The 172,093-nt window shown below is 57.5% G+C and carries 136 protein-coding genes and 8 tRNA genes; 46 read left to right on the forward strand and 98 right to left on the reverse strand.

What is annotated here, in order from left to right; genetic code table 11:
* Positions 1–84: 84 nt before the first annotated feature.
* Positions 85–486: a hypothetical protein gene (locus HJW02_RS06540; RefSeq protein ID WP_146019607.1), complete on the forward strand. Its 402-nt coding sequence runs from the start codon at positions 85–87 to the stop codon at positions 484–486.
* A 146-nt stretch (positions 487–632) separates the two neighbouring features.
* Here the strand turns inward: HJW02_RS06540 and HJW02_RS06545 are convergent, their stop codons facing one another.
* The 4 genes from HJW02_RS06545 to HJW02_RS06560 all read right to left on the reverse strand — a co-directional run bounded on the left by HJW02_RS06545 (position 633) and on the right by HJW02_RS06560 (position 5,557).
* Positions 633–1,997, reverse strand: coding sequence for an efflux transporter outer membrane subunit (locus HJW02_RS06545; protein ID WP_180971771.1), 1,365 nt, complete (start codon positions 1,995–1,997; stop codon positions 633–635).
* Positions 1,998–2,027: 30 nt separating this feature from the next.
* Positions 2,028–3,392 (reverse strand): ABC transporter permease, encoded by a 1,365-nt coding sequence (locus tag HJW02_RS06550; RefSeq protein ID WP_022396970.1) that lies wholly within the window; start codon positions 3,390–3,392, stop codon positions 2,028–2,030.
* Complete coding sequence (locus HJW02_RS06555; RefSeq protein ID WP_022396971.1) at positions 3,389–4,093, reverse strand: ABC transporter ATP-binding protein; 705 nt, start codon at positions 4,091–4,093, stop codon at positions 3,389–3,391. Before HJW02_RS06555 ends, HJW02_RS06550 begins: the two co-directional genes overlap by 4 nt.
* 66 nt (positions 4,094–4,159) lie before the next feature.
* Positions 4,160–5,557, reverse strand: a complete 1,398-nt coding sequence (locus HJW02_RS06560) for an efflux RND transporter periplasmic adaptor subunit (protein ID WP_022396972.1) — start codon at positions 5,555–5,557, stop codon at positions 4,160–4,162.
* Positions 5,558–5,886: 329 nt separating this feature from the next.
* On the opposite strand from HJW02_RS06560, the gene HJW02_RS06565 reads away from it, so the two are divergent.
* Positions 5,887–6,039, forward strand: coding sequence for a hypothetical protein (locus tag HJW02_RS06565; protein WP_156340774.1), 153 nt, complete (start codon positions 5,887–5,889; stop codon positions 6,037–6,039).
* 456 nt (positions 6,040–6,495) lie between these two features.
* Here HJW02_RS06565 and HJW02_RS06570 read toward each other — a convergent pair whose 3' ends face one another.
* From HJW02_RS06570 to HJW02_RS06585, 4 genes are read right to left on the reverse strand one after another with little or no spacing between them, the layout of a single operon-like run.
* Positions 6,496–6,906 carry an NUDIX domain-containing protein gene (locus HJW02_RS06570; protein ID WP_102721337.1) on the reverse strand — a complete coding sequence of 137 codons (411 nt, stop codon included), beginning with the start codon at positions 6,904–6,906 and terminating at the stop codon, positions 6,496–6,498.
* Positions 6,903–7,409, reverse strand: coding sequence for a metallophosphoesterase family protein (locus tag HJW02_RS06575; protein ID WP_102721338.1), 507 nt, complete (start codon positions 7,407–7,409; stop codon positions 6,903–6,905). The genes HJW02_RS06570 and HJW02_RS06575 overlap by 4 nt, the downstream gene beginning before the upstream one ends.
* Positions 7,406–8,383 (reverse strand): RsmB/NOP family class I SAM-dependent RNA methyltransferase, encoded by a 978-nt coding sequence (locus HJW02_RS06580; RefSeq protein ID WP_102721339.1) that lies wholly within the window; start codon positions 8,381–8,383, stop codon positions 7,406–7,408. Before HJW02_RS06580 ends, HJW02_RS06575 begins: the two co-directional genes overlap by 4 nt.
* A 4-nt stretch (positions 8,384–8,387) precedes the next feature.
* Positions 8,388–9,347 carry an ROK family protein gene (locus tag HJW02_RS06585; protein WP_022396977.1) on the reverse strand — a complete coding sequence of 320 codons (960 nt, stop codon included), beginning with the start codon at positions 9,345–9,347 and terminating at the stop codon, positions 8,388–8,390.
* 223 nt (positions 9,348–9,570) lie between these two features.
* Between HJW02_RS06585 and HJW02_RS14015 the strand changes: the two genes are divergently transcribed.
* The 7 genes from HJW02_RS14015 (at position 9,571) to hemC (ending at position 14,510) form a co-directional block, all read left to right on the forward strand.
* Entirely contained in the window at positions 9,571–10,395 is an 825-nt protein-coding gene (locus HJW02_RS14015; protein WP_180971772.1) for a TraR/DksA C4-type zinc finger protein, read from the forward strand.
* Between the two features lie 33 nt (positions 10,396–10,428).
* A complete protein-coding gene (gene rpmG, locus HJW02_RS06595) occupies positions 10,429–10,602 on the forward strand; it encodes a 50S ribosomal protein L33 (protein WP_022396979.1) in 174 nt (57 codons plus the stop codon).
* Positions 10,603–10,635: 33 nt separating this feature from the next.
* Positions 10,636–10,881, forward strand: a complete 246-nt coding sequence (gene rpsR, locus HJW02_RS06600) for a 30S ribosomal protein S18 (protein ID WP_022396980.1) — start codon at positions 10,636–10,638, stop codon at positions 10,879–10,881.
* A 107-nt stretch (positions 10,882–10,988) separates the two neighbouring features.
* Complete coding sequence (gene folE2, locus HJW02_RS06605; protein ID WP_102721342.1) at positions 10,989–11,783, forward strand: GTP cyclohydrolase FolE2; 795 nt, start codon at positions 10,989–10,991, stop codon at positions 11,781–11,783.
* A 21-nt stretch (positions 11,784–11,804) separates the two neighbouring features.
* Entirely contained in the window at positions 11,805–12,563 is a 759-nt protein-coding gene (gene ccsA / locus HJW02_RS06610) for a cytochrome c biogenesis protein CcsA (RefSeq protein ID WP_022396982.1), read from the forward strand.
* Between the two features lie 20 nt (positions 12,564–12,583).
* Positions 12,584–13,585, forward strand: a complete 1,002-nt coding sequence (gene hemA, locus HJW02_RS06615) for a glutamyl-tRNA reductase (RefSeq protein WP_240454337.1) — start codon at positions 12,584–12,586, stop codon at positions 13,583–13,585.
* Positions 13,575–14,510 (forward strand): hydroxymethylbilane synthase, encoded by a 936-nt coding sequence (gene hemC, locus HJW02_RS06620; protein WP_180971773.1) that lies wholly within the window; start codon positions 13,575–13,577, stop codon positions 14,508–14,510. Before hemA ends, hemC begins: the two co-directional genes overlap by 11 nt.
* A gap of 97 nt (positions 14,511–14,607) precedes the next feature.
* Here hemC and HJW02_RS06625 read toward each other — a convergent pair whose 3' ends face one another.
* The 8 genes from HJW02_RS06625 to HJW02_RS06660 all read right to left on the reverse strand — a co-directional run bounded on the left by HJW02_RS06625 (position 14,608) and on the right by HJW02_RS06660 (position 24,230).
* Positions 14,608–14,766, reverse strand: a complete 159-nt coding sequence (locus tag HJW02_RS06625; protein ID WP_156340775.1) for a hypothetical protein — start codon at positions 14,764–14,766, stop codon at positions 14,608–14,610.
* A gap of 126 nt (positions 14,767–14,892) precedes the next feature.
* Positions 14,893–15,249 carry a DUF488 domain-containing protein gene (locus HJW02_RS06630; RefSeq protein WP_102721345.1) on the reverse strand — a complete coding sequence of 119 codons (357 nt, stop codon included), beginning with the start codon at positions 15,247–15,249 and terminating at the stop codon, positions 14,893–14,895.
* A 175-nt stretch (positions 15,250–15,424) separates the two neighbouring features.
* Complete coding sequence (locus tag HJW02_RS06635) at positions 15,425–18,259, reverse strand: autotransporter outer membrane beta-barrel domain-containing protein (protein WP_102721346.1); 2,835 nt, start codon at positions 18,257–18,259, stop codon at positions 15,425–15,427.
* A gap of 480 nt (positions 18,260–18,739) precedes the next feature.
* Positions 18,740–19,441 (reverse strand): epoxyqueuosine reductase, encoded by a 702-nt coding sequence (locus HJW02_RS06640; protein WP_102721347.1) that lies wholly within the window; start codon positions 19,439–19,441, stop codon positions 18,740–18,742.
* Between the two features lie 70 nt (positions 19,442–19,511).
* Positions 19,512–21,464 carry an O-antigen ligase family protein gene (locus tag HJW02_RS06645; protein WP_102721348.1) on the reverse strand — a complete coding sequence of 651 codons (1,953 nt, stop codon included), beginning with the start codon at positions 21,462–21,464 and terminating at the stop codon, positions 19,512–19,514.
* Between the two features lie 426 nt (positions 21,465–21,890).
* A complete protein-coding gene (gene mutL, locus HJW02_RS06650) occupies positions 21,891–23,798 on the reverse strand; it encodes a DNA mismatch repair endonuclease MutL (RefSeq protein WP_102721349.1) in 1,908 nt (635 codons plus the stop codon).
* A gap of 42 nt (positions 23,799–23,840) precedes the next feature.
* Positions 23,841–24,053, reverse strand: a complete 213-nt coding sequence (gene thiS, locus HJW02_RS06655) for a sulfur carrier protein ThiS (protein ID WP_180971774.1) — start codon at positions 24,051–24,053, stop codon at positions 23,841–23,843.
* A gap of 101 nt (positions 24,054–24,154) precedes the next feature.
* A tRNA-Glu gene (locus HJW02_RS06660) sits at positions 24,155–24,230 on the reverse strand.
* A 216-nt stretch (positions 24,231–24,446) separates the two neighbouring features.
* On the opposite strand from HJW02_RS06660, the gene HJW02_RS06665 reads away from it, so the two are divergent.
* Positions 24,447–25,517, forward strand: a complete 1,071-nt coding sequence (locus tag HJW02_RS06665) for a hypothetical protein (RefSeq protein ID WP_102721350.1) — start codon at positions 24,447–24,449, stop codon at positions 25,515–25,517.
* A gap of 856 nt (positions 25,518–26,373) precedes the next feature.
* Here the strand turns inward: HJW02_RS06665 and HJW02_RS06670 are convergent.
* The 8 genes from HJW02_RS06670 to kbl form a co-directional block, all read right to left on the reverse strand.
* Positions 26,374–26,958 (reverse strand): hypothetical protein, encoded by a 585-nt coding sequence (locus tag HJW02_RS06670; protein ID WP_102721351.1) that lies wholly within the window; start codon positions 26,956–26,958, stop codon positions 26,374–26,376.
* 107 nt (positions 26,959–27,065) lie between these two features.
* Positions 27,066–27,140: transfer RNA gene (locus HJW02_RS06675), tRNA-Cys, on the reverse strand.
* 42 nt (positions 27,141–27,182) lie between these two features.
* Positions 27,183–27,437 carry a hypothetical protein gene (locus HJW02_RS06680; protein WP_146019223.1) on the reverse strand — a complete coding sequence of 85 codons (255 nt, stop codon included), beginning with the start codon at positions 27,435–27,437 and terminating at the stop codon, positions 27,183–27,185.
* Between the two features lie 703 nt (positions 27,438–28,140).
* Entirely contained in the window at positions 28,141–28,719 is a 579-nt protein-coding gene (locus HJW02_RS06685; protein WP_022396999.1) for a hypothetical protein, read from the reverse strand.
* 85 nt (positions 28,720–28,804) lie between these two features.
* Positions 28,805–31,552: a protein kinase gene (locus HJW02_RS06690; protein WP_102721353.1), complete on the reverse strand. Its 2,748-nt coding sequence runs from the start codon at positions 31,550–31,552 to the stop codon at positions 28,805–28,807.
* Between the two features lie 244 nt (positions 31,553–31,796).
* Complete coding sequence (locus HJW02_RS06695; protein WP_022397001.1) at positions 31,797–32,567, reverse strand: ParA family protein; 771 nt, start codon at positions 32,565–32,567, stop codon at positions 31,797–31,799.
* A 174-nt stretch (positions 32,568–32,741) separates the two neighbouring features.
* Complete coding sequence (locus HJW02_RS06700; protein ID WP_102721354.1) at positions 32,742–35,381, reverse strand: SUMF1/EgtB/PvdO family nonheme iron enzyme; 2,640 nt, start codon at positions 35,379–35,381, stop codon at positions 32,742–32,744.
* Between the two features lie 14 nt (positions 35,382–35,395).
* Positions 35,396–36,595, reverse strand: coding sequence for a glycine C-acetyltransferase (kbl, locus tag HJW02_RS06705; protein ID WP_102721355.1), 1,200 nt, complete (start codon positions 36,593–36,595; stop codon positions 35,396–35,398).
* Positions 36,596–36,990: 395 nt separating this feature from the next.
* On the opposite strand from kbl, the gene HJW02_RS06710 reads away from it, so the two are divergent.
* Positions 36,991–38,145, forward strand: a complete 1,155-nt coding sequence (locus HJW02_RS06710) for an autotransporter outer membrane beta-barrel domain-containing protein (protein WP_180971775.1) — start codon at positions 36,991–36,993, stop codon at positions 38,143–38,145.
* Between the two features lie 59 nt (positions 38,146–38,204).
* Here the strand turns inward: HJW02_RS06710 and HJW02_RS06715 are convergent, their stop codons facing one another.
* The 4 genes from HJW02_RS06715 to HJW02_RS06730 form a co-directional block, all read right to left on the reverse strand.
* On the reverse strand, positions 38,205–38,753 hold the full coding sequence (locus HJW02_RS06715) for an 8-oxo-dGTP diphosphatase (protein WP_102721357.1): 549 nt from the start codon (positions 38,751–38,753) through the stop codon (positions 38,205–38,207).
* A gap of 237 nt (positions 38,754–38,990) precedes the next feature.
* Complete coding sequence (locus tag HJW02_RS06720) at positions 38,991–39,665, reverse strand: YopT-type cysteine protease domain-containing protein (protein WP_180973720.1); 675 nt, start codon at positions 39,663–39,665, stop codon at positions 38,991–38,993.
* 85 nt (positions 39,666–39,750) lie between these two features.
* Positions 39,751–41,079: an MFS transporter gene (locus HJW02_RS06725; RefSeq protein ID WP_102721359.1), complete on the reverse strand. Its 1,329-nt coding sequence runs from the start codon at positions 41,077–41,079 to the stop codon at positions 39,751–39,753.
* Between the two features lie 99 nt (positions 41,080–41,178).
* Entirely contained in the window at positions 41,179–42,657 is a 1,479-nt protein-coding gene (locus tag HJW02_RS06730; protein WP_205597344.1) for a mannitol dehydrogenase family protein, read from the reverse strand.
* Between the two features lie 318 nt (positions 42,658–42,975).
* Here HJW02_RS06730 and HJW02_RS06735 point away from each other — a divergent pair, with 318 nt between their 5' ends.
* Positions 42,976–43,938 carry a PfkB family carbohydrate kinase gene (locus tag HJW02_RS06735; RefSeq protein ID WP_022397010.1) on the forward strand — a complete coding sequence of 321 codons (963 nt, stop codon included), beginning with the start codon at positions 42,976–42,978 and terminating at the stop codon, positions 43,936–43,938.
* 208 nt (positions 43,939–44,146) lie between these two features.
* Here the strand turns inward: HJW02_RS06735 and HJW02_RS06740 are convergent.
* The 12 genes from HJW02_RS06740 to HJW02_RS06795 form a co-directional block, all read right to left on the reverse strand.
* Positions 44,147–44,232 (reverse strand) — tRNA-Leu (locus HJW02_RS06740).
* Between the two features lie 103 nt (positions 44,233–44,335).
* The gene (locus tag HJW02_RS06745) at positions 44,336–44,851 is read right to left on the reverse strand and encodes a hypothetical protein (protein ID WP_022397011.1); all 516 of its coding nucleotides are present in this window, start codon (positions 44,849–44,851) and stop codon (positions 44,336–44,338) included.
* The gene (gene tcdA, locus HJW02_RS06750; protein ID WP_102721360.1) at positions 44,848–45,642 is read right to left on the reverse strand and encodes a tRNA cyclic N6-threonylcarbamoyladenosine(37) synthase TcdA; all 795 of its coding nucleotides are present in this window, start codon (positions 45,640–45,642) and stop codon (positions 44,848–44,850) included. Before tcdA ends, HJW02_RS06745 begins: the two co-directional genes overlap by 4 nt.
* Positions 45,639–46,232, reverse strand: a complete 594-nt coding sequence (locus HJW02_RS06755; protein ID WP_022397013.1) for a hypothetical protein — start codon at positions 46,230–46,232, stop codon at positions 45,639–45,641. Before HJW02_RS06755 ends, tcdA begins: the two co-directional genes overlap by 4 nt.
* A 2-nt stretch (positions 46,233–46,234) precedes the next feature.
* Positions 46,235–47,038 carry a TIGR00282 family metallophosphoesterase gene (locus HJW02_RS06760; RefSeq protein ID WP_102721361.1) on the reverse strand — a complete coding sequence of 268 codons (804 nt, stop codon included), beginning with the start codon at positions 47,036–47,038 and terminating at the stop codon, positions 46,235–46,237.
* A gap of 33 nt (positions 47,039–47,071) precedes the next feature.
* Entirely contained in the window at positions 47,072–47,542 is a 471-nt protein-coding gene (locus tag HJW02_RS06765; protein WP_022397015.1) for a universal stress protein, read from the reverse strand.
* 84 nt (positions 47,543–47,626) lie between these two features.
* A complete protein-coding gene (gene trpS, locus HJW02_RS06770; RefSeq protein WP_022397016.1) occupies positions 47,627–48,592 on the reverse strand; it encodes a tryptophan--tRNA ligase in 966 nt (321 codons plus the stop codon).
* A 182-nt stretch (positions 48,593–48,774) separates the two neighbouring features.
* Positions 48,775–49,638, reverse strand: coding sequence for an NAD-dependent epimerase/dehydratase family protein (locus HJW02_RS06775; protein WP_022397017.1), 864 nt, complete (start codon positions 49,636–49,638; stop codon positions 48,775–48,777).
* Positions 49,635–50,330, reverse strand: coding sequence for a 2-C-methyl-D-erythritol 4-phosphate cytidylyltransferase (ispD, locus tag HJW02_RS06780; RefSeq protein WP_102721363.1), 696 nt, complete (start codon positions 50,328–50,330; stop codon positions 49,635–49,637). Before ispD ends, HJW02_RS06775 begins: the two co-directional genes overlap by 4 nt.
* Positions 50,327–50,782: a GatB/YqeY domain-containing protein gene (locus HJW02_RS06785; protein ID WP_022397019.1), complete on the reverse strand. Its 456-nt coding sequence runs from the start codon at positions 50,780–50,782 to the stop codon at positions 50,327–50,329. The genes ispD and HJW02_RS06785 overlap by 4 nt, the downstream gene beginning before the upstream one ends.
* A 120-nt stretch (positions 50,783–50,902) precedes the next feature.
* Positions 50,903–51,817 (reverse strand): hypothetical protein, encoded by a 915-nt coding sequence (locus HJW02_RS06790; protein WP_102752970.1) that lies wholly within the window; start codon positions 51,815–51,817, stop codon positions 50,903–50,905.
* A 130-nt stretch (positions 51,818–51,947) separates the two neighbouring features.
* Complete coding sequence (locus HJW02_RS06795; RefSeq protein ID WP_102721366.1) at positions 51,948–53,504, reverse strand: 2-isopropylmalate synthase; 1,557 nt, start codon at positions 53,502–53,504, stop codon at positions 51,948–51,950.
* 166 nt (positions 53,505–53,670) lie between these two features.
* Here HJW02_RS06795 and HJW02_RS06800 point away from each other — a divergent pair, with 166 nt between their 5' ends.
* Entirely contained in the window at positions 53,671–54,549 is an 879-nt protein-coding gene (locus HJW02_RS06800) for a fumarylacetoacetate hydrolase family protein (protein WP_102721367.1), read from the forward strand.
* Between the two features lie 194 nt (positions 54,550–54,743).
* A complete protein-coding gene (locus HJW02_RS06805; protein WP_205596323.1) occupies positions 54,744–55,112 on the forward strand; it encodes a rhodanese-like domain-containing protein in 369 nt (122 codons plus the stop codon).
* Between the two features lie 130 nt (positions 55,113–55,242).
* Here HJW02_RS06805 and HJW02_RS06810 read toward each other — a convergent pair whose 3' ends face one another.
* The 9 genes from HJW02_RS06810 to HJW02_RS06850 form a co-directional block, all read right to left on the reverse strand.
* On the reverse strand, positions 55,243–57,789 hold the full coding sequence (locus tag HJW02_RS06810; RefSeq protein ID WP_102721368.1) for an alpha-N-acetylglucosaminidase: 2,547 nt from the start codon (positions 57,787–57,789) through the stop codon (positions 55,243–55,245).
* Between the two features lie 126 nt (positions 57,790–57,915).
* A complete protein-coding gene (locus HJW02_RS06815; RefSeq protein WP_102721369.1) occupies positions 57,916–60,498 on the reverse strand; it encodes an ATP-dependent Clp protease ATP-binding subunit in 2,583 nt (860 codons plus the stop codon).
* Positions 60,499–60,525: 27 nt separating this feature from the next.
* Entirely contained in the window at positions 60,526–61,581 is a 1,056-nt protein-coding gene (locus HJW02_RS06820) for a protein arginine kinase (protein WP_102721370.1), read from the reverse strand.
* 5 nt (positions 61,582–61,586) lie between these two features.
* Complete coding sequence (locus tag HJW02_RS06825; protein ID WP_102721371.1) at positions 61,587–62,078, reverse strand: UvrB/UvrC motif-containing protein; 492 nt, start codon at positions 62,076–62,078, stop codon at positions 61,587–61,589.
* Between the two features lie 112 nt (positions 62,079–62,190).
* A complete protein-coding gene (locus tag HJW02_RS06830; RefSeq protein WP_022397028.1) occupies positions 62,191–63,054 on the reverse strand; it encodes a metal ABC transporter permease in 864 nt (287 codons plus the stop codon).
* Positions 63,051–63,857, reverse strand: a complete 807-nt coding sequence (locus HJW02_RS06835; RefSeq protein WP_218957705.1) for a metal ABC transporter ATP-binding protein — start codon at positions 63,855–63,857, stop codon at positions 63,051–63,053. Before HJW02_RS06835 ends, HJW02_RS06830 begins: the two co-directional genes overlap by 4 nt.
* A complete protein-coding gene (locus tag HJW02_RS06840; protein ID WP_102721372.1) occupies positions 63,848–64,282 on the reverse strand; it encodes a hypothetical protein in 435 nt (144 codons plus the stop codon). Before HJW02_RS06840 ends, HJW02_RS06835 begins: the two co-directional genes overlap by 10 nt.
* Positions 64,279–65,211, reverse strand: coding sequence for a metal ABC transporter substrate-binding protein (locus tag HJW02_RS06845; RefSeq protein WP_180971530.1), 933 nt, complete (start codon positions 65,209–65,211; stop codon positions 64,279–64,281). The genes HJW02_RS06840 and HJW02_RS06845 overlap by 4 nt, the downstream gene beginning before the upstream one ends.
* Before the next feature lie 67 nt (positions 65,212–65,278).
* The gene (locus HJW02_RS06850; RefSeq protein ID WP_180971776.1) at positions 65,279–67,900 is read right to left on the reverse strand and encodes a DUF2339 domain-containing protein; all 2,622 of its coding nucleotides are present in this window, start codon (positions 67,898–67,900) and stop codon (positions 65,279–65,281) included.
* Positions 67,901–68,214: 314 nt separating this feature from the next.
* Here HJW02_RS06850 and HJW02_RS06855 point away from each other — a divergent pair, with 314 nt between their 5' ends.
* The 4 genes from HJW02_RS06855 to HJW02_RS06870 all read left to right on the forward strand — a co-directional run bounded on the left by HJW02_RS06855 (position 68,215) and on the right by HJW02_RS06870 (position 75,489).
* A complete protein-coding gene (locus HJW02_RS06855; protein ID WP_102721374.1) occupies positions 68,215–71,076 on the forward strand; it encodes a beta-N-acetylglucosaminidase domain-containing protein in 2,862 nt (953 codons plus the stop codon).
* 308 nt (positions 71,077–71,384) lie between these two features.
* Entirely contained in the window at positions 71,385–73,067 is a 1,683-nt protein-coding gene (gene recJ / locus HJW02_RS06860) for a single-stranded-DNA-specific exonuclease RecJ (protein WP_243760000.1), read from the forward strand.
* A gap of 346 nt (positions 73,068–73,413) precedes the next feature.
* Positions 73,414–74,574 carry a 2-isopropylmalate synthase gene (locus tag HJW02_RS06865; protein WP_102721376.1) on the forward strand — a complete coding sequence of 387 codons (1,161 nt, stop codon included), beginning with the start codon at positions 73,414–73,416 and terminating at the stop codon, positions 74,572–74,574.
* Positions 74,575–74,859: 285 nt separating this feature from the next.
* Entirely contained in the window at positions 74,860–75,489 is a 630-nt protein-coding gene (locus HJW02_RS06870) for a hypothetical protein (protein WP_208050615.1), read from the forward strand.
* 641 nt (positions 75,490–76,130) lie between these two features.
* Here HJW02_RS06870 and HJW02_RS06880 read toward each other — a convergent pair.
* The 5 genes from HJW02_RS06880 to HJW02_RS06900 form a co-directional block, all read right to left on the reverse strand.
* A tRNA-Ile gene (locus tag HJW02_RS06880) sits at positions 76,131–76,206 on the reverse strand.
* Positions 76,207–76,316: 110 nt separating this feature from the next.
* Positions 76,317–77,822, reverse strand: coding sequence for an MATE family efflux transporter (locus tag HJW02_RS06885; protein ID WP_102721378.1), 1,506 nt, complete (start codon positions 77,820–77,822; stop codon positions 76,317–76,319).
* Positions 77,819–78,490, reverse strand: coding sequence for a ubiquinone/menaquinone biosynthesis methyltransferase (locus HJW02_RS06890; protein ID WP_102721379.1), 672 nt, complete (start codon positions 78,488–78,490; stop codon positions 77,819–77,821). The genes HJW02_RS06885 and HJW02_RS06890 overlap by 4 nt, the downstream gene beginning before the upstream one ends.
* A gap of 57 nt (positions 78,491–78,547) precedes the next feature.
* Positions 78,548–78,622, reverse strand: a tRNA-His gene (locus HJW02_RS06895).
* A 171-nt stretch (positions 78,623–78,793) separates the two neighbouring features.
* Positions 78,794–79,042, reverse strand: coding sequence for a hypothetical protein (locus HJW02_RS06900; protein ID WP_022397041.1), 249 nt, complete (start codon positions 79,040–79,042; stop codon positions 78,794–78,796).
* A gap of 220 nt (positions 79,043–79,262) precedes the next feature.
* Between HJW02_RS06900 and HJW02_RS06905 the strand changes: the two genes are divergently transcribed.
* The gene (locus HJW02_RS06905) at positions 79,263–80,027 is read left to right on the forward strand and encodes a hypothetical protein (protein WP_146019610.1); all 765 of its coding nucleotides are present in this window, start codon (positions 79,263–79,265) and stop codon (positions 80,025–80,027) included.
* A gap of 37 nt (positions 80,028–80,064) precedes the next feature.
* On the opposite strand, the gene dapF is transcribed toward HJW02_RS06905, so the two are convergent.
* The 6 genes from dapF to HJW02_RS06935 form a co-directional block, all read right to left on the reverse strand.
* A complete protein-coding gene (gene dapF, locus HJW02_RS06910) occupies positions 80,065–80,889 on the reverse strand; it encodes a diaminopimelate epimerase (protein WP_022397043.1) in 825 nt (274 codons plus the stop codon).
* Positions 80,890–80,948: 59 nt separating this feature from the next.
* Positions 80,949–83,165 (reverse strand): primosomal protein N', encoded by a 2,217-nt coding sequence (gene priA, locus HJW02_RS06915; RefSeq protein WP_022397044.1) that lies wholly within the window; start codon positions 83,163–83,165, stop codon positions 80,949–80,951.
* A 26-nt stretch (positions 83,166–83,191) separates the two neighbouring features.
* Complete coding sequence (prmC, locus tag HJW02_RS06920; RefSeq protein ID WP_102721381.1) at positions 83,192–84,106, reverse strand: peptide chain release factor N(5)-glutamine methyltransferase; 915 nt, start codon at positions 84,104–84,106, stop codon at positions 83,192–83,194.
* A gap of 15 nt (positions 84,107–84,121) precedes the next feature.
* A complete protein-coding gene (gene prfA, locus HJW02_RS06925; protein WP_102721382.1) occupies positions 84,122–85,198 on the reverse strand; it encodes a peptide chain release factor 1 in 1,077 nt (358 codons plus the stop codon).
* Between the two features lie 239 nt (positions 85,199–85,437).
* Positions 85,438–85,513 (reverse strand) — tRNA-Glu (locus HJW02_RS06930).
* Positions 85,514–85,601: 88 nt separating this feature from the next.
* Positions 85,602–87,011, reverse strand: coding sequence for a sodium:alanine symporter family protein (locus tag HJW02_RS06935; protein WP_102721383.1), 1,410 nt, complete (start codon positions 87,009–87,011; stop codon positions 85,602–85,604).
* Between the two features lie 377 nt (positions 87,012–87,388).
* Between HJW02_RS06935 and HJW02_RS06940 the strand changes: the two genes are divergently transcribed.
* Complete coding sequence (locus HJW02_RS06940; protein WP_102721385.1) at positions 87,389–87,799, forward strand: GNAT family N-acetyltransferase; 411 nt, start codon at positions 87,389–87,391, stop codon at positions 87,797–87,799.
* Positions 87,800–87,929: 130 nt separating this feature from the next.
* Here the strand turns inward: HJW02_RS06940 and glsA are convergent, their stop codons facing one another.
* The gene (glsA, locus tag HJW02_RS06945; RefSeq protein WP_022397049.1) at positions 87,930–88,871 is read right to left on the reverse strand and encodes a glutaminase A; all 942 of its coding nucleotides are present in this window, start codon (positions 88,869–88,871) and stop codon (positions 87,930–87,932) included.
* The gene (gene gadC, locus HJW02_RS06950) at positions 88,864–90,348 is read right to left on the reverse strand and encodes a putative glutamine/gamma-aminobutyrate antiporter GadC (protein ID WP_102721386.1); all 1,485 of its coding nucleotides are present in this window, start codon (positions 90,346–90,348) and stop codon (positions 88,864–88,866) included. The genes glsA and gadC overlap by 8 nt, the downstream gene beginning before the upstream one ends.
* Before the next feature lie 722 nt (positions 90,349–91,070).
* Between gadC and HJW02_RS06955 the strand changes: the two genes are divergently transcribed.
* The 4 genes from HJW02_RS06955 (at position 91,071) to HJW02_RS06970 (ending at position 99,074) form a co-directional block, all read left to right on the forward strand.
* Positions 91,071–91,508, forward strand: coding sequence for a hypothetical protein (locus HJW02_RS06955; RefSeq protein ID WP_102749433.1), 438 nt, complete (start codon positions 91,071–91,073; stop codon positions 91,506–91,508).
* Positions 91,427–91,786, forward strand: coding sequence for a phage capsid protein (locus tag HJW02_RS06960; RefSeq protein ID WP_240454334.1), 360 nt, complete (start codon positions 91,427–91,429; stop codon positions 91,784–91,786). Before HJW02_RS06955 ends, HJW02_RS06960 begins: the two co-directional genes overlap by 82 nt.
* A 229-nt stretch (positions 91,787–92,015) precedes the next feature.
* Positions 92,016–97,901 (forward strand): RHS repeat-associated core domain-containing protein, encoded by a 5,886-nt coding sequence (locus tag HJW02_RS06965; RefSeq protein WP_102721390.1) that lies wholly within the window; start codon positions 92,016–92,018, stop codon positions 97,899–97,901.
* A gap of 192 nt (positions 97,902–98,093) precedes the next feature.
* The gene (locus tag HJW02_RS06970; protein ID WP_180976243.1) at positions 98,094–99,074 is read left to right on the forward strand and encodes an SEL1-like repeat protein; all 981 of its coding nucleotides are present in this window, start codon (positions 98,094–98,096) and stop codon (positions 99,072–99,074) included.
* Between the two features lie 217 nt (positions 99,075–99,291).
* Here HJW02_RS06970 and HJW02_RS06975 read toward each other — a convergent pair whose 3' ends face one another.
* The 6 genes from HJW02_RS06975 to HJW02_RS07000 form a co-directional block, all read right to left on the reverse strand.
* On the reverse strand, positions 99,292–100,188 hold the full coding sequence (locus HJW02_RS06975; RefSeq protein ID WP_309295472.1) for a tyrosine-type recombinase/integrase: 897 nt from the start codon (positions 100,186–100,188) through the stop codon (positions 99,292–99,294).
* A 27-nt stretch (positions 100,189–100,215) separates the two neighbouring features.
* The gene (locus HJW02_RS06980) at positions 100,216–100,536 is read right to left on the reverse strand and encodes a hypothetical protein (RefSeq protein ID WP_102721393.1); all 321 of its coding nucleotides are present in this window, start codon (positions 100,534–100,536) and stop codon (positions 100,216–100,218) included.
* A 161-nt stretch (positions 100,537–100,697) separates the two neighbouring features.
* Positions 100,698–100,772 (reverse strand) — tRNA-Gly (locus HJW02_RS06985).
* 123 nt (positions 100,773–100,895) lie between these two features.
* Positions 100,896–101,375, reverse strand: coding sequence for a hypothetical protein (locus HJW02_RS06990; RefSeq protein ID WP_146019612.1), 480 nt, complete (start codon positions 101,373–101,375; stop codon positions 100,896–100,898).
* 294 nt (positions 101,376–101,669) lie between these two features.
* On the reverse strand, positions 101,670–103,190 hold the full coding sequence (proS, locus tag HJW02_RS06995) for a proline--tRNA ligase (protein WP_102721396.1): 1,521 nt from the start codon (positions 103,188–103,190) through the stop codon (positions 101,670–101,672).
* 54 nt (positions 103,191–103,244) lie between these two features.
* Positions 103,245–103,937 (reverse strand): site-2 protease family protein, encoded by a 693-nt coding sequence (locus HJW02_RS07000; protein WP_102721397.1) that lies wholly within the window; start codon positions 103,935–103,937, stop codon positions 103,245–103,247.
* Between the two features lie 103 nt (positions 103,938–104,040).
* On the opposite strand from HJW02_RS07000, the gene HJW02_RS07005 reads away from it, so the two are divergent.
* The 6 genes from HJW02_RS07005 to HJW02_RS07030 all read left to right on the forward strand — a co-directional run bounded on the left by HJW02_RS07005 (position 104,041) and on the right by HJW02_RS07030 (position 110,044).
* A complete protein-coding gene (locus HJW02_RS07005; protein ID WP_102721398.1) occupies positions 104,041–104,760 on the forward strand; it encodes a hypothetical protein in 720 nt (239 codons plus the stop codon).
* A 75-nt stretch (positions 104,761–104,835) separates the two neighbouring features.
* Positions 104,836–105,744 (forward strand): sugar phosphate nucleotidyltransferase, encoded by a 909-nt coding sequence (locus tag HJW02_RS07010; protein WP_180971779.1) that lies wholly within the window; start codon positions 104,836–104,838, stop codon positions 105,742–105,744.
* Between the two features lie 12 nt (positions 105,745–105,756).
* Complete coding sequence (locus tag HJW02_RS07015) at positions 105,757–106,851, forward strand: aminoglycoside phosphotransferase family protein (protein ID WP_102721400.1); 1,095 nt, start codon at positions 105,757–105,759, stop codon at positions 106,849–106,851.
* Between the two features lie 28 nt (positions 106,852–106,879).
* Positions 106,880–107,806 (forward strand): NAD-dependent epimerase/dehydratase family protein, encoded by a 927-nt coding sequence (locus tag HJW02_RS07020; RefSeq protein WP_102721401.1) that lies wholly within the window; start codon positions 106,880–106,882, stop codon positions 107,804–107,806.
* Between the two features lie 369 nt (positions 107,807–108,175).
* The gene (locus HJW02_RS07025; protein ID WP_102721402.1) at positions 108,176–108,571 is read left to right on the forward strand and encodes a hypothetical protein; all 396 of its coding nucleotides are present in this window, start codon (positions 108,176–108,178) and stop codon (positions 108,569–108,571) included.
* A gap of 93 nt (positions 108,572–108,664) precedes the next feature.
* Positions 108,665–110,044, forward strand: coding sequence for a replication-associated recombination protein A (locus HJW02_RS07030; protein ID WP_180971780.1), 1,380 nt, complete (start codon positions 108,665–108,667; stop codon positions 110,042–110,044).
* A gap of 126 nt (positions 110,045–110,170) precedes the next feature.
* Here HJW02_RS07030 and HJW02_RS07035 read toward each other — a convergent pair whose 3' ends face one another.
* The 4 genes from HJW02_RS07035 to HJW02_RS07050 all read right to left on the reverse strand — a co-directional run bounded on the left by HJW02_RS07035 (position 110,171) and on the right by HJW02_RS07050 (position 115,865).
* A complete protein-coding gene (locus tag HJW02_RS07035) occupies positions 110,171–111,388 on the reverse strand; it encodes a hypothetical protein (protein WP_102721403.1) in 1,218 nt (405 codons plus the stop codon).
* A gap of 26 nt (positions 111,389–111,414) precedes the next feature.
* Positions 111,415–113,643, reverse strand: coding sequence for a discoidin domain-containing protein (locus HJW02_RS07040; protein WP_180971781.1), 2,229 nt, complete (start codon positions 113,641–113,643; stop codon positions 111,415–111,417).
* Positions 113,644–113,753: 110 nt separating this feature from the next.
* A complete protein-coding gene (locus HJW02_RS07045) occupies positions 113,754–114,347 on the reverse strand; it encodes a manganese efflux pump (RefSeq protein ID WP_208050617.1) in 594 nt (197 codons plus the stop codon).
* Between the two features lie 798 nt (positions 114,348–115,145).
* The gene (locus tag HJW02_RS07050) at positions 115,146–115,865 is read right to left on the reverse strand and encodes a GDSL-type esterase/lipase family protein (protein ID WP_102721406.1); all 720 of its coding nucleotides are present in this window, start codon (positions 115,863–115,865) and stop codon (positions 115,146–115,148) included.
* A gap of 142 nt (positions 115,866–116,007) precedes the next feature.
* Here HJW02_RS07050 and rpoN point away from each other — a divergent pair, with 142 nt between their 5' ends.
* Together rpoN and HJW02_RS07060 are read left to right on the forward strand one after the other, a co-directional pair.
* Complete coding sequence (rpoN, locus tag HJW02_RS07055; protein ID WP_102721407.1) at positions 116,008–117,405, forward strand: RNA polymerase factor sigma-54; 1,398 nt, start codon at positions 116,008–116,010, stop codon at positions 117,403–117,405.
* Between the two features lie 150 nt (positions 117,406–117,555).
* Complete coding sequence (locus HJW02_RS07060; protein WP_102721408.1) at positions 117,556–118,710, forward strand: MFS transporter; 1,155 nt, start codon at positions 117,556–117,558, stop codon at positions 118,708–118,710.
* 23 nt (positions 118,711–118,733) lie between these two features.
* Here the strand turns inward: HJW02_RS07060 and HJW02_RS07065 are convergent, their stop codons facing one another.
* Positions 118,734–119,684, reverse strand: a complete 951-nt coding sequence (locus HJW02_RS07065; protein WP_102721409.1) for a M28 family peptidase — start codon at positions 119,682–119,684, stop codon at positions 118,734–118,736.
* Between the two features lie 3 nt (positions 119,685–119,687).
* Entirely contained in the window at positions 119,688–120,953 is a 1,266-nt protein-coding gene (gene eboE, locus HJW02_RS07070) for a metabolite traffic protein EboE (RefSeq protein WP_102721410.1), read from the reverse strand.
* 94 nt (positions 120,954–121,047) lie between these two features.
* Between eboE and HJW02_RS07075 the strand changes: the two genes are divergently transcribed.
* Positions 121,048–123,420 carry a glycoside hydrolase family 95 protein gene (locus HJW02_RS07075; protein ID WP_102721411.1) on the forward strand — a complete coding sequence of 791 codons (2,373 nt, stop codon included), beginning with the start codon at positions 121,048–121,050 and terminating at the stop codon, positions 123,418–123,420.
* Positions 123,421–123,652: 232 nt separating this feature from the next.
* The gene (locus HJW02_RS07080) at positions 123,653–124,405 is read left to right on the forward strand and encodes a GNAT family N-acetyltransferase (protein ID WP_102721412.1); all 753 of its coding nucleotides are present in this window, start codon (positions 123,653–123,655) and stop codon (positions 124,403–124,405) included.
* Positions 124,406–124,747: 342 nt separating this feature from the next.
* Here HJW02_RS07080 and HJW02_RS07085 read toward each other — a convergent pair whose 3' ends face one another.
* The 3 genes from HJW02_RS07085 to HJW02_RS07095 form a co-directional block, all read right to left on the reverse strand.
* Positions 124,748–126,193, reverse strand: a complete 1,446-nt coding sequence (locus tag HJW02_RS07085) for a Gfo/Idh/MocA family oxidoreductase (protein ID WP_022397076.1) — start codon at positions 126,191–126,193, stop codon at positions 124,748–124,750.
* Positions 126,194–126,682: 489 nt separating this feature from the next.
* On the reverse strand, positions 126,683–127,291 hold the full coding sequence (locus HJW02_RS07090) for a hypothetical protein (protein ID WP_022397077.1): 609 nt from the start codon (positions 127,289–127,291) through the stop codon (positions 126,683–126,685).
* 112 nt (positions 127,292–127,403) lie between these two features.
* Complete coding sequence (locus HJW02_RS07095) at positions 127,404–128,693, reverse strand: DEAD/DEAH box helicase (RefSeq protein ID WP_102721414.1); 1,290 nt, start codon at positions 128,691–128,693, stop codon at positions 127,404–127,406.
* Positions 128,694–129,381: 688 nt separating this feature from the next.
* Here HJW02_RS07095 and HJW02_RS07100 point away from each other — a divergent pair.
* Complete coding sequence (locus tag HJW02_RS07100) at positions 129,382–130,647, forward strand: hypothetical protein (protein ID WP_146019613.1); 1,266 nt, start codon at positions 129,382–129,384, stop codon at positions 130,645–130,647.
* A 199-nt stretch (positions 130,648–130,846) separates the two neighbouring features.
* Here HJW02_RS07100 and pgsA read toward each other — a convergent pair whose 3' ends face one another.
* The 4 genes from pgsA to pheA all read right to left on the reverse strand — a co-directional run bounded on the left by pgsA (position 130,847) and on the right by pheA (position 136,950).
* Positions 130,847–131,455, reverse strand: a complete 609-nt coding sequence (pgsA, locus tag HJW02_RS07105) for a CDP-diacylglycerol--glycerol-3-phosphate 3-phosphatidyltransferase (protein ID WP_102721416.1) — start codon at positions 131,453–131,455, stop codon at positions 130,847–130,849.
* Positions 131,456–131,721: 266 nt separating this feature from the next.
* Complete coding sequence (gene ligA / locus HJW02_RS07110) at positions 131,722–134,106, reverse strand: NAD-dependent DNA ligase LigA (protein WP_102721417.1); 2,385 nt, start codon at positions 134,104–134,106, stop codon at positions 131,722–131,724.
* Positions 134,107–134,130: 24 nt separating this feature from the next.
* Entirely contained in the window at positions 134,131–135,747 is a 1,617-nt protein-coding gene (locus HJW02_RS07115; RefSeq protein WP_102721418.1) for an alpha-L-fucosidase, read from the reverse strand.
* A 45-nt stretch (positions 135,748–135,792) separates the two neighbouring features.
* Positions 135,793–136,950, reverse strand: a complete 1,158-nt coding sequence (gene pheA, locus HJW02_RS07120) for a prephenate dehydratase (RefSeq protein ID WP_102721419.1) — start codon at positions 136,948–136,950, stop codon at positions 135,793–135,795.
* 141 nt (positions 136,951–137,091) lie between these two features.
* On the opposite strand from pheA, the gene HJW02_RS07125 reads away from it, so the two are divergent.
* Positions 137,092–137,871 carry a hypothetical protein gene (locus HJW02_RS07125; RefSeq protein WP_102721420.1) on the forward strand — a complete coding sequence of 260 codons (780 nt, stop codon included), beginning with the start codon at positions 137,092–137,094 and terminating at the stop codon, positions 137,869–137,871.
* A gap of 433 nt (positions 137,872–138,304) precedes the next feature.
* Positions 138,305–138,802, forward strand: a complete 498-nt coding sequence (locus HJW02_RS07130) for a TlpA disulfide reductase family protein (protein WP_180975137.1) — start codon at positions 138,305–138,307, stop codon at positions 138,800–138,802.
* Between the two features lie 62 nt (positions 138,803–138,864).
* Here HJW02_RS07130 and HJW02_RS07135 read toward each other — a convergent pair whose 3' ends face one another.
* The 7 genes from HJW02_RS07135 to dnaA form a co-directional block, all read right to left on the reverse strand.
* Positions 138,865–139,836: an RluA family pseudouridine synthase gene (locus tag HJW02_RS07135; RefSeq protein ID WP_022397085.1), complete on the reverse strand. Its 972-nt coding sequence runs from the start codon at positions 139,834–139,836 to the stop codon at positions 138,865–138,867.
* A gap of 16 nt (positions 139,837–139,852) precedes the next feature.
* Positions 139,853–140,629, reverse strand: a complete 777-nt coding sequence (locus HJW02_RS07140) for a Nif3-like dinuclear metal center hexameric protein (RefSeq protein ID WP_102721422.1) — start codon at positions 140,627–140,629, stop codon at positions 139,853–139,855.
* Between the two features lie 13 nt (positions 140,630–140,642).
* Positions 140,643–142,697 carry a DUF4340 domain-containing protein gene (locus HJW02_RS07145; RefSeq protein ID WP_102721423.1) on the reverse strand — a complete coding sequence of 685 codons (2,055 nt, stop codon included), beginning with the start codon at positions 142,695–142,697 and terminating at the stop codon, positions 140,643–140,645.
* A 27-nt stretch (positions 142,698–142,724) separates the two neighbouring features.
* Entirely contained in the window at positions 142,725–144,296 is a 1,572-nt protein-coding gene (locus tag HJW02_RS07150) for a Gldg family protein (protein ID WP_022397088.1), read from the reverse strand.
* Positions 144,297–144,338: 42 nt separating this feature from the next.
* Entirely contained in the window at positions 144,339–145,121 is a 783-nt protein-coding gene (locus HJW02_RS07155; protein ID WP_022397089.1) for an ABC transporter permease subunit, read from the reverse strand.
* Between the two features lie 54 nt (positions 145,122–145,175).
* The gene (locus HJW02_RS07160; protein WP_022397090.1) at positions 145,176–146,111 is read right to left on the reverse strand and encodes an ATP-binding cassette domain-containing protein; all 936 of its coding nucleotides are present in this window, start codon (positions 146,109–146,111) and stop codon (positions 145,176–145,178) included.
* A gap of 162 nt (positions 146,112–146,273) precedes the next feature.
* The gene (gene dnaA / locus HJW02_RS07165; protein WP_102721424.1) at positions 146,274–147,680 is read right to left on the reverse strand and encodes a chromosomal replication initiator protein DnaA; all 1,407 of its coding nucleotides are present in this window, start codon (positions 147,678–147,680) and stop codon (positions 146,274–146,276) included.
* Between the two features lie 593 nt (positions 147,681–148,273).
* On the opposite strand from dnaA, the gene HJW02_RS07170 reads away from it, so the two are divergent.
* Together HJW02_RS07170 and HJW02_RS07175 are read left to right on the forward strand one after the other, a co-directional pair.
* The gene (locus tag HJW02_RS07170) at positions 148,274–148,765 is read left to right on the forward strand and encodes an NUDIX hydrolase (protein ID WP_243760002.1); all 492 of its coding nucleotides are present in this window, start codon (positions 148,274–148,276) and stop codon (positions 148,763–148,765) included.
* A 215-nt stretch (positions 148,766–148,980) separates the two neighbouring features.
* Positions 148,981–149,055: transfer RNA gene (locus HJW02_RS07175), tRNA-Met, on the forward strand.
* A gap of 928 nt (positions 149,056–149,983) precedes the next feature.
* On the opposite strand, the gene HJW02_RS07180 is transcribed toward HJW02_RS07175, so the two are convergent.
* Complete coding sequence (locus HJW02_RS07180) at positions 149,984–151,168, reverse strand: hypothetical protein (protein ID WP_146019628.1); 1,185 nt, start codon at positions 151,166–151,168, stop codon at positions 149,984–149,986.
* Positions 151,169–151,420: 252 nt separating this feature from the next.
* Between HJW02_RS07180 and HJW02_RS07185 the strand changes: the two genes are divergently transcribed.
* Together HJW02_RS07185 and HJW02_RS07190 are read left to right on the forward strand one after the other, a co-directional pair.
* Entirely contained in the window at positions 151,421–151,771 is a 351-nt protein-coding gene (locus HJW02_RS07185) for a hypothetical protein (RefSeq protein WP_102728047.1), read from the forward strand.
* Between the two features lie 19 nt (positions 151,772–151,790).
* Entirely contained in the window at positions 151,791–152,315 is a 525-nt protein-coding gene (locus HJW02_RS07190; RefSeq protein WP_180971787.1) for a helix-turn-helix transcriptional regulator, read from the forward strand.
* A gap of 59 nt (positions 152,316–152,374) precedes the next feature.
* Here HJW02_RS07190 and HJW02_RS07195 read toward each other — a convergent pair whose 3' ends face one another.
* From HJW02_RS07195 to secA, 3 genes are all read right to left on the reverse strand, one after another.
* On the reverse strand, positions 152,375–152,668 hold the full coding sequence (locus HJW02_RS07195) for a hypothetical protein (RefSeq protein WP_102753034.1): 294 nt from the start codon (positions 152,666–152,668) through the stop codon (positions 152,375–152,377).
* Positions 152,669–153,013: 345 nt separating this feature from the next.
* A complete protein-coding gene (locus HJW02_RS07200; RefSeq protein WP_102721467.1) occupies positions 153,014–154,114 on the reverse strand; it encodes a GNAT family N-acetyltransferase in 1,101 nt (366 codons plus the stop codon).
* 75 nt (positions 154,115–154,189) lie between these two features.
* Entirely contained in the window at positions 154,190–157,543 is a 3,354-nt protein-coding gene (gene secA / locus HJW02_RS07205) for a preprotein translocase subunit SecA (RefSeq protein ID WP_022397096.1), read from the reverse strand.
* A gap of 273 nt (positions 157,544–157,816) precedes the next feature.
* On the opposite strand from secA, the gene HJW02_RS07210 reads away from it, so the two are divergent.
* The 4 genes from HJW02_RS07210 (at position 157,817) to HJW02_RS07225 (ending at position 165,809) form a co-directional block, all read left to right on the forward strand.
* A complete protein-coding gene (locus HJW02_RS07210) occupies positions 157,817–158,134 on the forward strand; it encodes a hypothetical protein (RefSeq protein WP_146019629.1) in 318 nt (105 codons plus the stop codon).
* Between the two features lie 94 nt (positions 158,135–158,228).
* The gene (locus HJW02_RS07215) at positions 158,229–159,227 is read left to right on the forward strand and encodes a hypothetical protein (RefSeq protein ID WP_022397098.1); all 999 of its coding nucleotides are present in this window, start codon (positions 158,229–158,231) and stop codon (positions 159,225–159,227) included.
* Positions 159,228–159,437: 210 nt separating this feature from the next.
* Positions 159,438–164,963: an excinuclease ABC subunit UvrA gene (gene uvrA, locus HJW02_RS07220; RefSeq protein ID WP_102721470.1), complete on the forward strand. Its 5,526-nt coding sequence runs from the start codon at positions 159,438–159,440 to the stop codon at positions 164,961–164,963.
* Between the two features lie 336 nt (positions 164,964–165,299).
* Positions 165,300–165,809 carry a GNAT family N-acetyltransferase gene (locus HJW02_RS07225; RefSeq protein ID WP_205597338.1) on the forward strand — a complete coding sequence of 170 codons (510 nt, stop codon included), beginning with the start codon at positions 165,300–165,302 and terminating at the stop codon, positions 165,807–165,809.
* Between the two features lie 430 nt (positions 165,810–166,239).
* Here HJW02_RS07225 and HJW02_RS07230 read toward each other — a convergent pair whose 3' ends face one another.
* From HJW02_RS07230 to HJW02_RS07255, 6 genes are all read right to left on the reverse strand, one after another.
* Positions 166,240–167,268, reverse strand: a complete 1,029-nt coding sequence (locus tag HJW02_RS07230) for a formylglycine-generating enzyme family protein (protein WP_102721471.1) — start codon at positions 167,266–167,268, stop codon at positions 166,240–166,242.
* Between the two features lie 20 nt (positions 167,269–167,288).
* Entirely contained in the window at positions 167,289–167,813 is a 525-nt protein-coding gene (locus HJW02_RS07235) for an ankyrin repeat domain-containing protein (RefSeq protein WP_102721472.1), read from the reverse strand.
* 114 nt (positions 167,814–167,927) lie between these two features.
* A complete protein-coding gene (locus tag HJW02_RS07240; protein WP_156340778.1) occupies positions 167,928–168,389 on the reverse strand; it encodes a hypothetical protein in 462 nt (153 codons plus the stop codon).
* Positions 168,390–168,671: 282 nt separating this feature from the next.
* Positions 168,672–169,637, reverse strand: a complete 966-nt coding sequence (locus tag HJW02_RS07245) for an RHS repeat-associated core domain-containing protein (protein ID WP_290503136.1) — start codon at positions 169,635–169,637, stop codon at positions 168,672–168,674.
* A 686-nt stretch (positions 169,638–170,323) separates the two neighbouring features.
* Positions 170,324–170,641: a hypothetical protein gene (locus tag HJW02_RS07250; RefSeq protein WP_146019630.1), complete on the reverse strand. Its 318-nt coding sequence runs from the start codon at positions 170,639–170,641 to the stop codon at positions 170,324–170,326.
* 319 nt (positions 170,642–170,960) lie between these two features.
* Positions 170,961–171,707 (reverse strand): RHS repeat-associated core domain-containing protein, encoded by a 747-nt coding sequence (locus HJW02_RS07255; RefSeq protein ID WP_257228132.1) that lies wholly within the window; start codon positions 171,705–171,707, stop codon positions 170,961–170,963.
* On the opposite strand from HJW02_RS07255, the gene HJW02_RS07260 reads away from it, so the two are divergent.
* Positions 171,706–172,093 (forward strand): hypothetical protein (locus HJW02_RS07260; protein WP_208050619.1); only part of this gene is annotated, 388 nt, incomplete at its 3' end. The genes HJW02_RS07255 and HJW02_RS07260 overlap by 2 nt on opposite strands.

Here is a 172,093-nt window from a genome sequence, read left to right on the forward strand (position 1 = left end):
AGGGATAGACGGTGTCCATGGCGCCGATGTTGAAAGTGTTGTTCATGGTAATGAAGGTAAAATTATTAAATGGTTGCGGTTACCATGAGAACAAAAACCAGCAAAGTAAACACGCCGGAGACGTCAAAAATATTACCGTCTTTTCCTGAGATAGTAATCACACTCCTAAAAACAGGCAGAAGAGATGACAAATCTCTTCTGCCTGGCATTTCATCAATTAATAACAAGGACAGTGATTGTCTGATTGTTGGTTGCCGGACTTCAACCGATTTTGATGTGCTTCGGTATTCTTTTTACCTGTTGCTGAACATTCTTGCTTCCATTCTCATTTCACAGAATCCAGGTACAGTTTACAGTTGCATGAGGCATCCGTATCAAATGATTTTATTATTTTCCTCTTTTGATTTATTTTCTGTAGAAATGGAGAAGCAAGGAGCTTCAAACCTATGGGCCAAGAGGTTCATCATAATTTCATTTGGTAGCTGAATTTACCGGGAACCGGAAAGTTTTACAGGATCAATGAATGCGAAAACAAGAATCTGACCCGAAAGATCGGCAATTCTCAATTTATTCAACAATCAGAGTCCCGTTTTTCAGAAATGGAAATTCTTGCCTACTTAATGGAGCAGGTTTTACCATCCGCCGCCCAGGGCGCGAGCGAGCTGGACGACGGCCTTGCGGATGTTCTGCTTCATGGTGACCAGGGATTCCTCCGAGCTGAGCCAGGAGCGCTGGGCCGTGATGACGTTCAGGAAGTCCGTCTGGCCGTTGATGTACAGGGTGCGGGAGAGCAGGAAGGCTTCTCTGTTGGCGTTGTTTTCCTTGTGCAGGTATTGCATCTGGGAGGTGTAGTTGCCGTAGGCGATCAGGGCGTCCTCCACCTCGGAGACGGCGGTGATGAGCGTCTTGCGGTAGGTTTCCGCGGCTTGTTCCGCCGCGGCTTTCTGGGCGCGCACCGTGGCTCTCAGGGCTCCGCCCTGGAACAGGGGCTGGAGCAGGTTGCCGCCCAGGGACCACGCGTTGTTGTTTTCCCGGAAGAGCTGGCCGAAGTCTCCGCCGCGGCTGGAGAGGGATCCCGTCAGGCTGAAGCGGGGGTACAGGTCCGCCACGGCTACGCCTACGTTGGCTACGGCCACGTGCAGGTCCGCTTCAGCGGCGATGACGTCGGGCCTGCGCCGCAGGAGTTCGGAGGGGAGGCCGACCGGCACGACGGGCGTTTTTTCAAAGACGGAGGCTTTGGGGAGCGTCAGCTCCACGCGGGAGTTGTACGTGCCCAGCAGCACGGAGAGCTGGTTTTTGGCGGAGGCCACCTGTGCTTCCAGCGCCGGGATGCGGCTTTCCGTGGAGGCGACGGTGGAGGTGGCCTGTTCCACGTCCAGGCGGGGGGCGAATTCCGATTTGTAGCGTTTTTCCGCAATGGTGAGGGTGTTGCGTTGGATTTCCAGCTGTTCCCGGGCGATGCGGAGCTGTTCGCAGGCGGTGATCCAGTCAAAGTAGGCCGTGGCGACGTCCGCCAGCAGGGCCGTGCGCACGGCGCCCGCGGAGGCTTCCGTAGACATGAGGGAGGCGCGGTAGGCCTCAATGGAACGCCGGTTGCCGCCGAAGAGGTCCAGCTCCCAGGAGGTGGACGCCCCCAGGGTGAAGTCCTGGGAGGTGGAGCTGCGGAAGCCCCGGTCCGGGGACAGGCTCCAGCCGGCGCTGGCGTCTGCGGAGGGTAGCAGGGAGGCCTGGGAGACGCGGAGCCTTTCCCTGGCTTCCCGGATGCGGAGCAGGGCCACCTTCATATCCGGATTGTTGTTGAGGGAGGTGGAGACCAGGCGGTTGAGCTGGGGGTCCCCGAAGATGTTCCACCAGGAGCGCAGGTCCTTGTCAGAGCTACGGGGGGGCCTGCTCTCCGCCCAGGCGGCGGGGAGGTCGTTGGCCGGCGGCCGGAAGTCCGGGCCTACCATGCAGGAGCTCAGGCAGCATGCGGCCAGGAGAGGGAGATGTTTGAACATGGATGACATGGGAAAGGAAGAAGTAAGGTGTTATTCGTGTCGCAGGGCGTCGATGGGGTCCATCTTGGACGCCTTCCAGGACGGATACCATCCGAAGGCCAGGCCGATGAACACGGAGACGCCCACCGCCAGGGCCATGGCTTCCGGGGAGGAGGCGGTGGCCCAGTTCATGGTGCGGCTGACGATGATGGAGATGGCCTTGCCGAGCGCGATGCCCAGCGCGCCGCCCACCACGCAGAGCAGAACCGCTTCCAGCAGGAACTGGCGCATGATGTCCTGCGGACGGGCGCCCACCGCCATGCGCAGGCCGATTTCCTTGGTGCGCTCCGTGACGGAGACGAGCATGATGTTCATGATGCCCACGCCGCCTACGACCAGGGAGATCATGGCCACGATCATCAGCAGGTTGGTCATTACCTCCGTGGTGCTGCTCATGGCGCGGGACATTTCAGCCATGTCCCATACCCGGAAGTCGTCCAGCTGGCCGTCCTTGAGGTTGTGCTTGGCGCGGATGACTTCCGTGATCTGGTCGATCGCCTCGGAGGAGCGCTCCGGGTCCGCAATCTGCGCCATGATGGAGTCAATGTTGTTGAAGCGCCGCGGGTGGGGGGCGTCCGTGTAGGGCTGGTCCGTGGTTTCCGTGTAGTAATCCACGGAATTGGCGGTGTATTTGTCCGCCCGGTTGAAGGTGGTGGTGGATTTGCCGGAGGAAGTGGAGGCGGAACCGCCGCCCAGGCCCTGGAGGCGGTAGCGGATGCTCGTCCAGGGCAGGATGATGGAGTCGTCCTGGTCGCGGCCCATCATGTTGGCGCCCTTTTTCTGGAGGATGCCGATGACCTTGAACATGACGTTCTTGATGCGGATGTCCTTGCCCAGCGGGTCTTCATCCCCAAAGAGCTCCCTGGCTACCGTCTGGCCGATGACGCACACGCGCCTGGCCTGCTCCACGTCTTCCTCGGAAAAGGGCTGGCCGCGGTCCATGTCATACCAGCTCTTGATTTTCAGGTATTCCACGGAACCGCCTTCCACGGTTTCCGGGCTCCAGTTCTTGTTGCCGTAAATGACCTGGCCGCTGGCGCGCACTACGGGCGTGGCACGCAGGACCATGGGGCAGTCCTTCGCGATGGCCTCGCAGTCCGCGTTGGTCAGGGAGGCCCGGCCGCCTGCGCCGGTATTGACGCCGCTCTTGGAGATGGCGCCGGGGCGGATGTTCAGCGTATCCGCCCCCATGGAGGCGATGGTGTTTTTAATCTGGAGCGTGGACCCCTGGCCGATTTCCACCATGGCGATCACCGCTGCAATGCCGATGATGATGCCCAGGATGGTGAGCGCCGCGCGCATGGGGTTGCGCACCAGGGCCTTGATGCAGGTTTTAAGGAGAGGAAGGAATTTCATACGTCGTCTTTGCTTAGCGTGTCGGAAATCCCTTCGCAGATGAGGCCGTCCGCCATGTTGATGGCCCGGTCCGTGAAGGCGGCTATTTTGGGGTCGTGCGTCACCAGGATGACCGTGATTCCCTGGCGGCGGTTCAGGTCCTTGAACATGTGCAGCACTTCCTTGGAGGTGGTGGAGTCCAGGTTCCCCGTGGGTTCGTCCGCCAGCAGGATGCTGGGGTTGTTGATGAGGGAGCGGGCGATGGCTACGCGCTGCTGCTGGCCGCCGGAGAGCTGGGCCGGGGTGTGGTCCATGCGGTCGGAAAGGCCCACCAGGTTCAGCAGCTCCACCGAACGTTCGCGCATGGCCTTCATGCTGAGGGTGGGGTGGGCGTACACGGCAGGCATCATCACGTTTTCCAGCGCGGTGGTGCGGGAGAGCAGGTTGAAGTTCTGGAAGACGAAGCCGATGCGCTTGTTCCGGAGCGTGGCGCGCTCTGCGGCGTTGAATTTGGCTACGTCTTCCCCGGCGATGTAGTAATGGCCGGAGGTGGGGCGGTCCAGGCAGCCCAGGATGTTCATCAAGGTGGACTTTCCGGAACCGGAAGCCCCCGTGAGGGAGACGAATTCCCCCTCCTTGATGTCCAGGGTGATGCCCTTGAGCACTTGAAGGTCAATTTCCCCCAGGTGGTACACCTTGGTTATGTCACGTAAGCGGATCACGTTGTTGTAGTGCTTGAAGCGGTAAAAAGGAATGGTTGAGCGGGTGGATGGAGGCGTTTCCCCGGATCAGGGAGGCGGGGGCGGCCCGCCGTTGCCGGAGGCGGAGGGAGCCTTCGTGTTGCCCGTGCTCGGCTTGCGGCGCGGCGGCATCTTGGGCGCGAACGGATTTTCCCCGCCGGCGGAGGCGGAAGCTCCGTCCTCCGAGTTGCCGGAGCGGTTCAGTATCTGCGCCGTGGAGACGATTTCCATGCCTTCCCGGAGCGTTTCTCCCGTGATGGCCGTCAGCATGCCGTTGCTTTCCCCCCTGGTGACCAGGTGGGGGTAAAGAAGATTGTCCCGCAGTTCCCAGACCACGGCTTTTTTCTTCTGGCCGTTTTGGGCGGGAGCGGCCAGTTCCGGCTGCATCCGTTCAAAGGCCGCCTTCTGCTCGGCGCTGACCAGTTCCGTTTCCGGACGGAAGCGGAGCGCGGCGTTGGAGACGAGGAAGGCGTCCCGGATGTCCTCCACCACGAATTGAACGTTTGCCGTCAGGTAGGGGATGAGGAGCTTGTCCGGGTTGGGCACGTCAATGTCCACGATGTAGGTGACCACATTGGAGGTCATGGTGGCGTCCAGACGTATCTTGTCCACTGTTCCCTTGAATTTGCGGCCGGAGAAGGCGTCCACGGTGAACAGGACTTCCTGCCCCTTGCGGATGCTGCCGATGTCCGCCTCATTCACGGCGGCCCAGATTTTCAGCTTGGAAAGGTCCGTGGCAATGTAAAACAGGCTGGAGGCGCTCATGCTGGAAACCACCGTCTGGCCTATGTTGACCAGGCGCTTGACCACCACGCCGTCCACCGGGGACTGGATGGTGGTGTATTCCAGGTTGCGCATTTCCTTCTTAAGCGCGGCTTCCGCCTGTTTCAGGGAGGCTTCCGCTTCCTGCAGGGAGGCTTCCGCCACGGCCACGTTGGCGCGTGCGGTCTCTTCATCCGCAATGTACTGGTCGTAGCTGGACTTGGAAAGGGCATCCCCTGGCCCCAGCTTTTCCGCGCGTTCGCGGTCCAGCCTGGCCTGCTGGTGCTTGGCCTTGGCCTGCTGGATGTCTGCCTTGGCGCGGGCGATTCCGGCGATGGCCTGCGCCTTGGAGGCTTCCGCACGCTGAACGTCCAGCTGCACGGGCAGCTTGTCGATTTCCGCGAGCATCTGGCCCGCCTTCACCGGGCTGGAATAATCCACCACCTTGCCGTCCAGATCCTTGCCGAACTCCATGATGATGCCGCTGACCTGGGCGCCCACGTCCACCAGTTCATCAGGTTCCGTGACGCCGGTCGCGTCAATGGTGATCATCAGGTCCCCCTTCTCAAGAGGCTCTGTCTGGTAGTCCACCTGGATCGCTTCGTTCCCCTTCCACTGTTCCCAGGCGAACCAGATGCCTCCGAGAACGGCAATGACGATGATGAGTTTGATGAATCCCTTCACGACTATAATATACTTCGCAATAATGAAAAAGTTGCACAGATGTTAAAAACTTTTTCGCAACAGGGCGTGATCCTACCATGATTTCCGGAAATGTCTAAGGGTTTATTTTGTTCGTTAACAGTTGTTATTTATAAACTAACAATATTACATTATCGTAATGGGCTGTCCCTTTTTTACGGATTTGTAAGAATATGGAGGAAGGCCGTTTCCGGAATGGTCCCAGGAATGAATTGATAACCATCGTGTTTCATCCATGGGTAAAAATTGGCACGCTTCTTGCTAGATACAAGATGAAGGATCGCACGATCCGGAAACAACCAATCAACCATATGTACAAAAACGATTTATTTGACCTGGTGTTCAGGCTGCTTCATTCCTTCTGCCGTTCCTCCCGGCCGCCCCGGAAGGAGAAGGAGCGGGAGCGGAAGGCCCGGAAATATTTGAAGGCCATGGTGGCGAACGCGCGCATGCGTTCCTTTTAAGCGCGTGTGCGCTTCCTGCCAGGAAATGCCGTGGGGCGCAGAGGTGCGGGGAAAAGCAATCAAAGCAGCCGTGCCGGAATGCTTTGATTCCGGTGCGGATTCAAGAGGGGGCCATCGGGAAAACAGGCCCCGGCGGGGTTCCCGGCTGCAAGGGAAAGAGAAAGACACCGCTGCACCGTCTCTGGCTGTGAGCCACGTTCCCGTGCCTCAATAGAGCGGGGACTTCCGCCGCTGTTTTGACTTTTCCGGTATAGGACGTAGTCAGCCCTGCGTCGGGGCTGCCCCCATTAGGTTGTAATATCGGTTCGGGCCACTTTGCCAGGTAATGACGAGTGCAGCAGCCACCACCTTATATACCCCAGAAGGGGGAATGATCCAAGGTGTTTTTGGAATCTTTTCAGACATGCGCAGGCAATCCTCCGCGGAGTGGTTGAAGCTGAACGGGCTGCCGTTTTGTCAGCGGTTTTCTTCCATCCACTGCCTTAAAACGGGGAGGTCTGCGGGAGCCCAGGGCAGTTTTTCCAGCATGTGGCCGGAGAAGAAGCCCAGGCTTTCGTGTTCCAGGGGCCGGGGCAGGGCGCAGGGCTCCAGACGGCACAGGAAGGGGATGAGGCGGATGATGCGCTCCCGTTCCCGGTGCCGGACGGGGGTGAGCATGCGGACGGGATGGACGGCGCATCCCAGTTCCTCCCGTATTTCCCGGATGATGGCGTCCCGGGCGTTCTCTCCGGGTTCCACCTTTCCGCCGGGGAATTCATAAAGAAGCCCGTTGGACTGCCCCGCTTTCTTTTTTGCTCCCAGGAGAAGGGTTCCTTGTGCGGAGGGCAGTTCAATCAGGGCGCAGCAGACGTCCAGGATGTTCATCATGCGTTGAAATCCAGAGAATGCAGGTTCATGATGCGGGAATCCGTGTCCAGAATGCCGAAGCCGATGCGGCCGGTCCTGCCCTGGAGTTCCCCCGGATTGGCCAGCAGGCACCCGCGGTACATTTCCCGCACGGCCTGGTGGGTGTGGCCGTACAGGGCGGCGTCCACACTGCCGCTGCGCGCTTCCTGCATGGCGTATTTGGGATAGTGGGAGAGGGAGAACTTCATGCCGTACCTGGTGAGCAGGACGTGTTCCGGGTGCAGGCGCGCCGCCGTGGAGCAGGTGGCCAGTTGGCGCATGATGGCAAGCTCGTAGTCGTTGTTGCCCGGAACGGCGTCCAGAGGGAGGCCCCCCGTCAGTTCAATCAGGCGCTGGAAGCTCTCCGGGGTGGTGCAGTCGCCCAGGAACATGAAATGTCCGCAGTCCAGCAGGCGCATCTGGCGCATCGCAAGCTCCAGGTGGTCCGTGCGGTCGTGCATGTCGGAAAAAACGCCTATCTTCATGGTGTTGGTCGGTTCATGGCATGGATGGGCCAGGCCTTCAATTCGTCCGGCAGGGGAGGCAGGGGCGCATGCTCTCCCTCCCGGCGCAGCAGGCAGGTGAAGCCGCCTGCGCCCGCGCCGTGAAAAGGCATGAGCCGGTAGCAGGCCTCCTGAGTCAGGGCGGAACGGAAAGGCTCCAGCTCCGGCACGGCTGCGGTCCGCAGGTCCGGACAGCGTTTCAGCAGGTACAGGACGTTCCGTTCGTTCTCCTCCGGGGCGTAAGTGCATGTGGTGTACAGCAGATAGCCTCCGGGCGCCAGGCACTGGAGGGCCGCCAGCAGAATGCCCCGCTGCCGCTTGGCGTTGCCCCCGGTGACGGAGGGGTTGAAGCAGCCGGGGTTGGGAATGCCCTTGGCCAGCAGGGATTGACCGCTGCACGGGGCGTCCGCCAGAATGAGGTCAAAACAGCCCGGGGTCAGCTCCGCCCACTGGTCCGGGCGCAGACGCTGGGTATATACGCCGGTGAAGCCGCAGCGCAGCAGGTTGTGGCGCAGGATGCCCAGGCGCTTCGGGTGCACCTCGTTGGAGACGTGCTCCCGCGGGGCGGTCCGCGTCTGGGCCAGAATGCTTTTCCCGCCGGGAGCCGCGCACATGTCCAGGCAGCGTTCCGGCCGGAACGGCAGATGCGCCAGCGGAGCCGTCTCCCAGACGGAAGAGAGGTCCAGGGGATAGTAATAGCCGCGTTCGTAGTCCGGCAGGGAGCCGGGTCTGGCCTCCGCTTCTCCCGCCGGGAGCGCCAGGATGGAAGGGTGGCCCCAGTCCCGCGGCGTTTCCTCCGCCGGCAGGGGCGGCAGGTAGCCTTCCGGAGCTTTCGGGGTGATGACCAGCGCGCTTCTGGAACGGTCCCCTGCCTGCATGGCGTCCAGAAAATCCTGCTCCTGTTCCGCTGTCAGCTCCAGCTTGCGGGTGAGCCTCAGTATTTGGGAGGTGGACACGAGATCAGGCCCGGAACGTTTCGCCGAAATGGGTGTTGAGCGCCAGATGGGCGGACCCCAGGATACCCGCCTCCGTGCCGAACTGGGCGGGGAGGATTTCAAGATGCTCCACCAGCGGAGCGGCAAGCTGGGTCTTCATGATCTCCTGAAGGGGCTGGAAGAGCAGGGTCTTGGCCTTGGCCACGCCGCCGCCGATGATGATGGCCTCCGGGTTCAGGAGGTAGCAGCAGTTCATCAGCGCGCAGGAGAGCTTTACGGCCAGGTCGCGCCAGACCTGCGCGGCTACTTCATCCCCCGCCAGCGCGGCCCGTTCCAGGGCGATGGGGTTGCAGTCCACAATGGCCTTGTCAACGCCGTGGCTGGCATACAGGGTGCGGGCGTCCGCCGCTATTTCCCGGTTGCCCACGTAATCCTCCAGGGAACCGCGGTTGCCGTAATGGCCCAGCCGCCCCCGGTAGTCGATGCTGGTCTGGCCCAGTTCCCCGGCGGAGCAGGTGGCCCCGCGCAGGAGCTCCCCGTTCACGATGAGTCCGCTGCCCACGCCGGTGCCCAGGGTCAGGCAGACCAGGTGCCTTTTCCCCTTTCCGGCTCCCAGCTTCCACTCCGCGTAGGCCATGCAGTTGGCGTCGTTCTCCACGTACACGGGCAGTCCGCAGGCGGCCTGGAGCATGTCCCTTACCGGAACGTTGTTCCAGCCGGGCACGTTGGTGAGCGTATAAACGGTGCCCTGGTAAAAATTGACGAAGCCGGGCATCCCCATGCCGATGGCCTGCACTTCCGGATGGTTCAGCCGCAGCATGTTCACGAACTGGGCGATGGCTTCAATCAGTTGGTCGGGATTGCCGTATTCCTGGGTGGCGATGGAAGGCGCGTGCGCGATCACTTCCGTGCCTTTGACGACCCCCAGCTTGATGGAGGTGCCCCCGAAGTCAATGCCGATGGAGGGAATGGTTGAAGCTGTCATATGGTACCAATATAGAATTTTGCCGGGCGTTGAAAAGGTTAAAAGAAGTATGCTTCCGTTAAAAAAACGGCAGGCGGGGCAGCGGGAAAAATGACTTGTTTCATAGCTGAATTTTCTTGAATGAACATTTGAGCGCTTGTAGTGTCTCATAGTCTAGTCAGTTGGGCGGTTTCGCCCGCTGTTCGTGAAACATCGTCAACCTCAGCCCATAGAGACACCTCCTATGCCTACTCCCAAGAAAACCGATAGCAAGACCGTCGCCAAGGAAGCTCCGGCCCCCAAGAAAAAGACCTGCGGGAAGTCCGCCTGCAAGACCGCTGTAGAGCAGGAGGCGCCCGCCAGGAAAAAGTGCTGCAGGAAAAAGGCCGCTGAACCGGAAAAAGCCGCCAAGCCCGCCAAAAAGGCCGTTGCCCCCGCGGCTGCGGTGGAAAAGAAGACGGAACCGAAAACGGCCCGGAAGGCCCCGGCCAGAAAAATCGCTTCCTCTCCCGCCGCCCCGGCTCCCGCTGCCGCAAAGAATGAATTGACGGATGAGCAGACGGAAGCCATCGCCGCCGCCAAGGCTGAACTGGCCGCCAATCCGGAATGGGAACCCTTTGTGCAGATGCAGCGCCAGCACTTGATGGACCTGCGCGACAGGGCCCTGGACAACATGAGCGGCGTGGCCCGCGACACCCTCCGGAACCATCCGGAAGGCAGTGAAGCCTCCGGCTCCGGAGAACACCAGGCGGATGCCGGGAGCGACGCCTATGACCGCGACTTTGCGCTCAGCCTGCTTTCCAAGGAACAGGACGGCCTGTATGAGATTGAACAGGCGCTCGCCCGCATTGACAACGGAACGTACGGCATCTGTGAAATGTCATACAAGGTCATTCCCATCCTGCGGCTGGAGGCCATTCCTTTCGCGCGGCTCACGGTGGAATGCCAGGCCCAGTGGGAAAAGGAAAAAGGGCAGAACGCCCGGTTCCGCCCCAGAGTGGCCCTGGGCTTTGCGGGAGGACAAAATGATGTAGATTTATCTGTTTCTCTTGACGATGACGAAGAATAGTGTATAAATCCTCCCCCGTAACACATTTTCATCATGCCAAGAGACATCATCATCCTCGAATGCACCGAGGCTAAAGCCGAAGGAAAGCCTACGTCCCGCTACGTCACCACGCGCAACAAGAAGAGCCTGCGTACCCCCGGCCGCCTGGAAAAGGTTAAGTACAATCCTTTCCTGAAGCGCCGCACGCTTCATCGTGAAATGCGTTAACCGCGGTCCAGCTCATCGATTATCTTTATTACTATGTCCACTGAACCCAAGACTGTAGAACGTCGTATTCGTTTCCGCACGTGCAATCGCCAGATGCCGCGCCGCCGTCTCGACATCCCGATGGATCAGGTCGATCTGCTCAACCCCGATTTCCTGTCCAAGTTCACCTCTGAAACCGGCAAGATTCTTCCCCGCCGCGTGACCGGGCTGTCCGCCAAGATGCACCGCAAGGTGACCCGTGAAATCAAGCGGGCCCGTTCCATCAACCTTCTGCCGTAACAAGCCCCAAGGAAATCTCTTTCGGTAGAAATTGTCTTTGCAGGCGGGAGTTTGTCCGGTAACAGGGCAGACTCCCGCTTTATTTCCAGCCAACATCCTCCTTCCGCATGCAGGAACTGAAAGATACCCAGTCCGAGACGGATACGCGCAATATCTCCATTGACCGGGTGGGCGTCAAGGGGCTGCGCTTTCCCATCCAGATCCAGGACAAGCTCAACCGCATCCAGTCCACCGTGGCGACGGTTTCCCTGGCGGTGGACCTGCCGGAGGAATTCAAGGGCACGCACATGAGCCGCTTTGTGGAGGCCCTGCACCAGCACGGCCCCCTGCTGGACGTGCATACGGCCCTGGCCATTCCCCGGGAACTGCTCCGCCGCCTGTCCGCGCGCCGCTCCCATGTGGAAATGGAGTTTCCGTTCTTCCGCGCCAAAAACGCCCCCGTAACCGGAATTGAAGGACTCATGGACTACGTGGTCCGGTTTGAGATGGAGGCGGAAGCGGACAACAAGCTGGCGGACTTCAAGCTGACGGTGGTCGTCCCGGTGACGACGCTCTGCCCCTGTTCCAAGGCCATGAGCGCCTATGGGGCCCACAACCAGCGCGGGCTGGTCACCTACTCCGTGCGCTTCGCCTCCCGGCCCGTCTGGATTGAAGACCTGATTGACCTGGTGGAATCCTGCGCCAGCTGTTCCCTGTACAGCGTGCTGAAAAGGCCGGATGAAAAATGGGTGACGGAAAAGGCTTATGAAAACCCCGTTTTTGTGGAAGACCTGGTGCGCAACGTGGCGCTGAAAACGCAGAGCCACTCCGCTTTCAGCTGGTACCGGGTGGAGGCGGAAAACTTTGAATCCATCCACAACCACCAGGCGTATGCCGTCATTGAACGGGACCTGCGTTCCTGAGCTGCTTTCCGTACAGGACTTATGAACGACAACTGGTGGGCCATTGCATCTCTCGTCCTGTCCCTGGCTTTTACGGGGCTTGGCTGGCGGCTGCTGGCCTCCGGCCGCCGGTTTTTATACGCCCACCTCTGGATGGCGTGCCTCTTTGCGCTCCAGACGGGGGCGCTTTGCGTCAAGGCGTACCAGACGGGGATGTGCCCCATCCGCGGCGCGTCGGAGGTGCTCTTCTTCCTCTCCTGGACCATCAACCTCTTTTACCTTCTTCTGGGGCGCGCCTACCGCATGTCCGTGCTGGGCATCTTCACCGCTCCGGCCATTGCCGTGCTGACGGCGCTTTCCCTGCTGATCGGCCTGTACGGCGCGGATGTGCAGGGCACGCATGACTTCTGGGTGACGGCGCACGTGGGCGTAGCCATGATGTCCTACGGAGCCGGAGGCCTGGCCGCCGCTGCGGGCGTGGCGTTCTGCATGCAGAACGAATGCCTCAAAAGGCGGCAGATACCCGGCACCTGCCGTCTTCTGCCCCCTATCCGCACGCTGGAAGCCAGCATGAAGCGCCTGGTTCTGGTGGCGTTCCTCCTGCTTCTGGCCGGGGAATGGCTCGGCTGGCAGAGGCATCTCCCCATCAACGGGGCCAAAACCTCCATCGTCATTCTGCTGACGCTGGGCTACAGCATTCTGCTGTGGTTCATCTACCGCCGCGGCATGCCGGGGCGCGCCCTGGCCTACTGCTGTGTGGCCCTCTTTATTGCATCCATGAGCATTTTCCTGGTAAGCTGATGAGAATGGTTTGTTTAGGCTTGAATCACCGGACCGCTCCCGTGGAAATACGGGAGCGCTTTGCCGTGCCGTCCCACAGGCTCCAGGAGGAGGGGCGGCGCATCCGCTCCCTGCCGGACGTGGACCAGTGCGTGGTGCTTTCCACCTGCAACCGCATGGAAATCTACTACTGGTCTGACAGGCCGGAAAGCGCGCAGGAACACATCCTGTCCCACTTCCTGGGAGCGGGCCGCGGGAACGTGGACATGGCCTCCCACTTTTACAGCCATCTGGGGGCGGATGCCCTGGAGCACCTGTGCCGCGTCCTGAGCGGGCTGGACTCCATGGTGCTGGGGGAAACGGAAATCTTCGGGCAGGTGAAGACGGCCTACCAGATGGCGCTGGACGCCGGAGTGACCGCGGCCTGCGCCAACAAGACCTTCCAGAAAGCCTTCACCATCGGCAAGAGGGTGCGGACGGACAGCCAGATTCACGCCGGAGCCACCTCCGTGGGGTCCGTGGCCGTGGAGCTGGCGGAACAAATCTTCGGCGACCTTTCCGGCACCCGCGTCCTCATCCTGGGAGCCGGGGAGATGAGCCGCGTCACGGGCCGCGCCCTGCACGCCCGCGGGGCGGAGGGCATCTATGTAGCCAACCGTTCCTTTGACCGGGCGGTGGAACTGGCGGGCATGATCGGCGGCCAGGCCATCCGGTACGACGTGTGGGGGGACTACCTCAGGGACATTGACGTGGTGGTGGCCGCCACCGCCGCCCCCCACTGCATCATCACCCGGGAGACGCTGCTGCCGCTGCGCGCGCCCCGCAAGTACCGCTCCCTCTTCCTGATTGACATCTCCGTGCCGCGCAACATCTCTCCGGACGTGGCGGATATTGACGAGGTGTACCTCTACGATATCGACACCCTCACCCAGCTGGCGGATGAAGCCAAGCGCAGCCGGGAGCAGGAAGTCTCCCGGTGCGAAGCCATCATCCAGGACAACATCTCCAAATACTTTCCGGACTCCGCGCTTTATGACCAGTAAAAACACCCTTATCATCGGCACCCGCGGGAGCGCCCTGGCGCTGGCCCAGGCGGACATGGTGCGGGCCGCCCTCTCCCTCCGTTATCCGGAACTGGACGTGCGCCGGGAAATCATCCATACCACCGGGGACCGCCGCACGGACGTGCCGCTGGCGGACGTGGCCCGCGTTTCCGGCATCGTGGACAAGGGAATCTTCATCAAGGAACTGGAAACCGCCCTCCTGGAAGGCCGCATTGACGTGGCGGTGCACAGCCTCAAGGACGTGCCCAGCGAGCTGGCCCCCGGTTTCACGCTGGCCGCCGTGCTGCCCCGCGCCGCCGTAGAAGACGTGCTTATTACGAGGGAGCCGGACTGGAACGGCTCCGGCACGCTGGCTACCGGAAGCGTGCGCCGCCGCCTGATGGCGCGCACGTACTGGGGTTCCGGCCTCCGGTTTGAAGACCTGCGGGGCAACGTGCCCACGCGCCTGGCGAAGCTGGCGGAGCATCCCGGCTGGGACGCCGTAATTCTGGCCAGGGCCGGACTGGAACGCCTGGGGCTGTATGCGCCGGAAACCCTCGTGGAGGGGAGGAAGCTCTACATGCGCCCCCTGCCGGTGGAAGCCTTCATTCCCGCCGTGGGGCAGGGCATCGTGGGCATGGAATGCCGCTCTTCCGACCGGGAGACGATGGAAATGCTGGCTGGAATCAGCGATCCGGAAGCCTTCGCCTGCGCTCTGGCGGAACGCGCCTTCCTGGTGCGCCTGGGAGCGAGCTGTTCCACGCCCGTGGGCGTTTACGCCCGTTTGGAAGGGGATGAACTGGTCCTGCGTGCGGCGTACTACGCGCCGGGCAGGGAAGAACCTTTTGCCGTGGTGGTCCGCGGGGACCGGAAGGAGCCCGGGGCCCTCGGCCTTCGTGCGTTTGAAGAATTGGACCTGCGCTGACGGGGTGCGCTCTTCCGCTTTTTCCGGAGCGGACAGGGATAAAAAAAGGTTCCGGACCAAGTCCGGAACCTGAATTAAGCAGAGAGCTCACGGGGAATTAATGTTTTTCCTTGGAGCTTGAGCCTTTATCGCTCATAAACTGCCCGGTTGAAGCATCGCGCTTGACGCGCTGCCCGGTTTTGTTCGTGGTGGTTTCGGAGCGCTTCTTGGAAGAACCGCTTTTGTGATTTCCACCCATGTGGGAACTACTTGCCATGTTGTTTCACCTCCTTTCCATTTTCTTCGCCTGTTCATGAACGAGAGAAGAAATCCGGCCATATCATAGGTCCCTGTGACAGCATTTGGGCCTGTAAACGGCGCTTGTTCAAAAATGCGCGCCTGCTTATGAAGAAGACCGCTGCATAAGATAATCCCTCAGGGCCGCGGCTTCATTGTGGTCCCTCTCCCTGGCGGAATACAGCAGCGTAAGCTTTCCCTTCCGCGCGAGCTGGAGCAGATGGGAAACGGCCTCCTTGTTCCCGTCCAGTTCCTCGTCATACTTCCGGCGGAAGGCGTCCCATTTGGCCGGATCATGCGCAAACCACTGGCGGAGCGCCGTGGACGGAGCCACATTTTTCAGCCATTCATCCCAGGAAGCCTTTTCCTTGGAAATCCCGCGGGGCCAGAGACGGTCCACCAGCACGCGGTAGCCGTCTCCGGTTTCCTTCGGGTCATAAATTCGTTTGATGGTTATATTCATACGAAAAAAGTCTGATGAAGGAATAGAGCGGGCAAGGCTTGCTTTTGTTGAGCTGCGTCGGGACATGCGCCGCCCGATGCCGTGAATGGAAACGGCTTGGTGATGGGGAAAACGGCAAAAAAACGGCACCGTTCCGGAGAGGGGACGGTGCCGGAGAACATGTGGCTGAAGACACTTAAAATTCCATCATAACGCCTGCTCTTCCGCTCTGGTTCAGCTGCCGGTTGCCGGCTTCCAGACTGTAATCCACGCCCGCGCTCCAGTTGCCGGACAGGCTGACATGGAATCCGGCGGAAGCCTCCAGGACGGTACGGCCAGGGTTGACGGCCATGGCCGTCCAGGAGCGGGAGGTTCCACGTACGGAAACATGCGGCGTTTTCCGGTCCAGATCGTGCGCGATTCCCGTGCGGACGTAGCCTGCCGCTTCCCGTCCCAGCAGGGAGCCGTTCCGGTGGAACTCCACCCCCAGGCGACCGCGCAGGACATTCGCGGAGCTGTCTTCCAGATGGTAGGCATGGCGTTCCCCTGCGGCGGTGGAGGCGCTTTGAACGCTCCCCGCGTACTGGAGGCCGGAATAAAGGCCCAGCCGCGTTTTCCGGTTCAGCCTCCTTGTCCATGCTCCCTGTACGTCGAGCAGCCAGGTTCTGTCCTTCCATGAGCTTTCCAGGCGGTCTCCGGCCAGGTCCGGGGAAATAACGCCCCCCTTGCTGCGGGCGGTGCCATAGCCCCCCTGCACGCCCAGAAGCAGGGAATCTTCCGCGTTCACCTGCACGGACCGCGCCAGTTGGAAAAGGGCCATGACGGCGTCCTGGTCAAAGCTGCCCAGGTCATTGTTCACATCGTTCGTCCCGAAGCTCTGGCCGAAGGCGCCCCCCGCCGTCCAGACCGGGGAAAGATCGTAACTCCCGCCCACGGAATACCCGTGGGAGCGGAAGCGGTAGCCTTCCACCGCGGCCTGGGAGGCCTGGGTGAAATAATCCCCCGTGGCCGTGATCCAGAAAGCCGCGCGCCCGTCCGGCTTCAGCCGTTCTCCCTCCCTGGTTCTGGCGGCCTCTGCAAAACTGCGGAGGCTGCGCACGGCGGTCCACTGGGAATTGCCCTGCACGCCTCCCACGCCGGACGGGGGCCGCCAGCCCCCCGTGTCCGGTCCGGAAGGAACAAGGCCTCTATTCTGTCCGGAAAGGTAATCGAAAAAGGAACCGTCCACGCTGTAGCTCCACCCGTCGGCATCCACCAGCCGCACGCTTTTGGCTCCGTTGACGCTGTCCATCAGCTCCTGCGTCTGCCCCTCATGGGAAAAAATGAAGGGGTGCAATTCATCATAGGGAATGCTGAGGCGGCTGACGTCCAGAACGAACTCCAGGGAACCCGCAAAGGCGGCAATGGAGGAACCTTCCGTAAAATTCCATACGGGATTCTCTTCCGTGGCCGCCGCCATGGAATCGGTCATTCTGACGAGCACGGTATGGACGGCACCCGGCTTCACGGCATGCACGCTGTACTGGCCGTCCATCGTCGTAAAGCCTTCAATGATGAAACTGCTTCCCTGCCATGCATCCAGCGAGCCGCGGATGGCCGTTCCCTCCCCCATGCACAGGCTTCCCTGGTACAATTCCGTGTTGAATCCGTCAATGGAAGCTCCGTCCTTGAAAAAGACGGTTCCGTCCACGGGATAGCCTTCCGCACCGGGCTTGTTGATCGTCAATATGTTCCTGTCGTTCTCCCCCCGGATGCCGTCGTAAAAGACCAGGGAGCCGCCGTTCCCGGCGTAAAGGGCGATGCCGGTGGAAAACAGGGAGTGGATGGCATTGGAAGCGCCGCCGCCCCCCAGTGCCGGAACGTGGTCCCTGTTGCCTCGGAAAATGCTGTCCCGCCCGTTGGCGATAATCCGGAGCCGCCCTTCATTCGCAATGGCTCCTCCCTGCGCCAGGGACGCATCTGCGGAAGAAGCGTAATTATCGTAAAAGGAACAATTCACCAGCGTCAGCGTGCAGCCGATAAAATTGTGGATGGCCCCCCCTCCTGATGCCGTCTCCGTCATGGAAGAGACATGGTTGCCGTTAAAGACGCAGGAAACAAGCGTGCCCGTGGACCCGGATTCCAGGTTGAGCGCGCCTCCCCACGCACGGCCTGCGCTGGTGGAATGAGCCGTGCAGAAGGCATAATTCCCTGTAAAAGAGGCATTGCTCAGCTTGATGGAGGCATTGTTATTCAAGTTCACGGCTCCACCGGAGGCTGCATAGCCCATGGCGTAATTCCCGTGGAATTCCAGGGCATCCCCTTCCAGGCGCGCCCCGTACGTGGCCATGGAGACGGCGCCTCCCGCCGCCGTGCTCATGCCATTGGCCCCGGCATTCAGGTAAGAAGTGTAATTACCGGAGAAACGGCAGTTGCTCAGGGTAACGGCGCCAAAGCTGGCAATGGCACCGCCGTACTGCTGGGGGCTGTTCAGACACGGTTCATGGAAGGAGACGTAATTATTGGTGAAATCGCACCCCTGGATACTCATCACGGAACCTGCCGCCCCGGCAAGCGCGCCTCCTTCTCCGTCTGTCTGGGAAACCATTCCGTTATTGGAAAAGGAACATCCGGAAAGAATCAGCCTGGCGTTCTCACCGTTGGCGATGGAGCCGCCGGAGGAAGAGGAAAACCAGCTCACGGCGGTATTGAAATTGCCGGTGATGGTGCAGTCGCTGATTTCCAGTGTGCCGCGGTTGTCAAACGCCCTGCTGGTGAAAACCTGGGCGCTCTGCTTGGTGGAGGAGATGGTGTGGTGGCCTCCATTCAGCGCCAGGGAAGTTCCCTGGGAGACGGTGACGGCGCCCCCGTTGCTTGTTACCTCTGCAACGGAACCGTCCCCGCTCAGGTCAAGTACCGTTTCAGTGATGGACTCGTCCTGCCAGTCCCGAACGAGGTCATCCCAGGAAATGGGGCTGGAAGCGGCTGCATGGGGCACGGCCTGTGACAGGAGCAGGGCGGCGAGGAGGGGGAGAGGAAGTCTCGGAGTCATTAATTTGGAATTTGTTCTTGGATTGGGTTTTGCGGCTGTGTCCGCAAAACTTCCCGAAGCCTGGGGGATTTTCAATCCGCAGAGACAGCGTTATGAACTTGAAACCAAGGGTTTATTTCTCTTTCATCCTATTCCTCCTCGTGTCCGGAAAAAGTGAATAAGCGTACCGGATAAGGCTTAAAAAATCTTGCCTTAAATGAATTATTGTTGACAACGGATTGAAAATCCGATGAATACAGAAATTTTATAAAATTACCCTGGGGAGATAAGCTGCTGGACCGGAAGTAACATTGAAGGCCTGCTCCAAAGCATGGGCTAAATGAATGAAGGACGCGGGTTTCCCTTCTTCGTCAGAAACTGTCCGGGGAATTCAAGGGAAATAAACTGGCGCTCCGCGCGGGATAATTGCTTGATTCACATGATTATCCAGTCGCCTGTTTCATTTCAGGAATAGTTCACCGGCATAAATCCTGAAACTCTTTATTTAATATTCCTCTTTTTATATATTTGTGTTCTGGAACAATGCACAAGGCATTTCAGGCAGGTGCTGCATCCATATATGTTAACGATCTCATCTCTTGAAACAGAGATGCTCCAAATTTTACCTTTAAGAACTTTTCTCTCGCAGATATTGACACAAGCGCTGCACCTTCCGCACTTTGGAAATGGAGGTTCATGTAATACCGTTTCCAGTGGAGCATCAGTTAAAACCGTACCGAGACATTGTGCTGCGCCATATTCGGGAGTAATTAACAGGTTGTTTTTTCCAATCCACCCTAATCCGCCAAGTAGCGCGACTGTTTTATGAGGTAATACTGACTCTTTGGTTTCATCATTGAATACGTCATCAGCCACCAGCCCCGTATCGGATTGCGATATGGCTTTATAACCCTTTCCGGCAATGAACCTGGCTAAATCGTCTGCTATTTCCCCCGCCTTATGTTCAGTTTGTGAAAATTCATCATCATCGAAATCGTAATTGTTATCTATCCGCGCTTGTACGTAATCGGGAGTATCAAATACCGTCCTGACATACTCTGCGGTCAGCGGGAGTACAAAGACAATGGCGTTCGGGAGTTGCCTGTTTTGCTTTTCGTCTAAATGGAATATGCTGACAAAACGTATCAGTTCCGCTCCCCGGTTTCTTAATTCGCTTTCTATTTCTTGATTCAAGTATTTCATATTTTCTTTTATCAGAACTTCATTTTAGAAAACGCAGGAACGGGGTTGGCCTGAAAATATCAGGACGCCCCTACTTCCGCCAGGAGGCATCGGGTACGGCTCCGCGGTATTGCAGTGTCAGGATCAGCATCTTGAGCTCGCTGAGGCGCAGGTCGTGTTCCTTCCTGACCTGGGGATTCAGAGAGCCGTGAAACAGCCATTGATCCGTCTGGGCGGACATCAGGCGCTGGGCCGTCAGCGCCATGGACAGGGCCTGCCCCGGAGACTGGGCCGCAATGGCCGCGCTCCAGGAATACAGCATATTACTGTAAATGGTGGTCCAGGCGAACATGCGGTCGTCAAACCTGCCGGGACTCTCCACATAGGGGCGCAGCAGCCTCTCCGCCTCCGCAAGGCGCCCCTGGCGGATGTAAAGCAGGCTTTTGGCCGCTGCCAGGCCGTGATTGCCGGGACTCCGCAATTCCGCCTCTTCCTCCTGCCGTTCCAGTTCCCTGAGCCGCGCCTCGTCTGGAGCGGCAGGACTGCCCACGGCATGCAGGATGCTGCGCCGCACCAGGTCCGGGTCCAGGCTGCTGGAAGCGGCCTCTTCCAGCATGGGAAGCCGTTCGTTGGAGGAAACCGGAACGGGCCGGAGGGAGGCCTTCCAGACCGGGAAAGCCCGGAACGCGTAGCACAGGGCCAGCGCCGCCAGCAGCAGCGCGGCAGAGGCCTGGAACCAGCGTCCGGCGCGCCGGGAGGCCTTCACCCGGGAAAGGGAGGCGGTGCAGGTAATGCCGCAGCACAGGGCGCTGGCGCCCAGCAATGCCGGATTGTGCCAGATGAACTCCCCATAGGCATGGAAGGCGGCGATGCACAGCACGCAGAAGGCCGCCGGCCCCAGGGGATTGGCGCGCTGGCGCTCCCCCGCCAGCTGGAGCACGCTCCGGAAGCCGGAAACGAGGAACAGGGCCAGCAGGGCCAGCATCAGCCCCAGCCCGGCATAGCCGTAGTCGCAGGCGGCCTGCGCGTACTCATGGTGGGCGAAATTGGGGAGGCTGGCCCCGGCAAAAAATTCCGTGGAAAGGTTGGTGAACATCCGGCTGCCGTGGCCGAACCATGGGGCCTGGTCCGCCAGCGCCCACGCCAGTCTGGACAGGTCCAGACGGCTCCCGAAGGAAAACGTATCCAGCAGGGAGGCCAGCTTTCCGGCTCCGTTGGCCAGGTCCAGCACGGCATAAGCCGCTCCCAGGAAGAGAAGCAGAATGAACAGGATGGCCGCCGTATAAAATTTCCTGTTATTGCGGAAAACGCTGGAGGTATAAATGAAAAAGCACAGGGTGACGCCAGCCAGCGCATTCGGAAAGGCGGCGCGGGAACTGCAGGTGAAGGAAACGAGAACGAGCGCCAGCCCCGTGAACAGGCTGATGCCCCATTTCCTGGCGGAAGCCATGCTGTACGCGCAGAGGAAAAATCCCGTGACGGACAGGAAATGAGCGGAAAAATTCTTGTACCCGAAGAGCCCGATGTTGCGCAGCTCCGTTCCGAACAGGGAATAATCCGGCCTGAACCAGGAGGCCTCCGTACCCGTCATGTTCTGGTACCCCCACAGCAGGGCGTTCAGCAATCCCAGCGCCGCCGCCAGCACGGGAAGAACGCTCCTTTCCCCATTCCCGGCTCCGGCATACGCCCCCGCCATGAACATGGCCATGGCCGTGACGATGAGGCCCAGGTCCGCCACTCCCTCATAGTAAAACCAGGGTGAAAACCACGCCCGCAGGAGGAAATAGCCGCCTCCCAGCCCCAGCGCCAGCCATCCCGGCAGCCCGGGGCTGGGAATCTTGTACCCCCGGAGGATGCAGAAGCAGAACAGCAGAAGGGCCGCCGCCAGAAGGCAGGCGGGAAGAAAAAGGGTGTGCCACTCCCCACCTGCCGCCGCCGTCGCCAGAAGGGCGTAAAAAAGGGCCAGCAGGGCCATCAGGGCTTTTCCGGCGGCGGTTTCAGCAATGCGTGGTGCGGAAGGCTTGCTGGGGGCGGGGTCTGGCATGGCGGGAACGGGCTGGATGACGGCAGGGAAGGTAACATTATAAACGCAGGAAACCCCCTTGCCAAGAGCAAGCTTCCGTACAGGACGGGATGGATGCGGCGGCCTGTGCGTTAAAACCGGATGGGCCGGAAAAGGGGGAGGAAAGGGAGATAAAAGGAATGGAGTGAAAAACGGCTTTCATGGAAGGATGGCATGTACCCCCTGTTTTGAAAGAAGGCTTTCAGGGAGCGCCGCATGCTTCTGAATGAATGCACGGACAAAGGCCGCACTTTCAAAAACCGTATTCCTTCATTCTCTTGAACATTCCTTCGCTGGCTCCCGGTTTCCTTTCGGCTGCGGCAAAGGCCTGCTGCTCTTCTGCGCGGCCTTCCGTTTCAAATGTGGAGCTGAAAGACCAGGTATCCGGCCTTCCGCTTTCCCGGCCTGTTACGCCTGGATGCCGAATTTGCGCTTGATCTCCGGAATGGAATAATTCACCAGCGTGGGCTTGCCGCCCGGGGTGCAGTACGGCACTTCGCAGGCCAGCAGTTCCTTCAGGATGGCCGGGGCGCGGTGCGGGGAAATACGTTCCTTCCAGGCGGATTTCCTGGCGATTTCCCCGATGAAGGTTTCATAAGCCATGCGTTTGGCGTTCCGGCTGAATTCGGACTGGGTGAGGCGGTCCACCAGCTCCAGCAGGAAGGTGCGGACATTCTCCAGTTCCAGCAGGGCGGGGAGGGATTCTATCCTGATCGTATTCTGGCCGAAAGGCGTGACGGTCATTCCGGCCTGGTCAAAGTGGGGTGCGAACTGCTGGATAACGGCAAAATCCCGCGGGTCCAGGTCCAGCATCACCGGGTCCAGAAGCTGCTGGGACGGCATGGGCGCTTCCCGGTGCGCCCGCAGCCGTTCAAAGATGATGCGCTCCCGCGCGGCCCTGGGATGCATCAGCACCAGGCCCTCCGGCGTTTCAAACAGGGCGAATTGCTGGCGGAGGGTTCCCATATAGGTGAACCCGGCGGTGGCGTCCCTCTCCGGAGCGGCCTTTCCGCAGGCGTCCCTTGCGCCGCCGCCCTCCGCCTGATGCTGGAAATCCAGTTTCCCCTGGGTGGCGGGAACCTGCTTCAGGGGAATGGGGCGCAGGGGGGGAAGAGGAACAGCCTCCCGTGATTGCTTGCTGGGGGCGGGGGAAGAAAGGGAAGGGAGTTTGGAGGAAGGAGCGGGGGCCGTGCGGGGTTTTGCCGGAGGGAAGGCCTGGGAATTGTCCGCCCGGGAGGGTGTTTCCCCATGCGGCGCGGCGGAAGGCGGTTCCGGAGGGCCGCCGTCCGTCTCCGGCACGGCGGCGGAAGCGTGAATTTCCTGCCGGGCGTGTTTTTGGAGGGTGTTGGCAATCGCCTCCACAATGGTATTAACCACGTCCGCGGAACGGCGGAACCTCACCTCCTTCTTGGCGGGGTGCACGTTGACGTCTACCAGCGCGGGCTCCACCTCCATATACAGGAAGAGCGCCGGATGCAGCCCGGTGGGAAAACCGCCGTAACCGTCCCGGATGGCCCGGTTGATGAGCTGGTCCTCCACGGGGCGGGTGTTCATGAAGACGTACTGCCCCTTTCTGGTGCGCCTGGCCTCGGAAAGCGGGAGCAGGAAGCCCGTGACGGAAATGCCGGGCCCGATGGTCGTTTCTATCGGAATCAGGGCTGCCGCCGTAGCCGCATCCGTCAGCGCGGAGATGCGGACGCGCAGGTCCGCCGTGGCCGGAAGGTCGAAGACGAGCTGGTCGTCCCGCTTGTAGGTAAAGCGCACCTGGGGATAGGCCAGGGCATGCAGGCGTATCTGGTGCTCCACATGGGAAGCCTCCGTCTCCGCGGATTTCAGGAACTTGCGGCGGGCCGGGGTATTGTAAAACAGGTCGGAGACCTCAATGGCGGTGCCGGGGGAGACGCCGGAACTTCTCGGCTCGTGCTCCAGCCCGCCGTCGATGCGTACTTCCCAGCCCTCCAGCGCCTGCTGCTGCCTGGTGCAGAGCTTGAAGCGGGAGACGCTGGCAATGCTGGGAATGGCCTCCCCGCGGAAGCCCAGGTGAGTGATTTCAAACAGGTCCTCCAGGGAGGAAAGCTTGCTGGTGGCGTGCCGCTTGGCGCACAGGCACGCGTCTTCCCGGGACATGCCGCAGCCGTCGTCCGTCACCTTGATCAGGCCCACGCCTCCGCGGCGTATCTCCACCCGCACGGATCTGGCTCCGGCGTCCAGGCTGTTTTCCACCAGCTCCTTCACGACGGAGGCGGGGCGTTCCACCACCTCGCCCGCCGCCACCTGGCTGGCAAGAGTGGGGGACATGACGTGGATGGAGGGCATGGCGGTGACGGATTGGGAAGGGAAATAAAGGAAAAAGGGAGCCTAGCCGCCGGCGACGATGGAGACGATTTCCACCCGGTCTCCGGGAGAAACCGTAATCCGGGAAAAATCCTGCGGCAGGAGCGCGGAGCCGTTGTGTTCCACGACGACGGGTTTGCCGTTCATGTTCAAGAGTTCCAGAAGCCGGGAAACGGAACAGGGTTCCGCCAGTCCATACGGGGCTCCGTTCAGCGTAATTTCGTTCTGGGCTGCCATGGCGGAAGTAACCATACCACAACGGGTGGAAAAATCCAGAAACATACCGGGGGGATGGCGTAAAAAAGATTCCGGTTCAAGACGGAAGGAAAAGAAAAAACTGGCATCGCGTACGGGACTCGAACCCGTGTTGCCCGCGTGAAAGGCGGGAGTCCTAGACCGCTAGACGAACGCGACATTAGGTTTGCAGGGACTGCGCGACGGAGTAAACACAACCACCGCGCAAAAGGCAAGAACTATTTAACCAAGGCCGCAAAAAAGCGTACTTACGGGAGTTCCCTCCCTCATTCTTGAAAGTGTGAAAACAACCTGATTCACCAATACCAAGCCAATACAAAAAACTTGCATGCCAAATAATGCCAATATATAACGGCGGTATCTGCTACAAAAACTATGCGCTATCTGCTATCCATCCTTACTATCCTAGCCATCATTGGAACAGTCTGGTACAATAACCATTTGACAGTACAACACGACCAGAACGTAAATGAACTGAACTCTCAACTGGAAAAGCTGCAACTCACTACAGAGCCCAAAATCAATAATCTGGAGAGAAAGATAAAGGAATCTTATGACACTCTTGACCTGGAAGAAGAAACATTCCGGAACAAGAGGGATGCGTTAGAAACTATCCTCAAACAAACACAAGCACAACAGGAACGAACAGCACAACAGAACGCGGAACGGGCTTTACGCCGTAAAAAGGCCGCTGTGGAAACAGCACTAGCTAACCGTGAATTAACTGCTAAGGAATGGGAAGTCACGCTGGCGACTTTTAAAACACGACGGGCAGAAATAGCTAAATTACTTGATAAAAATAAACAACAGATAACTCTTAATAATAGGAAACTTGCTGACATCATTAAACGTGATACGGAAGACATAGCAAGACGGGAAGACGCTATGAGGTCCGCCGCCCGCGCATCAATGACAAGCGGAAGGGCTGGAGGCCGTGGAACCTCTTATGCGATCATTGAAGCCAAGGAAGCCATGGAAAAAAAGCACAGGAACATGAACAAAGCGGTTGCCCTGCAAAACAGAAAACTCATGGAATCCATAGATACTATGGAAAAAGAATTGGTCCAAATGGATCGGGCGGAAGAAAAATTTATGCAATTGAACTCTCCGCATAATAAACCAGTTGCACACCTTGAACACTCTGAAGAATTCGTGGCAAAAGTGCCCGTAGGAGAAAAAGCACACCAGGACCTTCTAAAACTCCACGAGGAACACAAACTCTCCGTTAAAAAGCTTCAGAACACAATTAACGACCTACTGGACGCAAAAAATTCTTTAGAAACCAGGCTTAGCGACGTCCGCCGTGACATCAACAAGCAAAAAATGGATATTCAAGATAAGCATCAGCAAAGACTGAGAAACGCTCAATTCACAGGATACGCAATCATTGGAATTTTAGCAATTCTTACGCTCATTTCTTTTTCTTTTACAAATAGATACGCCTGATAAGTCACATTGCCTTCCCCTCTCTAGTCGTGTCCTCACAGGGTACGGCTTTTTTGTTGTCTAAACTCTAACTCTAACTGTCACTTTTGCCAAGGAGTGCAGCACTTCCTGTGTCCGGGTAGCAGCTTGAGAAGCCAAGGGGCGGCGGCCTGGCGCAATGGCGGAAGCTACCGAATGACCATTAGCCGGCCGTCAATGCATTCTTGGGGGATTGCGGTAGAATGGACCCTGACCATAACGGCCTAAAAGTTCATCGGCCGCAGGCACGCCTTTCCGGAACGGATTATGATGCCTTTTGGGAGTTCGTGGAAGATGAAGGCGGCGTGTCCCTGGGGCGGGAGCGGGATTATGACTGGATGCACTTTCAGTTTGCGCGGTTGTAAATAAATTGTAATAAAGGGGATATTCCTGTATATCCGCATTGCCGGGTTGGTTCCGGACTAAAGAAAGGAGGTGTAACATGTGATACTTAATCCCGAATTAGTAGTACGGCTGATGGAACTTATTATTGTTCTGACTAGCTAAAAGAAAGCCCCGGCCTGGTGACGCAGGCTGGGGCGATTTTTTAGAGGTGTATGCGATACACGAACTAGTAGTAATGCCAATATGTGCTAGAACCACTTTTTGTCAAGATAAATATTATCAGCTTTTATCAGCTTTTATCAAGTAATTTGGAAAGTGTATTTCTTACTTCGCTTTTTTCCGCGGGAGTCCCATTTGACGGTGCGGCCGTCATTTAACTGGAACGTCTTGCCGCCATAAGTGGAATTGAGCAGGAAGGAAAAGCGTTTATTGGAAGCTTGGGTGAGCTTATAGCGGGGTATCTTGCTTTCGTGTCCATCTTCGTCCTTTTCCGTTACAGATCAAGGTTGAGTTCCGGGTGTTTGCGGGTGCGCGGTTTGGGGGCGTCCTGCTTCTTTTTTTTGCGGGATTTCTTTTGAGCCTTCCGGCTGGTCCAAGATACTTGTGCAAGCTTGCGCAGGGCAGTCTTCCCGTATTTCCCGATAAGAGCTTGCGCTTGATCGGGTGTTAGGGAGTCAAGGAAATCGTTGCAGGCGTGCGCCCGCATGGATGATGCGGAAATGGTATCACTGGTCAGGAGAGCAAGGTCAGAATGCGACAAGTTTTCTACGGATTTTGGACAGTAGAGTTTGGCAAGCTTGTAAACGTTCCGGGTAACACGTTGCGGGTGATGACCGTTGCGAAAAAGGATAGTGAAAATACCGATAAGGATATGCAAACGGGCATCCGCTATTTCTTCTTTTACCACGTCAAGTTGATGGTGGTTTAGACCGCATTCATAGAGTGCTTTTGAGAGTTCCGGGAGGATGGGCGTGGCGTCAAAAGGCGCGCTCCATTGCTCCTGTGTTTCTCCATGCGCGTGCAACAGGTGGTCAAGCGCATCTCCGTGAACGTGGATAATAGAGGGGCTGGAACTCATACCGTACCCCCTTTCCGGAACAAGACTTGCTCCGAATGTGGAGCTAAAAACAAGATGTTTACTACGTTTTTTGCTACGCTAAAGGCGTAAACTATTGAAAGTAAACATGGAGGCGGGGGCGGGAATCGAACCCGCGAATAACGATTTTGCAGACCGTCGCCTTACCACTTGGCTACCCCGCCGCTGATGTTGTGCGCGGATACTAGGGGAAAGAACCGCGGGTGTCAATCTCGTTTTTGGAAAAGATGCGCTGTTTCTGCGGAAGGCTGTCCGGGAATCCGGCCACCTTCCGGATGGGGCGGCATTGCTTTCAAGGCGTCTTCCCGGGAGACGGCGGCGTTGATGGGCAAGTTCCTGGTTTCCTGCTTTTCCGCATAGTGAATGACAAGGCGGACGCGATCATATTTTTCCGGGAAAGTGCAGGTGAACGGGTGGAATTCGATCGGCCCCGAACGGCATCGCGCCATTTCTGTTTTCACGGGGATCCTGTGTCTCTCCCGGTCAAGGAATACCATGCCGGCATAGGGGAAGCTCACAGGATAAATGAGCCCGATGCTCCATGTGTTGGTTTCCGTATACGGATTCACCCTTATGTCCAGATGCGGGCATTTTTCCAGATTGGCTACGTCCGTCCCTTCCTCAAGAAAGGAGGAGATGCAGAGAGGGATGGAATACGCGGCGTTCGGACGGAGATCGATTTCCGTTTCTGGCAGAGTGGCCAGCCGCGCGCATTTCACCGGCACCTTTCCCTTGATCTGGATTCTTCCGTCTTGGGGGAAGGGGCGGTCCTTAACCAGAAGGCCCAGGGAGAATATGCCTTTGCCTGTTTCCTGTTCATAGGAATGATGGGAAATGCTGATGGACGTGTCTTTCAAAGAAATTCCATTTCCGCTTCTGATGCTCAGTCCTGTTGGACTGGCAGCTGCAGAGAGTACGGCGCGGGGGGAAGTGTAACTGCCGGTGAATAGGAAATAACGGTATTTCGGAAAGAAGCTGGTTAGTTGAAGCTTGATGGCCTTTCTGCAGAATGTTTCATGCCGCTCCCCCCTTGAAAGGGCGGGAATGAGCAGGAGGAAAAGGACCGGAAGAAGCTTCATGGATGGCTGATGAACGAAAAGGGGGAGGGATACGGAGGCGCCTCCCGCGCAAAGCCGGAGCCGGAAAGATGGTTTATGGCGGTTTTTAACGGTTGGACAGCAGCTGCTTCATTTCCGGAAGACGGAAGTGCAGCGGAGGAAGCTCCTCCTCAAACGCGGCTGATTTTTCTTTCCTCAGGGCTTCCGCCCGTTCTTCCAGTTTCCGGGCTTCAGCCAGGATTTTGCGTATTTCCTGCCGCCCGCGGCCTATGTGGGAAACGGCCCGGGACGGGTCCGGCGTGAATTCCGGACCTCCCTTGAGGTATTTTTCAAAGTATTGCTGGTAGCGTTCCGCCAGTTCCCGCCCTCTGGCAAAGAGCTTGCGGTCTTCTTCCACATAGGCCGCCACGGCGGGGTCCACGTCTTTCGTGCTCAGGTCCGCCAGTTCTTCGTCCCGCTCCCGCAGCAGGTCCGCCGCGTCCCTGCTGCTTTCCGCCAGGCCGGGAAGGGTGGGATTCTTTTTCAGCTTCAGGAGGCGCTGCACCAGCGCATCGCTTTTTTCCGAGTATTCCGTATTGATGTCCGCCGCCTTTTTCCAGTAGGAGACGGTGGGGTCACCGCAGGAGGCCATCAGGAAGGCGGCCAGAAAGGGGAGCGTGCGGCGCAGGAAAGTAAGGGAAGTCATGTTCCTTTTGTAGCATTCCCGTGACGGGAATCAAGGCTGTTTTACGGGTCCCCGGCTTCTGCTTCTTATGAAAAGATGCTGAATCTTAATCGGTTCCGTTTCTGGAACGTTTCTTTTCCGCCGGAGGCGGCATTTCCACCACGCCGCTGCTGTTTCCGGGCGTCAGCAGGATTTCCACCTCCAGGGGCAGGGACGTATCCGCCAGCAGGCCTTCCGGGATGGAGATGCCGATGGGGGCAGAGCTTTTGCCGGGCAGCACTTCCTGGGGGGAGATGATGTCCAGAATGAGGCGTCCGTGCTGGAGAATGTTGATTTTGCTGATGGAGAAGGCATCCTTCATGCCCGTGTTATGCAGCGTGACGCCCTTGAGCTGGGATGGGGCGAACGGTCCCGGAACGGTGAAGCGCAGGATGGTGGATTCCCCCCTGGCAAGCGGCAGGGGAAGCCAGTACGCCGCAATGGGCGCCTCCGGGTTCAGGCTGTCCGTCAGGTAGGCGGATCCGTTGAGACGTTCCATCATCAGGCCGGAAAGCTCCGGGGAGGCGGGCACGCCCCAGCCCTGGGAATACATGAGGGAGAGCAGGTACAGGGCTTCCTGGTCCCGGTACTGGACCGCCATTCTCAGGAACCGCGCCGCCTGGGCGTAATCCCGGGAGGCCAGAGGGGGCTGCTGTGGCAGGCGGGGAAAATAGGAGGGGATGTCCATGAGCAGGATGCCCAGCTCCTTCATGGCCTCATAGCATCCTCCGGTGGCGGAACGGTAGAGCCATTCCACCCCTTCTTCCGGCCTGGGGCCGCCGGGGCAGTCAGGAGACATGAGGAGTTTCCCCAATACCTGCTGGGCCACCGGGTAGCCGGCTTTGGACAGTTGTTCCAGAGCCGCCAGCATGTCCGGCGTGGCGTTCGCCAGGCCGAGAACGTTCCCGTGCCCCGGGGAAGGCGTGGTGACTGCCGCCACGAGCCCCTTGTAGGCAGGGTCATGCATCAGGGCCGGTTCCGGCGCCGCGGGAGCGATGATGAAGCGGATTTTAGGGAAGGCCTCCTCCGTGCGTTCCGTTTCGCTTTTGAAGCACGCCATTTGCATGGGGACGGCCTTGTGGGCGGCGGTTTCAAAGGCGTATGTGTAGGCGCGGTCCGTGGAGAGCTCCGGCAGGGCCGGGAAGAAGAAGGTGGAGGTGGATTGCCCCGGCACCGTGAAGGAGGGGACGGAGTTGACGGAACGGTCCACCAGGGCTCCGTTGGAGTCCCGGATGGTGAGGTGCAGTTCCTCCCCTCCGGTGGCCGGAGGGATAATCTGGAGGTAGATGCAGGAGATGCGCAGCTTTTCCGGCAGGATGGAGGGGATGCCGGAACGGGTCAGAATCGTATCGTCCAGGCGCAGCTGGAATTCCTTCAGCGTCCGCGGTTCCAGCGCCGCGTCTTCCGTCATTCTGAGCTCCGGGATGCGGATGGATGCCAGGTCCCGGGGCGGGGGGGCCAATTCCTTCCCGTTGGCGGCAGGCTGCTGGATGGCCTCCTTGATGGTATTGATGGTGGTGCCCATGGGGGCCTTTTTCAGGTAGTCCATCAGGTAGAACGCCGCTGCGCCCAGCAGCAGGGTGCAGACGCTCCCCACCATCAGGAACATCATGTGGCGGTTGCGGCGGAGGGTGCGCGCGGACAGCCTGCGGGAGGAGGAATGAAGTCCGCCCGTCCCGGCGGTGGCCTTTTTGTTCCCGGAATTCTTCTCCGCGCAGGGATGCGGCATTCCTTCCGGATGAATGTGGCGGATGTCCGCCGGGGATACCTGGATGGTGGCGGAGGATTCTTCCCCGGAAATGGCGCAAATGTCGTGAATCCATTCACGGGCCGTCTGGTAGCGGCAGCTGGTCTGGGGAGCCAGCGCCTTGTCCAGCGAAAGCAGGAACTGCCGCGAGTAATAGCGGGTGAGCACAGGGTCGCTGTGCAGCGGCGGCATGCCGTCTTCCGTCAGGCGCACTTCCGCCCGTTCCGGCGGGTGGCCCGTGAGGAGGGCGTAAAAGGTGGCGCCTACGGAATAAAGGTCGCTCCAGGGGCCGATGTTCGTTTTCCCCAGCGCCTGTTCCGGGGAGGAATACCCCTGGGTAGTCAGGACGGTGGCGGCATGCAGCTTCAGGGCATGGCGCGCCGCGCCGAAGTCGATCAGCACGGGCGTGCCTTCCTCCGTCAGCAGGATGTTGCCGGGCTTGATGTCACGGTGGTAGATGTGCCTGGAATGGAGGTAGTCCAGAATCCGCAGCAGGCGGGTCAGCAGGCCCTTGAGTTCGTCCTCCGTGTAGCGGTGCCCGGTGCTGTGGAGTTTCTCCCCCAGGTAGTCCAGGGAAAGCCCGGTGATGTTCTCCATGGCGAAGTAGGCGGTGCCGTTGGCTTCAAAAACGGACAGGATTCTGACGATGCCGGGATGGTTGAGCTCCGCCAGCGTCTGGGCCTCGCTCAGGAAACTCTTCAGGGCCCAGGTGTAGTTTTCCAGGTCGTGCTCGTTGTTGGGCCGGATATGCCCGGTCAGCGGGTCCCGGTAGGAGCAGCTGGAGGGGAAGTTTTCCTTGATGACCACGTTGCGGTTCAGGAACAGGTCCTTCGCCAGATAGGTGATGCCGAAGCCCCCGCTGCCCAGGACGCGGATGATTTCATACTGTTCCAGGCGCGTGCCGGGGGCCAGCTCCCTCTGGTAAACGAAAAAGGCGCCTTTTTCTTCCGCGTGGGGGAGAGGGGGGCGTCCGGGCAGAATCTGTTCCAGGCCTGTCGTTGGAGCGGGAGGCGGGACTTGCCCTGTCGTCCGGGGCTGGTCGTCTGGCTGGCCTTCTTCTGCTGGCATGAGGGAAAGTTCCTGAAACGGAAGCTGCGGGCATTCTCATATGCCGGATGCGGCAAGTCAAGGTGAATGCCTGTTTTCCTCCGTATCAGGACTGCCGCCTGTGCGTAGTATCTAAAACGGCGCAAGTGGAATGGAAGGAATAAACCTAAAGGGAGAGATGAAGGCGGGGGATTCTTTCTGCCTTGTCCTTCCTGTACGCCATGTTCATGAAGTCCGTTCCCGTGAAAGCCGTTCCTTCGCGTTTTCAGGACTTGTGGCGCCTGATGAATTCCCGTGCGGCTTTCAGGTAGGCTTCCGCCGCCGTGCCGGAAGGATCGTGTTCAAAGATGGTGTGGCCGAAGCTGGGCGCTTCCCCGAGCCGGATGGAGCGGGGAATGACCGTCTTGTACAGCATCTGGGGCAGGTGCTGTTCCACCTGGTCAATGACCTGGCGGGAAAGGTTGGTGCGGCCGTCGTACATGGTCATCAGCACCCCTTCATGCCTGATGCGGGGATTGGCTCCGCTGGCGCAGATCTGCGCCGTCACGTGCAGGATTTTGGCCAATCCTTCCAGCCCGAACCATTCGCATTGCAGGGGAGTCAGCACTTCGTCGCAGGCGGCCAGGGCGGAGGTCATCAGAACGCCCAGGGAGGGCGGCGTATCCATGATGCAGTAATCATAGGCATCCGACTCCCGCAGGGGAGCGAGCGTTTCCCGGAGCCGGGTCAGGTGGTTGCCGGAGCGGGCCAGTTCTATTTCCACGCCGGCCAGGTCCATGGTGGAGGGAATGATGTCCAGCCGTTTTCTGCCGGAAGGCAGGATGCACTCTTCCGCCGCAAGCTGGCCGAGCAGGGCCGGGTACAGGCTGGGCATGTCTTTTCCGTCAATGCCCATGCCGCTGGTGGCATTGGCCTGCGGATCCAGGTCAATGACAAGGATTTTCTTCTTCAGCTGGGCCAGGGCGGCGGCCAGGTTGATGGCCGTGGTGGTTTTTCCCACTCCCCCCTTCTGGTTGGCGATGGCGATGATTTTCATTCGGGAAAAGGGTGCGGGGAAAAGGTAGCATAACGGGAGGCCCTTTCAACCATTTTCCCGGAGAGGCGGGGCGGCCTGCGGGCTGCAGCGGACCTTTCCCTTTAGGGAACGGCTTGTTGCGTGGAACGGAGGAGCAGGGGAAATCTGCTGCTGCGGGGGCGGTGTGCCCCGGCGTCAGGGTGCCGTGGGAACGGCGGGGCGGTCGGAAGACAGGATGAGGCGGAAGCCGAGCGCGTCATCCCGCGTGTTTTCCGGCAGGGGGGTGCGGATGGAGGTGGTGAGCTGCTTGGGGCGGAAGGAGAGGTAGCTGCCTCCGCGGGCCACGCCGTAGTTGCGGATGGGGAGGGACTCCGGCCCTCCGTAGGAATCGTCCACCCATTCCATGACGTTCCCCTCCAGGTCGTACAGGCCCAGATGGTTGGGCGGGAAGGTCTTCACGGGGGCCGTGTACGGCTGCCCGTCCTCATACCCCACAATGACGCGGGAGGAAGGAAGGTAAATCAGGGCGGACTGGTCCGCAAAATTGCCTGTTCTGTCCGGCGGCGGCCAGGAGAACCCCCATGGGAACACCTCCCGGGAGTTTTCATGAGGCAGCGTCTTTTCATAGGGGGAGGACCCCTTTTCATCCGTCAGGCGCACCCAGGAGCTCCATTCCTCGTCCCTGGGCAGGCGGTAGGAATCATGCTGGTCAATCAGCCCCTGGGCCCGTTCCTTGTTGGTAAGCCATTTGGCAAAGGCGCGCGCGTCCTGCCTGCTTACATTAACCACCGGGTGGTTCTCCCCCTGCGGGAAGCCGGGCCGGGCCGGGGCTTTTCTCCCCGTAGCTTTCAGGAACTGCTGGAAATCCTTCACGCGCACCTCATGGGACATGACCAGCGCGTTTCCTCCCACGGGCGCCAGGTCCATGCCCAGGCTGTTGGTCCAGGGTGATCCGAAGATCACGGATTTGTCCGGCTCCAGCTGGAGGGAAAGGTATAAATCCTGCGGGTCCAGCCCCCGGCGCCGCATGGTGGCGTGCCCCGGCAGTTTGATTTCAATCACGTAGGGCACCTGGTTGACGTATTCCTCAATGGGCGTGCGGCCGATCAGCCTGTTGTTGAAGAAGACGCTGGCCCCCGGCGGATTGGTGGTGACAGTGATGGGGACCTGGAACACGCGGGTGACGTTCAGGACGTAGGCGCTGTGGCCGTCCGTATTTCCGGATGTCTGCGGCAGGGGATCCGCATTAATGGAAAACTCCTTGCCCAGCAGTCCCTCCCGTTCGCATTTCTTGTTCAGCCACGCCAGGTAGGCCGTGATGCCGTCCTGCGTGAGCAGGGCCACGTCCTTTTCCGGATGGCCCGGTTCCGCCTGCTCCCTCTTCATCTGGTAGTTTCCCTTCTGGTGGTCCTCCTTCAGGAACTTGTTGAACAGGGCGGCGGTGAGAGGGCCTTGCGCCACATGGCGCGTTTCCGCGGGAATGTAGGTGACTCCCTCCGTATCCTTCCACGGCTGGCTGTCCGTGGGGGGATGGTATTCCTTCAGCACGCCGCCCAGGGCCAGCGTGGAGCCGCCCTTGACAGTTCCTGCCTCCTCCTTGTCCGCGAAGCCCGATTTCTTGATGGTGTAGGCCACGGAAGTTCCGGAAGGAAGTTCAATGGGGCCGTAGGGCGTTTCATCCAGGTAATTGCCGTCCGCATCATACACGGACGCTCCAGCCGGGGAGCTGGTCACCAGCACGTACCCGGTCCGGGACTCCTCCTCCAGTGCGGAGGAGTGGGTTTCCGGGCGCACGTCCGCGGCAGGTTCCTCCGCGGGATGCTGGCTATTGTTGAGCCACAGGGCCCCCCAGTAGGCGGTCAGGGCTCCCGCGACGGCGGCGGCCAGCAGCTGGAGGGTGCGCCTGAGCTTGCGGCGCTTCTTTTTCTTCTGGAGGCGGAAGCGGGTAGGCACTTCATACCCCCGCAGAACGTCTATTTTCTCCGCCAGCTCTTCCGCGGAATCAATGGCGCACTCCTCCACGCGGGGTTCCGCCGCCTGGCAGATGATGGTGTTGAACGCCTGCCACTTCTTGCGCACGGTGCCTTCCGGCAAATCATCCGGAAGCGCGGGAAAATCCATGCGGTCCTTTCCCGTGCTGATTTCATATAAAACCTTGGCCAGCGCGTAAACGTCCGCCCGCCGGGTGCCGGGGCCGTCCGGGGGGATGAACCCCTCCGTGCCTACAAAGCTGCGCTGGTCCAGATGGGCCACCAGGCCGATGTCCGCCAGCTTGGGCCGTCCGTTGACGAAGATGACGTTCGCCGGCTTGATGTCCCGGTGCGTCAGGTTCTTGCTGTGCAGGTACAGCAGGGCGTGGGCAAGCTGGCTGCCTACCTCCAGGCAGTAATCCAGGGGCAGCGGCTTGTTGCCGGAAAACTTCTTGTCCGTCTGGAGCGTGCGGGGAATATACTCGTCCGGCGTGATGTGGACCCCGGTGCGGGCGTCGTCGCCCAGCTCCATGACGTAATAGTAAAACGGGGAATCCTGGTCGTGCCTCCCCACGTGCAGGATGTGGACCAGCCCCGGATGGTTGCGGGCGATGGGCTCATACTGCAGGATGCCTTCAAACTCACGGTTGAACGTGCGCTCGTCCTCAAAATCCTCACGCCAGACGATTTTCACGGCGCGCCACGCCCCGGTCAGGGACCTGGCCAGCCAGACCTCCCCGTATGCGCCGCTGCCTATCTGGCGCACGACCTCGTGGTCCGGAATGGAAGGAGTGGGACGCACCACCCGTTTGACGGGCAGCGTCGGCAGATTGCCGCCGGGCATGGGTGATGCGTCCGAAGTCATGGAGGGTGCGGGAATCAGGAAATAACTCCCAGGTTCTTGCCCACCTTGCAGAAGGCTTCAATCGCCTTGTCCAGCTGTTCGCGGGTGTGGGCGGCGGAAATCTGCGTGCGGATGCGGGCCTGCCCCTTGGGAACGACGGGGTAGAAGAAGCCGACGGCGTACACGCCTTCGTCCAGAAGCTGGGCGGAGAAATTCTGGGACAGCACGGCGTCCCCCAGCATCACCGGGGAAATGGGGTGGTCCTTGCCGCCGATGGTGAAGCCCGCGGCCGTCATGGCGTCGCGGAAATACTTGGTATTCGCTTCCACGCGGTCGCGCGCTTCCGTGGACTGTTCCAGCAGGTCCAGCACCTTGATGGAGGCGGCCACGATGGCGGGGGCCACGCTGTTGGAGAACAGGTAAGGGCGCGCCTTCTGGCGCAGGACGTCCACCACTTCCTTCGGGCCGGAAACATAGCCGCCGGAGGCGCCCCCCAGGGCCTTGCCCAGGGTGCCGGTAGTGATGTCTATGTTGCCGAACAGGCCGCGGTATTCGTGCGTGCCGCGGCCCCGTTCGCCTAGGAAGCCCGTGGCGTGGCAGTCGTCAAAATGGACGATGGCGTTGTACCTGGCGGCCAGCTCGTGAATCTTGTCCAGCTGGGCGATGATGCCGTCCATGGAAAACACGCCGTCCGTGGAAATCAGCTTCACGCGGGCTCCGGCGGCATCCGCTTCCTGAAGCTTGGCTTCCAGGTCCGCCATGTCGTTGTTGGCGTAGCGGAAGCGCTTGGCCTTGCAGAGGCGCACGCCGTCAATGATGGAAGCGTGGTTCAGGGAATCGGAAATAATGGCGTCGTCCGCGGTCAGGAGGCCCTCAAACAGGCCGCCGTTGGCGTCAAAGCAGGAGGGGAACAGAATCGTGTCTTCCGTGCCCAGGAACTGGGAAAGGCGTTCCTCAAGCTGGCGGTGCAGGGTCTGCGTGCCACAGATGAACCGCACGGAAGCCATGCCGAAGCCCCATTCGTCAATGGCTTTCTTGGCGGCCTCCATCACTTCCGGATTATTGGCCAGGCCCAGGTAATTGTTGGCGCACATGTTGATGACGGAGCGTCCGTCCTTCAGCGTCACCTGGGAATACTGCTGGGAGGCGATGAAGCGTTCTTCCTTGTACAGACCTTCCGCACGCAGTCCGTCCAGGGTGGAAGTGAGGATATTTTTGAATTCGGGGGTATACATGTCGAATAATGGAATATGAATTGAAATAGCCAGCAAGTGGACGATCAAGGATCACACGGTTGCTCCCGCACCTTTATCATTATTGGTCCGTGAAGAAAAGCTTAAAGAACACAAATTGAAGGCCGGGAGAGGACGGAATGGAAAAGCGGAAACTCTCCGGTATCCCATAGTGGCAGGGAAAAACGGAAGCCGGTCAAAGGGGTGCGTTTCCTGAAGAAAAAGAACAGGAAAAATACTCACCGGTCCGGAATGCACGAACGGCAGGCAGGGACGGGGAGGAAGAAGTTCTCCGGAGTATGGGAAATGCATTTGATACACAAAACAGGTGTCAGAGTGCGCTTGAAAAAGTGAAGGCCGGTTCCAACCTCCGGCCATTAAACCCATCATACCCGATCATGAAACTATCCCGTATTTCCTTATGGAGCCTGACCCTGGCAGGATGCCTGCCTGCCGTGCGCGCCGAATCCTGGAACCAGTTCCCGGAAAGCGGTCCGGAAACCACGCTGGATTCCATGTGGGCGTCCGCGGCTTATGTGCAGACGCTGGTGGAAGCCTCCTCCGCCCAGATAAATATCTCCCGTTTCCGGCAGAAGGGGCCGTCCAACCTGTGGGCGGGCGCCCTGGGCAGCTTTGGCGATGCCGGAATCCGGAACAACCAGCCTTCCTTTGACTACTCAGCCGCCGGTTACGCGCTGGGGTATGACTACGGCACGTATGGAGAAAAATCCGGTTCCCTGCTGGGTCTGGCGTTCGGGCAGATGTTCGGGCACCAGAACATTCAGGAAATGCCGGACTATCCGGACGGTCCCCTAGAGGGAGACCGCTTCCGGCAGTCTGCGTGGATGGCCAACCTGTACGGCGCCTTCTTCCGGGAAACGGGCCCGCGGTCCAGCCTGCTTCTTGCCGCGAATGCGGCCTTCGGCAGTACGGAAAACAAATGCCGCCACAGTGATGCGTGGGGAAACGCCTCCAGGTGGGACTCGGAAACGTTCCAGGCGGGGCTTTCCGCCTCCTGGCGCTATCAGGTGACGAACTCCTTCAGCGTGACCCCCTTTATGGGAGTAACGTATGTGCACGGAGCCAACAAGGTGGACAGGGATGACCGGGGCGGTTACGGCGATTCCTCCTGGTGGGGGGATTACTGGTGGGATGACGACGACTGGGACGACGATGATGATTACAACCAGCGGCGGGACAACCGGGGCACGTTTGACAACGTGTCCATGGCGATGGGAGTGACGCTGGAACACGTTCTCCGTCTGTCCGGAAACACCGTATGGATCAATGCCCTGTCCGGGAGCTACTGCCCGGACATCTACCGTAACGATCCCCATTACACGTTCCGGGACGGCTGGTGGGAGGGGGATGAATACCGGGAATCCCGGTACAAGGGGAAGGGCTATTCTCCCGGAAAGCAGTCATTCAAGGTCAAGCTGCTGTCCAGAATGGTCTTCAATGACAGATGCTCCGTCTTCGCCTCCTACCAGGCGCATTTCAGGGAATCCTTCCTGGAGCACCAGGCGGCGCTGGGCGTCTCCGTCTCCTTCTGAACATTGATGCTGCCGGGGGAGAGCCGGAAGGAAAAAAAGTCCGGTTTCTCCCGGATGGCTCAGAGGGAAGGGGAGGCGGAGGGCGCCTGTTTTTCCTTGCCGGGGCAATCCCCGGTTTTCAGGGAAAACTCCAGCATCCGGTCCCCCTCAAACGTGAAAAACGCCTCAAACCGTTTCCCGTCCAGCATGGCGGGAAGCCAGAACCGGTCATCCTGCCACATGAGATCGTAGGGAATCCCGTCCACCGGGCACCAGAAAGGCTCTGCCTCCGGCGTTTCCGAAGGGGTGCCCTTGAAAGAGGACGCCATGAACACGTGGCAGCGGATTTCCGGAATGGTGCCGCACGTGAAGGAAAAATTCAGCACGCCCATTTCCCGGGCGTCCGCAACGTCAATGCAGAGTTCCTCCCGGACCTCCCGCAGCACACACTGGAGGGCCGTTTCCCCCGGCTCAAACTTCCCGCCGGGTCCGTTCACCTTCCCCGCGCCGATCCCCCTCTTCTTGCGTATCAGGAGAATCTTTCCGTCCTGCACCACAAACATCAGGGTGGCGAGGATATCAGGGGTCCACTGGGCAGGCCATTGAAAGCCGCTGCTTCTGTCTTGCATGGGCGCATGTTACAGGATGAGAGGGAAATCATGAAGAAAAATGCGAAATAAACCTGGTTGCCGCCAGTTCCGGGACATGGTTTCGCGCCGGTGAGGTATGAGGGTTGAGATGAAGACTTGCCGATTATGGAAAAGGAAAATCCCTCTCAACTTCTCATGGAAGTTGAGAAGGATTACCGTCAATAATTTGCCTCCTGCTACGGAGGACTCATCCCAGGAATGAGTGGTAGTTTTTCCTTAATAAAAAGCATCCAGGTGAAAGATATTGTTAAACCTGCCTTGGTAGCGATGATCAATGGTTAGAAATGCTTCTTTAAGTTCTCCTGGCAGATCGGTCTCGCTGTCGCATTCCAGAACGAAGAAGTTGGGGTCAAAAATGTGCACCTTCCCCTTTTCGTGGTGAATGCCGATGGCGTGTCCATTAGGTTCGGCTCCTCGAATGGCTAAAATAGTGTAGGTGACGTCCTGTTGTAAAATCTTGGAAATAGCGTAATCCATAAAATTATTTTGGAAGAAGTTTACTGGGACCATTTCGTTATGCAGCATCCGCATTCCCCCTTCAATAGCCATTTTTTCACGGCTACGGACAATGACATCCGCCATGTCGTTTTGTTCATGGAAAACGGAGGCTTTTGCCGCGTATCCCTCTCCATAGATAAGGGATGCCTTTGAAATGGACTGATTACGAGGCGTACTGATGCTGTGTTCAATATCGGCCCAGAATTGACTTTCTTCATGACGATGGCATGCAATGAGCCAATAAGTGACCAGGCCCAGACATATTCCGGAAGGATAAATATTCCCTGTCTGGCGAATCAACTGTCCCTGACTGAATGATTTTATTTCTTTCATGATTCTTCTTAATGAAATGGTTGAGAGCGCATCATTCCATGAAGAAGAGGCGGAGGACATGATGGTTTTCCCTGAGGGAAAATCAACTTCCCGGAGCATGGGACGGGCTGTTCCGCCGGACCCGGCTTCTCCCCCGGAAAAGAAATCAGTCCGTTCCTTCCAGCAGGTCTTCTTTCCTGACGCGGGAACCCGCAAGGGCATAGGCAAGCATGACCAGCTCACAGAGGAAGACGAGCATCCATGACCAGCGCCAGCTTCCCAGCGCGTCCGTCAGCGCTCCCTGGAGGAAGGGGAAAACAGCGCCGCCGAACACGCCCATCATGAAAATGCCGGAAGCCTTGGCGGTGTATTTTTTCAGCCCCACGGTGGCGAGCGTGAAAATACAGCCCCACATGACGGAATGGAACAACCCTACGGAAACCAGCACCCACAGGTTATGGGTGTAAATGGCGACCAGCGTCAGGATGGCCGCCGCGGAGGTTGCCGCCGTCAACTGGACACGGGGGGAGATATGGTTCAGCCAGCTGGAAACGATGCGCCCCACCATCAGGCCGCCCCAGTACAGGGAGGCCAGCAGGGCCGGAATGCCCAGGTCCACTCCCCACACCACCAGGTTGCTGGAGCCCAGGAACAGCAGCGGTTCATCCGAATTGCTGAGTTCCAGGGCGTGCAGGTTCACGTTGATGCCCACGGACACCTCTGCGCCCACATAAAAGAAAATGGCGATCACGCCCAATGTCAAATGCCGGAAGGACCAGATGTTGCGTTCCAGTTTTTCTCCTTCTCCGGCCGTGGTGTCCCGGATGTTGGGCAGGTAAAGGCGCTTCGTCATCAGGGTGACCAGCGCAATGAGGACGCCCAGGATAAGCAGCGGAAGCATCAGCTGCCGCACGTGGACGCTCTCCATGGGCAGTCCGGCGAACAGGATGCCGGTCACGAAAAACGGCGCGATCGTCGTTCCGAAGGAGTTTACGGCGCAGACGATGTTGAGGCGCTGGACGGGCTGGGTTCCCTTCAATTCATAGGACGTCACGTAGGGGTTGATGACGACCTGCAAGACCGTGGCGGAGGTGCCCATGGCATAGGACCCCGCCAGAAAAATAAAATAGCCGTAGGGGATGCTGGCCCCGGCGATCGTCGTGCGCAGGTCCCCGAACTGGACGGTGAACCATGCGGACAGGAAAAAGACGGCCAGCCCGAGCACCATGAACAGGAGCCCCCGTATCAGCGTGGTCTTGTAGCCGTAGCGGTTGATCCAGCGGGAGGCAATGTTTCCGTTCACCAGGTACGCCAGGAAAAAGAAAAAGGGAATTAGCGTGATTAACGTGTTTTTCAAGGCGCCGGCATCCGACAGGAAGGCGCTTTGCAAAGGCCCCTGGAACTGGCCGTTCACGGTGGACAGGAACCCGACAAGGAAATAAATGAAGGTCAGGGCAAGGAAGGGACCCAGGCGTGAATGCGGTTGTGTTTCCATGAGGAGGGTGAGAGGTGAAAATGCAGAAAAAGGAAGAGACCGGAAAGGTTTCTTCATGCCGCCCGGAACAGGGTCCGGAAGGCATGAAGAATTGTATGACTACGGAAGAATCAATTTTTCCAGAACGGGGAGCACGCCGTCTTTTTCAAGCTTCTCCACCATGCCGAGGTACTGGCTGACGAACTTGTCCGCCGCCTTCAAATCCGTGCTCCGGAAGGGGGAGAGGGCGAGGAAATCCAGCGGGTCGTCGCTGGCGATCAGCTTCCGGTCCTCCTTGGTCAGCCAGGGCTCGTTCACTTCATAAGCCTGGCCCCGGTCATCCTTTCCGTGCTTCAGGTAATGGCGGTAGGCGGCCACGAAAAACGCCAGGCGTTCCAGGTCGGCGCCGTCCCTGATCATCTTCGTTAAAACGGGCATCACATACACGGGAATCTTGGAAACGCCGTCAAAGCACAAGCGGCTGATCTGGTCGCTCACCGCCTTGTTGCCGAAGCGTTCCAGCAGGGTCTTCTTGTACAGCTCCAAATCCGTATTCCCCGGAGGCGGAACGTAGGGGCCCGCGTCCCGGTCCATGAAAAGGCGCAGGTAGCGGGCGAACCGTTCATCCCCTACCGCCTCGTCCACCCGGCGGTACCCGGCCAGAAAGGCGGGGTAGGACAGCAGGGAGTGGGACGCGTTCAGCAGGCTGAGCTTCATATTCTCATAAGCGGAAACATCGTCCGTAAACTCCACGCCCACGGTTTCCCAGTCCGGGCGCCCGGCAATGAAATCATCCTCAATCACCCACTGGATGAAATCCTCCGAATAGACGGGGGCGGCGTCTTCCACGCCGCTCTGCGCGTCCAGTCGCTTGACGTCGTCCGGCGTGACGGCGGGCGTGATGCGGTCCACCATGCTGTTGGGGAATGTCACGTTCTTCTTCACCCACTGCGCCAGCCCGGGATCCTGGGCCTCGATAAAGGAAGTGAACGCTTTCCGGGCCGTGTCTCCATTGTGCTGGAGGTTGTCGCAGGATAGAACGGTTACGGGGCCTGCGCCGTCCTTGCGCCTCTTCCGCAATCCGGCGGCCAGGAACCCGAAAACCGTCCGGGGATGGTCGGGATGTTCCAGGTCATGTTTCACGTCCTTGCTGTTGAGCATGAACTCACCGGTTTCCTTATCCAGATTGTATCCCCCTTCCGTAATGGTCAGCGTGATGATTTTAGTGCGGGGGTCCGCAATCCTGTCGATGACCTTTTCGGGATCCTTCGGCCCCCACGCCAGATCCACCAGGGAGCCTATCTCATAAAACTCGTCCTTGCCGTCGCGGCCGCAGACCGTCAGCGTGTAAAGGCCGTCCTGGCTCTTCAGCGCCTTGTAAAGGGGTTCGTCCTGAGGCAGCAGCGCCACTCCGGAAATTCCCCATTCGTCACGGCCGCCCATGCCCAGAAGCTGGTTCGTGTAAAACTCTTCATGCGCGCGATGGAAGTTGCCCACTCCTATATGGACTATCCCCGGCTGAATGGTTGTCCTGTCATAGGGGACGGGAGCCCCCGGAATCTTCGCCTTGCCCTGTCGTTTCAGTTCCTTCTTCATCATCTTGAAATGAGGTATGGTATTTGCCGTCTCATACTAATGGGCATTTCCGGAGAGGCGGGTGTTAGGGATATGCCAGACTTTTTCCCTATCCGGCGGATTGATCACGCGCCGCAGGGGACCGTTCACGGAAAAATCCCGGATTTTTTTACGGGCACGGTTTCCACAGGGCGCGATGGGACCCCGGCAGTACGTCCTTTGCCGGCATGACTGGAATGAACCTCTTTTTCCTTTCCCGGAACAGGCGGCGCGTTCTATGCTTTACTATCTCTCCCGGCTTTCCTTTATGCCGGAAGGACCACCTTCAACATTTGGAAAAGCATGTATGACGTCGTAGCCCTCGGAGAACTGCTGGTGGACTTCACCCCCTGCGGAGTGAGCGCCCAGGAACTGCCCGTTTACCAGGCCAATCCGGGGGGAGCCCCCTGCAATGTCCTCTCCATGCTGTCCCGGCTGGGGCGCAGGACCGCCTTCATCGGCAAGGTGGGGCATGACATGTTCGGGAAAATGCTCCGGCGCACGCTTCAGGAGGAAGGCATTGACGATTCGGGGCTGGTCTCTTCCCGGGAAGTCAACACCACCCTGGCCTTCGTCCAGATTGACGAACATGGCGACCGTGATTTTTCCTTCTACCGCAATCCCGGCGCGGACATGAAACTGACCTCCGGGGAGGTGGACATGGCGCTGGTGGAAAACACGCGCGTATTCCACTTCGGGACCATCTCCATGACGCACGGCGACGTGCGGCGCGCCACAAGGCATGCCGTCAGCCATGCCCGGGAGAAGGGTGCCCTCGTCTCCTTTGACCCCAACCTCCGGCCTCCCCTCTGGCCCAGCCTGGAGCTGGCCCGGGAACAAATGCGCTACGGCTGCGGCGCGTGCAGCGTCATGAAAATAGAGGTGGAGGAACTTCTGTTCCTCACCGGGTGCTCCTCCATGAAAGAAGGGCTGGATGCCCTGAAAAGGGAATTCGGCAATCTCCGTCTCATCCTCGTGACAGGGGGCAGGGAAGGAAGCTGGGCTTCCTATGGAGACACGCTGGTTTACCAGCCTACGTTCCTGAAGGTCAATACCATTGACACGACGGGCGCCGGAGACGCTTTTTTTGGTTCCTGCCTGGACTGGATTCTGGAAACAGGGCTGGAAAACCTGACGGAGGGACAGTTGGCGGACATGCTTTTATTCGCCAACGCCGCCGCGTCCATCGTGACGACGCGCAAGGGCGCCATCCGCTCCATGCCGAACCGCGTGGAAGTCCTGGCCCTGATGGCAGGGGGCGTTTGAAAGGCGTCGTAAATACACAGCTTCCTTCATTGGTTTTTACCTGAACTGTTTCCAGCGAGTAAACAAGAGGGAGGACCTTTCATTTCTTGCAGTACATTCCCGTTTCGTGTCGATAAAAGTTGTATAAATATACTGCGGTTTGTCTTGCAATTGTCGATAAACAAAAACCGCAAGCGCTTATGAACAGCAACTTGCGGTATAAAAGGGATGGTGCTCGAGAGGGGACTCGAACCCCTACGTCTTATCGACACTAGATCCTTAGTCTAGCGCGTCTACCAATTCCGCCACCCGAGCATGGGTGCCTTAAGGCGGGGAGTTTTTAGCGCAGAGGAACGAAGATATCAAGCTTTTTCTTCTTTTTTATCCTTTCGATTCCGTTTTTTGAAGAGGGATTTTCTTAGCGGACCGGGAGGGAGGTAGCCACGGGCATGATGGCCGGGCGCAGAGTGACGGCCTTGGTGTCATATTTTTCCGAGGGTTTGAAGAGCCAGCCGGGATCGGTGCTGACAGCTTCAAACCTGGTCGGCTTGAAGATGGGCAGCCTCAGGTTGGAGTTGGGCTCGTAGCCGTATTTGCCCGTGTACTTGCCGTAGACCCTGTATTCATAGTTGTTGTCATAGGCGTAGCGCGGGCTCCCGGCGTATTCCGGCAGGCGGTCCGGGGTCCGGCAGGAGCTTTCATCCATGATGACGAGCTGGGCCGTTCTCCAGGTCTGGCCCGGCTGGCGCAGGTACCCCCAGAAACGCGTTGCCGGCACATGGTAACGGCGTCCGACGAAGTAGTTGCCCCTGGGTTCGCGGGCGATTTCCGCATTGCGGGCGTTGATGCCGGCGATGTCTTTTTCCAGGGAGTTGCACTGGGTCAATGCGGGAAGGAGGACGGCCCCCAGCAGGGGAAGCAGGAGTTTGTTCATGGCTGTGATGGTGTTTTTTTCTTGTTTAAGAGCGTTTGAATGGCGGCGGAAGCCGCGAAGAAGCCGAAGGTGCCCGTGATGTGGGTGATGGAGCCGAATCCGGAGTCACAGCCCATTTTCCCCTGGAATTCCGGGTCGCGCGTGCAGGAGGTTTCTCCGTCGCAGGTGGGGTAGACGGGAGTTTCCTGGGAGAAGACGCAGGGGATTTTCAGTTTCCGGGCTTTTTCCCCCAGCGGTAGGCCGTAGTCTTTTTTGAGCTTGTAGCGCAGGCTGGAGAGCAGGGGGTCTCCCTTGGTGCGGGAGAGGTCGCCTATTTCTATTTTGGCGGGGTTGACGCGTCCTCCCGCGCCGCCGCAGGTGACCAGCGGCTGTTTGCTGCGGTAGCAGGAGGCAATAAGATGGGCCTTGGGAATCAGGGAGTCAATGGCGTCAATGATGACGTCCGGTTTCGTCTCCAGCAGTTTTTCCGCATTGGAGGCCGTGTAGAAGCTGTTGATGGAGATGATTTCCGCCTCCGGGTTGATTTGCCGGAGGCGGGCGGCCATGGCTTCTGTCTTGGACTGGCCGATCGTGGTTTCCAGAGCGTGGATTTGCCGGTTGGTATTGGTGATGCAGAGGTCGTCCAGGTCCATCAGGATAATGGCGCCGACGCCCGACCGCGCCAGGGCTTCCGCCGCCCAGGAACCCACGCCGCCAATGCCGACGACGGCCATGCGGGAGTTCCTGAGGATGTCCAGCCCGCTCCTTCCATACAGGCGGCCTATGCCGCCGAATCTGGCTTCATAGTTCATGGCTGCGTGTTTGAACCGGAGTGGGGAATTAAGGAGAAGACGGGTGCCAGAGGGCCCTTCCGTTTTTCCATCGTGAAGATATAATAGCGGGGGGAAGCCGTTTGTTCCGGGCGGCAGGAGGCGGGAAGGCCTGCGCCCCGGTTCCAGCAGATGAGGCAGGTGTTTCCATGCACAGCAATCAGCATGTCCCATCCACCCCCGTTTTGCTGGGGGATGCCGTCTTTTTTATCCTGGTAGCGTACGATGCCGTCCTGCCGGACGGTAAAGAGGACCATGCGTCCGCAGGAGGGCATGGCGATGGCAGCCGTATTTCTGCATGCTACGGCCAGTTTTCCGTTGTTCCAGGAGAGGGTGACGGGCTGCCGGTTATCCCGCTTTTCCGTGAGGGTGAGTGAGGGATGCTGCCGGAGCAGGCTGTACTGGAGCGCCGGCTGTCCGTCCGGTGTGAGGAAGCAGGATGCGGGAAGCCGATGCCAGCCTTCCCTGTGGGCCATGTTTTGGTAGTCCCTCACGGCGTTTCCGTTGTGTCCGGAACATCCGCAGAGCGCCGTCAACAGGCATGATAAGAGGAAGGCGGTGGCAGTCTGCATGGTCAGGAGGCCGGTTTTTCCACGATTTTGCTGATGCGGGCGATGTTGAGGGCCCTCCCGGTGGCTTCATCCACCTGCACGACGGCTCCGCAGAGGCGCACGGGCCAGTTCGCCACAGGGAATTTGGCCGGCATGGAGGTGCGGAAGCGTTGGATAATGGGTTCCCGTTCCCGGCCCAGCACCCCGACGGCGGGGCCGCACATGCCGGCGTCCGTCAGGTAGGCGGTGCCGTGTTCCAGAATGGTTTCATCCGCCGTCTGCACGTGGGTGTGCGTTCCGATGACGGCGGAGACCAGTCCGTCCAGATTGTAGCCGGTGGAGATTTTTTCACTGGTGGTTTCCGCGTGCATGTCCACAAAGATGACCTGCACGCCTTCTTCCTCCCTGAGTCTTTTGGCTTCCGCTTCCGAGATGAGGAAGGGGTTTTCAAGCGGCGGCTGGATGAAGGAACGTCCCTGCACCTGCATGACGGCTATTTTTCCCCTGGGCGTTTCCACCACCACGCTTCCGTGTCCCGGTGTCCCCTGCGGGTAGTTGACGGGGCGCAGCACGCGCGGTTCGGAGTCCAGCCAAGGAGCCAGTTCCGCCTGGTCCCATACATGGTCCCCCGTCGTGATGACGTCCACTCCCGCATGCAGCAGTTCCTGCGCCAGACGGGGCGTAATGCCGCGCCCTGCGGCCGCGTTTTCACCGTTGACGATGACAAAGTCCGCCCCATGCTCCTTTTTGAGTTCCGGCAGCATGTGCTTCACGGCGGTGCGGCCAGGTTCGCCGACCACATCGCCTATAAAGAGTATGGTAATCATGAAGTGGGACGGGACTGGTGCGGATGGCGGTTTTTACTGCTCTTCCTTGGTGACGGGAACCACCAGCACGGGCACGGGGGATTTCCGCATGACGGAGCTGGCTACGCTGCCCAGAAAGACGGTGGAAAGGAAGCCGTGGTTGTGCTTGCCCACCACGATCATGTCAATGTGGTGTTTTTCAGCATAGTTGATGACCGCTTCGCTGATTTCAAATTCGTCTTCCACAGCCTGGATGATGGTTGCGTCCGTCAGCCGGGAGAGTTTTTCCGCCGTTTTTTGCAGATGGTTTTTTGCGATGGAGATGACTTCGTTTTCCTCCGTCTGGTCCATCACGGGGACAGGCACTTCATCCGGCAGCACGCCGGAGACTTCATAACAGATGCTGGGTTCCACAATGTGGAGCAGATGGATGATGCTGTCGTTGGGGCAAGCCAGTTTGCCGATCTGATGAATGACGGCGTCCGTGGCGTTGGAGAAATCAATGGCTACCAGAATATTCTTCATATCTTCCTGTATAACATTCCGTGCTTTTCCATGCCACTAAAAAACGTGTGCTGTCCCCGGTTCTCCCGGCATTCCATTCCCGGTTCAGATCAGGCCCACGGCCCGGCGCACCCTGTCCAGCACTACGGAGGCCGTTTCCCGCGCCTTGCGGGCCCCTTCTTCCAGCGTCCGGTGCACGTAGTCCTGGTTGGCTTCCAGTTCCGCCCTGCGTTCGCGCGCGGGACGGAAGTATTCCCAGTAGGCGTCAAAGAGGCGTTTTTTGAAGTCGCCATAGCCGCAGCCTCCGTTTTTGAAGTCGCGGACCATGTCTTCATAGCCTTCCGCAGAGGCGAAGAGCTTGTAGAGCTGCAGGATGACGGAGCCTTCCGTGGGTTTGGGATCTTCCACAGGGGTGGAGTCCGTGGGGATTTTCATGATGAGCTTGCGGACGGCTTTTTCCTCACCGAAGATGGGGAGCGTGTTGTTGTAGCTTTTGCTCATTTTTTGCCCGTCCAGCCCCGGCACGATGGCCGTGCTTTCCGCAATGAGCGCATCCGGCAGCTTGCAGGTGCCTTCGCCGAATTGTTCGTTCATTTTGCCTGCCAGGTCGCGGGTGACTTCCAGGTGCTGCTTCTGGTCCTTGCCTACGGGCACTAGGTCGGAGTCATACATCAGGATGTCCGCCGCCATGAGGACGGGGTAGGTGAAGAGGGCGTTGCTGGGGGAGAACCCCTTGGCGATTTTGTCCTTGTAGGAGTGGCAGCGTTCCAGCAGGCCCACCGGGCAGACGGTGCCGAGTATCCAGGCCAGTTCATTGACTTCCGGCACGGAGGACTGGCGGAAGAAGACGCATTTTCCAGGGTCCAGGCCCACGGCCAGAAAGTCCGTCGCCAGGTTTTTGCAGTTTTCCCGCAGGGCCTCCGCGTCGTGAACGGTGCTCATGGCGTGGTAGTCCGCCAGAAAGTAGTAGGATTCTCCGCGTTCCTGCATGCGGACGGCTGGTTCCATGGCTCCGAAGTAGTTGCCGACATGCAGCTTGCCGCTGGGTTGAAGTCCTGTGATGATACGCATTGCGCGCAGGATTTTGCCTGTTCGCGCCCGGCAAGTCAAGAAAGGGGAGAGTCAAAGACTGGCGGGGAGGCTGGCCGGGCGCCTCGCCTGTTCCGGTATGCGTCCTGCGTTTGTTCTCTCTCTTTTTCATGCCTGACCGGAGCGTTTTCTTGGGCATGAAGAGAAGAAGCGGCGGCGGGAGTTTATTCTCCCCCCGCTTCCAGCGCTTCCAGCACGTTGTGCACGCCGTCCGCAAAGCTTGGGTAGAGCGGCTCCCAGCCCAGGGCCAGAAGGCGGGAGCAGGAGATTCTCTGGCTGGAAAAGCCGCGGCGCGCTTCCGCCTGGAGCGGTTCGGGCTGTGGCGCGGGCATGCCCAGCAGTCCGGAGAGGTAGGAGTAGATTTCTCCCAGCTGCATGGGGGTGCGGTCCGTCAGGTTGTAGATGCCGGTGGGCGGTTCCCGGAGCGTGCAGAGCAGGTGCAGGGCGGCCACGGCGTCATCCCGGTGGATGTAGTTGATCCACCTGTCCATGTTTCCGGGGAGGGCCGCGCCCTTCTTGCAGTATTGGGAGACGAGCACGCAGCGGTCCGGTCCGTAGAGAGCTCCCAGCCGGACGACGGTGCCTCCCGCGGCCAGAACCGCCTGTTCCGCCTGAATGAGGAGGCCGCTTTTTCCGGAGGCGGGGTAGACGTTATGTTCCTCCGTGATCCAGCGTCCGTCCGTGATGCCATAGACGGAGGTGCTGGAGCAGAAGATGACCGGCGTTCCGGGGAAGGCTTCCAGCGTGTTCTGCGTTCCGCGGATGTAGAGGCTGCGGTAGGCTTCCTCTGAGCCTCCCCGCGTGCTGGCGCACATGACGATGATGTGGGGGGAGGGGATGCGGGCGGCCAGGCTGTGCATGGAGGCTCCCTCCGTGACGTCCGCTTCATAAATGGCTTTCTGTGCGTCAATGTCCGCCGTAAGGGCCGTGTGACCGGCTTTCCGCAGGCTCTCCGCCAGCGCTTTTCCCAGGTAGCCCGTTCCCAGAATGAGGACGGCGCGGGGTTCTGTACACAGGAGGCCGGTCATGAGTCTTTGCGGAGGTGTTTGAGTTCCAACAGCGTTTCAGCGCGGGAGACATCTTCCGGCCAGGTGATTTTGGGATTTGGATCATGGTTGTGCACCAGCCGCGTGGGATGGCCGATGAGCTGCAGGGCGGTTACTTCATCCGTCACCTGCATGTTCCGTTCCGTGACTTCCACATACGCATCCAGCAGGAGCGGGTATTGGAAGACCTGCGGGGTTTCCATGCACCACAGGCCGTCCCGGTCCACCTGCTCCGGCAGGGTGAAGCGTTCTTCGTCCGCGCGCTTCAAGGTGTCCGTCACGGGATGCGCGGAAGCGGCCGCTCCGCATTCCCTGGCAGTCTGGATGCAACGGGAGATTTGCTCTACCGTGATGAGGGGGCGCGCTCCGTCGTGCACGGCCACAAGTTCCGGCGTGTAGAGAAGGGCTGCCAGGCCGTTCTGAACGGATTCATGCCGTTCCGCTCCTCCGTCCACGCGGGTGACGGGTATTTCCGTCTCCAGGTCCGCAGCATCAATGGCGCGGAAGCGCTCTTCCGGGCAGACGACCACGATTTCCGTGATTTCCCGGCAGTTGGCAAAGGCCCGGATGCTGCGTTCCAGCACCTTGACGCCGTGCAGGGGGGCCAGCAGCTTGTCAAATCCGGCGCGCCGGGAGGACCCGGCCGCTACAATGATGGCGGCACAGCATTTCATGATAGTCTGGCTGACACCATGCGGGCCAGTTCCTTGCCGTTGACCCTGCCGGCGGTGCGTTCCTGCATGAGTTTCATGACCTGTCCCATGTCTTTTTTGGTGGAGGCTCCCGTTTCCTTCAGGACGGCTTCCAGCATGGCTTCCGTTTCCTCTGCGGTGAGTTCAGCAGGCATGAATTGCTTGAGGACGGCGATTTCCGCTTCTTCCTTGTCGGCCAGTTCCGGGCGTCCGGCGGAGCGGAATTGTTCCGTAGAGTCTTCGCGCTGCTTGATTTGCTTGCGGACCACGGCCAGCTCTTCCGCTTCCTCCAACTGGGTTCCCAGGCCTCCCTTGGCGATGGCCGTGTTCGTCAGAGCCGTCTTGAGGGCGCGCAGCGTGTTGAGGGTGACGGAGTCTTTTGCTCTCATGGCGGTTTTCATCCCTTCCATGATTTGGTCTGAAATCTTGCTCATATCCCCATTAACTAAGCGCATCCCCACGTGTACTTCAAGCCGTAAATTGAAAAAGGCCGCCAGCGCGGGAAATGCCCGCCGACGGCCCGGAGAGGGAGTTGAAGAGCGGAACCGCCCGGTTTATTTTTTCCCGCCGATGGGCATGATGTGGATTTTCTTTTCCGCCATGCCCGGAACCACGATCATGGAGTCATACAGGATAAAGTCCGCCGCGCCTTCAATGGGACCGGTGGCTACCGGCGCGGAACGCCCCGTTTTCAGGTCCAGCCTGCGGATGGCTTCCGGTTTTTTGTCCTTGGACCAGTCGCTGTAGTAAAGGGCGTTGTCACGGTACACCAGGCCGTCGTATTGCCCCCGTTCCTTGGAGAGTTCCGTGACTTCCCGGGAGACGGGGTTGATGGAGAGCAGGCGGCCGCTGGGCTTGCCTTTTTCATCCGTGGCGTATTCGCAGAGGTAGATGACTTTTCTTTCCGGGTCCCAGGCCAGGCCGTTCGGCTTGTAGATGGGCTGCTTGGTGACCAGCTCCCCGTAGGAACTGGTGTTCGTGTCCACGTAGAAAATCTGGTCGGTATCCGTGGAGGAGACCATGAGCCTGCCGTTGATGAACGCCAGGTCGTTGAGGAATTTCATGCGGGAGGGGGACAGGTCCACATACCCCTCAATGGTGCCGGTTTTGGCGTCTATCTTGTAGACCATGTCCACATCCGTGCAGTACAGGAAGCCGTCCTGGTACAGGAGCCCCTTGGGAGCGTCCAGGGTGTCCACGTCCGTGATCTTTTTAGGTTCCGTGGAGCCGTGCGGGATAACGCCCAGGTAGCCGTCCTTGTCCTTTTCCGTGGGCGCCAGTTTGGCGCCGATGCAGGTGAAGTAGATGTTGCCCTCCGCGTCCGCAGCCACGCTTTCCGGGTGGCCGTCAATGGCAATGGTGGCTTTTTCCAGCGGAGGCAGCGGTTTGGCCGGCTCCGGCTGTTTTTTGGTTGGAGGAGCTGCCAGCGCGCTGCACGCCAGGCAGAGAAGGAGTAGTGTTGCTTTCATGGGGTTGTACGGTGTAAAAGGCTTGGAATTTATGGCACGGAAGCAGGAGAAAAGCAAGCCATAGGAGCTGTCCTGCGGACGCCGTGCGGAGGTGCGCCCCGTTCGCGCATGCGTACCGGGGCGCTCCGGGTCAGATGGCTCCTGCGTCCAGATTGTTGGGCTGAGGCATGTTTTCCATGCGGATGGAGCGGTTGACCGCGTTCAGGTAGGCCCGGGCGGAGGCTTCAATGACGTCCGTGGAGGCTCCCTTGCCCACGATGGGCTTGGGCTGGCCGAAGTCCACATGAACCGTGACTTCTCCCAGAGCGTCCTTCCCTTCGGAAGCGGCGTTGACGCTGTAGCCTTTCAGCGTGCCTTTGCGCTTAGTGATGCGCTCAATAGCCTTGATGACGGCATCCACGGCGCCGTTGCCTGTAGAGCTGTCTTCAAATTTCTTGCCTTCCTTGAGCAGTCCCACCGTAGCCGTGGGACGCGCGTGGCTGCCCGCCACGAATTGCAGGAAGTCCAGTTCCCATAGGCCGGTGGAGGCATGCAGGGAGTCGTCCACAATGGCGGAAAGATCATCATCATAAACGAATTTTTTGGAGTCGCCCACTTTCTTGAAGCGTTCAAAGACGGTGTTGACTTCCTCTTCCGTGAGGACATGGCCCAGCTGTTCCAGCCTGGATTTGACGGCAGCGCGCCCGGAATGCTTGGTGAGCGGGAGTTCCGTGGCGCCCCAGCCGACCGCCTGCGGATCCATGACTTCATAGGTTTCCCGGCAGTTGAGGATGCCGTGCTGGTGGATGCCTGAAGAGTGGGCGAAAGCGTTTTCCCCCACGATGGCTTTGGACCGCTGCACCTGCATGCCGCTCATGCGGGCCACGATGCGGGAAGTGCGGACGATTTCCTTCGTGTTGATGTTGTCCGTGACGTCTCCGAATTGCCCGGCGCGGGTGCGCAGGGCCATGATGACTTCTTCCAGAGCCACGTTTCCGGCGCGTTCGCCGATGCCGTTAATGGTTCCTTCCACCTGGCGGGCTCCGGCGCGGACGGCTGCCAGGGAGTTGGCTACGGCCAGCCCAAGGTCATTGTGGCAATGCACGGAGATGACGGCTTTGCCGATGTTCGGCACATTTTCTTTCAGGTGGCGGATGATGCGGTAGAATTCGTCCGGAGTAGTGTAGCCCACAGTATCCGGAATGTTGACGGTCGTGGCGCCGGCGTCGATGACTGTTTCCACGACTTTGGTCAGAAAATCCAGGTCTGTGCGGGAAGCGTCCTCCGGGGAAAATTCCACATCCTGCACGAATTGCTTGGCATAGGATACGCCTTCCGCCGCCATGCGCAGAATTTCGGATTCCGCTTTTTTCAATTTGAACTGCATGTGCAGCTTGCTGGTTGCCAGGAAGATGTGGATGCGGGCGCGTTCCCCGGCGGGTTCCAGGGCCCTGGCCGCCGCTTCAATATCCGCCTTCACGCAGCGGGCCAGCCCTGCGATGCGGCATTTTTTGATTTCGCGGGCGATGGTGTGCACGGCTTCAAAGTCGCCGTCGGAGATGCAGGGAAAGCCGGCTTCAATCACGTCCATGCCCAGCCGTTCCATTTGCCGCGCCACTTCCAGCTTTTCGCGTAGGTTCATGGATGCTCCGGGGCATTGTTCTCCATCGCGCAGGGTAGTGTCAAAAAAATAGATTTGATCGGACATAGGTTAATGATGTTAAGCGGTGGCATGATAATGTTTTGCTCCGGTAACGCAAGCCCTACGCGCTGCATGCTTTCACAGAGCGTCCGGGCGGCGGAAGAGAACCTCCGGAGCAAAGAATGACGGAACCTCCCTTTGCCTAAAAGGAGGAGCTTTGTAGGATGGAAGGGTGAAGATCAGATTTTACCTGAATGACCGGGCGGAGCGCGTCATGGCTCTGTGGAGCGAAAGCCGCGGAGAATACCTGGTGGCGGATTCCGTGTTTGCGGAGGTGGATGCCTGCATTTGCGGGGAAACGGGATCCTGCGGGGAGGAAATAAAGCGCATTGCCGCGTTTCTGGATAATACCGCCGCCAAAGCTGTTGACCCTGAATGGACGATTGATACCGCGCTGCCCTGTTCCCCTTCCAAGCTGGTGTGCCTGGGAAAGAGCTATGCAGACCATGCGAAGGAGTTTGACGGGGATTCCGTACAGGAACCGGCTGTTTTCCTGAAATCGCCTTCCGCCATTACTTCCTGCAGCGATGTCGTTTTGTATCCGCCCGGCTGCGACAAGCTGGATTATGAGATTGAATTGGCCGTAGTGATTAAGGAGGTGCTGAAAAACGCTTCCCCGGAGGAGGCCGCGCGGGCTATCAGCGGCTATACGCTGATGTGCGACTATTCGGAAAGGGCCAACCAGCTGGAACATGGCGGACAGTGGACCAAGGGAAAGAGTTATGACAGCTTTGCCCCAATGGGCCCCACGTTCATTTCCGCTGATGAACTTGGGGACGGAGCCGGCATTCCCCTGGAATTGAAGGTGAACGGGGAAGTGCGCCAAAGCGGCAATACGGACGGCTTGATCTGGCCTGTTCCGCGCCTGATTGCCTATGTTTCCCGGTTCATGACCTTATGGCCCGGAGATGTGGTTTCCACCGGAACTCCGGGAGGCGTGGGGATGGGGATGAAGCCTCCGGTATATTTAAAACCCGGGGATGTAGTGGAATGGGGAAGCCCCGCTTTTGGATTCGCCTCCCAGGCTGTGGTGATTGATGATGAGGGGTAGGGGGACAATTCTCCGGCCTTTCCGAATATGGGGGGGAAGGGAAAGAACTTTCCCTTCCCGCTTTTGCGGACGGAGCGTTATTTTCCCGTGGAACGGGGCCGCCGGAGCGGGCCGGAGGGCAGATGACGCCTGCGTGCGGGGGCTGGGCGGTATTTTCTCTTGATTACTTCGCCGCGGTTTAGTGAAGTGGCCGCGTGAAAAACGTGGTTTTGTATGTGGTCATGGTGACCGGGCTGACAGCCCTCTTCGTCTGGCTGAAAGGCAGGAATGCGGAACGCGCCCCTGTTCCCGCCGCCATGGTGGTGTCTCCGGAAAGCGGCATGGCGCGCCCTATTGTGCTGGTGGATGTCCGAACTCCGGATGAGTACCGCACGGGACATAAGGAGGGAGCCTTGAATATTCCGGCAGATGAGGTGGAACAACGGGCTCCGCAGCTTCTTCCGGATAAAAACGCCGTGATTCTGCTGTATTGCCGTACGGGCAAGAGGGCGGACAAGGCGCTGGAAACGCTCAGGAAGATGGGATATTCCCATGTGGAAAACCTGCACCGGTTCGAAATGTAACTTTCCGTCCGATTGTTCTGTGCGGGGCTTCCGAGGGACGCCGGGCGTGCCGTTTCCTGGTTCGGTCAGGAAACGGCACGGGTACGGATTCATGAGGCTCCTTCCGGAAAGCGAATGAAATTCAAGCCGTTCATTCTTTAATCAGTTCCAATTTTCCATTGGAAGATTTTCCTCCCACGGAGCGGACCCTGGCTCTGAGGGAACATCCGTTGTTGGCATGGATTCCCTTGGGAAGGGAAAGTTTGTAGAAATTCCCGCGGGAAGGCTTGCCTGCCAATCCGGCGTGCTGGTCGCGGGCGATTATTTTGCCGTTTTCCAGGAGTTCGACGCCGTCTATTTCCAGGGCATGGCTGCCGGAAGTGAAGACGAAGCGCACCCCCCGGAGTTTTTCAAGATCAGCGGAAGAAACGGGCCAGTCCAGATAACTCCATTCCGTGGATACCGTTGCGGAGGTCCAGTTTCCTATAATTGACCCGGCTGCTTTTCTTTTCAGGGAAGAAGGCAGGGGCGGCGCCTCCCGGATAGCCTGGCGGCAGGCGTTGACCAGATCTCCGGGAGCGTGCGCCGCGCTTACGCCAGTGGAACGGACCCATTTTTCCTCCCATGCTCCCATATCCGGATTTTTTTCGGAAAGACGGCTTTGAATAAAGTGTTCCCAGCGCGGCAGATAGTAGTCCCTGATAAGGCCGCTCCATATTTTGGCGGCGTAGTCGTCTACGGGAGGCCCCCATCTGGTCACCAGCCTTCTGGCGTTTTGTTCATACTTGTTTTTTTCCTCCGGAGAAGTTCCGTGAGACCGGGCAAATGATAACCAGCGCGACAGCCTCCAGGTGGGGTGTCCTTCCAGAAAGGAATCCGCCCGAAGGGCGTATTTGCGGAAATATTCCATGCATTTTTCCGTATTCTCCATGTCTTGTTCATCCAGGGCTTCCAGAGCGGCCAGGATGGCTTCATTCATGCGTATGCCAAGGTAATGGGCGGTCATCTCAACGGCATCCTGGCGGAACAGGGGGGACTGTTCCAGGCCGCGAGTGTTGACGAACAGGGAAAGGCCTTTCAGAAAATCTTCGCTTGTGTTTACGGAACAGCCGCGGGTGCCGGGTTTCATTTGCCAGTTGAAACGGGGATGGTCCTTTAAGTTGGAATAGGCTGTGCGGCGGAACAGATTCCAGGCTTCCTTCATGCTGTCCGGATAATTTCCGTATCGGGCACGGCAATAATTTTCCAGATATTGTTCCACGTCCTCCTGGCGGTCCCTCCATGCGGCGTCCGTAACCAGTTCGTAGATAACGTCATTGTTTTCTATCCCTTCCGGGGCCATGCCCATTCCGGAGAGATGCCCCCTGGATGAAGAGTTCAAGGCTTCCAGATGGCCGTTGGCGTAAAAATCCATTACCCCGGTCATGGCGCATTTGCCGCCCATGTTGGGAACCACGCTGTAAACCCACGGTTTATTGAAAAAACCTTTGAAGACGTCCCAGTTCATGCCGTTGCGCCAGAAGGTCTTGTTGTAATCCGCCGCCAGGTCCAGAAGGAGCATCTTATCATCCGGAACCTTGCTGAGCAAAGCCTTCAGGGTATCTGCGTTCCAGATATTGCGCTGGTATCCGAACATCCATCCCTGCATGACCCATACCGCATCCGGGTTGGTGGAGGAAATGGAGCGGTAAATTTGTTCTCCGAGGGAACTGAGCATGTTGTTGCGGGCTTCGGCTCCTCCTTTGTTTTCAGGAAGTTCCATTTCATTAAAGGAGTCTGCAAGAAAATAGGTGTTTCTCCCGAATTCCTTCTGCCATTCCTGCATGTACAGGCGTCCTATTTTAAGGAAAAGGGGGTCTTCCGGAGAAAGAAAATGGGCGTGGTTTTTTTGAGGCCAGCCTCCCCACCCCAGCCGGTGAAGCTTCGCTTCCGGATAAAGGCGGAGGATTCCCCGGGGAACGAAACCGGAAAAAGCAGGACAAATGGGGGTCATGCCCAGGGATTTCATCCTGTGCAGGATGCGGTGCTGCAGGGCGATTTGTTCCTTGTGCCAGCTGGCGGGCAGGGGGCCGTCATGATTGACGATGTTCCCCATCCGCTGCCAGGGGAGGTGTGCCGGCCCTGTATAGAATTCTTCTATTTCTTTCTCCGTCAGTCCCAGCCGTTTCCATACCCGTATGGCGATTCCCTCCGTGGCAACCAGGGCCAGAGGCATATCTATGCCGTGCAGAGCCATCCAATCTATTTCTTTTTCCCAGCGTTCCCAGGTCCAGTAAGGCATCGTATAGCCATAAGTGACCACATTGAGGTAATAGTGGTTGCGGAAAGGGGAAACGATGCGGCGCGGCGCGGCGTCCGGCAGTTGCGCCGGCCAGCGGATATCTTTATTATCCCAGGAGACCATTCCCAGACGGTTTGTCTTCAGAAAATCATAGAATCCCCGGCAGAGGGCTGTACCGCTGCTTCCCCGGATATTCAGTATTCCGCCGGAGGCCTTCGTTTCAAAAACATCGTGCCCGTCTTCTTTTTCAATAATTTCCAATTGCAGTTTTTCCGGGGCTTTGGCCAGGGACGGAACGGTCCGCATGATTACTGAACGCGCTGCTTCCCGCTCCCTGTTTTTCTGTATATCTTCTGCGAAGACAAACAGATTTGTCAGCATGAAAAGGAATAGAATTTTTGAGAAGTAAAAGGTCATATTTATAATATATCACAGGCTGGTAAATGGTTCTTTCAGCGAAAAACGGATATTTGCGTAATCCGTCAAAGAAAAAGCCCCTGCATGCCAGCATGCAGGGGCCTCGGTTGAAAAACCGGAAAGCTTTTATTCCGCCTTGGGCTTCCGTGGAGCCCTTTTGCGCGGCGTTTTGGGCTTTGCCGGGGTTTTATCCTTGATGTGCAGGAAGGTGAGCGTCTCCGTTCCGTCCGTTTCCACGGCTTCAATTTTATCGCCGGGTTTCACGTCTCCCCTCAGCAGGGATTCCGCCAGCGGGTCTTCCAGCAGGCGTTCGATGGCGCGGCGCATCGGGCGCGCGCCGTACTGCGGATCGTAGCCGTTTTTGATGATCAGGCTCAGGGCTTCCGGGCTCAGGGCCAGCGTGATGTTCTTGGTCTTGAGGCGGGAGATGAGCTTGTCCGCTTCCAGCTGTACGATGCGTTCCAGGTCGTCCCGTTCCAGCATGCGGAAAACGGAGATGTCATCAAAGCGGTTCAGGAATTCCGGGCGGAATTGCTTGCGCGCCGCTTCCAGAATCTTTTCCTTCATGGCGGCGTAGTCCGCATTGTCGGCAGACATGGCGCCGAAGCCCATGGCGCTCTGCCGCTTGGCGGAGGCAGCCCCCACGTTGGAGGTCAGGATGATGATGGTGTTGCGGAAGTTGATCTTGCGTCCCAGGGAGTCCGTCACGCTGCCTTCCTCCAGAATCTGGAGAAGCAGGTTCATGACGTCCGGGTGGGCCTTTTCCACTTCGTCAAAGAGGATAACGGAGTAGGGCCTGCGCCGGACGGCTTCCGTGAGCTGGCCGCCTTCGTCATGGCCTACGTAGCCGGGAGGCGAGCCGATGAGGCGGGACGTGGTGTGTTTTTCCATGTACTCGCTCATGTCCACCTGGATCAGGGCGTCCGCGGTGCCGAACATGATTTCCGCCAGGTTGCGGGCCAGGTAGGTTTTGCCCACCCCGGTGGGCCCCAGGAAGAGGAAGGAGCCGATCGGGCGGCGCGGGTCTTTGATGTCCGCGCGGCTGCGCCGCAGGGCGCGGGCGATGGCGGAGGCCGCCTCGTCCTGGCCGATGACCTTGCTTTTCAGTTCTTCCTCCATGCGCAGGAGCTTGGTGGTTTCCTTTTCCTCCATCCGGGCCAGCGGAATGCCGGTCCATTTGGCGAGCACGCTCATCACGTCTTCATCCGTTACGGGGACGTAGTTGGTCTCGTAGGAGTTGCGCCAGGTGTCCAGCATGTTCTGGAGTTCCGCCTTGGCCTGTTTTTCCTCGTCGCGGAGGCGGGCGGCTTCCTCAAAGAGCTGGCCGTCCACGGCCTTGTCCTTGCGTTCCTTGATTTCCTCAATGCGGACTTCCATCTCGCTGATGTGGTCTGGGCGGGTCATCTGGGAGACGCGCTTGCGCGCTCCCGCTTCATCCAGGATGTCAATGGCCTTGTCCGGCAGGAAGCGGCCCGTCAGATAGCGGTGGGAGAGCTTGGCTGCGGCTTCCACGGCCTCTTTCGTATAATGAACCTTGTGGTGTTCCTCATACTTGGGCTGGATGCCGGCCAGAATCTGGATGGTATCCTCCACGGAGGGTTCCCCCACCTGCACCTGCTGGAAGCGGCGTTCCAGGGCGGCGTCCTTCTCAATGTGTTTTCTGTATTCATTGAGCGTGGTGGCGCCTATGGCCTGGAGCTCCCCGCGGGAGAGGGCGGGCTTGATGATGTTGGAGGCGTCCATGGAGCCTTCCGCGGAGCCCGCGCCCACGATGGTGTGCAGCTCGTCAATAAAGAGGATGACGTTGCCTTCCCGGCGTATTTCATCCATCACGGCCTTGAGCCGTTCTTCAAACTGGCCGCGGTACTTGGTGCCCGCCACCATCAGAGCCAGGTCCAGGGAGATGACTCTCTTGCTGCGCAGGAGTTCCGGAACGTGGCCTTGGGCTATTTCCTGGGCCAGCCCTTCCACGATGGCGGTCTTGCCCACCCCGGCTTCACCGAGCAGGACGGGGTTGTTCTTGTTCCTGCGGCACAGGATCTGGATGACGCGCTCAATTTCGGAGGCACGGCCGATCACGGGGTCCAGCTTGCCGTCCCGGGCCAGCTGGGTCATGTCCCGGCCGAAGGCCTGGAGAGCGGGAGTCTTGGATTTCTGCTGCCGGGAGTAGGTGGGGGAGGAAGGTTCGTCCGTCGGGATGGCGGGGGATTCGTTTTCCTCCTCGTCGTCATCGTCGTCCGGGATGATGTTGTCTTCATCCGCGTCCATCTGGTATTTGGGCGTCAGTACGTCCAGCAGCTCGCGCCGCGCCTGTTCCAGATCCACGCCGAAGTGGCGCAGAATCTGGCCGGCCACGCCGTCGCCGTCCCGGATGAGGCCCAGGAGCAGGTGCTCCGTGCCCACATACGTGTGGTTGAGTTCCTGGGCTTCCCGGTTGGCCATCGCCAGGACCTTGCGGACTCTGGGGGTGTACGGGATGTTGCCCTCCGCCTGGGGCTCCGTGCCCCGGCCTATTTGTTCCTCCACCTGCCTGCGCACGGCGGTAAGCTCCACCCCCAGGTTTTCCAGGATGGTGACGGCTACGCCCTTGCCCAGCTTGAGCAGCCCGAGGAGCAGGTGTTCGGTCCCTATGTAATGATGATTGAAGCGGTCCGCTTCCCGGCGCGCATGCGCCAGCACTTGTTGCGCCCTAGGCGTAAAATTGTTCATGTATTGTAAAGAAGTTTTGTTGTTGCATCAGTTTCCGGAAAGTTCCTTCCGGATAATGTCCGCACGGATCTGGTCCCTGTCTTCGGGAGTTGTCTGGTCCGTAGTGGACAGGCGGGCCAGGTGGGCCGGCTGAATGTTCAGTATGGTTTTATTGACGTTTTTTAATGCCTGGTGGGAAAAGATGTCCAGGGATGCTCCCATCCGGAGGAAGGAGAGCAGCGCCAGCGCCTCCTGCGTGGATAGCAGGGTGGCGTTGGTCAGGAGGCCGTAGGCGCGGGAAACGCGGTCTTTTACCTGGAGCGAGGAAGCCTGGAGCAGCCGCCTGCGGGCGTTCCATTCCTGGTGGGCCAGGTCGGAGGTGAAGCGGGTCATGCGTTCCACGATCTGGTCCTCGCTGTCTCCCAGCGTGGTCTGGTTGGAAATCTGGAAGAGGTTGCCGGTGGCTTCCGTCCCTTCTCCGTACAGGCCGCGGACAGTGATGTTGAGCTGCACGGCCGCCTGGACGACCTGTTGCATCTGTTCGGAGATGACGAGGCCCGGCAGGTGCATCATCACGGAGGCCCTCATGCCCGTGCCCAGGTTGGTGGGGCAGGCGGTGAGGTAGCCCAGCCGCGTGTTGTAGGCGTACGGGAGCCTGGCTTCCAGTTCGGAGTCTATTTTGGAGATGGCTCCCCATGCTTTTTTAAGCTGGATGCCGGGCAGGATGTACTGAAGGCGCAGGTGGTCCTCCTCATTGAAGAGGATGCTGGCGTTCTGGCTGCGTGAGATGAGAACGGCGCAGCCTTCCGAGCGCGCGGCCAGTTCCCGGGAAATGAGGTGGCGTTCCACCAGCAGCTGTTTTTGCTGCTGGGTGAGTCCGGAGAGTTCCGCGTAATAGCCTCCCTTCATGACGGGGATTTGGCGCGCTTCACCGGAGGTGAGCTTCAGCGTTTCCTCCCTCTGCTGGCGCGTGGCCCAGCCGGGAAAAGGGGTGGCGGTCAGATTGCGTGCCAGGCGGATGCGGGAGGTGAGAACGATGTCGTGTTCATCCCGTGATTCCACCATCCATTTGGCGGGGTTGTTTAGTAAGTCGTCAAAGAGCATGTACGTTAATTGGTCGGCGTGCGCAATTGCTTGATTTGATCGCGGAGCTTGGCCGCGCGTTCATAATCCTCTCTTGCCACTGCCAGGGAAAGTTGTTGTTCCAGATCACTGATGGTATGGGTTTCCGTTTCGCGCTTTTCCGCCCGTTCGGGCGTTTTTCCGTGATGGTGGGAATCAGGCTGAATCTGGGTGAGAAGAGGGAGTATCTCTTCTTCAAAGACGTTGTAGCATTCACTGCAGCCCAGGCGTCCTACATTTTTGTAATCCTGAAGGGTGAAGGAGCAGATCGGGCAGCTTGTGAGCGGTAGGGACTGCAGGGCCGGAATGGGGGCGGCGGGGTCCGCCGCGCCTTCCTTGCCGAACTGGCCCTGAAGGTTCGGGAACAGTTTCTCCGCCAGATCAAAAGCGTCCGGGTCCAGCAGGCCCCGCTCCTGGGCGCATTTGGCGCAGAGGCAGAATTTGGTGGATTTCCCGTTGATGATCTGTGTCAGGAACACCGTTGCCGGTGCAGAGCATATCTCACATTTTTTCACAACCCGCATTATAATGGCGACCCCCACGGCGGACTAGTAGTCTGCGTGTCATGGATTGTCATGAAAACGGGCCTTGTTATTGTACGGAGGAAGAATTCTTTCTGCGCTGTTTTAGAAGCCCGCACCGTGATGAATACAAGTAGGCTGCGCAGAAGAAGGTTCCCAGCACCAGAATGATGGTTGCGCCCAGGTGCCAGCCCAGCGGGAAGGACAGGTAAAAGGCCAGCAAAGAGCCCAGTCCACCGATGATTCCGCCCCCCCAGAAGAGGTGGGAAGGCTTGTTGGTGAGCATGTACACCGTGGCGGCGGGACCGACGAGAAGCCCCAGCGTCAGGAACGCCCCCACGGCCTGGAGGGAAGAGACGAGCACCAGGATGATGAGGGTGAAGATGCCGTAGCTGATGAGGCGGGAGGGAATGCCCAGCGTGGTGGCGATGTCCGGGTCAAAGAGGTAGATCAGGATGGGGCGGCGGAAGAGAAGCAGGATCAGGACGCTGACGGAACTGATGGCGAAGGCGATCCACAGGTCGGAGTCGGACAGGCTCATGATGGAGCCGAACAGCCAGTCGTCAATTTTCTGTTGCAGGCCCAGCCGCACTAGTACGATGAAACCCGCGGCGAAGGCCGTGGTGTGCAGGATGGACAGGGCGGTATCCTGGTTCAGCCGGGACGTGCGGGAGACGAATAGGGAACCCAGGCCCACCAGCAGGGCGGCCACCACGGCCCCCGTCAGGAGGCTCCAGCGGGTGAGGCCGAAGAGGAGCACCGCCACCGCTATGCCCGGCAGCAGGGCGCAGGAGAGCGTGCCGATCTGGAGAGCCGATTTTTTCAGGATGACCAGCCCGCTGACGAAGCCGTTGGCGAAGCCGATCATGACGCATGCCAGCAGGGAGCGCTGCGCGATGGGTTCGCGGAGGAATTGAAGAAAGTCGTCCATCATGAAACTTGGGTTTCCGGTTGAGGTTCCATTCCATACGTCTCCCGGATGCGTGAGGGAGCAAGCACTTCCCCCGGGGGGCCGAAGGCGACCAGCTCGCGATTCATCAGCAGGATGGTGTCAAAAATGTCCGCCGCCGTGTTCAGGTCGTGATGGGAGGCGATGACCAGCCGTCCTTCCGCCGCCAGGGAATCCAGCAGCCGCCCCAGGGACTGGCAGGCCGGGGCGTCCAGCCCTGTGAAGGGTTCGTCCAGCAGCAGGACGTGGGCTTCCTGCGCCAGGGCGCGCGCCAGGAATGCCCGCTGCTGCTGCCCTCCGGAAAGTTCTGAAATCTGGCGGTCCGCCAGGGATTCCATGCCCAGCGCGTGAAGGGATTTTTCTACGATGTCCCGGTCATGGCGCCCGAATTTTTTCCACAGTCCCAGGGACGGATAGCGGCCCATTTCCACCAGCGCGCGGACGGTGATGGGAAAGGACCAGTCCACGTCGGAACGCTGGGGCAGGTAGGCGATTTCTCCCGGCGTATCGTGAAGAGGGCTGCCGTTCCACAGGATTTCCCCGGAATCAGGACGGAGCAGTCCGGCCAAGGCCTTGATCAGCGTGGATTTTCCCGCGCCGTTGGGGCCCATCAGGGCCAGCGTGTGGCCGCAGGTGATGGAAAAGCTGATGCCGTCCAGGGCAAGAAGGCTCCCGTAATACACGCTGAGGTTCCGCACTTCCAGCCGGTGGCGGTCCGGGTGGCTGGCATGCGCGCCCCAGCAGATGTGGTCCTGGGCGCAGTGGGGGGCTGGACTGTTTATTTCCATGAGAAGGAGTAGCTGTCGTTCAGGGAAGGGCCGAAGGACCAGCGGGTGGCGGAGGAGGACGGCCTGCCCTCCGGTTCCAGTTCCAGCGTAACGGGGGTGTCCGGCGTGCCTTCCGGCCAGCGGGCGGAAACGGTGAGCGTCACGGAGCCGTCTTCCAGCGGAAGGCCGCATTCCACTTCTTCATGCAGGCCGGGCGTCCCGGATTGCCAGAGGACACGGCCTCCATGGGAGATGGAAAGAAATTCCGGACGGTGGGCGCACCTGACCGTGATGACCGTGGGAACGTCCGCGGCCTGCGCCGCGGGGGAGGAGAGGTCCGCTTCCTGTGCTCCGGGGGTGCCTGCCGTCATGTTATAAAGGAAGAACCCCAGCAGGATGACGACTCCCAGAGTAGGGAAAAACTGGCGCAGGGGCGTGCTGGTCATGGCCTGGGGGACGGGGAAAGGGCTTCCTTGATGATGCCGACGTTTTGCTTGAACATGGACTCGAACGTATGGCCGTCCGGAGCCAGCCCGTCGGTATTGATCGGCTTGGCAACGGGGATGTTCAGGGATTTGGCGATCTCCGTGAGGCTCTTGGGGTTGGAGGAATATTCCGGGAACAGGGCCTTTACCCCGGCTGCGCGCAGCTTCTTCAGCGTGGAGGCCAGCTGGGCGGAATTGCCTTCGTCTTCACGGCTCACCCCCTGGATGCTGATGCTGCGGAAGCCGAATTCCTTGCAGAAATGGTTCATGGCCGCGTGCCCCGTCACCAGGATGCGGTCCGCTTCCGGAATGTCCGCAAGCTCCTTCCTGGCCCAGGAGGAAAGCTGGTCCATTTTTCTGTTCCACCGGGCCAGTCCGGCCTTGTAATCCTGCTCATGGGCCGGGTCCATCCGCGTGAGCGCGGCGGCCAGGGCGCGGGCGGCGCGTTTCATATTGGCCGGGGTGTGCCACCAGTGGGGATCGTTGGGGCCGTGGGCGCAGCAGTCCCCGTCGTGCCCGTGGTCATGGTCTGCGGTGTCCGCCGCCACGGGAACGTCCGGAATGGAGGCCCCCAGGTCCAGAATTTGCGCCCTGCCGCCCAGGGCGTCCTTCAACTTGGGAAGGTATGGCTCCAGATTCTTGCCGGAGGCCAGAACCAGGCGCGCCTGCCCGGCGGCGGCGATATCCTGCGGAGCGGGTTCAAAGCTGTGCAGGTTGCCGTTGGGGCGCAGCAGGTCCGCCACCTGCACGTGGCTGCCGCCGATGGCGCGGGCCATATCCCCCAGAATTGGGTGCAGGGCCGCGATTTTCAGGCCGGGGGCGTCCTGGGCCTGAAGAGTGCAGAACAGGCCCAGAAGACACAGAAAAGGAATCAGAATGCGCCGGAGCATGTTCCGCATTATGAACCGCCCTTCAAGTGATGCAATGGTCAAATTTGTCTTCCAAAGTGAGATGACGCTAACTTTTCGGGGCCTCTCCCTGGCTCTTCTTTTTGTTCCTCAGCTTCATGGTGAACTTCTGGTACAGGAAGGAGGAGATGAGCACGATGGCGGCCAGCCCCACCAGGGCTCCCACGCGGTACAGTTGCCCGAGGCTGGAAATGTCATAACAGACGACTTTCAGCAGGGTGATGCCCAGCAGGGCGAGTCCCGCCATGCGCACCCTGGAAGACCTGATGTCAAACCCCGTGGCGATCAGGCCCAGGGCAAAGAGGCTCCAGGCAATGGAAATGGTGAGGTCCTGCGCCACGCTGCTCCCGAACTGGATCATCAGCGGACGGTCTCCCGGTGCGGCGAAGCCGCAGGATATTTCCGTATTCATCCAGATGAAAAGCAGGATGGCCCCGAAAATATTCAGGGCCGCGACAAGAACGCGGAGGCCGGAGCTGCGGCCCCCCCGCAGGCGTGGCGTCACTTTCTTCTGGACCCACCAGGCTCCGGCCATGCAGCAGAAAACCATGGTGGCGAACATCGTGCGCAGGGCCGGCATTCCGGCAGGGTCAAGCTGCACGAAGGCCTGCGACAGGCCGTTGCGGACGAACAGGAAGGCCAGCAGGAAAAATCCCGTCCAGGCCAGCCTGGACAGGGGAAATTTGCCGCACAGCAGCAGAAGGGCCAGCCCTTCCAGGGACCAGGCTACGGTCAGGGGGGCGCCCGTCCACTGGAGGCCGATGGCCAGCGTCAGCATGCCGATGGCTGCTCCATAATAAAAGCAGAGGATGGCGGAACGCTTCAAAAGCGTTTCCTCCGGCAGCCGCCGCAGGGCCAGGGCCGCCAGCAGCGGAGGCGCCGCACAGGCAAGCGCGACGGTGGAATCCCAGAAATGGGTGGCCTCAGGATGGTGGGCCGTTCCGAAGAGCCACCAGGAAAGGTAGAAGAGGGGGAATGCCAGGGCGGAGGCGCTCCAGGCCAGCAAGCCGCTGCGGAACCGCCGGACCAGCAGCAGGGGCAGCAGGAAGATCGCCAGGAAAATCACCGCGGAACCGGCAGGGTGGATGTCCTGATAGGACGCCGCAATCGTGTACCCGGCCGCCGCGGCCATCAGGGCCTGCCCTCTCCGGTGCCATGCCGCCATTCCGCAGAACGTGGCCGCCGTCAGGAAAACGTAAAAAGGGGAAGGTGAAAGCGGGTGCATGACCAGCAGCCACGCGAGAGCCGCCGTGGCGAAGCAGGAAATCCTGACGCCGGGCTGAAGCTCCGCCAGGTAGGCCCCTCCGGAAGGCGTGCGTGCGGACAGCACCGCATAAGACGCCGGAATCATAAACAGGCAGAAAAGGCCCTGGAGCTGGGAGGATATCCAGAGGGCAGATTGCGAGGCTTCTTCCGCGGAAGACTGGTAAAAATAGAAAACGGTGAAAAGCCCCATGGGAAGAAAGCAGGACCAATACGTGCTTTTGGCGCGGGCCAGCGGGAGCAGGGCGATCATGGGGAGCATGCCCGCCAGCAGGAGAAGCAGGTGGGAGGAAGGGGAAAGGAACCGGAAGCTGCACTCCGCCTGAAGGCGGAATGCCGTCAGGCAGGTGACCGCAATGGCGCAGAAGGCCAGCAGGAAGGGACCTCCCTTCCGGTCCGGTTCAGCCTGCCGTGTGCCGGCATAAAGGCCGTAGCCCCCGTACAGGAGCAGGGTGCAGATGGACAGGATGACGACGGCGAGAATATGGGAGGGGCCGCCGTATTCGTCAAACCAGCCCATCAGCAGGATGGTATAGGCAGCCAGTCCGGCTCCTCCGGCTCCTGTCCACCTGGTTGCGGCCACGACGGCTAGCAACCCGGCGTTCAGGATGGTCATGTACAGGAACAGGGAGGCCGTATGGTCCTGGCCGGTGGACAGGATGACCGGGGTCAGAAAACCGCCGATGATGCCCAGGAAGGCGATTATGCGGAACCGCAGGCGCACCGCCAGGATGAAGGCCGCCGCCGTGGTGGCCGCCAGCAGAACGGTCGCGATGGCCGTCGTGAAGAAGGGAAGCTCGTAAAACATGCGTCCGGCGCAGGTAGCCAGGTACAGGACCAGGATGCCCGTGGAGGTCAGCGTGCCGGAAAGGATGGGGTACTTCTTCCTCAGCCGCGACAGGCCGGCGCCCAGCAGGCCGGCGGCAGCCAGATACGTGAGGGTTACCCTCCATTCCGGAGAAATCAGATCATTGTCAATGCTGTACTTGACGAAGAACCCGGTTCCCAGAAACAGCACAAACCCTCCTATCCAGGAGAGCAGCTTGGCGCCGATGAAGTATTCCCAGGAAAAGGACGCGGGGCGCGACGGTGCGGGCCTGGCGTTCCGGACCGGCTGCAGGCTGTGCCGGGAGGGAAGGGCGCAGGCGGGTTCCCGTACCGGGGCGGCGGCAGGAAGCGTACGGATGGGCTGCACCGGACTTTCCACAGGGGGCGGAAGGCTCTTTCTGGTTTCCGCGGGGGGCCTTTGGGGGGAGGAACGGGAATTCAGACGTTCCTTTAATCCGGAGACTTCCGTTTCCAGAGTGCGGACTTTTTGTTCCAGAGAAACGACCTGGCAGGCCTTCACAAAGGTGAAGACCATTCCGGAAAGCAGGCCGAGGACCAGCAGAAGAATGAAAAATTCCATGGGGAGGGAAGGGGTAGGGAAAATGTATTCTACACCGGAAGAATGGGACTGCAAGACGCAAAAAGGTACATGGCCGCCTGTCCTGAAAGAGCCGCACGGAACCGCCGGCTGAAGGCCGTCCCGGCGGTGGATTTCATGCGGGGGGTGGAATGGGCCAAGGCGGCACAGGAAACGTTCGCGGGGAAGAGACCGGAAGGCGCGCCGCCTGGAAGCCCCCTTCCGCGCCTTTCCCGGGTTGACGTATTGAGGAATGGGAGCGGACGGTTTTTTCTTGAGGTGGAAAGTGTTTTCTGATTCCATTATCGCGCATCATCATGAATGGTTTTCAACTTCTTCAATGTGGTTTGAGCGTGGCTGCCCTGCTGGGCGGCTCCGCCCTTGCGGCGTCACCTGCCGTGTACCCGGTTCCCCAGCAGTCCAATCTCTCCTCCCAGACGGTTGCTTTCTCCGGAAAGCCTTCCGTGGTGATTCGCTCCGCCAAGACGGCGGCCAGCAAGCTGCTGAACGGCGTTCCGGAAAAATCCGGGGCCTACAAGCTGGTCGTCTCCCCGCAGGGCAAAGTGGCCATAGGCGCCCATGACGAGCGGGGCGCTTTTTACGCCATGCAGACGCTGCGGCAGCTCGGCACGAAGGCCGGCGGCGAAGGCGTGACCTTGCCCGTAGGGGAAATCACGGACTGGCCGGACATCGAATTCCGCGGAACGGTGGAAGGCTTCTACGGCACTCCATGGAGCCATGAGGCCCGTTTGAGCCAGCTGCGCTTTTACGGCCAGAACAAGATGAACACATACATCTACGGGCCGAAGGACGATCCCTACCACTCCTCCCCCCACTGGCGGGACCCCTATCCCGCGGACCAGGCCGCCCAGATCAAGGAACTGGTGAAGGTGGCGAAGGAAAACCACGTGGACTTTGTCTGGGCCATCCACCCCGGCAAGGACATCAAGTGGACGGAAGAGGACATGAACAACGTCATCAAAAAATTTGAGATGATGTACAAGCTGGGCGTCCGGTCCTTTGCCGTGTTCTTTGACGACATCTTCGGCGAGGGAAAGAGGGGGGACATGCAGGCGCTCCTGCTCAACAAGATCAACAACGAATTCGTCAAGGTGAAAAAGGACGTCACCCCCCTGGTCATGTGTCCTACGGAGTACAACCGCGGCTGGGCGGACTCCAAGCCGGGAACCTACCTGGACATTCTGGGCGACCGTCTGGACCCCTCCATCCACGTCATGTGGACGGGGGACTCCGTCTGCCATGACATCACGCTGGAAGGCCAGCAATGGGTGAACAAGAGAATCAAGCGTCCCTCCTACGTCTGGTGGAACTTCCCCGTAACGGACTACTGCCGCTCCAACCTGTGCATGGGCCGCGTGTACGGCCTTGCCACGGAACCGGGCGCGAAGGAATCCATGGGCGGCTTCGTCTCCAACCCCATGGACAAGCCGGAGGCCTCCAAGGTCTCCCTCTTCGGCCTTGCGGACTACACCTGGAACATCAACGGCTTCAAATCGGAGGAATCCTGGAAGGAAGGCGTCAAGCGCCTGTTCCCGCAGGCGGCGGAAGCCATGCAGGTCTTTGTGAACCACAACTCCGACCAGGGGTCCAACGGCCACGGCTACCGCCGTGAGGAATCCGTGGAAATAGAACCCGTGGTCAAGCGCGTGCTGGAAGCCGCCCGGGAAGGCAAGGTGGCCAAAGCGGATACGGCCCTGCTCAAGAAGGAATTCGCCCGCATGGCCGCCGCCGCGCCCGTCATCCGGGCCAAGGCGGACAACCCCCGCTTGATGAAGGAAATCGGCGCGTGGGTGGATGCCTTTGAACAACTGGGCCGCGCCGGCCAGCATGCCGTGGCGGCGCTGGAGGAAAACAACACCAGGGACGCCGTGACCCAGCTGGTGCAGGCCACGCAGGCCCTGGCGGCCATGGACGGCATTTCCCGCCGCCACAACCAGGAAGGCCAGTTGTACCGCTCCGTGGTGAAAACCGGTTCCCGGGTGATGACCCCCGCCGTCAATGAACTGGCGGACACCGTTTCCAAAAAAGTTTTCCCCGCTATTGCGGGCACTCCGGCCCTTTCCCCCAAGCCCCTGGTCAAGGGGGGCAATATGGACAAGGCGGAACTCTTCTGTGACGGAGACCGCGGCTCCTTCTGGCATTCCGGCGCCTACGGCGAGCCGGGAGACTGGTATGGCGTGGACTACGGCATGCCGATTCCCGTGCGGAGCGTGGAAGTGCTCATGGGCCGCAATGACAAGGACGGCGACTATGTAGCCAGGGGGCAGCTGGAAGGCTCCCGGGACCTGAAAACCTGGAAGCCGCTGGGACCGGAAACCTCCGGCATGCAGGTGGTATGGAAGGCGCCCAAGCCCGTCTCACTCCGTGCCGTGCGCTACCGCGTCATTGAACCGAAGAAAACGGACAACGGTCGCGCCGTCTGGACCGCCGTGCGTGAAATAGCCGTCAACACGCCTCCTTCAGCCATGGCCGCCTCCAACGTGGCGGGGCTGGAAGGCGTCTCCGTGCAGAAATCCGACAAAATCGTGCGCATCAACCGCGTGATGGAAACGCACAAAATGAAGCCCGGCGAATTCATCTCCCTGCAATTGGAAGGCCCCACGGACGCCACCTGGCTGGAAGTCAACCTGGAACGGGATGACGTCAACTCCTGGGCGGAAGTGGAGCTGGACGTGGAAGGCTCCGCCAAGCCCGTGGTGCAGAAGCTGGACAAGCAGGGTAAAAACTTCATTGCCAGGGCGAACCAGCTCCCCAAGGGAATCAAGGGCATGAAACTGGTCAACAAAAGCGGCAAGGAACAGGACATCGTTCTGAACATGTTCAAATTTGACGTTCCCCCGTCGGACCCCGGCACCAGCCTGGTCTCCCTGAGCGACAGGAACCTGAAAACGGTTTACCGCGCCGACAAGCCGCTGGACGTGATCGTCCCCAATCTGGACAACCCCAAGGCTGCCAAGGTAGTCGTGGTAGGGTCCGCCGCCTTCGCCATCCAGGCGCGCCGCGGCGAGGGATCCTGGACGCCGGTGGGCAAGCGGAACGTCGGACCCGGAGTTTCCGAGTTTGCCATTCCGGCCGGGACCACTGCCGTGCGCCTGACCTACAAGGCCCCCCAGCCGGACGCGATCATCAATGAGGTGATCTTCTCCTCCCGGAAATAGTTATTTCAGGCGCTGATGCCTGATGCTGCGGCTCCGTCCGGATTTTCCCCGGACGGAGCTTTTCTCTTTGAAAAGATGGAAATGCAGCGTGAAGGCCGTTTCCATGCATCATGGGGGAAGGAGGAACCCGCATTCCGGCGGGAACGGCGGCCATTCTCCCGGAAACAGGTTAGGCACCTTCTTCTTCCCGCTTTGGCAGCTTGTTGTGGAAACAACCTTGACCCTGTTGGATGCGGGGCTAAAATACTGCCATGACACCGGGCTTTCATTGGACTCTCCGCCCTTCCGTGAAGGAGGATGATCCGGTCTTGAAAGCGTTTCCCGCGGAACTGCCCCTGCTGGTCAAGCAGCTTCTGCTGCAGCGCGGATTCACCGGGGGGACGGAAACGGAACTCTTTCTGGACCCCAGGCTTTCCCACCTGAGCGACCCTTTCCTGATGGGGGAAATGAGGGCCGCCGTGGAACGCATCTTCCAGGCCGTGGACGAAGGGGAAACCGTGTGCATTTACGGGGACTACGATGTGGACGGAGTCACCTCCGTGGCGCTTCTCCGGGCCATTCTGATGTCCTATGACCTGGACCCCCAGTACTTCATCCCCGTCCGTTCCCGGGAAGGGTACGGACTCAGCGAGGCGGGCATAGAGCGCTGTCTCTCCGAATGTGCGGAAAAACCCAGCCTGCTCATTACGGTGGACTGCGGCACCTCCTCCGTAAAGGAAGTGGAAATGCTCAATGGCCTGGGAATAGACGTCATCATTCTGGACCACCATGAAGCGGGGCCGCTGGGCCGGCCGGACGCCGTGGCGGTGGTCAATGCCAAAATTGAGGAAAACAGCCCGTACACCTACCTGTGCAGTGCGGGCGTGGTCTTCAAGCTGGCGCACGCCCTCCTGAAGGAGCGGAAGCTGAAAACCTTTGACCTGAAACTTTATCTGGACCTGGTGGCCGTGGCCACCGTGGCGGACATCGTCCCCCTGGTGGATGAAAACAGGATTCTGGTGCGCCACGGCCTGGGAAGGCTGGCGCACAGCCGCCATACGGGCCTGAAAACCCTGACGGAAATAGCGGGCATCCGCCCTTCCGACTCCGCCAACCACGCGGGCTTTCTGAATGCCGCGCATGTGGGCTTCAGGATAGGCCCCCGCATCAATGCCGCCGGGCGCATGGACTCCCCCATGGACGCCCTGGAACTTCTGCTGACCATGGACAACAGGCGCGCCGTGCAGCTTGCCCAGATGCTGGATTCGCACAACCGCAAGCGGCAGGAGGAAGAGGAGGCCATCCGTACGGATGCGGTGGAAATGCTCCACAACTCCTTTGACCCGGAACGGGACAACGTCATTGTGCTCGGTTCCCGCGCCTGGCATCCCGGCGTGGTAGGCATCGTAGCCTCCCAGCTCATGAGGCGGTATCACAAGCCCACCTTCGTCATCGCCTTTGATGAGAGCGGCGTAGGGAAGGGGTCCGGCCGCTCCATTCCCGGCGTATCCCTGGTTCAGGCCATCCACCACTGTGCGGATACGCTGGTTTCCGGCGGCGGCCATGACATGGCGGCGGGCCTGGTGATTGAGGAAGCCCGCATGGACGACTTCCGCCGGGCCTTCAATCGGTACGTCTCTGAAACCACGACGGAGGAACAGCGCAGCCCCGTGCTCAACATAGACATGGAAGTCTCCTTCCAGGCGCTGACGCTGGACTTGCTGGACAGCTATGAAAAGCTGGAGCCCTTCGGCAACTCCAATCCCCAGCCCCTCTTCATGAGCTCCGACGTCTTCCCCACGGAGCCGCCCAAGCGCGTGGGAACCAACCACCTGAAACTCTTCATGCGGCAGGGAATGGTGGAGCGTGACGCCATCTTCTTCAACGGGGCGGAGCGGGAACTCCCCAATCCCCCCTGGGACATCGCCTTTACGATTGACCGGAACGTGTACCGGGGCCGCGCCTCCCTGTCCATCTCCATTCAGGAAATACGCTCCCACCGGGAAATGTAGCTTCTCCTCAAGGGGGGAGTGTGCACGGTTTTTTCTGCGGAAAAAGTCATGCGTCCCGCCGTTCTTGACAAAACCGTGTCAAAAATGCATCGTCTGCCTTGTTCCCCCATTCAGGGCGGAGTTATGGTAAAAATAAGCAAGATGAACACCCTGTTCCTTCAAGGTCGTCTATTGCTGCTTCTCGGACGGTAGTCCGTGAAGATATCTTGATATGCGCCGGTGAGCCGTTCCGGCGCCAGGGAAGTAAACGGCTGGTCTTGATTTGCGCCAAAGGAATGATTCCATAACAGGAGCGTTTTCCGTGCGCAGTTTCCGAAGGAACGAACCCTTAACATTTTTTACTGTAATGAAAGAACACATACACATTTTTGATACGACGCTGAGAGACGGGGAACAGTGCCCCGGCGCGGCGATGACCGTGGAGCAGAAAATACAGGTCGCCATGCAGCTGGAAGCTCTGGGAGTGGACGTAATTGAGGCGGGCTTCCCCGTCATCTCGGACGGCGACTTCCACGCTGTCCGCACCGTGGCGGAACGCACGGAAAAAAGCCGCGTCTGCGGGCTGGCACGCTGCGTGGAGAAGGACATCGTTGCCGCCCATGAGGCGTTGAAGGCTGCCGGAGACCGGGAACGCATCCATCTGGTGGTGGCCACGTCCCCCATCCACCGGAAATACAAGCTGGAAAAAAGCCGGGGGCAAATCAGGGAAATGGCTGTCAAGGCCGTCGCCATGGCTTCCGGATTATGCGGGGAAGTGCAGTTCTCCGCGGAGGACGCCTCCCGAACGGAGCCGGAATTCCTGGCGGAAATGGTGGAAGCCGTGATTGATGCGGGCGCCGCCGTCGTCAACATTCCGGATACGGTGGGTTACACGATGCCGGAGGAATACTACCGCCTGATTTCCTACCTGAAATCCAATGTTCCCAATGTGAGCCGCGCCAGGCTGTCCGTCCACTGCCATGACGACATGGGAATGGCCGTAGCCAATTCCCTGGCAGCCATCCGCGCCGGAGCGCAGCAGGTGGAGGGCACTATCAACGGCATTGGTGAACGGGCCGGAAACACCGCTCTGGAGGAAGTCGTCATGGCGCTGCATTCCCGTCCGGATTTCTTTTCCGGCGCGGGGACCGGAATCCGGACGAAGGAACTGGTGAGGACCAGCCGCATGGTGGCCGCCATGAGCGGGTTGCCCGTCTCGCGCTCCAAGGCTGTGGTTGGGGCGAACGCCTTTGCCCACGGTTCCGGCATTCATCAGGACGGCGTTCTGAAGAACCGGAGCACTTATGAAATCATGGATCCGGAGGAAATTGGCTGGGGAGCTACGGAACTGCCCCTGACCAAGCATTCCGGGAGGCATGCCGTGAAAATGCGCCTGGATGCGCTGGGCTTCTCCGTTCCGGATACGGACATGCCGCGCCTGTTTGAACTGTTCAAGCAGCGTGGGGATCAGTGCAAGTTCGTGTATGACGACGACCTGGCCGCCATGGTGAACGCCATTCATGCGTAAATCTCCGCCGTCCGGAAATTCTCCTCAGGATTTCCGGGCGGCGTTTTACAGGAAAAGGGAATTCCATGTAAAAACACGAGTTCTATATGAGGCACGGAGAGATGGCAAGGTTGGTTGTTCCATCAATAACAGGTGGACTGAATTTGGTATTTTATGGTCGGTGAACCTGCTTTTCCCAAGAGGAAAATATACTATGAGATTGTACGGCTACCTGATGGATTTAAAAAGCTTGCATGGAAGATATGAGGATGTTGGGTCTGTCTTCGTTCAGATTGACTAGCTTACATGGGCCTGTATAATGCCCATCAATTTGAGAAACAGGGAATGAAAGTAAAAATCGGGTTTATGCAGGGCGCTGAGGAATGGCAGATCGATGGTTTTCTATGCCGTTTCAGGAAGATAGATCCATCTATTCTTGAACTGGAAATTGACAGGGACAACGCAGATTTTCTTATTGCCTTTCCTTGGTTGTATACCTCTTCCAAAGAGATGTATCTTCAATTTTTACAGGACTCCATAGGAAAAATTACGATCATGGATGTATACGGAGAAGCCCTCGCTCCAGATTTGAATTTGTTCGATTATCACATAGGGTTTGATTCCGCCGATCATGGGGGGCGCGTTCTGGAGATGCCTTTTTTATCCTCCTACCGTGTCCAGGCGGATCAGCTGCCATTGGAAAATGTGGCTGATGCCCTGAACCGGAAAAGCGGATTCTGCAATTATATCTACTCCCATGGAGAAGGGCATCCCTACCGCATCCAGTTGTTTTCCCGGCTTTCTGAATACAAGAAGATCAATTCCATAGGAAAGCATTTGAACAATACACCCTGTTCCGTTCCCAGGGAGTCCGATGACTGGCTCAAGGGAAGTATTCTGTTGAAAAACCCCTATAAGTTTTTCCTTTGCGTGTGAAAATGCCTGGTACCGGGGTTATTCAACAGAAAAAATAATCACGAGCTTTCTGGCCCGCTCCATCCCTATTTACTGGGGAAATCCATTAATTGAGGAGGACTATAATCCCAGGGCATTTATTAATTGCCACCGGTATTCATCTCTGGACGAAGTTGTAGCGGAAATCAAAAGAATTGATGAAGATGATGAATCATGGCTCGCCATGATGGCTGAACCTAAACGGCTCCCCTGGCAGATTGAACGGGCTCAGGAAAAGGAGGCCAGACTGAAGGCAGCTCTAATTGAGATATTTACTTCTCCCGTGGAACAGGTGAGGAGAAGGGGAAACGGATTTTGCGTCAATAACTACAGGGATTTTTTCATCCGCAATTTGAGTGGCAGGAAGAAAACCCCCAGGGAAAAATTAGAGGCAGGTTTGAAAAAGTGGAACAAAAAACTGTTTCACCGCTCCTAGCCCGGAATGCTTTATGTGAGCATTGGTGCATTCAGCCATCACATGGTGCATCAGTTATTTTGGAACCATTATAAACTGAAAAAGCCGTGCGTGGCGGAAAGCATGACAAAATCTGAATGCCATAAGAACCGTTTGCGGTGGAAAATCTTGCAAAATAGAGGCATAGGTAAGGCCACTCAAGAAAAAATGGTAGGCCCGGTAGGGTTCGAACCTACGACCAAGGGATTATGAGTCCCCTGCTCTAACCGCTGAGCTACGAGCCCGTTGAAGAACAACGTGGAGAAACGATAGCAGAATTTGACGGGAAGAGCAAAGTTTTTATGCAGGCATCACGTTTTGGATTTGCACGCGTCCGGGAAAGGCGTCCGGGAGGTTAGACTTGCAATTTTGTCCAGCTCCGGCCCTTGACGATTTTATAGAGGATGGCGGACTGGACGGCCATTTCAAAGGCGAAGAGCAGCCAGATGCCCCACAGGGTCATGGTTTCCGGAGCCAGCTTGAACCAGACCCATGTGCAGACGACGCGGAAGAAGCCCATGATGCCGTAGGAGATGAACATGACCCTCCGCGTGTCGCCCGCGCCGCGCAGGGACATTTTCATCACGATGCAGGCGGCGAAGAAGGGCTCCACCAGCAGCATGGTGCGCAGCACGGGAATGCCGGTGTCAATGAGCGTCATGTTGCCATTGGAGAATATCTCCATGAAGAGGGAGGGGAAGGCGCAGAAGAGCACGCCCAGCCCCGTCATGAAGATGATGGCGTACCGCATGCATTTCCAGATGGTGATGCGGGCCATGAGCGCGTTCCGGGCTCCCAGGTACTGCCCCACCAGGGTGGAGGCCGCCATGCCGATGGCGAATCCGGGCAGGAAGCTTAACGATTCAATGCGGACGGCGATGTTGTGGACGCCCAGCACGCCCTTGATGGGCAGTTCGCTGATGATGGAGAGGCAGAACATCTGGATGCCCCACATGCCGAAGACTTCCACGGCCTGCGGCAGCCCGATTTTCAGGATGCGCTTCTGCATGCCCATGTCCGGCCGCAGATGGGAGAAGCTGAGGTACAGCGGCGGAGCATAGTGTTCCCCGCGTTCCTTGACGAGTTCTTCCAGGGATTCGTTTTCTCTTCCCGCGAATATTTTTTTCCTGCGCCGCAGCATGATGAAGAGGAGCGCGCACATGCTGATGCCGTAGCCGCAGACCGTTCCCGCCGCAATGCCTCCGATGCGCCAGCCGCCCAGCGGGGCGTCCGCAAAGACGAAGGTGACGCTGAAAATGACGTTGAGGATGCCCACGCCCATCATGATCCAGAAGGGCAGCCGCGTGTCTCCGGAGCCGCGCAGGGCGGCATTGATGGCAAAGACCACGCCGCTGAAGGGAGCGGCGAACGCGGCCACATAGACGTATTGCAGGGCGTAGGCCCTGGCGGCTTCATTCATGGTCAGCACGTGCGTGACCAGGAAGCCGCTGCATGCGAAGAGCAGCCCGCAGGAGATGATGCCGGCCAGCAGCCCCAGCATGGCGGCCTGGTGCAGCCCGTGCTGCGCCTGGGGGTAATCCCTGGCTCCGGTCATGCGGGAGACGATGGCCGTGGCCCCCATCATGATGGCCCCCTGGATGACGAAGCCGAACCACATGAGGAAGACGACGGCCCCCATGCCGTCGGAGATGTTGATGGTGTCCTGCGCGTTCAGCCCGATTTTGGTAGCAATGAAGAGGTCGGAGGAGGTGACGAAGAAGCTCAGAAGCTGTTCCAGGAAGGGCCAGAAGGCAATGACGGCGATCTGGCGGGGCAGGGACAGTCCGGCAAGTTTACCCCCCAGGCGGGCGCGCGACGCCCTGCCGCGGATAATGCCCTCTCTCGCGTCACCCGCACTCATCGCTGGGCGGTGTAGATGCTGGCGATTCCCCCGTTCAGGGGTTCTGCCGTGATGTTGCTGTAGCCGCAGTCCCGGAGCAGGTCCTGCATGGCCTGGCCGCTGGGAAAGGCTTCAATGCTTTCCGCCAGGTAGTCGTAGGCTTCCCGGTGGCCGGTCATCCAGCCTGCAATGACGGGGAGGATGCGGTGCAGGTAAAAACGGTAGGGGCTTTTCAGCAGGTTTTCAGGCAGGGAGAAATCCAGAATGAGCAAATGGCCCCCCGGCCGCAGCATGCGGCCCATTTCCCGCAGGGCGTCCGGATAGCTGGCCATGTTCCGCAGGCCGAAGGCGACGGTGACTGCATCATAGGAGGCGGAGGAAAAGGGCAGGTTCATGGCGTCCGCACAGACCAGGTTGTCCAGTCCGCGTCTGGCCGCTACGTCCAGCATGGGCTGGCAGAAGTCGGAACCGGTCAGCCGGATTTCCGGCATGGCGTTCAGGATGGCCAGGGCCAGATCCCCGGTTCCCGTCGCCAGGTCCAGGAGGCGTTCCGGCTTCCATTCGGAGACGAGCTGCACGACGCGCTGCCGCCACAGCAGGTCCACGCCCATGCTCAGTACATGGTTGGTGGCCACATAGCGCGGCGCAATGGCGGAAAAAGCGGCTTTGACGAATTCTGGATTGCGCATGCGGATGGATAGTAAAAAAGAGCACCATAAGTGCTCTTTTTCATGAAGGAAAGGGGATGGGGTGTCGGACGGGGCTCGAACCCGCAACAACCAGAATCACAATCTGGGGCTCTACCATTGAACTACCGACACCATTTAATGTTGTGGTGCGGCAGACATTACCCGTCCTCTTCCGTTTTGGCAAGAAGAAAATGAGTTTGATGAGTTTTTTAGACGGAATATTTTCTCAAAAATAAAATAAGGGACGGGTAAAGCAATTATTTGTTTCCCATTTGGAAAGTTACGGGGTGTTTGCGTGGTCTTCTATTGAATCCTCCTGGATTTGATGTAGACTTTTTTATTGTGGGAATTGATGTAATACACACCGCCTTTCGGGCCAACCCGGTAGGTTCTGTTTTCCCGTGCCTGGAGGGCGCGGGGGGAGGTGTGTTTTCCGGGCACCATTCCGGCACACAGGGGCGTGTATTCCGGAAGGAGCGGCTTGCGGCTGCATTGGGGCAGAGAGAGGAGAAGAGGAAGGATGGCCGCCGGGAGGAAAAGAGAGTGCTTCATCAGAGCGTTATTATCTTTTCCAGAAGGTTGTTTTGTCAAGTTGGAGAGTCGTGCTGAACGGTTTTTTATGAGAAGAATATGATTTTTTCTGCATTATTTGAAAACGAATGTTTGAATTTATTTTATTTCCAATTATTGTTGCCACAGTCACAGATGCCTTTGAGTCGTTAACCAGCCAGTTGTCCCTATCCAAGCCATGAATTTCTTTCCTCACATTCCCATGTTGTCCACTGTGTTCAGCAGTATCGGCTGCTATTTACTGCCTTTTGGCATCGTTTTACTGTGGCTTCTGTATGAATCAAGAAAAGTAAAGGCCATCCTCCTTGCCGGGCTGGTGATTCTGAGCATGGTGTGCATGTTTTTTCATGAGGCATGTGCTCCCAGCAGGGAATATCCGTGGGACTGCATGGTGGAGCACATATTTACAGGAACGCTTCTCCCGTTCCTCTGTCTGCTGGGATATATTCTGTACGTGTTTCTTTGCGCCTGCATCCCGGTGTACAGGAAGGTGTGGAAGGGCATCGGCTTTTTTGCCCTTGGAGTAATGAGCCTGGCTTTTGAGTACGTGAATGTTTCCTTTCCGGTGATGCTGCTGGCGGGTTATTTGTTCCGTTTCTTCCTCTTCCGGAAGTTCCGGAACCACATCCCCTTTGTCAGGAAGTGCCACGGAGTGCTTGCGATAGGAGTGGTGCCCGGAATTTGCCTGATCAGCGTTGTCAGCGCCATTTTGTTTCCCCCGCCGGAGAGTTTTATTTGTGAGAAGATCAATGAGGAAATGGCGCGTGACATGGCCCTGTGGAATTACCAGAGCAACCTGGTTCTGCTGTCCAGCCGTTTTCTGAATGTGGAACGCAAGAAGGACTGCATTACCGTAAAGTATTATTGCGAGACGAATATGGGCCCTGCCGTGTACAAGGCATTCTGCAACAATTACGGCGGTTATGTAAAGGCGGAGTGTTCCCTGCTGAACAGGCATGCTCCCTGATGACGGAGGACAACGGCGTTTTTCCGCGAGGGGCCGGTCAGAGTTCTATGTCTCCGGTAAAGACGAGGTCCGCCGGTCCGGTCAGCGTCACGCTGGTAAAGCGGTCTCCCGTGCGCTGGAAGCCTACTTTGAGCGTGTCCCCTCCCGCTACGTCCACTTGAATGGGTGAAGGGGCATCCGTCAATACGGCGTGCAGCAGCGCGCTGGCGGTCATGCCCGTTCCGCAGGCAAGCGTTTCATCCTCCACGCCGCGTTCATAAGTACGTATGGCGATGTGCCCCGGAGACAGGATCCTGGCGAAGTTGGCGTTGGTGCCTTTTGGAGAGAATGCGCTATGGTAACGCAGGTAGGCGCCCAGACGGGGAACGTCCAGGCCGTCCAGCTTGTCCAGAAACGCTACGGCGTGCGGAACGCCTGTATTCAGGAAGTGGACGTCCGCCCCCACCGCCGGGTCCGCATTCAGCACAAAGAGCTGCAGGGAGTGGGGATCCGTCAGGTTCACGGTGACATTCCCGTCCTTTTCAAAGGTGGCGGTCACGATGCCGGCCATCGTTTCAAAGGGGAGGGGAGCGGATTTGTCGTGATGAAGCAGGGCCGCGGCGAAGTTGCCGAAGCAGCGGGCTCCGTTGCCGCACATTTCCGCTTCTCCGCCGTCGGCATTGTAATAGCGCATGCGCACGGTTCCCCCTTTGCCCCGGGACGGTTCCACGGCAATCAGGCCGTCCGCCCCGATGCCGAAGCGGCGGTCGCACAGGGCTTCAATGGTCTCCTTGTCCAGCACGGAGGAAAGTTCCAGGTCACGGTTGTCCACCATGACAAAGTCATTTCCGGCGCCCGTCATCTTGTAGAAATGAAGCAGCATAATAGTAAGTTGTGTTGTGCCGGAATTTTAATGCGGCCGTCCGGATTTGGCAAGGCGGCTTACATGAATGACATGGCGTCCACGTCGATCACGGCGGTCAGGTCGTCCCCCAGCCCGGCTTCCTGCACCAGCTTCCGCAGGGTGCGGGAGAGGATGCGGGCGGACGGCCCCTTGACCGTGATCTGGAATCTGAACTGGCCGTGTGCGCGGGGAATGGGCGCCGGCATGGGGTCCGTCATCGTGGCTGGAGGGGGCAGCATGCCGCGGAGGCGCGCCGCGAGCGTGCGCGTGGCGAATTCCGCCATGTTTTCATGCTGGGAGCGTATGGTCAGCACGGCGATGTGGGTGAAAGGCGGCAGGTCGAAGGAGCGGCGCATTTCCAGCTCCTGCGCCGCAAAGCCGTCCGTATCGTGATGGCGGGCGTACTGCAGGGAAGGGGACTGGGGGGTAAAGGTCTGGATGATGACCTCCCCGGAAAGGTCGCCGCGGCCGGCGCGGCCCGCCACCTGCGTCAGAAGCTGGAAGGTGCGCTCTCCCGCGCGGGGATCCGGGATATGGAGACCCAGGTCCGCGTTCAGCACGCCCACCAGCGTCACGTTGGGAAAGTCCAGACCCTTGGCAATCATCTGGGTGCCCAGGAGAATGTCTATCTTATGGGCGCGGAACTGGTTCAGAATGGTTCTGACGGCGTTTTTGCGCCGGGCCACGTCCGCATCCACGCGCGTGATGCGCGCCGCAGGAAAGGTGCGCCGCAGGATTTCCTCCACCTTCTGGGTACCGTACCCCTGGAGCATGATATTGGCGGACCTGCACTCCGGACAGGTGCGGGGCGGCAGGGCCTTGAACCCGCACAGGTGGCACATGAGGCGGTCCTCCGTACGGTGGTAGGTCAGGGGCAGGGAGCAGTGCAGGCACGTCACCACGTGGCCGCAGTCCGGACACTGGATGGAGCGTGCGAATCCGCGCCTGTTGAGCAGAAGGATGACCTGTTCCCCCTTGTCCAGCCGCCGGTCGATGGACATTCTGAGCCGCTCGGAGATGACGTTGGGGCCGGATTTGTTTCTGCCCTCCGTCTTCATGTCCAGAATGCGGATGAGGGGGAGCTGCTGGCCGTCCGCCCTTTCCGTCAGCTTCACCAGGGAATATTTTCCGGTCAGGGCGTTATGGATGCTTTCCAGGGAAGGGGTGGCGGAGCCCAGGACCACGGCGCAGTCTTCCAGATGGGCGCGCAGCACGGCCAGGTCCCGCCCGTGGTAGCGTGGGGAGCTTTCCTGCTTGTAGGACGCGTCATGCTCCTCATCCACAATCACCAGCCCCAGGTTCTGAAGAGGGGCGAAGACGGCGGAACGGGGGCCGATGACGATGCGTGCCTTTCCGGAACGGATGGCGTGCCATTCGTCAAAGCGTTCTCCGTCCGATAGGAGGCTGTGCAGCACCGCCACGGAAGAGGGCAGTTCCGCAAAACGGGATTTGAAGCGCTGGACGGTCTGGGGCGTCAGGGAGATTTCCGGTACCATGATCAGGGCGGATTTTCCGGATTTCACCATTTGGGAGACGGCCTGAAGGTAAACCTCCGTTTTGCCGGAGCCGGTGACTCCTTGCAGGAGCACCGGTTTTTTGTGCTCCGCCGTGCACATGGCCGTGATTTCTTCCAGCGCCTTCTGCTGCTGATCGTTCAGCTTCATGGGCTGGCTGGGGACGAACTGCTCTCCAGTGCTGGGGTCGCGGTGCACGGATTCCTCCTTCAGGGAGATGAAGCCCTTGGCCGCCAGGCTGCGGGCGATGTTCAGAGCCCCCGTGCCGAATGCGGCCAGAGGCGCTTCCATCTGTTCCGCAGATGAAAAATAATCCAGCATTTGGGCCTGCCGGGGCGCTTTGCGGTACAGGGCATCCAGCTCCTCACGGGACGGACGTTTTTCCAGATGCACCATTTTCCGCATTTTTTCCGCCGTGTTTTCCTGACGGACGGTTTCCGGGAGCAGGCAGCGGATCATTTGGTCCAGCGCTACGGAATAATAGTCCGCCGCCCAGGAAGCCAGATTCATCATGACCGGGGAAATCAAGGGTTCCGGGTCGATCAGTTTCAGAATGGGCTTGAGCCTGTCCTTCCAGGCAGGGTCCGGCTCGGACAGCGTAAGAACAGTGCCGGTGGCCGTCCTGTTGCGCAGGGGAACCTGCACGCGGCAGCCCGGCCTGACGTCCCCAGCTTCCGGCGGAATGCCGTAGTCCAGCACCAGATCGCTTTGTCCGTCAACCAGAATGCGCGCCGCCTGCATGGAGTGAAAGGGGGAAGGAATAATTGTTAATGATAACCGAAGGGGAAGCGGGCTACGCCGCTCATGTCTTTCAGCACTTCAATGTAATTATAGCCGTAGCCGTCCATGATCTGCGTCACGGCTGCCGCCTGGTCATGTCCGATTTCCAGGGCTACGAAGCCGTTTTCATTCAGGTAGTCCCGGGCGCGGGCCAGAAAGCGTTCAATGATTTCCCAGCCTTCCGGGCCTCCGAACAGGGCCGTATGGGGATCTTTCATAACTTCCGGGGCAAGCTCCTCTCCATCCGCAATGTAGGGCAGGTTGGCCACGATGACGTCAAAGCGCATTTCCCGTCCGGCATCCTTCTCTTCCTCCTCAGGCACGGAAGCGGAAGAATCCGCTCCTTCCGGGCGCAGGACCGGTTTTTCCAGGGGGATGTTTTCAAACAGGTCCGTCTGGACGGTGGAGACTCTGGCTCCCAGCCGCATGGCGTTTTCCAGCGCCAGGTCCAGAGCCTGCGGGGAAATGTCCGCCAGAACGACTTCCTTCGCGCGCTCCTTGAGTTCCAGAGCCAGCGTGACGCCGATGATGCCGGAGCCGGTACCCATGTCCAGCACGCGTACCGGACGGTCTGGGATTTTCTTTAACACCATTTCCACCAGTTCTTCCGTTTCCGGGCGGGGAATCAGGGCACGCGCGTCCGTCAGGAAATCCCTCCGGAAAAATTCCGTGAACCCCAGCAGGTGCTGCAGCGGTTCTCCCGCCGCCCTTCTTTTCAGCAGCTCGCGGAGGGGAGCCAGTTCCGCTTCTTCAACAGGCCTGTCAAACCGGGAGTAAAGAGCCGTGCGGTTGCAGTGCAGAACGTGGGCCATCAGGTGCTGCATGGTGGCGCGCGCCTCGTCACAGCCCTGGCGCGCCAAGTAGTCCGTGCCGGACTGAAGAACTTCCAGTAGGGTTTTCATGAAAGGAAAAGGGGGTTAGGACATGCCGGCTTCCGCCAGGCGTTCCTGCATTTCCGCATGCTGGAGAGCCATGATCAGGTCTTCCATCTGCCCCAGCAGGATGCCGTCCAGATTGTGGGACGTATAGCCGATGCGGTGGTCCGTCAGGCGGTTTTGCGGGAAATTGTACGTCCGGATTTTTTCTTCACGGCCGCCGGAGCCAATGAGGTTGCGGCGTGCGGCGGAATATTTTTCCGCCTCTTCCCGCTTCTTGGCTTCAAAGAGCTTGGCGCGCAGAATCTTCATGCCTTTTTCACGGTTCTTCATCTGGCTGCGCTCTTCCTCGCACCGGACATAAACGCCCGTGGGGATGTGCCAGATCTGCACGGCGGATTCCGTCTTGTTCACGTGCTGGCCGCCGGCGCCGCCGGAACGACACACTTCAATGCGGAGGTCCTCCGGGCGGATTTCTATGTCCACTTCCTCCGCTTCCGGCATGACGGCCACGGTGGCGGTAGAGGTGTGGATGCGTCCCTGCGTTTCCGTGGCGGGAACGCGCTGCACGCGGTGCACGCCGCCTTCATACTTCAGGAAACGGAATACTTCTTCCCCGGCAATGCGGCAGACGACTTCCTTGAAGCCGCCCACGTCTGACGGGCTGCTTTCCAGATGCTCAAAGCGCCAGCCGCGTTCTTCCGCAAAACGCTGGTACATCCGCAGCAGGTCTCCGGCAAACAGGGATGCTTCATCCCCGCCCGTTCCGGCGCGGATTTCAATAATGGCGTCCCGGTCTTCCGTCGTGTCGCGGGGAAGCAGGCTGTACTGCACGTCGCTGCGCAGTTTTTCCAGCGCGGCTTCCAGTTCGGGAATCTCCATGGCGGCCAGTTCCGCCAGCTCCGGGTCATCCGTCTTCGCCAGCTCCTGATTGTCTGCCAATTGCTGTTCCGTGGCGTTCAGGGAATCCCACGTTTCCATCAGTTCCTTCAGGCGGCGGTGCTCCCTCATGGTTTCCGAGGCCCGCTTCTGGTCATTGAAAAAATCCGGTTCGGCAATGACCGTTTCCAATTCTTCCAGGCGCTGGCGGCGTTTTTCAATGAGAGGTGTGTAATCCATGGCGTTTGCGTGTAAGGAATTCTAAAAGATAACAGGGCTTTCTGAAAGCCAAATCCGGGGGATGTAAGACATGTTCCGGCATTTGAAAAGGAGGGGGATACCGCTTCCTGCTGTCCTGTCCGCGCTTTCCTGATTCCGGAGGAACCGGACCAAAAGAAAACCGCAGCCATTACGTTTTTCCAATATGCCTTCCCTGGAGAAGGAGAGCGGAAGCATCGTAACTGCTGCGGCGGTAAAGCTGGCATCGCGTACGGGACTCGAACCCGTGTTGCCCGCGTGAAAGGCGGGAGTCCTAGACCGCTAGACGAACGCGACTTTTAGGTTTGCAGGGACTGCGCGGCGAAGTAAATACTACCGGAGGCCGAAAGGCAAGAATTATTTGAATCTGAGTTTAAAAAAATCGTTATCTGCCTTCCGGAATGTGGGAATCGTCATAATCGTCCAGCCTGTGCTGCCAGAGGTAGTACCGCGTTTGCTGGACAAGCACGCCGGAAAGGGCCAGCAGTGAAATGAGGTTGGGAAGGGCCATCAGGCCGTTGGCGCAATCCGCAAACACCCATACCAGGTCTATCTTGGAAACGCAGCCGGTAAAGACCGCCGCCACCCAGATGACGCGGTAAGGCGTGATCAGCCGGATGCCCCCCAGGTATTCCAGCGCTTTTTCCCCGAAGTAGGACCAGCCCAGGATGGTGGAAACCACAAAGGTGACCAGGCTGAGCGTCAGGAGGGGGGAACCCATGTAGGGAATTTTGCTGAAGGCCAGGGTGGTGAGTTTGGGACCGTCGCTGCATGAAATGTCCGGATGGGCGATGATACTGGTGGTCAGCACGATGCCCGTCAGGGCACAGATGACAACGGTATCCCAGAACGGCCCGCTGGAGGAGATGAGCGCCTGCCGCACGGGGTTGCGGTTCTGCGCGGCGGCGGAGGCGATGGCCGCAGAGCCGAGGCCGGCTTCATTGGAGAAAAGACCGCGGGCTACGCCGGTCCTCATGGCCGTCATGACGGCCGCTCCCACCACGCCCCCTGCGGCGGCTTCCCCCGTGAAGGCGCAGTCCAGAATGTACCGGATGGCCGGAAGGACGTAGTCCGCCTGAACGGCCAGAATATACAGGCACCCCAGAATGTAGATGACGGCCATGAACGGCACGAAGAAGGCGCATACCCTGGCAATGCTCCGGATGCCCCCCAGCATGACCATGGCCGTGAGGACAGTCAGCACGATGGCCGTTCCCCATGAGGGAATGGAGAATGCGTGATGGAGCTGTTCCGCCGCGGCGTTCCCCTGCGTCAGGTTGCCGATGCCGAAGGCGGCAATGGCCGTGAAGACGGCGAAGGCCACGCCCAGCCATTTGCATTTCATGCCGCGTTCCAGTACGAACATGGGACCGCCGCTCATGTTGCCGTCCTTGTTTTCCACCCGGTACTTGATGGCAAGCAGACCTTCCGAATACCGCGTGGCCATGCCCAGTACGCCTGTGAGCCAGCACCAGAAGATGGCTCCGGGCCCCCCTGCGGCAATCGCCACGCCTACGCCGATGATGTTCCCCGCGCCGATGTTGGCGGCCAGGGCCACCATCAGGGAGCTGAACGGGGAAATGTCCCCCTTGTCCGTATGGTCCTTCACAAAGTACAGTTTCAGGGCCTTGAGCAGGTAGCGCTGAGGAAAGCGCAGGATGATGGTGAGGTACAGGTGAGTGCCAAGCAGCATGATGAGCAGTGGCCATCCCCACAGGAAACTGCTGAAGGCGGACAGCCAGGTTGTGAGCGCGTCCCCGGTCTGGAAAAAGGCGTTTTGCAGGGCTTCAAGCATACCGGAAAGACTCTAAGGAAAAATGCTGTGGTGGCAAGTCCTTAAAACACGGGAAGGGCACGGAAAAACAACTTCTGCGGTTCCGGCGCAGGAAAGCCTTTTACAAGGGCGCGTTGGCTTAATCTTCCATGGAGAACGGCCGGGGCTGGCCCGGAAGCCAACTTCCATGTGATCAATGTGGAGGAGTGCCTCAAGCCCCTCCGGCTCTCCTCATGCTGTTTAATGAAGAATGAAGGAAGGGATGATAGTTGCTTGTCTCCGGGGTCTGCGGTCTTTATCATAAGGACTATGACGGGAGCGGCAGATGACGTTGCCCCATTGCCCGGCATGCGGGTGTCACGCTGCATTCCGGCCATCATCTTGAACCAAGGGGAAAAATGATTGTTTTTACGGAAGAAAAGAAGTTTACCAGGGAAAAAGTGCAGGAGCTGTTCCTGTCCGTTGGATGGATTTCCGGCCAGTATCCGGCCCGGCTGTACAAGGCCCTGATGAATTCGTCCACGGTATTTACCGCGTGGGATGGCGACCGGCTGGTCGGGCTGGTGCGGTTGCTGGACGACGGCGAGCTGGTAGCCTACATGCACTATGTCCTGGTGCATCCCGACTATCACGGCAGGGGAATTGCGGGAAAAATGATGGAAATGGTCAAGGAGAAGTACAAGGACTACCTGTACATTGAAATCATGCCGGAGGAGAGCAGGAACGCCGCCTTTTATGAAAAGCATGGCTTCCATGCCATGGAAGACGGCGTACCCATGCAGCGGTGCAATTTTTCAAACAGGACTTGACGCCCGCGGCTGGACAGTCAATTTCCGGCAAGCGCGGAAGGCGGCGCGTTATTTCGTGTGGCCGGGATACAGTAAACCCGCGGGTATCCTTTCGGATCTTGGCTCCGCGGGTTTACCTTCTCATCCCGGATTAGCTCCGGAAAAGGTTCAGATTCAATTCCTTGATAATGGATTGAAGAGCTGCTTGGCCCTTGACGGTGTTTCCGGCGGGGTCCAGGGGCGGGGAGAAGGCCGCCATGGCCATCTTGCCGGGGACCACGGCCACCAGGCCGCCGCCCACGCCGGACTTGGCCGGAACGCCTGCCTTGTACATCCAGTCCCCTGTGGAATCATAGAGGCCGGACATGCACATTTCCGCGAGGATGGGAGAAACGTTCTCATCCTTCACCACCCGCTTTTTGCTGACGGGGTTGACGCCCCCGTTGGCATAGCAGGCGCCCATCAGCGCCAGCTGGGAGGTGGTGATATTCAGAGAGCACATGCGGGTGTACAGGTCCACGATCATGGGCGGCGTATTGTAAAAATAGCCGTAGCTGTCCAACAGCCACGCGATGCCGCGGTTGTGCTGGTTGGTGGCGCTTTCCGACTTGTAAATCTCCTGGTTCACGGTCAGGGCCGTATTGGCGAAGTTGTTGAAATTATGGATCATGTTCGCCCATATTTCATCGGAGTCCGAACCGTTGACCAGGCTGACTGTCGCCATGGCCCCTGCGTTGACCAGGGGGTTGAGGGGCTTGCCGCCGTGCAGCTCAATCGCCATCACGGAGTTGAAGGGCTCCCCGGTGGGGTCTGCCCCGATCTTCGTGCGCAGCTCCTTCATTCCGATCAGATCCATGACGTAGGCCAGGTTGAAGGCCTTGGAGATGGATTCAATGGCAAAGGGCGTGTCCGCGGAGCCTGCGGTCAGGATATCTCCGTTGACAGTGACTACGGCAATCGCCAGCAAGTCTGAGGGGACTTGCGCCAGAGCGGGGATGTAGGAGGCGTTTTTGCCTCCCTGGACCGTTTTGGCGTAGGCGTACGCGTTGTCCACAGCCGTCTGGATTTGTTCATTGGAAGGGACGTTACTCATGGGATATGGTATGGATTGGGGTTGATGTAGAATGGGTTCCATTGGTTTTTTCCCATCCGAAGGGTTCGAAGGCGTCTTCAGGATCCACAGGCCGCTTCCAGGAGGGCTTGGCCATGGCATGGATGATGAAAGGAATGCCGGCGAAGATGAAGGTGCCTATCACCAGAAGCATAATGTACATCGTATTGCTGCCGACGGTAATTTGGTTCGGCGGAATGAAGCTCACCAGGAAGGCCGCCAGGCTGGCCAGGAAGCCGAGGCCGCCTACAATCCACATGCCGAGGGTCTTGCCTCCGGGAATGCGGAAAGTGCGGGGCGTATTCGGTTCCCGGTAGCGCAGATAAATGCCGGAGGCGAACATCAGCATGTACATGATGAGGTACAGGATGATGGTAAGCTGGGAAATAATCTGGTAGGCGGACTGCACGGAAGGCATGATCACGAACATGATGGAAAGCAGGGTGACGATGCAGCCCTGAATGAGCAGGATGCCCATCTGGACGTTGTTCTTGTTCCGCTTCTGCATGACGGGCGGCAGGTTGCCAGCCAAGCCTACCTGGTACAAGCCTTTGGAAGGACCTCCCACCCACGCTGTTACCTGGGCCAGAACGCCTACGGCCAGCGCAAGCGCCAGAATCCAGTTCATCCAGCCGAGGCCGAAGAAGCTGAAGTAACTGTCATAAGAAATCAGCAGGCTCTGCACCAGGTTAATCTGGGAGTTCGGAATGATGAAGCCGATGGCCAGCGTGCCCAGAACGAAAATGAGTACCGTAATGATGGCGGAAATCAGAATGGCCAGCGGATAGTTGCGGCCGGGGTCATTCACGTCCTTCACATGCACGGCGGACATTTCCATCCCTGCGTAGAACAGGAAGATGCTGGCGGCCAGAACGAGGTTGTTGAAATTGCTCATGTCCGGTATCAGCTTGTCCCAGCTCATGTCCAGCAGAATCGGGTTGCCTCCGGCCCAATAGCTCAGGCCCAGCAGAATCAGGATGGCGCCCGGAATGATGGTTCCGATGATGGTGCCCCATTTGGTGACGCCTGCGGAAGTCTTCATGCCACGCAGGTTGAGCAGGGTAGCTGCCCAGTACACACACAGCACCACGATGAGCACATACCACTTGTTGGCGGCAAGAGCTTCATCCCATCGCTGTCCGGGCCCCATGAAAGCCAGGGAGACGGCGGCGAAGGTCAGTACGGTCGGGAACCAGATGGTGCTTTCAATCCATTGCAGCCAGATGGCCAGGAACCCCCATTTTTTCCCGAAGGCTTCGCCTACCCAACGGTAAACGCCGCCTTTCTGCGGCCATCCGGTGGTGAGTTCCGCGGCTACCAGGGAGACGGGCACCAGGAAAAAGACCGCTGCAAAAATATAGTAAAAAACGGAACTGAGTCCGTACGTGCTTTCCGCAGGCATGCCGCGCAAGCTGACAATGGCGGAAACGTTAATCATGGCGAGCGTAAATACCCCCATGCGAAGGACGGATTTTACCGCCGGAGCGTTATTGGTTGTAGCGGGACCTGTTGGAGAGGTCCCTGATTGAGTCGTATTATTCATTGGTTTATTCCGGGTTGAGAATTGGGACAGCGTATAGAAGTGCCGACACCGACCTTATCTGAACGACCAGAAAAAGAGCTCTTTCGTTGAAGAGATGGTGCAGATAGGGGTGCCGGAGTCTGTCTTAACGGCGGTTGCCGCTTTCCGGATGGAGAAGGAAAGCCGCCCGCTTTCATGCTGGCGCTTTTTTGAGCGGCAAAGCAGGAGCATACGGGTAGAACGTCCGGAATGGCTCTCCGGCTGCGGGGGATTATCTGCCAGGAATGAAAATGAACGCTGCTAATGCCACTTAAGGGGATTCCATTGTTTCAACCCAGTTTTCTGTTTCCCGGGGGACGGCTCCGTGTAGAAAAACGGGTAAGAACGGAAAATGGATTGGTATGGTCCAATTTTTCCCTTCTGGCGGAATTCCGGAGGGGGGCTTCGGCTTGTAAGGATCATCGCCCCTTTGACGGGGTTCCACTCGTAGGAATAAACCTTGACGGGAGCTCCCTGCGGGACGGCTTCTCCGCGAACATTCCTGGAAGCCTGAGAGACTCCGTATTGGGAGATGGTGAGGTTGTTGGAGGAACGGCTGAAACTCAGCATGCCGTCCCTGGAACTGGTGATGCTGTTGATATTCCCCTGGCTGTTTGGAAATGGATACGCTGGACCTGCGGGCCGCGGAATTGATGGGCGAGCAGCGCAACGCCCTCTCCCGCATGCACGACGAGGTGATTCTGGGCATGACGGAGGACACGGACAACACCTATCGCATCCGCACCCAGGAGGAAGGCATTTGCGGCGGAAGTTTTGGAATCAATTATACGGGGGATGACGGTTCCACGGTGGAGGCCATCGACACGTCGGAAAACTCCTTCCAGGTGATCCCGGTGGATTTTGTCGCCAAAGGCACCAGGACAGTTGCAGGTATGATCTCGACAAGATTGCCGAACTTAAGTGCCGTTACCAGATCATCAACGCCTGGCGCGCCGGAAAGGGGGACGACATTGTGGTGGCTATTTCCCCCAAGCAGCACATGGATATGGTGCTCATGGAACAAACACAAAACAGGAACTACGGCTTTTCCTCCCTGACTAATGGGGAAGTCAACGAGTTTTTGAAGGTGAAATTTTTGGTGACCAACATGCTGCCCATTGATGAGCAGGGTAACCGGCTCTGTTGCGCGTGGCTGCGCTCGCGCGTCAAGTTCGGGGTGTGGCGGGACGCGCAGTTCCGCGTGGAGGCCCGTTCCGAATACGTGGACGTGCGCGAACAGATCACCGTGAAAGCTGGCCCTGGGTGCCACGCGCCTGGACAACAAGACCGTCTTCCTGATGCCCTGCAAAGAGGCATAGGTACAAATGTGCAATAGCATAACGTGTCCGGATGTTTGCCTGTAAAGTAAAGATCATCAATTATTCATACAATACAAAAAATCCAACGTTATGCTATCACACCCCATGAATTGCCGAGGGAGATAACCCACTGCACTTTTTTTCTGTTTATTTCTCCCGGAAAGGTCCCTGGCAGCCGCCAGCCTTCCGGGCATTTTCCAGGGCGGCTGCACCATCATATCAACATCAACAAATTAAATTAAAATCATGAAAACAAATAATTCCATGAACATTCAGAACGGAGTTTCCTCCGTTCCCGTCTACCAGAGGTGGTATTCCAGCCCCAAAATGGTTCAAGCAGCCCGTGGAAGAGCCATGGTTCTGAATGAGGAACCCGAACCTGAACCCAAACCCTGGCATGTTATCTGGGATTTCTCCTCTTCCGGCAGCTACTATAAGGGAGGGCCGTCCGACAGCGGTGATCATATGGAGACCGTTGATTTTTCTTTTACGGTACCCTCCGCCCCCGTTCCCGAGCCAACAACGGAGAATCCAGTCCCCGAACCCCCGGAACCACTGGAAGCGACGTGCAACATGACCCTTACCGTGGATGACTGGGGCAAGATGTCCGTAGGGGAACAAACCATCGACATGACTTCAGGAGGAGAAGGCCCGCAGGGGGGACATGCCAAGTGGAGCAAGGAAAGCGGTGAGTTCACCTTGAAATCCGGCGAATATACCCTGCATGTGGAACAGAGCAACATCGACTACGATCCCAAGGAAAAAAACCTTTCCATCTGCGATTACGATTTTAAGGCCTATATAGACAAGGAAGGCCCCGCTACCGCAGGCGGCAAGAAAAAGCCAACCTGTGATTGCTGCAATTTTGATGGTCAAGGAGGGGGTTGCCCTCCGCCCCCGGCAGGAAGATCAAGAAGCCTGGCTTCCGTTTTTGGGAACACTTCCTCCGGAGGTGAAAACGCACAGGCAATCAGCGACGCTTCCCTGATGTACTGGGGGGCGGACTTCGGCCATTTCCGCGGGCTGGGCGGCATTCCCACCGGCTCCATTGAGTTGCTGGCGACCGATTCCACCGATGGGCTGAACCATCCCCATGCCCTCTGCTACGACTCCATGCTGGCAAGCTTCTTGGATATTCCGGAAGTCGGCATTGTGGCTGGAGGCACGTTTGATATTGTCACGGGAACCGAGCGTGTTTGCGTTCAATGTGGAGTGGACAGGAAAACGCTGACGATCGTCGGCGAGTTTACGTCCTCCGGGAACCGTGCCTTCTTCACAACGGTGGACGGTGTTTTGTGCGTCCAGTGGATGAAGGCGGACAAGAGCGTTGCCGTGTATAACGCCAGAACCGGAGCCCTTGTTTCCTACACGACCAGGTGGGGCAATATTTACACAGCCGAGCAGATTGGCGCCTATCTGCGCGTCAACAGGGACAGTGCAGGAGACCTCCTCCAGGTATGGAACCTCTGGGACGGCCTGCTCAACATTGAAGCCGTCACGGCTGACGGCTATACGATTGCCCTTTACACTCCTTCCCAGATTACCGGGCAGGATGAACAGGGGCTTTACACTGTTATGGGAGAACCGTTCAAGAAGTTCGTGATGGCCGGAGATGCCGCCACGGGCCATTTCTCCGTCACCGAACAGACGCCGGGAAGGCTGGATTTCAAAACGGAATGGTGGCTTAATGGCAAAGCTTGGAACATGGCGCAGGGAACGGATGCTGAAGCCATCGTGACCCGCCGCACGCGGACGGAACTGGAGAAAGATACCTGGCAGCTCGTTACGGCGGTTTCCAGGGGAGAAGACGGAGCTGCCGCCTCCCATGTCTGCGAAGTGTACCAGACGACGGCTTATGGCGACCTGCTTCTTACCAAAGTGGATGGCTATGGCAGCGATCTTGCACAGACGACCACCTATGAATACGACTACTACGGCAGGAAGAAGAAGGAAACGCGCCCGGATGGAGGCGTATGGGAATGGTCCTACGACATGCTGGGACGCCTGACGCTGGAAAGGCAGCCCTGGTGCGGCGGCAAATCCCAGGACACGACATACCGGTATGTGACCGGGGATGGAGACAGCGAAGTAAGCAGCGATGTTGCCGAAGAACGCCGCCTCATGCGCGACGGTTCCAATAACCCCATTGAATTGTGGAAGAAAACCTACACGTACAGCCAAGCCGATCATGTCAGGCGCGTGGAAATCCGCACGACCGCTCTTGAGACGGAGACCGTCCAGCTCGAAGTGCAGGAAACGTGGCTGGGGAGCGCTCCCAACAGCTACGCGCAGGGCCGCACCAAGATGACCCAGGCCGTCAATGGCGTGCAGACCCATTATGAATATGCCGCCACGACGCAGCATGGAGCCGCTTATACGGAAACGCAGGAAACCCGCGTCAACGGAGAAGTGGTTCCGGGATTGAGCGTCAGAAAAGTCTCCTTCATTACCCCCCAGGGCAATACGGTGAGGGAAGAAAGCCATGTACTGCTTTCCGACAATACCTGGACGCTTACGGACAGCGCGGACTATGAATTTGACACAATGAACCGCTGGACGAAGCGCACCCGTGGCAACGGGCGCGTCTCCGAACAGGAATCCATCTGCGACGGACGCATCCTTTGGGAAAAGGATGAAGACGGCGTGCGGACAGACTACGGTTACGACAGTGCAAGGCTGCTGGTTGAGACGATCCGTTCCGCTACAGCGACAACTCCGGAAACCATCGTCAGTTACACGAAGGATGCCCTGGACCGGGCCACTGTGACCCGGACCGACACTGGAGCCATGAGCGTCGCCACGGAAACGGCCTACGACCTGCTGGGACGCATCACCTGCGAGACAGACTCTCTGGGACGGATAACCACTCACAGCTATAGCGCGAATGGCCTGACGGAAACCGTCACGACTCCCATGGGAGGAACGCTCATCACCCAGCGCCATGCAGATGGAACGATCCTGCGCCAGCACGGGACGGGCCAGCAGGACCTCAAGTTTGAAACCGATATGGCAAGCGACGGCCTCCGCGTGACAACGACCGTTCTCAACGGGACGGCGCGCGTTGTCCGGGGACGCGTCATTACGGACGGCTTCGGCCAGCAAATCCGTGTGGCAACGGTGCATACGAGGAATGGCAGCAATTACCGCCATCTGACTTACAACGCCAAAGGCCAGCTTGTCCGCGACCAGCTTGAAACACTGGCTCCCACCCTGTATGAATATGATTCCTTTGGCAACAAGACGAAGGAAACCGTGGCCCTTTCCGATGAACTGACCACGCTCAATTCACGGGTTATGGAATATGCCTACACCCGTGAACAACGGGAAGAGGGAGTCTACGGACTTGTTACGACGACGGAATACGCAGCGGAAGGCACGCCCATTATCCGAAAGGAAGCCACGCTGGTTTCTTCACTGAACCCCGTGCTGGAAAGCAAGGTGGTTACGACGGACGCCAGGGGGCATGACAGCGCCGATTGGACGGAATACGGGGAACCTGCCGCCAGGGTGCGGAAAGTGACCCAGCCCGGAGTATCGGATGTTGCCGTGATTCATACCGTGGACGGTTTTACCACCACTGTGACCGATTATGCAGGAATCTCCACCAGCCAGAGCCGCTCCTATACGGCCCAAGGCATGACGATGGCCTATACGGACAGCCGCGGCAATACCACGACGGAAGTGTACGATACAGCCCTGCGCCTCCTTTCCGTGACGGATGCCGCGGAAAACAGCACGTCCTATGCCTACGGGCAGCCGCTGGACCAGCCTACCTGCATCACCGACGCCATGGGCAAGACGGCCTGTTATGCCTATGACGCCAGGGGACGCAAGGAGGCCGAATGGGGAACGGCGATTCAGCCAGCCGTGTTCTCTTACAACGATGCGGACCAGATTACCGGCCTGACGACGTTCCGTGGTTCCTCGGAAGCCATCACGACTGATCCGCGAGAACGAACGGATGGAGACATGACGGCCTGGACTTACAACGCCGCTACGGGGCTGCCCACCCGCAAGACTTATGCGGATGAAACCCACGAGGACACAAGCTACGATACGCTCAACCGCGTTTCCACCTTTACGAACGGAAGAGGAAATGTCATGACGCGCAGCTATGACGCCCTGACCGGGCTGCTGACAGGCGAGACTTATGGCGACGGCACTCCCTCCATTACGGCTGTCTATAACCATCTGGGCCAGCTCACCGGCATTACCGATGCCAGCGGGACGCGCAGCTTCACCTACAACCAGTACGGAGAAATGGAAGGGGAAAGTACGCTGGGACTTGTAGAAAGTTCCCTGGCGGCAGTGAAGGACGCCTACGGGCGAGCTTCAGGCTACAGCCTACAATACGGAGGCAGTACTGTTCTGCAAACGGGCTGGGGGTATGATTCCGCAGGAAGGCCTTCCACGGTTTCCCTCAACGCGGTGGCGACTCCGTTTACCTATGGCTACAATGCCGCCAACGGATTGCTGGAGACGCTGAACTATCCCAATACGCTGAAGAGATGGTACACGCTGGAAGAGAAGCGGGACCTGGTGGTCAAGATGGACTACCTGCGCCCAGGAAGCCAGAACTACCCGGCCAAGGTGGATTACACGTATGACGCCCTGGGACGCCCGGCGACGAAGAAGGATTATTTCAATACTCCTACTCCGGATCTTGTTCATACCTACACTTACAATGACCGCAGTGAAGTGATTTCCGATTCGTTGGGCAGCGGCAGAAGCTATAGCTACCATTATGACAACATGGGCAACCGGACCACATCCCTGGAACATGGCAACATGGTCATCTATGTAACCAATCCGCTCAACCAATACACGTCCGTCCGTCCTCACGTCATCATCAACTCCATTCCCGATGCGGCACCTGCCTCCCTGCCGGGAGAATTTTTCCCGGAATATGATGCAGACGGCAACCAGACCCTGGTAAAAACCGCAACCGGAATTTGGACGGTAGCTTACAACGCTCAGAATCAGGCTACAGCCTTCACCAAGGACACTAAACGCATTGAATGCGTGTACGACTACCTGAACCGGCGTGTAGAGAAGACCGTCTACGACGGGGACACGTTGGTGTCCAGGAAGCGTTTCATTTACCTGGGCTATTTGCAGGTAGCGGAACTGGACGCCACCAATGAGACGGAGACGGCCTCCCCCATCCTGCGCAAGACCTATCTGTGGGACCCGGTGGAGTCCGTAGCGACTCGCATCCTTGCCATGAGTGTCTTTGACGAAGCCGGTGTTTATCAGGAAGACCTGTACTACACGCACGACTTGCTCAAGAACACGACGGCCTTGTTCGGCATCCAGGGAGGAAGGCGCGCCTTGTATGAATACAGCCCCTATGGAGACATCATCAAGATGGAAGGAAACGCGGCGGAGATCAATCCGTTCCGCTTCTCCAGCGAATATCTGGATGACGACCTTGGGCTGGTTTACTACAATTACCGCTACTACAACGTAGTTGATGGACGCTGGATCAACCGCGATCCGATGGCGGAAAATGCCGGGTTCAATCTCTACTGCTTTGTAAGTAATAAGTTGTCGATAGATTATCTTGGATTAATTGAGCTTGATAATGTCTTGAAGCAACTTAAAGAAAGACTGGAGAAGAAGGCTCGGGCAGAAGCCCAGCAGAGATGTATTGCATTTTGTAAAAAGCATGCTCCCAAAGGAACTCCGGATGAAGTTTGTACCCAAATCGGCAAAGATCTGGAAAAGAAACTGGAAGAAATTGCCATGATGATCGCCAAAAAGGCGGAAGATAGTTTGGGGAAGACTACTTCAAAAACTGGAGGAACAGATAAGGGAAAAGGTGGCGGTGATGGCTCTGGAGACCAAGGGACTAAAATTAGTTTCACTGGCACTTTTACACACCCTATCGGAAATTCTGGATGGGGGGGATCTGCAACTGGTACCGTGAACATAGGTTCAAACGGGATTACGACAGGAGGAAATGTCAGCCCAGTCCAAGGAGCCATCCCAAGCGTTGGGTTCGGGGCAAGTGCCAGTGGTTCTTTTGGCAGTAGAGGTGGTTCATGGAGGGTTGGTGGAAATGTTAACATTCCAACTAATGGAGGACATGTAGGATATACGTTTTTTGGAGGGATAAGTATTACTTTCTAAAAAATGCTTGATATTTTGGTGTTATGATATATGTATATCGTAATGTCAAATTATCCTGATGCTATTCCATTTCTTAATCTCCCTTCTCTGTTGAAGCGAAGGGAGATTAAATTTTATATATATAACATATTTGCATGTCTTTTTTTGACTTCGGTTGCATATCCTTCCCAGGAAGCGGCTCTTCCTTCTGCCATGTCTCAGGCATCTTCTTGTTCTAGTATTGCGCAGATAGATTCAATAAAAAAGTCGGCTCAACAGGGAGATGCTAAAGCCCAGTGTAATCTTGGAATCATGTATTCACAAGGACAGGGGATTACAAAAGATGATAGGGAAGCATTCAAGTGGCTTTCAAAAGCTGCGGAGCAACAATATGCTCCGGCTCAACTTGAGCTTGGCGTGTTGTATTCTCAAGGTCGAGGGATTAAAGAAGACTTGAGAAAAGCATTTGAATTGTTTTTTTCTGCGGCCCAGCAACAATGTGCTCCGGCTCAGTACAATCTGGGCGCTTTTTATGAAAAAGGAACAGGAGTGGAGCAAAATTGGAAAGAAGCCGTGAAATGGTATACTGCTGCGGCCCTGCAGCAGTTTGCTCCAGCGCAACACAATCTTGGAGTATTGTATGCGCAAGGTCAGGGCGTTGAACAGGATTGGCGGGAAGCTTTCAAGTTGTTTTCTGCTGCGGCTAGGCAACAATATGCTCCGTCCCAAAATAATCTGGGTACTTTGTATGTCCAGGGAAAAGGAGTTGAAAAAGATTTAAAAGAAGCGGTCAAATGGTTTTCCCTTGCGGCTCAACAGGGATTCGCTGATGCCCAAAATAACTTGGGAATGTTGTATTTTCAAGGAAATGGTATTCCCCAAAACGCTCAGGAGGCTGTGAAATGGTTTTCTGCCGCGGCTCAACAAGGGCATGTGGATGCTCAATATAACCTGGCATGGATGTACCAGGAAGGCTCCGGAGTAGAACAGAATGATCAGGAGGCATTCAGATGGTATGGAAGAGCGGCCAGATCAGGGAATGCTAACGCGCAATTTCGATTGGGTGTGCTTTATCAACTAGGAAGGGGAACGGAAGAAAATGAGGCAGAAGCCCGGAAGTGGTTGGAAAAAGCGGCCCAGCAAGGGCATGAGCAAGCCCGGGATTTGCTTAAACTACTTGATAACCCTTTGTAGAGATAATTTTACATAAGCGTCGAATTAGAATATCAATGAGAGATCGGTATCATTTTCATGGTGGATTTTCTTGGAATAAATCAGTAGGATTAGGGACTGTTTCCCTGTCTCTCCATGAATATGCCTCTTCATTGCTTGCTGCTCCAGACGCCGGGAGAACTCCTGGAAGGTGAAAAAGACTTCCTCCGGCTGGGGTATGCCGTGGAAGCCTTTCCTTTCATGTAGGACGCCTCCTGCCTGGATGATGCGGAACCGGAAGAACTTCCGCTGCATGCCTATGCCCCCGGCTGGCGCCATGGCGACCTGCCGGAGGTCCGATCCCGCCGTGCTTCTCTGGTCCGGATGCTTGCCGATCCCCGCTGGCAGAAGGAGGATCATGCCCGACAATGAACCGGCACAAGTCCGCAGGAACATTCGCCAGACGCAGAACAGTAACTGCCGTTGCGCGCAGACTGTGGAAACTCAGAGGTGCAAGTCTCCGCCTGTTTCCTTTCGCTGCTGGAGGATTCTTTTCAATGTATCCGAATTTCTTCAGCAGAGCGTTGAATTCGATGGAAAGTTTGCTCGACGTATGATCCGCCTGCGCGTGACGCATTGCCGCTACCGGAAATACGTAATCGCTCGCACGGTTGGCAAGTCGTCTGTCCAGCACTTCCTTCAAAGGCAAGATGATGGGGTTGTTCATGTGTCTCTTGGTTTTTTGGGCCGTCATCGAAATGATTCCACCCTCCATGTCAATTTGTTTCCATTGGAGGGTAGCGATGTCGCCCAAACGCTGGCCTCCCGTATAAAGGCAGACGCGTATCATGTCGGGCCATTCCTCCGGCAGGATTTCGGTCAATCGTTGAGCTTCCTCGACTGTGAAAGCGCGCCTTTCGGTAGCATCGGCACGGTTGATCTTGCTGGGACGCACCCCCTTGAAAGGATTGTACGGAAAGAGCCGTTCGTTGACTGCCTGTTGAAAGGCTGCATTCAAACCGTATAGGTAAATGCTTACCGTCTTGGAACTCAGCAATTCCAAATATTTTTCCATGAACCTTTGCGCCTGGGCCTCCGTCACCGTGTCCAGGGGCATTTCCTGTTTGGGTCCCAGAAAGTCGAGAAAACACCGGATAGCCTTCCCGTAACGAAGATTGGCGCGTCAGTTGGGGCGGGTTGCCAGCCATTGATGCAGATAATCCTTGTCGCTGGGCATGTATTTTTTGTTTCGCAGGACGGACTTGGCCTTGTTCCCGGCGAGTGAAACGATAACATCGGCATTTAGAAGTGCCCCTTTTGCTTCCTTCTCCAGCTCTTCTGCGATGATGCGCGCCTGAAGTTCAGCTTCTTTCATGGCGGCGTTCTTCAATTTGCCTGGAGTAACCAAGGGAGTGATCTTGATGCCGGTGGTACGAACCTTGAGTTTGTCTCCAACTCGGAAGCAGGCGTACCATGTGTCTTTTCTTTTGATAATTCCAGCCATAATGTTGTGGTGTTAGCGGTTTTGAATCTGCTATGCACCGGAAAGTCGATGTATAGCACAGTGCATAACAAAACCATGTAATAGGACTGAATATCACACAATCTGCTACCAAGGGAGGCCTTGTAAAATGAGGGGTTTACAATAAACCCGAAGGCAAAAAATGGAGCGGATGATGGGATTCGAACCCACGACATCAACCTTGGCAAGGTTGCGCTCTACCCCTGAGCTACATCCGCTTTGGATGACCGGAGCCTTGCGGCATCCGTGTGGCAGAAAATATATAGGGTTATCCGGATTTGGCAAGATTTTTTTAGAGAAAAATTCATGTTCACCGGAATAGGGCCATGCTGCCGTACCTTTTAAAGAGGACTGATGGTTCTGTGGAAGGAGCGGGGAGGACGGGAAGGTGCCAGGCTGCTTTTTCCGGTTGTTCCGGTTTGACTTCGGGGAAGGCGGCGTTTTGTTGCTCTTTCAGTTCCGCGGCCGTTTTGGTTCCATGTTCCAGCAACAGTTTTCCTTGGCGGCGTCATGGCGGTTCCTGGCGTGGGCCAGCATGGAAATCGTTCCCCTATGTACGGCATTGACGTTGGCTCCCTGTTCCAGATAAAATTAACCTGCTCCGTATTGCCGCGGCAGATGGTATTCTTGAGCGCCGTATCTTCGTTAACCAATCGTTTGCAGTGTGGTTCCGTAGGTTTCAGCAGTTGCTGGGCCTGGGGCGTGCGGATGACGGTAAAGGCGTACGGGGTGAATTCATCCGGCTCCGGGGCCAGGCGGTTTTCCGCCACGGCGCGGACGAGCCGCTTGACGTTTTCCGCCAGCAGGTCTTCCGAGTCCACGCTTTCAACCGGGCGAAGGCCAGCAGGTTGTCCCTTCTGTCCCGCCATCAGGAGACGCAATCCTCCAGAGGATGACTGTGGTCGGCATCTCGGGGTGGTCTTAACCGGAAGAGCATGTATTTATCCCTTATAACGGCGGAAGGGCGTCGGTGTCCGAAATGAAGCGGTTTTTACGGCAAGAATACGGGAAATCATGAAGGGCTCCCTGTTGCCATAAAAAACGGGACTGTTCCGGAAGGCGCGTTTTCCTTGCCCTGGAACAGTCCCGTGAAGAAAGGGAGCCAATGGAGGAGATCAATAGCTTCTGGCCCAGAGGACGCGGCGTTCCGTCATGCGGCCGGTGAGGATGCAGGGGGCGGGCTCCCCGCGTCCCAGTTCGCCGAGCGGGATGCAGCGGATGGAGATGCGCAGGCGCTTGGCGAGTTCCTCTTCCTCTTCCGGGGAGCCGTCCCACGGCACCTGGAGCCAATCGGCGTCTCCTTCTCCGGAGAAGTTTTCTTCCAGTTCCCGCAGGGTGCAGGCGGGGCGGATGTGGGCATCCCGGAAGGCGATGGCCCGCTGGAGCAGGGCATCCTGGATGTTCTGGAGAATGTCCGTAACGGTATCAACCAGTTCCGTTTCCGGGACAAAGGATTTTTCATTGACGGGCAGGTCGCGCCGCTGGAGGCAGACGGAGCCTTTTTCCAGGTCCCGGGGGCCGATTTCCAGGCGCACGGGCACTCCCTTCTTCACCCATTCCCATTTCTTGGCGCCGCCGCCCAGGTCGCGCCTGTCCACCAGTACGCGGAGCGGCTGGCCATGGAAATTCTTGGCGCGGAGGGTGCGTGCCAGTTCCTCGCAGTGGTCCAGAATGGCCTGGCGGCTTTCTTCCTTGGGCGTAACGGGGATGATGACGATCTGCTGGGGAGCCACGCGGGGCGGGCAGACCAGGCCGTCGTCGTCGGAGTGCATCATGATGAGCGCACCGATCATGCGGGTGGAGACGCCCCAGGAGCTGGTCCAGGCGAACTGCTGGGTGTTGTCCCTCCCGGCAAAGCAGATGTTCTGGGATTTGGAGAAGTTCTGCCCCAGGAAGTGGGAGGTCCCGGCCTGGATGGCCTTGCGGTCCTGCACCATGGCTTCCACCGTGTAGGTCTGTTCCGCGCCGGGGAAGCGTTCCGCCTCCGTCTTTTCTCCGGGGATGGTGGGAATGGCGAGCACGTCCCGCTGGAAGTCCTCGTAAACCTTGTGCATGGTGAGGGTTTCCTCAATGGCCTCCTCACGGGTTTCATGGGCCGTGTGGCCTTCCTGCCACAAGAATTCAGCCGTGCGCAGGAAGATGCGGGGCCTCATTTCCCAGCGCATCACGTTGCACCACTGGTTCACCTTCAGGGGCAGGTCGCGGTAGCTGGACGTCCAGCGGGCGAAGGCCGCGCCGATGACGGTTTCCGAGGTGGGGCGGATGACGAAGGGCTCCGTGAGCTCCCCGGTGGGAATCATGCGGGTCTTTCCGGTGGCTTCATCCTTCTGCGCTTCCAGCCTGTGGTGGGTGACCACGGCGCATTCCGTGGCGAAGCCTTCGGCGTGTTCCGCTTCCTTTTCCAGATAGGAAATCGGAATCAGGAGGGGGAAGTAGGCGTTCGTATGGCCGGTGTCCTTGAAGCGCTGGTCCAGGTCCTTCTGAATGAGTTCCCAGATGGCGTAGCCCCACGGCTTGATGACCATGCAGCCGCGCACCTCGGAATTTTCCGCCATGTCGGCGGCCTTGATGACTTGCTGGTACCACTCGGGAAAGTCCTGGGCGCGGGTAGGGGTGATTGCAGTTTGTTGAGACATATTGGATGGTATGTTGAATGGAGCGGGCGCGGCCCGCAAAGGAAGCTCGGAATATTAAAAGGGGGCGTTTCTGTATTCCCGGTAATTGCTGTAGGCGAAGAGGGCCATGAATATGGGAATGAAGTAGCCGTGGAAGAGCTGGAAGCTGAGCAGCCCGATAATGATGGACGTGATGAATCCGGTCATGAACACTTTTTTGGGGGAGCGGATGAACTGGGCGATCAGCTGGCCGCCGTCCAGGGGGTAGATGGGCAGCAGGTTCAGGATCGTCCACCATTCCCCGATCATGATGAGGCAGGAGAGGATGTAAAGCTGGGGGGAGATGGCCGCCGCCGTGAAGGGGCTGATGGCCAGGTCCCAGAAGGTCAGGTTGTGCGCGGTCATGACCGGGGCGACGATGTTCCAGGTAATCCACAGGCTGATGATGCCCAGCAGCAGGGTCATCATGGGGCCCGCCAGAATCATGAGGGCCCTTCCTCCGCGGGTCAGCTGCATGCCGTGGCTACTCGTCAGGCCGCCGAAGAGTTCCAGAACGATCGTCTGCTGGCCCCCGCCCAGCCTGCGGCCCACCAGCGCGTGCCCCATTTCATGGGACAGGATGGCGACGAAGCCGGCAATGACGAACAGGGCCGGATAAATGAGGCCTTCCACACTGTTGATGCTGAGAGCGCCGCCGAAGATGGCCAGCACCACCCAGAAGCTGGGGCGGATGTAAACAGGTATCCCGAACAGGGTGAAATGAATCATGCGCGAGAGGTTAAGGGCAGATTCCCCTTTTGCCAAGCCCGGAGAATGTGCATGCACCGTTTTGGCGTTGGTGCGGTGCAGGGGATTGTGTTAAAAGGCCTTCATGAGGCTGTTTCCCATCATCCTGTGCTGCGCCGTGCAGGCCGTACGGGGGTATGACGGACCCCCGCCCCTGACGGAGGTGGACGGCCGTTCCCCCATCCGCATGGGTGGGGAATTGCTGGGCGGCTACCGTTCGGACTACATCCACCGCGGGGAAAAGATGGGGCCCAATTCCGTGGAAGGCCAGATTTCCGGCGGGGCCTCCCTGTCGGACTCCTGGGCGGTCAGCGGGGAATTCTTCGCCATCCGCAACTGGCAGGGGCGCAATTTCAGCCAGACCACCCTGCACGGGGAACTTCAGTATTACCTGGCGGACGAGTGTACGGCCGGACTGTTTGTCAACGGACAGTGGTATGATTCCTGCCCCCTGAAAACCGGGACGGAGCCCGGCCTGTCCCTCAAGTGGAACCCCATGCCGTCCTGGTCCTTCAGCGGCTCTTTCCTATATGACTCCGGGCAGGAGGGGATGTACTCCCAGTGGGGCGTTACCTGGCAGCCCCTGCTGTGTGAATCCGTCGCCATGGTGAATACGGTTTCCCTGGGGTTTTCCCATGATTACCTGGGGAGAAACGGCTTGAAGGAACTGATGGTGCGCACGGGCGCGCGGTGGGCCGTTTCCGGCAGTCTGCGGTTGGAGCCTTTCCTGGGGTGGTATTGCGGCTACGGGCGGGACGATTTCAAAAAAGTGGTGCTGGGCCTTTGGTGCTCTTACGTTTTTTAACGGGCGGATTTCTCCGGTTTTCCGGCATTTTCCAGTTGCCAAACGGGGAGGCTTGGTCATAATGGCCCGCGTATTATGAAGCCTACACTTCTTGTTTTAGCAGCTGGTATGGGTAGCCGTTACGGCGGTCTCAAGCAACTTGACCCGATGGGTCCCAATGGTGAAGTCGTTCTCGACTATTCTGTTTATGATGCCATCCGGGCCGGTTTCGGAAAAGTGGTATTCATTATCCGCCGTGACTTTGAAGACATTTTCAAGGAAAAGGTCGGCAGCCGCTTTGCCGGCAAGATTGAGGTGGATTACGCCTTCCAGTCCCTGGACGACCTGCCTGAAGGTTTTTCCGTGCCGGAAGGACGTGAAAAGCCCTGGGGCACCGCCCACGCCCTGCGCGCCGCCCGCCACGTGGTGAAGGAACCCTTTGCCGTGGTGAACGCGGATGACTTTTACGGGGCGGATGCCTTTGTGCAGGCCGCCAAGTTCCTGACCTCCACCACGGATGAACCCGGGAAGGCCCATTACGGCATGATCGGCTATCCGCTGAAGAACACCCTCTCCGACAACGGAGACGTGAACCGCGGCATCTGCTCCATCAAGGACGGTCTGCTGGACGGCGTGGAAGAATTCGTGAAAATCCAGGCTGATGAAGACGGTGTGGTGCGCGGCAACAACCTGAAGGGCGAACGCTTGCCCGTGGACCCCGGCGAACTGGTTTCCATGAACTTCTGGCTCTTCTCCCCCTCCTTTATTGAGCTGACGGAAGACCGTTTCATTGACTTCCTGAAGGAACACGGCCAGGAACCCAAGAGCGAATGCTTCATTCCCACCGTGGTGGATGCCCTGATTCATGAAGACCGCGCGGACTGCGCCGTTCTTCCCACCTCCTCCACGTGGTTCGGCATGACCTATCCCGGTGACAAGCCCATGGTCGTGGAAGGCATCAACAAACTCATCAAGCAGGGCGTATACCCTGAAAAGCTCAACTAAGCCTCTTTTCCCATGCACGATCTCAAGGCTGTATCATCCCTGTTCGATCTCCGGGGCGACTTCGTCCACGGTTACTCCTACGGCAGCGGCCACATCAACGACACCTACTGCATCTGGGTGGACCAGGCGGGGCAGCGCCTCCGCTACATCCTCCAGCGCGTGAATCATAACGTGTTCAAGCAGCCCATCCCCCTGATGGAAAACGTGAAGCGCGTGACGGACCACGCCTTGAAGCGCCTGAAGGAGGAGCAGTGCCCGGAAGCCTACCGCCGCACCCTCACGCTGGTTCCCTCCGTGGACGGCAAGCCGTACGCCCTGGACGCGGACGGCAACTGCTGGCGCGTGTACCCGTTCATTGAACGCGCACGCACTTATGACCAGATTGAAACCACCAGGCAGTGCCAGGAAGCGGCGCGCGCCTTCGGCGAGTTCCAGAAGCTCACGGCGGACCTTCCCGGTGAACCCCTGTTTGAAACCATCCCCGATTTCCACAACACCACTTCCCGCCTGGCGGCTCTGAAAGAAGCCATTCAGTCCGATCCCCTGGGCCGCGTGAAGGAAGTGCAGAAGGAAATAGACTGGTACCTTTCCCGTGAGGCTGACTGCCATCTGGTGGTGGACTACCTGAAATCCGGCGAACTGCCCCTGCGCTGCACGCACAACGACACCAAGCTGAACAACGTGATGCTGGACGACGTGACCGGGGAAGGCATCTGCGTGATTGACCTGGACACTACGATGCCCGGCTCCGCCATCTACGACTTCGGGGACATGATCCGCACGGCCACGTCTCCCGCCGCGGAAGATGAAAAGGACACCTCCAAGGTCACGATGCGCATGTTCATGTTTGAGGCTCTGGTTCAGGGTTACCTGAGCTCCGCCAAGAGCTTCCTGACGCCCCTGGAAAAGAGCCTTCTGCCGTTTTCCGGCAAGTTGCTCACGATGGAATGCGGCATCCGCTTCCTGACGGACTACCTGTCCGGAGACGTTTACTTCAAGATTCACCGCCCGGAACACAACCTGGACCGCTGCCGCACGCAGATGGCCCTGGTGGAATCCATCGAGGCGCAGATGGATGAAATGAAGGCCGTTGTGGACCGCTACTAATCAATACCTATCAACATCGGAAAAACACATGAAGATTCTCGTAACCGGCGGCGCCGGATTCATCGGTTCCCACATTGTGGAACACTATCAGGACAAGGCGGAGGAAATCCGCGTGCTGGACAACCTGCGCACGGGCTACCTCAAGAACCTGGACGGGCTCAGGCACACCTTCATTGAAGGCTCCATCTGCGACCGCGAACTGGTTCGCCAGGCGGTGCAGGGCGTGGACTACATCTTCCACATGGCCGCGCTCGTCTCCGTGCCGGAATCCATGAGCAAGATCAGCGAATGCGTTGACATCAACGTCAACGGCCTTCTGAACGTGCTGGAGGAAGCTTCCGCCGCCGGGGTCAAGAAAATCGTGCTGGCGTCTTCCGCCGCCATCTACGGGGACAACCCCACCGTGCCCAAGCTGGAAACCATGTACCCGGAACCCAAGAGCCCCTATGCCATCACCAAGCTGGACGGGGAATACTACCTCAACATGTTCCGGGCGGAAGGCAAGGTCAACACGGCCGCCGTGCGCTTCTTCAACGTCTTCGGCCCCCGGCAGGACCCCAAGGGGGCCTATGCCGCCGCGGTGCCCATTTTCATTGAAAAAGCCGTCAAGGGAGAAGACATCACCGTGTACGGCGACGGCACCCAGACGCGCGACTTCATTTACGTGAAGGACATCGTGGGAGCCCTCACCTTCGTGGCGGAGCATCCGGAAGTCACCGGCGTGTTCAATGCCGGGTACGGCGGCCAGATCACCATTGAAGAACTGGCGCAGAACATCATCAAGGCCGCGGGTTCCTCCTCCAAGGTGCTCCATGCTCCGGAACGCGCCGGCGACGTGAAGCATTCCCGCGCCTGTGCGGACAAGCTCCGCAACGCCGGGTGGCAGCCCAAGCACACCCTGCCGGAAGGCCTGGCGACAACGCTGGAATACTTCAAGGGAATTCTGGGCAAGTAACTCTCCGGAATTTCCGGTTCATCATCATTCAGGGACTGTCTCCGCTCCTGCGGCGGAGGCAGTCCTTTTTTTGTGGGAAAAGAGGCGCGTGTATGACAAATATGACCGGAGCCGTAAACTGAATCATTCAAAAGGCTTTTTTCCGGAGCGGGAAAAGCAGGAGAGACGAATCGCCGGGAAAAATGGAAATTCATTCATCATGAAGCATGTTTTATGGAATGCGGCAGTATGTTGAAGTTACAAGAAGATGATTGGAGCAAGTTGATATTTCATGTTTGTTAGAGAACGGTACTTCCTACGGAAAGGATAGTCTCCGGCATTGAATATCATTGACAGGAGGAAGGGTTAATAATAGAGACCAAAAACGATATGAATCCCTACAGAAATTCTTCTGCCAACCAATTATCTGCGTTTAATGATCCCTATCTTGAACTGGTGATGGCCCGCCGGAAGGAGGAAGCCCGCTGGGGATGGATACCTTTTGCCGCCTTCGTTTCCTTTCTGCTCGTATACCGCATCTTTGGCTTTCTGATGCCTACCAATGACACGGACGGCTCGGAACCCTGGCTCTTCGTGCTGGCGCTGGCGGGCTGGGGGCTTCTGGCGCTCATCCACATGATAGTACTCCCCATCTGGATGCTGATAGCCTCCCTCCGCTATTGGGAGGTGAACCGCAGGGGACTGGCGGTGGCGGGGCTGCTGTTCAGCGTGCTTGCCCCTGTCTGCATGGTGCTGATGCTCTCCTGCTGGTCCGTTTTTGGATAACATGGAACTCCCCTCCCATTCCCGGGCGGGAAACTTGCCGCATTCCGGGGATTGGCCTTTTCTCCGCTCCGCCGACCAGGTAAAGTGTCTTTAATGGATCTGTTCAGTTTACAGGAAGCGGAGGCGCGGGAAGGCTTTGAACCCGGATCGGACATCTCCGCCATGCCTCTTGCCGCGCGCATGCGTCCGCGTTCCCTGGATGAAGTGGCCGGGCAGAAGCACCTGCTGGCGCCGGGAAAACTGCTGAGGCGCGCGATTGAAACGGACCGGTTCACCTCCTTGATTTTTTACGGGCCTCCCGGCTGTGGAAAGACCACCCTGGCCGCCGTCATCGCCCAGACGACAAACGCATATTTCATGATGCTCAACGGGGTGGAATCCAACGTGGCGGACATCCGGGAAAAAATCGCCCAGGCGCAGATGAGGATGAGCATGCACGGGCGGAAAACCGTCCTCTTCGTGGATGAGCTGCACCGGTTCAACAAGGCGCAGCAGGATGTCCTGCTCCCCCATCTGGAAAAGGGAACGGTCCGGTTCATCGGCGCGACCACGGAGAACCCCTACTTTGCGATCAACTCCCCCCTGCTGTCCCGCTCCCAGGTCTTTCCGCTGGAGCCAGTGCCGGAGGAAGAACTGGCCGCCCTGCTGAGACGCGCCCTGGCGGATGCGGAGCGCGGACTGGGCGCGTTCCGCGTGGACATGGAGGAGGAAGCCCTGAACCATCTGGCCGCCAAGGCGGACGGAGACGCCCGGAAGGCCATCACGGCTCTGGAGGTGGCCGTTCTGTCCACCCCTGCCGGAGAAGACGGCGTTATTCATGTGAACCTCTCCGTGGCGGAGGAATCCATCCAGCGCAAGGCCATCAAGTACGACCGCTTGGGTGACTCCCATTACGACACGATTTCCGCCTTCATCAAATCCATGCGCGGCTCCGACCCGGACGCCGCCCTGTACTGGCTGGGAATGATGCTGGAAGCCGGGGAGGACATCCGCTTCATCGGGAGAAGGCTGGTCATCGCCGCGTCGGAAGACGTGGGGCTGGCGGACTCCAACGCCCTGCGCGTGGCGCTGGACGCGGCGCGCGCGGCGGAAATGGTCGGCATGCCGGAGGCCCGCATCCCGCTGGCGCACGCCACCGTGTACCTGGCGACGGCCCCCAAGAGCAATTCCGCCTACATGGGCATCAACGCCGCCATGGATGACGTGCGCAACGGAAAAACGCTGGCGGTGCCGGAGCACCTCCGCACGCCCACGCGCAAGAAGCTGGCCGCCGCCGGCGGTGCGGACGCCGCCAGGCTGGAATACCTGTATTCCCACGATTACCCGGAACATTACGTCCCCCAGGCCTACCTGCCGGAAGGCCGCGTGTACTACACCCCCACCGGAAACGGCCTGGAACTGCGCATCAAGGAGCGCATGGAATACCGCCGCAAGCTGGCGGAGGAAGCGAAAGAAGGCGGGAAGAAGAGCTGAACAGGATAGTTCCCTTCCGTCTTCCGCCGGGAAAAAGAAGAAGGCAGGAATTCCCGCGGGAATATCCTGCCTTCCTGAAGGTTCTGATTGTGGTGTTTTGTACGTCTGCCGCTTTCCAGAAGGGAATCAGGATTCCTTGGTCACGATGATGTCGCAGTCCGCGTCAAACCAGCCCTGGCCCTGGCAGTCGAAGACCAGGTCCGGCTTTTCCGAGCCGGAGAAGCGCAGAGTGAATTCCCGGCCGTTTTTGTCCTGCTGGTCCTTGGGCAGTTCGCTGACCACGCGACTGCCTCTCATGAAGCGGGGATTGCGGATGTTGCAGCCGCCGCTGTTCATCTTGAAGGTGATCTTGTAGTTGCCGGGGCCGTTGAGCATGCTGCCGATGTTGACGCGGGTGGGCGTAAATTCCGGGCGCAGGTCATAGCCCGTGAAGCGCGGCTCCTTGAGGGTGATGGGTTCCGTCAGGAAGCGGTAGTAGTTCTGCGCGCCTGTTCCCATCAGAGTCTTGGGGGAGATTTTGGCGATGTCCGCCAGGGTTTTCAGCGCCTGGTCCTTTTTCCCCTCGCTGCGGTAGAGCCAGAATCTGGCCGCCATGACCTGCTGTTTTTGCAGGGGCGTCAGGCCGGGGATTTTGAGCTGCTTGTCCACATAGGCATGGGCGGCCTTGTAGTCTTTCTGCCCGCCGTTTTTGCCGGAGTCTTCCACCATCCGCTGCACCTTTTCAATGTAGGGCAGGTGCTTGAAGGTGTATTTGAAGTGCATGCCCCTGGTGTCTTCCGGGTCCGCCTTCTTGATTTTTTCCAGAATGTCCTTCCTGGCGGAGGCCGCGTACGGGGGAAGCTGCTGGAGGCCTTCCCCGTAGAGAAGGGCCGCATTCGCGCCGGAAGAGGCGTCCGCCTTTTCCCACAGGGCATTGGCCTTTTCCTGCTGTTTCACGGCTTCCAGCGCCTGCTTCATGACGGCGGGCAGCGTTTCCTTGGAAACGCCTTCGGACAGGAAGACCATGCCGCCGGCGGGGGAAACCACCTGGATGGCCGGGATGTTCCAGATTTCACCGGGAGGCTTGGGCAGCTTCTTTTCCTCTTCCGTCATTTCCTCCCGTTCGTCCTGGATGCACCAGAGGACGGGTTCCGGGGAGTCTTTGGCCAGGTGCTCCACGGCGCGGGTGACTTCGCGTGACTTGGGGGACCAGTCCGTTCCGGCCCACACGACGATCATGTATTTGTTGACGGTTTTGGCCTCGTCCTTCACGGCGCTGTAGGCCGGAAGGGCCGCCTGGACGGGCGCGGACAGGAGGAGGGCTGCGGCCAGCAGGCCGGGAACGATGTTGAGATGATGAAACATGGCGTTAATGGAAAAGGGTGCAGGGGTTATTTTTCGTAAACGAGGATGTGGCGCAGGTGCATGAATTCCGGCTGGGCGTTCTTGGCTTCCACCTTGATCCACTTGGCCTTGGTGCCTTCCGGAGCGGTGATGACCCATTCCTTGGGCATGTTTTCCGTGGCGGCCAGGGGGAACCAGGTGGCTCCGTCCGTGGAGGTGGAGACCTCCATCTTCTTCATGCGGTCTTCATTGCCGTTGCGCTTGGTGACTACCAGCCCGGCCAGGTCCACGCCGTTTTTCAGTTCCACAATGACGTTGGGGTTCGCTTCCTTGTCCGTATGCTGGGAGCCGCCGCAGGGGCGCAGCAGGTTGATGTGGTCCCACGGGCTGTCCCACTGGCAGGTGGTGGAGCACCGGACCATGCCGTCCGCGGGCACCAGCTTCCAGCCCTGGGGGATGGCGGCATTGACCGTGTTGGCAGCCGTATCGGCGTCAGAGAAGGAGGCGGCCGCTTTGCTCAGGGTTTGGAAGGCCGGAATGGAGCGGGCCATTTCCGTGGCGTAGATGGCTTTGCCGTAGGCTTCCTTCAGCTTCTTGGGGTCGGGGGCTTTTCCGGAGGCTCCGGCTTCCCCCGTCTGCTGGGCTACCTTGGCGAAGGCGTTGGAGAAGACGTCCGCCTGGCCGTTTTCCACAAAGGTTTTAACGGCCCATTCCAGCGCCTGGCCGAAGTTGGTGCCGTCTCCCGTTTTCAGGTGCGTGGAGAGAACCGTTTCCAGATAGGCCGCCTTTTCCTGCGGATTGGTCAGGAAGGCGGACTGGGAATCCAGCACGGGCTGGAATTTCACCGCCCAGGAGGTGGGGGTGGTGGCGATGGTTTCATGCAGGTCCCGGAACCAGGCGATCCGGTCTTCGGACGGGATGTCCATCAGGAACTTGTTCTGCACGTCCTTCAGGATGTCGAACGCGGCAAAGCCGTTCCCCTTGTAGTGGGAGAGGGCGTCCTTGGCGTACACGTACCAGTCGATGGGCTGCATGCCTTCCTTTTCCATCAGCAGGCGCTGAAGCTCCGTGCGGAAGAACGGATGCAGCGGGGTTTGCTTGAGCGCTTCCCCCCAGGCCTGGATGGCCTTGTCCTTGTTACCGGCTGCTTCGTCCAGGCGGGCCTGCGCGGCCCACAGGTAGGCTTGGTCCGCCTTGGCGTTGTCCGCAAAGACGTTTTCCATCAGCAGGTAGGAGGTGGGGGCCTGTCCGCCGAAGATGTGGTTGTGCATGCCTCCGTCCGGTCCGCCGAAGCCGCCTTTCCATTCACCGCGCTTCACGCGCACCGCATAGGCGCAGTGGCCGGGCTGCCCCACCGGGTAGGCCGGGATGCCGTGGGCCTGGGCGGCCATGGTGCCGAAGTAGGAGAGGCCGCCGCAGACGCCGCCGATGACTTGCGTGTTTTCCGCGGAGGTGTTGACGTCGCGCCACGGCACGTAGAAGAGGGGTCCCTGGATGGTGTCTCCGAAGAAGTTGTTGCCCGTATAGGGGGCGGCCCAGCAGGCGTCCGTATAGCGCCGCCAGGGGAGGTTGACATGTTCATTGCTCCATTCGTAGGATTTGTCGTCCCACGTATGGCCCACGACGAAGCGCATTTCCCACGGGCGCAGCTTGATGAAGCCGGGATGCAGCTTGTTTTCCTGATGCAGTTTCTTGAATATCTGGTAACGGCGCACCGGGTTGCTGTTGGCGGAGTTGGTTTTCAGTTTTCCCGCCATGGGGCCTGTGGAAAAGACGGAGGCAAGCCCGGTGGCGAGGGGCTGGTAGTCCCGGAAGTCCGCGCTCCTGCCGTCCGCCTTCCAGATGTCGGAAAGGATTTGAAGGCCCTCCGGGGAGTTTTCCGGAATCAGGCCCGCGCCCAGGTAGAGTTCCATCCATGCCGGGTCCTGTAAAAAGGCCTTGATGAAAGCCGTGTCCTGCGGGCTTTTGGAGAAAACGGCCTTCACGTTGTCCGGTCCCGTGACGCGCAGGAGCTCGTGAATGTCCAGCAGGTGGCGGTATTGCTTGTCCTGAAGCAGTTTTTGCTCCGATTTGGTTTGTTCTCCAGCCTTCAGGAGGGAGGAGCGGAGTTCCGTTTGCAGACCGGCAAAGTCGCCCGCGGCTATTTTCTGCGCCAGGGGGGCAGGAAGCTGGCTGGCGGCGGACGGCGCTTCCGTTTCAGGTTCCGTCAGATCCTGCGCCATGCAGACGGGCGCGGCGAGCAGGGCGGTGCAGAGAAGAAGATGTGAAATATTCATGTGGAAAAGCTTGTTTAAGGATAGCAGAAGAAGGGGGGAGGAAGCCAGTGCGTTTTCCGACTTATTACGATGCCGGAACAGTGTTTTTATCATCCGCCGCGAGGCATTTTTCAGCACAAATGGTCGCAGAGCATTTTGACGCCCAGGCCGATGAGAATGAGCCCGGCCCCCGCTTCCAGGTGGAACGTGGGGAAGCGGTGCAGCCGCCGGGTCAGGAAGAAGCCTGCCGCCGTGCACAGGAAGGTGGTGAAGCCGATGACGGCGGCGGGGAAAAGTACGGCGTGGAGGGTGGGGGATGCGCCGCACTGGGCGGAGGAGAGGTAGATGCTGACGCCCGCCACCAGGGCGTCTATGCTGGTGGCAATCCCCACGGCCAGGAGGGTGGGCAGCGTCAGGCTGGTGACATGGGGCATGTGCTCCTCTTCATCACGGTGGTTCCAGCCTTCCCTGATGACGTTGATTCCCAGAAAGGTGAACACGGCAAAGCCCAGCCAGTGGTCCCAGGCGGCAATGTACTGGTGGACGGAACCCGTAAGCAGGAAACCCAGCACGGGCATCAGGAATTGTCCCGCCCCGGTGGACACGGAAAGCTTGATGCCGTTGACCAGACGTTTTTGCTTAATGAGCAAGCCGTAGGTGAACGCCACGACAAAGGCGTCTACGGACAGGGCGAAAGCCAGGAATAACAAGTCGGCAAGCGGCATGCTCATTGCGGAGAGGCACTCTAGGACATCCCCGGGAAAAAGCAATTTTTTTGTTCCCCGCGGTTTTTTCCGGGTTCCGGGTGCATGGGAGAGAGAAGAATCGGCACGTTCCCCATGAGGGACTGCCCAAATGCATGGAAGTCTGTTGTAGAGAGACTTTTCCGTTTTTCGTCAGGAGATTCGCCTATGCAATATTACTCTTTTCAAATGCAAAAACTGCTGAATAACAGCCTTTGCGTGATCGGGGGATCAGTTAATTTGGCGTTGGCGGTTTCTTTTACGCCCAGGTGCAGTAATTCAACGGAATAGCGATTGTCATGAAGAAGATAATGAGAATGGGAAAATTCGTGGTGTTCTCTGTTTTTAGAATTTCCCCTTGATAGATAAAAATTTTGTTTATTCATTAATTTACTCAACGTCAATATTTTAGATTACTTGCATATTTTCTTGCTTAAGAAAATGAATGAGACGGTAAAAAGTAATGCAGCAATAGATGAAAATATAATAGAAAATGTGCTATGGAACCATTCATCAAAACACAGTTCTCTAAGTCCGGAACATACACATAATACGTTGAAGATAGCTACACTAACGAGAATAAATTTCATTTTCAAAGGGTATTAAGCGAAGTAATTTAATCCTGAGGAGTGAAATTCTCAAGCATAAAGGACTGAAAATGTTTCTGCAGGAGCCGTAAATTTCCCCTAATGATATTCCCGGTGCTACGGCTCCATAAACTGAATGCTGGAAGAGGGACATTTCTTCCGTCCGTCATGCGGTGAAGAAGAAAGGAGAGGATTACTTGCAGTATTTTTTCATGTAGGGCAGCACGGCGTTTGCCCAGATGGCATAACCCTTTTCCGTAAAGTGCAGGTTGTCCCTGCTGATGCCGGGCAGGAGCTTGCCTGCGGGGTCCAGAAAGCGCTTGTTGATATTGGCGTAGGTGGTGCGGGGCAGTTTGCACTGGGCCAGGACGGCATTGATTTTGTCATTGTGCTGGCGCAGCTTGTCCTGCGGCCCCGTGCCGCGGGGGAAAATGCCCAGCAGCAGAACGTGGGTGTCCGGGAACCTAACCAGCAGATGCTCCACGGCGCCCAGAATGCCCATGGCCGTTTTTTCCGGAGCTTCCCCAGCCTTGAAATGGCCGGTGTTATTAGTGCCGATCATGACGATGCAGAGTTTGGGTTCCGTCTGGGCCGGTATGCCGGAATCCGTGATGCGGTAAATCAGGTTGGTGGTCTGGTCTCCGGAAATGCCGAAGTTGCAGGGATGGTAGGGTTTGAATTCCTTTTCCCATACTTGTTTTCCTTCTCTTTTCCAGTAGTCCGTGATGGAGTCTCCCAGGAAAAGGACGCCGCAGGGATTGTTTTTCACCTGTTCCACCTGCTGTTCATACTGCTGCCTCCACCATTGGGGCTGTTCCCGCGGCAACGGGAGCAGGGGGGACGGCAGGTCGGCCGCCGTCGCCATGGAGAGGGAGGCCAGGAGGGAGAACGCAATTGCATGCAAGGTTTTCATTTACTTTCATAGTATACGCATGTTTTTTTTAAACGTTACATGAAAGTTGTGGTCTTTTTCCGCTTCTGCTGTGCGCTGGCAGCTCTTGCGCCGGGGCGTTCCCCCTTGCCAGATTCCGGGGGGTGGTGTAGCTTGTGACGGTATGAGTGAGGTATCCCTGCAGCATGGAATGGCGCGCCAGATGGCCGCCTCCCAGTCCATGCAGGCCGGGATGCAGATTCTCCAGGCCTCCGCTCTGGAATTGAAGCAGCTTCTCCGCCACGCGCTGGAGACCAATCCCATGCTTGAGGAATTGCCGGACGCTTCTCCGGAAGCTCTGGAGGACGGTCCGGACGGAGACGCCTGGAATGAGCGGGAGGACGGCTGGAACGAGTTTACGCCGGAAGGCCGCCCATCCGCGGAGGCCGCCGCACGCCGCGATTTCATGTATGAGTCCGTGGTGGCTCCGGAGTCCCTGAAAACCCATTTGATGGACCAAGCACAGCATTCCGCGCTGACCGGGCGCGCCCGGGACGCCCTGTTCCTGCTGATTGACGCCCTGGACGACCGTGGCTTCCTGACGGAGTCCCCGGAGGAGCTGGAGGAACGGGAGTGCTTCAGTATGCGGGATATGCAGGAGGCCCTGGCCGTACTGAGGGGGATGGACCCTCCCGGCGTGGGGGCGGTGGATTTGAGGGATTCCCTGCTAATTCAGCTTGAGCAGCGCGGCCTGAAGCGTTCGCTTGCCTTCCGCCTGGTCAAACGCTGCTGGCGGGAGCTGGCGGCGCACAAGTATGAGGAGGCCGCGCGCTTGCTGGACGTGGAGCCGGAAGCCGTGGCGGAGGCTCTGGAAGTGATCCGCAGCCTGACGCCGGATCCCGGCTGCGCCTATGCTCCCGGCGGCAATCCCCATCTGCTTCCTGACGTCGTCGTGGAGGAAGGGCCTTCCGGGGTTCTGGATGTAGTCCTCACTTCCGAGTACCTGCCGCGCCTGTCCATGAATGAACGGTACATGGAGCTGATGGCGGAGAGCTCCGGCAGCCGGGAGCTCCGGCAGTACCTCCGCAAGGCCTTCCGGGAAGGGCAGGAGCTGCTGCGCGCCCTGGACATGAGGCAGGAGACCGTGCTGCGCCTGGCCCGCGCCATTGTGCGGCGGCAGAAGGATTTTTTCAGGTTCGGCCCGTCCCGGCTGAAGGCCATGGGCATGGAGGAGGTGGCGGAGGAAATGGGCGTGCATGTCTCCACGGTTTCCCGTGCGTGCCGGGACAAGTACCTGTTGTGCAAGTGGGGAATGAAGGAGCTGAGGGCCTTTTTCAGCGCGGGCGTTCCGGCTGAGGGGGGCGCTTCCCCGGACGGAGCGGGCGCGGAGGCCGTGGCGTCCGGCGCCGTTCAGGAGCTGATGCGGCGGTTGATTGCAGAGGAAGATTCTTCCAAACCCCTCAGTGACGCCAGGCTGACCGCCGCGCTGCAGGAGCAGGGGGTGAACATCGCCCGCCGCACGGTGGCGAAGTACCGGGAGCAGATGAAGATTCTGCCCGCCTCCCTGCGCCGGGGGATATGACAGTCCACTATATTTTTTTAATGGTTTATTGATAGTTTATTATCAATAATTTATGTCTTGTTCTGCGGGAATGCTTTCCCTGTTTTTATTTCCGGCGGAAGAGGCGGTTGACTGATGCGGCTTTGGTGCTATAGTCCCCGCTTTATCGTGATGCGTACATTTACCTGGCCTATTGCCCTGCTGCTGGCGGGGCTTCTTTTTCAGACGGTGGCGTTTGCCGTTCTGAATACGGTGGTTCCGCTGTGGATGGAACAGTCTGACGCCGCCACCTGGGAGGCCGGGCTGGTGGGGGCTTTTTTCTTTCTGGGGAACCTGGCGGGCACGCTGATGGCCGGCGGGGTGATCCGCAAGGCCGGGTTCAAGGGTAGCTACCAGTACGCGTGCATGTTATGCGCGGCGTCCACGCTGCTGCTGCTTGTGTTTCCCGGCGCGCTGGCCTGGAGCGGCCTCCGGCTGCTGACGGGGATAAGCTGCGCCCTGGTCTGGGTGGTGGTGGAAAGCGCCCTGCTGAGGGCCGGAACGCTGAAAACCCGCGGCATTCTTCTGGCCTCCTACCTGGTGGTTTATTATCTGGGAACGGTGCTGGGCCAGCTCCTCCTGGGCTGGTTCCCCAGCGACATGTCCCTGGTGGTGACGGAGGTGTGCCTTCTGTCCGCAGTGGGCATGATTCCCCTGCTGTTTGCCCGCCTGGAGTCTGATTCCGCGGGCGCCCTGTCCTCCGTGCATGTGGAGGTACGGACGCTGCTGAAACGCCGCAGCGTGTTTCTGGGCGTGGTGGGGTGCGTTATTTCCGGCGTGGTGCTGGGAACGATTTATTGCCTGATGCCCCTGTTCCTGAAACACCAGGGCATGAACCACTCCTCCGTGGGGTACTGGATGGCCCTGCTGATTGCCGCGGCCATTCTGGGCCAGTGGCCCATGGGACGGCTGGCGGACAAGTACGGGCGCGCCTTCGTCATGAAATGCCAGTCCCTGCTGGTGGTGGCCGCCTGTGCCGGACTGGTGCTGAAAGGCGGCCTGATGGCCCCCTCCCTGATCGCGCTGGGGCTGGCGGGTTTCTCCCTGTACCCCGTCGCCATGGCCTGGGGGTGTGAAGAGGCCTCACGGGATGAGCTGGTGACCATGAACCAGCTTCTGCTGCTGAGCTACTCCATTGGCACGCTGGCCGGGCCTTCCCTGACCTCCTTCCTGATGCAGCGGTATTCCGACAACTGGATGCCGATGGTCATTGCGCTGGTGGCGCTCTCCTTCATGCCCGTGCTGATGCTGGGCGGCGGCCACGGAAGAAGAAAGCTGTCCCGGTAAAAGAAGAGGGGGAGAAAGAGGCGTCAGGGTTTTTTCTGGTCCGCCGCGGCGTTTTTCTCCGGTTTGGGCACGTCATTGTCCGCCACCTGGTGAATCATGTCCGTCAGGGCGTGCACATAGTCCTCCGTATGGGAATCCGTAATGGCGTACTTGCACAGGCATGAGACCGTGGGGATGCCCAGCGCCGCGTAATGGCGGTCATTGCCCGCAATGGCGGAGGGCTCCCGGTGGAAGGTGGGGGGAGCCTGCTCCCAGGATTTGGTGAAGGGAGTGGCGCACTGGCCCGCGAATTCCTTGCCGCGGAGCGTGGTCATGAACAGCACGGCTTCCTGCGGGGATTCCGGTTCCGGCTGTTTCTGCTCCGCAGCGGCGGCCAGTTCCTGCGGTTCCAGGTTGATCATGCCCAGGATGTTGGCCGCGCCGATGCTGCCGCTCAGGGTTTTGGCGTGGACGGAGGCTCCTGAAGAGGCGGATGCGGGTTCCGCTCCGTTCGCATACGCGACGAAGTAAATGTTGTGGTTGGTGGGAATGTCCTTGAGGCCCCTGGCCGTTTCCAGCAGCAGGGCCGCTCCGCTGCCGTTGTTGAGCCGTTCGCTGGAATCGTAATTGGCCCCCACCACGATGCTCTGGTTGTTGGAATACAGTCCGGGCTTGTAAACCAGGACGTTGTAGATGGCAGTCCCCTTTTTCACATCCCCTCCGGAAACGGGCTGCAAGGTGACGGCATAACCCATGTCCGAGAAGCTTCCGGCGATGTATTTGGCGGCGGCTTCCATGGATTTGGGCTGCCGGGCGTTTCTGGGCCCGATGTCTTTTTGCAGGACTTCCGTATGCTTTTCCATGCGCGCGCCCAGGCTCCGCGGCGTATCCGGGCTGCCGGAGGAGGAAGCGGGAAGGAGGGTGCAGGAGGAGAGGCCGGAGGCCAGCAGCAGGAATCCGGCGGTCAGGGCGGCGTGTTTGTGAATGCGGGTCATGTCTTACAGGGTTTCAACGTAATGCAGTTCACGGGCAATCTGAGCGGCCAGGGGAATTTTCAGATGGTCCGGCAGGACGCTCCACGTATAGGTTTCCACCTCCAGGTGGGGGTTCAGGCCCGGATGGCTGCGGAGGAAGGCGTGCGTTTTCAGGATGAAATCCTCCGTGCCCCGCAGGGGCGGTTCCGGGGAGGCGTACAGGGGAATGTGGTAATGAATGCGCCATTGGGAATCCCGCGTTTCTTCCGCGTAGTCCCGCCCGTAGGCCAGGGCGTTCGGCAGGTCCGGGAAAAGCATGGTTCTGCCCCGGTGGAGGATGCTGGTCTGGTGGAAATAAACGCCGTCGTCAAACTGGCGGAGGCGTTCCAGGTCTTCCTCCCCGCGTATGCGGCATTCCAGGGCGTTGGAGAACTGCACCTTGCAGAGGGAGATGTTGTTTTCCTCCCAGGCGGAGAGGGTGTCTGCCGGTTCCTCCCGCAGGATGGCGAAGTGGCAGGTGTCATACGTTAGCCCCAGGTGGCGTTCAATGAGTTCGGGGCGGCGGGAGTGGTTGCGCAGGCCGTTGAAAAAGCGGATGGCGCCCTCCGTATCGTGGAAATGGCCGAAGGGCTCCGGCTCCAGCCCAAGCTGCATCAGGCGTCCGGTCTGCCTGCTCAGCACGTCCAGGAATCCGCTCATGGCGTCCAGACGGGAGAACATGCGCTCCTCCTCCGCATGGAACCAGCTGTGGGAGGCGGGGAGCGTGCTGACGGTCAGCCTGTCTGCGTTTTCATCCCCGATGCGGGCCAGGATGCGGAAGAGGTTGCAGGTGTATTCAAAACGTTCCGGCGTGGTCCAGTCCGGCTGGAAAACGTGTTCCTTCACCCGCTGGCCGTGAAAGTTCCCGTAGGGAAAGCCGTTGAGGGTTTCCACGCGCGCGTCGTGTTCGTCCAGCCATGATTTCAAGGCTTCCACGGCGTGCGGCGTTTCCAGCAGTTCCGCTGCCGCCCTGGCGGACAGGCGCAGGCCGATGCCCAGGGGGCGGTCCTTCAGGGGGGAATTCAGTGCGGCCAGTTCCTGCCGGATGCGGGGAACGTGGGTCTGGAGGGCTTCCCGGGTTTCCGCCCAGGATTCGGCGGGATGGATGTTGGTGCAGTAGGAAAGCATGGCGGGGCAGTATGTGCTGGTTTGGGGAACGGCGTTCCACTCCGGGGGAAAATAGTGGAAGATGCGTGCGCATGGGGCGTTCCTCAAGCCTACATACGGTTCCGCAGTGAGGAAAAATTTCATGGAATTGCGGCTTTTGGCGTCATCCGGAAGCGTCCTTTCCGGCGGAAAGAATGGCTTTGAAAAGGCTCCGGATATATGGTAGTATCTTTCCGTAATGCGTCCGTTCTTCTTTCTCCTTCTTGGTGTTCTGTTCCACGGGAACGTCCTGCGCGCGGCGGAGGAATCAACGGCCTGGAAATCCTCCCTGATCCGGTTCAGCCGTCCGGCGGAATGGAAGGAGACGCGGCCCCAGAAGGGAACCGGGGACAACTCCTGGGCGAAGGACGCCACGCCGATCGGCAACGGAAGAATAGGAGCGCTCATTTACGGAGGCGTGGAAAAGGACCGCCTGGAGCTGACGGAAATCAGCATGTGGTCCGGAGGTTTTTGCAGTGCGGAAGTCAAGGACAAGGGGCCGGATTCCGTCAAATTCGGATCCTACCAGCCGTTCGGCACGCTGGAAATCACGTATCCGGCAGCAGAGAACGTGCAGGATTATAAAAGGACGCTGGATGTGGCGGAGGCGCTGGCCTCCGTGTCCTACAACTCCGGGGGAGTCCGTTACCGGAGGGAGTATTTCGCCAGCGTTCCGCACCAGGTGGTTTCCATGACGGTGCAGGGGGACAGGCCCCGTTCCGTGGAAGCCTCCTTCCGCCTGGCGACCTTGCATCCTCAGGACAGGATTACGGCCACGGCCGGAGGGGGCAGGGGAATGATTCTGATGCAGGGTTCCCTGAAAAACGGATTGACCTATGAGGCACGCATTGCCGTTCTTCCCAGGGGTGGAAGTGTCACGGCTGACGGCGGCTCCATCACCGTCCGGCAGGCTGATTCCTGCCGCGTGCTGGTTTCTCTGGCTACGGATTACGTGCTGGACGCTTCCCGGAACTGGAAGGGGGAGCCGCCCCGCAAGAGGAATGAAGCCGTTCTGGCCCGTGCGCTCAAGGCGGCTCCGGAGCAGCTGAAAGCCGCCCACCGGGGCGCCTACGGCAAGCTTTACCACCGCGTTTCCCTGGACCTGGGAGAGACGGAGGACGCCACGGCGGAACTCCCCGTCAACGAGAGGCTGAAGAGGTACAGGCAGGCGGTGGACGCCGGAAGGGACGCCCGTGATCCCGATCTGGAGGAACTGGTGTTCAACTTCGGCCGCTACGTCATCCTTTCCTCCTCCCAGCCGGGGAATCTGCCCGCCAACCTCCAGGGCCTGTGGAATTACAGCCTGATTCCGCCGTGGGATTCCGACTACCACAATAATATCAACATCCAGATGTGCTACTGGGGAGTGCTCCCCTCCAACCTGGCGGAATGTTATGACCCGCTGGTGGATTACATCCGGGAAATGGCGCCCGCCGCGCGTAAAATCACCCGGGAGGAGAAAGAGTTCAGGACGGCTGGCGGCAAGCCCGCTCCGGGCTGGACGTCCAGGACGGCCCAGAACATTTACGGGGGCCAGGGATTTAAATGGAACAAGCCCGCTTCCGCGTGGTACGCCCTGCATCTGTGGGAACGCTACCTGTTCACGATGGACAGGGAGTATCTGAAAACGACGGCTTACCCGATGATGAAGGAAATCTGCCGTTTCTGGGAAAGCCAGCTCAAGCCCCTGCACGCGGGAGGAAGCAATTTCCGGACGGAGGACAGGAAGGTGACGCCGGAAATAATCTCCCGGGAGTTGAAGGACGTGAAGGAAGGAACGCTGGTGGCTCCGATGGGCTGGTCCCCGGAACACGGCCCCAGGGAGGACGGCTGCGCGCATGACCAGCAGATCGTGTGGGAATTGTTCAATGATACCGTACAGGCCGCGGAAACCCTGGGCGTGGACGCCGCCTGGAGAAAGGAACTGACCGCCAAGAGAGACCTTCTGGCCGGTCCCAGGGTGGGGGAGGACGGCCTGCTGCTGGAATGGATGATCGCCCGCAAGCCGGGCGGCTCCTGGGACCCGCGCCACCGGCACACCTCCCACCTGTTTGCCGTTTATCCCGGCAGCCGGATCAACCCGGAAAAGACGCCGGAATGGGCGGAAGCCGCCCGCAAATCCCTGCTGGCGCGCGGAACCACGGGGGATTCCCGCCGTTCCTGGACCTGGGCGTGGCGCGCCAGCCTCTGGGCGCGTTTTCTGGACGGGGAAAAGGCTTATGAGATGATTCGGGGCATGATGCGCCACAGCATGATGGACAGCCTGTTCACCACGCATCCGCCCATGCAGGTGGACGGGACCATGGGCATCGTGGCCGGTTTTGCTGAAATGCTGCTCCAGTCCCGCACCGGCCGCCTGCATCTTCTGCCGGCCCTGCCGGAAGCCTGGAAAAACGGGAGCGTGCGCGGACTGAAAGCCCGCGGCAACATTACCGTGGACATGGACTGGAAGGACGGCAGGGTAACGCAGTTCCGCCTTTCCTCCCCGATGGCGCAATCCGTCCGGGTGGCCGCCAATGGCACGGAAAAGACGTATGAACTGACGCCGGAGACGCCCGTCAGGGGCAGTTGAGGAATCTTCAGAACGGTTCAGGACCGATGTCTCTCACGCAGTTACAGCTGTTTTTCAGCAGGTACAGCCTTGTTTCTGTTGTAATGCGCCCCATTTGCCAAGGGAGTAATGCGCCCGCTGATGCCCGGATGAACAAAAGGGCTTGTGCCTGCAACGGGAAGTCGGGGCACGGAATGAGTTTTTGACATTTCCGCAGGCGGATATTAAAATTAGTAGAATGGAAGATGCGCCTTTGAATACGGATTTTATCAATTTAACGGCGGACAATCTGGCCAGTGAACATTTATGCTGCATTATCCGCAGCCGGGCCCCCCATCCGGGCGTTGAAGCAAAGCGGCAATGGCTTTCCGGCCGGATCAGGGAAGGCCACGTCTTTAGAAAGTTAAATGCCAAGGGAGTGGTTTTTATTGAATATGCCCCTCTGGAGACGGCCTGGGTTCCCATCCTTGGGGACAACTACTATTATATATATTGCTTGTGGGTTTCCGGCAGCTACAAGGGGAAAGGGTATGGAAAATTGCTGATGGAATATTGTCTGGCTGATGCCAGGGAAAAGGGCAAATCCGGTGTTTGCATGCTCGGAGCTGAAAAACAAAAAGCCTGGCTTGCCGATCAATCCTTCGCGAAGAAGTTCGGCTTTGAGGCGGTGGATGCTGCCAGCCATGGCTATGAACTGCTTGCTCTTTCCTTTGACGGCACAACGCCGAGGTTTGCGCCGAATGCCAAAAAGGGGAGAATTGAGAGCCGGGAGCTGACAATTTATTATGATATGCAATGCCCCTTTGTGCATCAAAACATTGAGATCATAAAACGGTACTGTGGAGAGAACGATGTTCCGGTATCTCTCATCAGGGTGGATACGCTGCAAAAAGCAAAGGAATTGCCCTGCGTCTTCAATAACTGGGGCGTGTTTTACAAGGGGAATTTTGAAACGGTGAATTTGTTATTGGACATTGCCAATCTAAAGAGAATCCTCAGGAAATGAGTTGAGTCGGCGCTTTCATAAATTATTCAGGCTGTGTGGTTGTACCTTCCGGGTGCAAGGCATTCTTCCTTTCCTGCCTTTTTCACTAACAGCAGGCAGGGAACCAATGCTTATTGCGGGTTTTCATGCTCCGTCTTTATGAACGTGAGCGCCCGTTCCATCAAGGAACAGGGGGGCTGCCAATGGAACAGCCTGCTTCCTTTTGCCCCTGCAACCGCTGTTCACGCCAATAAAAAACAGGCACGCCTTGCAGCGGCCTGTTTTCTGAACGGGAAATCCGCTCCGGCCTGGAAGCCCGCTGTAAAGGCGGAAAAGCTCCAGGCCGGATGGGGAATGAGTTTTTTACTGAACGATGCCCAGCGGGGCGGTCGTCTTCCAGTCTCCGCGGGTGAAGTCCGGGAACACCTGGGGCATGCCGCCCTGAGCCACGGAGTATTCGGAAAGCTCGGAGACGGAGGACCAGAAGGCGCCTTCGTATACGTTCTGGTCCATCGGTTCGCCCTTGCGGAGGCATTCGATGATGCGGTAAAGCATCACGAAGTCCATGCCGCCGTGGCCGCCCATCTTCAGGGCCAGCGGGCCGACTTTCTTCCAGAGCGGGTGATCGTACTTTTCAAAAATGGGGGCCAGTTTTTCGTTGCCTTCAATCCATTCGTGATAGTTGCCGTTGCCCAGCTTTTCACCGGCCACGCGGGTCGGGAAGCCGGCCAGCGTGCCCAGGGTGCCCTGAATGAGGTTCAGGCGGGAGTAGGGGCGCGGGCTGGTTTCATCCCATTCCACCAGGATGGTGCGGCCCATGGTGGTCTTGATGATGGAGGTGTTCATGTCGCCGCAGGCGAAGTCCAGCTTGTTCCACTTGTGGTCCGCCGGGAAATTCTTCTTGGCATAGGCGGCGCGGCCCAGGGCCGGGCTGGAGAAGGAAACGAGCCTGCCGAAGCAGTCGTCCTTGCGGGCCAGGTTCATGTACTGGGCGATGGGGCCGAGGCCGTGCGTGGGGTAGACGTTGCCGTTGCGCTTGGCGTAGTGGTAGGTTCTCCAGGAGCCGGTGCCGCGGTCCACCTGCTTCATCTGGCCGCGCAGTTCGTGGATGTAGGCGGCTTCCCCGTACAGCAGGTCGCCGATGACGCCCTGGCGCACCATGTTCAGGTACATGAGTTCTTCACGTCCGTAGTTGACGTTTTCCATCATCATGCAGTGTTTCCGGGTTTCCTCGGAGGTGTTCACGATTTCCCAGAGCTCCTTGATGGAGACGGCCATGGGCACTTCCACAAAGGCGTGGGCGCCCATCTTCATCACGTCGCAGGTGACGCGGCAGTGCCATTCCCAGCTGGGGCAGACGATGACGGCGTCCGGCTTGACTTCCTTCATCATGCGCTTGTAGTCTTCCGGGCCGTTCGTGAAAATGGGAGGGCGCTTGCCCGTCTTCTTTTCCACCAGCGCCGCGTTGCGTTCCGCCCAGTCCTTGTACAGGTCGCAGATGCCGACGACTTCCGCGCCTTCAATGACGGCCATCTGGCCCACGTGCATGGAGCCGCGTTCACCTACGCCGACGAAGGCCACGCGCACCTTGTCCAGCTTGGGGGCCCTGAAGCCGCCCATGTAGATGGCGCCGGGCTTGCGCGGGGGCCACGTGGTCATGGGACCGATGTTGTTCGGGTCCGGAACGATGATCTTTTTGGGAGCCAGGGGAGCTACTTCCTGGGCGTTGGCGAAGGAACCGGCAGCCAGGGCGCCAGTAGCCAGACCCAGGGTCTGAAGGAAACGACGGCGTGATGATGAATTATCCATGGATGGTAATTATATGGAAGGATTTGAGTCCTTAGTTTGCCATACATACCCGGACTTGAGAATCTTTCTTTCACGGATGGTGCAAAAAATGCATTCTCCTGCGGGAGAGAGGTGCTCCGCGCCGGAGGCGTCAAAAGAGGGGAAGGCAGGCTCCTTCCGGGAGGCGGGCATGAAAAAGGCCCCATTCCTGCCGCAGTGCGGGAAGGACGGGGCCTGTCAGGTGCATCACCCGGTTGTGCCGATGTTGCATGCCGTTGCTTGGGAGTGAAGGGGGGTGAGCGTATCGCTGCACCGCGGTCCGAAGGATCGGCCCTGCATCGGAGGACATCCGGAGAGTGTTGCGTGGTGTCGCCGGCGCTGGCTGTTGTTTCCTTTCCTGGCGACGGGGAAGATCATTCCGTTTCCTGCGGCTTCTGTTCAGGGAACCTTGACGGGGTCCGCATGCCGTGGAATCGGGATCATCTTCCCGGTCGTTTTGAAGTGGTCCGGTTACTGAGCCGTGCCGGCGGCGGGAAGTTTTGACGCGGCAAGCCTGGCATAAGCTTCATTCAGCGCCTTGCCCAGCCTGGGGCGGAAAACGGTGGTGGTCGGCAGCTGCGTGCCTTCCATGTCACAGGAGCGGAGGATGTCGGGAATGGACGGGGCCAATGCACGTTTCATGATATTCATGCAGTCTTCCAGGTCCACTCCGTATTTTTCCTCCATCAGGTTTTCAATACGGTCCGCCATCTGCTCCATCCTCTCAATCTGTTTTTTAGTCAGAATCGGCTGAATGGTCGCGTTCGGGTCGGGGACGTAGCTGGTCAGCATTTCAATGGCCCGTTTCAGGTCGTCCGGCAATTCCGTTGCATTGCCGCTGTTGAGAACCTGAGCCAGAACCTGATAGCTGCTGGTAGCGTTTTCGTCATAATCATGAATGCCTGAGGCCAGCGCCACGCCTGCGATGCTCTGCACGTAGCGGGCTACTTCCGGGGAATAGTTGCCTTCCACAAACGTGGAGGGAACGTCATCCGCGTAAGCCTGCATGGCGGCCTGGCAGGCGAGGGAACCGACGGTACCCACGCACAGTGTCTTGATGATGGACGAGATGATTTTCATGATTGAAACTCCGGTTGAAGCTTCCCGACTGGAACGGTCCGGTGAACCGTTTGTAGCAAGTGAGACTGTGCAGCCCCTGATTTCGTTCAAAAGTTTTTTTGAATGATTAAAATCATGCGCCCGCACGGCTTCCCTGCCTTCCGGCGGAATTCCGCCTTCCGTAACTTTTCCGCGGCCCCCTGCGGGAGGCGGAACGGTTTTCCTGCATGGAGTTTTTCCTTTCCCGGTGCGTGCCGGGAACCGTCTGCAATTCAGACGGTATGGTAGCGCTGGAGGAATGGACGGGAAGGAGGCGCCCCAGCAGCTTGTGCACGTCCCTGGCTTTTTTGATTTCATCCGGGGAACAGAGGGCGATGGCTTGCCCGGCGGCTCCGGCGCGTGCCGTGCGGCCGATGCGGTGCACATAGACTTCCGGTTCTTCCGGCAGATCGTAGTTGATGACGAGCTGCACGTCTTTCACGTCAATGCCGCGGGCGGCGATGTCCGTGGCGACGAGAATGGGCGTTTCCCCGGAACGGAATTCCCGGAGCATGCGTTCACGCGTGCCCTGGCTCTTGTCGCCGTGGATGGCGGAGGCCGGGTGGTCCTTTCCGGTCAGGAAGGAGGCCAGGCGGTTCGCGCCGTGCTTGGTCCGGGTGAAGATGAGCGTGCGGCCCGGCTGTTCCTGCTGTTCCAGCAGATCCAGGGTAAGGGGCCTTTTTTCCGCCTGGGAGCCAACCATGCAGAGGGACTGTTCCACCCTGTCCGCCGTGGCGGCCGGGGGGGTGACCATCACCGTTTCCGGTTCCTGAAGCAGGGACTGGGCCAGTTGCAGAATGTTGTCCGGCATGGTGGCGGAGAACATCTGGGTATGGCGTTTCTTCGGGATTTTGGCGACGATCTTTTTCAGGGCCGGAGCGAAGCCCATGTCCAGCATGTGGTCCGCTTCGTCCAGAATCAGGGTTTCCACACCGCCCAGGTTGACGGTCTGGCGTTCCAGATGGTCAATCAGCCTGCCGGGCGTGGCTACCAGAATATCCAGGCCGCCGGCCAGCTTCTTGAACTGGGGGGCGTACCCCACGCCGCCGAAGATGACGGCGGTGGACAGGTTCAGCCCTTTGGCATAGGCGCAGATGTTGTCATGAATCTGCGCGGCCAGTTCCCGGGTGGGGCTCAGGATGAGCGCCCTGACCTGGCGGGCAAGCGGCTTTCTGGGATGTTCTGAAAATTGTTGAATGAGGGGCAGGGCGAACGCGGCCGTTTTGCCGGTTCCGGTCTGCGCCAGTCCCATCAGGTCCTTGTTCTGCAGCAGCAGGGGGATGCAGGCTGCCTGGATGGGGGTGGGGGTCTTGTACTCCAGTTTCTCCAGCTGGCGGAGAATGGGAGCCGACAAGCCAAGCTCCCTGAATGTGGTTGATACCATGTTTATTGATGTGTCTGTGAATGCGCCTCGGCTGCAATGAACTGACGGAATCACGACAATAGCGGAACAAAAAGAAGCCCGCAGGAGCGATACTGAAAGGATCAATACGGAGACGCCCGTATTCCGCCAACCGCAAATGACTATCAAAAATCAACAACCAAGCACCATTCGGCGGGAACAGGGCCATAAAAGCACGGCAAAGGACAGCCGTCAAGAGAAATAAAAACGTCCCGCACGTCATGAATTCTTTTTCTAGCGGTTCCGGAAGTGGCGGGAGTATGGTTACAGGATGGAATCCGGTTCATGGTACCGGGAGCCCGGCAATATCCCATTCCCGCATCATTTCCGTTTTTCTCTATCTGGCTCTTTATTATTGATAATAATCAAAAAGCGAATTGTTAATCCGGAGTCAAGCTTTGATTTTAAAGGCAAGCAGCTTATGGCCCCCGACCGTTTCACTGGGGGAAGACTTCCGGGTTGTGTAGCCGGCACCTTGAGCGCCGCAAGCCTTTGCGGCCCTTGAAAGTCATGTGCCTGTCAGGACGCACTGACTTTCAGGGAAAAGAGCGGCAGGTATCCGAATTCCGCAAGGGCTTGCGGCGCTCCATATGGCATGGGGATCATTCCATGTTAATCCATAACGGATTAACAATCCGTTAAATACTTCATGTAACCTGTCTCTGATAAGATGATGTATTATGGAAAAACAAGAAAGGTTTTTGTCTATTTTTTGATGATATTAACCGTATGCTGTAGCAGTCATTTCGTTGCTTTTTCTCAAACCGGAGAGTCTGTTGATTTAAGCAAACCCCGAATTTGGACAGCAGTGACGGGACATCAATTAAAGGCGGCGTATGAGGGAAGAGAAGGAAATAAAATTCGGCTGCTTGTGGATGGTGGAAAGGTAAGAACCATTTTGTTGGAAAAACTTTCGGAAGCTGATCAACGGCTTCTGGATAATCAGATGCAGGAGGAAAGTGGAGGAGAGGGAGAGAAAATTGCCTTTTCAGGTTCCGGCAGGAGGGGCATGAATCATCCCTTTGTCGAATTTCTTTCTGAAGCGAAGCAAAAACGCCTCACTTCTGCGGAAGGAGTGGAATATTATCAATATGTTATTGACGCGCTTTCTAAACAGGTAAGTGAGTATAATTTCCAATATCCGAAGGATTTTGTAAAAGAAGATCATTCTTTTAATATGAAATATTTAAAGAAAATTGTGGAGAAGAAAAAACCTATTTCCCAGCGTAAAAACCTTTTTACCGGAGAATACCTGCCGACTCCTGTATATGCCAACGAACCTCAGTGGAAAAATGTGATGCAGGAATCACGCTATACATTGGATGAGAGATATGTATATCTTGAACAATGGGATACCTTGTACTCTGGCAGTGATGAAAAAATTGTTAAATTTGGTATTGGTGTAGATAGAAAAGGGAAAGATCAGGATAATGTAAAATATTTTGCCTGGTACAAGGAAGACAGCAGGGAATATTTATATGTTGTGCAAACTTTCGTTGAGCGGGGGGAGGATGGAGTTCTTCTTTTGGGAGGAATAAGGGGTATGAGGGATGGGGAAAGGAATGGTGAGTGGGCGCGATGGCACAGTTACGATGTTCGAAAGGGTATTTTTTATTCGTTATTCATTTTAATTGGCCAGAATGGAAAGATCTCAATTCGCGATTCAGAAGGAGGTTCATTGCAATTTTTTGCTTCCGCACCGAACAAAAAAACTTTCAATTATCCCAGAAATGATGATAAGAATTATTACTTCGATCTAGATAGCAAAAAGTTTGCTCTTGGGCGGTATGATTTGAATGGAACTCCGCTTTCTCTGGAAAGCTTATGGGAAAAGGCCGGCAAACAAAAGTCGGGGGCTGCCATTGGTGCCAGGCCTACCGCCAAACACGATGATCCTCTTAACGTTTTTGCGGAACGCAATGTCAAGGATAAGTGAAATTGCCTGAAGGCAGTGAGGGCCGGAAAAGCGGAGGGAGGAACTTCAGGGATTCAAGGCGGCAGCATATATCCAACATACTCGCATGCTTTCCACACGGGAAACTTCCTGAAAAAAATAAACCCTCTCGTGGAAATATCTGTTAGCTAATGAAAGCCAATGCTTTACTTTTTCTGACAGGTGTAGAGAAGAATATTTTTCAGCGTTGCAGGAATTTGCGCGCGCCCACGCAGTAAACGGCTCCGGAATAAACGGTCAGGATGATGGAGCCCCACAGGGTGAACTGGTACAGGAAGTTGGAAGCTCCGGATCCGTGCCACAGACAGAGCGCCGCAAGCTGGTCCAGGAAGGAGGGCAGGTATTCCGGCGTATGCGTCCAGGTCAGGGCCAGCAGGCAGGCGATGCAGAAAGCCAGCTGGAAGGCGGTTTTCCATTTGCCGGACGTTCCCGCAGGGATGATGATGCCGTGGTCCTGGGCGATCTGGCGCAGGCCGGTGACCAGGAATTCCCGGCTGATGATGAGAATGGTGACCCAGACGGGGCAGAGCCCCACGCCCGTCAGGTAAATGAAGGCGGCGGAAACGGCAATTTTGTCCGCCAGGGGGTCAATGAGCTTGCCGAAAGTGGTGACCTGGTTCAGGCGGCGGGCCAGGTAGCCGTCCAGCCAGTCCGTGCAGGCCGCCAGGATGAAGGTGACCAGTGCGGCCAGGTATCCCCAGGAATACTGGTCCGCGATGCTGACTGCTGCCGTGAAGACGACTACCAGGGCAATCCGTGTCAGGGTAATAGCGTTAGGCAGGTTCAGCATACGCGGTTTATTAGGGAGCAGATGACGGTCCGTAGCAAGCTTTTTTGCAGGATTCAGGAATTAAATTCCCGGAATGCGGCACACGGAAAAAATCAGACGGACCATGGAAGGGAGAAGGGGTGGACGGAGGGGGCGCATCGGGCGTTTTTGCCTTGAGCTCCGGCGGCCTGTTCCGGCGGGATGGAACAGGCGGAAGCCTGCGGCATGATGCAGGGAACGGGTTTCTGTAGCGTCGATGGGAAACAGCGTAGGGTAGGGATGGCGGCCTATTCCCCGACCAGCTTGTTGAAGTCTTCCTCGGAGATGACGGGAACGCCCAGCTTGAGGGCCTTGTCCCGTTTGGAGCCGCCGCCGCTGCCTGCCAGGAGGTAGGAGGTGGATTTGGAAATGGCTCCGGTGGCTTTCCCCCCGTGGGCGGCAATGAGCTGTTCAAAGTAGTCCCGCGGTTGGCTGAGCGTTCCGGTGATGACGAAGGTCTTGCCGGACAGGGCCCCCGCCGGGATTTCCAGAAGGTTGGCCCGGTAGGACTGGGACTGGGGATTGATGCCCAGGCCGCGCAGAACGTCCATCGTATGGTTCCCCGCTGCGGAGGTGAAAAAGCTCTGGAGGGATTTGGCCGCCGCCACGCCGATTTCGGAGCCATAGCTGAACTTGGCCGTATTTTTGCGCAGGTAGCCCGTTTCCAGATAGGGGGAGGTCAGGCGGTCGATTTCATCCGTCAGTTCCTGATGGCGCTCCTGCACCGCCTCTGCGGAAAGCGCGCCTTCCTTCACCGCCTTTCTGTTTTCACGGGTGTTGGGGTTGGTTTTGGCGGCTTGTTCCATCAGCTCGTCCAGGCGCACGATGTCCCGGAGGTAGGGGGAGTCCGCCACATGCTCCAGGTCCGGGTGCGTGTCCGCCAGCGCCTTGGCGACTACTTCCCCCACCAGGGGAATGCCGAAGGCGATGAGCCAGCGTTCCAGCGGAAGCTCGCGCGCGTTTTGCAAGGCGTCCAGCGCTTTCTGGGCGTTCTTTTCCCCATAGCGGCGCGGTTCCTCCGGCGTGCCCAGGTTCAGGTTGGCGAGCTGTTCCAGCTTCAGGGAGAAGAGGTCCAGCGCGGAGGCAGCCAGGCCGGAGCTTCTCAAAGCTTCCGCCACGGAAGAGCCGATGCTTTCCACGTCCAGCGCGGAGCGGGAGCAGAAGTGGGTGATGCCCGACACGGCCTGCGCAGGACAGGTGAAGTTGGTGCAGCGCCAGGCCACTTTTCCCTCCTCCTTCATGATGGGGTTGCCGCACGCGGGGCACAGGCCCCCCGTGGCTTCCAGAATGCTGTAGGGCCTGGCATCCGCCGGACGTTTGGAAAGGTTCACTTTCAGAACGGCGGGGATGATTTCCCCCGCCTTTTCCACCAGCACGGTATCTCCGATGCGGACGTCCTTCCGGTCGATTTCATCCTGGTTGTGAAGGGTGGCTCGCGCCACCGTGGAGCCGGACAGCAGCACGGGCTTGAGTTCCGCCACGGGCGTCAGCACCCCGGTGCGGCCCACCTGCACGATGATGTTCAGCAGGGCGGTTTCCTTCTGTTCCGGGGGGAATTTGTACGCCGCCGCCCAGCGGGGGGCGCGCGCCGTGGCTCCCAGGGCCTCCCGGGTGGCCATGGAGCTGATTTTAATGACGGCGCCGTCCGTGCCGTAGGGGAGCGTGTGGCGGAGCCTGTCAATGTCCCGCACGGCCTGACGGGTGGATTCCAGGCTGTCCGTATAATACACCGGATCATTGCAGGGAATGCCGCAGTGGCGGAGCATGTCCCAGAAATCCTTTACATTCGTGAGTTCCGGCCCTTCATACGCGCCAAGCCCGTGGGCCAGGAAGGCCAGGGGACGGGCGGCCACCTGCCGGGGGTCCAGCTGCTTGAGGGTTCCGGCGGTGGCGTTGCGCGGGTTGGCGAAGGCGGGGAGCCCTTCGGCGTCCCGTTCCTCGTTCAGTTTGGCAAAGGCTTCATTGGGCATGAAGACCTCCCCGCGCACTTCCAGCACGGGAGGGGCGCCAGGGGGAAGGGTGAGGGGGACGCTGCGGATGGTGCGGACGTTGGCCGTCACGTCGTCCCCCACGTCTCCGTCCCCTCGCGTGGCCGCATAAGCCAGCTGGCCGCCGCGGTACATGATGGAGAGGGCCACCCCGTCAATCTTGGGTTCCACGGAGACGGGCACCGTTTCCGTTTTCAGCGCCTTGACCAGCTTGTTGTAGAATTCCACCAGTTCCTCGTCCGGAACAGGGGCGTCGCGCTGCTCGAAAATGTCGTCAATGGACAGCATGGGCACCGCGTGCCTGATCTGGTTGAAGCCCTGGAGCGGCGCCCCCCCCACACGGCGCGTGGGGGAATCCGGCTCCGCCAGTTCGGGATGGGCCTTTTCCAGCTTTTCCAGCTCCAGGAACAGGGCGTCATATTCCGCATCGGAGATCTCCGGTTCCGCCTGTTCGTAATACAGCCGGTTGTGGCGGCGCAGTTCGGAACGCAGGTAATCCACGCGGTTGCGCACGTCTTCCTCCGTCTTGCCGGGCTGGACGGGGGCGGCGCTTTCCTGCGGTTCTCCGGCTTGGGATCCCGCTTCATCCTTTGCCTGCTGTGACGGCTGCTTGCCGGCCGCCAGGGAAAAAAGGTCTTCCTCCATAAGGAAAATGAGTGGAAAAGAGGGCTATTTGCTCAGTTTGATGACGGAACAGGGCGTTTTGGAGTGTTCGTGCGCCTTGAACAGAACCGTTCCGTTGACGACGGGCAGGGCGGTGTTGTCTCCCAGCAGCACCGCTTTGGAGTAGCCTGCGGGAAGGGAGACGGAGGTTCCTTCCTCGTCCTCGTATCCGGTGGAATCCAGCGGCTGCATGCGGGCGTATTCCGCGCCTTCCGTCAGTTCCTTCATGGTCCCTTCGCTGGGCGGCTGGGCCGGTCCCTTGTCCGGCGGCGGAACCAGGAAGACGAAGATGTCCCCCTGCCGGTTGATGGAGGCGGGCTGGTCCAGTTCCGTGAAGGCCCGCGTGCCGTACACGGCCTCCCCGTTGATCTTGAGCCACTGGCCCACGCCGCGCATGGTGGCGGCCACTTTTTCCGGAACGGTTCCGTCCGCCATCGGGTTCACGTTCAGCAGGAGGTTGCCTCCCTTGGTGACGCATTCCACCAGTTTTTCAATGACGGTTTCCGGAGACTTGATGTTGGTGTCATACCGGTTGTAGCCCCATTTGTCGCTTACCGTCATGCAGGATTCCCAGTCCACGCCGGGATAGCCGCGCCGGGGGATGAAGCGTTCCGGGGTGATGTAGTCCCCGCAGCGCAGGTCCAGCGTGCCGGCCTGGTCCCGGTTCAGGCCGGAATAGGCGTACAGGCGGTTGTTCATGATGACGCCGGGATTGATGGAGCGCACCATGTCCATCAGTTCCGGCGCTTTCCAGCCCCTGGCCCCTTCCATGGCTCCCTGGGAATAATCCCACCACATGATGTCAATGGGAGCGTAACGGGTCATCAGCTCCCGGACCTGGGCGTGCAGGTACTTCTGGTAGGCGGCGTGATCCCGCGGGATGTTTTTTCTTTTAAGCATTTCCGCCTGTCCCGCGGGGTAGCAGAGGTCCGGGCAGATGGTGTTGTCATAGGACGGGTGGTGCCAGTCGATGACGGAGTGGTAAAGGCCTACCTTCAAGCCGCGCTTGCGGCAGGAGTCCACGTATTCGCGGATAATGTCCCGGTTCACGGCGCTTTTGGAGTCGTAATCCGTCTGGGCGCTGTCAAACAGGCCGAAGCCTTCATGATGCTTGCTGGTGAGCACCACGTATTGGCACCCTGCGTCCCGGGCAAGCCGGGCCCATTCTTCCGTCAGCCCTTCCTTGGGCTTGAACAGGGGCAGGGCTTCCGCAGCGTAGGAATCCGTGTCCACTTCCACGTTTTTCTGAATCCATTCGGAACCGCCGGGCTTGCCTTTCCATTCCCCGGCCAGCCCGGAATACAGGCCGTAGTGGATGAACATGCCGAATTTGGCGTCCCTCCACCATTCCATGCGACGGTTGCGTTCTTCCGCCGTTTCCTTCACGGCGGCGTGGTTGGCGTCCGCGGGGAGGGGAAGTCCGGGGGAGGCTGCCGAGAATTCCGAGGGGACCGTGGCGGGGGCGTTTTGTTCCGTCCTGCCGCTGCGCAGCCGGGCCGCGAACTGTTCATCCAGGGCCAGCGTGGGCTGCCCGTTCTCCGTAACGATTTTAGTGGCGGACTGCTGGGCCAGAGAGGGAAGTGCCAGGGTGAGGGCCAGGGCGGCAATCGTAGCGATTTTCATGGTTTTTCAGGGTGGTATGAAGCGGGGGGAGAAAGATTAAGCCGGTCAAATGACGTCCGTATCCGCGTAACTGCCCAGGATTTTCAGCATGGAGCAGTGCTGTTCCAGCTCCGGGAGGGTTTCCCGTAGGGGGGATTCCTGAATGTGGCCTACGGCGTCTATGTAAAAGACGTACTCCCAGTTGATGACCTTGGAGGGGCGGGATTCAATGCGGATCAGGTTGTTGTTGTGCCGCTGGAAGCAGTTGATGACTTCCGCCAGGGTGCCGGGCTTGTGCTGGATGCGGATGAGCAGGGACGTGCGGTCCCTGCCGCTGGGCTGCGTTTCCTGGCGGCCGATGACGGCAAAACGGGTGGTGTTGCAGGCCTGGTCCTGCGCGTCTTCTTCCAGAATGTTCAGGCCGAACAGTTCCGCGGCCAGCGGGCAGCCCAGGGACGCCGCGCCCATGGAGGCGTTCTCCTTGGCGAGGATGCTGGCCTTTGTGGTGGAGGAGGTTTCCACGAGCTCCGCGTTCGGGAAGTGCCGCAGAATCCAGTTCCGCGTCTGGCCGAGAACCTGCGGATGGGAATACAGGATGCGGATGTGTTCCCGCGGGATGTCCGCCATCAGGCTGTTGCGGATGTTCAGATTGATCTGGGCGCAGATTTTGAGGGGGGAGGTGACGAAGAGGTCCATCACGGCGGTCACGGAGCCTTCCGAGGAGTTTTCCACGGGCACCACGCCGTACTGGGCCTTCCCGCGGTCCACCATGTCAAACACGTCCTTGAAGCTCTGGCACGGGATAAGTTCGCAGCTTTTACCGAACTGCTTGAGGGCCGCCTGGTGGCTCCACGTGCCCTTGGGGCCCAGGTAGGCAATGGTAAGCCCCCCTTCCAGGAAGAAGGAGCAGGAGATGATTTCACGGTAAATGGCCTGGAGGGAGGCCTCCGGCAGCACGCCCGCGTTCAGTCGGTTCAGCTTGCTGAGCAGGGCCGTTTCCCGTTCGGGAACGAAGATGGGGGAATTCCCCTCCTTTTTAATGCGGCCGACTTCATGCACCCATTCGGCGCGGTTCTTAAGCAGCTCCACAATCCGGGCGTCCACCTCGTCAATGGCCAGACGCGCCTTCGTCAGGGCGATGGTCTGTTCATCCGTGTTTCCGCTTTTCTGCTGCCGGGGGGGATTGGCCGGGGAGGCGGAATCCCCGTGTTGAGTGTTCTCCATGTCTCTGTGAAAGCTGTGTGTTTAAAGCCGCGTCAGGGTAGCGGTTCCGCGGGGGCAAATCAAGATTAAAGGGGGGGCTTCTCCATGGCGGATTTTTCTTGCATGCACGGAAGATGCAGGGTAGGTTTGCCTCTCTTTAATATGATGAAAAAAACATTGTTGCCGACTGCCGTGGCATGTTTCCTGGGCGCCGTTTCCCAGATAGCCTGCGCCAGCGGACAGGCCGTGAACGTTTATGTCTCCCAGGTCTCCCTGTCCTTCCCTGATCCTGCCGGCGTGGATGACATGTTTAACAGAAATAAGGATGCCGTGGAGGTGGTGCTGGGTTTCGTTGCTCCCAAGGGCTGTAAATTCGTTAAGGGCGGTGAGGACTCACAGCTTGAAGTTACGGATGGCCGCGGCGCCAGGACAAAAGCCAAATTCGACAATTTCTTTACCCGTATTGCGGATTCCGGAGCCTTTGCCAAACATTCCCTGAGGCTGAAACAGAAACCTGTGTTTCCCCTGAAGCTGGACGGAGTGGTCAACATGAAGGTTTCCGAAGGAAGCAGGACTTTTCCGGGCCAGGAGTTTGACGCGCGGAAGGGCGCCAAATTCAAGGTGGAGGGCATGGAAATCACCGTGAAGGATGCAAAGGACCACGGCAAGGCTTCCGGTGAGGTGGAACTGGAATTCAGTGATACGCTCCATGTGGAGGAAATAACGCTGACTGACGCGGAGGGCGGCAAACTGGAGATACCCGGCGTGTCCAAAAGTTCGTTCAGCTTCGGTTCCGTTCCTTCCCGCACTTATACGTACCAGGTAAAGAACATGCCCGCTAAAATGAAAGCTACGGTGGTGGCCAGCAAGGGCGTCAAGGCCATGGATGTTCCCGTGAAGGTGACCGTGGATTTGAATGCTCCGCCCAAAAAGGGGGCATAAGGGAATATTTTTATGTTGGACTGTTTTTTACAAGGGCCGGGAGGCCCTTGTTCCCGGTTGGCTGTTTGTTGATGGGACGCGGGGGCGGTTGTTGAGCCTTTGCCGGGAGAATGGGGGCCGCCAAAAAATCGGCGGTTTAGCTCTTGTGCGTTTTCTGTCCAGCCGCCAAGTTAGGTTCCGGCCTTCTTCCTGAAGAACCGTGGTGCGGCGCGCCGCTGAATTCTTTCTTTTCCCGCTCCCGGCAGGTGAAAAACAAATGCAAATTCCTGTTCCTTCGTTCAGCTTTTTTCCCGGCCTTCTGAAGCCGGCATTACCTGCCTGTTTTCCTCCTCTTCAGAATACGCTCCGGCGAATAATCTTGCTTGACCGTTATTTTTTTATTGATAATGATGGGTCTATGAAAAAATCCATCAAACTGTGCTCTGTTGCTCTCATGCTCGCCGGATGCGGTGTGGCCGGAATGTTTTCCGCCAGCGCGGATACTCCGGCTCCCAAGGCCGGGGAGGCTGCCGTTTCCGCCGTGGGGAAGGCTCTGGAAAAAGCCGATTTTTTAACCAAGGACAGGCCGAACCCAAAAGCCAAATATTATCTTTTCCTGTATTCCGCCAGTTGGTGCGGCCCCTGCTGCCGGGAAATGCCCCACGTGGTGCGGACCTACCGGAAGATCCGCCAGACCGATGATGTGGAACTGGTGCTGTTTTCCTGTGACAAGACGGAGGAGGCCGCCAAGGCATGGGCCAAGGAGGAACGGATGAAATTCCCCATCGTCAAGCCGAAGAAAGGGAACGGCATTCCCGGTTACAAGCCGGGAGGCTCCATTCCACGGCTGGGAATTGTGGATGGCACGGGCAAGATCATCATCACAGGGCATCCCGCCACGCTTCTGAAAGACTGGCGCAAGTTCTGCAAGCCGGAGGAAGGCAAAAAATAGGGGCTTCCTTTGCCTTTTGGCGCTCCCTCCGCCGTTTCCGAAATACGGAAAACAGGGCCGCTTCAGCTCTGCTCCCCGTTTTTCCTCACCGGGCGCGGCTCCGGAACGGCTCCGTAAAGCCCGTTGGGAAAGAGCTGGAGCCACGGCGTATATTCCGGCGGGATGGGCGCTTCAAACTCCATGCGCTTTCCCGTGCGCGGGTGGTCGAAGCCCAGCCGCCACGCGTGGAGCATGAGCCTGCCGGGTTTCGCCTTCTGCCGGGCGGGTTTGGCGTAAATGGGGTCCCCGATGAGCGGATGGCCCAGATGGAGCATGTGCACGCGTATCTGGTGGGTTCTGCCCGTGTGGAGCGTGCACAGGACCAGGGAGGAATCCGTGGCCGGGTCTGCGCACAGCAGGTCGTAGTCCGTAATGGCGGCTTTCCCGGTGCCCGGATTGACCACCGCCATTTTCAGGCGGTTCACGGGATGGCGCCCAATGTGGGTGAAAACCGTGCCGGAGCTTTGGGAGGGAATGCCCTGGACAACGGCCAGGTACCGTTTTTCCGTGCTGCGGGCCGCGAACTGCGCCGTCAGGGACTGGTGTGCTCCGTCGTTCTTGGCAATGACCAGGCAGCCTGACGTATCCTTGTCCAGGCGGTGGACGATGCCGGGGCGTTCCACGCCGCCGATGCCGGAGAGGTCCCCGCAATGGTGGAGCAGGGCGTTCACGATGGTGCCGTCCGGGTTGCCGGCGGCAGGATGCACGACCATGCCGCTTTCCTTGTTGATGACCACCACGTCTTCATCCTCATACAGGATGTCCAGGGGAATGTCCTGCGGCCGTGCTTCCGCCGGTTCCGGCTCCGGAATGCGGACGGTGATGGAATCACCGCGGGAAACTGGGTTTTTAGGCTTGGCGGGAGTGCCGTTGACCAATACGTCCCCGCTTTTGATCAGGCTCTGGATTCTGGAACGGGAAAGCTCCGGAAGGTGGGCGGCAAGGTATTGGTCCAGGCGGATTTTCCCGTCGGCATCGTCCGTGGTCAGATTCATGATCCGTGGCGTTTGGTCAATGGCTGTAGGCGGAGGGCGGCAGGTCGATGAAGGCATAGTCCAGACCGTAAACGTCCTTGAGCAGATGCCCCAGGGCTTTTACGCCGAACGTCTCCGTGAAGTAGTGGCCGCCGAAGACCAGATTGACGCCCAGTTCATGGGCCATGGGGATGTTCCAGTGGGAACCCTCCCCGGTCACGTAGGTACGGCAGCCGAGGGCTGCGGCCTGGACAAGGTCGTCCCCGGCTCCTCCGGAGCAGACGAAGACGTCGCCAGCCGGGGCAGCCGGGGAGTCCGCCCAGAAAGTTTGAATGGACGCTCCGAGGACGGTTTCCAGCCGCTGCGCCAGCTCCCGGCACGTGCCGGGGAATTCCCCGTGCGTACCCAGGGAAACGCCGTGGTAGTCCAGTCCTTCATTGGAACATGGCCGGATTCCGCAGGCCTTCGCCAGCAGGGCGTTATTTCCGTACACGGGGTGGACGTCCAGAGGAAGGTGGGCGGCGTAAATCGCCAGGTTCCCGTCCATGGCGGCTTTCAGCTTCCGGTATGCAATGCCGGTAATGGGCTGCATGGTCTGCCAGAAAATGCCGTGATGAAGGAGGAGCAGGTCCGCCCCCGTCTCCAATGCCGCATGGATAGCCTTCTCCGAGCCGTCCACGGCGGCGGCTACCCTGGAAACGGCTCCTCCGTTTTCCAGTTGAAGGCCGTTCAGGGCGCGGGATGCGTCCGGAATGGAATCCACGGAAAGGATTCCGTCCAGAAAAGCGGTAACGGTGTGCAGCTCAATACTCATGCGGGAGGAATGGTCAGTTGTCTTCCGAGAGGCTGGCGCCGAGCAGGCGCACGGCGTCCATGTTCAGGATAAAGTAGTTGGGGGATGTATTCACCCTGCCGTAATAAAACCTGCTGTATCCGGCCTCTCCTGCCGGAGCGATTTCCAGCGTGATGACTTTTTCCTCCGTCTCCGGTTCCGGGGCGAAGGTGATGTCGCTGGGGCCGGCCTGGGACTGCACGGGGGCCGCCTCCTTGTAAACCTGGAGGATGAGTTTCAGGCGGAAAACGGGGTTCTTCAGGGCCTCGTGCGCCGTGGCGTCCGTATAGGGCAGCCAGGTGCTCACCTCCATCTTTTCCAGCTCGTCCAGATAGCGGTTGGCGCGGTTCGGATTGATGTTCAGGGTTTCATCCTTCCCATCCTTGGCAGCGGTCCAGGAATCGTCCAGACGGTCGAATTTCAGGATCAGGGGACCGCCGGAGCCGATGCGTTCCAGATGCATTTCCTTGAGGTCGAACCTGCTGAAAGAGAAAAGCATCTTTTTCTTCCAGGCCAGGGCGTCCGTCAGCAGGTCCTTCATGTAGGCGCTGTCCAGCATGACGACGGTGGGCTTGCCGGCCTGGCGGGCGTACCAGGAACCGTCCGTTCCCTTGGAGAAAAACACCGTCACGGGGGGGCGCGGTTCTTCACCGGGCTTGGGCAGCAGGGACATGGTGAGCGTCATCCTGGGATTGTCCAGCCCGTACACGGAAAGGTCCGTAGCCTTGTCAGAGGCGAAGCCGGCCACCTTCCCCAGCTTGACGGTTTTCAGCAGGGAAACGAGATGCTCCGGATTGGCCTCCTGGTAGCGGGAGCCTTCCGCCGTGTACAGCCAGGTGGGCTTGATGCCCTTTTTCTCATCACCCTGAATAAAGCGGGCGATGGTGGGGTAATCCTGAAAACTCTTGCGGATGGAAAGCCCGGTGATCTTGTAATCCCCGATGTCCGTCAACTGCTTGGAGCGCAGAAGGCCCAGGTCCAGCGGAATATTGCGCACGCCGGGCACCTCCTTGTTGGTCTCCGTCGTCTGCGCCAGTTCAAAGACGGCCTTGCGGTCGGAAACGGTGGCCTTCACCAGTTCGGACAGGCTTCCGTTGTCGGAAGGGGGGTAAATGCGGAGCGTAACGGGCTGTTCCTCCGTTTGCAGGGATTTGCCGTCCTCCGTGGGGCGGCCTGTGAAATTCCTGATGGAGACGGAGGTGATCTGGTCGTCCGTCATGTCCGGCACGCTGGTTTCCTCCGGATTATACACGCGCACGGCGGTCAGCTTCTGGAGCGTGCCCAGCAGCACGTCCATCATGGCCGGGTCCGTATCCAGGGAAAGGGGGTACGTGATTTTCCAGGGGCTGCCGGGAGTCTTGCGCTCCAGGGCGATGCGCTGGCCTCGGTTGTTGATTTCAATGGAGGCGGGCATGGCCGGATGCAGGAGCAGGGGGCGGTGGTCCCGGAGCTGGCGGATGCCGGACTTGAACAGGGGCAGGATATTGCCGGTGCCCACCAGGATGCGGGTGTCCCGCCCGTAGAAATCCGTCTGCATGTAGGTGGTATCGTCCGTGGTCTTGTTCTCCGGATCGTCCACCAGCCAGGGAGCGAGGGACCCCAGCGTGTAGCGGGCCACGGTGGAGGAGCGCTTGCCGTCGTCGCTCATCTCCTTCAGGGTGATGGTGACGGGCGTCGTCTTCACGCCGAACTCCTTCAGGGAGGCGGAATCAATCTTGTGCAGGGGCAGCGCGTCCACGATGCTGGTGGAATATGTGTACTGGAGGATGGCCGCCGCCGCGCGCGGGTCCATGCGGTCGTCCCACGGCTTCTCGCACCACCAGACGCCGTTGGGCTTGCGGCGGAACTCCGCAACGTCCCCCATGCAATTGATGCGCATCCAGGAAACCTCGTTCATCTCCTCCCGGGTATAGGGGAAAAGCCGTTCTCCGGAACTGAAGGCGGTGCGCCCGATGATGCGGGACAGGTTGCCGTCAATGGTCAGGAGCACCGCCGCGCCGATGGCGGCGAGGGTGACGAGGATAAGAAGGATGAAGCGGAATGTGCGCATGTGCTTCCGGTGATGGGCGTGGTGGAGTTAATGGCGGCGCGTGTTCCAGATAATCAGGGCAATCAGAAGCGCCAGCAGGGGAAGGCCGATGTTTGTCAGGAGTTCCAGAATGCCCAGGGCGTTGCGGTCCAGGTTCAGCTTCACGGTCAGGTCATGGCGGGAGCCGAGGCCGCGCAGTTCTTCACGGTCCGTCATCCAGCCGACCAGCGTGCGCATGAAGTCCCGCTGTTCCGGCTTGATTTGCCTGGGCTGGAGCAGGTCCGTATTCCCCAGCAGCACCAGGCGCCCGGTGGTCTTGTTCTGGTTTACGTCCCCGGCGTTCCCGCGGATGAGGGCCGCGCCGATCATCAGGGGCCCCGGGTTGTCTTCCCGCGCGTCAAACTGGGCCGGGAACTGGTTGTACTTGGTTTCTCCGTAATAATCCTCCGTAGTCACCAGCAGGGGGTATGGCGTGATGCGCTTCTGCTCCATGGCCGCGTTGTCGGAATCCAGGATGAGGGAGATGCTCTCCCCTTCCAGCCCGGTGCTGGAATTCCAGAATTCGCGCGTGCAGTTCAGGGAGGGCGCGAAAATGGCGTTAATCTCGAAAACGGAGCGGTTGCCCCTGTTGCGGAGCATCACGCGGTCATTCTGTGGGCGCAGGCCCTGTTCACGGAGGAACCGGTAAAGCTGTTTGGGCGTATCCTGCTGGGGTTCCAGCATGACCAGGATGGCGGCGTTCGGGCGCGCCCAGTACCGCTGGAGCACTTCCGCCTCCTGCGGGGACAGGTCGTACTTGGAGCCGATGATCATGAACCCCGCGGCGTCTTCCGGAATCTCCTTCAAGCCGCTCATGCGGATGGGAACGAGCTGAAGGTTGACGGAACGGCAGATTTTCCCCAGCGTGGTGAAAATGCTTTCCTCCTGGCTGTTGCTCAGCGCCTCGTTGAAATTGCTCTTGTCCGCCGCAATATACATCTTGCGGGGTTCTCCATTGGCCGCCCCGTAAATGCCGGCGGTCATCATGTCTTCAATCTGGAGGGCCACCGCCTTCATGCTCTTGCCGTCCGGGCTGGGGGCGTACACCACGAAGGCGTCTCCGGGCAGGATGCGCACGTGGGCGGCGTCCGCCTGGGTGCCTTCAAACGTCTTGAGCGCTTTTTCCGTGTCTTCCCGGGCATCGATGATGACCAGGTTCTTCTTGAATTCAATCCCGTAAATGTTCGCAATCTCCCGGGCCTTGTTCGGCTGGCGGAGGGGGTCCACGTACTCCACCTTCACCTTCCCGTTGGAATAACGTTCGTACTCCTCAAGCAGGGAGCGCATGCGGGTGTAATTCTGCGTGGTGCGCAGGAAGGCGAACGTGATCTTGACGGGCGTCTTGCGGTTCTGGATTTCCGGAGATTTCAGCATGTTGATGCTCTGCTGGGAAATCTCATAACGCTGGTCTTCCGTCAGGTCCCGGCGGTAATATTCGTGGCAGCCCACGTAATTCAGGCATACGACGATGAGGAACAGCAGGAAAAGCTTGATCCAGGTCATCCAGGGGCGTCTGACCTTGCGGGCGGGAGGGAGGGGGGATTCCGTGGCCGCGGCGGGGTTGTCTGGTGCTTCGCTCATAGATAAAAATGAAAAGGGGTGAAAGGGAAAAGGCGGGGTAGATCAGTGCTTCCAGCGGCGGTGGTCAATGATGCGGATGGTGACGGCCAGCGTCAAGACCGTCATGGTCAGGTAAAAGACGACAGGGCGCGTATCAACCAGCCCGGCGGAAAAGCGGTCCAGATGTTCCGAGCAGGACATGTAGTGGAAAATCCCCGCTGCGGGGAATTCCCCCCATACCACGGGAATAAGCCCCATGAAGAAAATCAGCACCAGCAGGCCGATGGTGATGATGCCGGAAATGATCTGGCTGCCCGTCAGGGACGAGGCGAAAATGCCGATGGCCGTGAACCAGGCGCCGACCAGCAGCAGGATGGCGTACGCCCCGGCCCAGTCCGCCAGGCGGTAGGGGAGGACCATGCCCGCATCATACCCGTAAATCCACTGCACGATCAGGTTGGACCAGTCCGCCAGAAGGGGGTACAGCAGCATGGGCAGCCACAGGATGATGTAAAAGGCGTATGCGGAGAAATATTTGCCCAGGACTACCTGCCATGTCTTGATGGGCGTGGTCAGCAGGGATTCCAGCGTTCCTGTCTTCTCTTCCTCCGCCAGGGAACGCATGGTAAGCAGCGGGAAAATGAACAGGAAATAAAACCAGAACATGGGGGAATGCAGGATGAAGAACAAAATGCCTTCCTTCTGCGGGGCCAGCTGGAACGCCTTCAGCGTGCCGGACAGGGAAACGCTCTGCAGGGCCATGACGAAGGCCAGGATGACCCATCCGTACGGGGTCATCACGTAGCTTCTGAGTTCTTTTCTGAAAATGGTAAGTACCGGAGACATGGGGAGAAAAGGAAAATGCGGGGTGGTGGATAGAGAGGGAGAAGAAACGGGCGGTTAATCTTTACGGGTCATTTCCACGAACACCTCTTCCAGGGTGGGGGTGTGGCGGTAAATATGGCGCAGGGGGCAGCCCTGTTCCGCAAGGAGGCGCGCGGCCTTCTCACGGGTATCCGTTCCGGCCTCCGCGCGTACGGTCAGCGTATGCCAGCCATCGGCGTCCGTGCCTTCATGGATGACCTTCTTCACGTGTTCCAGGCTTTCCAGCTTCTGCGTAATCAGCTCCAGATCCCCGCGGAACTCCAGCGTAATCTTGCCGGCGGCGCGGAGGTTGGCCGTCAGGTTAGAGGGGGTATCCGCTGCCTTGATGGTCCCCTGGTCAATGATGATGACCTTGTTGCAGATCATCTCCACCTCACTCAGAATATGGGTGGAAAGAATAATGGTGTGGTTGGCCGCCAGCCCCTTGATCAGCTCGCGTATCTGGCGTATCTGGTTAGGGTCCAGGCCGTTGGTGGGTTCGTCCAGAATCAGCAGGTCCGGTTCACCCAGCAGGGCGTCCGCCAGGCCCACGCGCTGTCGGTAGCCTTTGGAAAGGGTGCGGATCATCTTGCGGCGCACGGGGTCCAGGCCGCATTGCTCCACGACCTTGGAGACGGCGGGCCATATCTGCTTGGAAGAAATGCCTTTAAGCCTGGCGCGGAACTTCAGGTACTCCGTCACGCGCTGGTCGTCGTAAAGAGGCACGTGCTCCGGCAGGTAGCCCAGGTGCTTGCGCGCCTCCAGAGGATTTTTAACGATGTCGAATCCCGCAATCGTGGCGGTCCCGGAAGTGGGGGGCAGGTAGCCGGTCAGCATGCGTAAAGTCGTGGTCTTGCCTGCGCCGTTCGGCCCCAGGAACCCTACGATTTCCCCCTTTTCAATCTGGAAGGAGGCATTCTTTACCGCTTGAAAGCGGCCAAACTCTTTGGAAAGCTGGTCGGCGTGGATCATGGAATCAATGGGAACAGGGTGATTCTAATCCAAACCGCTCCCGTCTCAAGCTTATTCTCCCCTGTGCCGCGGAGACGCCGCCGCCGCTTGAAAAGCACCACATGCTGAAAAGGAACAGCGGCTGTTCCAACATTACTGGGGAAGGGCTGCCGGGAAGGAAAATCAATCCTTCAAATCCTCCTCCAGCCGCAGGACGATATCCCGCACGCGCACGTCCTCCTCCATGCGGGAGGCAACCAGCTTGTTGGCATGGATCACGGTGCCGTGGTCCCGGCCTCCGAAGGCCTGGCCGATATCCTTCAGGGAGCATTCCGTCAGGCGGCGGCTCAGGTACATGGCAATCTGCCGGGGAAAGGCGATGCTGTTGGGGCGGCGCTTGCCGGTCAGGTCGCTCACCTTGAGCTCGTAAAAATCCGCCACGCGCTTCTGGATGGAATCCACGGTCAGGATGCGGCTGGTTTCTTCCCGCAGGATATCGCGCAAAAGCTGCTCGATCTTGGCGATGTCCGGCATGTCCCCGGACAGGGAGGTAAAGGTGGCTACGCGGAGCAGGGCCCCTTCCAGGCGGCGCACGCTCTTCTGGATGCGGCTGGCGAGGAACTCCAGAATCTCGTCAGACACGTTCATGCCGGCCCGGTCGCGCTTGCTGCGCAGGATTTCCAGCCGGGCGTCATCATCCGGAAGATTCAACTCCACCGTAAGGCCGGACTCCAGGCGTGCCGCCAGACGGGAATCCAGGTTGGAAATATCGCATGCGGCGGCATCGGCGCAAATCACGATCGTTTTGTGGGCGTGGAATAGCTCGTCAAACGTATGCAGGAACTCTTCCACCGTCTTCTCCTTGCCGGAAATAAACTGCACGTCGTCCACCAGCAGGACGTCCGCCTTGCGGTACTTGCGGCGCAGCTTGGCGAAGCTCTGCCCGTTCTGGGTGCGGGACGCGTCAATAAACTCATTGGCGAACTGTTCGCCCGTGACGTACACCACATTCGCGGAGGAATCCTGGTGAAGCACCTCATGGCCGATGGCCTGGAGCAGGTGCGTTTTCCCCACGCCGGACTTCCCGTACAGGAAAAGGGGATTGAACAGGGCCCGTTCCGACTGGGCGATGGACAGCCCTGCCTGATAGGCAAAGCGGCTGTCTTCATAAACCACGAACGAATCGAACGTGTACAAATCATTCAGGCATGCCCGGGTTCCCTGGCTGCGCTGTTTTTTGGCCGGAGCGGCAGGGGAATCCTGCACCTGGGGCGTTTTGGAGCGGGAGGAAGCCTTTTGCGGCTGGCCTTCGGCGGCCGGCAGGGATGCCACCTCGTCCGCGCAGATGAACTTCACCTGGCGCTCCGTGCCCAGGGCCAGCATGGCGGCCTGCTTCAGCTCCGGCGTATAGCTGTTCTCCACCCAGAGGGCGGCCATGGGATCGTCACACACCAGCGTCAGCGTCTTTCCGGAATCCTCCAGGAGGGAAAACTTGGGAAACCACAATCCATACACCTCCGGAGACATGATTGTTTGCAGGGCTCCCGTGATCCTGGACCAGGTGGCTGACAATTCTGATGGTGGCGTCATTGTTGTGAAAATAAAAGATGTTGCTGGTTATAAATGGCTGTGAGGCCTTCCGTCTCGCTACGAGGCCGCCCGCGGATGGAACCGGAATGGGTTCATCCGCAGCCGTGACAGCTCGTGGCGTCCATCGGGATGGAGAAGGCGAACTCATCCGCTTTCAGCTCGACACCCCGGTCGACGGAAGCGCCAAAGTACTGATTTGCGCCTGAGGAAAAAATATCTTTTTGAAGCAGCGTGAGTCATCGTTCCGCGGCTCTACGTTCCACGGGGGTTCCACACCAAAAAATATTTTAGTCTTGCTTCCTTCAATAATTTAGTCCTCCTGAGTATATTCTTTGAATGACACTATAATTATTTTATTATCAGTGAATTACTACTTTGTTATTGGGGTGTGTGACGAAAAGGAAACAATTACGCCGCCGTAAATCAAGCACTTACAGGCACCGGACCAGAAGGTCCCGGAGAGGTTCCGAAAGGGGGCAGCCGGGATGGTTGACAAGAGGCGCCGGGAAACCTAACGTGGCTGCATCATGGAACAGATGGAACAAACCGGGGAAACATGCCATTCCCTCTGCCGGGGAAAATTTTTGGAGCTCTTGAAAGAAGGAAGGTGGGAATACGTGCGCCGGGTCAATGCCAATGGAGCCGTCATGATCGTGGCCGTGACGGAGGACGGCGAACTGCTGCTGGTGGAGGAATACCGGGTTCCCCTGCATGCCCTCACCATCGGACTGCCTGCGGGCATCTCCGGAGATGAAGGGGAGGAAAGCACATTGCAATCCGCCCGGCGTGAACTGGAAGAAGAAACGGGATACCGGGCGGATGCCTGGACGTACCTGTTCACGGGGCCTTCCTCCCCCGGATTGACCACGGAAATGGTATCCTTCTACCTGGCGGAAGGGCTGCACCAAATATCGGAAGGCGGCGGGGTGGCTCATGAAAACATCACCGTGCACCGCATTCCTCTTCCGCTGGTGCATGGCTGGCTGATGGACCAGACAGGGCAGGGAAAAGTGGTAGACCCGAAAATCTTCATGGGCCTCTATTTCCTGTCCCGCTCTGTAAATGGCGTGGGACTGGAGGAATAAGGACGCTCTGCGCCGCAAGTGTCCGGACGCAGGAAACGGCCTGGGCGGCAGGCTGTGTGAAACGGTTGGAGGAAAAGAACGATTCATCGTCAATGATTTTTCTGGATGGAGAAGCGGGCTGTCGTGATAAAATGCTCCTGACCCATAAAAAAATCTGGACATTCTTTCCAATCCGGGCTAAATATCTCCCCGCTTTCCAGCACCAACCACTTAACGGCAGGGTAGCTCAGTGGTAGAGCAGAGGACTCATAAGCCTTTGGTCGGGTGTTCAAATCACCTCCCTGCTACCAATTTTACAAACTCGCAAGTGTTTAAAATACAGCACTTGCGGGTTTTTATTTCTGACAACTGCAGTACATTATTGTGGTTTTTGGAAGCAATGGACAGGTGAAATTACTTAATTCGAGCAGGCTGATGAGGCGGTTGTATTGGCGGGATCAATACCAGAGTCCGAGAGAGCCATTCTTGAAAATGCGTATCCCGATCATCGCTCTCCTGGAAAAGCATATTTTACCTTGAAGTGGGTGGATGAGTATGTGCAGCCTATTTTGTCCGATAAGTACAATCGCATGCGGTATCGTTTCCTACGAGTTCGGATGGCATCTGCATATGCTGGGGATTGTGACACGTCCAGAGAGTTTCAGGGGGCAGAGGAAGCGTTGCGTTTGTCCGAATACGTTTCATTCACTGCGGGCGACAGCCACCACGGTTCTGCATGCGGCAGGGGCGGATCATGCTCTTGCCCGCGAGATTGTGGGGCATGATTCCGAGATCTCTCACCAGCTGCATATCCGACCTTCGGACGATCAACGCAAGGAGGCGATGGAGAAGCTTTCCGAGATGATTGTTCCTTGGCATGCAGTGAAGATCCCATTGAGATGGAGAAGCGTGATCTTGTCGCTCTTTGTCCCAAGTGTATCCGTGCCTTGATGAAGATCAGTTAAATGTACTGAAAGAAACTCTAAATAAGATAGACATTTTAACTTACAATACGTGATGATACAATACACACAATAGGCGAAGGGGCGCGGGTGGAAGGAGGAGTTGTGGTAAGAAGTACGGCGAGAAATCAAGCCTGACATACAAATTTATGAAAATGCATACCTGTGTTTGTTGTTCTCAATTCGGAATGGTGCATATCTTTGACTCCCCCATGTCTTCCCCTCATAGAGAATACTAAAAACGATCGAATTGAACTGACACTAATTAACTTGAAATCTATTCGAAATAATCAATTATATTTTTTTCCAAATCGGAAATTATAATCTGCAATAAATCACCAGTTTCAGTATACGGCTTATATAGTATTTTGTTTTGTATATCTTTTTTGAATTTCTGTAAATTATCCCAGTCATTTTTTATTATTTCAAGATCATCTAAATCAACAGAAACGGAAGGAGCTTTTGAATAGAAATAAGCCATACCCAGAGGCTTGTCGGCCATCGAATTATTCAAACTTGTTAATAACTCCTCCGCTGTACCTGAAACGGAACGTTCTTGGTTTGTCGCAATATCAATTGTTGGAGTTCCCAGTTTATATTTGAATATTGCGACAACAAAGTCAACGTTGCAAATTATTTGACGATTTATAATATCTTGAGGATACCCTGGTTGAGATGCTAAATCTTCCCAACCATGTACGATTAAGCGTTTACAACAATATGATTCATGATGTCCACGTCTAAATTGAATTTCTAATTTTTCCAATAAATTCTTCCGTTCTAACCAAGCATCACTAGGTGAAGCTATCACAACATTTATCTCTCCAGATTTTTTAGATTTCCTTTTCTTTATACTTTGATGTTGTGGAATTACGAGGTCCAATATATCTTGATTCCACTTTGAAGAATCAGAAAGAAAATTCATTAGAATTTTTAAATCCTCCAAAATATTAATTTGTTCAGGCGAAGATAAATTATTAGAAATTCGTTCTAGACAAGTTGGGCAAATCCTGGCTTGCCTCATTCCATCATCAATTCCTGTCTTATTTTGCAAAAAATCATATATGCAACCCGTTGTGATTTTATGTCTAAAATCTATATCATCAATATATAATGACAAATAATCAACAATAAAATATAATAAGCCATTGTTCTTCGATAAGTCCGTTAAATAAATCCATCCCCAAAAAGAAAAAATGGACAATTTTTTATATTCATGAAAAAAATAATTATCTATATATTGTTTTTCTGTAAAACAAAAAATTTTATCAAATTCATGAATTTTTTTATTAATTTTATTTAAAATGGATATAAAGGAATCCGGTTTTGATATTATATCAGAATCTATGTTTATATCGCCGCCATTAACAAATTTAAGATGCGTAGTTTTATTATTAAGGAAGTCGCAAATTCTGTTTTTATTGATTTCAAAATCAACATCAAAAAGAAGTAGTATTTTCATAGTTTTCCTTAGTTAAAAATACAATAATAGACAAGTCAATGATAATCATCACTTACTAGCACTTTGTTATTATCGACTGAATGAATGCGGTGGTAGAGGAACCGATTTTCGAGAGACAGGTTAATATGCTGCGGGGGCTGGTAGGGGAGAGGAGGAGCTTTTTTGAGGGACGAGGGATGATTTGCGAGGAACGATGTTGAAATTTTGTGAGGATTGCCTGATAAAACATCATCTGCAGATTATGTTGACGACATGAGCGAGTGGAAGGTTATTCCGAGTGATCAATTTGTACGCGATATGAAGTGGATGGGTAAACGTTATCCTCGGGAGACCGCGCAAATGATTCGCAACCTGGACGAATACCGGGCTCATCTGGAAGATTACGGCAATCCCATGCGAATGGTGGAGTATTCCTACGTTCACCGGGAATACGTCGGGTTGCCACGCCATCGCACAGCAACCGCTCGCATCCGCTGCTCAAACTTGCCTACATGTTTTTACTGTTATGTTCAAGCTTACGAGTTGCATCTGATTTGTGCCGGAGACAAACAAAGACAGTCCAAGGATAATAAATACTGCAAGGATTATGTCTCACAATTTTAATTCAACCTCTTCTGTAACCATGGAAAATAAAGAATACGTTCCGATCGATCTGTCAAAGAACAACCGTTATGCAACGGTCGAAGATGACCTGAGAGACTGTGTATCGCCCGAGATCATGGAGGAAGCCAAACGGATCGCTGCCGCTTCCACCGTTTCCTCGGCTCTTGCCCATATGCGCGTCAAGGCAGGAATTTCGCAGAATATGATGGCTGCGGCACTCGATTGTTCCCAGCCGCGCATTTCCGCGATTGAAAGCGCGACCAATGACAAGATGAGCATGGCCGCCGTTCTGAAGTATGTGGAGGTGATGGGCTTCCCCTTCAAGGTTCAGTTGGAAGACGGTAGGGTTATTGCCGTGTCTTCCGTACCGAAGGGAAGGAAATCTCGCAAGAGCGTGTTGCGAAAACCTGTAAAGCCTAGGACAAAAGTCCATCCCAGTGCCATCCCCTCTCCTGCGCTACCAGCCCTCCTCACTGTCCTCGGCAAATATTATATAACCCACCCCACAAAGACAAATCCACTGTGTTCGCAATTGGAAAAATAGCATTCGCCTTTCCACGAAAAAACGTTCCGTTTTCGGGCTATTGCAAGAAAACCTGTTCCTCAAACTGTCATTTTTTTCTGGAAGTTCCTGGTTTCCTCTTCTTCGGAACGGTTGACACCTTGAAAGTCAATCCCGTCACCTCCACGTATTTCAGGAGGGCAGGCATATGGATCTTTTCGTTGTTTGCCATTTCGATGGACGAAAATACACCGAGAAGAATATCCAAGAGCCGCAGCCATCATCTTCAGAGAAATACCCGCCTTGGTCCGCATGGCCATCAGGGCATAGGCACAAGACATGCGAGCATTGCGCCACTTGATCTCCCCGATTTCCCCCCGGTATATGTGTCGCATATATTTGATAATTGTTATTTAAGTTAAAACTAACTAGTTGTCTGCGCTAATTATTCAATGAAAATCTATAAGAGAGGCGTAAGAATTTTTATATGAGACTAGTTATAAAAACTTTCATAAAAATCTCAATGAATAATGACTCGTGAGTTGCAATGAACGTCAACCTGGAAAGTTGAAGGAATACCTAGATGGCCTGCCCTGTATTCGCTCCTATTAGGGGAGTGATCTTCATGGGAGCAAACGGTAAAGAAGAACCGTCAGAAAATAAGAGATTTCCTCAATTCCAGTCAATAGACGCGAGAATGGCGAAGCTACTGAAGTTGAATAAACAGGTAAAGCGCGTTTTTATTTAAGTCTCAGGCCAAAAACCCCGGATTTGCGGCCGCTGAGTTCCAGGGCGCGCAGGCGTTCCGGAGGGAGGCAGTCACGGGAGAATTCCGCGTAGTGCATGCGGTCCCGGAAGTAGTGGACGGCGCTTTGAGAGAGGGCGAAGATAAATTCCATGCCCATTTCCTCCGCTTTTCTTTTGGCGAATTCACACAGGGCGCGGCCATAGCCGCGGCCTTCATGGCGGTGCTTGATGTACAGGCAGCCCAGTTCCGCGCTGCGGTGCTTCGGGTAGGGATAGACGGCAACGCAGCCCACGATGCTGTCGTCCAGAGTCAGCACGTAGTAGTCATCCATTCTGGCGGCGATGTCCTCATAGTTCCGGTTGACCAGCTTGGAGTCCACTACGGAGCGGGCGATCATGGAGAGGAGCTCCGGAATGTCCTCCTCCTTCAAGGGGCGTATTTCCCGGTAGGAGTCCGTGTGGACCATGGTGCCTACGCCTTCTTCCGAGAAGAGTTCCTCCACCAGTACGCCTCGCATTTTTCCGTCCAGCAGGTGTACCCGGGGGATTCCCGTCCGGCAGGCCTCAGCCGCCTGGTCCAGTAGTTCCCGGTGGGTTACTTCTCCTTCCAGGCCCGCCACTTCCGATTCCAGAATGGCGGCAATGGGGCGTCCGTCACGGGAGGGAACCTTATGGTCGTTGAGCAGGGCGATGTACTTGGAGGCCCCCAGGCTGAATGCCATACGGACGGATTCCGGGTCAAAGGAGCCGGAACGGCCGGAGGCCACCACGGGGATCTGATGCCTTCCCAGGATTTCCCGGACTCTTTCCCGGACAAGCTGACCGCCTTTCAACGGCGCTTCCACCAAGGCGGAGCGCATTTCACAAACGCGCGTGTGTTCGTACAGCGCGGAGGCGTCCGTTCCTTCCACGATCAGCACGGGCCTGACGCCTATTTCCTGAAGAGCGTCCAGGTCCAGCAATGCGTCCACCAGCTCTTCGGAATCCACCAGGGGGCGTTCCACATGCACGGCAAAGATTTTGTCCCTGAAGTACGGGACGTACTCCAGCACGGAACGGACGTTGGTGGATTTGTTGGGAGGGAGCGTGGTCAAGGGCGGCCCGGAAGCTTGAAGACGGAGGGAACGGCTGTACCCGTTTCCTCCGTCCTGTAAGTGATGCGTAGTGTTTTAGAACGTGCGGGTATCGGCGGAATCCCGGTTGTCCATGGTTTCCGCGAAGTCCTGGGAGTCAAGAGTGACGGCGATTTCTTCTTCCTCACCGGCGGCAGGCGTTTCCGCCGGCGCCTGGGCGGCTCCCTCCTTGCGGAGCACGACGCTGACCTTGCGCCTGGGCATGACCAGCTTGGGTTCCGCCACAGCGGGCTGATAGCCTTCCCCAATGGTGGTGGCGTCGGAAATGACGGCTGGAGCTTCTTCCTGTTCCGGCTGTTGTGCGGACTGGTGTTCCCGTGCACGGGAGACTTGTTCCCGCAGGGCGGAGAGCAGGTCGCTGGGCATGCCGTCAAAACCTATTTCCGGCAGGTTGGCGCCGTCTTCCTGATTTTCATCGGAAGAATCAAACTGGGGCAGGCTGGCCAGGAAGTCTTCAAACGCATCCAGGTTGGTGGTGCTCTTGAAGAGGTTGCCGATGGCTTCACCCTTGATGCTTTCCATCAGGGTAACGAACAGGTCGTAGGCTTCAGACTTGTATTCCACCAGGGGATCCTTCTGGCCCTGGGCGCGGAGGCGAACGCCTTCCCGCAGAGAGTCCATGTTGTACAGGTGCTCCTGCCACATTTTATCAATAGCCCCCAGGATGATCTGGCGTTCCATGTGGTCCAGGTATTCCGGACGTTCGCGGGAAGCCTTGTCTTCATAAGTGGCCTTGACCTTGTCAATGAGGAAGGCGATGGTGTCATCCATCTGGCGTTCTTCCAGCTTGGCGGCGTCCGCCGTCAGTCCCAGCGGGAAGGAGGAGTTCATCCAGGCGAGCAGTTCGTCCGGATGGGTCAGGCCTTCCGAGTCCGGATCCAGGAATTCATGGGCGCGGGTGGCGATTACTTCTTCCAGAATGTCGTAAATCATTTCCCGCGGGTTTTCCGTGGAAAGCACTTCATTCCGGTAGCCGTAAACGATTTCACGCTGCTTGTTCATGACGTCGTCATAGTCCAGCACGTGCTTGCGCCACATGTAGTTGCGCTGTTCCACGCGTTTTTGGGCGGATTCCACGGATTTGTTCAGGAAGCTGTGTTCCAGGGCTTCGCCGTCGGCCACGCCCAGGCGTTCCATCATCTTCGTCATGCGTTCCGCCGCGCCGAAGTTGCGCATCAGGTCGTCTTCAAAGGAGATGAAGAACTGGGAGGCGCCGGGGTCTCCCTGGCGGGAGCAGCGGCCGCGCAGCTGGCGGTCAATGCGGCGGGATTCATGGCGTTCCGTACCCAGGACGAAGAGGCCGCCGAGGTCGGCCACGCCTTCGCCAAGCTTGATGTCCGTACCGCGGCCCGCCATGTTGGTGGAGACGGTGACGGCTCCGCGCTTGCCGGCCAGCGCCACGATTTCCGCTTCGCGCTGGTGGTTTTTAGCATTCAGCACTTCATGGGGGATTTTGGCCCTCTTGAGCATGCGGGAGAGCGTTTCAGAGGCGTCCACGCTGGCCGTGCCAATCAGGATGGGCTGGCCTTTATCATGGAGTTCCTGAATTTTGTTGATCACCGCGTTGAATTTTTCACGGCGGGATTTGAAGATAAGGTCGTTCTGGTCCTTGCGGATGCAGGGGCGGTTGGTCGGGATGGGGAGGACGTCCAGCTTGTAAATGTCATGGAATTCCGCGGCTTCCGTTTCCGCCGTGCCGGTCATGCCCGCCAGTTTTTTGTACAGGCGGAAGTAGTTCTGGATAGTGATGGTCGCGTAGGTCTGGTTTTCACGCTCCACTTCCACGCCTTCCTTGGCTTCCACGGCCTGGTGCAGTCCGTCGCTCCAGCGGCGCCCCGGCATTTCGCGGCCCGTGTTCTGGTCAATGATGATAACCTTGCCTTCCTTGACGACGTATTCCACGTCTTTTTCGTAAATGCAGTAGGCTTTCAGCAGCTGGGAGGTGGTGTGCAGGCGTGCTCCCGTTTCATCAAGCTGCTTGGTCAGTTCATTCTTGCGGCGCAGCTTGTCCTTTTCCGTCATGCGGGGGTCTTCATCCATTTCCGCAAAGGCGGTTCCCAGGTCCGGCAGCACGAAGTCCTCCGGGTGGCCGGGGGAGATGACTTCACGGCCTTTTTCCATCAGGTCGGCGTCGTGGGTCTTTTCATCCACGGTGAAGAACATTTCCTCCTTCAGCTTGTAGAGTTCCTTTTTGCGCGTATCCTGGTAAAGGGTCAGTTCATATTTTTCCACGATGCGGCGCAGCTCGGGATCCTGCATGGCGCGCAGGAAGGCGCGGTGGCGGGGCTGGCCTGTCTTCACCTTGAACAGGCAGCGGCCCACTTCTTCCGTGCGGCCTTCCTCCTGGGCTTTCAGGGCCTGGGACATGAGCTCGTTGCAAAGGTCCGTCTGCGCTTTCACCACGCGTTCAATGGCGGGGCGCAGGGTATCGTACTGCTGTTCCCGGGTGACGACCGCGGGACCGGAAATGATGAGGGGCGTACGGGCCTCGTCGATAAGGATGGAGTCCACTTCGTCCACAATGGAGAAGTAGTGCCCGCGCTGCACCTGCTCGGATTTGGAGGTCGCCATGCCGTTGTCGCGCAGGTAGTCGAAGCCGAATTCGGCGTTGGTGCCGTAAGTGATGTCGCAGGCATATTGCTCCCGGCGCAGCTGGGAGGGCATCATGCTCTGGATGCAGCCGACCGTCAGCCCCAGGAACTGGAAGAGCATCCCCATCCATTCGGAGTCGCGGCGCGCCAGGTAGTCGTTCACGGTCACCACGTGCACGCCCATGCCAGTCAGCGCGTTCAGGTATACGGGAAGGGTGGCAACAAGCGTTTTGCCTTCCCCCGTGGCCATTTCCGCAATGTAGCCGCGGTGCAGGGCGATGCCGCCCAGCAGCTGCACGTCAAAGTGGACCATGTCCCACAGTTGTCTTTGTCCGCAGATATCGCGTTCTTCCCCGCAGAGCAGCCGGGCGCCGTGTTTGACGGCGGCAAAGGCTTCCGGCAGGATCTGGTTCAGGTAGCGTTCGCGCAGCTTGTCAAACTGGGGGGTGATGTTGTTCCAGGCGGCCTTCCCCTCTTCAATGGAGGCGGGAGTGGCTTCCACCGTGGGGAGGGCGGCAAATTCGTCTTTCAGGGATTCAAAGCGTGCGTTCAGCTTGGCGGCTATTTCCTCCAGCTCTTCCCTGGGAGCGGCTTCCACAATGCGCACGGGGGGAAGCTCCATGGGGAGGAAGCGGTGAAGATAGCCCTGCCATTCCTTCGTTTTTTCAAGCAGGAAATCCTGACCCTTGCCGTTCCATGATTCTTCAATGGAGACGATTTGTTCCACAATGGGGCGCAGACGGCGCACTTCACGCTGGTTTTTGGTACCGACAATCTTGGTTAGAATCCACTTAATCATCTTTGTCTTGTTGAAAATTGACGAGGTAGAGTCGCTTTCAGCGGTCTAAGAATCGAAAAATACTAGCGGCTGCCGGAAGAATTGCAAGCACGGCCCTCCATTTGCTTTGATGATGACGTAATAGGTTGGATTTGGGCGGCATCATTCTGTCTTCCTTCCGTTTTTCCTTGCCTCTCCCTTTTCCCTGTAGGAGTGTATAAGGGAAAGGAGAGAATGAGCATGTACGGAGTATTCCATTCCGCCGGGCCGGCCCTTTTTCTGCCGGCTGTTTGCATGATGGCCGGCTGCCAGGAAAACGGCGCCGTAAAACAGCAGGAAGTGAATTTGCTGTCCGAGGGGATTGATGAGGACGGCAACCTTTTCATGCATTTTGAACTTGATTCCCATTACCACGGGGATTTGTATGCGGAAGTTTCCATGAAGGGGAATGAAATGCGCATTGCTCTGTATACTCATTCCACTCCCGGAGCTTCCCGGAAGGTGCCTTATGCGGACGGTTACAGGCTTGTTGTCCCATGGCCCGAGGGAACGGATTCCGTGGATGTTACCCTGTGCGGAATAAATTTGGGAGGGTGGGAGAAACATAAATAGTAATGGAGGGAGGTTCCGTTCAGAGACGTTTTTGTTATCTGAATGTTAACGGAAATTCCTGTGTGGAGGCGCTTGTTTGTGGTATGAAGGCGGAATGAAGCCTCTTTTGGGGATGGGATGTGCGGTGCTGGCCGTTTGCGCCGTCGGCTTTTCAGCGTACCGCATCCTGATGGAGAAGATGCCCGATGAAATTCGGGGAACGCGCCTGGTGATGGAACATGACGCTTCTTACCTGCCGAAGGCGGGCATGGTGCGGCTGGAAAATGCCGGATTTTCCAGCATGGTTCACGGGTTGGAGAACGGGGGGAAGTTTTTCTCACTGGCGGAGTGCATCGTGGAGGCGCGGCAAAAGGATATTCTGGATGATATGCTGGATAGGGTAGATCCGCAGCGTTCTTTGCGTTTCCATGTGATTTGCAACGCTTCCGGCGCGATGAAGGAAACATGGCTGGACGATGGAGGGAACGGGGAAAACGCCGTCCTCATCAACCGATGCATGGCCGTTCTGGGAGCCTATTGGCTCTTGCGCCGTTATTGTGATGATGAACAGCTGTTTTTCAAATGGATGAGGCTTTCGTTGAGGAACAGGAAAACGGCGTTTCTGGATGATTCCGTGGAATACCTGTTTCCCTGGCTCAGGCCGGACCGGGAACAATATGTTCATGGAAAGTGGATTTCGGATATCGAATCCGTCACCTATTATTGTTATCCTTTGGAAGAAAGGGGAAAGAGTTCTCTTCCTTCCCCATTCATGTACGCGGTTACGAGCCGGAAAAGGTTTTCTTCCGTCTCCTTGGAGATTCGATGCTCCGCGTTGAAAGGAGCATTGATAGACGTGGAGATCAAACAGGACAGCCAGATGATTCGTGCCGGAAGGGCCGTGCTCATCCGGATTGATGGGAACGATCATGGCCGGTCTTATTCATGGAACAGGCGCCCCGGAAAAATGTTGCCCGTGCGGCTGCCTTCCATGGAGATTCCGGAAGGCGGTCCTCCGGCCATGATACTTCCGGTTCCGGAAGACTTCCGTTCCTGTCCGGAGGAGGAAATTTTGCCTGCATTAATTGAAGAATGCCCGTGCATGAGCATGTAAGCCGGCGCTTGAGCACTAGGCATGAAACGGGAGGCGCATGCCATTGCATTCCGGCTGCGTCATACATGGAAAGAGGCAGACGATCAGTTGGGAAAGAGGATAAACGTAAACTTTTTTTTGGCCGGTTTTGTTGTGGAACCGTGTGATGGCCCATGGTTCATGACAGGTACTTCTCTTGGAATGATTCCAAATTGATGATATAATCATCCTATGAGTCATTGTGAGGATGGGCGCATCCGCATCCGCGGCGCCCGTGAGCATAATTTGCAGAATGTGGATGTGGACATTCCCCTGGGGCGGCTGACAGTGGTGACGGGACCTTCCGGATCGGGGAAAACGAGTCTGGCCATGCACACGCTGTATGCGGAAGGGCAGAGGCGTTATATGGAAACCTTTTCCCCGTACGTGCGCCAGTTCATGGACCGTATGGACAAGCCGGACGTGGATGCCGTGGAGAACATTCTTCCGGCCATCGCCCTGCATCAGCGCAACTCCGTCAGGACGTCCCGCTCCACGGTGGGAACCATGACAGGGCTGAACGATTACTGGAAATTCGTTTTCGCCCGTCTGGCCGTGGGGATAGATCCGGAAACCGGACGGGAAATCAAGCCGGAAACACCCGGCTCCATTGATGAAAAGCTGCATGAGGAATTTCCTTCCGGAACGGAGGTGATGGTTTGCCTGGAAGTGGCGCGGCCCGAATCCGTGGACCTGCCCACGCTGAAAAGGAACCTGGTGGCGCAGGGGTATTTGCGCGCCTTTGCGCATGGAGAGGCCCTCCGGCTGGAGGACGAGGAATGGACCCTGGAAGACGGGGCTCCTTTGCTGGTGATTCAAGACCGCGTGAGGCTGGCGGAAGACCAGCGGGAGCGCAGGCTGGAAGCGCTGGAAACGGCCATGCGCCTGGGTGGCGGCGTGGCCCATGTGATTCCCCGCGTGGACGGCATCTGGCTGCCCGCCATGAAATTCCGCGGGGACTGGCATCCGCTGATGGAGCCGCGGCCCGGATTGTTTTCCTTCAATTCCCCCCTGGGGGCATGCCCGGAGTGCCGCGGCTATGGCCGCGTGATCACCATTGACTACAACCGGTGCATCAAGCCGGAGCTCAGCGTCAATGACGGGGCCATCCATATTTTTGAAGGGGAAAGCAAGGTGTTTTCCGAATGCAAGAAGGACCTGATGCGCGGCTGGCGCAAAAATGCCCGCAAAGTTCGTCTGGATGTACCGTGGAAGGATTTGAAACAGTGGGAACGGGACTGGCTGCTGTACGGGGACGGAGAGGATCCGGATGAAATGTATGAACAAGGCCTGTGGTACGGCATTGCGGGCTTTTTCAGGTACCTGGAAAGCCGCACGCATAAAATGCATGTGCGGGTGTACCTGAGCCGTTTCCGCACCTATCAGGAATGCCCCTCCTGCCATGGCTTGCGCCTGAGGCCGGAAGCCCTGCAATTCAAGGTGGGCGGCAGAAGCATGCCGGAACTCTCCGGGATGCCCATGGACGAACTCCTGGCCTGGGTGGATCAATACGTCACGCCGCGCGCGGATGAAGACCCCGGCTTGAAGCATGCCGTGGCGGAACTCAGAAGCCGCCTGGAATATCTGAATGAAGTGGGTCTCGGCTACTTGACGTCCGACCGTCCCACGCGCTCCCTTTCCGGCGGGGAGATTGAACGCGTGAGCTTGACGACCTGCCTGGGCGCTTCCCTGACGGATACCCTGTTTGTGCTGGATGAACCCACCGTAGGGCTCCACCCCCGCGACACTTCCCGTTTGATTTCCGCCATGAACCGGCTTAAAAAGCGCGGGAATACGCTGGTGGTAGTGGAGCATGAGGAAGCGGTGATGCGTGCCGCGGACAGCCTGTTGGACATGGGGCCCGGCTCTGGCCGGGAGGGGGGAAAACTGGTTTATTCCGGAGAACCTGCCCGGATTGGGGAAGTTGCGGACTCCCTGACGGGGGCGTTCCTTTCCGGCAGGCGGCGCATCGCGGTGCCTAAAAAGAGGCGCAAGCCGCGTCAATTTCTGACCGTATCCGGCGCCACGCGCCACAACCTGCACAAGCTGGACGTGAAAGTGCCTCTGGGCGTCTTCACCTGCCTGACCGGCGTCAGCGGGTCTGGAAAAAGCACCCTGGCGCACGACGTGCTGTACCTGAACGCTCTGGTGGAAAAAGGGGCCGTATGCGAGGATGAACCCGCCCATGTCAAATCCATCAAGGGCTGGGAACAACTGGATGAAGTGGTGATGGTGGACCAGAGTCCCATCGTCCGGACCCCGCGCTCCACTCCTGCCGTTTATGCCGGGGTCTTTGAAGAAATACGTTCCCTCTTCTCGGAGACGGAAACAGCCCGTGCGCGCGGCATGAAGCCCGGTTTCTTCTCCTTCAACAGCGGCGACGGCCGCTGTCCGCGCTGCATGGGCATGGGGAGTGAAAAGGTGGAAATGCAATTTCTTTCAGATATCTTCGTGCAGTGCCCGCTGTGCCACGGCTCCCGGTACGGAAGTGAAGTGCTGAGCGTGTACCGCGACGGCAGGAACATTGCGGATGTGCTCGGCATGACGGTGGCGGCTGCGCTGGAATACTTCAGAGCGGAAAAAGGGGCCAAGGCCTCCCGCATTGCTTCCAAGCTGGGCGTGCTTCAGCGCGTAGGGCTGGGGCACCTGACCCTGGGGCAGCCGCTGAACACTCTCTCCGGCGGGGAAAACCAGCGGTTGAAGCTGGCTAAAATCCTGCTGGACCAGATTGGATCCGGCGCGAACAGCCCCAAGATGCTGATTCTGGACGAGCCGGGAACGGGACTTCACTTTGCCGATATTGAAATTCTGCTGGCCGTGTTCCGGGAACTGGTGGAGCAGGGGCACACCCTGCTGGTCATCGAGCACAACCCGGAATTCATCAAATCCGCGGACTACGTGATCGACCTGGGGCCGGAAGGCGGCGCAGGCGGCGGCCATGTGGTAGCCACGGGAACGCCGGAGGAAATTGTAGCCTCCGGGAAGGGATATACGGGCAAATACCTCCGGGATGTGCTGGAAGGGCGCCCTTCCGTTTACGATCCGGCGGACGCCGCCATGCCGGAATCCGCTGACGTGGACATACCGGAAGGCGTGATGGCCCTGCGGGGAGCGCGCCACCATAACCTGAAAAACGTGGACCTGGACGTGCCGCGCGGAGAAATGACCGTGCTGACCGGGCTCTCCGGCTCCGGGAAAAGCTCCCTGGCCTTCGACATCTTTTTTGCGGAAGGGCAGCGGCGTTTCATGGACGTCATGTCCCCGTACGCCCGGCAATTCACGGAACAACTGGAAAGCCCTGACATTGACCGCTTGACCGGATTGCCCCCCACGGTGGCCATTGAACAGAACATGTCCCGCGGCGGCACCAAATCCACTGTGGGCACCGTGACGGAAATCTGGCAATTCATGCGTCTGCTATATGCCAAGCTGGGGCAGGCCTACTGCCCGCAGTGCGGCGTGCCGGTGGGCAAAAGATCGGAATCCGAAGTGGTGGAGCTGGTGGTGCGGCAGCTGAAAAAACACGGCAGTCTGGCCTTGCTGGCTCCCCTCGTCAGGGGACGCAAGGGGCATTACGCCGATCTGGCCCGCTGGGCGGAAGGAAAGGGATATGAGGAAATGTGGGTGGACGGCAAATTGGTTCCGTTGAGCGGATTCCAGCCGCTGGACCGTTATTCCAGCCATGACCTGGACCTGGTCGTTTCACGTCCGGAGGCCTCCTGGACCCCGGAAAAACTTGCCGGAGCGGTGCATGCCGCGCTGGAAATGGGGGAAGGGTTCCTGCAAGTGCTTCCGCCCGGTTCCAGCCGGCCGGAGTTGATGGGGACCAAGCTTGCGTGCGCCTCCTGCGGGCAATCTTTCCCGGAACTGGAACCGTACACGTTCTCCTTCAACTCTCCACGCGGGTGGTGCCCTGTGTGCCGCGGGCATGGCATCGTGGGCAAGGGAAAGATGAAGGAAGACCAGGCGCAATCCCTGCTGGAAGCCGAACTGAAATATGACAAGGAACTGGCGCGGCAGGCGGACGATGACAAAGGGGTGAAAACCTGCCCCGCCTGCCAGGGAGTGCGTTTGAATGAATTTGCGCGCGCCGTGCGGCTTCAGGGAGTGACTCCCGGTGAAATCGCCTCCCTGCCTGCCGTAGCCGCCGCGGAACTGGTCAAAGGATGGAAATTTGAACGGGAGGAAGCTCTCATTGCCCGTGACGTGGTGGCGGAAATCACGCAGCGCCTCAACTTCCTCCAGCGGGTGGGGCTGGGCTACCTCTCCCTGGACCGCAGCGCCACGACGCTTTCCGGCGGGGAAACCCAGCGCATCCGCCTGGCATCCCAGCTGGGTTCCCACCTGCGCGGCGTGCTTTACGTGCTGGATGAACCCACCATCGGCCTGCATCCGCGGGACAACGAACTGCTGCTGGGTACACTGGATGAACTCAAGCGCCGGGGCAACACCCTGCTGGTAGTGGAACATGATGAAGACACCATGAAGCGTGCGGACCACATTGTGGACATGGGGCCGGGAGCCGGCATCCATGGCGGCAGGATTATGGCTCAGGGCACCTTTGAGGAACTGGCAGCCATGCCGGACTCCGTCACGGGCGCAGCCCTGCATCATAAGCCGCGCCATCCCTACCGCGGGAAAAGGCGCAGGATTCCGGCTAAAAAGGATGAATCCGCATGGCTGAGGGTGGAGGGCTGCTGCCTGCACAACCTGAAGGACGTGAACGCGGCCATTCCCAAGGGGCGGCTGACGGTGCTTACCGGCGTATCCGGCGCGGGGAAAACCTCCCTGATGACGGGAACCATCCGGCTGGCGGCGCGCCAGGCCATCGGCGACAAGCTCACTCGGGACCAGAAAAAGCTGTGGAAAACCTCCTCCGGCTTTGACACCATCCGCATGGTGTACGGTGTGGATCAGAGCCCCATCGGCAAGACGCCACGTTCTACTCCGGCCACCTACGTGGGCTTTCTGGACGATATCCGGACCCTGTTCGCGCAGACGGCGGACGCTCGCAGACTGGGCTTCGACCGCGGCCGCTTTTCCTTCAACACGGGGCAGGGTAACTGTGAATCCTGCAAGGGCACGGGCATGCAAAAGCTGGAAATGGACTTCCTGCCCCCCTGCTACGTGCCGTGTGAAACCTGCCGGGGCAAGCGCTATAATGCCGCCACCCTGACCGTGAGGTACAAGGGGAAAACCATTGCGGACGTGCTCCAGATGGACTTTGCGGAAGCGGCGGAATTCTTTGAAAGCCAGCCCCGCATCTCAGACCCGCTCAAACTGCTGGCGGAAACCGGCTTGGGCTATCTAACCTTGGGGCAGGCTTCCAATACGCTCTCCGGCGGGGAGGCTCAGCGGCTCAAGCTGGTGACGGAGCTCATCAAGGGTCGGCGCGTCAGCCGGAACGCCCTGATGAAGGGCAAGGAACTGCCCGGTGACCTGTACCTCATTGAGGAACCCTCCATCGGCCTGCATCCGCGGGACGTGAGATTGCTCATCGACGTGCTGCACCGCCTGGCGGACCAGGGAAACACGGTCATCGTCATCGAACACAACACGGAAATCATGGCGGAGGCGGACTACATCATCGACATGGGCCCCGGCCCCGGTGAAGCCGGAGGAACCATCGTGGCGGAAGGAACCCCGGAGCAGATAGCCAAAAAGAACTCCCCCACGGCGGAATACATCCGCCGGGAGCTGGAACCGGACAGCGTGTAACCCGTTAAAACAAAAACCTTGTCTTTCAGGACCGTTCCGGAATTACTGGAACGGTCCTTTTATATGGAGAAAAGGACCGGATGGAGGCTGACGGCGGGCGTTGGCCTGGTCACAGGGCGCCGAAATGCTTTTAAAGGAAAAATCAGCTATTCTGAAAATGGCGGAACGGAATTACTGCTGGAAATGTCTTAAAGGAAGTGCAAGGCTGTGTTCCGCATAAGCCCTTTTATTCCTGCGGCAGTGGTTGGCAAATACCGGAGAGGCAGGCGGGAACGGATGTAAAGGCATGAAAGCCATTCTTTAGAAAATCTTTGCACTGCGGTGAAACAACAAGCAATGAATATGGTGGAAAAAATAGTATTTGAACCGTTGGCAGACTCCCACCGGGAGGCCGTCATCCGTATCTTCAACCATTACGTGATGAACGGAACGGCTGCTTTCTCGGATGCGGAACTGCCGGAATCCTTTTATCCCCATATTCTGGAACGCGTGAAAGGTTATCCGGCGTATGCCGTGGTGGACTGCCGGACCGGGGAAGTAGTGGGCTTCTGCTTCCTGAGTGCGTATAAGCCTGTACCCACATTCCGGGAAACGGCCACCGTCACTTACTTCATTGCTCCCTCCCATCTTGGCCGGGGCATTGGCCGGATGTGCCTGGGCCGTCTGGAAGAGGATGCCGTGAAGCAGGGCATCCGCCACATCATTGCGGAAATATCCTCTGAAAACGAACAAAGCATGTCCTTTCACGCCAGCCAGGGCTTTATCCATGCCGGGCGCCTGAAAAACATCGGCTTTAAACTGGGCCGCACCTTTGACATTGTTTACATGCAGAAGGAAATCAAGTGATCAGCGCCGGTAATGCAGCGTGCAATAAGATGATGGGAATTTCCGAAAATCCTCTTCCTCACGCTATTCTGATGAGTCCTCTCTGAAAAGACAGGATGGCAGCGCCCTTCTCGTGGGCATCGTAAAGATTTCTCTAATTTTGTAGGCGTCTTACCGCCCCAGATGACCGCAGGCTAACTTCCTTCCAGAGTGCTGCTGCTGTGAAAGACTGCGAGAAATTCGTTAACCAGTGCATTCACGGAGCGCAAGGGAAACAGATTTGCCGGAAATAGAAGCCGGCTCGTTCGCTGCCGTCAAACCGAACACTATCCGTGTTACAATGTACTGGCATTTCCTGCGTCTGAAAACGACAATCGCCAAGCTTGGCTGTTAAACTGGTACGGCATTTGGGAAATAGTCCAAAACAAAAACAGGAATATTTTTCAAATGATCATAAATTCGTTAAAGTCTTCCAATATGTTTTCATATACATGTAGATTAGTTCAAATGAGTACCTAATGTCCATCAACCAATCCGGAACAGGGTGTAAGTGTTTTAACCTTTTTTTCAGTAATTGATGTTGCTGAACCGGGACTAACGCTACTCTCAATCCGGTACTGGCTCTTCTTGAATCAGCATGATATCTTTCACGAGGTATCTCTTTCTCATTATCGGGTATGAAAGAAAACACTCCTCCCCCGAGGGAGGTGACTGATAAACCAGTATCGGTTGATAAATTGCCGGTATCCGTTTTCCAGTTGACGGGATTGCGGCCATGCAAACGATGAGAATGATAAAAATCCGCACATAACTCCCATACATTGCCCAACATGTCATGAAACCCCCATGCATTGGGTTCTTTTTGTCCCACAGGATAGGCCCCTGTATTGGCATCGTGAAGATCCATCCATGCTACTTTCTCAAGATTATCGGGAAGAACGATTTCCTTGCCGCAGGAATAGGCTAATTCCCACTGTGCCTCCGTAGGCAGGGAAAAGCAATATCCTTCCGGAAGAATCCCCTGTTGTCGTGCAATCTCGGTTAATCGATCACAAAAATCCAGGCATTCATCATAGGATACCTGGCACATGGGGTACCGTGCGCCCGTTGTGATGGTCCATCTGTCTTCCAATTCCGGAATCGGGATCCATCCCATCATCTTTTCCCATTCCTCCTGTGTGATTTCGTACTTCCCCAGCCAGTAGGGATAAGTAATTTCCGTACGATGGTCGGATTTTGCAATTGGGTAGCTTCCTTTTGGAATGAAAATCAAGGTGAGCTTGTGTTCCGAATGGGGAATATCCATTTTTAACACATCTCCGGCCTGGGCAGATTGAACATTGGCTGTCGCAGGGGGTACTATGTCCAGGCATGTAATATCATTGCCAGGATAAAGGACAAAGATGAGCAAAGCCAATAATGCTATAATAGAGAAACTGATTTTCTTATTATTTTTTATCCATTTTATTATAAATTTCATTCCGAAGAGACAGGATAATTTTAATTATTTTTTAATTTAGCCTCCAGTAATTGCTTGGCTGTTTTTCTGTCAGTATTTTTCAAATTCTGGTTAGCTCCTTGTTTAATCAGGAAATTGTAGACATCTATTTGTCCTGCACGAGCAGCATAATGTAAGGCAGTCTCTTTGTAGGGAAAGGTCATAGAGGGTAGCTTCATTTCATTTGAAGCAACATTAATATCAGCCCTAAATTCGAGTAATTTCTTCATGGTATCAATATCCCCCACAGTTGCCGCCAGCATAAGAGCTGTTTCGCCCCCATTCCATTTTTTATCATATGGATTAAGATTTGGTTGTGGAGTCATGTTTGACGACAAATCCAGGTATGATTTTAATGAATTTCTAATCATATCTTTTCCTACAATGTAGGCAGGAGTATTGTAATGTAGATAATAAGGTGGAATATAGGGATTTCTTGTTTCTTCTTTTTTGGGGGTTATGGATGTACAAGATCCTAATAAGTTTAATGCTAAAAAAACTGAAGGGAATATAATATTAGTTTTCATGTTAAATAATTTATGATATACTTGTAGTTTTTAAAGTTCATGTGGATGATTTTTATGAAAAAAACAAGAATCATGCATAGATTTTTGTTATATTTAAAATAGGTAAATAATATTTTATGATTTGTAAACAGCTTTTACAGAAGGATCCTTCTTTAATTTACATTTAACACAACAAGCAAATTTGGATAACTCTTCTGCTTTCAGTAAAGAATCATTGAGATCAAAAACATGTATCGGAATCATATAACTCGGATGCACTTTATAAATATCAGGCGTGGCTCTTCCCTCAAGATATTGGGAACCTAATATCATACATCCTATACTCCATCCTAGAATTTTCAATTCATCATCAAGAAAAAAGTAACCAACTGCATCATAATTACCCATTCCCTCTGCTTGAGACCATGTTGAGAAGAGGGGGATGTCGTATATATATTTTACTTTTTCTTTATCTTTTTCACTAAAAAACCAATTAATTTTATCAAATTTAACCTTATTCATTAGGTATGGCGTTCCTTTCTTTAAGTCATCGCGGATTTCATCAATATTTTTCATTTTAGAAAGATATTGATTCATGGATGTGCTTTTCTTACGAAAAATGCTTAACAAGCTATGTAAATCTTTTGGTTTCTTATCAACTGTTTTTTCAAAAACTTCTGGGGTTATGTCGGATGGATTTACGCTATATTTGATATAAAGACAGGTATAAACAAACGGAAGAGGAAAAAATATGAATAATGTAATTATAAATATACTAACTCCAATCAGAAATTTTACTATTCCCAATTTATTGTTCATTTTTTTTATTTTCATAGAAAACTAGCATAATTAAATTATGAGAAATGCGTAATCTATTCATCATTTAAATAATCCGCTGGCTATATTCCAAAAATTCGAATTATTAGAAGGGATATAAACAGCGCCATGGTTGTCGCCAAAGTCATTCGTAAAATCATGAGTTATTACATTTGCTGGCACATTTTCAGGATGATCTGGGCCATTCTCTCCCAGAGCCACATTGAATTCGGAAAGTGGATAAACGAATTCTAAAATATCATATTCTTTGCTGATTGCTAAATGAATAGAATCAGCATTAGCAGGAGCTTTTTCAAATTCTTCTCCTGGTTCCAGAGACTCATTGTCAACTGCAGGATTGGCCAAGAAGACATTGCCTATATTGCCGATATCTTCCCCATGAGCCAATGCTTCAAGAGCTACTCCAGCTCCTAAGCTATGAGTTCCGATATGTACTTTTATGTTAGGACATTTGACTTTTAAATCTCTAAGAAAATGAGAAAATGCACCTGGTCCTGTAAATCTAGAACCTTTTACCGCGTCTTTAAAGTTTGAAGCACCAGGATTCCCGTTCCATGCAAACCCATAAACATCGCATTTTCCTTCCGAACTCTTATAAGCTTTTTCAACCACTTCAAATCTTGTCATCGCTTCTGCTAGAGTAGTATTATAACCATGGATCCATACTAACACACATCCGCATTTTGGACAATCACCTATTGTTCCTTCATAGGCATCTGACAAATTTGAAGGAAAAACCAGTCCATCATGATATATGTATTTTACAGATTCAGTAGCATTAATTAATATATATAGACCAAGATAATCAAGTTGTTTAAAAATTCTATTTTTGATAAATCCATATAAGTTTCGTCCTCCGTATTCCCGAATAGGATCCCTGTTAATCCACCTGCCATCTGTAGGATTCAGGTAGCGGTAATTGTAGTAGATCAGGCCAAGCTCGTCGTCCATGAACTCGCAGGAAAACCTGAACTTGTTTTCCTGAGCCCTGTCGCCCTGCGCCGTGATTAGGGCTCCAAGGGGGCATACTCATAGCGCGCCCTTTGCGTCTGCTTACAGTCGCAAGATGGAAGTGACGTTTTTGAGCATATCATGCATGAAGGCTTCCCACAATACATAATTATGTTTTTCGGAGCAGGTTAGTCTGCCAGAGCAAGCGTCTGCCTAGTGACGTTACCAAAGGCGTTGTATTCATAGAACGTAGGCACCATGGAGACAGAAGAACTGCTGTTGTCCGTGTCGTGTTGCGTGCCGACGTTATGATCTCTACGGTAGTAGAGGAATCCTACGGTCGTCGGAGGGGGCTGGACGACGGTCTGCCCGAAACCGTTGTTCAACGTTTGGGACAGGATGGTGTCTGGGCTGTATCATATAGCAAATGGTTCCCTTTAACTTTTACAGGATCTGTTATAGTCTTACAATTTCAGGATTCTATCTTCGCCAGTCTCATGTAAAAGACCGCAGTGCATCAGATAGAGCTACAGAGACCAGGTATGACAGCAGTGTGTTCACGGATAAGTAATAGAAAACAGATGTTATTGAGACTAGTAGTCCTAAAAAACATCCGGCATGCAAACAGCATGCCGGATGATGAAATAAATAATTGTCAGATTATATTTAAATAATTTTTTATTTTTTCATGAGAAATACAATTATTTTTATTGTATTTTTTGAGAGGAAAGGCAATGGAGTCTTTAGTCTTCAATTTTTATTTCTGCAAATAGTGAATTTGAGTTTTTAGAAATATATTCTTTTATCATATGAGCATTGTTACAAGCTATTTCTTTAGATGGGTATGTTATTGTCTGAAACAAAAAAACGTGAATGTCCCAAGGTAGTAACTTTCTTTTTCTTGGTATTCTGATTTTACCTTCCAAAAGTCCTCCGATTGTGGAATCGTATATTTCGAGAGTAAGAATGGGCTTTCTATTTTCCAATTGAATTCTTTTTGAGATAAAAAATCCAATAAAGGAGTATTGAGAGCTATCCAGGCTACTCTTGCTGGAATACAAGGTATTTATAGATGGTATTGCTGTAAAACAGATAACAGTGATGAGAATCAGAAAGGGAAGTGCCTCCGAGCAATTGTTCGCGTACTGTGTATCTACAGTGATTGCATAAATACAATACAACGTTGTCAATAAAAACCCGGTGGCAGGGATGAAAAACAATCCTGTAAGAACTATTTTTCTCCACAGGGGCTCGTAGGATACTCTTTGTACTGATAGGATTCCATTATTTAACGAAAAGGAAAGCGAGTAATTTATTTTATTAATGAGATTTTCATTTAAATTAAATCCTTGAATCATCTTATTTTTTTAATGATTAGTATCATGAGTTACAGTATTTTTTTAGTATAGCCAATGAAGAAGCTGTTGCAAGATTTTTTTCAGGGTAACTATAGCTTCCTCCTGCGGAAATTGTTTTATTGAATCCCAAGACCCCTATATTGATATAGGCACTCCATGAAATGTTTGCCTGAAGTAAAATATTACCATTACATAAATTAAGACATAAATCTCCAGATCCTGAAGCATTTACACCAAAACGTTGTCGATTAAACTGTCCCGTTGATTTATTTCTATAGCCGCTGCGTCTGTATTCTGCAACAGCAAAGGCTTCTACGGATACACATACTTTAATATTAGATAATTTTTTACATTTATCGTGAGAAATTTTAGCTTTGCCTCCTACCCTAAGTCCTGCATCAACATGTACACCCAAATATTTGGAGGCAAGTTTATCAATTTTTTTAACGCCTGGTATTGTCCACTGCCAAGCTGCATAAAATTCGCCTGAAACTTTGAAGTAGGGATCAGTTTGTATTTCTTCTTGTACTCTTGCATAAAATGGAGCACCAATGATCCCTAGATTGACTTCATAGGAGACGGTGTATAATCCAATAATATCATTAGATATTGTAGGTGAATTATAGATATAAGAGTACAAATTCCACCCACTCTGTTCCTGAATGGGATCTCTGTTAATCCACCTGCCGTCTGCGGGATTGAGGTGGCGGTAATTGTAGTAGACAAGCCCCAATTCGTCATCTGCATACTCGCAATCGGACTGTTCGATGTCTTCGTCGCAATCACAGGAACAGGGACATGGACAACCTCCTTCCTCCGGCTCGCTGGAGGAGGAAGAGAGTGAACTGGAACTGCTGCTGGAAGAAGAGCTGGAGCTGCTTGAGGAACTCGACGACGAGCTGCTGGAGGAAGACGAAGAACTGGAACTGCTCGAGGAAGAGCTGGAAGAATCAGGAGGCTCCGGAGCCGAAGAACTCTGCAGGGAGCTGGAAGACGAACTGCTCGAGGAGGAAGAGCTCGAACTGCTGCTTGGCTTGGGATCAAACTCAAACGAATCTCCTCCCCCTGCCGAACTGCTCGACGAGTTCCCTTCTTCCGCCTCCTGGTACAGGTTGACCAGGGTTAGCACGGTTTCTCCCTCCTTGCCGGCAGGCG

This window comes from Akkermansia sp. GGCC_0220, from assembly GCF_017566105.1.
GTDB lineage: Bacteria > Verrucomicrobiota > Verrucomicrobiia > Verrucomicrobiales > Akkermansiaceae > Akkermansia > Akkermansia massiliensis.

What these genes read in the sequence shown, in the direction of transcription:
- HJW02_RS06540 (WP_146019607.1), top strand. Translation starts at nt 85, where the DNA reads ATGAGAACAAAAACCAGCAAAGTAAACACGCCGGAGACGTCAAAAATA.
- HJW02_RS06545 (WP_180971771.1), bottom strand. Translation starts at nt 1,997, where the DNA reads ATGTTCAAACATCTCCCTCTCCTGGCCGCATGCTGCCTGAGCTCCTGC.
- HJW02_RS06550 (WP_022396970.1), bottom strand. Translation starts at nt 3,392, where the DNA reads ATGAAATTCCTTCCTCTCCTTAAAACCTGCATCAAGGCCCTGGTGCGC.
- HJW02_RS06565 (WP_156340774.1), top strand. Translation starts at nt 5,887, where the DNA reads ATGTACAAAAACGATTTATTTGACCTGGTGTTCAGGCTGCTTCATTCC.
- HJW02_RS06570 (WP_102721337.1), bottom strand. Translation starts at nt 6,906, where the DNA reads ATGATGAACATCCTGGACGTCTGCTGCGCCCTGATTGAACTGCCCTCC.
- HJW02_RS06575 (WP_102721338.1), bottom strand. Translation starts at nt 7,409, where the DNA reads ATGAAGATAGGCGTTTTTTCCGACATGCACGACCGCACGGACCACCTG.
- HJW02_RS06585 (WP_022396977.1), bottom strand. Translation starts at nt 9,347, where the DNA reads ATGACAGCTTCAACCATTCCCTCCATCGGCATTGACTTCGGGGGCACC.
- HJW02_RS14015 (WP_180971772.1), top strand. Translation starts at nt 9,571, where the DNA reads ATGCCTACTCCCAAGAAAACCGATAGCAAGACCGTCGCCAAGGAAGCT.
- rpmG (WP_022396979.1), top strand. Translation starts at nt 10,429, where the DNA reads ATGCCAAGAGACATCATCATCCTCGAATGCACCGAGGCTAAAGCCGAA.
- rpsR (WP_022396980.1), top strand. Translation starts at nt 10,636, where the DNA reads ATGTCCACTGAACCCAAGACTGTAGAACGTCGTATTCGTTTCCGCACG.
- folE2 (WP_102721342.1), top strand. Translation starts at nt 10,989, where the DNA reads ATGCAGGAACTGAAAGATACCCAGTCCGAGACGGATACGCGCAATATC.
- ccsA (WP_022396982.1), top strand. Translation starts at nt 11,805, where the DNA reads ATGAACGACAACTGGTGGGCCATTGCATCTCTCGTCCTGTCCCTGGCT.
- hemC (WP_180971773.1), top strand. Translation starts at nt 13,575, where the DNA reads ATGACCAGTAAAAACACCCTTATCATCGGCACCCGCGGGAGCGCCCTG.
- HJW02_RS06625 (WP_156340775.1), bottom strand. Translation starts at nt 14,766, where the DNA reads ATGGCAAGTAGTTCCCACATGGGTGGAAATCACAAAAGCGGTTCTTCC.
- HJW02_RS06630 (WP_102721345.1), bottom strand. Translation starts at nt 15,249, where the DNA reads ATGAATATAACCATCAAACGAATTTATGACCCGAAGGAAACCGGAGAC.
- HJW02_RS06635 (WP_102721346.1), bottom strand. Translation starts at nt 18,259, where the DNA reads ATGACTCCGAGACTTCCTCTCCCCCTCCTCGCCGCCCTGCTCCTGTCA.
- HJW02_RS06640 (WP_102721347.1), bottom strand. Translation starts at nt 19,441, where the DNA reads ATGAAATACTTGAATCAAGAAATAGAAAGCGAATTAAGAAACCGGGGA.
- HJW02_RS06645 (WP_102721348.1), bottom strand. Translation starts at nt 21,464, where the DNA reads ATGCCAGACCCCGCCCCCAGCAAGCCTTCCGCACCACGCATTGCTGAA.
- mutL (WP_102721349.1), bottom strand. Translation starts at nt 23,798, where the DNA reads ATGCCCTCCATCCACGTCATGTCCCCCACTCTTGCCAGCCAGGTGGCG.
- thiS (WP_180971774.1), bottom strand. Translation starts at nt 24,053, where the DNA reads ATGGCAGCCCAGAACGAAATTACGCTGAACGGAGCCCCGTATGGACTG.
- HJW02_RS06665 (WP_102721350.1), top strand. Translation starts at nt 24,447, where the DNA reads ATGCGCTATCTGCTATCCATCCTTACTATCCTAGCCATCATTGGAACA.
- HJW02_RS06670 (WP_102721351.1), bottom strand. Translation starts at nt 26,958, where the DNA reads ATGAGTTCCAGCCCCTCTATTATCCACGTTCACGGAGATGCGCTTGAC.
- HJW02_RS06685 (WP_022396999.1), bottom strand. Translation starts at nt 28,719, where the DNA reads ATGACTTCCCTTACTTTCCTGCGCCGCACGCTCCCCTTTCTGGCCGCC.
- HJW02_RS06690 (WP_102721353.1), bottom strand. Translation starts at nt 31,552, where the DNA reads ATGCCAGCAGAAGAAGGCCAGCCAGACGACCAGCCCCGGACGACAGGG.
- HJW02_RS06695 (WP_022397001.1), bottom strand. Translation starts at nt 32,567, where the DNA reads ATGAAAATCATCGCCATCGCCAACCAGAAGGGGGGAGTGGGAAAAACC.
- HJW02_RS06700 (WP_102721354.1), bottom strand. Translation starts at nt 35,381, where the DNA reads ATGACTTCGGACGCATCACCCATGCCCGGCGGCAATCTGCCGACGCTG.
- kbl (WP_102721355.1), bottom strand. Translation starts at nt 36,595, where the DNA reads ATGTATACCCCCGAATTCAAAAATATCCTCACTTCCACCCTGGACGGA.
- HJW02_RS06710 (WP_180971775.1), top strand. Translation starts at nt 36,991, where the DNA reads ATGAAACTATCCCGTATTTCCTTATGGAGCCTGACCCTGGCAGGATGC.
- HJW02_RS06715 (WP_102721357.1), bottom strand. Translation starts at nt 38,753, where the DNA reads ATGCAAGACAGAAGCAGCGGCTTTCAATGGCCTGCCCAGTGGACCCCT.
- HJW02_RS06720 (WP_180973720.1), bottom strand. Translation starts at nt 39,665, where the DNA reads ATGTCCTCCGCCTCTTCTTCATGGAATGATGCGCTCTCAACCATTTCA.
- HJW02_RS06725 (WP_102721359.1), bottom strand. Translation starts at nt 41,079, where the DNA reads ATGGAAACACAACCGCATTCACGCCTGGGTCCCTTCCTTGCCCTGACC.
- HJW02_RS06730 (WP_205597344.1), bottom strand. Translation starts at nt 42,657, where the DNA reads ATGATGAAGAAGGAACTGAAACGACAGGGCAAGGCGAAGATTCCGGGG.
- HJW02_RS06735 (WP_022397010.1), top strand. Translation starts at nt 42,976, where the DNA reads ATGTATGACGTCGTAGCCCTCGGAGAACTGCTGGTGGACTTCACCCCC.
- HJW02_RS06745 (WP_022397011.1), bottom strand. Translation starts at nt 44,851, where the DNA reads ATGAACAAACTCCTGCTTCCCCTGCTGGGGGCCGTCCTCCTTCCCGCA.
- tcdA (WP_102721360.1), bottom strand. Translation starts at nt 45,642, where the DNA reads ATGAACTATGAAGCCAGATTCGGCGGCATAGGCCGCCTGTATGGAAGG.
- HJW02_RS06755 (WP_022397013.1), bottom strand. Translation starts at nt 46,232, where the DNA reads ATGCAGACTGCCACCGCCTTCCTCTTATCATGCCTGTTGACGGCGCTC.
- HJW02_RS06760 (WP_102721361.1), bottom strand. Translation starts at nt 47,038, where the DNA reads ATGATTACCATACTCTTTATAGGCGATGTGGTCGGCGAACCTGGCCGC.
- HJW02_RS06765 (WP_022397015.1), bottom strand. Translation starts at nt 47,542, where the DNA reads ATGAAGAATATTCTGGTAGCCATTGATTTCTCCAACGCCACGGACGCC.
- trpS (WP_022397016.1), bottom strand. Translation starts at nt 48,592, where the DNA reads ATGCGTATCATCACAGGACTTCAACCCAGCGGCAAGCTGCATGTCGGC.
- HJW02_RS06775 (WP_022397017.1), bottom strand. Translation starts at nt 49,638, where the DNA reads ATGACCGGCCTCCTGTGTACAGAACCCCGCGCCGTCCTCATTCTGGGA.
- ispD (WP_102721363.1), bottom strand. Translation starts at nt 50,330, where the DNA reads ATGAAATGCTGTGCCGCCATCATTGTAGCGGCCGGGTCCTCCCGGCGC.
- HJW02_RS06785 (WP_022397019.1), bottom strand. Translation starts at nt 50,782, where the DNA reads ATGAGCAAGATTTCAGACCAAATCATGGAAGGGATGAAAACCGCCATG.
- HJW02_RS06790 (WP_102752970.1), bottom strand. Translation starts at nt 51,817, where the DNA reads ATGAAAGCAACACTACTCCTTCTCTGCCTGGCGTGCAGCGCGCTGGCA.
- HJW02_RS06795 (WP_102721366.1), bottom strand. Translation starts at nt 53,504, where the DNA reads ATGTCCGATCAAATCTATTTTTTTGACACTACCCTGCGCGATGGAGAA.
- HJW02_RS06810 (WP_102721368.1), bottom strand. Translation starts at nt 57,789, where the DNA reads ATGACCTTTTACTTCTCAAAAATTCTATTCCTTTTCATGCTGACAAAT.
- HJW02_RS06815 (WP_102721369.1), bottom strand. Translation starts at nt 60,498, where the DNA reads ATGAACAATTTTACGCCTAGGGCGCAACAAGTGCTGGCGCATGCGCGC.
- HJW02_RS06820 (WP_102721370.1), bottom strand. Translation starts at nt 61,581, where the DNA reads ATGCTCTTTGACGACTTACTAAACAACCCCGCCAAATGGATGGTGGAA.
- HJW02_RS06830 (WP_022397028.1), bottom strand. Translation starts at nt 63,054, where the DNA reads ATGATGGACGACTTTCTTCAATTCCTCCGCGAACCCATCGCGCAGCGC.
- HJW02_RS06835 (WP_218957705.1), bottom strand. Translation starts at nt 63,857, where the DNA reads ATGGAAATAAACAGTCCAGCCCCCCACTGCGCCCAGGACCACATCTGC.
- HJW02_RS06840 (WP_102721372.1), bottom strand. Translation starts at nt 64,282, where the DNA reads ATGACCAGCACGCCCCTGCGCCAGTTTTTCCCTACTCTGGGAGTCGTC.
- HJW02_RS06845 (WP_180971530.1), bottom strand. Translation starts at nt 65,211, where the DNA reads ATGCTCCGGCGCATTCTGATTCCTTTTCTGTGTCTTCTGGGCCTGTTC.
- HJW02_RS06850 (WP_180971776.1), bottom strand. Translation starts at nt 67,900, where the DNA reads ATGGAATTTTTCATTCTTCTGCTGGTCCTCGGCCTGCTTTCCGGAATG.
- HJW02_RS06855 (WP_102721374.1), top strand. Translation starts at nt 68,215, where the DNA reads ATGAATGGTTTTCAACTTCTTCAATGTGGTTTGAGCGTGGCTGCCCTG.
- HJW02_RS06865 (WP_102721376.1), top strand. Translation starts at nt 73,414, where the DNA reads ATGAAAGAACACATACACATTTTTGATACGACGCTGAGAGACGGGGAA.
- HJW02_RS06870 (WP_208050615.1), top strand. Translation starts at nt 74,860, where the DNA reads ATGGGCCTGTATAATGCCCATCAATTTGAGAAACAGGGAATGAAAGTA.
- HJW02_RS06885 (WP_102721378.1), bottom strand. Translation starts at nt 77,822, where the DNA reads ATGAGTGCGGGTGACGCGAGAGAGGGCATTATCCGCGGCAGGGCGTCG.
- HJW02_RS06890 (WP_102721379.1), bottom strand. Translation starts at nt 78,490, where the DNA reads ATGCGCAATCCAGAATTCGTCAAAGCCGCTTTTTCCGCCATTGCGCCG.
- HJW02_RS06900 (WP_022397041.1), bottom strand. Translation starts at nt 79,042, where the DNA reads ATGAAGCACTCTCTTTTCCTCCCGGCGGCCATCCTTCCTCTTCTCCTC.
- HJW02_RS06905 (WP_146019610.1), top strand. Translation starts at nt 79,263, where the DNA reads ATGTTGTCCACTGTGTTCAGCAGTATCGGCTGCTATTTACTGCCTTTT.
- dapF (WP_022397043.1), bottom strand. Translation starts at nt 80,889, where the DNA reads ATGCTGCTTCATTTCTACAAGATGACGGGCGCCGGAAATGACTTTGTC.
- priA (WP_022397044.1), bottom strand. Translation starts at nt 83,165, where the DNA reads ATGCAGGCGGCGCGCATTCTGGTTGACGGACAAAGCGATCTGGTGCTG.
- prmC (WP_102721381.1), bottom strand. Translation starts at nt 84,106, where the DNA reads ATGAAAACCCTACTGGAAGTTCTTCAGTCCGGCACGGACTACTTGGCG.
- prfA (WP_102721382.1), bottom strand. Translation starts at nt 85,198, where the DNA reads ATGGATTACACACCTCTCATTGAAAAACGCCGCCAGCGCCTGGAAGAA.
- HJW02_RS06935 (WP_102721383.1), bottom strand. Translation starts at nt 87,011, where the DNA reads ATGCTTGAAGCCCTGCAAAACGCCTTTTTCCAGACCGGGGACGCGCTC.
- HJW02_RS06940 (WP_102721385.1), top strand. Translation starts at nt 87,389, where the DNA reads ATGATTGTTTTTACGGAAGAAAAGAAGTTTACCAGGGAAAAAGTGCAG.
- glsA (WP_022397049.1), bottom strand. Translation starts at nt 88,871, where the DNA reads ATGAGTAACGTCCCTTCCAATGAACAAATCCAGACGGCTGTGGACAAC.
- gadC (WP_102721386.1), bottom strand. Translation starts at nt 90,348, where the DNA reads ATGGGGGTATTTACGCTCGCCATGATTAACGTTTCCGCCATTGTCAGC.
- HJW02_RS06955 (WP_102749433.1), top strand. Translation starts at nt 91,071, where the DNA reads ATGGATACGCTGGACCTGCGGGCCGCGGAATTGATGGGCGAGCAGCGC.
- HJW02_RS06965 (WP_102721390.1), top strand. Translation starts at nt 92,016, where the DNA reads ATGAAAACAAATAATTCCATGAACATTCAGAACGGAGTTTCCTCCGTT.
- HJW02_RS06970 (WP_180976243.1), top strand. Translation starts at nt 98,094, where the DNA reads ATGTCTCAGGCATCTTCTTGTTCTAGTATTGCGCAGATAGATTCAATA.
- HJW02_RS06980 (WP_102721393.1), bottom strand. Translation starts at nt 100,536, where the DNA reads ATGGCTGGAATTATCAAAAGAAAAGACACATGGTACGCCTGCTTCCGA.
- proS (WP_102721396.1), bottom strand. Translation starts at nt 103,190, where the DNA reads ATGTCTCAACAAACTGCAATCACCCCTACCCGCGCCCAGGACTTTCCC.
- HJW02_RS07000 (WP_102721397.1), bottom strand. Translation starts at nt 103,937, where the DNA reads ATGATTCATTTCACCCTGTTCGGGATACCTGTTTACATCCGCCCCAGC.
- HJW02_RS07005 (WP_102721398.1), top strand. Translation starts at nt 104,041, where the DNA reads ATGAGGCTGTTTCCCATCATCCTGTGCTGCGCCGTGCAGGCCGTACGG.
- HJW02_RS07010 (WP_180971779.1), top strand. Translation starts at nt 104,836, where the DNA reads ATGAAGCCTACACTTCTTGTTTTAGCAGCTGGTATGGGTAGCCGTTAC.
- HJW02_RS07015 (WP_102721400.1), top strand. Translation starts at nt 105,757, where the DNA reads ATGCACGATCTCAAGGCTGTATCATCCCTGTTCGATCTCCGGGGCGAC.
- HJW02_RS07020 (WP_102721401.1), top strand. Translation starts at nt 106,880, where the DNA reads ATGAAGATTCTCGTAACCGGCGGCGCCGGATTCATCGGTTCCCACATT.
- HJW02_RS07025 (WP_102721402.1), top strand. Translation starts at nt 108,176, where the DNA reads ATGAATCCCTACAGAAATTCTTCTGCCAACCAATTATCTGCGTTTAAT.
- HJW02_RS07030 (WP_180971780.1), top strand. Translation starts at nt 108,665, where the DNA reads ATGGATCTGTTCAGTTTACAGGAAGCGGAGGCGCGGGAAGGCTTTGAA.
- HJW02_RS07035 (WP_102721403.1), bottom strand. Translation starts at nt 111,388, where the DNA reads ATGTTTCATCATCTCAACATCGTTCCCGGCCTGCTGGCCGCAGCCCTC.
- HJW02_RS07040 (WP_180971781.1), bottom strand. Translation starts at nt 113,643, where the DNA reads ATGAATATTTCACATCTTCTTCTCTGCACCGCCCTGCTCGCCGCGCCC.
- HJW02_RS07045 (WP_208050617.1), bottom strand. Translation starts at nt 114,347, where the DNA reads ATGCCGCTTGCCGACTTGTTATTCCTGGCTTTCGCCCTGTCCGTAGAC.
- HJW02_RS07050 (WP_102721406.1), bottom strand. Translation starts at nt 115,865, where the DNA reads ATGAAAACCTTGCATGCAATTGCGTTCTCCCTCCTGGCCTCCCTCTCC.
- rpoN (WP_102721407.1), top strand. Translation starts at nt 116,008, where the DNA reads ATGAGTGAGGTATCCCTGCAGCATGGAATGGCGCGCCAGATGGCCGCC.
- HJW02_RS07060 (WP_102721408.1), top strand. Translation starts at nt 117,556, where the DNA reads ATGCGTACATTTACCTGGCCTATTGCCCTGCTGCTGGCGGGGCTTCTT.
- HJW02_RS07065 (WP_102721409.1), bottom strand. Translation starts at nt 119,684, where the DNA reads ATGACCCGCATTCACAAACACGCCGCCCTGACCGCCGGATTCCTGCTG.
- eboE (WP_102721410.1), bottom strand. Translation starts at nt 120,953, where the DNA reads ATGAAATTTTTCCTCACTGCGGAACCGTATGTAGGCTTGAGGAACGCC.
- HJW02_RS07075 (WP_102721411.1), top strand. Translation starts at nt 121,048, where the DNA reads ATGCGTCCGTTCTTCTTTCTCCTTCTTGGTGTTCTGTTCCACGGGAAC.
- HJW02_RS07085 (WP_022397076.1), bottom strand. Translation starts at nt 126,193, where the DNA reads ATGGATAATTCATCATCACGCCGTCGTTTCCTTCAGACCCTGGGTCTG.
- HJW02_RS07090 (WP_022397077.1), bottom strand. Translation starts at nt 127,291, where the DNA reads ATGAAAATCATCTCGTCCATCATCAAGACACTGTGCGTGGGTACCGTC.
- HJW02_RS07095 (WP_102721414.1), bottom strand. Translation starts at nt 128,693, where the DNA reads ATGGTATCAACCACATTCAGGGAGCTTGGCTTGTCGGCTCCCATTCTC.
- HJW02_RS07100 (WP_146019613.1), top strand. Translation starts at nt 129,382, where the DNA reads ATGATGTATTATGGAAAAACAAGAAAGGTTTTTGTCTATTTTTTGATG.
- pgsA (WP_102721416.1), bottom strand. Translation starts at nt 131,455, where the DNA reads ATGCTGAACCTGCCTAACGCTATTACCCTGACACGGATTGCCCTGGTA.
- ligA (WP_102721417.1), bottom strand. Translation starts at nt 134,106, where the DNA reads ATGGAGGAAGACCTTTTTTCCCTGGCGGCCGGCAAGCAGCCGTCACAG.
- HJW02_RS07115 (WP_102721418.1), bottom strand. Translation starts at nt 135,747, where the DNA reads ATGAAAATCGCTACGATTGCCGCCCTGGCCCTCACCCTGGCACTTCCC.
- pheA (WP_102721419.1), bottom strand. Translation starts at nt 136,950, where the DNA reads ATGGAGAACACTCAACACGGGGATTCCGCCTCCCCGGCCAATCCCCCC.
- HJW02_RS07125 (WP_102721420.1), top strand. Translation starts at nt 137,092, where the DNA reads ATGATGAAAAAAACATTGTTGCCGACTGCCGTGGCATGTTTCCTGGGC.
- HJW02_RS07130 (WP_180975137.1), top strand. Translation starts at nt 138,305, where the DNA reads ATGCTCGCCGGATGCGGTGTGGCCGGAATGTTTTCCGCCAGCGCGGAT.
- HJW02_RS07135 (WP_022397085.1), bottom strand. Translation starts at nt 139,836, where the DNA reads ATGAATCTGACCACGGACGATGCCGACGGGAAAATCCGCCTGGACCAA.
- HJW02_RS07140 (WP_102721422.1), bottom strand. Translation starts at nt 140,629, where the DNA reads ATGAGTATTGAGCTGCACACCGTTACCGCTTTTCTGGACGGAATCCTT.
- HJW02_RS07145 (WP_102721423.1), bottom strand. Translation starts at nt 142,697, where the DNA reads ATGCGCACATTCCGCTTCATCCTTCTTATCCTCGTCACCCTCGCCGCC.
- HJW02_RS07150 (WP_022397088.1), bottom strand. Translation starts at nt 144,296, where the DNA reads ATGAGCGAAGCACCAGACAACCCCGCCGCGGCCACGGAATCCCCCCTC.
- HJW02_RS07155 (WP_022397089.1), bottom strand. Translation starts at nt 145,121, where the DNA reads ATGTCTCCGGTACTTACCATTTTCAGAAAAGAACTCAGAAGCTACGTG.
- HJW02_RS07160 (WP_022397090.1), bottom strand. Translation starts at nt 146,111, where the DNA reads ATGATCCACGCCGACCAGCTTTCCAAAGAGTTTGGCCGCTTTCAAGCG.
- dnaA (WP_102721424.1), bottom strand. Translation starts at nt 147,680, where the DNA reads ATGACGCCACCATCAGAATTGTCAGCCACCTGGTCCAGGATCACGGGA.
- HJW02_RS07180 (WP_146019628.1), bottom strand. Translation starts at nt 151,168, where the DNA reads ATGAAAATACTACTTCTTTTTGATGTTGATTTTGAAATCAATAAAAAC.
- HJW02_RS07185 (WP_102728047.1), top strand. Translation starts at nt 151,421, where the DNA reads ATGAGCGAGTGGAAGGTTATTCCGAGTGATCAATTTGTACGCGATATG.
- HJW02_RS07190 (WP_180971787.1), top strand. Translation starts at nt 151,791, where the DNA reads ATGGAAAATAAAGAATACGTTCCGATCGATCTGTCAAAGAACAACCGT.
- HJW02_RS07195 (WP_102753034.1), bottom strand. Translation starts at nt 152,668, where the DNA reads ATGCGACACATATACCGGGGGGAAATCGGGGAGATCAAGTGGCGCAAT.
- secA (WP_022397096.1), bottom strand. Translation starts at nt 157,543, where the DNA reads ATGATTAAGTGGATTCTAACCAAGATTGTCGGTACCAAAAACCAGCGT.
- HJW02_RS07210 (WP_146019629.1), top strand. Translation starts at nt 157,817, where the DNA reads ATGATGGCCGGCTGCCAGGAAAACGGCGCCGTAAAACAGCAGGAAGTG.
- HJW02_RS07215 (WP_022397098.1), top strand. Translation starts at nt 158,229, where the DNA reads ATGAAGCCTCTTTTGGGGATGGGATGTGCGGTGCTGGCCGTTTGCGCC.
- uvrA (WP_102721470.1), top strand. Translation starts at nt 159,438, where the DNA reads ATGAGTCATTGTGAGGATGGGCGCATCCGCATCCGCGGCGCCCGTGAG.
- HJW02_RS07225 (WP_205597338.1), top strand. Translation starts at nt 165,300, where the DNA reads ATGAATATGGTGGAAAAAATAGTATTTGAACCGTTGGCAGACTCCCAC.
- HJW02_RS07230 (WP_102721471.1), bottom strand. Translation starts at nt 167,268, where the DNA reads ATGAAATTTATAATAAAATGGATAAAAAATAATAAGAAAATCAGTTTC.
- HJW02_RS07235 (WP_102721472.1), bottom strand. Translation starts at nt 167,813, where the DNA reads ATGAAAACTAATATTATATTCCCTTCAGTTTTTTTAGCATTAAACTTA.
- HJW02_RS07240 (WP_156340778.1), bottom strand. Translation starts at nt 168,389, where the DNA reads ATGAATCAATATCTTTCTAAAATGAAAAATATTGATGAAATCCGCGAT.